We start from the raw sequence: 228883 nt of genomic DNA, 5'->3' as shown, positions 1-228883 counted from the left end.
ACTGAACAGGGTGCTACGGAGCGACATCGGGATCCTTATGAGTTCCGGGGAGCGCGCAGTATAGGCACCTGTTCAGGGTTAACCCTGGATGTCTGATGTCTTAGGTGTTCAGCACGCCACGGCGGATCTGGTCGCGCTCCAGCGACTCGAACAGCGCCTTGAAGTTGCCTTCGCCAAAGCCGTCGCGGTAGTCGCCTTCGCGCTGGATGAATTCAAAGAACACCGGGCCCAGCATGGGCGTGGAGAAGATCTGCAGCAGCAGGCGGGGCGTGCCGTCGGCCGTGGTGCCGTCCAGCAAGATGCCGCGCGACTGCAGCTCGGGCACCGGCTGGCCGTGGCCGGGCAGGCGGGTGTCCAGCATTTCGTAATAGACCTCGTTGGGCGCGGTGGCCAGCTGCACGCCGGCCATGCCCAGCTTGTCCACCACGTCCAGCAGGTTGTCGCAGATCAGCGCGATGTGCTGAATGCCCTCGCCGTTGAATTGCATCAAAAATTCTTCGATCTGGCCGCCGCCCTGCTTGGATTCTTCGTTCAGCGGGATGCGGATCTTGCCGTCGGGCGCCGTCATGGCCTTGCTGGTCAGACCCGTGTATTCGCCCTGGATGTCGAAGTAGCGGATTTCGCGGAAGTTGAACAGCTTCTCGTAGAAGTTGGCCCAGAAGCCCATGCGGCCCCGGTACACGTTGTGCGTGAGGTGGTCGATGAGGTTCAGGCCGTGGCCCACGGGGCGCCGGTCCACGCCTTCGATGAATTCAAAGTCGATGTCGTAGATGGACTTGCCGTCTTCAAACCGGTCAATCAAATACAGCGGCGCACCGCCAATGCCCTTGATGGCGGGCAGGCGCAGTTCCATGGGGCCGGTGGGGATCTCGATGGGCTGGGCGCCCAACTCCAGCGCGCGGTTGTAAGCCTTGTGCGCATCCTTCACACGGAAGGCCAGGCCACAGGCGGAGGGGCCATGCTCGGCACCAAAGTAGGCGGCCTGGCTGTGGGGCTCGCGGTTCAGGATGAAGTTGATGCCGTTCTGGCGGTACAGCACCACATCCTTGGACCGGTGCTTGGCGACCAGGGTGAAACCGAGCTTTTCAAACACCGCCTCCAGCACGCCGGGCTGGGGCGAGGTGAATTCGACGAACTCGAAGCCCATCAGGCCCATGGGGTTGTCCCAGGCTTCGAGCTGGGCGGCGGTTTCTTGCGGCAAGGCGGCATTCATGGGGTGTCTCCGGCATTCGTTGATGAATGTCATGGACTGTAGGCGCGGCCTGCCTCATGTTTCTGGCGAAATCAAGAGGCTTTGGCCTTTGATTTGCAGGAATCTTGTGAATGGTCAAAATTTCGCGCAGTCTGGCGGCGCGCCGGGCAGGGCTGGCCGCCGCAGCGCTGCGCGGTCGGCAGAAGGTCCCTATGAGCCCGAGGTGCCCGCGTTGAGCTGGCGCAGCGCCAGGGCGGCGTCAATGCGTTGTTGCTCTTCGGGCGAGAAGAGCTGCTGGCGCAATTGCTGCAGGCCGGGGCCCTCGCCCTGCTGGGTGCGGGCTTGGCTGTATTGGTCGAGGCGCTGGTTCCAGTGCTGTTCCTCCCGGTCCAGCTGCGCCATGGCCTGGGCGGCTGCCGGGCCGTACTGCGCGCTGCGGGTGGCGTAGCGGCTGCGCTCGTCGGCGTTGCTGGCGTTGAAGGCGGCCGTCTGCGCGGCGGCCGCCATGTGAGCGGTGGCGGCACTGCGTTCGGCGCGGCGCTCGGTGGAGAGTTCGTTGTCGGCCGCCTGCAGCGCCTGGGCGCGCTGCTCGGGGCTGAGCTGGGTGTTGCGCTCAATCTCCAGGCGCGCCAGGGTGTAGCGGTCCAGGTCGGCCTCGCGGGCAAACAGGGCGTCGTATTCGGCGTCGTCAAAAAACTGCAGGCGCACCTTGTGGCGCGCCTCCAGCGCGTCGCGCAGTGCGCGTGGGTCGGTCAGGTCCTGCGGCGCACGCAAGCTGCCCAGGGCCACACGGTAGTCCACGTAGCGCTCGGCCAGTGCCAGGGCTCGCGTGGCCAGGGCGGCGGGGAAATGCCGGTTGACCAGCGCGGCCAGGCGCTGTTTGAGCGTGGCTGGGTCGCTGGCGTCGCCCGCTTCCATCAGCAGGGCTTCCAGCGTGTCGCGCAGGCCGTGCACCAGCAGGGGGTCGGCCGGGCCGTCGGTGGTGATGGCGCGGCGGCGTGCAAAAAAGCTGTGGTCCGCGCCCTGTGCGGGCGAGGGTTCTATCTGGGCACCGGCGGAGGCGGCGGCCGCCCCCGCCGATGATGGGTGTGTATCCCCCGCACCCAACCCGGCAGGGCCCCCCAGCCACCACACCACGGCGACCGTGGTGAGGGCCAGGACTGCGGCGGCAACCGCCCAGGTGCGCGAGGGCTGGGCCATGGCTTACAGGCCTTGTTGCTTGAGGCGGTTGGCGTGCTGGCGGTACAGCGTCACCGGGTCGGTGGAGAACCAGTCGCGCAGGCCCAGCAGCTGGTTGACTTCGTCGAGGTGGTTCTGGCGGTAGTCGCCCAGGTGTTTGCCCAGGCGCGACGAGCAGGCCGACACCAGGCCGTCGTTGGCTTCGCCAAAGGTCAGGCTCAGCGTGGCCAGTAGCGCGTCACTGGCGTCGAGCACGTTGGTCAGGGGCAGGGTGCCGGTCCAGGAGTAGTAGCGCACGCCGTTCACCAGCTCGGCGCCGCTGCCGCAGCCGGAGGTGGGCACGCCTTGCGGAAAGCGGCTGTTGAACTTGGCCGAGCCGGCCGTGGTCAGCGAGTCCAGCGCCGCCGTGGGCATCTGGGGCAGGCCGGTGCCGCCGGAGGTCAGGTTGATCAGGCCCACCAGCGCCTTGGCGGCGGCGCTGGCCACGGCTTCGGACACCGAGCCCGCGGGCGCTACGCCGCGCAGGATGTCGGCCACGCGCGAACCCCGGTTCACGCCGCCAATCGAGGTGACCGATGCCACCAGCTGCGGCGCCACGCCCGCCACATAGCGGGTGGTGGGGCCGCCGTGCGAATGGCCTACCAGGTTCACCTTGGGGGCCCCGGTCAGCGCCAGGATGGTCTTGACCTGCGCCAGCAATTGCTCGCCGCGCACCTCGGTGCTGTTGGCGGCCGAGACCTGGGCGACGTAGACCTTGGCGCCGCCCTGGCGCAGTGCGTCGGGGATGCCGTAGAAGTAGTCGATCCCAAGGGCCGAGTCAAAGCCGAACAGGCCATGCACCAGCACGATGGGGTAGCGCGTCTGGGTGTAGCCCGTCTGCGCCTGCGCGCCCACGCCGAGCAGCAGCAACCCCGCCGTTGCTGCCAGCACCAGTCGCCGCAAAAAGCGGCTGAAAAATCCGGTCATGTGTTTGTCTCCGTTGGTATGGTTTCTTATGCTCGCAAAAACGAACGACCGTTCTTTTTTGCGAGATCAATTTTTGTATTCGGGCCATGGAGTCACTATCGGGACATACCCGTGTGTGCGCCGCACCATGCAAAAATCACGCAGTTGTTCGTAAAATCCTGCGCCATGAAAGCCTTTGACGCACTCGACAAGCTGGACCGCGCCATCCTGCGCCGCCTGCAGGACAACGGCCGCGAGACGTACGACGTCATCGGAGAACAGGTGGGCCTGTCGCCCAGCGCGGTGCTGCGCCGCGTCAAGCGGCTGGAAGACAGCGGCGTGATCCACCGCTACGTGGCCCTGGTGCAGCCCGAAGCGGTGGGGCTGGGGCTCACGGCGTACCTGAACGTGCGGCTGGAAAAACACACGGAAAGCCACAAGCGCAACCCCATGGACCTGTTCCGCGCCAGCGTGCAGACCTGGCCCGAGGTGGTGGAGTGCGCATCGCTCACCGGCGAAATGGACTACCTGCTGCGCGTGGTGGTGGCCGACATGGCGCACTACAGCCGCTTCATCATGGACACGCTGCTCAAGCACCCTAGCGTGCAGGACTGCAAGACCAGTTTTGTGCTCGACCGCGTGAAGGCGACGACGGCTGTGCCGGTGTAGTCCAACACAGGCCTTCACTCGTTGACAGGGCCTGCGCAAGTCACGGGCGTGACTCCCTGTGGCGTCTGTTGATGCGGTGGAGGTTGCTGTAAGGCGGTCCGCGCTTTACGCTCCGCCCCGTGCAGAGAAGGCTTGGCGCAGACGGGGGTGCAGCCACCCCAGCCGTCGCGTCTGCGACCCATGCTGAGGAGATCCGGGGCATGAATACTCTCAAATTGATAGCTGTTGAGGCATGATCTTCCAGCGCTTGGAGCCGATTTTTCCGCATTTTGAGTAGGATCACTATTTTGTTGCGGCGCAGCAATTTGGACTGGAAAAGATGAGGGAAAACCCTTATATTTAGCGACATGTTCGCAACCAAAGACTGGCTCAAGGCATCCTGGTACGCAGGCCGGGACCTGCTGCGCCCGGTAACCAGCGGCTCTTCTGCCTCTGACATTCACATCCACCAGCAGGAGACGCCCGTGATGGTTCCTATCCGCTCCCTGGGCCCCTCCTACCGGGAGCGGATCACCCAGCACCTGCTGCAGCTGGAGCCTGCAGACCGCTACCTGCGCTTTGGCTATGCCGCCAACGACGAACAGATCCGCCGCTACGCCGAGCAGCTCAACTTCGAGCGCGATGAAATCTTTGGCATCTACAACCGCCGCCTTGAGCTCATCGCCATGGCCCACCTGGCGTTTTCGGAAAACCCCGAACACAAGCCGTGTGCTGAATTCGGTGTGTCCGTGCTCAAGCAGGCACGGGGGCGCGGCTTTGGCGCGCGCCTGTTCGAGCGTGCCGTGATGCATGCGCGCAATGAGGGCGTGAACATGGTGTTCATCCATGCGTTGTCTGAAAACACCGCCATGCTCAAGATCGCGCGCAACGCCGGTGCCACCGTGCGCCGCGACGGGTCCGAGTCGGAGGCCTACTTGCAGATCCCACCCGCCAGCCTCGACACGCGCATGACCGAGATGGTCGAGCAGCAGTTCGCCGAGGTGGACTACCAGCTCAAAAAGCAGGCCAAGCAGTTCTGGGACTTTCTGGCCAATGTGCAGGAAGTGCGCAGCGGCGTGCAACACGCGCGCCACCAATCGGCCGAGTGAGCCATGGCGGTCACGCCCCCGGCCGTGACGCCGGTGGTGGCCGGCTGTCACGGCAATCCGCTATCCTAGGGGCCTGATTCACTACCGCACGTCCTGCACTCCAGACAGTGTCTGACCCGCACCCCGCGCACCCCGGGCGACCGCCCGAGAGGGAAGACAAGCGCACCTTCCTGCAGAAAGTGGCCGAGTTCATCCATCCTGGGCCGGACTCCACGGAAGAACTCATTGAAACCCTGGCCGAGGCCGAGGACAACGAGGTCATCGGCGCCGAATCGCGCGTGATGCTGGAGCGCGTGATCCGCATGGCCGACATGACGGCGGGCGATGTGATGGTGGCAGCACCGCGCATGGACCTCGTCAACATTGACGCGCCTTTCGATGAGCTGCTGCACCTGGTGATCAGCACCGCGCATTCACGGTTTCCGGTCTTCCAGGGCGAGCGCGAGAACATCATCGGCATCCTGATGGCCAAGGACCTGCTCAAGCTGCAGCGGGCGCCCGAGCTGAACATCCGTGCGTTGCTGCGCCCGGCAGCGTTTGTGCCCGAAAGCAAAGGCCTGAATGACCTGCTGCGCGAGTTCCGTGGCAACCGCAACCACCTGGCCATCGTGATCGACGAGTTTGGCCGCGTGGCCGGGCTCATCACCATCGAAGACGTGCTGGAGCAGATCGTCGGCGAGATTGAGGACGAGTTCGACATCCCCGAAGACGATGGCGACATCTTTGGCCTGGCCGACCGGACCTACCGTGTGAGTGGTGACACCCCCATCGAGCGTGTGGCCGAGGCCTTTGAGGTGACCATCGTGGGTAGCGACCCCAACGAGCATTTCGACACCATCGGCGGCCTGATTGCCCACGAAATGGGCCATGTGCCCAAGCGCGGTGAGCATCTGCAGCTCAGCGGCCTGCATTTTGTGGTGCTGCACACCAAGGGCGGGGCGGTGCGCTGGTTCAAGGTGTCCAGGGTCGAAGACACTCCCTCCGACGGCTGATGTCGCGGCGCTCTCGGATGGCGGGCGGGCCGCTGCTGCCGCAACTGCTGCTGGCACTGGCGGCGGGCCTGGCCCAGGCGGCCTCGCTGGCCTGGCCGGGCAGCGGCCAACCCTTGTGGTGGCTGCAGCTGGCTTCGGTGGCTGCGCTCGCCTGGATGGTGCGGCCTTTTGCTGTGGAGCACCCGCGCGTCGCTGCGCCCTGGCGGCGCGGTGCGCTCGTGGGTGGGTTGTTTGCCACCGCCTGGCTGGCAGGCACTTTCTGGTGGCTGTTCATTTCCATGCATTCTTATGGTGGCCTGCCCGCGCCTTTGGCCGTGGCAGCGGTGCTGGGGCTCGCTGCCTTTCTTGCCAGCTACTATTCGGCGGCTTTGGCCTTGTTTTGCCGGTATGCGCCGATGAATCGTGCCGGGAGTGCTCTTCTTTTCGGAGCGCTGTGGCTGCTGGCCGAACTGGCACGGGGCGTCTGGTGGACGGGGTTTCCGTGGGGTGCTGGCGGCTACGCGCATGTGGATGGGCCGCTCGCCGTGCTGGCCCGCCACATGGGGGTGTATGGCATCAGCGCGGTGGCTGCGGCGTTGGCGATGGGCGTGGTGCAGGTGCGTGCCACCGACCTGCGCACCGTGCGCTGGTGGGCGCTGGTGCTGGCGGCGGGCGGCCTGCTGGCCTGGGCCACGGTGGACCGGCTGTGCGCGGTCAATCTGTGCCACACCCCGGCACGGCGCGCAGCGCCCGCCCTGAGCCTGGAGCTGCTGCAGGGCAATATCCCCCAGGACGAAAAGTTCCAGTCCGGCAGCGGCGTGCCCGTGGCCCTGCAGTGGTATGCCGAGGCCCTGCGCAACGCCCAGGCTGACCTGGTGGTGGCGCCCGAGACCGCCATACCGCTGCTGCCGCAGCAGCTCATTCCGGGGTATCTGGAGGGCATCCAGCAACGCTATGCGCAAGGGGCCCAGGCCGCCATGGTGGGCATTCCGCTGGGGGATGAAGCGCAGGGCTACACCAACTCCGTGCTGGGCATGAGTGCCACGACCCAGGCAGAGCCCTACCGCTACGACAAGCACCACCTCGTGCCGTTTGGAGAGTTCATTCCGCCGTTCTTCAAGTGGTTCACGGCCATGATGAACATCCCGCTGGGTGACTTCAACCGGGGCACGGTGGGCCAGGCGTCGTTTGCCGTGGCGGGGCAGCGCATCGCGCCGAACATCTGCTACGAAGACTTGTTCGGCGAGGAGCTGGGCGCGCGATTCATCGACCCCGCCCAGGCCCCCACGGTGTTTGTCAACTTCAGCAACATCGGCTGGTTTGGCGACACCCTGGCCATCGACCAGCACTTGCACATCAGCCGCATGCGTGCGCTCGAATTCGAGCGCCCCATGGTGCGCGCCACCAACACGGGCGCCACCGTCATCATCGACCACCGGGGCGTTGTCACGCACCAGCTGGCCCGCTACACGCGCGGAGTGCTCAAGGGCGAGGTGCAGGGCCGGGGGCTGGACGCACAAAGTGGCTGGGCCATCACGCCTTACGCGTGGTGGGTGTCCCGCTGGGGGCTGTGGCCGCTGTGGGCGCTGGGGGCTCTGGTGCTGGTGGGGGCCATGGTCGCCAGCAGGGGCCGCAGGCCGCGTGGCAATTGATCCAGGTCAGGCATTGCGCCCGGCGGCGCAGGGGCCTGCGCACCCCCGTGTTTAGAGGCGGCTCCCTATGCCTTGATAATAGAGGCCCGCAACCGGGGGCTGGTGTTGCGTAAAACGATGATTTGAGGCGGGCCATCCGCCGTTCTGGAGCACGACTGAAAATGGCAGATTCCTTTTCCTACGAACAACTGATCGCCTCGGGCGAGGGCCGGCTGTTCGGCGCTGACAGCGGGCGTCTGCCGCTGCCACCCATGCTGATGTTTGACCGCATCACGCACATCGACAGCGATGGTGGCGCGCACGGGCTGGGAAAGATCCGCGCCGAGCTCGATGTCAAACCCGACCTCTGGTTCTTTGCCTGCCACTTCCAGGGCGACCCGGTCATGCCTGGCTGCCTGGGGCTCGACGCCATGTGGCAGCTCATCGGTTTTTACCTGACCTGGCTGCAACTGCCGGGCCGGGGCCGCGCGCTGGGTGCGGGCGAGGTCAAGTTCACCGGCGAGGTCGGCCCTGACGTGAAACTGGTCACCTACGAAATCGATATCAAGCGCGTCATCAAGCGCAAGCTGGTCATGGCCATCGGCGATGCCCGCCTGCTGGCCGATGGCAAGGAAATCTATGTGGCCAACGACCTTCGCGTGGGTCTGTTCAAGCGCGAGGAAGACGGTAAGGACGCAGCATGACCACCAAGAAGCGCGTAGTCATCACCGGCGCGGGCATCGTCTCGTGCATTGGCAACGACCTGGCCTCCGTGGAAGCTTCGCTGCGTGCGGGCACCAGCGGCATCAAGGCCGTGGAGAAGTTCAAGGAACTGGGCCTGCGCAGCCAGGTGGGCGGCGCCCCGGAGATCGATATCGAAGCGCGCATTGACCGCAAGCAGCTGCGCTTCATGGGCGATGCGGCGGCCTATGCGCAGATCGCACTGGAAGACGCTATCCAGCAAGCAGGCCTCACGCCCGAACAGGTCAGCCACCCGCGCACCGGCCTCATCATGGGGTCGGGTGGCGGCTCGCCCGCCAACCAGATCGAAGCGGCCGACACGCTGCGCGAAAAAGGCATCCGCCGCGTGGGGCCCTATCAGGTCACGCGCTGCATGAGCTCCACGGTTTCTGCGTGCCTGGCCACCAACTTCAAGGTCAAGGGCATCAACTACTCCATCACATCGGCCTGTTCCACGTCCGCCCACTGCATCGGCGCGGCCGCGCAGCAGATCGCCTGGGGTGTGCAGGATGTGATGTTTGCAGGCGGTGGCGAAGAGCTGAGCTGGGGCATGTCGCTGCTGTTTGACGGCATGGGCGCCATGTCCAGCAAGTACAACGAAACGCCCGAGAAGGCCTCACGCGCCTACGACGCGAACCGCGACGGCTTCGTGATCGCTGGCGGCGGCGGTGCCGTGGTGCTGGAGAGCCTGGAGCACGCCCAGGCCCGTGGCGCGACCATCCTGGCCGAAGTGGTGGGCTTTGGCGCCACCAGCGACGGTGAAGACATGGTGGCCCCGTCGGGCGACGGTGCCATTGCCTGCATGCAGCAAGCCATGGAAGGTCTGGACGCCCCCATCGACTACATCAACACCCACGGCACCTCCACCCCCGTGGGCGACATGCAGGAAGTGCGCGCCATGCGAGCCCTGTTTGGCGACAAGGTGCCACCGTTCTCGTCCACCAAGTCGCTCACCGGCCACTCGCTGGGCGCCACGGGCGTGCAGGAGGCCATCTACTGCATGATCATGCTGAACAAGGGCTTCATCGCTGGCTCTGCCAATGTCGAGACACCTGACCCGGCCCTGGGCTACATGCCTCTGGTCACGCAAACGCGTGATGCGCAGCTGAACACGGTGTTGTCCAACAGCTTCGGCTTTGGCGGCACCAACGCCAGCCTGGTGCTGCGCCGCTGGAACCACTGACTGCGGACTCCCCACCGCAACGGCCTGCCTGTCTCTGGACATGCAGGCCGTTTTTCATGGGCTCTATCGGCCCGTCAGCGCCTGACGGGCCTTGGGGTTGGGTTGCAGGGCCTCGTGCAGCAAGGCGGGCAACATGCCCAGCATGCGGGTGGCCTGCAGACCGGGCGGAAAGGCGCGCGCGTGGTAGCTGTACAGCGACATGGGGGCCAGCTCGTGCAGCTCCTGTGCCACCATCTGTGCAGGGTCCAGCCCCTTGGCGGTGAGAAAGTCCACCACCGTCCAGCCCATGCCCCGGCGCACCAGCTCCAAAGCGAGGCGTGATGTCTGCACCTGGATGCCGGGCCCGGCGGGGGAACCGAGGCGGTGTGCGATTTCGTCAATCGCCTGGCGCATGGGGTCGTCGCCCACCAGGCGGATCACGGGCACCTGCGCCAGCCGCGCACCGGGGCTGGCGGCACGGGGAGCACGCACCCACACGCTGGTCGCGACCGCCAGGTACAAGCGACCACTGACCAGCAGATCGCTCGCGATTTGTGGGTGGGGGTGTTTGTAGAAACCCAGGCAAAAGTCCACGCTGCGTGTGAGCAGGGCCTGCGTCATCTGGTCCTGGTGGATGGTGCGCACCTCCACACCCACCTGCGGATGCTGCTCGGCATGGTGCTGCAGCAGGCGCGGCAGAAATTCGTGCGTGATGGACGGTATGGCGCCCAGCCGCACATCGCCCGAATCACTGGTCGCCAGGTTGCGCGCAGTGCGCTTGAGGGAGTCCAGCTGCCGGTAAATGCCCGTGGACTCGGTGGCCAGCACCTGGGCCTCGGGCGTCGGGGTCAGGCCTGCCGGCGAGCGGTTGAATAGCCGGTAGCCCAGCTGCAACTCGGTGTGTGCCACGGCCTTGCTGATTGCTGAGGGCGTGATGCACAGCAACCGCGCCGCTGCGCTCATGTTGCCGGTTTGCAGCACGGCCTGAAAAACTTCCAGTTGTCTCAAGTTCATGGCGGAGTTGTCTTGTGGCGGTGGCCGAGGGGCACTTCATGGCCTTCGAACGGCAGTTCTGGGGTGTGAGCTGAATTCATAAGGGTGGGTCAATTATTCCGCATGACTGTGTTCTGGTTTCTCATAGGATGCGGCACCGCTTCACCGGCGGTTGTGAATAAAGCGGCGCAACGCGTGCTGCTACCCAAAAAAATCAGGAGACCTCTTCATGCGCATTTCTTCCTCCCCCACCGCCAGCCGCTGGCTCGCGGGTTTGCTGTTGTCTGCTGCCTCCGCCGTTGCCATGGCCCAGGCTGCCAAGCCCAATGTGGTAGTGCTGGCCACGGGTGGCACCATTGCCGGTGCGGGCGCCTCGGCCGCCAACAGCGCAACCTATGCCGCCGCCAAGGTGCCGGTGGACAAGCTCCTGGCAGGCCTGCCTGAGCTGGCCAATGTGGCCAAGGTGTCGGGTGAGCAGGTGTTCCAGATCGCCTCCGAGAGCTTCACCAACGAGCACCTGCTGCGCCTCGGCCAGCGCGTGTCGGCCCTGGCCAAGCAGGCGGACGTGGATGGCATCGTGATCACCCACGGCACGGACACCCTGGAAGAAACTGCGTACTTCCTGAACCTCACCGTGCGCACCAACAAGCCCATCGTGGTGGTCGGCTCCATGCGTCCCGGCACGGCCCTGTCGGCCGACGGCGCGCTGAACCTGTACGACGCCGTGACCGTGGCCGCCAGCAAGGACGCCGCCGGCAAGGGCGTGCTGGTCACGATGAACGACGAGATCCAGAGCGGTCGCGATGTGAGCAAGACCATCAACATCAAGACCGAGGCCTTCAAGAGCCAGTGGGGCCCGCTGGGCATGGTGGTGGAAGGCAAGAACTACTGGTTCCGCGCCCCGGTCAAGCGCCACACGACCAACTCCGAGTTCAACATCGACGACATCAAGGCGCTGCCCGCCGTGGACATCGTGTACGGCTACGGCAACATGAACACCACGGGCATCGAGGCCTACGGCAAGGCCGGCGTCAAGGCGCTGATCCATGCCGGCACCGGCAACGGCTCGGTGGCTGCACAGGCGGTCGATTCGCTCAAGGCCTTGCGTGGCCAGGGCGTGCAGATCATCCGTTCGGCCCGCGTGGCCGATGGTTTTGTGCTGCGCAATGCCGAGCAGCCCGACGACAAGTACGACTGGGTGGTGGCCCATGACCTGCGCCCCCAAAAGGCCCGCATTCTGGCCATGGTCGCTTTGACCAAGACCAACGACAGCAAGGAACTGCAGCGCATTTTCTGGGAGTATTGATCCCTGTTTTCGAGGTTTGAACGCCATGCTTTGACGCGATGCATGCGTTGACGGCCACACCCGTGTGGCCACCGGTACGCACCGGCTTATAGCTCGCGTGACTGGTTGGGAAGGCTGGGGCTCCAAAAGGGCTCCGGCCTTTTTTCATGGGCGCGGGCCGGTGTTGCTGGCGCTGGCGCAGCACGCGCGGCTGCGCGCCGTAAAATCACCGGTTTGCGCGCGCGATGCCCGTCCTTGTTGCCCATGGGGCGGCGGGCGCTGGGTTTGGCTCGCGCACCGCGTTTTCTTCTTTTTCCCCTTACTTGCCAGGCCCTGGCTTGCCAGTGCCTCAGCCACAGACGCCATGTTGACATTCCAGCAAATCATTTTGAAGCTGCAGTCCTACTGGGACGCGCAGGGTTGCGCCCTTTTGCAACCCTATGACATGGAAGTGGGCGCCGGCACCTCGCACACTGCCACTTTCCTGCGCGCCATCGGCCCCGAGCCCTGGAAGGCCGCCTACGTGCAGCCCAGCCGCCGCCCCAAGGACGGCCGCTACGGCGAGAACCCCAACCGCCTGCAGCACTACTACCAGTACCAGGTGGTGCTCAAGCCCGCACCGGCCAACATCCTGGAGCTGTACCTGGGCTCGCTCGAAGCCCTGGGCTTCGACCTGAAAAAGAACGACATCCGCTTTGTCGAAGACGACTGGGAGAACCCCACGCTCGGCGCCTGGGGCCTGGGCTGGGAGGTGTGGCTCAACGGCATGGAAGTCACGCAGTTCACCTACTTCCAGCAGGTCGGCGGCATCGACTGCAAGCCTGCCACGGGCGAGATCACCTACGGCCTGGAGCGCTTGGCCATGTACCTGCAGGGCGTGGACAACGTCTACAACCTCAAGTGGACCGACACCCTGAGCTACGGTGACGTGTACAAGCAAAACGAGGTGGAGCAGTCCACCTACAACTTCGAGCACAGCGACGCGGACTTCCTGTTCACCGCCTTCAACGCGCACGAAAAGCAGGCCAAGTACCTCATGGAGCAGCAGCTGGCGTTGCCCGCGTATGAGCAGGTGCTCAAGGCCGCGCACAGCTTCAACCTGCTGGATGCGCGGGGTGCGATCAGCGTGACCGAGCGTGCTGCCTACATCGGCCGCATCCGCAACCTGGCCCGTGCCGTGGCGCAGAGCTACTACGAAAGCCGCGAGCGCCTGGGCTTCCCCATGGCGCCGCGCGAGTGGGTGGAACAGATGACGAAGAAGGCTGCGTGAGAGAAATGACGATGACAACCCAAAACCTCCTCGTTGAACTGTTTGTCGAAGAGCTGCCGCCCAAGGCGCTGCAGAAGCTGGGCGATGCTTTCGCCACCGTGCTGGGCGACCAGCTCAAGGCCCTGGGCCTGGCGTCTGCCTCCTCGGTGGTCACGCCCTTTGCCTCGCCCCGCCGCCTGGCCGCGCATGTGACCGCCGTGGCCGACAAGGCCGCCGACAAGGCCGTGCAGCAAAAGCTGATGCCCGTGACCGTGGGCCTTCAAGCGGACGGCAACGCCACGCCTGCGCTGCTGAAAAAGCTGCAGGCGCTGGGCGCCGATGTGTCCAACCCCGCAGCCGCTGTGGCTGCCTTGAAGCGCGCGCAGGACGGCAAGGCCGAAGCCCTGTTCTACGACAGCGTGGTGCCCGGTGCCACGTTGGCGGCGGGCCTGCAAAAGGCGCTGGACGAAGCCATTGCCAAGCTCCCTATCCCCAAGGTGATGAGCTACCAGCTCGAAACCGACTGCGAGCTGCCCGGCTGGACCAGCGTGAATTTTGTGCGCCCCGCACACGGCCTGGTCGCGCTGCATGGCGGCACCGTGGTGCCCGTGAAGGCGCTGGGCCTGACCGCTGGCAACAGCACCACCGGCCACCGTTTTGAAGCCGCCGTGTCGCCCGTGGTGCTGGCCGATGCCGACAGCTACGCCGCCACGCTGAAGAAGGACGGCGCCGTGATCGCCAGCTTTGCCGAGCGCAAGGCCGAGATCGCGCGCCAGCTGGCTGCGGCTGCTGCGAAGGTGGGCAATGGCGCCCGCCCCATCGAAGACGAAGCACTGCTGGACGAAGTGACCGCGCTGGTGGAGCGCCCCAACGTGGTCATCTGCCAGTTTGAAGAGCAGTTCCTGGGTGTGCCACAAGAGTGCCTCATCCTCACGATGAAGGCCAACCAGAAGTACTTCCCGCTGCTGGACGCCGCGGGCAAGCTCACCAACAAGTTCCTGGTGGTCAGCAACATCAGCCCCGAAGACACGAGCTTTGTGACTGGCGGCAACGAGCGCGTGGTGCGCCCCCGCCTGGCCGATGCCAAGTTCTTCTTTGACCAGGACCGCAAGAAGACCCTGGCCTCGCGTGTCGAGGGCCTGGGCAAGGTGGTCTATCACAACAAGTTGGGCACGCAGGGTGAGCGCGTGGAGCGCGTGCGCGCCATTGCCAAGGCGATTGCATCCCAGCTGGGCGAAGCGCAACTGGTGCAGGATGCCGATCTGGCCGCGCAACTGGCCAAGACCGACCTCGTGACCGATATGGTGGGCGAGTTCCCCGAACTGCAGGGCATCATGGGCGGCTACTACGCCCTGAACGACGGCCTGGGCGAGACCGTGGCGAACGCGATCGAAGACCACTACAAACCCCGCTTTGCGGGCGACGCGCTGCCGCGCAACACCGCTGGTGTGGTGGTGGCGCTGGCCGACAAACTCGAAACCCTGGTCGGCATGTTCGGCATCGGCAACCTGCCCACAGGCGACCGCGATCCGTTCGCGCTGCGCCGCCATGCACTGGGTGTGATCCGCATGCTGGTCGAAAAAGACCTGCCGCTGGACTTGAGCGCGCTGCTGGCCTGTGCCGTGCCTGCCTTTGGCGACAAGATCACCGACGCCACGCCCGCTCTGGCCGACTTCATCTACGACCGACTTGCCGGCAGCCTGCGCGAGCAAGGCTACAGCGCGCAAGAAGTGGACGCCGTGCTGGCCCTGCGCCCCCAGCGCCTGGCCCTGGTCGAGAAGCAGCTGGCTGCAGTCCGTGCCTTTGCCGCCTTGCCCGAAAGCCCCGCCCTGGCAGCGGCCAACAAGCGCGTTGGCAACATCCTCAAGAAGGCCGAGGTCGAAGGCCCGGTGGATGCCCACGTCAACCCCAACCTGCTGCAGGAAAAGGCCGAGCAGGACCTGTACGCCGCGCTGCAGCGCTTTGTGCCCGAGGCCAATGCCCAGTTCGACGCGGGCGACTACACCGCCAGCCTGCAGACCCTGGCCGTGCTGCGTGCGCCCGTGGATGCGTTCTTTGACGACGTGATGGTGAACGCCGAGCAGCTGGACCTGCGCCTGAACCGCCAGGGCCTGCTCAAGACGTTGCACGAAGCCATGAACCGTGTGGCCGATTTGTCCCGTCTGGCGGCCTGACCCCTGGTGCTGGTAGGCTGGTGGTTCTCACAAGGCAAACCCCTCCTATGAAACTCGCCATCCTCGACCGCGACGGCACCCTCAACCCGATGGGGGATGAATACATCACTTCGGCCGACGAGTGGGCGGCGGTGCCCGGCGCGCTCGAAGCCATTGCCCGCCTCAACCATGCCGGCTGGCATGTGGTGGTCGCCACCAACCAGCCGGGACTGGGCCGGGGGCTGTTTGACGTGGTGGCGCTCAACGCCATCCACGCCAAGATGCACCGGCAGGTGGCGGCGGTGGGCGGGCGCATCGACGCGGTGTTCTACTGCCCCCATGCGGCCGACGAGGACTGCAGCTGCCGCAAGCCCGCCCCGGGCCTGCTGGAGCAGATTTGCGACCGCTATGGCATGGAGCGCAACGAGGTCCGCGTGGTCGGCAGCTGCGAGGCCCACCTGCAGGCGGGTGCCGCCCTGGGGGCCCAGTTGCACCTGGTGTGCACCGGCCGGTCTGCTGCGTTGCGGCCGGGCGGGGCGTTGCCTGCGGGGTTGCCGGCGGGTACGCAGTTGCACGCCAGCCTCGGAGATTTTGTGGACCAGTTGCTGCCGGTGGTGCCAAGCGCCGCAGCCGCCGTGGCCGCTGCGCCCTTGCCGCTGTCGTGACAAGGCGCAGCAGCATCTTGATGCTATTTAATTCATAGCTGTTGGCGCATATTTCACTAGCGCTTGCGGCCAAAAAGACATCCCAATGGCTCTTATCCGTTCTGTCATTCACCTTCTCTGGATGGGCATCACCGTGGTGCCCTACGCGCTGGCCATCATGCTGGGCACGCTGCTGGGCGTGCGGGGTGTGCCCCTTTACCGCATCGCCCGGGCCTGGCTGTCGCTGTGCATCAGCGGCGCGCGGGTGGTTCTGGGCATCCGCGCCGAGGTGACCGGCATGGAGAACCTGCCGCAGGGCGCCAACGAAGGCGCGATCCTGCTGGTCAAGCACCAGTCCACGTACGAGACCTTCCTGATGCCGGTGATCATGCCGCACCCCCTGGCCTACGTGTTCAAGAAGGAGCTGCTGCATGTGCCCTTCTTCGGCTGGGCCATCGGGCGGCTGGACATGATCCACATCGACCGCAACCAGCGCACGCAGGCCTTCAACAAGGTGGTGCAGCAGGGCAAGGACCTGCTGGCCAAGGGCATCTGGATCATCATGTTCCCCGAGGGCACGCGCATCGAGCGGGGGCAGAAGGGCAACTACAAGACCGGCGGTACGCGCCTGGCGATTGACACCGGTGCGCCGGTGATTCCGATCGCCGTGACCTCGGCCAAGGTGTGGCCGCGCAAGGCGTTCGTCAAGCGCCCCGGCGTGGTGGATGTGTCGATTGGCAAGCCCATCTCCAGCGTGGGGCGCCAGCCCGACGAACTGATGCGCGAGGTGGAGGCCTGGATCGAGGCCGAGATGCGTCGTCTGGACCCAGAGGCTTACCCAGCCCCTGCGGCCAACACCGCGGCACCCAGCGGGAAGTAAACCGACCGTGATGCAGCGGCTTGTGCAACTGGCGCTGGACCTGTTTGACCCGCCCGGGACCCCCGCAGCAGGCCCCAGTCCTGTGGCTGCAGGTTTCAAGCCCAATCAGCCACAAGCGCTAGTCGATCAATCGCCGGTAGCTCCTAAAACTATAGTGAGCCGGCCTGCGGCGCCTGCGGTGCCGCTGCCCTCGCTGTTGTCGCCTGCCGAATTCCGCCACCCCCAGGCCAGCCGCGAGGTGTTGCTGGGAGATGCCGTCGTGGCCTATGCGCTGCAGCGCGCGCGCCGCCGCAGCATCGGCTTTACCGTGGGGGCCGATGGCCTGTCGGTGCGGGCCCCCAGCTGGGTGACGCTGGGCGCAGTGGATGCCGCGCTGCGCGAGAAGTCCGACTGGATCTTGCGCAAGCTGTCGGAGGCGCGCGAGCGCCAGCAGCGCATGGAAGGCGGTCGTATCGTCTGGGCCCATGGCGCAGAGCTGCCCTATCTGGGAGAGCCGCTGAGGCTGGTGCTGGACCCGAGCCACGGCTTTGCGGGCAAAGGTGGAGCGCTGGTGGCGGCGGTGGAGCCGGGCGGCACAGCCACGACGCCCAGCCTGCACATTGGCCTGCCGCACAGCGCCAGCCCCGCACAGGTCCGCGATGTCGTCCAGGCCTGGTTGATGCGCGACGCGCGCCGCCACTTCACCGAGCGGCTGGACCATTTTGCCCCGCTGCTGGGCGTGCGCTGGGCCAGCCTGCGCCTGTCGAGCGCCAATACCCGCTGGGGCAGCGCCAAGGCCGACGGCTCCATCCGCCTGAACTGGCGCCTGCTGCACTACCGCCCGGCCATCATCGACTACGTCGTGGCGCACGAACTGGCCCACCTGCGCGTGATGGACCACAGTCCCCGTTTCTGGGACACCGTGGCCACCGTGGTGCCGGACTATGCGCAGCTGCGCAGCCATCTCCGTGATGAACCCGCCCCGCTATGGTGAATCCCCCCTGAGTCGCCTTCGGCGCCTTCCCTCAAGGGGGGCGACGCCCTCGCTGCGGGGCGGCCCTTGGCTTGCGTCCCTCGCGCCGGTCGCGCCCAGTCCAAACGTTTTGCCTAGTGCCCAGAAAGGATTGAAACCATGAAAAATACGCTCTCCTCCGTTACTCCCGCCGAAGGCTATGCCGGTGACGTGACGCCCCAACAGGCCTGGCAATGGGTGCAGGCGGGACAGGCCGTGCTGGTGGACGTGCGCAGCGACGCCGAACGCGAGTGGGTGGGCCACGTGCCCGGCGCCGCTGCGGTGGCCTGGAAGCAATGGCCGGGCATGGCGATGAACGCCGACTTTGATGCCCAGATGCGCGCTGCGGTGCCCGAGGGTGGACGGGCCGTGCTGCTGTGCCGCAGCGGTGTGCGCTCCATTGCCGCCGCGCGCCGCGCCACCGAGTTGGGTATCACCGCGTACAACATCCTCGAAGGGTTTGAGGGCGATGCGGATGCGCAAGGCCAACGCGGCAAACGTGGTGGCTGGCGCTTTCATGGCCTGCCGTGGAAGCAGGGCTGATTTGCTATCAAAAAAAGAGCTGCCAGCGCTTTTTCTACTAGCGCTGGCAGCTCAGAGGGCTTGAATCTGCGAGAGATTACTTGGTCAGTGGCGGAATCCGCAGCTTCTGGCCGGGATAGATCTTGTCGGGGTGGCTCAGCATGGGCTTGTTGGCCTCGAAGATCACGGGGTACTTGTTGGCGTCGCCATAGAACTTCTTGGCAATGGCGCTCAGGGTGTCGCCGCGCACCACGTCGTGGTATTGGGCCTCGGGCTCGGGGTTGGTCACCTCCATCAGGTTCTCGACGCTGGTCACGCTGGCCACGTTGCCGCAGCACAGGGTGACTTTTTCCTTGGCGGCCTGGGTGGGGGCGGTGCCCTTGACGGTGACCTTGCCTTGCGTGCCGTCGAATGCCACCTGTACGTTGCTGGCGCCCAGGTTCTGGGACGTGATGTAGGTCTCGATGGCCTTGGATGCCTTGGCGTTGAGTTCATCCTGCGTGGGGGCGGCTGCCGTGGCGGCCTGCGCTTCTTTGCCGCCGAACAGCTTTTCGCCGGCTTCCTTGATGAAACTGAAAAGACCCATGTCGTACCTCCTAATGTTGCAGAAACAGGAAGGACCACTGTAGCGGGTACGGGCGGCTGCATCGTGTCGGACAGGGGCGCGACACGATTTTTCACAATTTGGGGGCCGGGGAGAGGTGGTGCCGCCGTGGCTGTCGCCCTCGGGCAGGGGCGCATCGCAAAACTCGGGATAATCGGCCGCATGACTTTTCTGGCCATCGACGTCGGTAACACCCGTCTCAAATGGGCGTTGTACGACGCTCCCCGCCCCGGGGCTGCGCTCATTGCGCATGGCGCCGAGTTTCTCGACCACATCGACCGCCTGGCCGAAGGCAGCTGGGCCTCGCTGCCCCATCCGACACGCATGCTGGGCTGTGTGGTGGCGGGAGATGCCGTCAAACGCCGCGTACAGGAACAGATGGAAATCTGGGACGTCACCCCCTCGTGGGTGGTGTCATCGGCGCAAGAGGCGGGGTTGACCAACGGCTACGACCACCCCTCGCGCCTGGGCTCGGACCGGTGGGTGGCCATGATCGGCGCACGCCACCATGTGCTGGCAAGCGGCCCTGCACGGCCGCTGGTGGTGGTGATGGTGGGCACGGCCGTGACGGTGGAGTGCATCGACACCGAGGGCCGCTTCATGGGCGGCCTGATCCTGCCCGGCCACGGCATCATGCTGCGTGCGCTTGAATCCGGCACCGCCGGCCTGCACGTGCCTACGGGCGAAGTGCGCCCGTTCCCCACCAACACCAGCGATGCGCTGACCAGCGGCGGCACCTACGCCATCGCGGGGGCCGTGGAGCGCATGTACCAGCACCTGTTGCAGCACTGCGGCCAGGAGCCTGCCTGCATCATGACCGGCGGCGCCGGCTGGAAGATGGCGCCCAGCATGACACGGCCGTTTGAGCTGGTGGACAACCTGATTTTTGACGGACTTCTGGAGATTGCAGCGCAGCGGTTTGGGGGCTGAGGGCTTTTGAGCTCCGCATCCATAGCAGCGCGACACGGCAATCTACTGCAAACCTCTGTGCAAAACTGGCGCTGCGCAAGCCAGAGGCACCGAGCAAGGGCCGTCCCGTAGCGAGGGTGTCGTCCCCCTTCCCGAATGGCGTAGCCAGTCGAGAGAAGGGGGAAGCGGCAAAGCCGCTCAGGGGGATGCCTCTTACTCTTCTTCCAGTTCCGCCCGTGCCATCTCCACATCCAGCCGCTCCATGGCATCCATGGGTTCTGCGGTGGCGGCCTTTTCGTAGAGCGCAGTGGCTTCCTTCATCTTCTTGTCGCCCTCCAGCATGACGAGGGCATTGGCGTACTCAATCATGGCGATGGCCGATCCCGGGTTGAGCTTGAGGGCCTCCTGGAACAGCTTGAGGCCCGTGTCCTTCTTGGCGCCATAGGTCATGCCGCCAATCAGCGAACCCACCTTGTCGATCACCTCCGCATGGAAGGCACCCAGCGCAATGCGCGCATCGGCGTGTTTGGGCGACAGGGCGATGGCCTTTTCCAGCGACTCCTTCACCTTGCCGCCCAGGCCCTGCGCCAGCGCCTTGGCCACGCTGATGCCCTGGCTGTAGCGGCCCAGCGCATACGCATGCCAGTACCAGGCGTTGGCGTTGTTCGGTTCTGCGGCTGCCTGGGCCTCGGCCCTTTCGGCCACCTGCATGAACAGGTCCAGCCGCGTCTTTTCCTTGGGCTCCAGGTAGTTGGCGTAGATGGAGGTGGCCTTGTTGGCTGCGGTAATGCCCGCTCCACCGGCCGCCAGGCCTGCAGCCGCCGCTTTCTCAAAGTCGCCGTTGTGGAACAGTGCCCACGCTTCCAGCGCGGCTGCGTCCTTGGGGCAGGGTTCGGCATCACCGCCATGCAGTCGTGCCCATTGCTTCTTGACGCTCGCAGCGTCGAACTGGTAGTCGCCGGCGTGGGGGAAGGGGGTCCATTTGGCCATGGTGTGTGTCTCCGGAAGTTCTTGTGGTTGGGTGTCTGTGGTGGGCCGTCTCTGTATCAGCCAGGCACTGCGGCGTAGGCGCCGACCAGCTCCAGCAAGTGGGCCCGCTGGCCGCTTTCGAGGTAGGGCATGAGCAGGTTCAGCACATGGTGGGCTCCGCGCAGCAGCGCGGCCTGGGCGCTTTCAGGCTCCAGCGCGCGGCGCGGGTCGCGCACGTATTCAAAACTGAGCCAGTAGGTGAGCACAACGACCATGCTGGTGGCGGTGGCCTCCAGCTCGCGCGAGTCGATGTGCAGCGCGTCTGCGCGTCCCATGCCATCGAGCATGGCGCGCACGGCGCGGGTCTTGTTCTTAAGGATGGCCTGGAAGTGCGTCTCCAGGCGCCGGTTCTTGGACAGCAGGTCGTTGAGATCGCGGTACAGAAAGCGGTACTGCCAGATCAGCTCGAACAGCGAGTGCATGAAGAACCAGGCGTCCTCCACATTGCGCACGCCATCTGCTGCGGCCAGCAGCTCGGTGAGCGAGCCTTCGTAGCGATCAAACAGCGCGTTGATCAGCTCGTCCTTGGCGGGGTAGTGGTAGTAGAGATTGCCAGGGCTGATGCGCAACTCGGCCGAGATCAGGGTGGTGGAGACGTTGGGTTCACCGAACCGGTTGAACAGGTCCAGCGTCACTTCCAGAATGCGTTCTGCGGTGCGGCGTGGCGCTTTCTTCACCATGTGTGTGGGCCCCTTCGCGTCGTTGTGTGTCGTTGTTGCGTTGTCTCTGATGGCTACTCTAACCCACGCAGTCATGCTGCAGTGCGACATGAGAAGAGGGCGCGCGTGTCGCTCCCGGATCGCTTTTAGCGCACTTCACGGGTTTCACCAAAAAAAGAAAAGCGGTCCAGGCGCCGTGGCGCGCGGACCGCTTGGTGCGGGCTGGGTGCTTGCCGCTGGCAAGCCGTGATCAGCTGGCCGACGGCGTGCTGGTGGCTGCGTCGGCAGCCGCACGTGTTGCGGTCTTCTTGGCCACAGCCTTCTTGGCGGGGGCCTTGGCTGCAGGCTTTGCCGCTGCCTTGACAGGCGCGGCCTTCTTTGCAGCCGCCTTCTTGGCAGGGGCCTTGGCAACAGGCTTGGCGGCTGCCTTGGCAGCAGCTTTGGCGGGTGCAGCCTTGCTGCCCTTGGCCAGGGCGTCCACACGGGCGCTCAGGGCTTCCAGGTCGCGGGCCGAGGGCACGCCCAGCTTGGCGAGGGCCTTGGCCACGCGGTCTTCAAAGATGTTCTCGAGCTTGTCCCACTGGCCCTGGGCCTTGGAGCCGATGTCGCTGGCCATGGTGGTCACGCGGCTGGTGGCTTCGGTGATCTTTTCTTCGGCCACGGCCTGGGTCTTGCGCTGGATGGTCAGGCCTTCCTTGACCAGGGCTTCAAACACCTTGCCACCTTCTTCCTGCGCCTTGGAGAAGGCACCCAGACCGGCCAGCCAGATCTGCTGGGCGGAGTCCTTGACGGTGCTGGACAGTTGGGCGTTGCTCTTCTTCTTGTCAGCGCTGAGTTTCTGCAGTTTCTTGACCATAAGGCCTCCATGGTGCGGTTGGTTGGGGTTGCCGGGGCGATTTTGCCTTCGACGCATGGCCGCACTGTACGCCGCACGGTGCGCAAGGTGTAGGCGCGCGCTCCTAAAAATGTAGAGCGTGCCATCTAGCCCGCCTGCCCGCTGGGCACCTAGCATCGGCGCGGGTTTCTGCTGAATCGGGGTGTGCAGGCCTTGGGCAAGAATGAAGCTATCTCAGAGGAGTTATCCATGCAGTATTTCGTGACGGGGGCAACAGGGTTCATTGGCAAGCGGCTGGTCAAGAAGCTGCTGGAGCGCAAGGGGGCGGTGGTGCATTTCCTGATCCGCAAGGAAAGTGCGGACAAGGTGGCCGACCTGCGCAGCTTCTGGGGCGTAGGCCCTGCACGCGCCATCCCCGTGTTTGGCGACCTCACCGCCAAGAAGCTGGGCGTCTCGGCAGACGACGTGAAGAAGCTCAAGGGCCAGATCGACCACTTCTACCACCTGGCCGCGGTGTATGACCTCTCTGCTGACGAAGAAACCCAGGTGGCCGTGAACATCGAGGGAACGCGCAACACGGTGGACCTGGCCAAGGCGATTGATGCCGGGCACTTCCACCATGTCTCCTCCATCGCGGCCGCAGGTCTGTACGAAGGCGTGTTCCGCGAAGACATGTTCGAGGAAGCCGAGGGCCTGGACCACCCGTACTTCCAGACCAAACACGAGAGCGAAAAGATCGTGCGCCAAGACTGCAAGGTGCCATGGACGGTGTACCGCCCGGCCATGGTGGTGGGCGACAGCCAGACCGGCGAGATGGACAAGATCGATGGGCCCTACTACTTCTTCAAGCTCATCCAGCGCCTGCGCCAGCTGCTGCCGCCCTGGATGCCCACCGTGGGCCTGGAAGGCGGGCGCGTGAACATCGTGCCGGTGGACTTTGTGGTGAATGCACTGAACGTCATCAGCCACCAAAAAGACATCACCAAGAAGTGTTATCACCTGGTGGACCCAGTGGGTTACCGTGTAGGCGATGTGCTCGACATCTTCAGCCGCGCCGCCCATGCGCCGCGCATGAATCTGTTCGTCAACGCAGCGCTGCTGGGCTTCATTCCCAAGAGTGTGAAGAAGAGCCTGATGGCACTGGCGCCCGTGCGCCGCGTGCGCAACGCGGTGATGAAGGACCTGGGCCTGCCCGAGGACATGCTCACCTTCGTGAACTACCCCACGCGCTTTGATTGCCGCGAAACGTTGGCCGCGCTCAAGGGCTCCGGCGTCACATGCCCCAATCTCAAGGACTACGCCTGGCGGCTGTGGGACTACTGGGAGCGCAATCTGGACCCCGAGCTGTTCATCGACCGCACGCTCAAGGGCACGGTGGCGGGCAAGGTGGTGCTGATCACCGGTGGATCGTCCGGCATTGGGCTGGCGGCAGCGCACAAGTTTGCCGAGGCAGGCGCCACCACCATCATCTGCGGGCGTGACCAGGACAAGCTCGACGAGGCCTGTGCCGAAGCCAAGGCCAAGGGTTACCAGTTCATCGCCTATTCGGCAGACATTGCCGACATGACCGACTGCGACCGTTTTGTGCAGTTGCTCATCGACAACCACGGCGGTGTGGACTTCCTCATCAACAACGCGGGCCGCTCCATCCGCCGCGCCATCGAGTCGAGCTACGACCGCTTCCACGACTACGAGCGCACCATGCAGCTCAACTATTTCGGCTGCCTGCGCGTGACCATGGGCTTTCTGCCCGGCATGGTGGCTAAGCGCAAGGGCCATGTGGTCAACATCAGCTCCATCGGCGTGCTGACCAATGCGCCACGCTTTTCGGCCTATGTGGCCAGCAAGGCGGCGCTGGACGCGTGGACGCGCTGTGCCTCCAGCGAGTTTGCCGACCAGGGCATCACCTTCACCACCATCAACATGCCCCTGGTGCGCACCCCAATGATTGCGCCCACCAAGATCTACAACAACGTGCCCACGCTGAGCCCCGAGGAGGCGGCGGACATGATTGCCCAGGCCTGCATCTTCAAGCCGGTGCGCATCGCCACGCGGCTGGGCATCACCGGCCAGCTGCTGCACGCGCTGGTGCCACGCGTGGCGCAGATCACCATGAACACGAGCTTTCGCATGTTCCCGGATTCCACCGCCGCCAAGGGCGCCAAGGATGCCAAACCGCAGTTGTCCGCCGAGGCGGTAGCGCTGCAGCAAATGATGCGTGGCATCCACTTCTGAAGCTGCTCCGCATCGCTCGAATGGGCCCGTGTTGAACTCTGTTACCCAGAAGCTAGGCGGACAGGGATAATCACGGGCTTTGCCAACTCGGCATTACATACAGCCTCCCTATGATTTTGGTAACTGGCGGCGCGGGTTTTATTGGCGCTAACTTTGTCCTTGACTGGCTTGCTGCGTCGAGCGAGCCCGTCGTCAACCTCGACAAGCTCACTTATGCGGGCAATCTGCACAACTTGGACGGTGTGCAAGGAAATGCGCGGCACATCTTTGTGCAAGGGGATATTTGCGACTCTGCGTTGGTAGCCCAGCTGCTGACCGAGCACAAGCCCCGCGCGGTGGTGAATTTCGCAGCCGAGTCGCATGTGGACCGTTCTATCCACGGCCCCGAGGATTTCATCCAGACCAACATCGTCGGCTCATTCCGCCTGCTCGAAGCCGTGCGCGCTTACTGGACTGTGCTGCCCGAGGGCGAACGTGCCGCCTTCCGGTTGCTGCACGTATCCACCGACGAGGTGTACGGCTCGCTCGCACCCACTGACCCGGCCTTCACCGAGACACGTGGCTTCGAGCCCAACAGTCCCTACAGCGCCAGCAAAGCCGCAAGCGACCATCTGGTGCGCGCATGGCACCACACCTACGGCCTGCCGGTCCTCACCACTAACTGCAGCAACAACTACGGGCCGTACCACTTCCCTGAGAAGCTGATCCCGCTAATGATCGTCAACGCGCTGGCCGGCAAGAGCCTGCCGGTGTATGGCGACGGCATGCAGGTGCGCGACTGGCTCTATGTGAAAGACCACTGCAGCGCTATCCGCCGCGTGCTGGAAGCCGGTACGCCCGGCGAGACCTATAACGTGGGCGGCTGGAACGAGAAGCCCAACATCGAGATCGTTAACATGGTGTGTGCGCTGCTCGACGAGCTGCGCCCCCGCGCCGACGGCCGGAGCTACAAGGCCCAGATCACCTACGTGAAAGACCGCCCCGGCCACGACCGCCGCTACGCGATCGATGCGCGCAAGATCGAGCGTGAGCTGGGCTGGAAGCCTGCAGAAACCTTCGACACCGGCATCCGCAAGACCGTGCAGTGGTACCTGGAGAATGGCGACTGGGTGGCCAGCGTGCAGACTGGTGCATACCGCGATTGGGTGGAGACCCAGTACGAGCAGCAGCCAACCCCCGCAGCGGACGCCCGCGCATGAACATCCTGCTCTTTGGCAAAGGCGGCCAGGTTGGCTGGGAGTTGCAGCGTAGCTTGTCCATGTTGGGCACGGTCACGGCGCTGGACCACGACAGCGCGGACCACTGCGGCGACTTTGCGAACCCGACGGGTGTGGCCGAGACGGTGCGCGCCCTGCGCCCCGATGTCATCGTTAATGCCGCGGCCCACACGGCGGTGGACAAGGCCGAGAGCGAAGCCGACTTCGCACGCACGCTGAACGCCATTACCCCCGGTGCCATCGCGCAGGAGGCAGCCAAGCTTGGCTCCTGGCTGGTGCACTACAGCACCGACTACGTCTTCGATGGCAGCGGCAGCCGCCCCTGGCTCGAAACTGACACACCCGCTCCCTTGAGTGTGTACGGTCGCACTAAGCTCGAAGGCGAGCAGCTCATTGCAGAGGCTTGCGCAAAGCACTTGATCCTGCGCACCAGCTGGGTCTATGCGGCGCGTGGTGGCAACTTCGCCAAGACCATGCTGCGCCTGGCGCAGGAACGTGAGCGCCTGACTGTGATCGACGACCAGTGGGGAGCGCCCACGGGTGCCGATCTTCTGGCCGACGTGACGGCACATGCCCTGAGCCACTTGCTACAGCGCCCTCAGGATGCGGGTCTGTACCACTGTGTCGCAGCCGGTGAAACGAACTGGAACGAGTACGCAAAGTTCGTGATCGCGCAGGCGCAGCTTGCGCAACCTGCTATCCAAATCAAAGCAAAAGAAGTCGCTCCCGTCCCTTCGAGCGCATTTTCCACTCCTGCCGTGCGCCCGCACAACTCGCGCCTTCATACCGGCAAGCTGCAAGCCACCTTCGGCCTGCAGATGCCCCACTGGCAAGCGGGCGTGGCGCGCATGCTGGCTGAAATCCTCTGATCGGCACCCTCACATGACGCAACGCAAAGGCATCATCCTTGCCGGAGGCTCCGGTACCCGGCTGCATCCGGCCACCTTGGCCATCAGCAAGCAACTGCTGCCGGTGTACGACAAGCCCATGATCTACTACCCGCTGAGCACCCTGATGCTCGCGGGCATCCGCGACATCCTGGTCATCAGCACGCCGCAGGACACGCCGCGGTTTGAGCAACTGCTGGGCGACGGCAGCCAATGGGGCCTGAACCTGCAATATGCCGTGCAGCCCAGTCCGGATGGCCTGGCGCAGGCATTCATCATCGGAGAGGCTTTCCTGGCCGGTGCGCCCAGTGCGCTGGTGCTGGGCGACAACATTTTCTACGGCCACGACTTCCACGAGCTGCTGAACAACGCCCGGCAGCGAGAAGTGGGGGCCAGTGTTTTTGCCTACCATGTGCAGGACCCTGAGCGCTATGGCGTGGCTGAGTTCGATTCCCGGGGCAAAGTGCTTTCTCTGGAGGAAAAACCAGCGCAACCCAAGAGCAGCTATGCGGTCACAGGCCTTTACTTTTACGACGACCAGGTGGTTGAGATGGCCAAGAAACTTCAGCCCTCGCCGCGTGGAGAGCTGGAGATCACTGACTTGAACCGTCTGTATCTGGAGCAAGGGCAGTTGAGCGTAGAGATCATGGGGCGGGGTTATGCGTGGCTCGATACAGGTACGCATGAAAGTCTCCTGGAGGCGGGCCAGTTCATCGCCACGCTGGAACACCGCCAGGGGCTGAAGATTGCGTGCCCCGAAGAAATCGCCTGGCGTTCACAATGGATTGATAGTGCGCAGTTGGAGCGTCTATCTCAGCCGTTGGTCAAAAGTGGGTATGGTCAGTACTTGATGCGCCTGCTCAAAGACAAGATTTATTGATAGGCGCTGTTCATGCAAGCTACACGGTTGGCTATTCCTGATGTTGTACTGATCGAGCCCCAGGTATTTGGAGACGCGAGGGGGTTCTTCTATGAGAGCTTCAATCAACGGGTTTTCAACGAGGCGACAGGCACATCCCACCAGTTCGTCCAAGACAACCACAGCCGCAGCGCCCAAGGGGTACTGCGGGGGTTGCACTACCAGATTCATCAGCCTCAAGGGAAGTTGGTCCGTGTAGTCAGTGGTTCGGTCTTTGATGTGGCTGTTGATATCCGCCGCAGTTCACCCACCTTCGGTCAATGGGTTGGGGCTGAACTCAGTGCCGACAATCACCGACAGTTGTGGGTGCCTCCAGGATTCGCGCATGGTTTTGTCGTGCTCAGCGAAACGGCCGAATTTCTGTACAAGACCACGGACTACTATGCGCCCGCATACGAGAGGTGCATAGCCTGGAACGATCCAGTTCTGGCCATCGATTGGCGGTTGACCGCAGAGCCGCGCCTGTCCGCCAAAGACGCTCAAGGGGTCAAGCTGTCTCATGCCGAGGTATTCCCCTGACGCTGGGTACCAAATCTCTATTGGCGCGGTGGATTGGCAGTACCTTGGCTCAGTGCCTGCCGCATTGACTCGTAGAGTGCGTCAGATCCGAACTGGGGGTTGTCTGGGTCGAACGAAAAGATGTTGTGGCCTCGTGCCACAAGCTTGCCCTCCCAGCGGGGCTCCATGAAAAAAGACAAAAATTCAGCCCCCCTGGCAGCATGCTGGTCCAGTGTGCGCTGAAGCGTCGGCGTATTCATGGCCTTGAGTGGGTGAAATTCCGTGACTCCGTAACCCCGGTGTCCCGTGGCCCTGTACCACTGTCCAAACGCCTGCCCGTAACTCGCATCTCCGTACAGGCTTACCCCGAGGCGTATTCCTTGTTGCTCGCGCAGCGACGCATCAATGGCGAACTTGTGAGCATCCCAACTAGGATTCGCGAAAGGAACGATCTGGTGTGTGTAGTGAGGTACGTTACTAAGACATGACTCATGAACTACATCGTTAAAGAACCGAAGGTAGTCCACCACCTGCTGTCCTCTGAACTGGTGCCACAACGGTACCAAGGGGTTGTAGTAATAAGAGGATTCATCAACAGGCATGTCGATGCTCGCAGGGGGTGACGGTATGGCGGTCGTACTGGGTGGAAGTGGTTGTTGAGGTAGCTGCTTGGGAGGTGTTTGCGCCCTGTCCATGATGGCAATGTGCCGCGTGCCGAGAGGTTTGAGGCGTCCCGGGGTCTGCTCCAGGAATACGTCGATGCGATGTATGCCGGCAGGCAGGCGTCGGAAATCCATGTCCAGTCGCCAGCCGGTGTCGGCGTTGCCAAACTCTGGCTTTGCTTTCAGTACATCCTGTCGCCCCTTGTCCACCGGCGTTTTGCCCACGAACACGCCGTTGCGAAACACATGCACCCAAGCCGGTCCCGATCCTTCGGTGCGCGAGACATAGGCCCATCCGGAAATGGGCAGGGTTCCTTGCGCAAAAGAATCGATGTGCTCGGTGTATCGCTGCAGTGGTTCAACGCGAATGTCTTTGGAAGGAGGTACTACTTCGTCAAAAGAGGCGTAATCGGCCCCCACCGCTCGGTTGAGCTTTCCCACGCTTTGAAACTCGTCGCGCAGGAATGTACGAAATGCAGCAATGGATTGCGGGCTGTAATCGGTAACGCGGTAGGGAGGGGTGAATCCCATGCCACTTTCAAAATCAGGAAACAGGTGATGCAGTTCGCCTAGAAGAGTGACTCCACGAATTTTGGCGATGTCGTGTGCGGGTAATCGACACACCGCATCCAACATTGCGCGTGCAGCTTGAACGCGGCGCTTGGTCAGCTCCGTGTGAGGGGTTGCAAAAGTCCAGTTATGGATAGGCGCACCGTAGTAACTGCTTTGTACGAGGGGGCCGTCACGTGTTTGCGCAAGGTTGCCAGCATCCTGGGCCAGCGCCTTTTCCAGTGAGGCGTTTGTAGAGAAGTGTGTCGAAAACAGGTACAGGATCAAAGGCCGGTCGGTATCACGGATCGTTCGCACCAAGCGATCAACCATGGGGCTATCAATTTCCCAACCGCCATGGATGTCCTTGCGAAACAGTTGTAGCAAAGGTACTGGCAGTGTGTAACCCAGTGGATACGCGTTCTGTGCGCTGGACGAGGGGCGCAGCGTGGAAAGCGTTGATTCCACCAATGCCGCTGCCGAGCCTCGTGGGCCCATGCAACTGCGTTCTAGATCCCCCGTGTGGGGCTCCTGGGTGGTGTCTGTAGGCGCAGCAATGCACGTATCGATGGCGCCAATCATGGGTGCGAGCAGCATTGGCGCTTTGCTGTGCAAGTTGTTTTTCGTGTGGTTGTACAGCAGGTGTACTCCTGCTGCGCCTGCAACGAGCACGCAGCACGCAGCGAGGATGGTGGAAAGCGCCGTCGTGCGACTGGCTGGATTAAAAGGACTCATATTTGCATGCCTGGATCGGATTACCAAGTGCCGACGAATGTAAAGCACTGGCACTTGTGCACTTCTTAACTGATTGCGCAACGGTCGGGTGAAAGTGGGCTTTGCGTCAGTGTTTCATGGTGCAAAGCTATCTAATTTGTAGCGCTTGCGCCGGATCTGTGCTTCCACTGCCCATCGTGGCTCGGAAATGCATTCTGCAGGGGTGGGTGCTGGACTTGGCCGCAGCTACACTCCTGCCAACGCCTCTGTCGGATGGGGGCTCTTGCACGCCCATCGTTTTGGCCTCATGTCGGGGGGGCTATATCAACATTTTTCATGACGACAAATACACTTTTGGTCGAGCCGGCTGGCGAGGTCATCGACTCGCGCCCCCGGATTGGCGAACTTCTCGTTCAGGCCGGGAAACTCTCGTCGCGTGACCTGGAGCGCGCGCTATCTGCCCAGCAGGAAATGGGCGGCATGCTCGGACGTGTGCTGGTCAGGCTGGGACTGGTTTCCGATGGTGATGTGGCCGGCGTCTTGTCCGTGCAGCTGGGTGTTCCATTGGTGCAGGCGGAAGGTTTTCCTGACCTCATGCCGGAGGTTGAAGGGTTGCTGCCTGAGTTTCTTCAGGCCCATGCCATTTATCCGCTGCGCCTGGAGGATGGTGTCTTGCACGTCGCCATGTCTGTGCCGCAAGACGCGTTTGTGGTCAAGGCGCTCCACCTTGCTACAGGCCTTGCGATTCGGCCTCACCTCGCTCTCGAAAGCGATATTGAAAGAGCGCTTGTCGAACCGGTTGAAGAACCTGAGGATGCTGACGACGGCTTTGGCGACGGACTGGATGGTGGTGACTTTGTCGAGCATCTCAAGGATCTCGCCAGCGAGGCCCCTGTCATTCGCTTGGTCAATACCATTATCGGTCGCGTGATTGACTTGCGTGCCTCTGATATTCACTTGGAGCCATTCGATGATGGTTTGCATGTTCGCTATCGCGTTGACGGTGTGATCCACCCCGGTGAACTGGTACCCCCACGCCTGTCTGCAGCTGTCAATTCGCGCGTTAAACTCCTGGCGCACCTCGACATTGCCGAGCGCCGTTTGCCGCAGGATGGCCGTATCAAGACACGTGTGAAGGGCCGTGAACTGGATTTGCGCGTGTCTACCGTCCCGACGGTTCACGGCGAAAGTGTGGTTATGCGGGTCCTTGACCGGGCCAGTGTGCGGCTGGAACTCGAAAAGATGGGTTTCGAAAAAGACACGTTGGCGCGCTTCAACCATTTGCTGGCTCGCCCACACGGCATTTTGCTGGTCACTGGTCCTACCGGCTCAGGCAAGACCACCACCCTGTATGCAGCCTTGGCCAAAATTGACGCCAGTGAGCAGAAAATCATTACCGTCGAAGATCCGGTGGAGTACCAGCTCGAAGGCATCAACCAGATCCAGGTCCACTCGCAGATCAATTTGACATTTGCAAATGCGCTGCGCTCCATACTCCGTCAGGATCCGGACATCATCATGATCGGTGAAATGCGTGACGGGGAAACAGCGCAAATTGCCGTGCAGTCCGCCCTGACGGGCCATTTGGTGCTGTCCACGCTGCACACCAACACCGCCGCTGGTGCGGTGATTCGTATGCAAGATATGGGTGTAGAGCCCTATCTAATCACCTCCGCTGTCAACGGTGTTTTGGCCCAGCGCCTGGTCCGCACACTTTGCGAGCATTGCAAAGAGGCGTACGAGCCGGGCGCTGAGGTGCGCGAGAGTACCGGGTTGTCGCGCTTTTGCGCCCCTGGAAAACTTGTGTACAGGGCGGTTGGCTGTGAGCAGTGTCGTCAATCGGGGTACCGGGGGCGCACGGGCATTCATGAGCTGCTCCTGATCGATGAACCCATGCGTCGAGCCATCATCGAAGGGCGTGATGCCAATGTACTCAACTCGATTGCAGCCCAAAGTGGCATGCTCAGCCTGTATGAGGATGGCCTGCGAAAGGTTGCTGCAGGCTACACCACACTCGATGAGTTGGCTCGGGTGACGCAGGACCAGTCTGATGCCTGAGTTCGCATGGCGAGCCGCCAACAGTGCGGGCAAAGTCGAAGAAGGGCGCCTGACCGCGTCCACTCCTGCCCAGGTGCTCAAGCAATTGCGCGATCAAGGCATGACGCCACTGCATATCGGTGATGCCAGTGCAGCGGCGTCTCTGTCTGATGCCTCCGGTCAGGCCCATTCCTATGGAGGCTTTGCGCGCCCCAAGGGACGCCAGGCCAGGGGGCCTGTTACTTCGCCAGATGTTTTGGCTCTTACATCTGAATTGGCCATCATGCTGCGCGCGGGATTGGCGCTCGACAACGCTTTGCGAGTGCTCATCGATATGAGTCACAAGCCCAGTGTCGCCACTCTGGTGCAGGGCATTCTTGACGCAGTCAAAGGCGGTACGCCGCTCAGTCGTGCATTGGCGGCCCACAGAGACCTGTTTGGCGATTTTTATATCAACATGATCCGGTCTGGCGAAGCCAGTGGCCAGATGTCTGCAGTGCTCGATCGCCTGGTTGAGCATATGGAACGTCAGCGCGCATTGAGGGAGAGTGTTATTTCGGCGACTATTTATCCAGCCATCCTGCTGGGAGTGGCTGTACTGTCGCTGATCGCCATGCTTGGTTTCGTGGTACCTCAGTTTGAGAAGTTGTTCACTGATATGGGCGATGCGCTGCCGGTGCCTACGCGTCTCGTGATGGGGTTGGGGCATGCGTTTACCCAGTATGGTCTGGTGATGGGACTCGTGTTTGCGGGTGTGGGGGTAGTGGCACTACGCTGGCTCAAGTCACCTGCAGGTCGCCGTTGGTGGCAAACGTTGGTTTTGCGCTTGCCACTCATGGGGCCCCTTGCACTCAAATACCAACTGACTCTGTTCTCTCGTTCCCTTGGGACGCTGCTCGGTAACGGCGTACCAATGCTAACGGCGCTTCACATCGCCACAGAAACCGTGGGCAACACTGTGCTTCAGCAAGCGCTTGGGCGAGTGGCGCCTATCGTCAAAGAGGGGGGGAAAGTCGTGCAGGCCATCACGGCCACTGGCATTTTTGCGCCGTTGGCCATCAACCTCATTCGTGTGGGTGAGGAGACGGGGCGCATTGGACCCATGATGCTGGAACTGTCGAATATATTGAACCGGGAGGTCGAAACTGGCATCAAACGCCTGTTGACGCTCGTCGAGCCAGTGCTCATTCTGGTGCTTGGCGTGCTGATCGCGGCCATTATTGTTTCCATCTTGCTCGGAATTCTGTCCATCAATGACCTCGCCATATAATTTTTGTTTGTCCAAGGATTCCTCTCTCATGGTGAGTACAAGTGTTGGCCGCGCTCGCGGCACCGTGTTTGCGGCCCGGCGTTCGCGAGGCTTCACGCTGATTGAGTTGCTGGTGGTGCTGGCAATCCTGACGCTGCTGGCAGGCCTGGTGGGGCCCCGTGTTCTGGGGCAACTGGGTGGGGCCAAGTCCAAGACAGCGGGCGTGCAGATCGCTGATCTGGACAAATCGCTGGAGCTTTTCAAGCTCGATGTGGGGCGCTATCCAACCACTGAAGAAGGCTTGGATGCTCTGGTCAAGCGTCCTGGATCTGTCAATGGTTGGTCCGGCCCTTACCTCAAGGGGGGGGTTCCCTCCGATCCTTGGGGGCGTCCTTACAAATACGCAAACCCTGGCCCGAATGGCGGCATAGAAATTCTCTCGTTGGGGGCCGATGGGGCATCCGGCGGTGAGGGTGAGAACGCCGACATTCGCAACACGCCCTGAGTGCATCTCCTCGGTTGGATTCACCGTGCGGCGTGAACGCGGCTTTACGCTGGTTGAGTTGCTTGTAGTGTTTGGCATCATGGCACTCGTCATCGGGTTGGTGCCTGTGGCCTATGAGCGCATGCGAGAGGCATCGCAGTACCGTGATGCCGTACGCTCTATGTTCAATCAGTTGCGCTCGGCCCGCGCCACGGCTGTCAGTGAGGGCCGTGAGGTCCGCTTCACGGCAGACTTGGCTCGACGCCGCTATGGCGTCGAAGGTATGGAAGTCAAGGCTTTGCCTGAGCCGCTGCAGTTGCGTGCAGTCGTGGCAGACCGCGAGATTGGCCCTCAGGGGCTGGTGTCTATCCGGTTTCTTCCGTCCGGTGGTGCCACTGGCGGCAGCATAGAAATCCTGCGCTCTCCTGGCTCTGGAACGCGCTTGCGTGTGGACTGGTTATCCGGAAGAGCCACGCAGGAAGCATTGCTGCCATGAGGGCGCCCAAGAGGCAACGTGGTCTCACGTTGCTCGAATTGTTGGTCGCGTTTGCCATCATGGCCATGTCGCTGGGCTTGCTCTACCGAGTTATGGGTGGCAGTGTTCGCAGTGCTGGGGACATAGAACGCTACCAGCGTGCAGTCGTCCTTGCCCAATCACTGTTGTCGTTGCGCGATACCGTGCCCGAGGGCGGGTGGCAACAATCGGGCGAATCGGCCGGTTACCTTTGGCAGATCCAGTCCGTACCTTATGCCACTGGGCTGTCGGGCCCCAACATTCCGGCGCTGCATGAGGTGAGTATCTCAATTACCTGGTCAGAGGACCGGCGTCCGCGCAGTTTTGATCTCACTACTTTGCGTCCTGAGCGCAAGCCCCCAGTACAGGTCCGCCCGTGATGCAGAGTTTTATAACTCGTCGATCCGAAGAGCGAGGCTTTACTTTGGTGGAGCTCTTGGTCGTCATGACGTTGCTTTCGCTCGTGATGGTGGCTATGGCGTCTGCCTTGCGCACGGCATCACAAACGGAGGAGCGGGTGGATGTTCGCCTGCAGCGCGTGGATGATTTGCGCACCGTCAGTGGTTTTCTGCGTTCGATATTAGGACGAGTTTCTGCCCAAAAGATCGGCACCCCTGTGGCTAATGGCGCAAGTCCTTATTTTTTCAGTGGCTCGGTGTCGTCCATGAGTTGGGTTGGCGTCATGCCCGCCCGCTATGGAGCTGGTGGCCGGTACCACTTCCGACTCGAGTTAACAGATGCCGGGATCCTATTGTTGCAGTACATGCCTTGGGAGGGTGCAGCTGTGCTGCCTGATTGGGCCTCGGGAGAGAGTACGCCGCTTCTTGCCGGGGTGACGGGGCTGACGTTTCAGTACGAGGATGCCGCCGTCGAGCCTCCTGATTGGTCTGCCCCATGGACGATAACCGACCGATTGCCGGATCGGGTCTCGATTTCAGTGCGGACGAATTCTGGTCCCTGGCCAGAAATTGTCGTGCCGTTGAGGGTTTTGCCGGGTAGCGATCCTAGGACGAGCGGGCCTGTGTTTGGAGGTACCTGAACATGGCTCGAGATAGCGTGAATCTGCCTGTGCGTAGCCAGCGTGGCATGGCATTGTTGGCGGTGCTGTGGATCGTTGCGGCCTTGAGCATTATTGCGACGGGGACCATGCGTACCGTCCGAACAGAAAGCCGAGCCATCGTGCAAGCTCGGCAGCAAGTGGAGGCGCAAGCACTGGGTGACGGTGCCATTCAGATGGCCTTGCAGGCGCTCGTTGCAAACAATCAGCCCCTGACGAAGGCTACCTTGACCGAGATTGCATACCGTAACGTCACCATGCAGGTACAGTCGATGCCTCTGAACGGGCTCATCGATATCAATATGGCGGGGTTGCCGCTGCTGGAGCGACTCCTGTCTGTAGCTGGCGGGCTCCCTGCTGAAGCAGCGCAGGCAACAGCCCAGGCCATAGTCCAGACGCGCATGCGCCGAGACCCCAGAGGCGGCCCCCAGCGCTTTGAGGCAGAAGAGGACCTACTGCGAGTACCCGGTGTTGACTACGACCTCTATGCTAAACTGGAAGGCGTTTTGACCGCAGACTTGCAGGGTTCGGGGCGTGTGAACCCACTGGCGGCACCCGTCGAGGTGCTTGCGGTTCTGGCTGGCGGCAACACAGCAGCTGCTGCGCAGATTGCAATGGCCCGAGATGCGGGCCAAACCGGCGTCGACACCACGGCATTAGATGGTAGTCTGCTGGATGCATCTGTATCCCGCCGCGTTCGAGTCCAGGCTCGCGTGCCCTTGGCCGATGGGGGGTACGTGCGCGTCTCGCGCAGCGTTGACCTCAATGCCCGCACACCTAATGGCGCGCCTTGGCACACCTTCCGGACTGCTGTGCGCCTTGAGCCCCGTAAATCGTAAGCCCCCCGATTCATCTACTAAATGCCAACCATTCAAACCGACGCCCGTTTTCTGGGGCTTGACCTGAGCGCCTTGGGGCGTAGCGTCCGACAGGCGTGGTCGGACATGCAGGGCTCACCGCCGTTTTCGTGGCTCACTCCGGATGCTTCTGTGGTTCTGCTCCAGCAAGATGGAGGTGAGTCGCTGTGGAGGGGGGGCTCGCGTCGCGGCGTGAGCGGCAAGGGCATCCAGGCTCCATTCGTAGCAGTGGAGTTGCCCGATGAATTGCTGTTGCGCCGCACCTTGACAATCCCTGCCATGGGAGAGGTTGACACCGCAAGTGCAGCCGCACTTCAGGTGCGTACGGTCAGTCCCTTCATTGAGCAGGACCTTGTGTGGGGCTATCGTACCCGGCCTGGTGCAGCGGGTGGGGCGAACTTTCTGGATCTCGCATTGGCGTCCCGTAAGCAGATTGCGCAGTATCTTGAGGCGCAAACTAAGCGCTTGGGGGGCAAGACTCCGGAGGTCTGGGTAGACCTGGCTGCAGGGGCTCCCATCGTCTTCAATGGTTACGGCGAAGGAGCTCGGCTTGCTTCGGGCGCGCGAGGGCGATGGGCCCGTTACGGTCTTTTGGCCTCTGCGCTGATCTTGATGGCGGCCATTTTTGTAACTCCTACTTTGCAGTTGCGGGCGCGTGCTATCGAGGCTGTGGGTGCTTATGACGACGTCGTGCACCGCACGCCTGCTTTGGTGAAGGAGCGCGAAGTGCTCATGCAGTCGGTAGAAAAGCTCAACGTATTGTCGGAGCTGCTTGCAGGCCGTGTGGAGCCGATGAGAGTGCTTGATCGGCTTACTAAAGTGCTGCCCGACGACACGGCTCTCCAGGGGTTCACGCTCAAGGGGCCGAAGGTCACGATCACGGGCTTGACTGCCAATGCCTCTGCACTCATGCAGATCCTTGGCGAGCAACCAGGTATTCGCGATGTTCGTGCACCTACCCCCACTACGCGTGTTGCGGGCGCGAACTCCAAGGAAAACTTCGTCATCGAGTTTTCGCTTGACCCGCAAGAGTTTGGGGTTGCCTTGGTACCTCAACCTGCGGCCATGACGGCATCGATGCCTGCTTCAACCGTTACATCCGCAGCTCCTGCAGGAGTTGTGAACGCTCCGTCTACCCCGGTGGCTAAGCCTGCCTCCGCACCAAGCGCCGCTGCAAGTGCGTCGACGGCTACCGCTCCGCCCGCCGCCCCGGGCGCTCTTGTGCCCGTGTTTGGCGGAAGTCCGCCCCAAGTGCCTGCAAAGTCTTCCTCGGCAAAACCCGAGCGCAAAGGAGCTCCATGAACACGCTCGCAGTACGCCGAACGGCACTTGTCGTGCTGCTGCTGGCCGTTGTACTGCTCCCTGTCATTGGCGGAGCGGTGTATGTGCGGACCAAACACGCCTGGGGTAAGGAGCGTCTTGCGCAGATTGAACCCCGGTATGCGCGGCTGCTGGGGCTTGAATCGCAACGGGGCGAACTCGAAGCCGCACGCCAAAGAGCAACCGAGTTGCGCGCGCAGTACGTGTACCCTGCAGCTTTGGACGGAACCCAAACAGGCAACCAGGCTCAGCAAAAGGTGCGTGACCTGTTTTCATCCGCAGGGCTGCAGGTCATTACCAGCCAGGTACTCCCTCCGAAGGAGGAGAAAGGTTTTGACCGTATTCCACTCGTCCTGCGTGCAGAGGGTGAATTGCTGGGCTTGCAAAGCGCGTTGGCAGTGCTTGGTGCTCAGCAGCCGGTCATTGTGATCAATGAATTGGATGTACAGGTATTGGGAGGGCTGGCAAACATCAACCCCAAATTGCCTCCGCGCCTGTCGGCGCAATTCACTCTGAGCGTGCTGAGAGAGCGGCCATGAAGAAATACTCGCTGCATGTTCTGTTGTTCGTCAATGCCGTATTGGCATTGGTGTTGGCGAGGCTTTGGATTGATTCATCGGGGCACCTGCGCAACATTCGCTGGCAAGCGCCGGCCCCGCAGACAGCGGACTATCCATCAATGGTGCCGGCGCTGCCGCGTGCGGTGCCGACCGATACCTCCCAGTTCATTGCCATGCTGGATCGGCCTGTTTTCTCGCCCACGCGGCGTCCTCCGCCTCCGCCCCCGCCGCCGGAGGAAAAAGCGCCAACTGACAATCTCAGCACTGCGCAGCTCTCAGGGCTCTTTATGGGGGATGGCGATGGAGGTGCCATCATCCAGATTGCGGGCAAGCACAGGCGCGTCAGGTTGCGCGAGGTGGTCGAAGGCTGGGCGCTTTCGGCCATTCAAGACCGCAGTGTTACCTTTACGCAGGGCGGGCAGAGTCGAGTGCTCCAGCTGCCGCGTGCAGCATTGACCACGTACACCGGTTTGCCCCCCAGTGCGGGCACCGCTGCCCCCCCGGTCGCTCCTCGGCCGGCTGCGGCGCAGAATTTGTCGCCGTCAGCCGCTAACAACGGTACGCCTGTTCCGCAACCGACGGCGCGTCCGACCGGGCGCCCGCTGGTGCCCGTCTTTGGCGGTAGCGCACCGCAATAACACAAACTGCTCGCCCCGCGCCGTGTCCAACTTCACCCCACAAGGGCTTGTGTAACTCTATGACTTCCACCCGATTTGTACTGACCGCCATTGCCCTTGCGGCTGCTCAGGCGGCACTAGCTCAGGATGTGCAGCCCGCTTCTGTAGAGGCTGCCCAGCCGCCTGCTGCGCGCACCCAGGCCCCTACTGCTCCGCGAGGCGCGGTCGCTGCGCCAGACGCTCCCGGTGCGGAGGTTGCCCCTTCCTCTGCCAGTCCGTCGCCCAACACTGCGCAACCCCGCTACATTCAGGGCAACGATCAGGTGTTGGCGCCCGCGCGGCCGGTTTCACCTATTGAAGGGGCTCCGCTCTCGTTCAATTTTGAAGAAGCGCCCGTTGCCGAGGTGGCTCGAACGATTTTGGGGGACATCCTCAAAATTCCTTACGTGCTGCACCCGCCGCTTGCCGGAACTGTCACCCTGTCCACGCGCACCCCCATCCAGCCAGACCAGGCTGTATTTTTGCTGGAAAGCGCATTGCAGGCCAATGGGCTTGCCATGGTGCGGGACGTACGGGGCACGTACCACGTCGGCAAAGCCGATGCACTCAAGAGCATCGGTAGCGCCGTACGCCAGTTCGCGGGCGGTAGCGGCGCACCCCTGCCTCCAGGGTATGGAGCCATCGTAGTTCCGCTGCGCTTCATTGGTGCGGGGGAGATGGCTACTATTCTCCGGCCGCTGGCACCCGCCGACGCCATCGTTCGTGTGGACAATGTGCGCAATCTGCTGGTGCTTGCCGGCACCCGCAGTCAGGCGGAGGGTTGGCTGGATCTCGTCAATACGTTTGATGTGGACCTGCTCAAAGGCATGTCCGTGGGGCTCTTCCCGCTGAAGTACGCCACCATCAAGGAGGTCGAGGCGGCCTTGCGGCTGGTCAGTGGTTCGGCCCAGGCGCCGGCGGGCGCCCCCAGCGGTTCCTCCCTGGCAACCACGGCAGGCGCAGCATCTGCGGCTTCGGGCGCGTCCGCAGCGGCTGCCATGCTGGGCGAGGGCAACCCGCTGTTTGGAGCCCTGCGAGTCATGCCGGTGGAGCGGCTCAATAGCATCTTGGTGGTGACACCTCGCGCTGCTTACCTGGAAGAGGCGCGCAGATGGATCGAAAAGCTCGACCAACCCAGCGACAACGGTGCCGAAGCGCAATTGTTCATCTACCGTGTCCAGAATGGCAATGCCAAGCATCTGGCCAGTGTGCTGTCCGGCATCTTTGGCTCTAGCCCGACCAACACGGCCACAGCCAACAGCGGCGTAGCTCCGGGTCTGGGTGGGGCGGCGGGTACGTCACAAGTGCAATCGCCCTTTGGCGGCACAGGCTCTGCATTCGGCAATAGCGCCTGGGGCAACTCCGGCAATACCGGCTACGCCACGACGAACCGCACCGGCTCGACCATGAGTGGCTCTAGCGCCTTTGGTAATACCAACTCCTTCCAGAACCGCAATAGCCAAACAGCAAACACCACATCCCAGGGCATGGTGGCAGCCAATGTGGGCGGGGTTCGCGTCATGGCGGACGAGCTCAACAACTCCATCCTGGTGTGGAGCACGCGCGCCGAGTTCCAGAAGATCGAATCCACCCTGAAGCGGCTGGACCAGCCGCCCACCCAGGTGCTCATCGACGCGTCGATCATCGAAGTCACGTTGAATGACACGCTGCAATATGGTCTGCAATGGGCCTTCAGCGGCGGAACCGGGGGGGGCAACACCGGGGTGGGGCAGCTGTCCACCAATGACAAAAACCCAAACAACAGCGGTAGCCTCAATGTCATCGCCGGTGCGGGATTCACTTACTCGTTGATCAATTCGGCCAGCAAGGTCCGGGTGATCCTGAATGCGCTGGCCAGCCAAGATCTGCTCAAAGTGGTGTCCAACCCATCGTTGATGGTACTGGACAATCACACCGCGATGATGGCGGTGGGCGACCAGGTACCTGTGCTGACAAGCACCACTGATTTCCTCAACAACAGCAACGTCTCGACGAGCACCGTCCAGTACCGCGATACCGGCGTCAATCTGGCTGTCACTCCATCGGTGAATGCGGGCAACTTGGTGACCATGCAGATCGACCAGAGCATGACCGATCAATCTACTTTGACGGGCGCCAACAATCAGCCGATCTTCCTGCAGCGGCAAATCAGCAGCAAGGTGGCCGTGCGCAGTGGCGACACCATTGTTTTGGGGGGGTTGATCAAAGACAATCGCTCCGCGGGGAAAAGTGGCGTTCCTTTGCTCAAGGATGTGCCGCTTCTGGGCAACTTGTTCAGTAACACGACCAACACCGGTAAGCGAACCGAGCTGTTGGTGGTTTTGAGCCCCCGGGTGGTCCGCACCGACCCCGAAATACGCGAAGTGAGTGAAGACTTACGTGATCGCCTGCGAGGGCTGAACATCATTGAAATGCGCGATGGAGCCAAGGCGCGCCCTGCTCCGGCAGTGCAGTCCGTCAGTCCGCAGTAACTCGCGTGGTAGTTAGTGTTAGTAATCAATCAAACGTAGATTGTTAATAGAAGGAAACCATCAAGATGAAGACTCTTTCGTGGATTCGCCAGCGCCAACCTCTCTGGATGCCCGCGCTGGCCACAGTGGCTGCCATGGCGTTGGCTGGTTGCGCTACTTTGGCGGCTCCGCCAGAGAAGGTGGTGGAGAAGCGCGCCACCGAATACTGGAAGGCGCGCATTGCCGGCGATTACGCCAAGGCCTATTCGCTGTCCACACCCGCTTACCGCAAGCTGCATACTGCCGAGCAGTTTCGTGCGCAGTTCGGTGAAGGCGCATCCTTGCAAGGTGCAGAGCCGATCAATGTCACTTGTGAGCCAGAAAAATGCACGGTGCGCATCAAAATCAGTGCCGCACCTGCTCTGGTGGGCATGAATTTGGGTACCATTGCAACCCACCTGAGTGAGACTTGGCTGTTGGAAGACGGCCAGTGGTGGCGCTACCAAGATCTGTAAGGGTTGAGGCAGCTCCCTTGCAGGCCAGGGGATGAGGTTTTGGTTATTCGGGACTGTTGTATTTGGTCAACAAACACCAGCAGGCCCGCGTAATCAAGTGTAGTTCCCAAGAGCGCTGTGCTACGATTCTCTAGCGTAATCAATCGTGGTAGTTGCGCTTACCAACTTTTTAACTGGAGTTCTTGTATGAAAAAAAATGTGATGGCCCTGAGCATTGCTGCCATGATTGGTGGCCTGGGCTTCGCGGGTGTCGCGTCGGCTGACGTGGTTGTTGGCACCGATGCTGGTCCTCAAACTGCGACTACCTATGCTGGCAAGATTATTGCCAAGCCAACGGCAGCTGCCCTGGCTGTGACGGCTGGTGGTGTGGGCCACGCTCTGGTGGTGCCTTACTTCAATGCGCAAAACGGCAACATGACCGTTCTGCACATCACCAACACCGACCAAACCAACGGTAAGGTCGCCAAGGTGCGTTTCCGCTCCGCTTCCAACTCTGACGACCTGCTGGACTTCCAGGTTTTCCTGTCGCCTGGCGACGTGTGGACGGCTGCTGTGACGGCTGATGCCAATGGCCTGGCCCAAATCACCACTGCAGACAACACCTGCACGGTGCCTGCGCTGACCACCCAGTCCTTCAACAACTCCACCAGCCGCCTGCCTGGCTACCTGACGGAAGCTCAGCGCACTGCACTGACCCGCGAAGGTTACGTGGAAGTGTTCAACGTGGCTGACATCACGGCTCTGAAGGCATTCGACACCAACGGTGCCCTGAATGCTGCTGGTCCTAACCGTTCCCCTCTGTACACTGCTACCAAGCACGTGTCTGGTGTGGCTCCTTGCTCCGTTGCTGGCTCTACCGCTCGTTCGACTCTGAACGCAGCTGCTATCGCTGACTACACCACTGAAGCTCAAGTGGCTGCTGCTGGTCTGGACAGCCCCACCGGCGGCCTGATGGGTGACTGGTACATCATCAATGTGCCCCAAACCACCGTGTTCTCGGGTGCTGCAACTGCTATTGCTGCCAACACTGCTGGTGGTGTGAACGGTGTGGCCAACTTCCGTCACTTCGCGCAGCTGGGCAATGCCCTGGTTACGCTGAACGCCAACGGCGCAGACGGCGTGACGGCTGACCCGCTGTTCCGTGCTCTGAACGTGTTCGATGCAACGGGTGCTGCTGTCGCTGCCGCTACGCTGCCCATGCTGAACTACGACGCACCTGACCTGTCTACGCCTTTCTTCGGCGCGGCTAACTCGGCTAACACGCTGGCACAAGCCACGAGTCTGCTGTCGGCCCTGGCTGTGAAGTCGGTGACCAACCAGTACGCTCTGGACGCATCGATCACCGCGAAGACCGACTGGGTGTTCTCCATGCCTGCACGTCGTTACAACGTGGCTGCCAACTACGCAGCTGTGACCGGCACGAGCGGCGCTACCGGCCCAACGTCGTCCAACGCAAAGTACCGTCTGTTCACTGACTTGAACGCTTCCGCCACGCAAGCTGGTGAGTGGTTCTATCCAGCGGTGAATGGTGCTGTTTACGCTACTGGCGGCGGTACCTACAAGGCTGGTGGCAACACCACTGTGGATACCAACGGTAACATCTGCGTGTACGCCGATGGTCAGAAGTTCTTCGACCGTGAAGAAACCTCTGCTACTGCAGGTCCAGTGTTCTCGCCTGGTACCGCCAGCTCCGTTGCATTCTGCGGCGAAGTCAGCGTGCTGGCCTTCTCTGACACGGGCAACTCCGTGTTGGGCGCTTCGGTTGCTCGTAGCACCATCACTTCCGGCATCTACACGAACGGCTGGGGCGTGATCGACACGACCAACGCTGCTCAAGGTCTGCCACTGCTGGGTAACTCCTTCATCAAGCTGACCAACCCACAAGCTGGTGTTGGCGTGTCGGGTACCTACGGTATCTCTTGGCCACACCGCTACACGAAGTAATTCGTGGGCACTTAATCGCGGCAACGCGATCCAAAAAAGGCGGGGGATTCCCCGCCTTTTTTTCATTTCATATCTCCTTTTTATCCATGAAGCTTCTGACTACAACTTGCATCTCGCCGCTGCGCGGTATTACCTTGGCTGCTGCTTTGCTCGCCTGTGGTTCGATGGCCCAGGCAGCGGGCCCTGTGCCCTTGACTCAGGGCGGGAAATTTGCCATCACCAGCGTTGATCTGGAGGCAGATGCACTGATGCGCATGCCCGCGGAAATGCGCCCTATGGTGCTGGGCAACAAGCAGAGCGTGAGCCAAGTGGCCATGAATATGTATGTGCGCCGTGCCCTGGGCCAGCAGGCCTTGAAGGAAGGACTGGACAAGGACCCGCAGGTGGTTGCCATGCTGCAACTGGCGCGCGACAAGGTTCTGTCTGACATGATGCTGGCGCGCATTGATCAGCAGGCGGCACCCAGCGATGCTGCCGCCCTTGAAATGGCTCGCAGCATTTACCGTGCGAAGCCTGAACGCTTCCAGGTGGGCGAGCAGGTACAAGCGCGGCACATTCTCATTGGAGGGGTCACCCCGGAATCGCGTGCCAAAGCCGAAAAATTGCTTGCGGACATCAAGAAGGGTGGGGATTTCGCCAAGCTGGCAGAAGAGCACTCCACCGACAAGGGCAGTGCAGCTCGTGGCGGCGATCTGGGTTTGTTCCCAAAGGGCCGGATGGTGCCCGCCTTTGATGAAGCTGTCTTTGATCTCAAGAAAAAAGGCGACCTCAGTGGTGTGGTGGAAACCCAGTTTGGATACCACATCATCCAGTTGGAAGACCGCAAGCCGCCAAGCAATCGCTCCTTCGACGAGGTGAAAGATGAGTTGCTCAAGGAAGTGCGCGCCAGCGTCACGCAAGATGCTCGCGTGAAGGCAGCACAAAAGCTGCAAGACGGTGTGGAGCCCAATGCCAAGGCCATTGAAGACTTTGCGGCAGGCTACGCCAAAGGAGCTAGCATCCCGGTGCCAGCCAAGTAATATGGGTAGCGGGCGGCCAATTGCCCAAGGCCTAATCGCCTGAAGCCAAGGCCAGACGAGCCACGGTGGGCGGCTGTCCGCCTGCAACCTTCTTCTGATGAATATTCTCTGGAGCGAAGCGCGCGCGCTGTGGCGTGCGCGCACATTGGTGTGGGTGCTCACGCGCCGGGAGGTGGCTTCACGCCACTCCGGTACGGCACTGGGCATTGTCTGGCCCTATCTGCAGCCACTGCTCACTGTGGCTGCGTACTACCTAGTGTTTGATGTGGTGTTTGGCATGCGCCTGGGCGAGCAGGCCCCTACAAGGGCCGTTGGCGCGTATCTGGTAGTTGGCGCCTTGCCGTGGATGGCGTTTTGCGATGCCGTACAGCGCGGCATGACCAGCTTGATCGACGCTGGCAGCCTGTTGCACAAGAACCCTCTGCCACCTGTTCTGTTTACGTCACGCTCAGTGTTGGCCAGCTTCTCTATTTATGGCCCGTTGCTGCTGCTGGTAGCGGTGGCCTACATTCCTGCGCATGGGCTGAAGCCAGCCATCCTGGCTCTGCTGCCTTTGCTGCTGCTGCAAATGCTGTTGTGCATGGTGCTGGGTTACGCACTGGCCATACTGGCTGCGGCGCTGCGAGACGTTGCGCAGCTGGTGGGCTTTCTGCTCTCCGTGGGCATCTATCTGTCACCCATTCTGTTTCCCATTCAGCTCTTTCCCCAAGCCTGGCGCTGGGTACTATGGCTCAACCCGATGACGGGTCTGGTCATGGGATATCAGCAAGTGCTGCTGCAAGGTCTGTGGCCCCAGTGGAGCGTATGGTGCGCAACGCTTGTGTGGGTGTGTGCACTGTCAGTGGTGCTGAACGCCTTGGTGGCCCGCAGCCGTGACCAATTGGTGGACTGGTTGTGAGCACCAAAAACTCCCCCAATACGCCGAGCGTGGTGCCTGACACCGTGCTGTCAGTGGCTGGCGTAGCTAAAGAATACAAGCTTTATCCCACCCCCCGGGCCAGGCTGCGTGCGCTGTTGACGGGCAAAGCCACCCACCGCAGCCACTGGGCACTGAGCGATGTGTCGTTTGAATTGCGGCGTGGCGAATGTATTGGTGTGATCGGTGACAACGGTGCAGGCAAAAGCACTTTGCTCAAACTGTTGGCGGGTACTTTGCAGCCCAGCCATGGGCGTATTGATCGCGTAGGCCGGGTGACTGCCATTCTGGAGCTGGGCGCTGGCTTTCACCCCGACTTCAGCGGCCGCGACAATCTTTACTTCGCGGGCAGCCTGATCGGTATCAATCATGATGAGATGGCGCGCCTGGAGCCTGAAATCATCGATTTCTGCGAACTGGGTGAGGCGCTGGACCGGCCGGTAAAAACCTATTCGTCGGGCATGACCGTGCGCTTGGCTTTTGCCCTGGTGACTGCTGTGCAGCCCGACGTTCTGATCATCGACGAAGCGCTGGCCGTAGGGGATCAGAATTTTCAGAAAAAGTGTGTCGAGCGCATCACGGCGTTTCGTAACAGCGGCTGCACCATCCTGTTCTGTTCACACAGCCCCTACCACATTCGCCATCTGTGCGACCGGGCACTCTGGCTCAAAGGGGGCCGGGTGGAGCAGTTCGGCAATACAGAGGCGGTGCTTGCCGCGTACGACGTACACACGCGAGCGCGTGAAGCCGCGGCCGAGGGCGACGCTCCTGGTGGGCCCGTGCCAGCTGTGACCGAAGGTGCTGGTGCAGGGCATCCTCCAGATGGTTCAATGGCTGACCAGTCGCGGCATTTCACCGCCCCAAAGGCGGCAAGTGATGGCGGCAGTGCCTGCATTCTGTCGGTGGATGTGGCGCACCTCAATGATGCGGTGGGCGACCAGCCGCCGGTGCTCCAAGGCCATGATCTGGTGGTGACCATCCGTGCCCGAGGGCGGGGGATGGAGCGCCCGAATATCGGGTTCATGATCGAGCAGTCAAAGGGCGTGGGCATCACATCACTTGCTACGCACGAAGATGGAGCAGTGCCTGTCCAACTTGACGACGGCACCTGGCAATCCGTCCTGACCTTCCCGGATCTCCCTCTACACAGCGGCGACTATGTGATCAGTGCTTTTTTGTTCGACGAAACGGGGCTGGCAGTGTATGACCAGTGGTTTCAGTTTTTGCACTTCCGCTTCATTTTCCCCAAGCCGCTACCTGGTTTGGTGCGGCTGCCCCACCGCTGGAGTTGACGCCCGCAGACTCTCCCGCAGATCCTCGGCTGACTCATTTGCGTACAGCGGGGCTGTCAAAGCACCAAGGCGCAGGATGTCGCGCTTGCAGCGTGCACCTGTCCTGCGCTCCCGAGTCGGCATCTTCCAGCTGCTCCCCGATAATCTGTGGTTTCTCGCGCATTCCAACACCATGACAGTTCTTCCAACATCGACATCCACCCTTGGCCAACAACTGCTACGAGAGGGGCGTGAGCTGCTGGCACGGGGCGACAGGGAGGCTGCAGCGCAAGTGCTGGTGCGTGCGCGCGATGAACGCGATGTGGTGCTGGCCGCCCACGCACTCATAGAGGCGAATGACCTGATCGGATCCTTCAACAACGTCATGGGGCTGAACTGCACCATCTCTGAGCAAGACGACATTTTCGGCTTCTTTCGAAGTCACCACTCAAGCCGTAACCCACTGCGCGACTACCTCGCGGACGGCTGGAGAACTTTGTCGGAGCTGATGCTGCTGCTGGAGGCGGTGGACCAGCCACTATTGAGGACACCCCGCGTGTTGGAATTCGCCAGCGGCCATGGCCGGTTCACCCGGCACTTGGTCAAGGCGCTGGGTTCTTCGCGGGTCGTGGTGTCGGATGTAGTGCCGAATGCGGTGGAGTTTTCTCGTAGCACGTTCGGTGTTGATGGCTTCTTGTCGACCAGCGTGCCTGAGAGTGTGCAATGGCCTGCCCGCTATGACTTGGTATTTGTGTTGTCTCTCTTCAGCCATTTGCCAAGCGCGACGTGGTCGCGTTGGCTCAAGGTGTTGTACGAAGCGGTTGCCCCTGGCGGGCTGCTGGTGTTCAGCACCCACGGTATCAAAGCGGCCGACTTTGATCATGTGACGCTGGACGAGGATGGCTATTTTTTTGCGGCTTCCAGCGAGTCCACTGCCATCGACGAGCAGGAATACGGCACCACTTTTACCTCAGAGGCGTTTGTCCTTGCGCGCATTGCCGAAACAGTGGGGGCCGACAGGCTGGTGCACAAGGCACCAGTTCATTTCTGGAACCACCAGGACGCTTACGTGCTGCGCAAACCGTGAAAGGAGCACTTGGGTGGAGCGTTGGTAGTGTGGCCAAGCAGCCCAGACTGCTTGCAACATGGTGCTGCTGCGGGAACGTAGGAAGCGATGGATCACAGTGCTATCCCTGGAGAAGCAATGAACAATAGTTGGTGGTTAAAGTTGCAGGAGCGGCTGTGGGGTATGGCTCCATGGGATGCAGAGCGCATCAGTGACGAGTGGTTTCGGGCGCATTTCGATTACGCCGCCAACGTGGTCCACCAGTGGATGGGCAGCGCGCTTGATATGCGCACTGCAAGACTGCTAAATTTTGGCTGCGGCGATGGCATTACCGATTTGTCTCTGGTGCTGCGTCACGGCGCTACTGCCATTCATGGCATCGATATTCGCAGGGAATACACCAAACTGCCGCGCATTGCCAGCGAGCAACTGGGCATGCGCCGTATCCCGGCTGCGCTGACGTTTGAGACCATCGCGCCGGGCGCGCGCCTGTCGGATCGCCATTCGGGTATCGATGGCATTATGAGCTGGTCTACTTTCGAACATGTGCAGCGCGACCAGTTGCTGCCGATCTTGCAGGATCTGCACGCCTGTTTACGCCAGGGGGGGGTGTTTTTCTTGCAGATCGAACCGTTGTTCCATTCACCCTATGGATCGCACCTGCGCCGCTATGACGAAGTGCCGTGGCACCATTTGCTGGTGCCCGAAGAGGTGCTGTGGTCCACCATCGAAGCCCACGAAGGGCCGATCAACGCGGAGGAAGTCGACTTTGGGTTTGCTGACTTTGGCGTAGACGGCTACAAACGCTTCGTATTCAAGGAGTACCAACAGCTCAACCGCTTGACGGCGGATGAACTGGTGGATCTTGTGCGTCAGGCTGGTTTCGTGGTGGAGCAACAGGAGCGACGCAGCGTAGACCTGCTGCCACCGCAGCAATTACTTGTGCAATACAGTGAATCAGTGCTGCGCAACAATGAGATTTTTTTGCTGTTACGCAAGGGTGCTTAGGAAGACAAGTCGTTCACGAGGGCTTGCGTGCCATGACTACAAAGCCATGTGCGGGCTGGCCCTTTTGGGTACGCAGTACGGTGTTTTCGACTTCCACCACAAATCCGGCATCCCGGCACAGGCTCTCGACATGACTGCGCTTGTGGACGTACCGTTCAGTAGACCGATTCAGGACGAGGTCAGGTCCATCCTCTGGCCCACTTTCGCATGAGAAAAACAGTCTTCCACCTGGCACCAGGGTGCGCCACACTGCGGGAATGACTTTACTCAAGTCGCCCACATACACGCAGACATCCAGTGCAACGACTACATCGTAGGACGTAGCTTCAGCCTCGCTGAGTGCGTCGTGCAGGTCAGCGACGGTCAATGTGTCGTACAGGTTGTAGCGGCGTGCCTGATCAAGCATTTTTGGGGATAAATCCACGCCCGCCAGGCGACCTTGTAGCCTGCCCAGTTGGGCCCCCAGCAGTCCTGTTCCGCAGCCTAAGTCGAGCAGGTTGAGCTTTCTGTCCGGATAAAAAGCGATGATTTTCTTGGCAATCTGCTGTGGCAGCCTGTAGTTCAAGCCCTGGACCAGCTGGGCGTCGAAAAAATGTGCAGCGTTGTCGAAAAGTTGCCGGTTGAGTTCGGTGGGCTGGTGTGCTGGAGTTTGTCCTTGTGCGCGCTCTTCGTAGTAGGCGTAGACGGGATTGGTGGGGTCGAGCGCTCGCAGATGGGCTGTTGCGAGAGCAGCTTCTTCCAGACGCCCTGCAATCAAGAGCATGTGCATGCGCCCTTCGAGCGCTGCGCGATCCTCGGGAGAGTCTGCAATGAGCCCGTCCCAGAGAGCAAGGGCCTCGTCATACTGCTCCATCTGACCCAGGGCGGAGGCGAGCATCATTCGCAACTTGGCATCGGAGGGTTGCCGGGCCAGGCCTTGCCGGATACGGCGCACAGCGAGGGCGAAGTCACCAGTGAGTTGTGCGACGTCAATTGCACCATCCAGCACGACGCGGCTCTCGCTGTCAAGTTGAAGCGCTGTGGCGGCGTTCTCGCTCGCTTCTTCATACTGACCCTGTCTGGCCTGCAACTGCGCCAGCACAATAATTCCGGGAGCCCAGTTGGGGGCGAGCGACAGCCCGGTTTGCATGAGTTGAAACGCTCCGGCCACATTGCCAGCTTTTTCTGACATGACCCCTGCCATCATGTATACGCGTGGGTCGTTGGGGAATTGGGCTCGTGCTTGATTGAGCGCGTCGGCAGCCTGAGCAAGTTGGCCTTGCTCTATCAGCGTGCGGGCGGCTTCGATGAGCGGAAGGTTGGGGTCGGAAATACTGTTCATGGTGGTGATTGAAGTAATTTACTTTTGCAGCCAATTCTTGATTCGACGCTGCCAGTGCGCAGGAATACGGCGGGCTGCAGTGCGCAGCAGAGGGAGCGAACGCAGGTAAGCGAGTGCGTTCAGTGCCTCAGCACGTGCTGACGCGCCCTTGGGTGCCAGGTATTGGGCTAGCAACGCGGCAGCCAATGGTGGCTGCGCGTCTGCTTTGGCCGACATGCCCATCAAATAGTCGTGCTGGTATGTCCAGGGCGCGCTGCTATCAGGTACAGGTTGTGCGAACGTGGTTGCTGGCGGCAAGCCAGGCACGAAATGCTCGGCACGCAAAGCTGTGAAAAAGCGCACCCATTGCTTTCCTTCCTGGTCCCACGGACAAACCCAGCTCCAAGGCCTGCCAACAATGCGTTCTGCAAATGCGCCGATGTCCGGAACGGCCACCGGCAAGCCTGCCTGCAAAGCGGCGCTGAGCGTATAGCTGTAGGTCTCAGGCCAGAGGGCGGGGAACCAGACTATGTCGGGTTGCAGCCAAGCCAGCAGTCCCGGCAAGTCCTCGTCCTGGTAGGCGCCATGTACGGTAAGCCGTGCGCGTGGCTGGGTTTGCAGGTGGCGGTAGCCATAGCCGAGCAGATGGAACTCCACAGGCGCACCTGTTCTGGCGGCTTCCTGGGCCGCTGCTTCAAGCACGTCAGCACCCTTGATGGCACTGAGTGCGCCGAGGACCACCACTTTGAGTGGTGCGTCCGGGGCCAAATTTTTGGCCAGCGGCAGTGGCGTTCCCTTGCTGCCAGGCGTGGCCATGTCCGTGTGGGGAATGGCCCGCACACGCGCGCTGGGGGCAAATGCAGCGATGCGCCGTGCAGTGTCTGCGCTGGGGGCGATAACCAGGCGAGCGCTAGTCAAAAAGTGACGGTTGCGGTGTCGCCAGTCCGCCACCGTGCCGTTGCCCATGGGGGCGGGGTCATGCGGGGAGCAACAAGCGCATTGCCCAGGGGCGGGTTCCCCAGCAAATCGGTTGTCGCTGCCCGTCAGGGAGATGTGAGCGCAATAGCTGTAGTAGTCGTGCGCGGTGAAGTCATAGTCCACCCCCAACTGTGCTGGCAGGTCCAGAACCAGCGGATCATGGCCAAGGATATGGTGGTAGTGGATATGCCGCACACCCAAGATACTGAGCACCTGAACGAGGTCTGCGAACTGGTCGGAGAGCCGGAACAAGAGTTCAAAGCCTTCATCCTTGCCAGCCAGTTCCAGGCGTACGCGCTGGTCTGGTGCGGGCGTGAGTGTGAGGAAGGTCGCTTGGTCACTCAAATGTTGCGCGAGTTCGCGCACATGGCGAAGGGTGCCGCCCGCCCTGTCGTGCAGCACAGCCAGCACGACGGGGCGTTGAGCCCGCTGTATGCGTGCCATATCCAGCGCGAGGCGATAGGGTTGCGCCGGATCTGCCTGCACAAATGCCATGACCTCGCGCTCGTAGCGGGGGTGCAGGCGTCGCAGGGTTTCCATGGCGGCCCGCTCGCGCGGGCTTTTGCTGTCGCCAAAGCTCACGCCACCGGTGTGCAGCACAAAGGTGTCTAGCAAATGGAGATTGCGCCAGCCCGCCTTTGCCGCACGTTGGCAGAAGTCGTTTTCTTCGCCGTAACCCTTGCCGAAGTTCTCTGTGTCAAACAGTCCCACCTGCTGCAGGCAGTCGCGGCGGATGTACATACAAAACCCGACACCGGTAGGCACGTCCACCACAGCGCCCGGATTGGTTTGCGCACACAGTGCGTCCAGCCGTGCCGTGTCGTAGTCCGGCGGCAAGGCGTTGTCCTTGCAAAAACGAGGGTAGCTGCAGATCGTGGCGTTGTTGGAAAACGGCGTAACCGAGCCTACCTTCTGGTCTCCGTAGGCTGCGCGGCGAATACGGTCGAGCCAATCATTGGCGACCTCAGTATCGCTGTTGAGTAGCAACACATCGTGGCTGTCGCTCAGCGACATGCCTCGGTTCACCGTTCCTACAAAGCCCAGATTTTCCGGGTTTTCCAGCAGCGTGATGCGGCTGTCTTGCTGTGCACGTTCCCGCAGCCATTCGGTGACTTCTGGTTCCGGGCTGGCGTCGTTGATGACGATCAGGCGCCAAGGCGTTTCGCATTGGCTTGCCAGGGCTGAATCAATACACAGTTGTGTATCGGCCAGTCCTCGGTATACGGGCACGATAACGTCTACAGGATGAGTGCTTGGCGCCAGTGGCACGGGTGCAGGCTCTGCGGGTTGCACGGGTGCCGGGACGCGGCCCAGCAATCGATCAATGTGCATCTTGGCGTGGACCAGGGGGCGGGTGGCTCTGAACACGGTGGAGTTTTCTATGGTCTTGAGGTGGTCGGCCAGTGCTTGGTAGTCCTTGTTCAGGCGAGTAGCTTCCTGCTGCCACATGGCGCGTTGCTGTGCAAGTGCCTTATTGCTTTCTTCTAGAAGGCTGGCTCTGCCACTCACCGCCTGTAGTTGGTTCTGCTGTTGCTCTATCCGGCTCTGTGCATCACGGGCACGGCTCTCCAGTAGGTCGATGCGGTCTCCCAGCGGTTTTACCGTACTGGACAGCGCCAGATAGTCGGCAGACATGGGCCAGCCCAGTTCAACGTCCAGCCGCGCGCCCGAGAGGCTGGCAGACGCAAGAGCCTCGGCGGGGATGGGCAGCTCCAGCCAGGGGTCAGTGCCGGTGAGAAGTAGCAAGCTTGCGCCGGACGCTGGTGGCATAGGGGCTTGCCAGGCAATTTGGCTGTGGGGGGTGGACGCCAGCAAGGTGCGGCTGGAGGTGTCTGCCGACCACTGCCAAAGGGCATCGCCTTGCTCGTTGCGCAGGGTGATGCCGTACAAGTGCAAAAAACCAGCTCGGTCTGCTGGGTCGAGTCTGAGCCGTGTGATGGCCTCGCCAACCGCGGGTATTTGAAAGCTTACGGTTTGATGCTCGGAGCCAATGACGCCAGTGGCGCTGAGCTTGTCACTTTCCGCATAGCCATCATGTCGCCCTATATACAGCTGTGCGGTGAAGAGTGCGTTTGCAGCATCAAGGTCAGTGGGAGCGTGTTCGGCGATCGGCACATATGTCACAGGCCGTGCAACGCCTATGAACTGGTAGGTCAGGGCATCGGGAATGCCGAGCAGGTAGCGGGCGACATTGGGTGGCAGGCGATCAAAGGCCACCTGAAATTCCGAGTCGGGCAATTGCCTGGTGATGGTATCGACAGCGTCCAGATCCCAGCGCTGTTCGGACAGAAACCTCACTAGCGAGCGGCGCGTGAAGAATCGCAGGTGGGTGCGATCGAGCAGGCCTTCCTCTCGGTAGCGGAACTCCCCTTCCAGTAATTCAGCCAGAAGCCCGCTGTAAGCGGCATTGGGCACCGATATGAGTAATCGGCCTTCTGGCGTTAGGAGTTCGCGGCACATCTGCAAAACAGACTCTGGCCGCTTGAGGTGTTCCAGAACATCGGCGCAAACGATGTAGTCATATTGCTTGGTACCGAACATGCTGAGCAAGTCGGCTGTCTCTAGGTCGGCCACCTCCACCTGTCGATAGTGGGGTTGGGCATGCGCAGCCTCTGCTTGACTGAGGGTGACACCATCCGTCGTGCAATCGCGGGTTTCCTTGAGATATTGCCCAAGAGCTCCGCTGCCACACCCCAGATCCAGCACGCAGGCGCCGCGCCTGATCAGGCCGGCCAGGACCGACAGCGAGGTGCGCTCCCCGTCTGCGATGGAGCGCAAATACACGTGCAGATCGTCAATAGAATTCGTCATCCGGCGATTATGACGGGCCAGATACGGCGACTTCGCACGCTGCGCAGGGGACAATACCGGTCGATGTCAGTCATTCAGCCTTTGTTTCAGCCTGGTTTGGTGGTCTCTGTGGTCAGTCACGGACATGGCGACATGGTCCATGCTCTGTTGCTGCAGTTGGCCCGGGTTTCGGCAGCCTCCATATCCCGCGTGGTGCTGACGCAGAACCTGCCAGAGCCGGAGCCCGTTCCTCCGGCAGGAGGCTGGCCATTTGAATTGTTGCGTGTAGTCAATGAGGTACCCCTCGGGTTCGGCGCCAATCACAATCGGGCTTTGGCCACAGTCACTGAGCCGTTTGTGTGCGTTCTCAACCCCGACGTGATGTTGGTAGGCCACGAGGATCCCTTCCAAGTGCTGGTTTCAGCGTGCTGTGCGCCGAACATCGGTTGTGCGTATCCTGTTCAGATCGATCCAGAGGGGCGGGTACAGGGCAGTGAGCGCGAAGTTCCCTCTCCCGTTGCGCTTTTGCGCCGCAGGCTTATGGGCCGCCAGGAGATACGGGTGGATTGGGTAAATGCTGCCTGCATGGTTTTGCCTTCTGCCGTTTGGCGCTCCTTGGGCGGGTTCGATGAGCGCTATTTCATGTACTGCGAAGATGTGGACCTTTGCCTGAGGTTGCGGTTACGTGGGCTGCATTTGACCAAAGCGCCGGTTCAAGTCATTCACGCCGGGCAGCGTGCCAGCTCGCGCAGCCTGAAGCATTTGGGCTGGCACATCCAAAGTCTATGGCGGTTGTGGAATTCGCCGGTCTATGCCCGAGCGCTACAGTTGCTAACTTCGGCGTCTGCCGACAAAGGTACCATCGGCGCTCCATGATTTGGTTGTCTGTGGTTGGCTTTTTGGTTGCGGCGCTGGCTGCAGGGCTCATTGTGAGATGGGGGCGGGAGCATGCGGCGGTGTACAGCGATTCGATGCCCCAGCGCTTTCACCTCGGACATGTTCCTCGATTGGGCGGCGCAGCGTTGGTGATGGGTACGTCCGTAGGGTGGGCGTTGGGCGTACTGCAGTCCGTCTATTGGGGAGACCCTGGCTCCCTCCGGCTCGACTTTTGGGTGGCGGGCTGGCTGGTGGTCGTGCTTCCCGCAGTGATCGGCGGCATTGCGGAAGACCTTACCCAGCGCCTTTCAGTGCGTTACCGCCTCACTTTGACCGGGGCATCTGGCGCATTGGCGGTATGGCTTTTGGGTATCAATCTGCCACGCCTGGGCTGGCCCTGGCTTGATGCTGTCCTGGTTGCTGCCCCCTGGCTTGGCATCGCCATAGTAGTGCTTGCAGTCGCAGGCCTGCCCCATGCCTTCAATATCATCGACGGCTACAACGGGCTGGCGGGAATGGTTGCCTTGATCGTGTGCCTCGCTTTGGCGCACGTGGCGCTGCAGGTGGGTGACCGGGCGCTGGCTGCGCTGCTGGTATCCACTGCTGCAGCCACAGGCGGTTTTTTGGTCTGGAACTATCCGCGCGGCATGTTGTTTGCCGGAGATGGGGGGGCTTATGTGTGGGGCGTGGTGATTGCCATGGCCAGCATCTCGCTGGTGCAGCGCAATGCGGACGTATCGCCTTGGTTCCCGATGCTTCTGCTGATCTACCCGGTGTGGGAGACGATTTTCTCCATTTACCGTAAGGCGGTGCGGGGCGTTTCACCGGGCGTGGCCGATGCGCTGCATTTTCACCAGCTCATCTACCGCCGCATTGTTCGTGGGGTGTTTCACGATGATGAGTCCCGCCGGGTGCTGATGCGCAACAACCGTACGTCGCCCTATCTGTGGGGTTTTACGCTTCTGACGGTGGTGCCTGCAGTGCTGTTCTGGAACAACACGCCCCTGCTCATGGCGTTTTGCGGGCTTTTTGTGGTCAGCTATGTCATGGCCTATCTGGCCATCGTGCGGTTCAAAGTGCCGAACTGGCTGCGCCACTGAAGCCTTCTAGTGTTCGCGCGCCTGGCGAATGCGGCACAATTTGCGCCTCACAGTTTTCTCCGGATGGCACGCCTCCATGACCGACCTTCTTTCGATTGCCCCACGCGACAAGGCTGAAATCCTGGCCCAGGCGCTGCCTTACATCCGCAAGTTCCATGGCAAGACCATGGTGATCAAGTACGGCGGCAACGCCATGACGGACCCGGCCCTGCAGGCCGACTTTGCCGAGGACGTGGTGCTTCTCAAGCTGGTGGGCATGAACCCGGTGGTGGTGCACGGTGGCGGCCCGCAAATCGAAACCGCGCTCAACCGACTGGGCAAGAAGGGCGAGTTCATCCAGGGCATGCGTGTCACCGATGCCGAGACCATGGAAGTGGTCGAATGGGTGCTGGCCGGCGAGGTGCAGCAGGACATCGTGGGACTGATCAACCAAGCCGGTGGCAAGGCCGTGGGCTTGACCGGCCGTGACGGCGGCATGATTCGCGCACAAAAGCTCAAGATGGTGGACAGCAAGGATCCGACCATCGAACACGACGTGGGCCAGGTGGGTGACATCGTTTCCATCGACCCCAGCGTGGTGAAGGCGCTGCAAGACGATGCGTTCATTCCCGTCATCAGCCCGATTGGCTTTGGCGAGAACAACGAAAGCTACAACATCAATGCGGATGTGGTGGCCAGCAAGCTGGCCACGGTGTTGCAGGCTGAAAAGCTGATGCTGCTGACCAACACCCCCGGTGTGCTCGACAAGGCCGGCAACCTGTTGACCGACCTGACAGCCCGCCGCATCGACGAGCTGTTTGCCGACGGCACCATCTCGGGCGGCATGCTGCCCAAGATTGCAGGTGCGCTGGATGCCGCCAAGGCGGGTGTAAATGCGGTGCACATCATTGACGGGCGTGTGCCCCATGCCATGCTGCTGGAGATCCTGACTGACCAGGCCTACGGCACCATGATCCGGTCTCACTGACTCCGCGTGAGGTCTCCATGCGTCTGCTGTTGGTCGAAGACGATGTGATGGTGGCCAGCGGCATCAAGCTGGGGCTCACCGATGCGGGTTATGCGGTGGACTGGGTGGGCAGTGGCGAGCGGGCCGAAGAGGTGCTGCGCGCCGAGTCGTTTGATGCAGCCATCATCGACATCGGGCTGCCCGCCATGGACGGTCTGGAGCTGACACGCCGCCTGCGCCGCCCAGACATGGCAAGCCCCGCGATGCCAGTTTTGATCCTGACGGCGCGTGACGCGCTGCATGACCGGGTGCAGGGGCTGGATCTGGGGGCGGATGACTACATGGTCAAGCCGTTCGAGTTGCCCGAGCTGCTGGCGCGCCTGCGTGCGCTGTTGCGCCGTTCCCAGGCCGCGACCACGGCCGTGCTGAGTTTTGGCCCGCTGGAGCTGGACACGGCCGGGCGCCGGGCCAGCATGCGCACACCGGCTGGCGAGCAGGTCATCGAACTGGGCCCGCGCGAGTGGACGGTGCTCGAATACCTGCTCATCAACGCCCCCAAGCCTGCTAGCAAAGACAAGCTGCTGCAAGCGCTGACGGGGTGGGACAAGGAGATCACCCCCAACGCGGTGGAGGTGTATGTCTCGCGCCTGCGAGGCAAGCTGGAACCCCACGGTGTGGCGCTGCGGTCCATACGGGGCTTTGGCTACCGGCTTGAACTGCAGGCAACCTGAGCAGGGATTCTCCGCGCCCAGTTCGCCGCCTCGCCATGCTTTGGAAAAACTCTTCCCGGCGGCCCGGCCTGCGCGCCATGACATCGGACCTGCGCACCCGGCTGCTGCTGATGCTGGTACTGCCCCTGTGTGTGCTGGTGCTGGCAGGCGTCTGGCTGGACTACCGGTCGGCCGACGAGGCGGCTGGCCAGCACGACCAGCGTCTGGTGCGGCTGCTGCCCGCGCTGGCCGATTCGGTGCTGGCGCCGCCCATCCACGACAACGACCCACCGCTGCTGCTGCTGGCGCCGCCCATCGAAGAGTTTTTGCGCCAGAACGCGGGCTTTGCAGCCTACAGCGTGCGCGATACCTCGGGGCGCCTGTTGCTCGGAGAGGGCTGGGTACACGGCGCAGTGCCCACCACACAGGCCCCGGAGTTCCACAGCGTGGAGTTCGGCGGCGTGACGTACCGGGTGGCGGCGCAACGCGGGCGCACGGGGGCGGGCGAGCTGGTCGTGGCCCTCGCCGACGGGTCGGACCCTCGCCAGAAATGGGCGCAGCAACTGCTCCTCAGGGTGTTGTTGCCCAACCTCGTATTGCTGATTGCCGCGGGTTTTGCAATCCATTGGGCGGTGCGGCAGGCCTTCAAACCCCTGGTGGGGCTTGCGGAGGCGGTGGAGCGCCGCTCTCCCCGCGATCTCAGCCCCATCGACGAGGCCGCCTCGCCCGACGAGGTGCGGCCCCTGGTGCACTCGCTCAACCGCCTGTTTGCGCTGGTCAACGCACAGGCCGAAGGGCAGCGGCGTTTTGTGGCCGACGCGGCGCACCAGTTGCGCACGCCGCTGGCGGGCTTGCAGGCCCAGGTGGAGGCCTGGGCCATGATGGCCAAGGCGGCAGCGCCGCCACGCACGTCATTCCCGGATTTCGACCGAAAAATGCCGCTAGCGCATGAAGATCGTGCACAAGGCGCTATTGTTTTGGGAGCAGATCAAATCGAGAAGCTGCGCAACGCCACGCGCCGCACCTCGCAGCTGGCGCACCAGCTGCTGGCGTTGTCTCGCGCGGACGCCCGCAGCCTGGACGCGCAGCCGCCGCAGCGGGTTGACCTCAAGGATCTGTGCGAGTCGCTGCTGGAAACATTTTTGGACGCAGCCACCGGCAAGGGCCTGGACCTCGGGCTCGATGTCCAGCTGGTGCATGTGACAGGCCATGGCTGGCTGCTGCGCGAGCTGCTGTCCAACCTGGTGGACAACGCCATCAAATACACACCTGCGGGGGGCGTGGTGACCATCCGCTGCGGACTGCGCCAGGGGCGCGCGGGCCCGCCCCGGCCCTACTTGGAGGTGGAGGACGACGGCCCTGGCGTGCCGGAGTCTGAGCGTACCCGCGTGCTGCAGCGGTTCTACCGCGTGCCCGGCGCGGGAGGCGAGGGCACGGGCCTGGGCCTGGCCATTGCGGACGAGATTGCCCGGGTACACCGTGCCGCACTGACGCTGGGCACGGGCCCCCAGGGGCGCGGGCTGCTGGTTACGGTGGTGTTTCCGCTGTAGTCGTGCGGGGTCCCCGGGCCGTCCGGACCGACAAGGGGCCTGTGCGAGAATCATTTCCACACACGATTGACTTGTGCAAACAGGTGGCGGCCCGGCCCCTCCTGGCTGCGGCAAGATGTGACATCGTGATCCACGCCCTGCCGTGATCCGACCATGCCCAGTGGCATGCGTACCGGCAGCAGGGCCCCACCGGAGTCCCTGTCCTGCATGTCTGAAATCTCGCCCCTCCCCGAGCCTGCCAGTACCGCCGAAGCGGGTGATGTTGCGGCTGCACGCAAGCGGCCCAAGCCCGGGGAACGGCGCGTCCAGATCCTGCAGGCCCTGGCCGCCATGCTGGAGCAGCCTGGGGCCGAGCGCATCACCACTGCCGCGCTGGCCGCGCGCCTGTCGGTCAGCGAGGCGGCGCTGTACCGCCATTTCGCCAGCAAGGCGCAAATGTTCGAGGGCTTGATTGATTTCATCGAGCAGTCGGTGTTCACACTGGTGCAGCAGATCACGGGGCGCGACGTGCATGACCCCACACAGCCTGCCGACGTGGGCGCGCGCCAGGCGGCGCGCATCGTGGCGCTGGTGCTGCAGTTTGGCGAGCGCAACCCGGGCATGGTGCGGGTCATGGTGGGCGACGCACTGGTGTTCGAGCACGAGCGCTTGCAGCAGCGCATGAACCAGTTCTTTGACCGCATCGAATCCACCCTGCGCCAGTGCCTGCGTGCTAGCACCGCCGCATCCAGCACGCCCACAGTCGATGCCCAGGTGGCGGCCAGCGTGTTGACGGCCTTTTTGCTCGGGCGCCTGCAGTGCTACGCCCGCTCGGGGTTTCGGCGCCTGCCCACCGAGCACCTGGAAGCCAGCCTTGCGCTGATGTTGTAGCGGTCCGCGCTGTTGAGGCGGCGCGTCACGGCGGGGGTGGCGCGGCTGCAACGGGTGGTTTGGATGGGTCTCCCTATTTTTTTCGGGGGCTTGGGGGCTGCAGGGAATTTGCTGCAGAATAGAACGAACGTTCGTTTTTATTCGTGCCCATGTCTTCCACCCCCGAATCCCGTCAGGTCACCCGCATCCCGCGCGCTCGCAGCGGTACCGGCCGCGCCCTGCAAAAAGGCCAGCAAACCAAGGCGGCCATCGTCGAGGCAGCGCTGGGCCTGGCCACGCACATCGGGCTGGAAGGCCTGTCCATTGGGGCGCTCGCAGACGTCACCGGCATGAGCAAGTCGGGCGTGTTCGCCCACTTTGGCTCCCGCGAAGAGCTGCAGATCTCCGTGATCCGCGAATACCACACCCGTTTTGAGCAAGAGGTGTTCTATCCCGCCATGTCTGCCCCACGCGGCGTGGCGCGTTTGTCGGCATTGTTCGACAACTGGATGAAGCGCACCTCCATCGAAATCGACTCGGGCTGCATTTACATCAGCGGCGCGGTCGAGTTTGATGACCGCACCGGCCCAGTACGCGATGCACTCGCCAGCTCGGTGCTGACATGGCATGCCGCCATGCGCCGCGCCATCGAGCAGTGCAAGGAACTGGGCGAGCTGCGTGCCGACACCAAGGAAGAGCAGATGCTCTTCGAGATCCACGGCCTGATCCTCGCGCTGCACTACGAGGCGCGGTTCCTGCAGACCCCGGGCTCCATTGACCGGGCCGTCGTGGGCTTTCACAACATTCTGGCGCGTTACAGCGCGCCAACAGTGGCCGCCAAGGCACCCACAGTGGCGCGCCGCAAAGTTTCCAACCAAACCACCACATCCAAGGAGTAAACCCATGCCTACCTATACGCCGCCCCTGCGCGACATGCAATTCGTCATGCACGAAGTGCTCAAGGTCAGTGATGAATTCAAGGCGATGCCACCCCACGCCGAAGTGGATGTGGACACCATCAACGCCGTGATCGAAGAAGCCGGCAAGTTCGCCGCCGAAGTCGCGTTCCCGCTCAACATCAGCGGCGACACCGAAGGCTGCGTGCTGAACAAGACCACGCACGAAGTGAAGACCCCCACCGGCTTCAAGGACGCCTATGCCAAGTATGTCGAGGGTGGCTGGGCGGCGCTGAGCTGCGACCCCACCTACGGCGGCCAGGGCCTGCCCTTCGTGCTGAACCAGTGCCTGTACGAGATGCTGAACTCGGCCAACCAGGCCTGGACGATGTACCCCGGCCTGTCGCACGGCGCCTACGAAGCCCTGCACGCCCATGGCACCGACGCCCAGAAGGCCCTGTACCTGCCCAAGCTGACCAGCGGCGAATGGACCGGCACCATGTGCCTGACCGAACCCCACTGCGGTACCGACCTGGGCCTGATGCGCACCAAGGCCGAGCCTCTGCCTGACGGCACCTACAAGATCACCGGCAACAAGATCTTCATCAGCGCCGGCGAGCACGACATGGCCGCCAACATCGTTCACCTGGTGCTGGCCCGCCTGCCCGATGCGCCCAAGGGCAGCAAGGGCATCAGCCTGTTTGTGGTGCCCAAGTTCAACGTGAATGCCGACGGCTCGCTGGGCGAGCGCAACCCGATCTTCTGTACCGGCCTGGAACACAAGATGGGCATCCACGGCAACGCCACCGCGCAGATCGCGCTCGACGGCGCCATTGGCACCATGGTGGGCCAGCCCAACAAGGGCCTGGCTGCCATGTTTGTGATGATGAACGCTGCCCGCCTGGGCGTGGGCAACCAGTCGCTGGGCCTGACGGAAGTGGCTTACCAGAACGCTCTGGCCTATGCCAAGGACCGCATCCAGTCGCGCAGCCTGTCGGGCCCCAAGGCCAAGGACAAGGATGCTGACCCCATCATCGTGCACCCCGATGTGCGCAAGATGTTGCTCACCGCCAAGGCCTACGCCGAAGGTGGCCGCGCGCTGCAGATCTTCTGCACGCTGTTGCTGGACAAGGTGCACAGCCACCCCGATGAAAAAGTGCGCAAGGATTCCGAAGAACTCGTGGCCCTGCTGACCCCCATCGTCAAGGCCTTCATCACCGACAACGGCCACATCAGCACCAACGCGTGCATGCAGGTCTTCGGCGGCCACGGCTTCATCAAGGAATGGGGCATGGAGCAATACGTGCGGGACAACCGCATCAACATGATCTACGAAGGCACCAACACCATCCAGTCGCTGGACCTGCTGGGCCGCAAGGTGCTGGGCAACAACGGCGCCACGCTGAAAAAGCTGGGCAAGCTGATTAGCCAGCTGGTGGAAGAAGAGGGCGTGAACGAGCGCATGGCCGAGTTCATCAACCCCGTGGCCATGCTGGGCGACCAGATGACCAAGTTCACCACCGAGATCGGCTTCAAGGGCATGCAAAACCCCGACGAAGTGGGCGCTGCTGCGGTGGACTATCTGCGCGTGGCCGGCCACCTGGTGTTCGGCTACCTGTTCGCCCGCATGGCCCAGGTCGCCCTGCGCGAGATCGCCGCCGGCAACACCGACCCGTTCTATGGCGCCAAGCTGCAGACCGCGCGCTTCTACTTCGCCAAGCTGTTCCCCGAAACCGCCACGCTGATGCGCACCGCCCGTGCCGGCAGCAAGGTGCTGATGGACACCGATCTGGCCCTGGCCTGATCGGTGCCGGATGCGGATTTCAAGCCTTTTTGCTAGGGAGCGCAGATGTTCAAAGCGGTAGCAGCTATTGTTTTGGTAGCGGGTGCGCTGCCGGCCTGGGCGCAGATGACGCCCGAAGGCCTGTGGCGCAACATCGATGACAAGACCGGCGAGGCCAAGGCCGAGATCCGCATCCGCGACATTGGTGGCGGCGTGCTGCACGGAGCGCTGGAAAAGCGCCTGTCCAAGGACGCCAAGCCCGAGGATGTCTGCGAGGAGTGCTCCGACGACCGCAAGGGCAAGCCCTTGGTGGGCTTGGAGATCATCCGTGGCGCCAAGAAGGCCGACGGCAAAGAGGTGTGGGAGGGCGGCAAGATTCTCGACCCTGAGAACGGCCGCAACTACACCCTGCGCATGACCCCCGTCGAGGGCGGCAAGAAGCTTGAAGTGCGGGGCTCGATCGGCCCGTTCGGCCGCACGCAAACCTGGATCCGCGTCCAGTAAACCCCATTCCCGTGGCCTTGCGCGCCCCCTGCGGTGTTGCGCAACGCCCCAACCAGGAACCCAACCCATGTCCCGATTCCAAGTGAAAAAAGTCGCCGTACTCGGCGCAGGCGTGATGGGCGCGCAGATTGCCGCCCACCTCGTCAACGTGAAGGTGCCCGTGGTGCTGTTCGACCTGCCCGCCAAGGAAGGCCCCAAGAACGGCATCGTCACCAAGGCCGTCGAAGGCCTGAAAAAGCTCAAGCCTTCGCCCCTGGGCGTGGCCGACGACGCGGCGCTGATCCAGCAGGCCAACTACGAAGAGCACATGCACCTGCTCAAGGAATGCGACCTCGTGATCGAGGCCATTGCCGAGCGCATGGACTGGAAGCTCGACCTGTACACCAAGATCGCGCCCCACGTGGCCAAGCACGCCATCCTGGCGTCCAACACCTCGGGCCTGTCGATCACCAAATTGAGTGAAGTGCTGCCCGAGAGCATCAAGCCCCGTTTCTGCGGCATCCACTTCTTCAACCCCCCGCGCTACATGACGCTGGTGGAACTGATCAACACCCCCACCACCCAGCCTGAAGTGCTGGACCAGCTCGAAGCCTTTGTGACCAGCGGCCTGGGCAAGGGCGTGGTGCGTGCGCACGACACGCCCAACTTCGTGGCCAACCGCGTGGGCATCGCGGGCATGCTGGCCACGATGAAGGAAGTCGAGAACTTCGGCCTGACCTATGACGTGGTGGACGACCTCACGGGCAAGAAGCTCGGCCGTGCATCCAGCGGCACCTTCCGCACCGCCGACGTGGTGGGTCTGGACACCATGGCCCACGTGATCAAGACGCTGCAGGACAACCTGAGCATTGAGACCGACCCCTTCTACGAAAGCTTTGGCACGCCTGCCGTGCTGAAAAAGCTGCTGGAGCTGGGCAACCTGGGCCAGAAGACCAAGGCCGGTTTCTTCAAGAAGGTCGGCCGCGATGTGATGCGCTTTGAGCTGGAAAGCGAAGAGTACGTGCCCGCCGGCCAGAAGGCCGACGAGGTGTATGCCCGTATGCTCAAGAAGCCCGCTGCCGAGCGCCTGCGCCTGCTGCGCAACGCCGAAGGCGCGCCCGGCCAGTTCCTCTGGGCCATCCTGCGCAACAGCTTCCACTACGCTGCCGTGCATCTGGGCACCATCGCCGACAACGCCCGCGACGTGGACCAGGCCATGCGCTGGGGCTTCGGCATGAAGCAGGGCCCCTTCGAGCTGTGGCAAGAAGCCGGTTGGCTCGAAGTCGCGAAGATGATCCAGGAAGACATCGACGCTGGCAAAGCGCTGTGCAAGGCACCGCTGCCTGAGTGGGTGTTCAAGGGCCCCGTGGCCGACGCCGGTGGCGTGCACACCGCGCAAGGTTCGTGGAGTGCATCGCAGAACAAGTTTGTGCCCCGCCGCCAGCTGCCCGTGTACGAGCGCCAGATCTTCCCCGAGGCCCTGTTGGGCGAAACCAGCCTGCCCGACTGGCGTACCGCTGGCACCACCATTGCTGAATCGAAAGCCCTGCGCACGTGGACGCTGGACGGTCAAATCCTCATCGCCGGCATCAAGAACAAGATGCACGCCATCAGCCCCGAAGTGATGGAAGCGCTGATGGAAGCGCTGGAACTGGCCGAGTCCGAGTACCAAGGAATGGTGATCTGGTCCGGCGACGCCCCCTTCAGCGTGGGGGCTGACCTGGAAGCCACCATGCCCGCCTTCATGGTCGGCGGCGCCGATGCAGTGGAAAGCATCGAGCAGGAGCTGCAAAACCTGATGATGCGCATCCGTTACGCGCAGGTGCCCGTGGTCGCTGCCATCCACGGCATGGCGCTGGGCGGCGGCTGCGAGCTGGCTGTGTATTCGGCCAAGCGCGTGGCGCACATGGAAAGCTACATTGGCCTGGTCGAAGTGGGCGTGGGCTTGGTGCCCGGCGCGGGTGGCCTGACCTATATCGCCCGCCGCGCGGCCGAGAACATGGCCGCTTCCACCAGCAAAGACCTGCTGCCCTTCCTGACCGAAGGCTTCACCGCCGCCGCGATGGCCAAGGTGGGTACCAGCGCACTCGAATCGCGCAAGTTGGGCTACCTGCTGGACAGCGACATCATCGTGCCCCACAAGGACGAGCTGCTGTTTGTGGCCATCAACGAAGCCAAGTCCATGGCCGCGAGCGGCTGGCGTGCACCGCACAAGCGCCTGTTCCCCGTGGCGGGCCGCAGCGGTCTGGCCACCATCAAGGCCCAGCTGGTGAACATGCGCGACGGCGGCTTCATCAGCGCCTATGACTTCAAGATCGGCGCCATGATCGCCGAGGTGGTCTGTGGCGGCGATGTGGATGCTGGCTCGATGGTGAGCGAGGAATACCTGCTCACGCTGGAGCGCAAGGTGTTCTGTCACCTGATCGCCCAGCCCAAGACGCATGAGCGCATCCTGGGCATGTTGTCCACCGGCAAGCCGGTTCGCAACTGATCCGGACGTCGATGGATAACCGGTAGACCGACATGAGCGAACACGCCCCCAACAAATTGCAGCGCTCGCTGATGCGCCTGGACGAGGCCCCCGCCTTCATGCGCGGGTTCGTGCAGAACATCATCCTGCGCCGGGCTGTGCCCTTTACCGGCACGGCCGGGGTGAAGTTCGTGTCGCTCACGCCTGAGCGGGTCGAAGTGCATCTTGCCAACGAGCACCGTGTGCAAAACCACATTGGTGGTGTGCACGCCTCGGCCATGAACCTGCTGGCCGAAACGGCCACCGGCATGGTCGTGGGCATGAACGTGCGCGACGACTGCCTGCCGCTGGCCAAGGAGCTGAGCATGGCGTTCAAGAAGCGCGCCACGGGCGGCCTCAAAGCCGTGGCCACGCTCACCGCCGAGCAGCGCGCCGCCATGCGGGCCAGCGACAAGGGCGAGGTGCAGGTGAAGGTCACCGTGACCGACGAAGCCGGTGTGGAGCCGGTCGAATGTGTATTTACGTGGGCCTGGGTTCCTTCCAGCCGCCCCCCCAAGAATTGAAGGAGTTTCACCATGGCTCAAAAACAAGTCCAGGACGCCTACATCGTCGCCGCCACGCGCACGCCCATTGGGCGCTCGGGCCGCGGCTATTTCAAGAACACCCGGCCTGACGACCTGCTGGTCGCCGCCATCAAGAGCGCCATGCTGCAGGTGCCCACGCTGGACCCCAAGGCGATTGAAGACGCCATCATTGGCTGCTCCTTCCCCGAAGGTGAGCAGGGCATGAACATGGCCCGCATTGCTGTGGGCCTGGCGTTCGACCACCCCGTGGGCGGCGTGACCGTGAACCGCTTCTGCGCATCGGGCATCACCGCGCTGCAGATGGCGGCTGACCGCATCCGCGTGGGCGAGGCCGACGTGCTGATCGCCGGTGGCGCTGAGTCCATGAGCCTGGTGCCCATGGGCGGCAACAAGCCCTCGTTCAACGCCGAGATTTTTGCCAAGGACGAAAACGTGGGCATCGCCTACGGCATGGGCCTGACCGCCGAAAAGGTCGCCCAGCAGTGGAAGGTGAGCCGCGAAGCGCAAGACGCGTTTGCCCTCGAATCCCACCTGCGTGCCATCAAGGCGCAAAAGTCCGGTGAGTTCAGCGACGAAATCACGCCCTTCGAAATCGTGGAGCGTTCGCCCAACCTCGCTACCGGCGAAGTGGTGGAAAAGCGCCGCACCGTGAGCCTGGACGAAGGCCCCCGCCCTGATACGTCCCTGGAGGGCCTGGCCAAGCTCAAGCCCGTGTTTGCCGCACGGGGCAGCGTCACGGCAGGCAACAGCTCGCAGACCAGCGATGGTGCCGGTGCGCTCATCGTGGCCAGCGAAAAGGCGGTGAAGCAGTTTGGCCTGACGCCCCTGGCGCGTTTTGTGAGCTACGCCGCGCGCGGCGTGCCGCCCGAGATCATGGGCATTGGCCCGATCGAAGCGATTCCTGCGGCCCTGCGTTATGCGGGTCTCAAGAGCGATGACATTGGCTGGTATGAGCTGAATGAAGCGTTTGCGGCGCAGTCGCTGGCCGTCATCAATACGCTGGGGCTGAACCCTGCGAACGTGAACCCCATGGGCGGCGCAATTGCATTGGGGCACCCGCTGGGCGCTACCGGTGCGATCCGTGCGGCGACGGTGGTGCATGCGCTGCGTCGGCACAAGCTGAAGTACGGCATGGTCACGATGTGCGTAGGGACCGGCCAAGGCGCCGCCGGCATCATCGAAGCGTTGTAACTGGCTACTGCGCGGGCCATCTGCGTCGTTGGGCGGTGCTCGGAATCCTCACGTACAGGAAGTACGTTCCGGTTCCTGTGCTCCGTCCGCCTAGCAGCTGATCCCGCTCGCTACGCCCTGGAGAGCGGGGTGTGAAGGCCGGGGAGGGCGGGGACAAGAAGTTGGTTGCTATCCCCCAACCGTTCGAGCTGAGCCTGTCGAAGCCAAGGCCACCGCCAAGCGATAGTTTTCTTTTCAAGCCGACGCAGAGCGGTTCGACACAAGGAGACAGACATGAACAAGCAAACCTTGCAGGTCAACGGGGCAGTGTCATTGGCACTGCGCGTCTACGAACCCGAGGGCGCACCGCGCGCCAGCGTTGTCATCGGCGGCGCGATGGGGGTGCGGCAGTCGTTCTACGAGGCCTTTGCGCTGTGGATGGCGCAGCAGGGGTTTCGGGTCACCACGTTTGATTACCGAGGCCATGGCGATTCGCTGCAGGGCGCGATGCGCGATGTGAAGGCGGATCTGTTTGATTGGGCGCAGGACTATGAGGCGGTGATCTCTGGCGCCAAGGCCGCGTTGCCTGAGCAGCCTTTGTTCCTGCTGGGCCACAGCCTGGGCGCGCAATTGCCAGGGCTGCTCAAGAAGCCCGAACAGGTGGCGGGCCTGCTGAGCGTGGCTGCAGGCAGCGGCTACTGGCGTGATAACGCGCCGCAGCTCAAGCGCATCGTTCCGTATTTCTGGTGGGTGCTGGTGCCGCTGGCCACGCGGCTGTGCGGGTACTTTCCGGGGCGCACGCTCAAGAAGGTGGGCGACCTTCCGGCGGGTGTGATCCTGCAGTGGCGGCGCTGGTGCTTGCATCCTGCCTACAGCGTGGGTGCCGAAGGGCCTGCGGTGGCGCAGAGTTATGGCGCGGTGCGGTTCCCGGTGCTGGCGCTGTCGATGGCGGACGACGAGCTGATGACCTTGCGCGGCACGCACAACCTGGTGAACCTCTACGCCAACACCGAGCGCCGCGTGGAGAGCATCACGCCGGCCGACCTGCAGGTGCGGCGCATTGGGCACTTCGGCTTCTTTCGCGACCAGTTCCGCCAAAGCCTGTGGCCGCGCGCAGCGGCTGCGCTGGCCACGCTGGGCGGTGGCGGAATGCCCCACGGCGAAGTCTCCGGTACGACGGCCTGAGCGGTCGTTTCGCGGCACACTTGCAGCATGACTTCCTCTTCATCCACTTCTTCGTCTGCGTCTTTGTCCTCCGCTACCCACCCGCTGGACGAGGCGCTGCAACTGACGGCTTCGTCCGCTGCGACGGGCCAGTACGAAGGGCAGACCCACCCCGGCTACTGGAACATGGTCGGCCCGTTTGGCGGCATCACCGCTGCCACGCTGCTGCAGGCCATCTTGCAGCACCCCGACCGGCTGGGCGACCCGCTGTCGCTCACTGTCAACTATGCGGGCGCTTTGACCGCTGGTGCGTTCACGGTGCAGGCAACTCCTGTTCGCACCAATCGCTCCACCCAGCACTGGACGCTGTCGATCCTGCAGGCCGGTGCCGACGGCGCGCAGGTGGTCACCACCACGGCCACCGCCGTCACGGCCGTGCGCCGCGAGACCTGGAGCGTGGGCGATGTGCCCATGCCGCAGGTGCCACCCCCCGCAGAGCAAAAGGCCATCGTTGCCCCCTTGGGCGCTGTGGAATGGCTCAATCGCTACGAGATGCGCCCCATCGCTGGCTTCATCCCGCGCACCTGGGACGGCAGCGGCGACCACAGCCTGACGCAGCTGTGGATGCGCGACACACCACCGCGGCCGATCGACTTCGTGGCGCTGTCCGCATTGGCTGATGTGTTCTTCCCCCGCGTGTGGCTGCGCCGTGCGCGCCAGGTGCCTGCGGGCACGGTGTCGATCACCGTGTACTTCCACGCCACGGCAGAGCAGCTGCAGGCCACGGGCACGGGCTTCCTGCTCGGCCAGGCGCGCGGGCAGGAGTTCCGCAACGGATTCTTTGACCAGACCGTGCAGCTGTGGAACGAGGCTGGCACCATGCTGGCCACCAGCCATCAGATCGTTTACTACAAGGAATAGGAAGTCGGCCTATTGCCCTGTGCCGTACCGCATTCCTCTCGTCCCAATCCATCCGACCCGGAACCTTCACCACCATGACCGAAGCCACCCAAGACATCCTCGTCCACTCCGAAGCGGGCGTGACCACCATCACCTTCAATCGCGTGGACAAGAAGAACTCCATCACGCGCGACATGTACGCCGCCATGGCTGATGCGCTCGATGCCGCCAAGTCCGATGCCAGCGTGCGCGTGGTGGTGTTCCAGGGCGACGTGGCGATCTTCAGCGCAGGCAACGACATCGGTGACTTTCTGCAGCAGCCGCCTGCCACGCAGGACTCGCCGGTGTTCCGTTTTCTGCGCGGCATCGCCACCTTCCCCAAGCCCGTGATCGCCTCGGTCTGCGGCCCGGCTGTGGGCATTGGCACGACGATGCTGTTCCACTGCGACCTCGTTTACGCGGGCGACAACGCGGCGTTCTCCATGCCCTTCGTCAATCTGGGCCTGTGCCCCGAGGCCGCATCGAGCCTGCTGGTGCCGCAGATGCTGGGGTACCACCGCGCTGCGGAAGCCTTGCTGCTGGGCGAGCCGTTCATGGCCGAGGCCGCGTTGGAAGTGGGGCTGGTGAATCGTGTGGTGCCGCCCACCGAGTGCAATGGGGTGGCGCAGGCGCAGGCGAAGAAGCTGGCGGCCAAGCCGTTGTCGTCGCTCATCGAAACCAAGCGGTTGATGAAGGGCGGGCAGACGGCGAAGGTGCTGGAGGTGATGGCGGAAGAGGGCGAGAGCTTTGGGCGCATGTTGCGTGAGCCTGCAGCGCGGGAAGCGTTTTCGGCGTTTATGGAAAAGAGAAAGCCTGATTTCAGCAAGAGCTGAAATCAGGACGCCGCGTGAGCGGCGAGGACCGCGCAGCGGGCCGGAGATCTTTCGCTAAAAGCGCAGGCCGGATTCCGGAGCTCTCTGGGTTCTCGGATTTTGGTCAATTTGGCTGCTGGCGCTTATCTAGCAAGCGCTAGCAGCTATTGTTTTTGTAGTTTTGAGTCTTTTCTCAACCGTTCGGGCTGAGCTTGTCGAAGCCTTGGCGTGTTGATTTGAAAAGCATGCATGTGTTCAGGGCGGAGGCCGGGTTGTCGCCCCGGCGGGCGAGTAACTTTCTTTCGCGTCGCCGAAAGAAAGTCACCAAAGAAAGGGCGACCCCCAGTCTGCGACCCCTTCGCGGTGCGAAGGGGCAACCTGCGTCGGGGCGGTTGCGGGGTGCGCCGTGGAACTCGCTTTGCGCTGGCGCGCGCCGCTCGGACAACCACGGCGAGTCAGTTCACGAGGCATGGGCGCTGCGACGCCCATGCTCACCCCGCAACCGCCCCGCCGCAGGCGCAGCCAGCAGGGGTGGGGCAGCAGAACATCCGAACAGCCAAACTGCCCTTCGGGCCATCGCTGCGCTCGGCCCTGCCGCCGCAGCGCGTGGCGCTTGCGCCCGCGAGATGGTGCCGAGCAAAGCGATGGCCCGGATGGATGTCCGACTCGCGGGTTCCCTTCTGGATGCGCCTGGGGCGCACAGGGCGCGGGGTGGCATGCGCGTCGGAGCGCACATGCTTCGTGAACTGACTCACCGCAGTTGTCCGAGCGGAGCGCCAAAGGCGCGCAGCGAGTTCTGCGGTGCACCCCGTGACCGAGCACCCCAGGTTGCCCCGTAGCGCAGCGAAGGGGTCGCAGACAGTAGGGTCGCCCTTTCTTTGGTGACTTTCTTGTCGAGCAAGCGAAAGAAAGTTACTCGCATGCCGGGCGACTCCCGGCCTCCGCTCTTCGCATGGGCATGCCATCTGCTTCCAAATGAATAGCAAATGAGGCAGTGAATGCTGGCGCTTAACCTCAAAAAACACCCGCAGCAATCATGATCAGACAAGCTATCTATTTTTACAAAGCACTTGCTTGCTAAAAATAAACAGTTTTGCTATCGTGCCCGCATGGATTCACCCGTGCCGCGCACCAGCGCCATCGCCCCCGCTCCCAAGAAACCCCCGGCCCGCCCTCGCAGCAAGGCCGTAGCCTCCTCCGACGCCAATGCAGCCACTGCAGAGGCAACCCCCACCCGCCGCCCCCGCGGCCGCCCCCGCAAAACCGCCGAAGAACTCGACGACGGCAACCGCCGCCGCAAGCTCATGGACGGCGCGGCCAAGCTGTTCCGCACCCAGGGCTTTGCCGCCACCAGCACGCGCGACATTGCGGCGGCCGCAGGCATGCACAGTGGCTCGCCGTTCTACCACTTCGAAAGCAAAAGCGCGCTGCTCTACGCCGTGATGAGCGAGGGCATGACCATGGCCACACAAAGCCAGCAGCAGGCACTCGATGCGCTGCCAGCCCAGGCCACACCGCGCGAGCAGTTGCACACGCTCATTCGCCACCATTTCGAGATCCTGCTCGGGCCCCGCAGCAGCTTCATCCCGGTGATGCTGTACGAATGGCGCTCGCTGACGCCTGCGCAGCGCAAGGGCATTGCCCGCATCAAGGACAGCTACGAGGCCACCTGGATGCCTGTGCTCGAAGCGCTGGCAAAGCAGGGTGCGCTGCAGGCCGAGCCCGGTGTGGCGCGGCTGTTCATCTTTGGGGCGCTTAACTGGGCGGTGCAATGGTTCTCGCCCAAGAAGGGCAAGTCGCTCGACGCGCTCACCGATGAGGCACTCGCCTTGTTCATCCGTTCATAACAAACAACCCCATCAAGGCAGAGTCACCATGGCCCCCACCGCGCGCAACGCCTACCAGTCAGTGTTTGCTCCGGGCCTGTTCCAGGGCCAGGTGGTGGTGGTCACCGGCGGTGGCTCCGGCATTGGCCGGTGCACGGCGCACGAACTGGCGCACCTGGGGGCGCATGTGGTGCTGGTGGGGCGCAAGCCAGAAAAGCTGCTGGCCGTGGCCGAAGAGATCACCGCCGATGGCGGCCGCGTGTCCTGCGAGGTGTGCGACATCCGATCCGAAGAAGGTGTGGTGGCGCTGGTGCAGCAGATCATCGCTGCGCAGGGCCGCATCGATGCGCTGGTCAACAATGCGGGCGGGCAGTTCATGTCGCCGCTTGAATCCATCAGCGCCAAGGGCTGGGAGGCGGTGCTGAACACCAACCTCACCGGCGGCTTTCTGATGGCGCGCGAGTGCTACCGGCAGTGGATGGCGCAGCACGGCGGCTCAGTAGTCAACATCGTGGCCGACATGTGGGGCTCCATGCCGGGCATGGGGCACAGCGGGGCTGCGCGCGCGGGCATGGTCAGCTTCACCGAAACCGCTGCGCTGGAATGGGCACACAGCGGCGTGCGCGTGAACGCCGTGGCGCCGGGCTACATCGCCTCCAGCGGCATGGACAACTACCCGCCCGAGGCGGGCGACATGCTGCGTGCCATGCCGCGCACGGTGCCGCTCGGCCGCTTTGGCAACGAGGCTGAGGTGTCGGCGGCCATCACCTTTTTGCTCAGCCCGGCAGCCTGCTTTATCAGCGGCACCACGCTGCGGGTGGACGGCGCACGGCCCCAGGTGCGCATGGGCTGGCCGCAGCGCCCGCCTGGTGCCGCTGCCGCAGCACACCCGGCCGTGCGGCCGTTTGACGGCTTTCACCGCGCGCAGGTGCCGCAGGTGTTTGCACCTTCCCACACCCCCAAGACCGAGGCCGCATGACCGCCGTCTTCACTTCCCGATTCAACCCAGGCAGCGCCGAGGCCACCCAACGCCGCGCGGCGCTGCAGGCCCGCCTTCATGCCCTGCGCGCGCTGGAAGACCGCGCCGCCGCCGCCTCGTCCCGGTCGCTGCCCCAGTTTGAAAAACGCGGCCAGCTGCTGCCGCGCCAGCGCGTGGCACTGCTGCTGGATGCGGGTGCGCCCTGGCTGCCGCTGTGCACGCTGGCGGGTTACCTGCAGGACGTGAAAGACCCCGACAAGTCCGTGCCCGGTGGCGGCATGGTCGCGGGCATCGGCTTTGTCAGTGGCGTGCGCTGCATGGTGGTGGCTAGCGATTCGGGCATCGAGGCCGGTGCCATCCAGCCCATGGGCCTGGAAAAGATCTTGCGCGTGCAGGAGATCGCGCTGCAAAACCGCTTGCCGTTCATCCACCTGGTGGAGAGCGCGGGTGCCAACCTCATGCGCTACCGGGTGGAGGGCTTCGTGCACGGCGGCACGCTGTTCCGCAACCTCGCGCGGCTGTCGGCGGCGGGCATTCCGGTCATCACCGTGCAGCACGGCTCGGGCACCGCAGGCGGCGCCTATATGCCGGGGTTGTCGGATGTGGTCATCATGGTGCAGGGCCGCTCGCGCGCCTTTCTGGCCGGGCCGCCGCTGCTCATGGCGGCGACGGGCGAGATTGCGACGGAGGAAGAACTGGGCGGCGCCGAGATGCACACGTCCGTCTCGGGCCTGGGCGAATACCTGGCCCAGGACGACCGTGAGGCGATTGGCCTGGCACGCGATGTGGTGGCGCAGCTGGGGTGGAACACGGCCCCGCGACCCAGCGCGCCCGCACCTCTCTTGCCGGCAGACGACCTGCTGTCCCTGATGTCTGCCGACCTGCGCCAGCCCGTGGACATGCGCGAGGTGATGGCGCGGCTAGTGGACGGCTCGGAGCTGCTGGAATTCAAGGCCCGCTACGGCATGGCAACCCTGTGCGCGCAGGGCCACATCCAGGGCCATGCGGTGGGCTTCATCAGCAACAACGGCCCCATCGACGTGGCGGGCGCCAACAAGGCCACGCACTTCATCCAGTGGATGTGCCAGCTGGGCCACCCCATCATCTACCTGCAGAACACCACGGGCTACATGGTCGGCAAGGACAGCGAGCAGGGCGGCATGATCAAACACGGCAGCAAGATGATCCAGGCCGTGACCAACGCCACCGTGCCGCAGATCACCATCCAGTGCGGCGCCAGCTTTGGCGCGGGCAACTATGGCATGTGTGGGCGCGGCTATGCGCCGCGCTTCCTGTTCAGCTGGCCCGGTGCCAAGACGGCCGTGATGGGTGGCGAGCAGGCTGCGCGCACCATGCAGATCGTGACCGAGGCGGCGCTCGCGCGCAAAGGCATCACGCCCGACCCGGCCGAATCGCAGGCCCAGTTCGACAAGATCGTCGCGATGTTCGAGGCCCAGGCCGATGCGTTCTACACCAGCGGCCTGCTGCTGGACGACGGCGTGATCGACCCGCGCGACACGCGCGCCGTGCTGGCGTTTTGCCTGAACACCTGCGCCGAGGCACAGGCCCGCACGTTGCGGCCCCTGAGCTTTGGCGTGGCGCGGATGTAAGCGCTTCGCACGCAATCTCCACGATGGCCGAGCCTCTCAAATACCTGCTGAACGACACCGTGCCGCCGCGCATCGCGGCCATGGTGCGCCGTGCGTGGCGCAAGTTCGATACCACCGCGTTTCTGCAGCAGGTACAGCCCGGCTACGAATCGCTGGAGCTGATGGCGCGCGGCCAGCGCATTGCGCAGGCCCTGCAGACACACCTGCCGCAAGATGTGCCGCGCGCGCTGGGTGTGCTGGTCGATTCGATGGACCCGCCCATGGGCCTCGATGCGGCCGGTGAGCCCGATGCAGGTGACCGCCCCTATAGCGCCTTTTTATACCTGCCGCACAGCATCTACATCGGCACACACGGCCTGCCGCACTTCGAGGCAGCGATGGCCGCGCAGCACGCACTCACCCAGCGCTTTACGGCCGAGTTCTGCATCCGCCCCTACCTGCTGCACCACCAGGGCGCCACGCTCGCGCGGCTGCGCGACTGGGCGCAGGATGACAACGCCCACGTGCGCCGTTTGGTGAGCGAAGGCACGCGGCCCCGCCTGCCCTGGGCGCCGCGTTTGCCTGCATTCCAGAACAACCCGCAACTGGCCCTGCCGTTGCTCGATGCGCTCAAGGACGACCCATCGTCTTACGTGCGCCGCTCCGTGGCCAATCACCTGGGCGACATCGCCAAGGACCACCCCGAGCTGGCCGTGGGCACCGCGCGCACCTGGCTGCAGGGCGCACCCGCCCCGCGCGAAGCCCTGGTGCGTCACGGCCTGCGTTTTCTCATCAAACGCGGCGACGCCGCTGCGCTCGATGCCCTGGGCGTGGGCCATGCCGTGGCGCTGGACGTGCGGTCCGCGCGCGTGCTGCCCGCCCGCGCACGCATTGGCGACAAGGTGCGCATCGAGGCCGAATTGCACAACCCCACGCCGCAGCCACAGCGCGTCCTGGCCGACCTGAAGGTGCACTACGTCAAGGCCCACGGCGGCGCGGCGCCCAAGGTGTTCAAGCTGCAGACGCTGGACATACCGCCCGGCGCCACCGTGGCCGTGGGCAAGACGCTGTCGCTGCAGCAGATGACCACACGCACCCACTACCCCGGCGCGCACCAGGTGGAGCTGGTGCTCAACGGGCGGCCCCAGCCGCTGGGGCAATTTCAGCTTTCGTGATCGAGGTTTGCAGGCACACAAACGTACAAACGCAACAGCAGGAGACAAGCACCATGCAGTTCACACACGAGCACCGCGAGATCCAGAAAACCCTCAAGCGTTTCATCGACGAAGAGATCAACCCCCATGTGGACGAGTGGGAGGCCGCAGAGATCTTCCCCGCGCACGAGGTCTTCAAGAAGATGGGCAACCTGGGCCTGCTGGGCCTGTGCAAGCCCGAGGAATACGGCGGCCAGGGGCTGGACTATTCGTACAGCCTCGCCATGGCCGAGGCACTGGGCCACATCCACTGCGGCGGCGTGCCCATGGCCATCGGCGTGCAAACCGACATGTGCACCCCGGCGCTGGCGCGCTACGGTAGCGAAGAACTCAAGCGCAACTTTCTGGCCCCTGCGATTGCGGGCGACATGGTGGGCTGCATCGGTGTGAGCGAGCCTGCGGCGGGCAGCGATGTGTCGGGCATCAAGAGCGTGGCGCGCAAGGATGGCGACGACTACGTGATCACCGGCCAGAAGATGTGGATCACCAACAGCCTGCAGGCCGACTGGATGTGCATGCTGGTGAACACGGGCGAAGGGCCTGTGCACAAGAACAAAAGCCTGGTGATGGTGCCCATGCGGGATGGCCCGGGCGGCAAGCTCACCAAGGGCATCGAGGTGGCGCAAAAGATCCGCAAGATCGGCATGCACAGCAGCGACACCGGCCTGATCTACTTCGACGAGGTGCGGGTGCCGCAGCGCTACCGCATCGGCGCCGAGGGGCAGGGCTTCATCTACCAGATGCAGCAGTTCCAGGAGGAGCGCCTGTGGTGCGCCGCCAGCACGCTCGAATCGCTGAACCACTGCATCCAGTGGACCATCGACTACGCACAGGAGCGCAAGCTGTTTGGCGCCACACTGGCCGACCAGCAGTGGGTGCAGTTCAAGCTGGCCGAGCTCAAGACCGAGGTCGAAGCCCTACGCGCACTCACCTACCGAGCCTGCGACCTGTACGTGAACGGGCAGGACGTGCTGGAGCTGGCCAGCATGGCCAAGCTCAAGGCCGGCCGCCTGAACCGCGAGGTGCCCGACACCTGTCTGCAGTTCTGGGGCGGCATGGGCTACACGCTGGAGAACAAGGTCTCGCGCATGTACCGCGACGGGCGGCTGGCGTCCATCGGCGGCGGGGCCGACGAGGTAATGCTGGGCATCCTGTCCAAGCTCATGGGCATCGCCAAGCGGCCCGTGCACTGACATGGCTGATTCGCTGTTGATCGACCGCGCGCCGCTGGCCAGCGGCTGTGTGGAAACCTGGACGCTCAACGACCCGGCCAGCCGCAACGCGCTGTCGGAGGCCATGGTGGATGCCCTGCTGACTGCGTGTGAGCGCGCTGTGGCTGATGCCGACCTGCGCGGCGTGGTGCTGCGTGGCGCGGGTGGCCACTTCTGCGCGGGTGGCAGCCTGGGCGGCTTTGCCAAGACCATTGGCCAGCCCCTGGCTGTGGGCGAGGCTGACCCGCTGGTGCCACTGAACCGCCGCTTTGGCGCGCTGCTGCAGGCCCTGTGTGCGCTGCCGCAGTGGCTCATCGTGGCGGTGGAGGGCGCGGCGATGGGGGGCGGCTTTGGGCTCGTTTGCTGTGCCGACCATGTGCTGGCCCACACAAGCGCGCAGTTCGCCACGCCCGAGGTAACGCTGGGCATCGTGCCTGCGCAGATCGCGCCGTTTGTGGTGCGCCGCCTCGGCTATGCGGCGGCGCGGCGGTGTTTGCTGACGGGCGAGCGCGGGGATGCTGCTGCCGCCCAGCGCTTGGGCCTGGTCGATGACGTGGTGGAGGGCGACATGGATGCTGCTGTACGGGCTGCCATCGCACGCCACGCCGCCGCCGCACCCCAAGCTGTAGCCGCTACCAAACGTTTGTTGCTGGCCCAAGCCGAAACGCCGTTGCCCGCGCTGCTGGACGAAGCGGCAATTGCTTTTTCGCAGGCGCTGCGTGGCCCCGAGGCGCCGCAAGGGCTGGCGGCGTTTGCTGCGCGCAAGGCGCCGCCGTGGAGTGCGAACTCATGAAGAAAATCCTCATAGCCAATCGGGCTGTTCATGCCGCAGGCATGGCGAAGCAGATTGCCCGTGCACGCGCAGCGTGCTGGCGGGCGATGGAGCCGCGAGGGCACAGTCTATGAAAAAGATCCTCATCGCCAATCGCGGCGAGATCGCCCGCCGCATCTTCCACACCGCCCACCGCATGGACATCGAAACGGTGGCGGTCTATTCCGACGCCGATGCCAACGCCCTGCACGTGCGCGAAGCCACCCAGGCCGTTGCGCTGGGCGGCGCCGCCAGCGCCGACACCTACCTGCGCACCGACAAGCTGCTGGCCGCAGCCAGAGCCACCGGCGCCGATGCCGTGCACCCCGGCTATGGCTTCCTGAGCGAGAACGCCGATTTCGCCCAGGCCGTGGTCGATGCGGGCCTGACCTGGATCGGCCCCTCGCCAGCCGCCATCCGCGCATTGGGCAGCAAGTCGGGGGCCAAGGCCCTGGCCCATGCGCACGGCGTGCCCTGCTTGCCCGGGTACTCCGGCGACGACCAGAGCGACGAACGATTTGCCGCCGAGGCTGCACGCATCGGCACGCCCCTCATGGTCAAGGCCGTGGCGGGTGGGGGAGGGCGCGGCATGCGCCTGGTCACCGACCTGGCGCAGTTGCCCGCCGCACTGGCCAGCGCCCGGTCGGAGGCGGTGGCGGGGTTTGGTTGTGGCGACTTGCTGATCGAACGTGCGCTGCTGCAGCCGCGCCATGTGGAGGTGCAGATCTTTGCCGACGCCCATGGCGCGTGCATCCACCTGGGCGAGCGCGATTGCTCGGTACAGCGCCGTCACCAGAAGATCATCGAAGAGTCCCCCAGCCCCGCCGTGGACGCCGCGCTGCGCGAGCGCATGGGCGCTTGCGCCGTGGCGCTGGCACAGGCCGCTGGCTATGTGGGTGCGGGCACGGTGGAATTCCTTCTGGATGGGGCTGAATTCTTCTTGATGGAGATGAACACCCGCCTGCAAGTGGAGCACCCGGTGACCGAAGCGCTCACGGGGCTGGACCTGGTGGAATGGCAAATCCGCGTGGCGCGGGGTGAGCCGCTGCCGCTCACGCAAGATGAGGTGCATCTGCAAGGCCACGCCGTCGAAGTGCGCCTGTGTGCCGAAGACGCGCACTTCCGCCCCCACACCGGCCGTGTGCTGCAGTTCAGCGCACCACCGGCTACCGCGTTTGAACGGGCCGCGCCGGGCGCGCTGCGCTTTGACCACGCGCTGGAGGAGGGGGCAGAGGTCACGCCTCACTACGACGCCATGCTGGGCAAGCTCATCGTGCACGCGCCCACGCGGGCTGAGGCCATCGCCGCGCTGGTGCGTGCGCTGCAGGGCACCCGCGTGCTGGGCCTGCCCACCAACCGCGCGTTTCTGGCGGTCTGCCTGCAGCACCCCGTGTTTGCCAGCGGCCGGGCGCTGGTGCCGTTCCTGGCGGAGCATGCCCAGGAGCTGCAGCGGTTGCTATCAAATAATGAGCTATCAGTGCATATTCCTTCAGCGCTATCGGCCATTTTTGCTTCAAATCCGACGTCGGACCTGCCTTGTGCCATGGCCAGGCCCCTGCGGCTGCGCCGCCAGGGCGAGGTGCACTCCATCGCCGTGCGCGAGCTGGGCGGTGGGCGGCTGCTGGTGGAGCAGGCCGGGGCAGAACCTGTGACTTTGCAACTGCCCCAGCGCGGTGTGCACTGCGTGGCGGTGGGCCCCCGGCGCTGGCACTGGCAAACCGGCGGCGTGGACGGCTGGGTGGAAGACGCATCGTGGGAGCCCGCCACACGCGCGGGTGCGGCGGGCGGTGCGACGGAGTTGCGCGCCCCCTTCAACGGCAAGGTGGTCGCGCTGCCTGTGGCCGAAGGCCAGGCGCTGGGGGCGGGCGACACGGTGGTGGTCATCGAATCCATGAAGCTCGAACACAGCCTGGCCAGCCCCGCAGCCGCCACGGTGGCCGAGCTGCTGGTGGCCCCGGGCCAGCAGGTGTCGCCCGGGCAGGTGCTGGCCCGTTTTGCACCCGCCACGCAAGGAGCGCCCGCATGACCGCCACGTCCGATGCAAGTTCTGTGAGCGACGAAGACCGCACTGCCCTCGCCGACACCGTCACCCGCTTTGCCCGCACCGAGATCGCGCCGCATGTGGACGCGTGGGATGCCGCCGGTGAATTCCCCCGCAGCCTGTACCGCCGCGCGGCCGACCTGGGCCTGCTGGGCCTGGGCTACCCCGAGCCGTACGGCGGCACGCCCGCCAGCTACCTGCTTCGCCTGCCGCTGTGGCGCGCGCTCAGCCGCCACGGCGCCAGCGGCGGCGTTCTGGCCAGCCTGCTGTCGCACAACATCGGCCTGCCGCCGGTTCTGGCCCATGGCAGCGATGCTGTGCGTGCTGAGGTCATCCCGCCCGTGCTGGCAGGCGAGCAGATCGCCGCACTGGCGATCACCGAACCTGGGGGTGGGTCCGACGTGGCCCAGCTCAAGACCACCGCGCGGCGTGAGGGCGATGAGTACATCGTCAACGGCGAAAAGGTGTTCATCACCTCTGGCATGCGCGCGGACTGGATCACGGTGGCTGTGCGCACTGGCGACGCTGGCAGCAAGGGCAGCGGCGGCATATCGATGCTGCTCATCCCTGGCCACAGCCCAGGCCTGTCGCGCAGCAAGCTCGACAAGATGGGCTGGCTCTGCTCCGACACCGCCCACCTGCGCTTTGACAACGTGCGCGTGCCTGCGCGCTACCTGCTGGGCGAAGAAGGCGCGGGCTTTCGCATCATCATGGCCAACTTCAACGGTGAGCGTTTTGGCCTGGCCGTGTCGGCCCTGGGCTTTGCCGAGGCCTGCTACGACGAGGCCCTGGCCTGGGCCCGCCAGCGCAAGACCTTTGGCGCCGCGCTGGTGGAACACCAGGTCATCCGCCACAAGCTGGTGGACATGCAGATGCGCATCCAGTCCACCGCTGCGTGGTGCGAGTCCGTGGCCGCGCAGGCCGACGCTGGCCGCACCGGTCCCGAGTGGGTAGCGCAGGTGTGCCTGCTCAAGAACCACGCCACCCAAACCATGCAGTTCTGTGCCGACCAGGCCGTGCAGATACTGGGTGGAATGGGCTTCATGCGCGGCACCGTCAGCGAGCGCATCTACCGCGAGGTCAAGGTCATGATGATCGGCGGCGGTGCGGAAGAAATCATGAAAGACCTGGCTGCCAAGCAGCTCGGCATTTGAAGGAGACAGCCACCATGCACAGCACCGACCACGGCAACAAAGCCATCATCACCTGCGCCATCACCGGCGTGCTGACGGACCCCGGCCAGCACCACGTGCCCGTCACGCCCGAGCAACTGGCCCAGGAAGCCCGCCGTGCCTACGACGCCGGCGCCGCCGTGGTTCACGTGCACTTTCGCAACCAGGAGCCCGGCAAAGGCCACCTGCCCAGCTGGGACCCGCAGGTGGCCCGCGACTGCGTGCAAGCCATGCGCGAGGCCTGCCCGGATTTGATCATCAACCAGACCACCGGCGTGGTCGGCCCCAATTACCAAGGCCCGCTCGACTGCCTGCGCGCCACCCGCCCCGAGATGGCCGCGTGCAACGCGGGCTCGCTCAACTACCTGAAGGTGCGCAGCAACGGCACCTGGGCCTGGCCGCCCATGCTGTTCGACAACCAGCCCGCCAAGGTCAAGGACTTCATCGACGTGATGCTGGAGACCGGTACGTTGCCCGAGTTTGAGTGCTTCGACGTAGGCATCGTGCGCTGCGTGGAGATGTATGTGCAGACCGGCATGTACACCGAGCGACTGCCCGAATACAACTTTGTGATGGGCGTCGAATCCGGCATGCCCGCCGACCCGGACCTGCTGCCCATCCTGCTCAAGCTGAAAATCAAGGATGCCCCCTGGCAGGCCACCGTCATCGGCCGCAGCGAGATCTGGCCCGTGCACCAGCGCGTGGCCGAGCTTGGCGGGCACCTGCGCACGGGGCTGGAGGACACGTTCTATCTGCCGGATGGGACGAAGGCGGAGTCGAACGGGCCGCTGATTGAGAAGCTGGCGGAGTACGCGCGCAATGCGGGGCGGGAGGTGGCTTCGCCGCAGGAGGCGCGGGGGATGTTGGGGTTGAAGGCGACGGTTGGGTCCGCCACGATGGTCTGATGTGCTCAGGTGGGAACTTCAGCGTTCCCCTGCGGCGTCGTTATCCTCGCAAATTGATCGCCGAGCGATCAGTTTGCAAGGACGATACAGAACCCATACGGTTTGGAGTCTCGGCGGTGTGGCGCTGGTGGCAGTGCGCCTATCGCCCTCAATGGGTAGGAAAGATTAACGGAGTGGAACAGTCCCGATCAGCGTTGAAAGCATTCGCGTCGTTGGCGTATCGTGGTCCGGTCGCGGTACTGAGAGAGCTCCGGCAAATCGAAATGCAAATCGTCGATGCAGACCTGTCTCCACAGGTCCGCAACCTGCGAACCAATGACCTCAAGCACATACGCGAGTTTCGCCAAGCTGCACTTTTTTGCTATGGCATGTCATTGCGTATCGGGCACCAGGTCTTGTTTTCTCCCGTGGAGTCAAGCGACTATGACTTCGTTGCCACGTGGGAGATCGCTGATGTTCGGCACTTTGCGCCGGTTCAGCTCAAAGAGCTGGTGCCTGATCATTTGAACGCAAGCGCCACAGTCCAGGCGTTGGTCAATGGACTGAGCAAATACTCTGGTGACGATTTGGTGGTGGCTGTCTTTCTCAATAGAGACGGACGCTTCTCGCTGGAAGATCTGATGCTGCCAGCTCTGCGCATTGCAGAGCTGTGGTTTGTGTTCTCCACGACACCGAGCCAGCAAATATGGCAGCTGGTCGGGGATGCGCTGGGTGTGCCAGAAGCGAGCTCCTTTTGCTATCCGGTTTGACTGAACCATGACAGTCAATAGGTCGGCTGAAAAGCTCGAATGGCATCTCGGGCTTTCGCTTCCAGAACAAACCCTGCCCCGTACCCCGCCGCCAGTTCATCAACACGCTGAAGGAACGCCTCCACCCCAGTCCCATAAATGAACTGCATCGCCCCCCCCGTCCACGCCGGAAACCCAATCCCAAAAATCGACCCAATGTTCGCGTCATGCACGCTGGTCAGCACGCCCTCGGCCAGGCAGCGCGCGGTTTCGATGGCCTGGCGGTAGAGCAGGCGGTCCTGAATCTCCTGCACGCTCCACTCCACGCCGGGTTTTTCGAACAGCGTTTTCAACTCCGGCCACAGGTGCTTCTTGGCGCCTGCGGGGTAGTCGTAAAAGCCGCCGCCACCCGCGCGGCCGGGGCGCTTCAGTTCCTTGACCATGCGCTCCACCAGCAGCTCGCCGGGTGTGGCGGTGTAGGTCTTGCCTTCGGCGGCGTAGTCGGCACGGGTCTGGTCCAGCACGTGCACGCTTAACGTCAGCGCGGTTTCGTCCAGCACGGCCAGCGGTCCCACGGGCAGGCCGGTCTGCATGGCGGCGTTTTCAATCGCGGCGGCGGGGATGCCTTCGCCCAGCATGGCGGCGCCTTCCATCACAAAGGTGCCGAAGGTGCGGCTGGTGTAGAAGCCGCGTGAGTCGTTGACCACAATGGGCACCTTGCCCAGGGCCTGCACGTAGTCGAAGGCGCGGGCCACGGTTTCGTCGTCCGTCTGTTTGCCGCGGATGATCTCCACCAGCTTCATCTTGTCCACAGGGCTGAAAAAGTGGATGCCGACAAACTTCTCGGGCCGGCTGCTGGCCGTGGCCAGGCCGCTGATGGGCAGGGTGGAGGTGTTGCTGGCAAAGAAGCCGCCGGGCGCCAGTTGTGGCTCGGCCTCTTGCGTGACTTTGGCCTTGAGGTCTCGGCTTTCAAACACGGCTTCGATGATGAGGTCGCAGCCCGCCAGGTCGGCCGCGCTGGCGGTGGGCGTGATGCGGGCCAGTAGGGCCTGCTGCGCCTCGGCGGTCATGCGGCCCTTGTCCACGCGGGCCTGGGTGAGTTTGGCGCTGTAGGCCTTGCCCGCTTCGGCCTTCTCGGCACTCACGTCTTTGAGCACGGTGGCGATGCCCCGGCTGGCCTGGGCCCAGGCGATGCCCGCGCCCATCATGCCAGCGCCCAGGATGCCGACCTTTTGTGGCTTGTAGCGCGGCGCCGAGCCAGGGCGCGACTTGCCGCTCTTGATCGCGTTCATGTCGAAGAAGAACGTGTTGATCATGTTGCGCGCCACGGGACCGGTCATCAGGCGGGCGAGGTAGCGGCTTTCAATGCGCAGGGCGGTGTCGTAGTCCACCATGGCGCCTTCAACCATGGCGGCCAGTGCAGCCTCGGGCGCTGGGTAGCGGCCGCGCGTGGTCTTCTTGAGCATGGCGGGCGCGACGGTGAGGGCGCCCGCAATCTTGGGGTTGGCGGGCGTGCCGCCGGGCATCTTGTAGTTCTTGTCGTCCCACGGCTGCACAGCGTGCGGGTGGGTGGCGATGTGGGCCAGCGCGGCGGGCAGCAGCTGATCGCGCGTGGCAACCAGCTCGTGCACCAGTTGCAGCTCCAGCGCCTCGGCGGGGTTGAAGAGCTTGCCTTCCAGGATGTAGGGCTGCGCACCCATCAGGCCCAGCAGGCGCGTCATCTTGGTCACGCCGGTGGCGCCGGGCATCAGGCCCAGTGTGACCTCGGGCAGGCCGAACTGGATCTTGGGGTCGGCCACGGCGATGCGGTAGTGGGCGACCAGCGCCACCTCCCACCCACCGCCCAGCGCTGCGCCGTTGAGGCAGGCCACCACGGGGATGCCCAGCGTTTCGAGCGTGCGGAAGTGCTTCTTCATGCGCTCGATCTCGCCAAACACGCTGGGCGCATCGGCGGGTGTGAGGCGCATGGTGGCCTTGAGGTCGGCACCGGCAAAGAAGCTGGTCTTGGCTGATGCGAGCACGATGCCCTTGAGCGCAGTGCCCAGGCGTTCGCGGTCGCCCAGCACTTGGGCGGTGACCTCGCCCAGCTCTTGCTGCCACTGGCGGCACATGGTGTTGACGGGGGAGTTGGTTTCGTCAAACGTTATGACGGCGACCTGGCCTTCGGTGCCCTGGGCGGGGATGAGTTCGTAGCGGATGGTTTGCATGTTCTTGTCTCCTACCCAGTCCATCAAATGCGTTCAACAATCGTTGCGATGCCCATACCGCCGCCCACGCACAGCGTGGCCAGGCCGTAGCGCTGGCCCCGGCGGTGCAGCTCGTCAATCAGGGTGCCGAGGATCATGGCGCCCGTGGCGCCTAGCGGGTGGCCCATGGCGATGGCGCCGCCGTTCACGTTGACCTTGTCGTGCGGCACGCCCAGCTCGCGCATGAAGCGCATGGGCACGGCGGCGAAGGCCTCGTTCACTTCAAACAGGTCGATCTGGTCGATGGTCATGCCTGCACGGGCCAGCGCCTTTTTGGCGGCGGGCACGGGGCCGGTGAGCATGATGGTGGGGTCGGCCCCGCTGAGCGCCGTGGCCACAATGCGCGCGCGGGGCGTGAGGCCGTGGGCCTTGGCAGCGGCCTCGTTGCCGATGAGCACGGCAGCGGCACCGTCCACGATGCCCGACGAGTTGCCCGCGTGGTGCACGTGGTGGATACGCTCCACCTGCGGGTAGCGTTGCAGCGCCACGGCATCAAAGCCCATGCCGCCCAGTTGCTCGAACGAGGGCTTGAGCGCGCCCAGGCCTTCGAGCGTGGTCTTGGGTTTGATGAACTCGTCTTCGGCCAGGATGGTCTGGCCGATGAAGTCGCGCACGGGCACGACGGAGTTCTTGAAGTAGCCCGCTGCGCGCGCGGCGGTGGCGCGGCGCTGCGATTCGAGCGCGAAGGCGTCCACATCGGCACGGGTGTAGCCGTCCAGCGTGGCGATCAGGTCGGCGCCGATGCCCTGGGGGACGAACAGAGTGGCGGAGTTGGTGGCGGGGTCTTGCGCCCAGGCGCCGCCGTCGGAGCCGATGGGCACGCGGCTCATGCTCTCCACACCACCGGCCACCACCAGGTCCTCCCAGCCGCTGCGCACCTTCTGCGCGGCCAGATTCACGGCTTCCAGGCCCGAGGCGCAGAAACGGTTGACCTGCACGCCCGCACAGCGAAAGTCCCACCCGGCCTTGAGCGCGGCCACCTTCGGCAGCACCGAGCCCTGTTCGCCCACAGGCGAGACGATGCCCATGACCACGTCGTCCACTGCCGCTGTGTCAAAGCGGTGGCGCGCTTGCAACTCGGTCAGCAGGCCTGCCAGCAGGTCGATGGGCTTGACCTCGTGCAGGGTGCCGTCCTTCTTGCCCTTGCCGCGCGGGGTGCGCAGCGCATCGAATACATAGGCTTCGGTCATGAATGGTCTCCGGTGGTTTCTCTAAACTTCAAGCAGTGCGGCGGTAAAGCCGCTGGGCTGGCTCACGCCACTACAAGGTGCTTTCTGACGCGGGTGCAGTGGTTTTTGCACTATCTTTCGGCGGTTGCTATCTACATTTCTGGCTATGGAACGAAATACATCCCCTGCATTGCAGCGCATCGCTCGCAGCGCCATCGAATACGACGACACGCGCGAAGGATTTGCGCTGGAGCACCATGTCGTGCTGGCGGCATCCAGTGCGCTGGCGGTGGCGGCCTTCATGGCGCCCAGCCGCAGCTCAGCAGCCATACGCGGCATTGGTGCCGGCTTGCTGCTGATGCGTGCGCTGAGTGGCAGCCAGGGTGTACGCTCCTGGCTGAATGTCACCGACCGCCGCCCTGGTGCGCCGCTGAGCCCCGAAGAAGCCCGCGCCGCCTGGTATCTGTAGCGGCATTCGGCGCCCACTTGTGCGTTGTGAAGGGCGTTGTGCAGGGCATCGTGCACTGCGTTATTCACGGTGCGGTGCATTCCGTTATTTGCCCAGGCCCATGGCCCGCGCAATCACTTCTTTCATGATCTCGTTGGTGCCGCCATAAATGCGCTGCACGCGTGCATCGGCGTAGGCGCGCGTGATGGGGTATTCCCACATGTAGCCGTATCCGCCAAACAGCTGCACGCATTCGTCCATCACCTTGCATTGCAGGTCGGTCGTCCAGTACTTGGCCATGCTGGCGGTTTCTGTGTCGAGCTGGTCGCGCACGATCAGCTCACAGCACTTATCCACGAACACGCGGGCCACCTGTACCTGCGTTTGCAGCTCGGCCAGGGTGTGGCGGGTGTTTTGAAATGACGCCACGCTCTGGCCAAAGACCTTGCGCTGCTTGACGTAGTCCAGCGTCCAGTCAATGGCGGCCTGGGCGGCGGCCACGGCGGTGATGGCGATCTGCAGGCGCTCCCAGGGCAACTGCTCCATCAGGCAGATGAAGCCGCGCCCTTCCATGGCGGGTCCGCCCAGCAGGTTGTCCACCGGCACCTGCACGTCGTTGAAGAACAGCTCGGACGTGTCCTGCGCCTTCATGCCCATCTTCTTGAGGCGCTGGCCTTTTTCAAAGCCGGGCATGCCGCGCTCCACCAGCAACAGGCTGGTGCCCTTGGCCCCGGCCGCCGGGTCGGTCTTGGCGACCACGATCACCAGGTCGGCATGCCAGCCGTTGGTGATGAAGGTCTTGCTGCCGTTCAGCACATAGTGTGATCCGTCCGCACTTTTGATGGCCGTAGTCTTGATGCCTTGCAGGTCGCTGCCCGCAGCCGGCTCGCTCATGGCGATGGCACCCACCACGGCGCCGCTGGCCATCTGCGGCAGGTACTTCTGTTTCTGGGCTTCAGTGCCGTAGTGCAGGATGTACGGCGCCACGATCTCGCTGTGCAGGCCAAAGCCGATGCCGGTGGTGCCTGCACGCGCCAGCTCTTCCATCTGCGCCACCGAATAGAGCTTGTCGGCCCCGGCGCCACCGTATTCCTCGGGCAGGCTCATGCACAGAAAGCCGTTGGCGCCCGCCTGGCTCCACACCTCGCGCGCCACATAGCCCTGGTCTTCCCAGGCGGCGTGGTGAGGCGTTACCTCTTTGTCGATGAAGCGGCGAAAGCTGTCGGCAAAGGCCTGGTGGTCGGGCTGGAAGAGGGTGCGTTCGATCATGGTGGGGCAACCAGGTTATTTATGCAAAGTTACTGCTTGGTTAAATTCTGCCACCGACTGAGCCCGGATGCACCCCCTGAAACGCAAAAGCCGCCCGAAGGCGGCTTGAAGGAGGCGGGTCAGGCGCTCATGGCTTGACGTAGTCGGAGACCACCTTCCACTTGCCATCGGTGATCTGCGACAGGCGAGAAAGATCGCTGCCCAGGCGCTTTTGTGGGCCAAAGGTGCCCTCGGCGCTGCCGAACATGTCGGGCGGAATCACCATGGTGTCCATGGCCTTGATGAAGCTGTCGGTGCTCAGGTTGGGGCCTGCCTTCTGGGCCGCCTTGATGAAGGCGTCGATGGCGTTGTAGCCGTAGACCGAGAACACGGTGGGGTCTTCGTTGAACTTGGTCTTGTACTTGTTGGCCCAGAAGCGGATGGGCTGGCTGGCTTCATCCAGGTAGGGGTGTTGCACCGTCATGGTGGCGTACAGCCCGTCCATGGGCTTGCCGCCCAGCTTGTGGATGAGGTCGGTGTAGGCGGCGCTGGAGCCCAGGAAGGTGGGGTTGAAGCCCGTCTTGCGCGCCTCGCCGATCGTGCCGATGGTCTCGCGGATGATGGTGCCCAGGATCACGAAGTCGCATTCGGACGACTTCATCTTGGCGACCTGTGAAGAGAAGTCGGTGGCGCCGCGCTTGTACGAGGTCTTCTCGGTGAAGTCCATGCCCATGGACTTGAGTGCCGCTTCGCCCCCGCGCATCACCTCCAGGCCAAATTCATCGTCCTGGTAGATGGTGCAGATCTTCTTGGCGCCCTTTTCCTTGATGAGCTTGGGGGCTGCAAGGCGGATCTGGTCGTAGTAAGTGGCGGCAAACGAATACTTGAGCTTGTGGAAGGGCTCGTACATTTCCCGCGCGGCCGTCACCGGGAAGAAGTTGATCACGTTCTTGCTGAACTGCACCGGCATGGCGGCCAGGTTTTGCGCCGTGCCGATGTGCGCCACCATCATGAAGATCTTGTCCTGGTTCACGAGCTTTTGCGCGGCCAGCACGGCTTTCTTGGGGTCGTAGCCCGAGTCCTCCACCTTCAGGTCCAGCTTGCGGCCATTGACGCCGCCTTGCTCGTTGGCCTCGTCCACGCGCAGCATCATGCCCAGCCGCACCTGCTTGCCAAAGCCCGCCAGCGGGCCGGACAGATCCTGGATGGAACCCAGCGTGATGGTGTCCTTGCTCACGCCCTGGCTGGGCTGCGCCTGTGCAGCACCTCCGGCCATGGCCACGATGGCCAGCGCGGCAATGTGATGAAACTTCATGGCACGTCTCCTTTGGTTGGATCGAACTCGGTTGCTCGTTATAGAACGATGCCCGGGGTGGGGCACCAGCACTTTCCCTATCCTGATGGGCGTAGCCTGTGGTTGCGTGACGTGCGCACCTACCGGTACATCGCCTCAATCTGGGGGGCGTACTTCTGCTGCACCAGCTTGCGCTTGAGCTTCATGGTGGGTGTCAGCTCTTCATCCTCGGCCGTGAGCTGGGTGTCGAGCAGGAAGAACTTCTTGATCTGCTCCACGCGGGCGAACTTGGCGTTCACGCGGTCGATTTCGCCCTGGATCAGCTCCTGCACCTCGCGCGTGCGGGTCAGGCTGGCGTAGTTGGAGAACGGCACGTCGTTGTCCTGAGCGTACTTCTCCACGTTCTCCTGGTCGATCATGATGATCACCGTGAGGTAGGGCAGCTTGTCGCCAATCACCACCGCATCGGTGATGTAGGGGCTGAACTTGAGTTCGTTCTCCAGCTCGCTCGGCGTGATGTTCTTGCCGCCCGCCGTGATGATGATGTCCTTCATGCGGTCGGTGATGCGAAGGTAGCCATCGGCGTCGATCAGACCCACATCGCCCGTATGCAGCCAGCCTTCGGGGTCGATGGTTTCGGCGGTTTTCTCGGGCTGGTTGAGGTAGCCCTTGAACACATTGGGGCCACGCACCAGGATCTCGCCCGTGGCGGGGTCGATGCGCACCTCGTTGTAGCTGGCCGCCGGGCCGATGGAGCCGGGTTTGATGCGGCTGGCGGGTACGCCAGTGGAGGCGCCGCAGGTCTCGGTCATGCCCCACACCTCCAGCATGGGCACGCCCAGCGCCAGGTACCACTTCACCAGATCGGGCGAAATGGGCGCTGCGCCTGTGACCAGAAAGCGCGCACGGTGGATGCCGATGAGCTTGCGCACATTGTTGAGCGCCAGAAAGCGCGCCAGCATGAACTGCGCCTTCAGCAAACCGCCCACCGGCTGTCCGGCCAGCACCCGATCTGCGATGCGGGTGCCCACGCCAATCGACCAGGCATAGGCTGCCTGCTGCATGCGTGTCGATTCCTTGAGTGCGATCATCACGCCCGAATAGAACTTCTCCCACACCCGGGGTACGGCGGTGAACACCGTGGGCGCGATCTCGCGCACGTTCTCGGGCACGGTGTCGGGGTTCTCCACAAAGTTCAGGCGCGCGCCGGTGTAGAGCGAGAAGTATTCGCCCCCCATGCGCTCGGCAATGTGGCACAGCGGCAGAAAACACATGGTCTCATCCGCCTCGCTGCGCGAGATCAGCGTGTTGTAGCCGCGCACGGTGTAGGTGAGCGCGGCGTGCGTGTGCATGGCGCCCTTGGGCTTGCCGGTGGTGCCCGAGGTGTACACCAGAATGGCCAGGTCTTCGGGTCGGCAGGCCTTGACGCGCTGCATCAGCGCGTCGGGGTGTTGTGTATTCCAGGCCCTGCCCAGTTCGCGGAGGCCCGCGAGGCTCAGCACATCGGCGTCGTGCAGGCCGCGCAGGCCCTCCATGTCGAACACAACGATCTTGCGCAGCAGGGGCAACTGGCCACGCACCTCCAGTGCCTTGTCGAGCTGCTCGTCGTCCTCCACAAACAGCACGGTGGTGCGAGAGTCTTCGCTCAGGTAGTGCACCTGCGCCGCCGCGTCAGTGGGGTAGATGCCGTTGGCCACGCCGCCGCAGCTCAGCACGGCCAGGTCGGCCAGCACCCATTCGATGTTGGTGTTGGACAGAATGGATGCACATTCGCCGGGCGCGAAACCCAGCGACATCAGGCCGCCCGCAATCTCCCGCACGGCTTCGGCCGTCTGGTCCCAGGTCCAGCTCTTCCAGATGCCCAGCTCCTTCTGGCGCATCCACACGCGCGGGCCGCGCTCGGCCACGGCGTTCCAGAACATGGCGGCGATGGTGTCGCCCGCGAGCACGTCGGTGCCTGCGGGCTGGATGTGATCTAGTTCCCAGAGGTTAGACATTTGCGCTTATCTCCAGGTCTTCTTTTTCTTCCAGCGCCGCTCTCCGCGCACGCCGACATCTTTCATCCCAAGGTAGAACTCCTTGATGTCGTCCTTCTCGCGCAGGCGCTCGCAGCTGTCTTCCATCACGATGCGGCCGTTCTCCAGCACATAGCCGTAGTCCGATGCGTTGAGCGCCATGTTGGCGTTTTGCTCCACCAGCAGGATGGTGGTGCCGCGCTCGCGGTTGATGCGCACCACGATTTCGAAGATCTCCTTGGTGAGCTTGGGGGACAGGCCCAGGCTGGGCTCGTCGAGCAGGATGAGCTCGGGGTTGGCCATGAGCGCACGCGAGATGGCCAGCATCTGCTGTTGCCCGCCTGACAGCAGGCCGGCGTCCTGCGCGGCGCGCTCCTTCAGGATGGGGAAGTAGCCATACACCGTTTCGATGTCGCGGGCCACGGCGTCCGCATCGCTGCGCGTGTAGGCGCCCATGAGCAGGTTGTCGCGCACCGAGAGCAGTGCAAACACCTCGCGCCCCTCGGGCACATGCATGAGGCCCCGGCGCACGATGGCTGCCGGGTCGTGGGCGGTGATGTCGGCGCCCTGGAATTCGATGGAGCCCTTGCGCGGGTCGATGATGCCGCTGATGGTCTTCAGGATGGTGGTCTTGCCGGCGCCGTTGCTGCCCAGCACGGCAGCGATCTCGCCGCGCCGCACCTGCAGGCTCACGCCCCGGATGGCCTTGATGGGGCCGTAGGCGCTCTCCACGTTCTGCAGGCGCAGCAGGGGTTGGTCAGCTGCTGCTGCAACTGGTGTGCTGGTGGCGGCAAGTACGGCGCTCATTAGGAAACCTCCGTGCTGCGCACTGCGGTGCGATCTTGCTTGGGGCGGCCCGGCGTGGCGCTCATGCCCGAACCCCCATGTGGGACCCCGCCGGGCGGCGCAGGTTGCTCACATCGTCGATGGTGCCCAGATACGCTTCGATCACCCCGGGGTGCGACTGCACCTCGCGCGGCGTGCCCATTGCCACGACCTCGCCCTGGTTCATCGCCAGCACGCGGTCGGACACCTTGGAGACCAGCGACATGTCGTGCTCCACCATCAGCACGGTGATGCCCAGCTCGTGCTGGATGTCCTGTATCCAGAAGGCCATGTCGTCAGTCTCCTCCACGTTCAGGCCCGACGAGGGCTCGTCGAGCAGCAGCAACTGCGGCTCGGTGCACAGCGCACGGGCCAGCTCCACCACCTTGCGCACGCCGTAGGGCAGGCCTGCCACCATGGTGTCGCGGTAGTGCTGCAAGTCGAGAAAATCGATGACCTGCTCGGCCTTCTCCCGGGCCTGAATTTCCCCTTCGCGCACCTTGCGCGTGAAGAACATCTCGGCCCACAGGCTGCTGTGTTGTCGGGTGTGGCGGCCGATCAGCAGGTTGTGCAGCACACTCGCGTGCTCGAAAAGTTCGATGTTCTGGAAGGTGCGTGCAATGCCCAGGCCTGCTACCTTGTGCGGCGGCTGGTCGGTCAGTGGCAGCAGGGCCCCGCCCGGGCCCGCATAGGCGATGGTGCCGGTGGTGGGCGTGTAGATGCGGCTGATCAGGTTGAACACCGTCGTCTTGCCTGCGCCGTTGGGGCCGATGAGGGTGAACACCTCGCCACGGCGCACGTCAAAGCTCACGTTGTTGACCGCGAGAACGCCGCCAAAGCGCACGCTGAGGTTCTGGGCGCTGAGCAGGGTTTCGTCAGTCTTGGGTACAGCAATTGGGGTCATTTCACAGGTCCAGTGTGCTGAATGCCGTCCACAGCCTTTGCGACTGGCGTGACCGAGGCCAGTGCCCCCGCGCAAGGGCCGCCCCGCCGCGCTGGGGGCGTTCCCCTCCCGAATCGCGCAGCGAATCGAGAGAGGGGGAAGGCGCGAAGCGACTCAGGGGGTGCTTCATTTCAAGCGATCTGATTTTTGAAACGATTTCTGCCGCTTGAACAAGCCCTTGCGGTAGAACGGGAACATCTGCAGCCAGGTGCGCACCTTGAGCCAGCGGCCATACAGCCCCATGGGCTCGAACAGCACAAACGCGATCAGCACGACGCCGTACACCACCGCCTGCAGGCCGGGTGACTGGCCGATGGAGTCCGGCAGCCAGTCCTTGCCCAGGGAGATGAGCTGTGGCATGGAGATCAGGAAAATTGCGCCCAGAAAGGCGCCATGCACCGAGCCCAGCCCGCCGATCACGATCATCAGCAGCAGGTCGATGGACTGCAGGATGTTGAACTGGTCGGGCGAGATGAACTGCAGCTTGTGCGCGTACAACGCACCGCCGACGCCTGCCAGTGCGGCCGATATGGAGAACGACAGCGTCTTGTAGCGCGCGAGGTGGATGCCCATGCTCTGTGCGGAGATCTCTGAATCACGGATGGCGACAAACGCGCGGCCCGTGGGCGAGCGCAGCAGGTTCAGGATGGCCAGCGTGCTGACCACCGCAATCACGAGGCACAGAAAGTAGAACGACTCCGTGGTCTCGAACGAGTAGCCCGCGATTTGTGGCGGTACCAGGTGCTTGCCGGAGTTGCCGCCGGTCACCGACTCCCAGCGCGCAAAAACTTCTTCCACAATGAACCCGAACGACAGCGTGGCCATGCCCAGGTAGATGCCCTTGACGCGCAATGCGGGCAGGCCTACCACCACGCCCACAGCGGCCGACAGCCCCGCCGCGCAGGCCAGCGACAGCCCAAACGGCCAGCCCATGCCCGTGAGCACGGCCTGCGTATACGCCCCCACGCCCAGAAACGCTGCGTGCCCCAGCGAGAACAAGCCGGTGAAGCCCGCCAGTAGCATCAGCCCCAGGCCCACGATGGCGTAGATGAGCACAAAGGTGAGCTGCGCCAGCCAATACTCCGGCGCCACCCAGGGTGCGGCGACCAGGGCCAGGCACAGCAGGCTGTACCAGAACACATGCCCGCCATGCTTGGCGAGGCGAATGTCTTGCTCGTACGAGGTCTTGAAGAGAAAGCGCATGGGTCAGACTTTCTTTCTCAGCTTCTCGCCGAACAGTCCGTTGGGTTTGACCATCAGCATGATCAGCACCACGATGTACGCGGCCGTGTCCTTGAACCCATCGGGCAGATAGAAGCCCGAGAGCGATTCGACGATGCCGATCACCAGTCCGCCGACGATGGCGCCCGGCAGGCTGCCAAAGCCGCCCACCACAGCGGCCGGGAAGGCCTTGAGGCCGATCAGCCCCATGTTGGCGTGCACGAAGGTAATGGGCGCCAGCAGCAGGCCTGCCACCGCAGCCACGGCGGCGGCCAGGCCCCAGGCCAGACCGTTGAGCCGCTGCACCGGAATGCCCATGTAGTAGGCGGCCAGCTGGTTCTGCGACGACGCCTGCATGGCGATGCCCAGCTTGCTGTAGCGGAACATGGCAAACAGCAGCACGCACAACACGCCCGTGGCGCCGATCACCACCAGCTGCTCGGCGTTGAGCACCAGTGCACCGAGGCGAAACGACAGGTCCTTGTAGGGCACGGGCAGCGTGTGAGTTTCCGTGCCGATGTTGGGGATCATGGTCACCAGCCCACGCAGCACGTAGCCGATGCCGATGGTGAGCATGACGATGGAGAAGGCGGGCTGGCCCAGGATGGGACGGATCACGGCGCGCTCCAGCACCACGCCAAAGCAGCCCATGGCCAGGATGCTGGCGAGCACGGCCACCCAGAAGGGAAAGCCCAGCACCGTCATGAGTGCCAGCCCGCAGAAGGCGCCGAGCATCATGAGTTCGCCCTGGGCGAAGCTCACGGTCTCCGTGGCCTTGTAGATGAGCACGAAGCCCAGCGCGATCAGGCCGTAGATGCACCCCTGGGAGACACCGCTGATCAACAGTTGCACAAATTGCACACTGGCTCTCCAGAATAAGTGATACGCAAAGCGGGTAAGAGCGGGGCATATGCCTTGTGGGCATGTGCCAGGTGCATCGTTGCTTGCGCAGGTCCTGCAGATTATTTTTACAAAGCGATTGCTTTGCATAAATAATGGTGCACGCGTGCTGTGCATACCGCACTCGGGGCTAACCCTGATGGGGTGGGCGAGCGGGTAGCGGCGGATATTGACGCAGCGCTGCACCCTGCGCAATAGGAGTAACGTCGGGTGGGTGAACAAGTTCTGAGCACCGGACCACAGGAGAGCCGCATGTCCGTAGAGGTTGAAACGCAAGGCGGTGTCACGCTGGTGACATTGCGCCGGCCTGATGTGCGCAACGCGGTGGATGCCGACACCGCCCGCGCACTGCATGCGGCCTTTCTGGCCTTTGAGCACGATGAAAGCGCCAATGTGGCGGTGTTCCAGGGCGCTGGCGGGCATTTTTGTGCGGGCTGGGATCTGCAGTCGGGCGCGCGTCTCCTAGCCGACGGCGTTGCGCCCGAAGCGCTGGCAGAGACGCTCGACTTCCCCCCCGACGCGGTCCACCCGCCGGGGCCTATGGGACCGAGTCGCCTGCATCTGTCCAAGCCGGTGATCGCAGCGATCGAAGGCGCCGCTGTGGCCGGCGGCATGGAGCTGGCACTGTGGTGCGACCTGCGCGTGATAGCGGAGGACGCCTACATGGGCGTGTTCTGCCGCCGTTTTGGCGTGCCGCTGATCGATGGCGGCACCGTGCGCCTGCCGCGCCTTGTCGGGCTGTCACACGCGCTCGACCTGATCCTGACCGGGCGCAAGGTGGAATCTGCCGAAGCCCTGCGCATGGGGCTGTGCAACCGCGTGGTGCCTGCCGGGCAGGCGCTGGAGGCCGCCCTGGCGCTGGCACATCAGTTGGCCGCCTTCCCGCAGGCCACCCTGCGTGCAGACCGCGCCAGCGCGCTGGCCGCCGAGGGCTTGCCTTTGCAGCAGGCCTTGCTGCAGGAGTGGGCGGGTGGCCGCGAATGCCTGGCCGACGCGCTGCGTGGCGCCTCGCGGTTTGCGGCTGGGCAGGGACGCCACGGCCAGTTTTAAGTCAAAATGCCTCCAGGTGCTTGTGTATCAAGCGCCAGCAGCTATAAAAACAGGAGCCATCGGACCGATGGGCGCAGCGCGCTGCAGGTCCGCACACAGCACACCATGAGCAAAACCATTTCCCCCCAGCCACAGGCTTTTGAGCCCGAGTTCATCGCCGGGCTCAAGTCCATCTTTGAAGAAAAGATCGTGTTCAACCAGGTCCTGGGGCTCAAGGTCACCGCCCTGGCGCCTGACGGCGTGGTGGGACGCATCGACATGAAGCCCGACCTGGTGGGTCACTACGCCTACAACCGCATCCACGGTGGCGTGATCAGTGCGGGGCTCGACGCCATGGGCGGCCTGGCCGTGATGGCTGCGATTGGCGCCAAGCACCTGGACGAGCCGCCCGAGCAGCGCCTGCACCGCTTTGCCAAGCTGGGCACCATCGACCTGCGCATCGACTACCTGCGCCCGGGCATTGGCAGCCACTTTGAGCTGCGCGCGCAGGTGTTGCGGCTGGGATCGCGTGTCGCCACGACACGCATGGAGTTTCTGGGGCCGGATGGGCAGATCATGTCGGCGGGGGCTGCGGCTTACATCGTTTCTTGATCCGGGCGTGCTGCCGTGCGCGGGATGTGTGATCCCGCAAGCCTTGCAAGCGCATGCTACGAGAGAACCGTTTGGTTACCGTTCTTGCGTAACGAAGGCATCTTTCCAGGGGCACGAAACCTACGATGACTCTCTTTTCAAGGAGATCTGATGGCCGTGCAAAACCCTTTCTTTGGCAAGCGTGAACCCGAGTCGTTCCAACCCCGCAGCAGCACCACCTCAGGCTCCGTATTGGGCGGCACGGCGGCCAGCAGCGCCGCACCTGCGCAGCCGGTGCCTGCTCCATCTGCCCCCAAGTCGGCCAGTGCCAGCGACAGCTCGGGCAGTAAGCTCACGGTGGGCCCGAACATCAAGCTCAAGGGCGTGGAGATCACCGACTGCGACACGCTCGTGGTCGAAGGCACGGTCGAGGCCACGATGGATTCGCGCGTGATCCAGATCTCGGAGCACGGCGCCTTCAAGGGCTCGGCTGAAATCGACATTGCCGAGATCCACGGCGAGTTCAACGGCACGCTCACCGTGCGGCAAAAGCTGGTGATCTACAGCACCGGCAAGGTCAACGGCAAGATCCGCTACGGCAAGCTGGTGGTGGAAGAGGGTGGACAGCTGGCGGGAGAGATCGAGGCCGGTTTTTCCGCATCGTCGTCCAGCAGCACACAGCGGGCAGCAGCCCCCTTGAGGGCTGAGCCAGCCGCGCTGGCAGCCTGATCTGCACTCACAGCCGCGCCCCGATAGGCGCGGTCAGTCCGTTCGATTCCGTTCGGTGGCTCACGCAGGCGCGTTGTGCTTGGGCACCGGGCGCGGCCTGCCCTGGTGGTCGATGGCCACATAGGTCAGTCGCGCCTCCGTCACTTTCACATACTGCCCCTGGGCAGAAAAACGCTCGGCATACACCTCCACCTCCACGGTGACCGAGGTGTTGCCGACGCGCGTGATGGCCGAGAAGAACGACAGGATGTCGCCCACGCGCACGGGCTGCTTGAAGATGAATTCATTGACCGCCACCGTGGCCATGCGGCCCTGGATGTAGCGCGCGGGCAGCACGGAGCCCGCCAGGTCGACCTGCGCCATCACCCATCCGCCAAAGATGTCGCCATTGCCGTTGGTGTCGGCGGGCATGGGGATGACCTTGAGCACCAGCTCCTTGTCGGTGGGCAATGCGGCGGGTGGTGGGCTGAAAACGGCAGACATGGGCACAATCTCGGTTGGGGCTGAGCCAATCCTTGGGGAAACCGGTGGTTTCACAAGGCCTCGCGCCCTGAAAAAGCCACCTGGGCATCAGCCAGGTCGGTAAAAACAACAACCGGAATTGTCCCCCATGCGCCACCACGGCGAAACCTCCCCCCCTACCGCCGCCAACGCGCCCGGTGCCACCGTCAGTGGCACGGCCGCCAGTCCCGCACCGGTCCAGTCGGACTGGGTCACCCTGCACCGATTGCTGCCCTACCTGTGGCAATACAAATGGCGCGTGATAGCCGCCATCGTCTTCATGGTGGGCGCCAAGTTCGCCAACGTGGGCGTGCCCATCCTGCTCAAGACGCTGGTCGATGCCATGAGCCTGAAGCCGGGCGACCCCGCCGCGCTGCTGGTGGTGCCGGTGGGGCTGCTGGTGGCCTACGGCGCGCTGCGGCTGTCCACCTCGCTGTTCACCGAGCTGCGCGAGCTGGTGTTTGCCAAGGCCACGCAGGGCGCAGCGCGCTCGATTGCGCTGCAGACCTTTGAGCACCTGCACGCCCTGAGCCTGCGGTTTCACCTGGAGCGGCAGACGGGTGGCATGACGCGTGACATCGAGCGCGGTGTGCGCGGCATCGAGTCGCTGATCTCGTTCACGCTGTTCAACGTGGTCGCCACCTTGGTTGAGGTGGTGCTGGTGCTGTCGGTGCTGGCCATCAAGTTCGACGCCTGGTTCGCGTGGATCACGCTGGCGGCGCTGGCGCTGTACATCCTCTTCACGGTGCTGGTGACCGAGTGGCGCACCCAGTTCCGCCGCGAGGCCAATGAGTTCGACTCGGCCGCGCATTCCAAGGCCGTGGATTCGCTGCTCAACTACGAGACGGTGAAGTACTTCAACAACGAAGGCTTCGAGGCCCGCCGCTATGACGAAAGCCTGGAGCGCCTGCGCCGCGCGCGCCTGAAGAGCCAGACCACGCTGTCGCTGCTCAACACCGGCCAGCAGCTCATCATTGCCGTGGGCCTGGTGGCCATGCTCTGGCGCGCAACGCAGGGCGTGGTCGATGGCCGCATGACGCTGGGCGACCTGGTCATGGTCAATGCCTTCATGATCCAGCTGTACATCCCGCTCAACTTCCTGGGCGTGATCTACCGCGAGATCAAGCAAAGCCTCACCGACTTGGACAAGATGTTCACGCTGATGGACAAGGAGCGCGAGGTGGCTGACGCCCCGGGCGCCCAGTCGCTGGCGGGGCTGGATCAGCCCACCGTGCGTTTCGAGGACGTGGTGTTTGCCTATGACGCCAAGGGCGGGCGCACCATCCTGCAAGGCATCAGTTTCGAGATCCCGGCGGGCAAGACGGTGGCGGTGGTGGGGCCCTCGGGCTCGGGCAAGAGCACGCTGGCGCGGCTGCTGTTCCGCTTCTACGACATCCAGCAGGGGCGCATCACCATTGCGGGGCAGGAGATCCGCAGCGTGACGCAGGGCAGCGTGCGCCAGGCGATTGGCATCGTGCCGCAGGACACGGTGCTGTTCAACGATACCGTGGCCTACAACATCGCCTATGGCCGCCCTGGCGCCAGCCAGGACGAGATCGAATCCGCCGCCCGCGCCGCGCGCATCCACGACTTCATCGCCAGCACACCCAAGGGCTACGCCACCATGGTCGGCGAGCGGGGGCTCAAGCTTTCGGGCGGTGAAAAGCAGCGCGTGGCGATTGCCCGCACCTTGCTCAAGAACCCGCCCATCCTGATCTTTGACGAAGCCACCAGCGCGCTGGACTCCGCCAACGAGCGCGCCATCCAGGCCGAGCTGCAGGGCGTGGCGCAGAACAAGACCACGCTGGTGATTGCCCATCGCCTGTCCACGGTGGTGGACGCGCACGAGATCCTGGTCATGGACGCGGGCCGCATCATCGAGCGCGGCACGCACGCGCAGCTGCTGGCCCTCGGCGGCCGCTACGCCAGCATGTGGTCGCTCCAGCAAAGCGATGCTGCCGCCTGAGCGGCATCCCTCTCTCTTTTATTTGTTTCGCGATTTGTAATCCATGAAGCCCGTCCTTCTTGCCCTCATGTTTTTGTCTGAAGAGCACATCGCGCAGATGGCCCAGGCCTTTGAAGTGATCTACGCCCCCGATGCACCGCAGGCCTCCACCGCCATCGCGCAGCACGGCAGCCGCGTGCGTGTGGTGCTCACCATCGGTGCGGTGGGCCTGAGCCCGGCGCAGATCGATGCGCTGCCCGCGCTCACACTCATCTGCGCGCTGGGCGCAGGCTACGAGAACGTGGCGGTGGCCCATGCCAAGGCGCGCGGCATTGTGGTGGCCACCGGTGCAGGCACCAACGACGACTGCGTGGCCGACCACACCTGGGGCCTGCTGATCGCGGCGCAGCGCCGCATCCTGCCGCTGGACAAGGCCACCCGCGCAGGCATCTGGCGCACCGCTTTGCCGCTGCCCCCCAATGTGTCGCACAAGCGCTTGGGCATCATCGGCCTGGGCACCATTGGCAAGAAGATTGCGCAGCGCGCCCTGGGCTTCGAGATCGAGGTGGGCTACCACAACCGCAGCGCCCGCACCGATGTGCCTTACCGCTACTTTGCCGATGTGCCGGCGCTGGCCGCGTGGGCAGACTTTCTTGTCATCGCCACGCCTGGCGGCGCGGGCACCAAGCATCTGGTCAACGCGGACGTGTTGAATGCGCTGGGCCCGCGTGGCGTGGTGGTCAACATCGCGCGCGGCAGCGTGATCGACACCACCGCCCTGGCCGCCGCGCTGCGCGATGGCCGCATTGCCGCAGCGGGCCTGGATGTGTACGAGAGCGAGCCCTTGCCCCCGACCGAGCTGCTGGACCTGGACAACGTGGTGCTCACACCCCATGTGGCGGGCTGGTCGCCCGAGGCCGTGCAGGCCTCGATAGACCGGTTCATGGAGAACGCCCGGCGCCACCTGGCGGGCGAGGCACCGGTCACGCCGGTGTGATGGGTTTCAGGTATTTCAGGCCGCTAGCGCAGGTGGAATATGCGCTGGTAGCTATTAAATCAGGAGCATTGGAATGTCTGTCGATCTGACGGAGCTGCAGGCTCGGTTGCGCGCATTTGCGGCACAGCGGCAGTGGCAGCCGTTCCACACCCCCAAGAACCTGGCGATGGCGCTGATGGTCGAGACGGCCGAGCTGGCGGAAATCTTTCAGTGGATGACGCCGGAGCAGTCGCTCGCGGTGCGTGAGGATCCGGCGCTGAAAGAGCCCATTGCCGATGAGGTGGCCGACGTGCTGCTGTACCTGCTGCAGCTGGCGGACCACGCGGGCGTGGACCTGGCCGAGGCGGTGGAGAACAAGCTGCGCAAAAACGCGGTCAAGCACCCAGTCCCTGATGATTTGAAGTGAAAGTGGCGGGTGGCGCTAGTGCAATATGCCTTGATTGCTATCAAATAGATAGTAATCTCGCAGGCCTGTCACCCGCAGTTGCCTTTATGCCCGCCCAGCAAAAAGCCCCGCCATGGCGGGGCTTGTGCAAACACCGGGCGACTGCCACGCACCGGTGCCGGGTCCGTTGAAGGATTACTTCTTGCGGGCGGCAATGGCCTTCTCGGCGGAGCCCACCAGGTCGGCGCCGATCTGGCCCTTCCACTTTTCGTACACGGGGCGCGTGGCCTTCACGAACGCGTCGCGCTCGGCGGCGGACAGCTGCGTGACGGTCACGCCGTTGGCGGCGATGTCCTTGAGCAGGGGCTTGTCGGCCTCGACCATGCCTTTGCGGGCAATAGCGATTTCTTCCTTGCCGGCGTCGATGGCGGCCTGCTTCACGATCTCACGGTCCGCAGGGGTCCACGACGCCCAGATGTCCTTGTTCACCACGAACACCAGCGGGTCGTTCACGTAGCCCCACATGGTGATGTGCTTCTGGGCCACGGTGTGCAGCTTGGCGGCCTGGTACACGGCGATGGGGTTCTCCTGGCCGTCCACAGCACCGCTGGCAAACGCGGGCTGTGCGTCGGCCCAGCTCATCTGCGTGGGGTTGGCGCCCAGCGCGGTGAAGGTGTCCAGGAACAGGGGCGAGCCCACCACGCGGATCTTCAGGCCCTTGAGGTCGGCAGGGCTCTTGATGGCCAGCTTGGAGTTGGAGATTTCGCGGTAGCCGTTTTCACCCCAGGCCAAGGGCACCACGCCTGCCTTCTCCAGCGTGGTGAAGATCTGCTTGCCCACATCGCCCTGCGTCACCGCATCGACGGCCGCGTAGTCGGGGAACAGGAAGGGCAGCGAGAACAGGTTGAGCTGCTTGACCTGGGGCGACCAGTTGATGGTGGAGCCCACCGCCATGTCGATCACGCCCTGGCGCAGCGCGCTGAACTCGCGCGTCTGGTCGCCCTGGATCAGGGAGACGCCGGGGTACAGCTTGATGTTGATGCGGCCGTTGGTGCGCTCGCGCACCTTGTTGGCCCACAGCTCGCCGCCCTTGCCCCAGGGGAAGGCCGTGCCCAGCACCAGCGACATGCGGTACTCGCTCTTGTACGCAGTCTGTGCGAGGGCAGCAGGTGCGGTGAAGGCGAGGGCGGCGGCAGCGGCCACGGCAGAAGTGAGGAAGGTGCGCAGTTTCATTGTTTCAGTCTCCTGGTTAGAAATTCATCAAAAGAGGTCAGTAGCCCAGCTTGGCGGGCAGCCACAGGGCCAGTTGCGGGAAGGCGATCACGGCCACCATCACGAGGAACATGGCAAACAACATCCAGCCCACCCAGCGCACGGTGGATTCCATGCGCACACCGGCAATGCGGCACGACACCATGAGGTTCACGGCCAGCGGCGGGGTGAACTGGCCCAGCGCCACCTTGAGGGTCAGGATCACGCCGAACCATACGGGGTCCCATTGGTAGTGCTGCATGATGGGCAACAAAAGCGGCACGAAGATCAGGAAGATCGAGATGCCGTCGAGGAACATGCCCACGGTGATGAGCAGCACGATGAGCAGCGCCAGCACGCCATACTCGCCCAGACCCGAATTCACGATAGCGTTGGCCACGGGGTCGATCACGCCCAGCGTGGACAGCGAGTAGGCAAAGATGCCCGCGAGCGAGACCACGATGAGGATCACCGCCGACAGCTCGCCCGATTCGCGCAAGATGGGGAACAGGTCGCGCACAGAAATCGTGCGGTGGATCACCATGCCCACGAACAGGCCGTAGAACACCGCGACCACGGCGGCTTCCGTCGGCGTGAACCAACCGGCACGCATGCCGCCCAGGATCAGCACCGGCGCGGCCAGGCCCCAGGTGGCCTCGCGCAGGCTCTTCCAGAATGGGGGGCGGGGCATGGTGGCTTCGAGCGCGCCCATCTTGTGCTTGCGCGCCATCCACACGGCGGGCACGATCAGCGCCACGCCCGCCAGGATGCCGGGGATCATGCCAGCCGCAAACAGCGCGGGCACCGAGGCGCCGGGCACCAGCACCGAGTAGATGATGAACGCGACCGAGGGCGGGATCAGGATGTCGGTGGCCGCAGCGGCCCCCACCACGCTGGCCGAGAACGAGGGCGGGTAGCCCGCGCGCGACATGGCCGCGATCATCACCCCGCCCACAGCAGCGGCATTGGCCGGGCCCGAGCCCGAGATGCCGCCCAGGAACATGGCCACCGCAATGGCCACCAGCGGCAGCATGCCCGGGCCACGCCCGACAATGGCCACGGCAAAGTTCACGAGGCGCAGCGCTACGCCCGAGCGGTCGAAGATGGAGCCGACCAGCACGAACATGGGGATGGCCAGCAGCGGGTACTTGCCCAGCCCGGCGTAGAAGTTCTGCGGCACGGCCAGCAGGCCGAACCACTGGCTGTCGGCATTGGCCAGCGCGATGGCGGCGGCACCGGCCAGGCCCAGCGCGGCGCCAATCGGCACGCCCACAAACATCAGGCCCAGAAAGGCCACAAACAGCAGCGTTGCGATCATGGTTGCGCATCCTTGTGCGCCGGGGCGGCATCGCTGACCGCGCCGCGGCTGCGGCGGATGAACAGCCCAATGGCGCGTGCCGTGATGAGCGCAGAGAACACGGGCAGCCAGATTGAATACCACCACTGCGGCACGCCGATGCCGGGGGAGGTTTCGCCAAAGCTGTAGTCGTCCCACACCACGCGCACGCTCAGAACGGCGATGACGCCAAACAGCAGGGCCACAGTGGCCGCGCCCAGCATGGACAGGCGCTTGCTGCGCAGGGCAGAGCCGCCCTCGGCAAAGTACTCGATGCGGATGTGCTGGTCGCGCGCCACGGCGGCCGAGCCTGCGATGAGCGCCAGCGCGATCATCAGGAACACCGAGATTTCTTCGGTCCAGGCGAACGAGGAGTTGGTGAAGTAACGCACCAGCACGTTGGCAAAGGTGATGAGTGCGAGGGCCGCCATGACGATGACGGTGAGCCAGTCTTCAAGGCGCAGCGAGCGGGGCTCGGCCTCGGGACTCGCGGCGCCGGGCAGTGCGTCGGTCGCAGGCCCTTGGGGGGAGGAGGAGGACATGGGGCAGGGGAAGGAGGAGAACAAACACGGGAGCATGCGGGTCGCCCTGCCCGGCAGTGTTGTGCACCAGGGGCCTCGACGCTGAGCGCTGTAGGCGCCGCTTTCTATTATGCGATGGGTTGCTATGCATGCACACCATTGGTGCGCCGCGTCAGCACTGTGTAAACCCTCATGCCAGCGGCCAGCACGGTGTAGCCCGCGCGCGGATAATGCACCGATGGAAACCAAGTGGCTTGAAGATTTCGTCAGTCTTGCGGAAACCCGCAGCTTCAGCCGGTCAGCGCAGCTGCGGCATGTGACCCAGCCAGCGTTCTCGCGGCGCATCCAGGCGCTGGAGGCCTGGGCCGGCACCGACCTGGTGGACCGCAGCTCCTACCCCACCCGGCTGACCCCGGCCGGCAAGACCCTGTACGACCAGGCCCTGGAAATGCTCCAGTCGCTGCAGAACACGCGTGCCATGCTGCGCGCGCACACCAGCGCAGGCAAGGACATGATCGAGTTCGCCGTGCCCCACACGCTGGCGTTCACGTTCTTCCCGGCCTGGGTGTCCAGCCTGCACGACAAGTTCGGCCCGTTCAAAAGCCGCCTGATTGCGCTGAATGTGCACGACGCGGTGATGCGCCTGGTCGAAGGCGGGTGCGACCTGCTGATCGCCTACCACCACCCCTCGCAGCCCTTTCAGCTCGATGCCGATCGGTATGAGATGGTCAGCCTGGGTCAGGAAGTGTTGTCGCCCTACAGCAAGGCCGACGCCGAGGGCCAGCCCGTGCACCGCCTGCCCGGCCGCGCGGGCCAGCCGCTGCCCTACCTGGGCTATGCGCCCGGCGCCTACCTGGGGCGGGTGACCGAACTCATCCTCAAACAATCGCAGACGCCCATTCATCTGGAGCGCGTGTACGAGACCGATATGGCCGAAGGTCTCAAGGCCATGGCGCTGGAAGGGCATGGCGTGGCCTTCTTGCCCCACAGCGCCGTGAAGAAGGAGCTGCGCTCGCGCCGCCTGGTCAGCGCCGCGCCCCCCGATACCGAAGGCCTGCAGATGACCATGGATGTGCGTGCCTACCGCGAAAAGCCCAATGGCAAGGACACCCCCAAAGGCACGGCGCAGGCGCTGTGGACCTACCTGCAGGCCCAAGCGGCCTCATGCTAAGGGTAAATACGGACATAAACACTTTGCATAGTTGTGCGCGCAAACGGCATTGGAATTTCACCGTAACGACACGTACAGTCTGCGCCATCGCCGGATCGGTGGATAGCAGCGTGTGCCTTGGCAGGGCCCCACGGTGGCACGAAGATTGCAAACCCGGTTCATTCCTTCACAGAGGCATCGTATGAAAGTTCAGCATTGGGGATTGGCCTGGGGCCTCGCAGCACTGTGCTGTGCGGTCGGTGCGTCTGCGCAGGCCAGCGTGCTGGAGCGCGTGGCTGGCGGTGGCAAGCTGGTCATTGCCTACCGTGAATCCTCGGTGCCTTTCTCGTACATCGACAGCCAGTCGGGCAAGCCCGTGGGCTATGCGCTGGACCTGTGCCTGCGCATGGCCGAGCTGGTGCGCAAGAAGACCGGCAAGAAGGACATGGAGATCGAGCTGGTGCCTGTCACGCCGGCCAACCGCATCGCCATGATCGAGCAGGGCAAGGCCGACATGGAGTGTGGCTCCACCACCAACAACGCCGAGCGGCGCCAGAAGGTGGCCTTCACCATCCCCCACTTCATCACCGGCGCGCGGCTGCTGGTCAAGTCCTCCAGCACCATCGACAGGGTGGAGGATCTCAACGGCAAGAAGCTGGTGTCCACCAAGGGCACGACGCCCCTGAAGGCGGCCGACCAAGCCAACCGCGAGCGCCTGATGGGCATCACCATCGTCGAGGCACCCGACCATGCCAAGGCGGTCGAGATGGTCGAGAAGGGTGAGGCCGATGCGTTTGTGATGGACGACGTGCTGCTGTACGGCCTGGCGGCCGGGCGGCCCGACCCCAAGGCGCTCAAGGTGGTGGGCCGCTTCATGACCACCGAGCCACTGGCCATCATGCTGCCCAAGAACGACCCTGAGTTCAAAAAGCTGGTGGACGAGGAAATGCGCCGCCTGATTACGAGCCGCGAGATTTACCCGATTTACGACAAGTGGTTCAACAAGGCCATTCCGCCCAACAACACCGTGCTGAGCCTGCCGGTCAGTTACTTGTTGCGCGACTTCTGGAAATACCCTACCGACCAGGTCCCGTTCTGACTAATATCCCTGGTTGCGTGCTACCCCTTTTTGGAGTGCGGTCCTGACCGGTTACCCCCGGCTGGCCCCTGTCTCTAAAATCCCCCCCTTTTTCGTTTTCAACACAAGGAGATCCCTATGAAGAAACATTTGCTCGCGGTTGCCGTGACCGCCTTGGCTGCAGGCAGCGTATTTGCCCAGGCCAATGACACTCTGGCCAAGATCAAGGCCTCCGGCAGCGTGACGCTGGGCGTGCGCGAGTCTTCGGGTCTTTCGTACACGCTGGGCAACGGCAAGTACGTGGGTTTCCACACCGAAATGGGCGAGATCGTTCTGCACGACATCCAGAAGCAACTGGGCTTGCCCAAGCTGGATATCAAGTACCAGCCCGTGACCTCGCAAAACCGTATTCCGCTGGTGACCAACGGCACCGTGGATCTGGAGTGCGGCTCCACCACCAACAACGCTGCCCGCCAAAAGGACGTGGCGTTTGCCGTGACCACCTATGTGGAAGAAGTGCGCACCGTGGTGAAGGCCAACTCGGGCATCACCTCGATCAAGGACCTGAACGGCAAGACCGTGGCCACCACCACCGGCACGACCTCCGTGCAGACCCTGCGCAAGCACGAACGTGCTGGCGGCATCGACTTCAAGGAAGTGTTCGGCAAGGACCACGCCGACAGCTTCCTGATGCTGGAAACCGGCCGTGCTGACGCATTCGTGATGGACGGCTCCATCCTGGCTGCCAACGTCTCCAAGTCCAAGAACCCTGCCGATTACAAGATCGTGGGCGAAGTGCTGTCGGTGGAACCCATCGCCTGCATGCTGCGCAAGGACGACCCCGCGTTCAAGAAGGCTGTGGACGACTCCATCAAGCGCCAGATCGCCGACGGCTCGCTGGCCAAGCTGTACGACAAGTGGTTCATGCAACCTGTGCCACCGACCAACACCAAGATCGGCCTGCCGATGTCCGACGCTACCAAGGCAGCCTGGGCATCGCCTAACGACAAGCCCATGGAAGACTACGCCAAGAAGTAAGCTCTGCAACGCTTGTGCCCCTTCGGCCAGCTGGTTTGAAGGGGCTTTTTTGTTGGGTCGGCCCAGTGGGTCCCCCAGCGCAAAACCAAAAATTAAAGGGGTGCTCCTATGAGTTGGGATTGGCAGGTGTTCTGCCAGGACACCATGGACCGGGATGTGGTGCAGGGCTGCTTTGGCAAAGGCGGCGAGATCACCTACCTGGACTGGATGCTGTCGGCCTGGGGCTGGACGGTGTCCGTTTCGCTGCTGGCCTTGCTGCTGGCGCTTGTGTTGGGTTCATTCATCGGTACGCTGCGCACATTGCAGGATCGCCCGATGATCGTTCGGCTGGGCAATGCCTGGGTCGAGCTGTTTCGCAATATTCCGCTGCTGGTGCAGATTTTCCTGTGGTACCACGTGCTGCCCAGCCTGTTCCCGGTGCTGCGGGGCGTGCCCGGTTTTGCGCTGGTGGTGCTGGCGCTGGGCTTTTTCACCTCGGCACGTATCGCCGAGCAGGTGCGTTCGGGCATCCAGGCCCTGCCACGCGGCCAGCGGTATGCCGGCATGGCCATGGGTTTCACCACCTTCCAGACCTACCGCTATGTGCTGCTGCCCATGGCGTTTCGCATCATCATTCCGCCACTGACCAGCGAGACGATGAACATCTTCAAGAACTCGTCCGTGGCGTTTGCCGTGTCGGTGGCTGAACTCACCATGTTCGCCATGCAGGCGCAGGAAGAAACCTCGCGCGGCATCGAGGTCTATCTGGCGGTGACCACGCTGTACATCATCTCGGCGTTTGCGATCAACCGCATCATGGCCTTCATTGAAAAGCGCGCACGCATCCCTGGCATGGTCGTGAGTGGCGCGGCCGGAGGGGGGCATTGATATGAATCTCGATTTCTCCTTCTACAACTGGGACCTGATCTCCAACTTCGTGCTCAAGGGGCTGTACTTCAGCCTGATCCTCACGCTGGTGGCCACCATCGGGGGCGTGCTGTTCGGCACCGTGCTGGCCCTCATGCGCCTGTCGGGCAAGAAGTGGCTGGATGTGCCCGCCACCATCTACGTCAACGGCATGCGCTCCATTCCGCTGGTGATGGTGATTCTGTGGTTCTTCCTGCTGGTGCCCGCCATCATCGGCCGCCCCATTGGCGCGGAAGTGTCGGCAGTCATCACCTTCATTGCCTTTGAGGCAGCGTACTTCAGCGAAATCATGCGCGCTGGCATCCAGTCCATCCCACGCGGCCAGGTGTACGCCGGCCAGGCATTGGGCATGACCTACGGCCAGAACATGAAGCTGGTGGTGCTGCCCCAGGCGTTCCGCAACATGCTGCCCGTGCTGCTCACCCAGACCATCATCCTGTTCCAGGACACGTCGCTGGTTTACGCCATTGGCGCCTACGACATGCTCAAGGGCTTTGAAGTGGCGGGCAAGAACTTTGGTCGTCCGATCGAGGCGTACCTGGCCGCTGCGGTTCTGTACTTCATCATGTGCTATGCGCTGTCCTGGGCGGTCAAGCGCCTGCACCAGAAGATCGCGATCATCCGCTGATCGAGGCTGGTGCAAAAGAGATTGGATTGAGGAAAAAGAAATGATCGAACTCAAAAACGTATCCAAGTGGTATGGCCCGGTGCAGGTGCTCAACGAGTGCTCGGCCACCATCAACAAGGGTGAAGTGGTCGTGGTCTGCGGGCCCTCGGGCTCTGGCAAGTCCACACTCATCAAGACCATCAACGCGCTCGAACCCTTCCAGAAGGGCGAGATCACGGTCGATGGCGTGAAGCTGCATGACCCCAGCACCAACCTGCCCAAGCTGCGCAGCCGCGTGGGCATGGTGTTCCAGCACTTCGAGCTGTTCCCCCACCTGTCGGTGACGGACAACCTGACCATTGCGCAGATCAAGGTGCTGGGCCGCAGCGCGGACGACGCCAAGAAGCGCGGCCTCAAGATGCTGGAGCGCGTGGGCCTGATCGCCCACAAGGACAAGTTCCCCGGCCAGCTCTCGGGCGGTCAGCAACAGCGCGTGGCCATTGCGCGCGCGCTGAGCATGGACCCCATCGTGATGCTGTTCGACGAACCCACATCCGCGCTCGACCCCGAAATGGTCGGTGAAGTGCTGGACGTGATGGTGGGCCTGGCCAACGAAGGCATGACCATGATGTGCGTGACCCACGAAATGGGCTTTGCCCGCAAGGTGAGCAACCGCGTGATCTTCATGGACGTGGGCGGCAAGATCCTGGAAGACTGCTCCAAGGACGACTTCTTCAACAACCCCGACGCACGCCAGCCGCGTACCAAGGACTTCCTTAACAAGATTCTGCAGCACTGAACGGTGCTTGCCCCCCTGCCGCAAGGGTTGGGGGCTACAAAAAAAGCGCTCTCTGGAGCGCTTTTTTCATGGGGCCACCCAGGGCTGAACGTCTGCCGCGCGCAGGCTAACGCTTGCTCCGCCGACCGGCTGGCGAGGGGCTTTCCACGATGAGTTGCGACTCGAAATCTGTCCACAGATCGTCGCGCCGCTTCAGTGCCTCGGACACCGCCTTGTGCCGCAGCTGGGCCACGGCCGACACCAGCGCATTGCACAGGAAGAACGCGGCGGTGTAAGAGTCGAACGGCGACGCATTGGACGTGCGCACCTGCAGCCGGTGGTGGGACAGCGCCGCCAAGGGCGCGGCGGCGCTGTCGGTGATGGCCAGCACCTGGGCCCCGGCGTCGCGAAAGCGCTGCGCCACTTTCACCGGCCCGCTGGCGTAGCGGCGGATGCTGAAGACCAGCAAGGCATCTTCGGGCTGGATCCACAGCAGCTGGTCGGTGGCGTCCACCGCGCCAGCCCCCAGTTCGTGCACGCCCGGGCGGCACATGTTCAGGTGCAGCGCCAGCCAGGCGGCCACCGGGGCACTGTTGATCTGCGCCAGCACAAAGATGCGTCCCTTGCCCTGTGCGATACGTGCCACCATGGCCTCGAAGGCCGCCATGTCCAGTCCGTCGCGCGTGGTGGTGAGGTTGTGCTGGTCGTGCAGCAGCGCGTCGTCCACGCACTGCTGCAGGCTGCGCCGGGTGCCGATGGTGACCGGCGCGCGCTGCCCCGCCGTTTGCAGCAGGGCGGTGACCTCGGCCCGCGCCTCGCGCTGGGCCTCGGCATAGCTGCCGTAGCCCAGCTTGGCAAACAGCCGCACCACGGTCGATGCACTGGTGCCAGTGCGCGCAGCGAGGGCGGTGGCGGACTCCAGCAGGGCGTGGGGGTAGTCGCGCCCCAGGGCCTCGGCCAGCGCCCGTTCGCTGGCGGTCAGGTCGGCGTCCTGGCGGGCCAGCCGCTCGGTCAGCAAGGCGCTGGATTCGTGCAATGATGATTTCATAAAATTCTCATTCGTGCAAAATACGTTGCAGAACCCCGGGTCGCGTGCAACACTGCGGCCCAAATTTTGCCCCTACCTGGGGCTTGCCCAAGGACAACGATGCTCAATACCCTGAACGAAGGTCTGCTGCCGGTGCGTGCGCAGGTCCTGGACTGGCTGGCCAGACAGCAGCAGTCCATGCAAGACCTGTTGCAAAAAGTGGTCAATATCGAGAGCGGCAGCCGCAATGAGGCGGGCGTGACAGCCGTGGCCCATGCCCTGGCCGAGCGCCTGCAGGCGGCCGGTGTGCCGGTGCAGTTTGAGCCCGTGCCCGGTTATGGCGTGCTGCTGCATGCGCAGGTCAACCCGGCAGAGGGCGCTGCAGCCGGTGGCGCGCCCATCATCCTCATGGGGCACATGGACACGGTGTTTCCCGATGGCACCGTGGCCAAGCGCCCTTACCGCGAAGAAGCGGGGCGCGCCTACGGCCCAGGCGTGGCCGACATGAAGTCCGGCCTGGTGCTCAACGTGTTTGTGGCCGAGGCCTTTGCGCGCTGCGGCGGCCTGCAGGCGCCGCTGCACCTGTTCTTCTCGTGCGATGAAGAGATCGGTTCGCCCGCCACGCGTGACCTCATCATGGCCCGCGTGCGGGGGGCGCGTGTGGTGTTCAACGCCGAGCCGGGCCGTGTCAGCGGCAACGTGGTCACCAGCCGCAAGGGCTCGATGGTGGTGGAGTTCGAGGTGCAGGGCGTGGCCGCGCATGCAGGCATCAACCACGCCGCTGGCGCCAGTGCCATCGAAGCCCTGGCCCGCAAGACCCTGGCGCTGCATGCGCTGACCGACCCGGCCACGGGCGTCACCTGTAATGTGGGCGTGGTGCAAGGGGGTATCGTGCCCAACATGGTGGCCCCACACGCCCGCGCTGAGGTGGACCTGCGCTTTACCGCCGACACCAACCCCGACGAACTGCTGGAGCGCGTGCGTGCCATCGTCGAAGAAGAGTCCGTGCCCCGCACCCAGGGCCGCATCACCACCACGCGCCGCACCCTGCCCATGAAGCCCACCCCGGACGACCTGCTGGCGCTGTACCAGCAAGGCGCGCGGTCGCTGGGCTTTGAGGTGCAAGGCGAGTTCACCGGCGGCGCGGCCGACAGCGGCCTGACCGCATCGGTGGGCGTCCCTACGCTGTGCGCCACGGGCCCGGTAGGCGGCCACGCACACACCGAACGCGAGTACTGCGAGCTGTCCACCTTTGTGCCACGCGCGCAGGCCGTGGCGCTGGCCGTGCTGGCACACCCCTGATTTCTTGTACCTCCCCGCTCCTTTTTTGAGTTCTTTGATCGTCATGCACACCACACCTTCCCGTCGCCACCTTCTGACCACCGGACTGGGCCTTGCTGGCCTCGCCGCGCTGCCCGCCATGGCGCAAGACAAGTTCCCTTCGCGCCCGATCACGCTGGTGGTGCCCTTCCCGCCGGGTGGGTCGGTGGACATCATGGCGCGCCAGTATTCCGAGCCGCTGTCGCGCGTGCTGGGCGTGCCCATCGTGGTGGAAAACCGCGCCGGCGCGGGTGGCTCGGTGGGCGCGCAGTATGTGGCGCGCTCCAAAGCCGATGGCTACACCCTGGTCGTGTCATCGCAAAGCAGCCACCTGGCCAACCCGCTGACCCAGCCCAAGATCGGCTACGACCCGGTCAAGGATTTTGAGAATATCGCCATCCTGGGCCGCCAGCCCAACGCGCTGGTGGTGCACAGCAGCCTGCCGTTCAAGACCTTCAAGGAGTTCATCGACTACGCCAAGAAGAACCCGGGCAAGCTCAACTACGGCAGCGGCGGCGTGGGCAGCATGGGCCAGCTCAATGTGGAAATGCTCAAGGTGTCCACGGGCGTGTTCACCACGCACATTCCCTACCGTGGGGGCACGCCGCTGATCACGGGCGTGCTGGGCAACGAGGTGCAGTTCATCCTCGACAACCTGGTCATCATGCTGCCGCACATCCAGGCGGGCAAGGTGCGCGCCCTGGCCGTGGCGGCCGACCAGCGCCTGCCGCAGCTGCCCGATGTGCCCACCATGGCCGAGGTGGGCCACCCCGAGCTCAACCTCACCTCCTGGACAGGCCTGGCCGCGCCTGCGGGCACACCCGATGCGGTGGTGCAGACGCTGTACAAGGCCGCGCGCCAAGTGGCCACATCGCCCGCCATGGTGGCCAACCTCAGGGACCGTGGCGTGATCGTGCCGGAAGAGATGTCGCCCGCCGCGTTCGAAAAAATGATGGCGGACCGGATCGTGAAGTTCGGCGCGGTCGTCAAACGCGCAGGGATCACCGCCGAATAAACCGGCAGATCTGCTCCTGGCGCTACCGTGATGAGCCGTTTCATGCGGTAGCGCTACGAAAATATGCCTCGATAGCTATGAATTTGAGAGCGTTTGGAGGCGGCATGTCCGCAATGGGACAATGACGCCCATGACTGCAGCCCCCCAAACCCTCACCATCACCCGCCCCGACGACTGGCACCTGCACGTGCGCGACGGCGAGCCCCTGCACACCGTCGTGCCCCATACCGCCGCCCAGTTCGGGCGTGCGATCATCATGCCCAATCTGCGCCCACCGGTCACCACGGCCGAGCAGGCCCTGGCCTATAAGCAGCGCATCCTGGCCGCCGTGCCCGCAGGCATGCGCTTTGAGCCGCTGATGACGCTGTACCTGACCGACAACCTCCCGCCCGAAGAAATCGTGCGTGCCAAGGCCGCAGGCGTGGTGGCCTGCAAGCTCTACCCCGCAGGCGCCACCACCAACAGCGACGCGGGCGTGACCGACCTGCGCAAGACCTATAAAACGCTGGAAGCCATGCAGAAGGCCGGCATGCTGCTGCTGGTGCACGGCGAAGTGACCAGCAGCGACATCGACCTGTTCGACCGCGAGGCCGTGTTCATCGAGCAGCAGCTCATCCCGCTGCGCCGCGACTTCCCCGAGCTGAAGATCGTCTTCGAGCACATCACCACCAAGGACGCGGCCGACTACGTGGCCAGCGTCGACCGCTTCACCGCCGCCACCATCACCGCGCACCACCTGCTGTACAACCGCAACGCCATCTTCATCGGCGGCGTGCGCCCCCATTACTACTGCCTGCCAGTGCTCAAGCGCGAAACGCACCGCGTGGCCCTGGTGCAGGCCGCCACCAGCGGCAGCAGCAAGTTCTTTTTGGGCACCGACAGTGCACCGCACCCGGCGCACCTCAAGGAGCATGCCACCGGCTGCGCGGGCTGCTACACAGCCCACGCGGCCATCGAGATGTATGCCGAGGCGTTCGACAATGCCGGGGCGCTCGACCAGCTCGAAGGCTTCGCCAGCTTCCACGGCCCGGACTTCTACAGCCTGCCGCGCAACACCACCACCATCACCCTGCGCCGCGAGTCGTGGACGCCGCCCGACAGCTTTGCGTTTGGCGAAGCCGAACTCAAGCCCCTGCGCGCCGGTGAAGCCCTGCCGTGGCGGCTGGTGTAAGTCCGCCCTTCGACGCCATCGACTGGAGCGCCCCCTGGCTGGCGCCGTGGCGCGGCCTGGGCCAACCCCTGGCCCGGCAGCTGCTGCACGATGACCCATCGGTGCACCAGGCATTGCAGACCGCAGCGCCGCAGGGTGCTCCCGTGGTTTTTGTGCCCCAGTCCGCGCTGCCCGAAGGCACCGCCTACGAGCAGTACATCTGGGACACCCGCCGCGTGCCCACGCGCGACAACCTGCACGACTTTTTCAACGGCCTGGTGTGGTTGCGGTTTCCGCACACCAAGCGGCGCTTGAACCAGCTGCAGGCCCAGGCCATCGCCGCCGATGGCGTGCAGGCCGTGCGCGGACCGCTGCGCGATGCACTCACGGTGTTTGATGAAAACGGCGCACTGCTGCAGGCGCCGGATGCCCTGTGGGATGCGCTCCGGGCGAGGGACTGGCAGCGCCTGTTCATCGACCTGCGCCCGCTGTGGGACCAGGCCCGGCTGGTGCTGTTCGGGCACGCACTGCTCGAAAAGCTGGTTTCCCCGCGAAAACCCATGGTGGCGCACGTATTTCATGCGCCGGCAGCTATTGATTCCATAGCGGAGGTGGATGAGTGGCTGGCAGGGCAGGTGGAGGCCTCGGCATGGTCCAGCAAGCCCTTCACGCCGCTGCCAGTGCTGGGCGTTCCTGGCTGGTGGCCGGCCAATGCAGCGCCGGGCTTCTATGCCGATGCGCAGGTGTTCCGGCCCTTGCGGCCTGCGGCGGTTTCGTAATTCCCGCCAAGGCTTGTGTGATAAGGCCCCGGCCGGGGTTTGCACCTACCATAGCGCGATGAAATCGCGGCCATGGGGGGCTGCCACGGCCTCGCCGCCTGGAGACTGGCGCTTGAAGCGGCGCCCCGGGCCCCCATCTGAGCCTGCAAACACTCGTTGTTGTTTACCCCACGGAGAAACCATTCCATGAAGCGGATCCTTTTGTTTGTGATGACCAACCTGGCCGTCGTTGTCGTGCTGGGGGTGGTGGCCAGCCTGCTGGGCGTCAACCGCTACCTCACGGCCAACGGGCTCAACCTGGGCGCGCTGCTGGGCTTTGCGCTCGTCATGGGTTTTGGCGGCGCGATCATCTCGCTGCTCATCAGCAAGCCCATGGCCAAGTGGACCTCGGGTGTGCGCGTGATCGACGGCTCCGGCTCGCCGGACGAGCGCTGGATCGTCGAGACCGTGCGCAAGTTCGCCGACCAGGCCCAGATCGGCATGCCCGAAGTCGGCATCTTTGAAGGCGACCCCAATGCGTTTGCCACGGGCGCGTTCAAGAACTCCGCCCTGGTGGCGGTGTCCACCGGCCTGCTGCAGGGCATGACCCGCGACGAGGTCGAGGCCGTGATCGGCCACGAAGTGGCCCACATCGCCAACGGCGACATGGTGACCATGACGCTGATCCAGGGCGTGATGAACACCTTCGTGGTGTTCCTGTCGCGCGTCATCGGCTACGCGGTGGACAGCTTCCTGCGCAAGAACGACGAGAACAGCTCGGGCCCCGGCATCGGCTACTACGTGACCACCATCGTGCTCGACATCGTGCTGGGCTTTGTGGCCGCGATGATCGTGGCCTGGTTCAGCCGCCAGCGCGAGTTCCGCGCCGACGCGGGCGCAGCCCAGCTGATGGGCCGCCGCCAGCCCATGATCAACGCGCTGGCCCGCCTGGGTGGCATGCACCCCGGCGAGCTGCCCAAGAGCGTGGCGGCCATGGGCATCGCCGGTGGCATTGGCAAGCTGTTCAGCACCCACCCGCCCATCGAAGAGCGCATTGCTGCGCTGCAGAACGCACAGCAGCAATAACCCGAACCGCCTCAGGCGCAACGCCTGATCAGCCCCGAAGGCCGCCACAGTCTTGCACTGTGGCGGCCTTTTTGTTGGTGCGTGGCGGCTGTTGCTTTGGCGCTCCGGCAGGGTGTGGCCTGTTGTGGCGCGGCTCAAGGACTTGTAACCTTTTGTCGATACATTCCCAACGCCTGCCACTCCCAACGGCTGTCCCGCGTTGCCCCCTTCACCCTCACGAGAGCCTCCCATGTCCATCTCCCACGCACGTGTTGCTGTCCGCCTGGCCCTAGCTTTTGGGGTGGTCTGCCTCGTCATGTCCCTGTCGGCGGCGGTGGGCATCTGGCGGCTGGCCGGGCTGCAGGACATTGCGGACGACCTGGGCGGTGCGTCGTCCGAGCGCGCACTGCTGGCGCGGGAGCTGCACGCCATCGTGGTGCTCAGCTCCGCCCGCGCCGAAACGCTGCTGGAGATCGACAACAACCCCGACTACGCGGCGCGCATCGACGCCGACCGCAAGACCACCTCGGCCCGCTCGTCCGAAGTGCGCAAGCGCCTGGACGAGCTGGCGGCAGACCCGGAGTCCCAGGCGTTGTTCGATGCCATCGACAAGGCGGGCAACGGTTTTCGCACGGTGCGGGACGACCTCGTCAAGCGCCGCAAGGCGGGCGAGGCCCTGCCGCCCGACGCCATTGCCAAGCAGCTGCGGCCTGCGGCAGACGCCTATGCCGCCTCGGTGAACAAGCTGGCCGAGTACCAGCGCCAGCGTGTGGCCGAGGCCCGCGAGGCTGCCGCCCGCAGCGAGAGCCAGGGCATCACGCTGCTGGCCGCAGGCTCGTTGGTGGGCTTGCTGCTGAGCCTGGGCTGCGCCTGGCTGCTGTCGCGCTCCATCCTGCAGCCCCTGGCCCATGCGTCCGAGGTGACCGACCGCATCGCCGAAGGCGATCTCACCTCCCCCGTGCCCGCGCCGCAGGCGGGCAACCGCGACGAGCTGCAGGCCCTGCTGGCGCGCCTGGGGGGCATGCAGGCACGGCTGGCCGAGCTGGTGGTGGGCATGCGCCAGGCCAGCACCTCGGTGGCCGGTGCCAGCAGCGAGATCGCGGCGGGCAACAGCGACCTGTCGGCCCGCACCGAGCAGACGGCCTCCAACCTCGAAGAGATCGCCGCCAGCATGGAGGAGCTGCTCGCCACGGTGCGCCACAGCGCCGACGCGGCTGCGCAGGCCAGCACCCTGGCCACTGGCGCCAGCAGCGTGGCCCAGCGCGGGCGCGAGGCGGTGGACCGCGTGGTGGGCACCATGGACGGCATTGCGCTGTCGTCGCGCCGCATTGCCGACATCACCAGCGTGATCGATGGCATTGCCTTCCAGACCAACATCCTCGCGCTGAATGCGGCCGTGGAGGCAGCCCGTGCCGGTGAGCAGGGCCGTGGCTTTGCGGTGGTGGCCAGCGAAGTGCGCAGCCTGGCGCAGCGCTCGGCCACGGCGGCCAAGGAGATCGGAGGGCTGATCAGCGACAGCGTGCGGCAGGTGGACGAAGGCACCCAGCTGGTCCATGCCGCTGGCGGCACCATGGGCGAGATCGTGAACTCGGTGCAGCAGGTGGCCACCATCATTGGCGAGATCAGCACCGCGGCGCGCGAGCAGACCACGGGCCTGAGCCAGGTGGGTGAAGCGGTTTCGCAGCTCGACCAGATGACGCAGCAGAACGCCGCGCTGGTGGAGGAGTCCTCGGCCGCCGCGCAGGGGCTGCGGGTGCAGGCGCAGCAGCTGGCCGAGCTGGTGGAGGCGTTTCGCCTGCCTTCGGGCAACGCGCTGCCTCGCTAGTGTGCTATCCCGCAAATAACTCCACATGAAGTCGCGTCCTCACTCGCGATAGCTACGGCTATCACTGCGGTTTGCGCCTTGCCCTGGGCGCGATGCCATCGATTTCATTTCGTGCAGCTATTTGCGGGACAGCACACTAGGCGAGAGTACACCGGGCTTTCACGTCAGATCCACCCGCCAGCGCCTGCGCGGCGCGCGCAGTGCATGGCGCTTGCGGTACTCGGCCGGTGCCATGCCGGTGTAGCGCACAAAGATGCGCCGGAACGCCGCCGGGTCGGCATAGCCGCAGGCCGTGGCAATGCTGGGCACGCTCTCCAGCGTCACCTCCAGCAGCACCTTGGCGCGTGCGCAGCGCAGGCTGTGCAGGTGGTCCAGCGGCGACTGCGACAGCTCCAGCTGAAAGTGCCGCAGCAAAGTGCGCGGGCTCACCGCCGCCGCCTCTGCCAGCCGGGCCAGCGAATAGGGCTCGTCCAGATGGGTCTCCATCCAGGCCATGGCGCGGGCCAGGGTGCTGTCGCGCGTGGCGGGGATGTGTTGCTGCGCGTTGGCTTGCAGCGCAGCCCGGGCGCGTTCGTGGTCGGGCCGCAGCACGCTGGCGCAGGTCTGGGCCAGCGCGTCGCCCAGTGCGTGGCGCACCAGGGCGATGGCCATTTCTCCCAGGCTGTGGGGCAGCGCACAGCTGAGCCAGGGGCCGTCATCGGTCAGGTCGTGGCCTGCATCGAGGTCGATGGCGGGAAAGTCGCGCTCAAACCCGGCCAGGTAGAACCACGGCAGGCCGCAGCGGCGGCCCTGCAGGCGCCCGCTCTGCGCCGCCAGCCAGGCACCGTTGCCGACGGTGAGTACCTTGTGCCCGGCATCCAGCGCAATGCCGATCTGGCGCGAGAGGGCGCGGTGGCGCGACGCCACGCTGCGGATGGCGGGGATGTCGGCGGCGTGGAAGGAGGGGATGAACCAGGCGAATGCCGGCCCCTCGGCAGGTGCCGCCAGGGGCTGCGTGTAGGCCGCCAGCGGGCCCGGCTGGTGCGCCAGCGGCTGGCCTTGGGCGTCCAGCAGCCGCCAGGCCAGGCGGGGCGAGCCGGCGCCGCCCCGCAAGCCGGCCAGCAGATTGGCGCTGCGCAAGAGGTCGATGAACTGCAGTGCGTTGCCCACCGCCGATTCGGGCAGCAGCGGGATGTCGATGCGAAAAACCGGCGCCGTCGCAGAGGGGACAGAAGAACGGGGCATGGCGATATTGGCTCTGTGGATGGCCATTTTCGCTTGTCTGCAGCGTGGGGTGGGCTCTTAGCATGAACGTGCGTTTTTTGCCGCGTTCCTTTTTGTTTTCACTTCCTGCACGGATCTGTCTCATGCACAAACCCCTCTCTGCCATCTCGCTGGCCACCGGCCTGCTTCTCAGCGGGCTGACGTTCGCATCGTCCGCCCAGGCCCAGGCCCTGGACGCCGCCGGCCTGCAGGCCATCGATGCCGCCGTGACGGCCGTGGCGCCCAAGATGGTCAACTGGCGCCGCGACATCCATGCCCACCCCGAACTCTCGGGCCAGGAAGTGCGCACGGCCAAGCTCGTGGCCGAGCACCTGAAGAAGCTGGGCATGGACGTGCAGACCGGCGTGGGCGGCACCGGCGTGGTGGGCACGCTCAAGGGGGGCCTGCCCGGCAAGGTGGTGGCCCTGCGCGCTGACATGGATGCCCTGCCCGTGCCCGAGAACACCGGCCTGCCGTTTGCGAGCAAGGCCAAGGCCAACTACCTGGGCAAGGAAGTGCCCGTGATGCACGCCTGTGGCCATGACGCCCACACCGCCATGCTGATGGGCGCGGCCGAGGTGCTGGCGGGCATGAAGGCGCAGCTGCCGGGCACGATCAAGTTCATCTTCCAGCCCGCCGAAGAGGGCGCGCCCGTGGAGCCCGACGCCAACGGCAAGGTGCCCAGCTTCGGCGCCAAGGCCATGATCGAAGCCGGTGCGCTCAAGGACGTGCAGGCCATCTATGGGCTGCACATCACCTCCAACCTGCCTGGCGGCGTGGTGGGCTACCGCAGCGGCCCGCTGATGGCCGGGTCGGACAACATCACCATCCATGTGGAAGGGCGTGGCGGCCATGGCTCGTCGCCCTGGGCCACTATCGACCCCATCGTGGCCGCCAGCCAGGTGGTGATGGGCCTGCAGACCGTGGTGAGCCGCCAGCTCAACATCAGCCAGGAGCCGGCCGTGGTCACCATCGGCCAGATCCAGGGCGGCACCCGCTACAACATCATCCCCGACAAGGTGGAGATGATGGGCACGCTGCGCACTTTTGACGAAGACATGCGCCAGGAAGCGCTCAAGCGCATCACCACCACGGCCGAGTCGATTGCCGCCGCCAGCGGTGCCAAGGCCAGCGTGCGTTTTGGCCCCGTGGCCTACCCCGTGACCACCAACCCCGCGCCGCTCACGCAGGCCTCGCTGCCCGCGCTGAACCTGGCCATGGGCGGCAAGACCATGGTGATCCCGAAGGTGGCAGGGTCGGAGGACTTCTCGGAGTTTCAGAAGGTCGTGCCGGGCTTCTTCTACTTCCTGGGTGCGCCACCCAAGGGCAAGGATTTTGCCAAGGCCCCGCCCAATCACTCTGCGCTGTTCGACATCGACGAAGACCAGTTGCCCGTGGGCGCCCGCTCGCTGGCGGCGCTGGCCGTGGACTTTTTGCAGCGCAAGTAAGCGGTGCCACGGGCCGGCACCGCCAGGAGGCAGGTCAGCCCGTTGCGCCCAGCAGGCTCCGGGCGACGGCCTCGCCGACCTTGATGCCATCCACGCCGGCGGACAGAATGCCGCCCGCGTAGCTGGCGCCTTCGCCCGCCGGGTACAGGCCCGGCGTGTTCAGGCTTTGCAGGTTGTCGCCACGGCCAATCTTGAGCGGCGACGAGGTGCGTGTCTCCACACCCGTCAGCACCGCGTCGTGCATGTCAAAGCCCTTGATCTTGCGGCCGAACACGGGCAGTGCCTCGCGCAGCGCCTCGATGGCGTAGCCGGGCAGGGCAGCGTGCAAATCGCCCAGCGCCACGCCGGGCTTGTACGAGGGCTCCACGCTGCCCAGCTGGGTCGAAGGCTTGCCCGCAATGAACTCGCCCACCAGTTGGCCCGGTGCGCTGTAGTCGCGCCCGCCCAGCACAAACGCATTCGATTCGAGCTGGCGCTGCAGCACGCTGCCCGACAGGGGGTGGAACTGCCCGGCGGGCAGGGCTTCCACGCCGTAGGTCTGGCCCAGGTGGGTTTCAAACGCCTGCGCGTCCTGCGGGTAGTCGCGGGGGTCGATGCCCACCACCATGCCCGCATTGGCATTGCGCTCGTTGCGCGAATACTGGCTCATGCCGTTGGTCACCACGCGGTTGGGTTCGCTGGTAGCGGCCACCACCGTGCCACCGGGGCACATGCAAAAGCTGTACACCGCGCGGCCGTTGGCAGCGTGGTGCACCAGCTTGTAGTCGGCTGCGCCCAGCAGCGGGTGGCCCGCGTGGCGGCCCCAGCGCGCGCGGTCGATCACGCCCTGCGGGTGCTCGATGCGGAAACCGATGGAAAACGGCTTGGCCTCCATGGCCACGCCACGCTGGTACAGCATGGCAAAGGTGTCGCGCGAGCTGTGGCCCAGCGCCATCACCACATGGTCTGCGCGCAGCTCGGTGGTCTCGCCCGTGGCCTGGTTCAGCACCTTCAGGCCGCGCAGGTGGCGCGCACCGCCTGTGCCTTCGATGATCACGTCGGTCACGCGCTGCTCAAAGCGGATCTCGCCGCCCAGCGCAATGATCTGTTCGCGCAGGTTTTCCACCACCTTCACCAGCTTGAAGGTACCGATGTGCGGGTGGGCGACATACAGGATTTCTTCGGGCGCACCGGCTTTGACGAACTCGTTCATCACTTTGCGGCCCAGGTGGCGCGGGTCCTTGATCTGGCTGTAAAGCTTGCCGTCGCTGAACGTGCCGGCGCCGCCCTCGCCAAACTGCACGTTGCTTTCGGCATGCAGCTCGCGCTTGCGCCACAGGCCCCAGGTGTCCTTGGTGCGCTCGCGCACGGTCTTGCCCCGCTCCAGCACGATGGGCTTGAAGCCCATCTGCGCCAGCACCAGCGCAGCAAAGATGCCGCAGGGGCCAAAGCCCACCACCACGGGGCGCAGCGGCAGGTCGGCAGGCGCCTGGCCCACGGGGTGCCAGGCCATGTCGGGCGTGGGCTGGATGTGTGGGTCGCCAGCAAACTTTGCGAGCAGCGCGGCTTCGCGCTCAGGCTGGGCTAGCGTGATGTCCACGATGTAGACCGCCAGCAGGTCGGCCTTGCGCGCGTCAAAGCTGCGCTTGAAGACGTGCAGGTGGGCAATGTCGGCGTCAGCCAGGCCCAGGATTTGGGCGGCAGCGGCGCGCAGGGGCGCCTCGGGGGCTTCGGCCACGGTGAACGGCAGCCGGATTTCTGAGAGTCGGATCATGGTCTTGCGGGCCCGTGTCGATCGGGCGAAAAGCAATGGCGTGGGGCCGGGATGATACGGGGTCCGCGCAGCGGGCGGAACCCCTGTCGGACCGAGTTACCGGGGTATCGGGCGGCAGGGCTATATAAAAATGATAGCAACAAGGCCAATATGCACTGGCGCATCTGGCACTTTTGGCTGAAATTCTCACTGCAGAGTGCGCTGCATGCCTTGCGCAGGCCCCTGGCGCCAGCGCAGCTCGGCCACACCCAGCGCCACGGCCGCCAGCACCAACGGCCCAAAGTAGTACAGCGCCCGGTAGGCCAGCAGTGCCGCCAGCACCTGTTCTTGCCCCAATGCGTCGGTGGCCAGCAGCGCCACGCCCACGGCCTCCAGCACGCCCAGGCCTGCAGGCACGCGCAGCACCAGCCCGGCCACGGCCCCCAGCAGCACCGTGGCCAGGGCGGCGGGGTAGGCCACCTGGTGTTGCAGCACCGTCCACAGTGCGGCGCCCATCAGCATCCAGTTGGTGGCCGATGCCGCGATTTGCCACAGCGCCACGGGCCAGTGCGGCAGCGGAAACGCATGGCCGCGCAGCGTGAGCGCGCGGCCCCTGCGCACCGCGCACAGTGCCAGGTAGGCCAGCGGCAGGCCGCCCAGTACCGTACCGCCCAAGTGCCATTGCCAGGGCGCTACCGTCCACCCGGCCAATGCCGGTGGCTGCCACAGCCATGACAGCACGCCTGCCAGCATCAGGTAGCCCACCCAGTTGGTCACGATGCTGGTGCCCACCACCTGGCCGATGGTGCCGGGGTCCACACCGCGCCGGTCGTACAGCCGGTAGCGCACGCCCACGCCGCCAATCAGCGAGCCCAGGTTGAGCGTGAAGGGATAGCTCGTCATGGCAATCGCCAGCGTGGTGCCGCGCGTCAGGCGGTGGCCGCTGCAATGGCGCCCCACCCAGTCAAAGCTGCCGTAGGTGAAGTGGCTCAGCAGCGCCAGCGCGCCGCCCAGCGCCAGTGCGGTGGTGGGCAGGTCGCGCAGCGCCTGCAGCACGGCGGGCCAGTCCACCGAGCGCGCCTGCCGAAAGATCAGTCCGGCCACCACCGCAAAGAAGGCGAGGGCGAGCCCCCGGGTGAGCCAGGGCCACCAGGCTTGCTGCGGCCAGTGGCGCCAGCCGCTGGGGGTGTGGCGGTTGCTGCTTCTGCGGGATGGCGCCTGCAGGGCGTCGGTGGCGCCGCCCGCCTGGGTGTCCGCGTGCAGCGTGGGGGTGGCCATGGTGGGCGCCTGCCAGTTCAGGTGGCGGGGCTGCCGGCGGGCTCTGCCGCATCCGCCCCTGGGTTGGCGAGCGTGATCTGGGGCTCGTGGCGGGGCAGCCAGCCCGCCCATGCGGGGAACCAGCGCAGCAGGTGGAACACCGCATAGCTGCGCAGCAGGCGCAGGCCGTTCCAGCGGCTGGGGGCTGTGGCTTGCACCTGCTTGCAGCTGTGCTCCATCAGGTGCGACAGGCGGCGGTGCAGGTGGGCGTTGAAGGCACGGTCCTGGATGATCACGTTGGCCTCGAGGTTCAGCGACAGGCTCAGCGGGTCAAGGTTGCTGGAGCCCACGGTGGACCAGTCTTCGTCCACCAGCGCCACCTTGCCGTGCAGCGGGCGGTCGCAGTATTCGTACACCCGCACGCCTGCGCGCTGCAGGTGGTCGTACAGCAGGCTGGCTGCCGTCTTCACGATGGGCATGTCGGGCTGGCCTTGCAGGATGATGCGCACATCCACCCCCCGTTTCGCGGCGCGCCGCATCTCGCGGATGAACCGGTAACCCGGGAAGAAGTAGGCGTTGGCAATCACCACCCGGCTGCGCGCTGCGCGCAGGGCCACGCGGTAGTGGCGCTCGATGTCGTTGGTGTGCTGCTGGTTGTCGCGTGTCACGAACATGGCATGGGCCGTGCCCGCGTGCGGGCGCCCGGTGATGCCTGCGGCCTGGCGGCGCTTGCGGTCCTGGCGGCTGAGCACGGCCTCGCGGGTGAAGTGGTGCATCTGCGCCACGATGGGGCCGCGCACCTGCACGGCATAGTCCTGCTTGGCTTCGGGGCCAAAGTCGGCCACATGGTCGGCCGAGTAGTTGATGCCACCAATGAACCCCAGGTGCCCGTCCACCACCACGATCTTGCGATGCATGCGGCGCAGCAGGTTCAGCCGCTGGCCCAGGAAACGGCGGCCCGGGTCAAAGATGCGAAAGTGCACGCCGGCCTCCACCAGGCTGCCGACAAACTGGTCCGACAGATCGGGCGAGCCAAAGCCGTCCACCAGCACATGCACCTCCACGCCCCGCCGGGCGGCCGCCAGCAAAGCGGCGTGCAGCTGTTGGCCGATCTTGTCCTCGAACAGGATGAAGGTTTCCAGCATGACCTCGCGCCGTGCTTCGGCAATGGCCTGGAACACGCGGGGAAAGAACTCCTCGCCGTTTTCAAGCAACTCGAAATGGTTGCCGGGCACCCAGCGGGACGAGCGTGGCGCGCGGAAGGTAGGGCGTTTCATAGCAGGATCTCCGCAGCCAGGGGCGCATGGTCCGAGAGCTTGTCCCAGGGTTTCTTGGGCAATGCCAATGGCGAGTGCACGGTCGCGTTGCGCACGTAAATGCGGTCCAGCGCCAGCAGCGGCATCGCCGCCGGAAACGTGCGCACCGCTCGGCCAAACGCCTGCACAAAGACTTCCTGCAATCCCGCCTCGTGCTGAAGCACCCGGTGGGCACGGTGGCGCCAGTCGTTGAAGTCGCCCGCCAGCACCACAGGCTCGTGGGCGGGAAAGCTGTTGACCAGGTCGCACACGCGGCGCAGCTGGTGCTGCCGGTGCGACTCCTGCAGGCCCAGGTGCACACATACGGCATGCACCGGCAGGTGGTGCCCGGGGGGCTGCAGCATGCAGTGCAGCATGCCGCGCCGTTCGGGCCCGCTCACCGAGATGTCGTGGTTCTCGTAATGCGTGATCGGAAACTTGGACAACAGCGCATTGCCGTGGTCGCCGTTGTCATACACCGCATTGCGGCCGTAGGCGTATTGCGACCAGATTGTGTCGGCCAGAAACTCGTAGTGCGGCACCTGCGGAAAGTTGGCGAACCGGCTGGCGTGCCGGTGGTGCGTGCCCAGCACCTCCTGCAAGAACACCAGGTCGGCCGCCACGCCCCGCACGGCCTCGCGCAGCTCGTGCAGCATGAAGCGCCGGTTGAAGGTGGTGAAGCCCTTATGCACGTTCACGGTGAGCACCTTGAACGCAATAGGCTGGGAGTCTGTCGCGGAGTTCGGGGCCATGGGCAGTTGCAATCGTTGGGAGGGGCTCCGGCGAAATCACCGCAGAGGTGGGCCGGTGCGAACACTGATTGTTCTGGCCTGCGTGCCCCGCCGCTGTAGGACGGCTGGCCGTGGCTTTGTGCTGCGCAGCCCAAAAAAAAGGGCCCCGAAGGGCCCTGGTGTGAGTGCGCTGCGTGCCAGCGGCCATCAGGCCGGCAGGAAACCTTCCACCGACAGGTAGCGCTCGCCCGTGTCGTAGTTGAAGCCCAGCACCTTGGCGCCTGCGGGCAGCTCGGGCAGCTTCTGGGCAATGGCGGCCAAGGTGGCGCCGGACGAGATGCCCACCAGGATGCCCTCTTCGCGCGCAGAGCGGCGGGCGTATTCGCGGGCCGGTTCGGCATCGACCTGGATCACTCCGTCGAGCAGGCTGGTGTCGAGGTTCTTGGGGATGAACCCCGCGCCAATGCCCTGGATGGGGTGGGGCGACGGCGCGCCGCCCGAGATCACCGGCGAGGCCGTGGGCTCCACCGCAAACACCTTGAGTTGGGGGAACTTGGCTTTGAGCACCCGCGCCACGCCCGTGATGTGGCCACCCGTGCCCACCCCCGTGATCAGCACATCAATGCCGTCGGGGAAATCTGCCAGGATCTCCTGCGCCGTGGTGCGCACATGGATGTCGATGTTGGCGGGGTTCTCGAACTGCTGCGGAATCCACGAGCCAGGCGTCTGCGCCTGCAGCTCTTGCGCGCGGGCGATGGCACCCTTCATGCCTTTTTCGCGCGGGGTCAGGTCGAACTGCGCGCCATAGGCCAGCATCAGGCGGCGGCGTTCGATGCTCATGCTGTCGGGCATCACGAGGACGAGCTTGTAGCCCTTGACGGCCGCCACCAGCGCCAGGCCAATGCCGGTGTTGCCCGAGGTGGGCTCGATGATGGTCCCGCCGGGCTTGAGCGCGCCGGACTTTTCAGCGTCTTCCACCATCGCCAGCGCAATGCGGTCCTTGATGGAGCCGCCGGGGTTGCTGCGCTCCGACTTCACCCACACATTGGCGCCGGGGCCGAACAGGCGGTTGATGCGCACGTGGGGCGTGTTGCCAATGGTCTGAAGAATGTTGTCAACTTTCATGGCGTCTCCTGTGAGGTGTCGGATGGGTCAAAGGGAAGGGGTGTGGTGCGCATTCTGAACCACTTGTTCTACGGCCCTGGTCATATGGATATAGCCAGGGTATGGGTCCATGCCGCGCTGGCCCTTCAGGGCACGGGAGATATCTCAACGTGCATTGCATCCTCTGAGGGGGTGATCTGAACCTGAACCGGCAAGCCTAGCGCGATGGTCTGCGCATTGGTAACCGTGTGCTGCGTAACCTTGGTGCAGGTGTAGCGCGCGGCCTGCCCACTGCGCCACACAGACAGAGCCAGCGGCAGCATCCACTGGTCCGCCAGGTGCGGGCCCAGCGCGCCGGTGCTGCGCTGGTAGGCGCGCACTTCGTCCGCCAGCCGCTTGGCAACCTGCTCGGCCGACAGGCTGCGCTCGCCCAACTGGCAAAACACCTCGGTCACCTGCGCATACTCCAGCGTGGCGATCAGCGCATTGCCCGGGCCCTCGTTCTGGCGTGTGGATGGCTGGCGCAGTTGGCCGGCCTCGAACGTCCAACCCATGCGCTGGCCCAGCGCCTCCAGCTCCCGCGTCGCTATGTGGCGCGCCAGGCCGGGTGCCAGTGCCTCGCCCCAGCCGTTTTGCAACGGGCCGCGCTCCAGCACATCCACCGGCGCCAGCGGCTGCGTGGTGGCGGTGGCGGGCATGATGTGCGCCACCAGCTCGCCGCCCCCGGCGGGGTAGAAGCCCCGCCGCTGCAATTGCAGCTCCAGCCCCACCCCCAGCCGCCGCACCAGCGGCGCAAAGGCGCGTTCCAGAAAATCAAACGGCGGCGCCATCGGGTTGTGCGTGCCACCCGCCAGCTCGACCTTGCTCGGGCCATCGGCCAGCATCAGCGCGGGTAGCACCGTCTGCAGCACCAGCAGGCAACTGCCTGCGGTGGCAATCTGAAAACGGTAGTCGCCCGCACGCACCACGCTGGGTGTGAACACCAGCGTTTGCGAATTCAGCTCCGCGCCTTCGGCATGCCCACCGCACACGGCCACCGCCGCTTGCACGCAGGCCAGGTGCTGGCGCATCAGCCCCGGCTTGGGCCGCCCCGCACGGATGCGCGTGATGTGCAGTGGGCGGCCGGTGACCATGGACAGTGCCAGTCCGGTGCGCAGGATCTGGCCGCCGCCTTCGCCGGTGGAGCCGTCTAAGTCCAGTTGCTGCACGTTCATCCCTTCACGCACACGACTTGCTTGAGCGTGTACACCACCTCCACCAGGTCTTCCTGCGCCGCCATCACCGCGTCGATGTTCTTGTACGCCATCGGAATCTCGTCGATCACATCCGCGTCCTTGCGGCATTCCACGCCTTCGGTGGCCTTGATCTGGTCTTCCACGGTGAACAGCTTCTTGGCCTTGGTGCGGCTCATGGTGCGGCCTGCGCCGTGGCTGCAGCTGTTGAAGCTCTCGGGGTCACCCTTTCCGCGCACGATGAAGCTCTTGGCCCCCATGCTCCCAGGGATGATCCCCAGCTTGCCTTGCTCGGCACTCACCGCGCCCTTGCGGGTCACGAACACGTCTTGCCCGAAGTGCGTTTCGCGCTGCACGTAGTTGTGGTGGCAGTTCACGGCTTCCACGTGCGTCTCGAATGGCTTGGTGATCACCTTGCGCAGCGCGGCAATCACGCGGCCCATCATCACCTCGCGGTTGGCGGCGGCAAACTTTTGCGCCCACCCCACGGCCTTCACGTAGTCGCCGAAGTACTGCGCGCCTTCCTCGAAGTACGCCAGGTCCTTGTCCGGCAGGTTGCGCTGGTTCATCTCGGCGTCCTTCTTGGCCAGCTCGATGAAGTGGGTGCCGATGGCGTTCCCCACACCGCGCGAGCCCGAGTGCAGCATCACCCACACGCTCTGGTGTTCGTCCAGGCAGATCTCGATGAAGTGGTTCCCCGTCCCAAGCGTTCCCAGGTGCTTGTAGTTGTTGGTGTTCTTGATGCGCGGGTGCGCCTCGCAAATTTCCTCGAACTCATCCACCAGCCCCGCCCAGGCGCGGTCGGTTTCAGCGGGCGGGGTATCCCAGCTTCCCTTGTCGCGGCCAAAGCGCTTGGGCGTCATCCCCACCGGCACGGCGCGTTCGATGGCGGCGCGCACTCCAGACAGGTTGTCGGGCAGGTCGCTGGCCGTGAGCGTGGTCTTGCACGCCATCATTCCGCACCCCAGATCCACCCCCACCGCAGCAGGGATGATGGCCTTGAGGGTGGGCACCACCGAGCCGATGGTCGCGCCGATCCCCAGGTGCACATCGGGCATCACCGCCACGTGCTTGAACACGATGGGCAGGCGCGCGATGTTGCGCAGCTGGTTCTTCGCGTCTTCCTCCACAGGCACGCCGTTCGTCCACATCTTCACGGGAACGCCGTTGGGGACTTCGAGTTGTTCATAGTTGCTCATACATTCTTTCGTCTCTGTCGTTCATTGAACCATTCCGCGTGCCGCAGCCTGCGCGTAGTTCTTGAGTTCGTCGTCGTTCTTCACATTGCGTGTGAAGGCATCCATGTGCGCCTTCAACTCCTTGGGTCGGTTCAGGCGTGACCCTTCGTGCCCGATCCCGTGCAGTGCCGACACCTGCGCTTCGCGCCAAGGCATCGCCAGCATTTCGCAGAACACCTGCCACATCGCGTCACGCCATTCAGGGATGTCCTTGGCGCTCCAGAACGTGGGCCACACGTCAAACCACATGTAGCTCACGAAGTAGAGTCGGTCGCTTCGGCTCCCGATGGGGCTGGGCCTGATGTCCAGGCGCGGACCAAGACACTCACGCCACAAGCTGGGCAGCGCCCGCACCATTCGCATCGCGTCGGCCAGCGGCACAGACGGGTCGTTGACCATGTGCGGGATGTCTCCGGCGTTGTTGCTCATCACGTGGTTCAGTCCGATGCCAACCTGATCGTCGCTGTAGGGCGCCAGGTCGGTTCCTGCGTTGGTGAACAACACGGTCTGGATCTGCGTCCATTGCAGCGGTGTGGCTTCGAACGCGGGCTCTTCGAGGTCCCAGTACCACTCCTGACCGCCCTTGTCGGGTACGGGGCGGTCGAACAGGTAACTCAGGGCCGCGTTGTAGACCACTGGGTCGAGGCCAATGGATTCGCAGGTGACCGCAGCGTTGTCCCGCCGCTGGCGCTTTTCGCGGGGCGTCAGTTTTTTGTTCTTCATCGCATTCCTCCTCGCGCTTTGCTCACTTCAGCGCATCTTCACCAATCCATTCAACACCTGGTCCAGGCCACCAAACACCGAGATCTTGTCGATGCGTTCAGCCACGCGTTCCAGCGTCTCCAGCTCCTTCATGCGCAGGGCGACGGGGTTGTCCTCCATCACCTTGGCCGTGTTGAGTAGCGAGCGCGTGGCGGCGGTTTCCTCGCGGCGGCGGATCACGTTGGCCTCGGCCTGCTTCTGTGCCTGCACCACCTGGGTCAGGATGGTTTTCATCTCGCCTGGCAGCACGATGTCCTTCACGCCCACGCTCTCCAGTTGCATGCCATAGGGCTGCAGCTTGGCGGCCATGTGTGCGGTCACCACTTCGTCGATCACCGTCTTGTTCTCCAGCAGCTCGTCAAGCGTGCGGGTGCCCACGGCGGCGCGCAGCGCAAACTGCAGCTCGCGGTACAGGTGGTCGGCAGGCTTTTGCAACTGGGAAAAGGCGCGCAGCACATCGGTGTAGCGGTAGGTGGCGCACAGGTTCAGACGCAGGCTTACCTTGTCGCGGGTCATGATGTCCTGGCCCGATACCTCCACGGCTTGCAGGCGCAAATCCACCATCTCCACGGCCACGGTGCGGCCGTATTTCCAGAAGGCGTAGGTGCCCGCCGTGAGCAGGCGCTCAACCTTGCCGTCCACCGTTAGCAGCGCGCACTGGCCCTCGGGCACCTGCACCTGCAGCACACCGGCCAATCCGGTCACGCTGCGCTGGCGCAGCTGGGTTTGCGTCAATCGCGCCACCAGTGCGGCGGGCAGCTCAGCGCCCGCTTGCAGGTCCACCACGTGCACGCTCACCTCCACCAGGCCTTTCCAATAAAGGCGGCGGGTGCCGGGCGGCAGGATCTCGACCAGCACGCCGTTTTCGCTGCGCAGGCCCACGTCGGTTTCCGACAGATTGACCTGCACAAACTCGGCGGCCACCACCGCGGGCTCTTGCGCCATCAGGTACTCGGCCAGGCCGTGGGTGAAGGCGGGTTGTTCCAGGGCGAAGGTCTCCACGCGCAACTGGTCGGTGCCCGCAAACAGCCAGTAGGTGCCGCTGCGCAGCACGCGGTCAAAGCTGCCGTTGCGCAGCAGTAGGGCGCGTTCGTTCTTCTTGACGGTGGCGCGTTGGAACATCTTCATCAGCATCTCTTTTTCCTCTCTCTTCTTCGTTGTCGTATCGGGTTGCCGTTACAGCGATGGCGGGGTGCCAGGGGGCGCAGCCTGGGCCGTGCAGTGCGCCGTGGTTGCCAACCCAGCCCCAAGTGGGGAGGGCGGCAGCGCGGCTGGCTGCGGGCGCGGGCTGTGCCGGGTGCTGGCACAAACCGCCACCGGCTGACGGGGTGAAACCCTGGCGGTTGCGGCGCAACCTGGGGGCCTCTCCCCGCGTTCGGCGGGTGGTCTTTCGACCGGTACAAAGTTCCGGCCTTGCGGCCGGAGTAATGGGCAGGAGTCGAACCTGCTACAGATCTCTTGCGAGGTTGCTCTACCAATGAGCTACCAGTGGTGGCACGCCTGGAGTCGAACCAGACACGTCCTTTCGGAGTGGTCACCACGACCGTGTCGTTACCCAGCGTTTGCGATGTGCGGCATGCAGAACATCAATAGAACCCGAAGGCTCCGGATGCCCGGCACCGGCGGGGCGAACATTTGTCCTAACCCCAGCCTGTGAGCGGTCACCGCTTGCGCTGGATGCTTCTTCTATTGCCAGATGTGTGCCAACTTGTGGTGAGTGGTATTCAACTTGCGCAAGCTGTTGATTTGTATGGTGATATTTTTGTTTTACGAAATTGGTGTGGTATGCGCTTGTCAAAATAACTAGAATGAAAGCTAGTTAAATAGACAAAAAATGCGCAAAAACAAGGTGGTCATAGGGTTCCTTGGCACCCAGCTCGACTCCGGCCGGGGCGCCGGGCGGTGGGAGAAGTGGCGCCCCACCGTATCGCTGGTGCAGCACGAAGACGTGGTGATCGAGCGGCTGGAGCTGCTCTACACACCACCGCACCGCGAGCTGGCCCACCAGGTGCGCGCTGACATGGCGACTGCCTCGCCCGAGACCACGGTGAACCTGGTGCAGCTGCCCATTGCCGACCCGTGGGACTTTGGCGAGGTCTATGCCCAGCTGTACGACTGGACGCAGGACTACCGCTTTGACACCGAGCGCGAGGAGTATTGGACGCACATCACCACCGGCACGCACGTCGCGCAGATCTGCCTGTTCCTGCTGGTGGAGTCGCGCCGCATTCCGGGCGTGCTGGTGCAGACCTCTCCGCCCAAGCGCCAGCAGATGGGCAACCCTGGCAGCTACACGCTGATCGACCTGGACCTCTCGCGCTACGACGTGATCGCGCAGCGCTTCGGCGCGGAGCAGCAGGATGCGGTGCAGTTCCTCAAAAGCGGCATTGCCACGCGCAATGCGCGCTTCAACGCGCTGATCGACGAAGTGGAGCGCGTGGCGGTGCGCTCGCGTGCGCCCATTCTGTTCACCGGGCCCACGGGTGCGGGCAAGTCGCACCTGGCGCGGCGCATGTTCGAGCTGAAAAAATCCCGCCACCAGGTCGAGGGCGAATTTGTGGAGGTGAACTGCGCCACGCTGCATGGCGACGGTGCGGCGTCCACGCTGTTCGGCCACAAGAAAGGTGCGTTCACCGGCGCCGCGGCCGACCGCGCCGGCCTGCTGCGCACGGCGCACAAGGGCGTGTTGTTTCTGGACGAGATTGGTGAGCTGGGCCCGGACGAGCAGGCCATGCTGCTCAAGGCCGTGGAGGAAAAACGCTTCTACCCCCTGGGCAGCGACCGCGAAGTGGAGAGCGACTTTCAACTGGTGGCTGGCACCAACCGTGACCTGCGCACCGAGGTGGCGGCAGGGCGCTTTCGTGAGGACCTGTTTGCGCGTATCAACCTCTGGAGCTATGTGCTGCCGGGCCTGGCCCAGCGACCCGAAGACATCGAGCCCAACGTGGAGCACCTGCTGGTACGTGCGGGCACGGAACTGGGACGCAGCGTGCGCTTTTCCAACGAAGCGCGCGCCGCCTACCTGCGCTATGCCCAGTCGCCCGAAGCGTTGTGGACCGGCAATTTCCGCGACCTCTCGGCCAGCGTGACACGCCTGGCCACGCTGGCTGACAGCGGTCGCATCGGCCTGCCCCTGGTCGAGGCCGAGATCGCCCGTTTGCGCTGGCTGTGGCAGCCCGCCAGCGATGCGCGCAACGGGCTGGTATCTGCAACAGGGACGGTGGGACGCGACGAACTCGCGGCCCTGCTGGGCGACGAGGCGGTGGAATCCATGGACCTCTTCGACCAGCTCCAACTGGCGGCGGTGCTGCAGGTCTGCCGCCAATCGCGCACTTTGTCGGACGCGGGGCGCCTGCTGTTCCAGGCCTCGCGCACGCAGCGCACGGTGGTCAATGACGCGGACCGGCTGCGCAAGTATCTTGTGCGCTTTGGTCTGGACTGGGATCGCGTCGTGGCCGCTGGGCGATAATCCCATCCGTGAAGCACGCCAGACCGCCGCTGGTGCAATCTGGGAAACCAGGCACTGGAGGAACGTCCGGACTGCACAGGACAGCGTAGCAGCTAACGGCTGCCCACCGTGAGGTGAGGATCAGAGCAACAGAGACGAGTCCCGGGGGAGTGCCGCAAGGTAGACCACCGGGGGTGAAACGGGCAATCTCTACGCGCAGCAATACCAAGTAGGCCAACGTTGATGTGGTTCCGCAGAGTTGGCGGGTAGGTAGCACCGAGCCGTGGTGGCGACACCCGGCCCAGATTAATGGCGGTCACACTGCGGGCAACCGTGGTGCACAGAATCCGGCTTATCGGCGCGCTTCACACTTTATTTCCACCCCGACTCGCCAAGGGTCGTGTGGTGAGCACGCCGCCCCTGTGGCGCGGCTGTGTTCAGTTTTTTGCGCAATGGGGTGCTTGCCCCCGCTCCAGCTCTGTCGCACGCTCCACCGTGTCGGGGTGGCTGCTCAGCAGCGACCAGACAGGGTGSGAGCCGATCTCCTGAGCCACCTTGCGCTGGCGCGCTGCATCGGGTGTGCTGGCCCCGGAGGAGGGTGCCGATGCTGCGGCGGTCGGGCCCTTGCCCTGGTCCTTTTTCTGGGTCTCTTCGTTGTCCTCATCGCGCGCAATCGCCAGCAGCAGCTGGCCCATGGGCGCAGTGGGCAGTGCGGCGTGGCGCATGACGGCGATGGCGTAGCAGTCGGCCTCGCGCTCATGGCTGCGGCTGTAGGCCAGGCCGGTCAGCAAGGATGCACCCGTAGAAACGATGCCGGACACATCGCCCAGCGCCAGCCCCAGGCCCATGTTGAGCACGCCCTGCTGCACCACCATGCGCGTGGTGTGGCGCTGCACCACGTGGCCGACCTCGTGGGCCAGCACGCCCACCAAGGCGTTGTCGTCCAGGCCCTTGTCGGCGGCTGCCTTCACGATGCCGTCGGTCATCACGATCTTGCCGCCGGGCAGCGCAAAGGCATTGGCGCCCATGCCGGATCGGAACTCCAGGGACAAAGGCGGCCGGTAGCCGGAGTAACGCTGCAGGCCAGGGGGCGTTTGCTGCACCAGGGCATCAAAACGCGCCTTGAGCTGATCTTGTCGGGCCGAAGGCAGCTTGCTGGGCTTCAGGGTGCCGTTGTCCATCTGCTGGAGCACGTTCTCGGCCACGCTGGTCTCCCAGCTGATGGGCACAAACCGCGTGAGCTGCGTGGCCGCCCAGGGTGTGCCGTAGCGGTAGAACAGCGTGAGGCCAATGACGGCGGCGGCCGTCACGCCCAGCAGCACGGGCCAGCGGGTCTGCATGCGTTGTGCGATGCCGGGGCGCTCGCCTGCAGCAGCCAGGGCGGCGCGCCATTCGGTCACGGCATCGATCTCCACGCTGCCATGGTCGCGCAGATCGACGACCACGCGGGGTTGCGGCTTGCGCTCGTTCCAGGCCTCGGGCCAGCCCACCTGTTTCCAGGCAAAGACCACAGGCTCGGCCCCGGGCTGTAAGAGCGGGTGCAGCACCAAGGAGGGGCCTTGCGGCGTGGGCCGCAGGCCCACCACCACGGGCCGGGCCTTGCTGCTCTGGCCATCGAACCAGCGCCCGGGGACGAGGGCTGGGTGCGCAGATGCCGACATGTTCAGCCGATGAGGTCGAGGCCAGCGGCATCCGCCAGTGCATCGCCCAGGCCCCCCTGCTGCTGGCGCACCATGGCACCGGTCACCTGCTCCACGCCGCCCTTGACGTGCAGGGTGACGGACTCGCACTTCATGCGGTATTCGCTGACCCGCGCAAACGGGCGGTACAGCCCCAGCGTCAGAAGGGTGAGCAGCATGTTCTTGATGCGCAGCCACACGTAGCGGCCGCTCTTGAGGTGGCACTTGAAGCGGGCCACGTGGCTCACGCCGATGTTGTTCCACATCAGCTGGAACATGCGCGCCTCGCGGTATGCGCGGGCCGGTGCCGACGCCAGGATCAGCATGAAGATGCCCGCGATGATGGACACGATGATCACCACAAACATCCACAGGCCCAGGCGGTCGCTCTGGCTGGCTACCAGGGCGATGGAGCTGCCTGCGAGGATGCCGATCAGCGCCGAGAACCCCACCACGCACAGGATGAACACAGCCACGGTGGCCATCCACACCTTGACGAAGTCCATGTACACGGGCTTCCAGCGGCCTCGCTCGGCACCCACCTGGGCCTTGAGCACCAAGAGGCTCTTGAAGTTGTATTCGGTGCGGATCACGCACAGCACCGACAGCACCAGGCCCAGCAGTACCAGGCCGCCCATGGCGGGCGTGAAGCGGGGCATGGGTTGTTTCTTGCCCTCTTCTTCGATGGCCTCCAGCGCCTGGGCCAGGTCGGGCGACAGCAGCTGCAGACCATAAAACACGCCAAACCACACCAGCGCCAGCGCAAAAACAGGCCAGCTGGCGATGTAGACCTCTTTCCAGCTGGCCGTGAACTGCAGTCGCAGCCCGCGCCAGCGCGTGGCCCCCAGGCGAAACCGCATGGCGCTGGCCCAGATGAAGGGCGCCAGCGCTGCGCCCGCCAGCAGGAACAGGCCCACCGCCGTGTCCTGCCCGGTGTTGGCGGCCAGGTTGTAGGCAATGGTCAGCAGCATCAGCAGCACAAAGCCCATCACCATCTTGCGTTGCTGCGCGGTGAATTCGAGGGGGCTGCCGGCCACCAGCGTGTGGCTGTAGAAATACTGGGCGGTGCGGCGGCGCGCCCAGGGGGTGTAGATGCCCAGCGTGACGATGGACAGCAGCACGTTGACGATCCAGACCCGGAAATACTCGCCCCCGCTGCCCGTGAACTCGAGCGGGTGGGCATCGATGTTCATCGGCATGAAGGTGGACATCGGCCCCGCAGCGCCGCCAGACGATTGGTTTGTGTTCATGAACTCCCTCCAGAGTGCTGCGCAGTGTAGCAGCGGTGCGGATCGAAGGAATTCAAATGAAAAAGGCTTGAAGCGCTTGTTGTAAAAGCGCTGGTAGCTATGTTTTCAGGAGCATATGTGCTTGACTTGTCCGGTGCGCATCGGCAGGGCGCCGCTGGGCCCGCAAGCCCTTAGGGCAGCGCTGAACAAGTCCCTCGCGCACCGCGCACCCCTGCTTTGGGCGGTCTGCCGCGTTGCACATCCTCGCGATAGCTACGGCTATCGCTGTGGTTTGCGCCTGGCATCCCATCCCAAATCAGGGCGCGCGCCACTGAGGGGACTTATTCAGCGTTGCCTTAGAACTTCTCCCAAGGCTGCAGGTAGCGCCACTGCCCCTCGGGCACCTTGGCCAGCGGCACGCGGCCGATGCGGATGCGCTTCATGCCCACCACCGTCAGGCCCACCGCTTCGCACATGGCCGGGATCTGGCCGGGGCGGATGCCCTTGAGCGCAAAGCGCAGCTTGGTTTCGTTCTGCCAGCTCACCTTGATGGGGGGCAGGGGGCGGCCATTGAACGTGAGGCCATGGCACAGGCGCTGCAGGCCATTGGGCGCGATGTCGCCCTTGACCTCGACGATGCACTCCTGCTCCAGCGACTCGATGTCTTCGGCCAGCTTGCGCGCGATGCGCTTGTCTTGCGTGTACACCACGAGGCCGCTGGCCTCGGTGGGCAGCGGGGTGAAGCATTCGAGCTGCTTGAAGTGGCGCTGCAGCACGCGGATGCCCGAGGCGTCTTCCGGCAGGTGGGACGCCGCGCTGAGCAGCGTGAGCGCCTGTTGCGCACCCTGGCTGCGGCTGGCGTGGGCCGCCTGCCCGGTGGGGGCGCCCGGCAGGCCCAGGCCGGCTTCAAACCCTGCGGGCTTGTGCAGCAGCAAGGTCACTGGGGTCAGCTCCAGCAGGCTGGCATCGGGTGCGACCGCCACGGTCTGATCGGGGCGCACGCGCGCGCCGGGGGCTTCCTCGATCTGGCCGTCCACGCTCACAAAGCCGCCCTCGATGAATTGCTCTGCCGTGCTGCGCGAGCAGCTCAGCTGTTCGGCCACGCGTTTGGCCAGGCGGATGTGGGTGGGGTCGGGGTTCTTGTCGGTCATTGAATGAAGGCGGTCTTGGTGTTCTTGTGGCTCAGTTGTTGCCGGGTTGCAGCGAGCGAATGCGCTCCACATGCGCCAGCAGCGAGCGCTGGGCCACCGGCCACATGCGCTGCGGTACGTCGTCATAGGCGTGGCGCACCCAGTCGTCCATGCTGCCCTGGGGCAGCGCCTGCATGGCAGCCAGCACCTTGGCCTCGCGCGCCAGGCGGTGGGCCCTGAGCTTGGCGATGGCATTGCGGGCACCGAGGACAGGCCCCCCTAGCACGTAGCCATGCGCGGGCAGGATGAACTCCGCGCTGTGCTCGGCGCAGACCGCATCCAGCCGGTCCAGCGAATCCAGGTAGTCGGCCATGTTGCCGTCCGGCGGGTCGATCACCGTGGTGCTGCCGTTCAGGATGTGGTCACCACTGAACAGCAGCGCGTCTTCCACCAGCAGCAGGCACAGGTGGTTGGCCGCATGGCCTGGGGTGTGGATCACCTGCAGGGTATGGGTGATTTTGCCTTCAGGTGCTAGTCCCTCAAGCACGAGTAGCTCATTATTTTGTAGCACCCGGTCGGGGGTGAACTGGCTGGCCGCGCGGGCCGTGGGGGCCGACGGCAGGCCCAGAACGGGCGGGCGTGCCTTGCCCGTCTGTACGCACATCGCCTGCAGCGGCGCCGCGCCGGGAGAATGGTCTGCGTGCGAGTGGGTGCACACAATCATGCGGATGTCGCCACCTGCGGCACGCCAGAGCTTGTCCAGGTGCTCGGCGTCGGCCGGGCCGGGGTCGATGGCGATGAAACCCGTGGCCGGGTCGCCCACCAGATAGCTGTTGGTGCCAGGGCCGGTCATCACGCCGGGGTTGGGTGCGGTCAGCCGCATCACGTTGCGCAGCAGCGGCACGGGGCGCTCGGTCTGCCAGTCCAGCGGGTGCACGATCTGGCCGTCTGGGCAGACCAGCGCCAGCTCGCCAAACGGCATTTCGTCCTCCATGTAGCGCGCTTCCTTGCCTGCCAGCAGGCCGGCACGCGGGCAGCTGACCCACAGGGGCTGCTCGTGCGCGACGGCGTCCAGCACCGCCTGGGTGCTGGCAAATTGGGCCAGGCGCTGCAGCGTGCGGATGGTCGGGAAGATCATGAAGAACTGCCCCGCCTCGTGCCGCGCCAGCGCGTCGGCAGGGCGCACCCACACGGGCTCGAACTGCTCTGCCTCGTCGGCCACGGGCTCCTGGCCCTCGGGCATGCGGGCCACCAGAAAGGGCACTTCAAAGCGGCGCGCCAGGTCACGGTCGGCCGTCCAGTGGGCCAGCAGGTACACCCCATCGGCCGCCAGGCGCAGTCCGCGTGCGGCGCACTGTGCGGCAAACGGCTGGTGGCGGTCGATGGCGGCAATGTCCTGCGCATCGGCCATCTGCCCTTGGCGGGGGCCTTCTGCATGGCGCGCCAGCAATACGCCCAGCTCTTCAAAACTCTCGCGGATGGCGGCAATCGCCTGGGTGAGGTGCTGGTCGCTTTGGGTGGGGCGGCGGTCCGCAGCGGCGTGCGTGGCGGGTGCTGCGTCCAGCGCATCAATGCCCCCGCCGGGGAACACATACGCGCCAGGCGCAAAACTGGCCGTGGCCGAGCGCCGGGTCATGAGGACTTCGAGCCCGCCGCCGCCAGGCACATCGCGCAGCAGCAGCACGGTGGCAGCGGGGCGGGTGGCTACCGGTTCTCGGTGGGGGTGGAGTTGTTGGCTGGAGCGGGGCATCGGGCCATTATCCGGCGTTGCCCTGCAGCCTGCCCGCCAGCTGCTTTCGTCAACGGACCGGCCTCTTGCCCTTGGGGAGGTCAGTAGGCGCCAGAGAGCAGGGCCCCTGCGTTGGGTACCCGCGTTTCCAGCCCCAGGCGCTTGAGCATCGCCCAGGTGGTGCAGGCTGCAGCGGACACGACAGGAATGCCCAACTGGTCCTGTGCCATCTGCACGGACGCCAGCGAGGGCATCTGCACGCAGGCCGAGATCACCACCACATCCACGCCGCGCGTGTCCAGCCGTTGCACCAGCTGGGCCGGGGCGGCGGGGTCCTGCGCGCCCACCTGCAGGTTGTCGGCAATTTCCAGTGACAGGCTGTCGTGCACGGCAATGCCCTCGTGCTCGATGTAGTCCACCACCAGCTGGGTCAGCGGCTTCATATAGGGCGTGAGCACCGAGACCTTCTTCGCGCCCATGGCCTCGAGCCCTTCGACCAGCGCGCCTGCGCTGGACACCACGGGCGCTGGCTTGCCATTGGCCACGGTGACCTCATGCAGCCGCTTTTCGGATGCGCGGTGGTAGCCCAGGCCCATGCTCATGATGGCCACGAGGCAGGCATAGCCCATCACGTCCATCTTGCCGTCCGACAGCTCCAGTGCGCAGCGGTCGGAGTCGCGGTCCATCGCGGCCAGCTCTTCCTTGGTGACCTTCTGCATGCGCATGCGGCTGGCGTGGAAGCTGAAGCGCTCGGGCAGGATCTGCTCGCGGGCGCGCAGCATGGCCGGGATCTCGGTCTCCATGGTGGTGTTGGAGCTGGGCACGATCTGCCCGATGCGGTAGGTGCGTTGCATGGTGGTCTTTCAGGAGTCAATGGGCAAAGCGCTGCCCGCCCGGCGCGCGGAGCGCCGGAAATGGGATCGCGCAGGGGATGTCTGTGGGCCGGTCAGTCGGCCTTGATACCGGCGGCCTTGATGGTCTTGGCCCAGTAGGCGGTTTCGGTCTTCACCAGCTCACCGAGGGCGTCGGGCGGCAGGTAGCGCAGTTCGATGCCCGCCGCGTCGGCGCGCTGGCGCGTCTCGGGCATGTCGAGCGCCTTCTTCACATCGGCCGTGAGCTTGGCCACCACGGCGGGTGGCGTGGCGGCCGGGGCGAACAGGCCCACCCAGGCTTCGAGCTTGAAGTCGGGCATGCCGGCCTCGGCCACGGTGGGCACGTTGGGCAGGCCCGGATGGCGCTTGGTGCCGGTGACGGCAAAGGCCTTGAGCTTGCCGCTGACCACATGCTGCATGACCGACGGTGGCGTGGTGATGAACACCTGCACCTGGCCCGCCAGCACATCGGCCACCGCAGGGCCCGAGCCACGGTAGGGGATGTGGGTCATGAAGGTGCCGCTTTGCTGCTTGAAGATCTCGGTGCCGATGTGCGACAGCGAGCCGTTGCCCTGCGAGGCGTAGTTCACCTTGCCCGGGTTGGCCTTGAGGTACGCGATGAATTCCTTGAGGTTGTTGGCTGGCACCGAGGGGTGAGCGGCAATCACGTTGGTGGCCACGGTGAGTAGCGCGACGGGGGCGAAGTCCTTGGCCTCCCAGGGCAGGCTGGGGGTGAGGGCCGGGTTGCCCACGTGGTAGGCCGAGTACGAGATCAGCAGGTTGTAGCCATCGGGTTTTGCGCGGGCCACGGCGCCGTAGGCCACGTTGCCGCTGCCGCCCGCCTTGTTGTCGATCACCACCGGCTGGCCGATCACGCGCGCCAACGGCTCGTTGAGCAGGCGGGCCGAGGTGTCCACCACGCCGCCGGGCGGGTTGGGCACGGTGAGCGTGATGGCCTTGCTGGGGTAGTTGTCTTGCGCCATGGCCAGGCCCGAGAGGGCCAGCGTGGCGGCCAGCAGGCTGTGCTTGATCGTCATGTTTGTCTCCACCAGATGTTGTAGTGAGGGTATTGTGGAAACAAGCGAATCAGCAGTCCAATATATTGTTGGTCTTGATCAAGACCTGAAAAGTATCAATGGAACTGCGCCATCTGCGTTACTTCGTCGCCCTGGCGGAAGAGCTGAGCTTCACACGCGCCGCGCAGCGCCTGCATGTCTCGCAGCCGCCGCTGAGCCTGCAGATCGCCCAGCTGGAACAAGAACTGGGCGCCCAGCTCTTCGTGCGCACCAGCCGGCGCGTGGAGCTGACGCTGGCAGGCCAAGCCTATCTGGTGGATGCACGCGCGGTGCTGGAGCGGCTGGACACGGCGCGCCAGCGTGTGGCGGCCATCGGCCAGGGGCAGGCCGGGCGCATTGAAGTGGGGCTGTCGGGCTCGCATTTCCTCGGGCCGTTTCCGGCGGCGCTGGCGCGCTACCGACAAAGCCATCCGGGCGTGGATGTGGTGCTGCACGAGATGCAGCCTTCGCTGCAGCAGGCGGCCCTGCGCGACAAACGCATCGATGTGGGCATCTCGCGCACGGCCGTCAACGACGACCAGCTCGCCAGCACCCTGCTGTGGCCCGACCCTGTGGTGGCGGCTTTGCCGCCCGGCCACCCGCTGGCGGCGCGCAAGGCACTGGCCTTGAAGGACCTGCGCAGCGAGGCCTTCGTGATGCTGCGCCGCGATTCATCCGCCCATGCCGAGCACATGGTGCAGTGCTGCGTGCAGGCCGGCTTTGCGCCGCGGGTGGCGCAGACCACGGTGGAGCTGGCGGCCGTGCTGAGCCTGGTGGCGGCCGGGCTGGGCGTGGCCCTGGTGCCGTCGTCCCTGGGCATGCTGTTCGGGCCGCGCGTGGTGTTCAAGCCCCTGGGCGCCAAAGCGCCGCGCGCCGATGTGCATGCGGTGCAGCGGCGCGACGACCTGCTGGGCGTGGTGCCGGCTTTCGTGCGGGTGATGGCGGGCTGAGGTGGGCTCAGTGCCCCACAGGCACCACACCAGCGGCACGCACGGGGATGCCGCTGCGCCGGTCCAGCACACCGCTCCAGTGCGTGAGGGCCAGCGACACCAGCACCACCAGCGCACCGATCCACGGCGTGTGCTGCAGGCCCAGGTGCGTCACGATCAGACCACCGGCCCACGCGGCGCCGGCGATGCCCAGGTTGAACGCTGCGATGTTCAGGCCCGATGCCACGTCCACCGCCTGCGGCGTGAAGCGCTCGGCCTGCTTGACCACATACACCTGCAGCCCCGGCACATTGCCGAATGCCACGGCGCCCCACAGCAGCACGGTGCCCACAGCCAGCCAGGGGTGGGGCGCGGTGAACTGCAGCAGCAGCAACACGGCCGCCAGCAGCGCAAAGATGATGCGCAGCGCCGGGATGGGGCCCAGCCGGTCGGCCAGCTTGCCGCCCCAGAGGTTGCCCACGGCCACGGACACGCCGTACACCAGCATCACCCAGCCCACCGAACCCGCGCTGAACCCCGAGATGTCGGTGAGGATGGGCGCGAGAAAGGTGAACGGAATGAAGGTGCCGCCGTAGCCGATGGCCGTCTTGGCATATACCAGCAGCAGGCGCGGCTCGGCCAGCACCTTGGCCTGCTGCAGCAGCGAGGCGGGCGGGGTATGCGCCAGGTTGCGCGGCACGAAGAGGGCGCTGCCGATGAAGGCTGCCGCGCCCAGGGTTGACACGGCCAGGAAGGTTTCGCGCCAGCCAAAGTGCTGGCCGATGAAGGTACCCAGCGGCACGCCCGTGACCAGGGCCACCGTGAGGCCGGTGAACATGATGGCAATCGCACTTGCGGCCTTTTCGCGCGGCACAAGGCCGGTGGCGATGGTCGAGCCGATCGAGAAGAACACGCCATGCGCCAGCCCAGTGAGGATGCGCGCGGCCACCAGTGTCTCGTAGCTGGGGGCCTGCCAGGCCAGCAGGTTGCCGGCGGTGAACAAGGCCATCAGCGCCAGCAGCAGCGCCTTGCGCGGCAGCTTGCCGGTGAGTGCGGTGAGCACCGGGGCGCCGACGGCGACCCCCAGGGCGTACAGGCTGACCAGCAGGCCCGCCGAGGGGATGCTGATGGAAAGGTCTGCCGCCACGGTGGGCAGCAGGCCAACGATCACGAACTCGGTCGTGCCGATGGCAAAAGCGCTGAGCGTCAGCGCGAGCAAGGCAATGGGCATGGGAACACTCCAGTTTTCAGGCTTTCGGGCTCTGGAGTGTGGGTGTTTGGGTCTTGCAGAAAAAGAGGGTGAAGCGCCATTGATAATTGATTAAAAATCAACAATCAAAGCGCCAGGAGCACGCATGAAAACCACGCTGGAAGAACTGCAGGCCTTTGTCGCCGTGGTGGATGGCGGTTCGATCACGGCCGCAGCTGACGCACTGGGCCAGACTGTCTCTGGCATCAGCCGGGCACTGGCGCGGCTGGAGAAAAAGCTGGACACCACGCTGCTTCGCCGCACGACGCGCCGCACTGAGCTGACCGAGGAGGGCCAGGCCTTTTTGCAGCGCACGCGCGCCATCCTGGCCTCCATCGACGACGCCGAGGAGCACATGGCTGCGCGCCGCCAGCAGCCCGCAGGCCGCCTGCGGGTGAATGCCGCCACGCCTTTCATGCTGCATGCCGTGGTGCCCCTGGTGCCAGCGTTTCGCGAGGCGTATCCGCAGATCACGCTGCAACTGGACACGGACGAAACGTACATCGACCTGCTGGAGCGGCGCACGGACGTGGCCATTCGCATCGGACAACTCCAGGACTCCACCCTGCACGCGCGCCCCCTGTGCACCAGCCGCGTGCGGGTGCTGGCCAGTCCCGACTACCTGGCGCGGACGGGCAAGCCCAAGAGCGTTGCGGACCTGGCACGGCACACGCTGCTGGGCTTTCACCAGCCTGAGTCGCTTAACCACTGGCCGCTGCGGGGCGAGCATGGCGATGCCTGGCCCATCGTGCCCAGCCTCACCGCGTCGAACGGCGAAACGTTGCGCCAGCTTGCGCTGCAGGGGGTGGGCATCGTGTGCCTGTCCGATTTCATGACGGCCGGTGACCGTGCGCGTGGCGACCTGGTGCAGGTGCTGGCCAAGGACACGGTGGAGGTGCGCCAGCCCATCAGCGCGGTGTACTACCGCAACACGCAGCTGGCGGCACGCATCGCGTGTTTTCTGGATTTTCTGCAGGAGCGTCTGGGCTGAGCAGGCCCGCCTTTAGCGCAATGCGCGCAGCTGCTGCAGGCGAAGCAGCACCGCGTCGATGACGGCATTGGCACCCTCCACATCGCAGCTCCACAGCATTTCCAGCAACTCGATCAAAGCGATGGCGTTCGTTTCCTGCAGCGCTGCACGGGCGGCAGCCTGGAGGTCGTGCAGGTCCAGATCCTGAAGAACATCAACGGTCAATCCCATGGGGCACTCCCTGTTTTTTTGAGGAGGCCCATGGTAGGTGCGTGGCGGCCGGGTGCCGGGCTGCGCGGCATGATCAAGATCAAGGGCCGATGAGAAACCCAGGCGCCCTGGCGCCCGCCGTCAGCCGCGTGCCGGAATCGCCAAGCCCTTGGCCACTGCCGAGCGCGCCACAAACGCATCGAGCACGCGCTGCACTTCCTTGAACTGGCCAAACTCCACCAGGTCGCCCGCGCCATAGAAGCCGATGAGGTTGCGCACCCAGGGCAGGATGGCAATGTCGGCGATGGTGTACTGGTCGCCCATCACCCATGGGCGGCCCGCCAGGCGCTCGTCCAGCACCTTGAGCAGGCGCTTCGATTCGGCGACATACCGGTCGCGCGGGCGTTTGTCTTCGTAGTCCTTGCCCGCAAACTTGTGGAAGAACCCGAGCTGGCCAAACATGGGGCCCACACCGCCCATCTGCCACATCACCCACTGCAGGGTCTCGTAGCGCCCAGCGGTGTCCTGCGGCATCAGCTGGCCGGTCTTGCTGGCCAGGTACACCAGGATGGCGCCGGACTCGAACAGCGCCAGCGGCTGGCCGTCCGGGCCGTTCGGGTCCAGGATGGCCGGGATCTTGTTGTTGGGGTTGAGGGAGAGAAACTCGGGGGAGGTCTGGTCGTTGGTCTCAAAGCTCACCAGGTGGGGCTCGTAGGGCAGGCCCAGTTCTTCCAGTGCAATCGACACCTTCACGCCGTTGGGCGTGGGCAATGAATACAGCTGGATGCGGTCGGGGTGCCGGGCGGGCCATTTGCGGGTGATGGCAAAAGCGGAAAGATCGGTCATGCGAGGTTCCTGAAAAAGCCGGTGGAATCGAGAGAAGCTGCCAAGCGTAAGCCCGCACATGGTTTGGCGCAGGGGCGGGGCCATAATCCCATCCCATGCAGATTCGCTTCACCAAAATGCAGGGCGCGGGCAACGATTTTGTGGTGCTCGACGAAACCCAGGGCCGCCTGGGGCTGAACACGGCCCAATACCGCTTCCTGGCAGATCGACACTTCGGTGTCGGGGCCGACCAGATCCTCACCGTGCGGCCTTCTCCTGGTGACGGCATTGACTTCGAATACGTGATCCACAACGCCGACGGCGGCGAGGTGGAGCAGTGTGGCAACGGTGCGCGCTGCTTTGCGCGCTTTGTGCATGACCGGGGCCTGTCGGGCAAGGACACCATCCGCGTGCAGACCAAAAGCGGCGTGATCGCGCCCCGCCTCACGGGCGACGGCCGCGTCACGGTGGACATGGGGCGTCCCGAGTTCGACCCCGCCCAGGTGCCGTTCGACACCACCGGTCTCACGCCCGTGCAGCAGGGTTTGGGGCGAAAATGGCCGCTGGCGTTAGAAGAATATGCCCCTGGTGCTTCTGTTTTGATAGCTGTTGCCTCCATGGGCAACCCGCATGCGGTGCAGCTGGTGGACAACGTGGACACCGCTCCGGTCGCGCAGACCGGGCCGCTGATCGAGCGCCATGCGCGCTTCCCCCAGCGGGTGAACGCAGGCTACCTGCAGATCGTGGACCGCTCCCATGTGCGCCTGCGCGTGTTCGAGCGCGGCGCAGGCGAGACCCTGGCCTGTGGCACCGGCGCCTGCGCGGCAGTCGCCAGCGGCATCCGCCTGGGGCTGCTCGACCCCGAGGTGCAGGTGGACACGCGCGGCGGCCGCCTCACCATTGCGTGGAGCGGTGCCGACACCGATTCCGTTTTCATGACAGGCCCCGCCACCACGGTGTTCGAGGGCCAGATCGACATTCCCGACACGCTCGTATGACTACCCACATCCCACCGATCACCGAAGACGACATCGCCCAGTTCCTCACCAACACGCCCGGCTTCTTCGAGCGCCATGCCGAGGTGCTGGCCAGTGTGCAGATCACCAGCCCGCACGGCGCGCGTGCGGTGAGCCTGCAGGAGCGCCAGGCCGAGATGCTGCGCGAGAAGATCAAGGGTCTGGAGCATCGCATCATGGAAATGGTGCGCAACAGCACCGAAAACGCTGCCATTGCCCAGAAGGTGCACCAATGGACTGGCAGCCTGCTGCAGGTGCGCGACCCGTTCGACCTGCCCCAGGCCGTGGTCGATGGTGTGCGCACCCTCTTCGACGTGCCCCAGGCGGCGGTGCGTGTGTGGGAGGTGGCAGCGCCCTACATCGACGCCGACTTCACCCAGGGCGCGAGCGAGGACGCGCGGGCCTTTGCGTCGTCGCTGACCATGCCGTTCTGCGGGCCCAACCTGGGTTTTGAGCCTGCGGGCTGGCTGGCGCAAGAGGCCGGTGAGCCTGCACAGTCGCTGGCCCTGCTGCCGCTGCGCGCTGGCGCCATCGACAGCGCCACGCCTGCGTTTGGCCTGCTGGTGCTGGGGTCGCACGATCCACAGCGTTTTGATGCCACGATGGGCACCGACTTTTTGTCGCGCATGGCAGAGCTGGCGAGCGCAGCCCTTCTGCGGCTTCAGTAAGCAGTCGCAAGCCCCGCCGCCATTGCCAACCCAACGGCGTCTCAGCCACGGCCCCCATGCCTGAAACGCCCGCGGCACCCACCACGCTCGACCCCCACGTCCTGCGGTATCTGGAACATGTGCGCGTCGAAAAGCGGCTGGCCGCGCGCACGCTCACGCTCTACACCCTCGACCTCGAAAAACTGGCACAGTTTGCGGCCAGCGTGAATGTGCCGATGCTGCAGTTGCAGACCGCTCACATTCGCCGCTTTGTCGCGCAGATGCACAGCGGCGGCCGCAGCGGGCGGGGCATCGCGCTCATCCTGTCGGGCTGGCGCGGCTTTTTCATCTGGGCGGGGCGGCAGGGGCTGATCCCGCACAACCCGGTGCAGGACGTGCGTGCCCCCAAGGCGCCCAAGCCTTTGCCCAAGGCGCTGGGGGTGGACGACGCCGTGCGGCTGGCCGAGTTCGACAACACTGGCGCCGACCCCTGGCTGGAGGCGCGCGATGCAGCCATGGTAGAGCTGCTGTACGGCTGCGGGCTGCGCGTGGGCGAACTGGCGGGGCTCGATGCCATCCCCAACGCCGACACCCAGCGCCAGGGTCGTGGCTGGGTGGACCTGCAAGCGGGCGAGGCCCATGTGTTCGGCAAGGGCAGCAAGCGGCGCAGCGTGCCGGTGGGCGCGGCTGCCACGGCCGCGCTGCAGGCCTGGCTGCAGCTGCGGGCCACACCGTTTGGGGGCGAGGGCTCTGTGCGGCTGGACACCGCCCTGTTTGTGGGCCAGCGTGGCAAAGGGCTCACGGCCCAGTCCATCTGGCTACGCCTGCGCCAGCGCAGCCAGCAGGCGGGGCTGACCACGCCGGTGCACCCGCACATGCTACGCCACTCGTTTGCCAGCCACCTGCTGCAGAGCAGTGGCGACCTGCGTGCGGTGCAGGAGCTGCTGGGCCACGCCAACATCACGACCACGCAGGTGTACACGCGGCTCGACTTTCAGCACCTGGCCAAGGTGTATGACGCGGCCCACCCGCGCGCGCGAAAGAAGTCCCCCTGAGTTGCCGTGCGGCGTCCCTCCAAAGGGCGGCGCGCCTGCTGGCCTGGCGGAACCAAGTGACAACCAGGCGCCTCCGAGCAACGTGGCGCCCGCTGTGGAGCGCCCTGGAGTTGTCCTCATGCTGCTGAAATGGATCCAATCGAACCGGTGGTTCATCGTGTTGCTGTTGTGCTTTGGCGTTTTTCGCACTGCAGTGGCCGACTGGAATCCCATCCCTTCGGGCTCGATGCGGCCCACGCTGCTGGAGGGGGACGTGGTGCTGGTCAATCGCCTGGCCTACGACCTCAAGCTGCCGCTCACGGACATGATCCTGGCGCACATTGATGATCCGCAGCGCGGCGATGTGGTCACCTTCTCCTCCCCACTGGATGGCACCCGCCTGATCAAGCGCATTGCGGCCTTGCCCGGAGACACGGTTGAGATGCGCAACGAGGTGCTCTACATCAACGGCCAGGCGGCCGAATACGAGATGCCCGATTCTGTGCAGGAGCCGGTGCTGCCAGGCCACACGCTCACGGCCACGCGCTGGACAGAGCGCCTGCTGGGGCATGAGCGCCGCGTGCAGTGGCTGCAGGGCGTGACTGCGCGCAGCAGCTTCGATCCGGTGCAGGTGCCCGAGGGCGAATACCTGGTGCTGGGTGACAACCGGGACAACAGTGCCGACTCGCGCTACATCGGCCTGGTGCCACGCCATCTGCTCATCGGGCAGGCGCACCGCGTGCTGCTGTCGGCCGATGTGCTGGGCCACTGGGCGCCGCGCCTGGAGCGCTTTGGCAAGGCGCTGTAGTCCCTCCAGTTCATCAGGGGCGCGGCCGGTACGCCTGGCCGCGCGGCTCAGGCGGCCGCCATCGGCAGATGGGCGTGACCCAGCAGGGGGCGGCGTACCGGCCGGTGTTGCACGACAGCGCGTGGCTCTTGCACGGGGACCTGGGCTTGGTCCTGGCCATCAGGCAGCTTGAAGGTGGCGACCGTCTGGACCAGTTCGCCCGCCTGCTGGTTCAGGCTGGCAGCGGCTGCGGCCATTTCTTCCACCAGGGCGGCGTTTTGTTGGGTGGCGTGGTCCATCTGCGTTACCGCTTCGTTGATCTGATCCACTCCTTGGCTTTGTTCGGTGCTGGCGGCGCTGATCTCGCCCATGATGTCGGTGACACGGCGGATGGAGGCAACGACCTCACTCATGGTTTGACCGGCGCGGTCCACCAGGGCCGACCCGGCTTCCACGCGCTCCACACTGGTCCCGATCAGGCCCTTGATCTCGCGGGAGGCCTCGGCCGAGCGGCTCGCCAGCACGCGCACCTCGGTGGCCACCACGGCAAAGCCCCGGCCCTGGTCGCCAGCGCGTGCGGCCTCCACCGCCGCGTTCAGAGCCAGGATATTGGTCTGGAATGCGATGGAGTCGATGACGCCAATGATCTCGGAGATCTTGTTGCTGCTGTCGTTGATGTCCCTCATGGTGCGCACCACGTCAGCCACCACCTCGCCACCCTGCACTGCGATCGAGGTGGCGGTCTGGGCCAGCTGGTTGGCCTGGCGGGAGTTCTCGGCGTTCTGGCGCACAGTGGCGTTGAGCTGCTCCATGGAGGCGGCGGTCTCTTCGAGCGCGCTGGCTTGCTCTTCGGTGCGCGAAGACAGGTCGTTGTTGCCCTGTGCGATTTGTTCCGAAGCGCTGGCTACGTTGATGGAGCTCTGGTGCACCATGGCTACCATGGTGGCAAGGCTGTCCTGCATGCGCTTGAGTTGCGCCATCAGGCTGGAGGTGTCGCCGGGCCTGAGGTCAATGGCCACGGTCAGGTCGCCGTGCGCCACGCTGCGCGCCAGTGCGGCAGCAGTGCCCGGCTCGGTGCCCAACTGGCCCACGATGCTGCGGGTCACAAGGTAGCCAAAGCCCAGGGCGAATAGCACACCACTGGCAATAGCCAGCGCCACGAACCATCGCGTATGGGCATAGGACTCGACCGCTTGGTCATACTCCTTGCGCGCAGTGTCCAGTTGCACCTGCACCAGAGCGCCGAGCACGTCTTGCAGCGGATCGAGTGCGGGGTACATCTCTCGTGCGGCATAGTCGGTCAGGCCCGGCAGATCCTTGTTACCGATCAGGTTTTCCAGCGCTTGGACGGCGCCATCGGCTTTGGGCTGCAGCTCTTTGAATTGGGCTGCCAGGCGCACTTCGTCGGCCACCAGCTCGGTTGCCAGATAGGCGTTCCAGTTGTCACTGATGTCCTTCTTGGCTCTGGCGATCGAATCCAACCCTTGCTGCGGGGTGAGCGCGCCGTCGCGCACCTTGTGTGCGGTATCCACTACGTTCACGGCGTACGCGTCTGACACCAGCTTGATCTGTTTGAGTGGCACCACGCGGTCCTGGTACACGGTATTGAGCCCCGCGTTGGCGCGCTGCATGCCGGTGAGGCCTGCGCTGCCGATCACAACGGTCAGCACGCAAAGTACGGCCAGCAGCAGAGACAGGCGGGTAGAAATCTTCAGGTCATTGAAGTTCATGATTAGCAGTTCCTTGTGGGTGATGCAGCCGTTCAGTGGCTGGTGGCAGGTGTATCACTCGCTACCGATTTGGCAAGAAATTTCTCGATATCGAGCAGGATCAGCATGCGCGGGCCGACCGAGCCGATGGCCAGCAGGTGTTCGGGCTTGACGTTGCCGCGCAGGGCGGGCACGGGGCGCAGCTGTTCGCGCTCCAGCGTGAGCACGTCGGACACGCCGTCCACCACCACACCCACCGTCCGCTGGCCGATGTGCAGCACGATCACCACCTTCAGGTGGTCGTACTGCACAGCGGTCTGGCCCAGCTTCAGGCGCAGGTCGAGGATGGGCACGATCACGCCGCGCAGGTTCATCACGCCCAAAAGCTCACCGGTCGCGTTGGCGATGGTGGTGGGCTTCTCGTACGACCGGATCTCCTGCACGCGCAGGATGTCCACCCCGTATTCCTCGTTGCCTATCTTGAAGGCCAGAAATTCGCGAAGGTCGGTCATCACGGCCTGGGCCGTGCCGGGCGCGGGGGCTAGGCGGGTGATGCTGGGGCGTGTGGCAGAGGTGGTCATCGGAGTGTTTGTGATAAAAATGATAATTTAAGCAATTCTATCGATTAAAAATCATATTTGTCAAATATGCGATTTCAATGCGGCAGATCGGCTGCGTTCCTGCCGGGCTGGGAAGGGCTGGCTGGGCCTGCCTGATGGGGGTGTGACCAGGGGCGTGGGTAGCTTTTGCGCGCAGTTTTCCATCGGCGGGTGGCTCACCCGTGCCCGCCAGCACGCACAATCCGGGTCATGAAAACCCTTCGACTCCGCGCGGGCAAAGAGCGCTCGCTGTTGCGCCGCCATCCCTGGATCTTTGAATCGGCCATCGCCAAGGGCGGCGGCGACAGCGGCGAGACCGTGCGCGTGGAATCGCACGAAGGCCAGTTTCTGGCCTGGGCTGCGTACAGCCCCAGCTCGCGCATCCGCGCGCGGGTGTGGAGCTTTGACGAGGCGCAGCGCATTGATGCTCCGTTTTTTATAGCTGCTTGCGCACGTTCCATCATCGCCAGAGCCCGTTTTGATGTGCAAAGTGATGGCGTGCGCCTGGTGCACGGCGAATCCGACGGTCTGCCGGGGCTCATCGTGGACCGCTATGGCGATACGCTGGTGGCGCAGTTCACCAGCGCGGGCACCGAGCGCTGGAAGGGCGTGATTGCCGATGCGCTGCTGCGCGAAACGGGGCTGACCAAGCTCTACGAGCGCTCGGATGCCAGCGTGCGTTCGCTGGAGGGCTTGGAGCCCGCCACCGGCTGGCTGCGCGGCGGGCCCACGGGTGCTGCAGGTGATGGCGAGGGGCCGCCGCTCGAACTCACGATCCGTGAACACCAGTGGCGTCTGACGCTCAACATCGCTGAGGGCCACAAGACCGGCTTCTATCTGGACCAGCGCGACAGCCGCCAGCGGTTTGCCGACTACACCCAGCGCCTGGGTTTCAAGCATGTGCTCAACTGCTTTTGCTACACCGGCGGCTTCAGCGTGGCGGCACTGGCGGGCATGCGTGCAGCGGGCACCGTGGCCGACGGGCACGTGACCTCCATCGATTCCTCGGGCCCGGCCCTGGAACGCGCCCGCGCCCATGTGGCGCTTAACGGGTTCGATCCGAACCGAGCCACCTTCCTCGATGCCGACGTGAATGCCTCGCTGCGCCAGTTCCTCAAGGAAGGCCAGCGTTTTGACGCCATCATCCTGGACCCGCCCAAGTTCGCCCCCACGGCGGCCCACGCCGAGCGGGCCGCGCGCGCCTACAAGGACATCAACCGGCTGGCGCTGCAGTTGCTGTCGCCCGGCGGGGTGCTGTTCACCTTCTCGTGCTCGGGCGGCATCAGCGCCGACCTGTTCCACAAGATCGTGGCCTCGGCCGGAGCGGATGCAGGGGTGGACGGCTACATCCTGGAGCGCCTGGGCGGCGCGCCCGACCACCCGATGACGCTGGAGTTTCCGGAGGGCGAGTACCTCAAGGGGCTGGTGGTGATGCGGAAATCTTGATGTTTTTGGCCTCTAGCGCTTATCTTTTGTGCGCTAATAGCTATCAAATTGATAGTTCATCTGGTGCAGTGCGTGCCAGGTAGTCTGAGGCGAACTGCACAAACCAGTCGATGCTCTCGGGCTGCGCCAGCGCGTCGCGGTTGAGCACCCGCTCGGCCGGGTGACCCAGAAGCAGCTTTTTGATGGGCAGCTCCAGCTTCTTGCCCGTCACGGTCTTGGGGATGACCGGCACCTGCAGGATTTCGTCGGGCACGTGGCGCACCGACAGCGCGGTGCGCAGCGCCTGGCGGATGCGCTGGCGCAGCGGTTCGTCGAGTGTGGTGCCTGCGCGCAACTGCACGAATAGCGCCAGGTAGGACGGGCGGCCCAGGTATTCCAGATCCACCACCAGGCTGTCGAGCACGTCGTCCAGCCCCTCGACCACGCGGTACAGCTCGGCCGTGCCCATGCGCACGCCCTGGCGGTTGATGGTGGCATCCGAGCGGCCGTAGATGATGCCACCCACAGCCTCGGGCCGGGCCACCAATCGCAGCCAGTCGCCCTGGCGCCACACGGGGCGCTGCTCGGCGTCGTAGAAGGTGTCGAAGTAGCTCTCCTTGTAGCGTGTGCCGTCGGCGTCGCCCCAGAAGTACAGCGGCATCGACGGAATGGGCCGGGTACAGACCAGCTCGCCCACCTCGTCGATGACCGGCTGGCCCGCGTCGTTCCAGGCCTGCACGCTGGCGCCCAGCGCACGGCATTGCATCTCGCCCAGGTGCACGGGCAGCGTGGGCAGGCCCACCAGGAAACCCCCTGCGATATCGGTGCCGCCGGAGACTACGTTGAGCCAGAAGTCGTCCTTGACATCGTAGTAGAGCCAGCGGTAGGCCTCGGGCGACAACGGTGATCCGGTGGAGCACACGGTGTGCAGGGCCGACAGGTCGGCCACCTGCCGGGGCACCACACCGGCCTTCAGGCAGGCGTGGTGGATGGCGGCTCCCACGCCGAAGGTGGTCACGCGAAGGCGGCCTACCAGGCGCCACAGATAGGCCCAGTCGGGGTCGGCGCCCCCGCCGGCCGCACCGGTGACGGAGCCGTCGTATAGCACGATGGTGGCCCCACCCAGCAAGCCCATGACGTGCGCGTTCCAGACCATCCATGAGGTGTTGACCGCCCACAGCACCCGGTCGCCGGGGTGCAGGTCGTTGTGCAGCACCATGGCCACCAGGCTGTTGGCCAGCACGCCACCGTGGCCGTGCACGATGGCCTTGGGCAGGCCCGTGGTGCCGGATGAATACAGCGTCCACAGCGGGTGGTCGGGTGCGAGTGCGAGCGGCTCAAGCGGTGCGTTGCCCGCCACGGCATCGGCCCAGTGCACCACGGTGCGCGCCTGCGCCTGCGCGGGGGGCGCAGGCGCCGGGTCGAGGCAGGGTACCCAGACCACGTGGCTCACCGTGGGCAACTGGTCCAAGATGTCGCCCAGCGCAGCGCGGCGGTCAAACGGTTTGCCCGCGTAGCGGTAGCCATCCACCGCGACCAGCACCTTAGGCTCGATCTGGCGGTAGCGATCGCTCACGCTCACGGGGCCCATGTCGGGCGCACACAGCGCCCACACCGCACCGATGCTGGCAGCCGCGAGGAAAGCCACCACCGCTTGCGGGATGTTGGGCAGGTAGCCCACCACGCGGTCGCCCGGCTGCACGCCCAATGTGCGCAGCGTGTGCGCCAGCGCGCCCACCTGGCGGCGCAGTTCGGGCCACGAGATTTCTCCTGCGCCACCGGACTCGTCCTCGAACACGATGGCCGGTGTATGGGGCTGCATGCCTCCTGGCGTGTGGCGCAAAAGGGTGTCCACCAGGTTCAGCCGCGCGCCTTCGAACCATTGGGTGGCGGGCATCGGGTCGTCCGAGCGCATGCGGCGCGGGGCTTGCGCCATGGGCACGTCGAAGAAGGCCAGCAGTGCGCTCCAGAACGCTTCGGGTTCGTCCACCGACCACTTCCACAGGGCTTCGTAGCCGCCAAAGTGCAGGCCTCGCTCGCGCGCCAGCCAGGCCTTCAAGGCGGTGATGAGGGCGCGCTCGCGGCGTGCAGCGCTGGGTTGCCAGAGCGGGGTGTCCGGGGTTTCAACAGGGGGCGAGGCTGTTGGGGGCAAGGCTGTCAGGGTGGTCATGAAACGGTTCTTTCGCCTTCTCTTCTCAGGTGTCCGCCGTGAAGCCGATGTTCTTCACATGCACCCGCCACTGCTCGGCCTCGGCGCGCAGCCGCGTGACTAGCTCTTGCGGTGTGGACGAGCGTGCCGTCATGCCGAATTCCGCCAGGCCGCGCACGAAGTCCGGCTGGGCCACGGCAGCGCGCATGGCGTCGGCAACACGCTGCACCGTGGCGGTTGGCGTGCGCGCGGGCACGAAGACACCAAACCATTCGGTCATGTCCAGCGCAAAGCCCTGTTCGCGGTAAGTGGGCAGGTCGGGCGCGAAGGCGCTGCGCTCGGTGCCCGAGACGGCCAGCAGGCGCAGTCGGCCGGATTTGAGATGCGGCAGGTAGCTGCCCAGCACTGTCGAATAGGCCGGCACCTGTCCCCCCATCAGGTCCTGCAGCCCGGGTGCATCGCCGCGGTAGGCAATGTGGGTGAAGTCGATGCCCGCCATCTTGCCCAGCACGCTGCCCACCAGATGCGGCGTGGAGCCCGACGCCGGCGAGCCGAAGCTGGCCTTGCCGGGATTGGCCTTGGCCCAGGCGACAAAGTCCTGCAGCGTGCGCACGCTGTCGGGCACGGCCGGCCCCACTGCCAGCGCAAACGGGAAGGTGCAGGCCATGGACACGGGTGCCACGTCCTCCAGCGCATAAGGCAGCTTGCGGTAGGTGTAGGGGTAGACGGTGAACGGGGAGGGCGGCGACAGCAGCAGCGTGGTGCCGTCAGGCACGGCGTCCTTGAGCGCGCTCACGGCAATCTGGGTGCCCGCGCCGGGCTTGTTGTCCACAAGCACTTTGGCGGCATAGGTGCCGCGCAGCTTCTCGGCCAGGCGCCGGGCCACGTTGTCGGTGCTGCCCCCAGGCGGAAAGCCCACCAGCAGGCGGGCCAGGTCGGACTGTTGCTGTGCCTGTGCGGCAGAGAAGGTGCCGGTGCCCAGTGCGGCCAGGCTGGTGAGTTGGACAGCGAACTGTCGGCGGGTAGTCATGGTTTGTCTCCTGGTTTTTGGTGTGCCACTGCGGTGGTGCGGTGCGACTGTGCCGCAAGGGCGCAGGGGCTGCTTTCCAATTACTGCGGTGGGTATCGCAAAACTGCGGACCTAGGGGAAAACCTGGGCATCGCGCGCGGTGGGGTGAGACCCCCGGGGCGACTGGGCACGCTACGAGCGGCGATAGTCCGAAGGCGTTACACCCCAGTGGCGGCGAAAGGCGTGGCTGAAGTGGGCCGCCGAGGGGTGGCCGGTGAGCAAGGCGATCTCCAGCAGGGGCTTGCGCGAATCGCGCACCAGCCGTGCGGCCAGCTCCATGCGCTGAAAGTGCACCCAGGCGTGGGGTGTGGCGCCAAACGACATTTTGAAGGCGCGCGCAAAGTGAAACGGGCTGAGCCCCGCGATGCCCGCCAGGCGGGCTACCGGCCAGGGCTCGTGCAGGCCGGCCATCACGGCCTCGGTCAACTGGCGCATCTGCCGCGAGGTGAGCGTGGCGCCGGTGCGCGGGCGCTCGCCGGGCAGTGCGTAGTTTTCCACGAGGTGGATGGCAATGCCCATCGCGATGTGTTCGCCAAACGCGGGTTGCAGTGAGGCGTTGTTGTCCAGCGACGCCAGAAGCAGGTCGGCAAAGGCCGCGAGCACCGGGTCCTTGCGGCCAAAACACTGGCCCAGCGCCACATCGCCGCCTGCGGCACGCTGCAGCCAAGCGGGGGCCAGGTCGATGTGGATGTTGTCGCGCACGGCCGAGCTGCGCCAGAAGCTCGGGGTGTCGCCGGGCAGGATCACGGACTCGCCGCGCTGCCAGTGCCTTTCCCCCACCAGGTCTCCATGGCGTTGCAGCAGCTGCGTGGGGTTGCCCCGGCGCACCAGAATGACGCAGTTGCTGTGGGCGGGTACGTACAGGTCGCCCACGGGACCCACCTGGTGCCACACCGCGAGGCCCTGCCAGGGGCGCCCGGCGCTGGAGCGGTGGACGTGGTCCGGCAGCGCCTGCCAGGGGTGGTCCAAGCGCTTGTCGGCCAGCGCCCGCCAGTGCGCCGTGTCGAAACCTTCGATGGCAAGCGGAGTGTGGCGGGCGGTTAGTGGTGGCGTCATGGTGAAGATGGCAATGGATTGCCGCCAGCGGCCTATCGTAGAGGGTTCTAGGTCCAGGCTACCTGTGTTTTCCACCGGACTGGACGGTGGTCGGACCGCACTCGGGTGTGGCCAAGTGCCAGCAGGGGCTTGACAGCCTCGGTACACTGAAAAAGATGCCCTTGGGTGGGGCACTGCGCCGCACAGCGCAAGTATTTGATTCCCTTGAAAGACAGATTTATGGCACTGATCCCCGTCACCATCCTCACCGGCTTTCTGGGCTCGGGCAAAACGACGTTGCTCAAGCGCCTCTTGAGCGAAGCCCATGGCCAGAAGATTGCCGTGATCGAGAACGAATTCGGCGAAGAAAACATCGACAACGACATCCTGGTGACCGAGTCCAAGGAGCAGATCGTGCAGATGAGCAATGGCTGCATCTGCTGCACCATCCGCGAAGACCTGCGCGAGACGTTGCAACTGCTGGCGGCCAAGAAGCGCAAGGGCTTGCTCGACTTTGACCGCATCGTGATCGAGACCACCGGCGTGGCCGACCCGGGCCCCGTGGCACAGACCTTCTTCATGGACGAAGAGATCGCCGAAACCTACCTCATCGACTCGATCATCACGCTGGTGGACGCCAAGCATGCGCCACAGCAGCTCAACGACCGGCAGGAGGCGCGCCGCCAGGTGGGGTTTGCGGACCAGATCTTCCTGTCCAAGACCGACCTGGTGTCCAGGGACGAGACCGACGCGCTGATCCATCGCCTGAAGCACATGAACCCGCGCGCGCCCATCAAGGCCGTGCATTTTGGCGAAGTGTCGCTCAAGGAGGTGCTGGACCTGCGCGGCTTCAACCTCAATGCCAAGTTGGACATCGACCCGGACTTCCTCAAGGAAGAAGGGGATGGACATGACCACCACGACCATGACCACGAACATGGCGAGCACTGCAGCCACCCCTCCCACCAGCATGAGCACGGCCATGGCCATCACCATCACCACGATGATGATGTGAAGAGTTTTGTGTACCGATCGGACCGCCCGTTCGATCCGGCCAAGCTCGAAGACTTCCTTGGCGCCATCGTCAATATTTACGGCCCGCGCATGCTGCGCTACAAAGGGGTGCTGAATATGAAGGGCACTGAACGCAAGGTCATATTCCAAGGCGTGCACCAGCTCATGGGCAGCGACCTGGGCCCCCAGTGGGCCGAGGGCGAGGCGCGTACCAGCAAGATGGTCTTTATTGGCATTGACCTGCCCAAGGACATCTTCCTGCAGGGGCTGGAGCAAAGCCTGGTTTGACCTGTTCGCCGGTTCCGAGGGGGCGATGGAGCCCGATTTGTGTTGTATCTGCAACGTTTCCGTTTGCGTCAGCCCAGGTCGATACAATCGCGCCCCGGCAAGAACCTGTGAACAGGTTCTAGACCCCGGAAGGCTTGCCACACGCCCTTGGCTGCGAATGCAGCTGGGGCCCGCCCGTACTGCGAGGAGACCAGGAAGTGAAAGCCGACACCAGCAAATCCAAGGGGGCCACCAAGGCAACCCCTGCCGCGGCGAAAAGCGCCGCCGCCCCAGCGGCACCCAAAGTTGCTGCGAAGGCCACTGCCAAGGCTGCTGCGGCACCCAAGGTGGTCGCGCCCCCGGCCGTGGCGGCACCCGCTCCGGCGCCCGCACTGCAAGCGGGCTCGCAGGTACCCGTGCGCACAACCCGGCCTTCTTCCCGATTGGCCCAATTGACCGTACCATCCATGGCACAGACGGTGGCTTCGACAGCTGCCAAAGCCAGTTATCAACACACCATGCCCACGACCGCGCAAGCGCAGCCTACTTACACGGCTGCCAAAAAAGACCCCAAGCTGGCGAACAACTGGAAAACCAAGTCCGTCGCCGAGCTGACCGACGCTGAAGTCATGGCCATGCCCGACAGCGAGTACATGAACGAAAAGCAGATGGCGTTTTTCCGCCTCAAGCTCGTTCAGCTCAAGCAGGACATCCACAACAGTGCCGGCGAAACCACCGAACACCTGCGTGAGGACACCGTGGTGGTGCCCGACCCGGCCGACCGCGCCACCATCGAAGAAGAGCACGCACTGGAGTTGCGCACCCGCGACCGCGAGCGCAAGTTGCTCAAGAAGATCGAACAATCCATTGCCCGCATTGATGCGGGTGACTACGGCTACTGCGACGAAACCGGTGAGCCCATTGGTGTGGGCCGCCTGATCGCACGCCCCACCGCCACGCTGTCGCTCGAAGCGCAGCAACGCCGCGAACTCAAGCAGAAGATGTTTGGGGATTGAGCAGGCCCCCGCCTGTTGATCAACGCGCGCACTCTGCACCCTGAGCCATGAGCAAGGAAGAATCCACCCCTGGCGGCCTGCTATCGAAGGTGGTGCGGTTCGTGAAGAATCCGACCGTCAACTGGACGGAGCTGGACTCCCTCCAGGACGACCGGGAGAGCCAGTACAGCAAGCAGATGCTCAAGGAGATGATCGAGCGCAAGCGCCGCAACGATTTTGTGCGGCGCCGCGAGTTTGATCAGCTGCGCAAGCTGCGCCAGCGCGAGGTCTTGCACGGGCAGCGGGTGGAAGATGCCGCAGGGCGCCCCTCGTTTTTCCAGAGCAGCATGGCATCGCCCGACGAACGGGCCGTCACGCTCAAGAAGATCGACGAGATCGAAGCGCAGATGTCCCAGCAGTGGTGGAAGAGCAAGCAGGGCGCCGACGCACCCACCCAACCAGGGGTGATGCCGGATTCCAGCACGGAGGCGTCTGCGGAAGAGCAAGCCCGTGCCTATGCGCCCACGGTGCCCGGGAGCCTGTCTGCCCCGCTGGATACCAAACCCGCCGTTCAGCCTCTGTTCGCTGATGACAGCATGGCCATTGGCCGCTTTGGTGGCACGGACGCCACCATGCTGCCCGGCAGCACCCCACACGTCGAAGCATCCTTCAGCCCTGCGGCTCCCACGGCTGCGCCCGCGCCCGCATTCGAACCGGAGGAATTCGTGCACGAACCCGATCTTGAAGAAGCCGCCATCCGGTTTGCCAATGGTGACCATGCAGGGGCCGAGTCTGGCCTGCTGGAGGTGCTGGCCCAGCACCAGCAGGACGATCCAGCGCAGCAGCTGGAAATCTGGATGACGCTGTTCGACCTTTACCGGGCCACCGGGCAGCACGACCGTTTTGACACCCTGGCCATCGACTTTGCCGCGCAATATGGCCGCTCGGCGCCGCTGTGGTTTTCCATCCCGGCGCAACTGGGCCTGGCCGTTGAAGTGGCTCCCGCTGCCGAGCCTGCCGCCGCCATGCGCCGTGATTTCAGCTGGAACGCTCCGCCCACCGTGGCGGTTTCTTCGGTGGCCGCACTGCAGGCCTCGCTGGCCCGTGCGGCGTCCCCCTGGACGCTGTCCTGGTCACGCCTTGCTTCGATTGACGAGGCGGCAGTGCCCCTGTTGGCTGACCAGTTCAGCCTGTGGGCCGACCGCGATGTCCAGATCGTGTTTTCGGGGGTTGAAAAGCTCCATGCCCTGCTCGATGCCAAGACCCAGTCGGGCGACCGCTCGAACAGCCCCGAGTGGTGGCGTTTGCGCATGGCAGCCATGCGCCTCATGGGCAAGCCCGACGAGTTTGAACTGGTGGCGCTCGACTACTGCGTGACCTACGAAGTCTCTCCGCCCTCCTGGGTGTCGCCACGTTGCGGATACTCGGACAACGAGGGTGTGTCTTCGGGCTCTGCGCCTCTGGCCGCCGACAGCGACTTCATGGCGTCCGATCTCGGTGAGTCGTCGGTCCCCGCTCCCTTGGAGACCGGGCCCGTCGCACAGCTCAGCGGCCATATCGACGGCGATGCCACGCCCCTGCTGCAGCCGTTCGAGGCACACTTCAAGCCCGGCGTGCCGCTGACCATTGCCTGCGACAAGCTGATCCGGGTGGACTTTGCTGCTGCAGGCTCCGTGCTCAACTGGGCGGCTGAGCAACAGGGCCACGGCCATGTGATCCAGTTCCACAACCTGCAGCGGCTGGTGGCGATCTTCTTCAACGTGATCGGAATCAACGAGCACGCCTGGGTGGTCCCCCGGAAGAACTAGCCGCACCGCTCCTGGGGTGGGGCTGTTCCGGTCCAGATCCCAGTCTTGCGGGCGTTGGGGAATCGCGTGTCGCGTGGTTGGCCAGGCTGCGTGTGCGGCATCCGTCCCGAGGTCGGCTTGCAAAATGCCTGGTGATCCCCATCTGCCGCAGCTATGGATTCATCTCAAGACAACCATCCGGTGTTCCACGGCACCACCATCCTCAGTGTGCGTCGCCAGACGCCTTCCGGCATCCAGGTCGCCATCGGCGGCGATGGACAGGTCACGCTGGGCAACATCGTGGTCAAGGGCACGGCGCGCAAGGTGCGCAAGCTCTACCACGGCAAGGTGCTGGCGGGCTTTGCGGGCGCCACGGCCGATGCGTTCACGCTGTTCGAGCGCTTCGAGGCGAAGCTGGAAAAGCACCAGGGCCACCTGACGCGCGCTGCCATCGAACTCACCAAGGACTGGCGTACCGACCGGGTCTTGCGCCGCCTCGAAGCCATGCTGGCCGTGGCCGACGCCAGTGCGTCGCTCATCATCACCGGCAATGGCGACGTGCTGGAACCTGAGCAAGGCATCGTGGCGATTGGCTCGGGGGGCGCTTATGCGCACTCGGCGGCCAAGGCGCTGCTGGTGAATACCGAGTTGTCTGCCCAAGAGATCGTGAAAAAGTCGCTCGAAATTGCGGGCGAACTCTGCATCTACACCAACATGAACCACACCATCGAGACGCTCTGAGCGTGCGACGGTGGAGCAGGCCCCGCGCTGGCCTCACGGTCAGCGCATCGAGGGCTAAATGCTCTGTTTTTTATAGCTGCTGGTGCATGATTCACTAGCGCTACAGTCCCATTTGATACCAGGAAGACCTGTATGTCGTCCATGACCCCCCAGGAAATCGTCTCCGAGCTGGACCACCACATCGTGGGCCAGGCCAGCGCCAAGCGTGCCGTGGCCATCGCTCTGCGCAACCGCTGGCGCCGCCAGCAGGTGGAAGGCAGCCTGCGCCAGGAGATCACGCCCAAGAACATCCTCATGATCGGCCCCACCGGCGTGGGCAAGACCGAGATTGCACGCCGCCTTGCAAGACTCGCCGATGCGCCCTTCATCAAGGTCGAGGCCACCAAGTTCACCGAGGTGGGCTACGTGGGCAAGGACGTGGATTCCATCATCCGCGACCTGGCCGAGATGGCTGTGAAGCAGACGCGCGAGGCCGAGATGAAGAAGGTGCGCACCCGCGCCGAAGATGCCGCCGAGGAACGCATCCTGGACGTGCTGATCCCCCCGGCCCGCGCAGCGGCAGGCAGCGAACCCGCCGCTGACAACACGGCCCGCCAGGTCTTTCGCAAGAAGCTGCGCGAAGGTGCACTGGATGACAAGGAGATCGAGATCGACGTGGCCGAAGGCCGCCCTCAGCTCGAAATCATGGGTCCCCAGGGCATGGAAGAGATGACCGAGCAGCTGCGTGGCATGTTCAGCCAGCTGGGGCAGGACAAGCGCAAGACCCGCAAACTCAAGATCGCCGAGGCCCTGAAGCTCATCGCCGATGAAGAGGCGGCCAAGCTGGTCAACGAAGAGGACATCAAGACCCGCGCCGTGGCCAGCGCCGAGCAAAACGGTATCGTCTTCATCGATGAGATCGACAAGGTGGCCGCGCGGCAGGAAAGCAGTGGCGCCGACGTATCGCGCCAGGGCGTGCAGCGCGACCTGCTGCCGCTGGTGGAGGGCACCACGGTGTCCACCAAGTACGGCATGATCAAGACGGACCACATCCTGTTCATCGCCTCGGGGGCGTTCCACCTGTCCAAACCGAGCGACCTGATCCCGGAGCTGCAGGGGCGGTTCCCGATCCGGGTGGAGCTGGAATCGCTGTCGGTCAAGGACTTCGAAGCCATCCTCACGCAGACCCATGCGTCGCTGGTCAAGCAGTACCAGGCGTTGCTGGCCACCGAGGGCGTCACGCTGGAGTTCGCGCCCGAGGGCATCACCCGCCTGGCGCACATCGCCTTTGAGGTGAACGAACGCACCGAGAACATCGGCGCGCGCCGCCTGTCCACGGTGATGGAGCGCCTGCTGGACGAGGTGAGCTTTGACGCCACCCGCCTGGCCGGCCAGACCATCACCATCGACGCCGCCTACGTCGATACCCGCCTGCAGACCCTGAGCCAGGACGAGGACCTGTCGCGCTACATCCTGTGACCACTCGGTCAAGCCTTGAGAGGTCACTTTCATAGGCCTCTCTAAGTGCTTCTTTTTCAACGACTTTTGGCGTTCTGGTGTCTGAAAAAACGCATCTAAGTCGTTGATTTCATTGAAAAGTTTGTGGGACAACCCCCTTGTTCGGTGTGCTTTTCCTGCTACAGTGCAAAAAAGTGCAATTAAGTGGTGAAAAGTGCCCTCAAGGTCCGTTTCTGGACCTGCGAGGCGCAAAACCGAACTGGGAATCTGTCCGTGTTTCAAGGTGCCTCGTCGCTGAGTCTCGATGCGAAGGGTCGGCTGTCCGTGCCGACCCGGCATCGTGACGTCCTCGCGGCCACGGCATCGGGTCAGCTCACCATCACCAAGCACCCGCACGGCTGCCTCATGGTCTTCCCCCGCCCTGAATGGGAGAAGTTCCGCGAGCGCATCGCCCAGCTGCCCATGTCCGCCCAGTGGTGGAAGCGCATCTTCCTGGGCAATGCCATGGATGTGGACATGGACGCCACCGGCCGTGTGCTGATCTCCCCCGAGCTGCGCGAAGCCGCCGGTATTTCCAAAGACACCATGCTGCTGGGCATGGGCAACCATTTCGAACTCTGGGACAAGGCCACCTACGACGAGCAGGAAGCCAAGGCCATGCAGGGTGAGATGCCGGATGTCTTCAAGGACTTCTCCTTTTAAGGCGCGCTGTGACATCCCCCTTGCAACACACCACCGTCCTGCTGAATGAGGCCGTGGACTCTCTCCTGGGCGGCGCAGGCCCGGAGCCTTCCGGCACCTGGATCGATGCGACCTTCGGGCGCGGCGGGCACTCCCGCCTCATCCTGCTCCGGCTGGGCCCCCAGGGGCGCCTGGTGGCCTTTGACAAGGACCCCGAAGCCATCGCCGAAGCAACGCGCATCACCGATGCGCGTTTTTCCATTCGGCACGAAGGTTTTCGCCATCTGGCCGACCTGCCGCCTGCCAGTGCTGCGGGCGTGCTGATGGATCTGGGCGTGAGCTCGCCCCAAATCGACAGCCCCGAGCGGGGCTTCAGTTTCCGTTTTGACGGTCCGCTGGACATGCGCATGGATACCACGCGCGGCGAAAGCGTGGCCGATTGGTTGGCCACGGCCGAAGTCGGTCAGATTGCGGAGGTGATACGTGACTACGGTGAAGAACGGTTTGCTGGCCCCATTGCAAAGGCGATTGTTGCTCGGCGCGAAGAACGGGGTCCTCTTGCAACCACCGCAGAACTGGCCGACCTCGTGGCTGGCGCGGTCAAAACCCGCGAGCCGGGCCAGAACCCTGCAACGCGCACATTTCAAGCTCTTCGGATTTTCATCAACGCCGAGCTTGAAGAGCTGCAACAGGCGCTAGAGGCCAGCCTCTCGGTGCTGCAGCCCGGTGGGCGGCTGGTGGTCATCAGCTTCCATTCGCTCGAAGACCGCATCGTCAAGCAGTTCATCGCCAAACATTCCAAGGAGGTCTACGACCGCCGCGCACCGTTTGCTGCGCCGCAGGCCATGAAGCTCATCGCGCTCGACCGCATCAAGCCCAGTGCGGCCGAGGTCGAGGCCAATCCCCGCTCGCGCAGCGCTATCATGCGTGTGGCCGAGCGCACGGCGGTCGTCTGACATGACGCGGCTCAACGTGGTCCTGTTGCTGGCGGTGCTGGCCAGTGCGATCTATCTGGTGCACACCCAGTACGAATCGCGCCGCCTGTTCACCGAGCTGGACCGCGCCGTGGCCGAGGCCCGCCGTCTGGAGACGGAGCACCAGCGCCTGCAGGTGGAAAAGCGCGCCCAGGCCACGCCGCTGCGGGTGGAGAAGATCGCGCGTGCGCAGCTGAACATGCGCACCGCCACCCCAGCGATCACCCAGTACGTGTCTGACCCGCAAGGCGTCGCAACTGCCACCGCAGCGGCAGCCGCCGCCGCTTCGCAACCCGCCGGGGTGCAGCCATGAGCCGCAGCGTGCTCTACACATCCAGCCCTTTGCTGGCCAGCAAGACGCCGGTCTGGCGCAGCAAGTTCATCGTGGCGGTGATTGGGCTGGGCTTTCTGGGGCTGGCTGGGCGGGCGGCCTATGTGCAGGTGTTTGGCAACGCGTTCTTCCAGCGTCAGGGCGAGGTGCGTTTTGCGCGCACGCTGGAGTTGCCTGCCAACCGCGGCAAGATCGTGGACCGCAATGGCCTGATCCTCGCGTCCAGCGTGCCGGCTGCCAGCATCTGGGCGATCCCCGAAGACGTGGACCAGGACAGGCCCGAGGTTCGCGCCAAGCTCAAGCAGCTGGCCAAGCTGCTGGACATGCCGCAGGCCGACCTGCTGAAAAAACTGGCGGATGATGACAAGACCTTCGTCTGGATCAAGCGTCAGCTTGACTGGGACGTGGGCCAGCAGATCGCAGCCCTGGACATCAAGGGCATCTACCAGCGCAAGGAATACAAGCGCCAGTATCCCGAGGGCGAGGCTGCCGCACACGTGGTGGGCTTCACCAACGTGGAAGACCACGGCCAGGAAGGCATGGAGCTGGCCTTCGACAAGGAGCTGGCAGGCAAGCCCGGTTCGCGCCGCGTGATCAAGGACCGATTGGGCCGTGTGGTCGAAAGCGTGGGCGAAACCGTGCCCCCGGTCGACGGCAAGGACATGCAGTTGTCCATCGACAGCAAGGTGCAGTTCTTTGCGTACCAGAAGCTGCGCGACCAGGTCGCCGCGCACAAGGCCAAGGCGGGCAGCGTGGTGGTGCTTGATGCCCACACGGGTGAGCTGCTGGCGCTGGCCAACTACCCGAGCTACGTGCCCGACAAGCGCCAGAACCTGACGGGCGAGCAGCTGCGCAACCGTGCGCTGACCGACGTGTTCGAGCCCGGCTCGACCATGAAGCCGTTCACCATCGGCCTGGCGCTGGAGACCGGGCGCGTGCGCCCCGAGACCGTGGTGGATACCAACCCCGGACGCATCACCATCACAGGCTCCACGATCTCGGACACGCACAACTACGGCGTGCTCACGGTCGAAGGCGTGATCCAGAAGTCCAGCAACGTGGGTACCACCAAGCTGGCCATGCAGATGCCCGCGCGCGAGATGTGGGAGACCTTCTCGGCCGCCGGTTTTGGTCAGAAGCCCCAATTGCACTTCCCGGGCGTGGTGACGGGCCGCCTGCGCCCCTACAAGAGCTGGCGCCCTGTGGAGCAGGCCACCATGTCGTACGGCTACGGCCTCTCGGCCAGCCTGTTCCAGATGGCGCGGTCGTACACCGTGTTTGCGAATGGCGGTCGGGTGATTCCCGCCACCATGCTCAAGACGGCCGAGCCCGCCGTGGGCGTGCCTGTTTTTTCCGAGCGCACGGCCGACCAGGTGCGCAAGATGCTGCAGATGGCCGCAGGCCCCGGCGGCACGGGCCAGAAGGCGCAGACCGTGGGCTACTCCGTGGGCGGCAAGTCGGGCACGGCACGCAAGCAGGTGGGCAAGAACTACGCCTCGGGCAAGTACCGCGCGTGGTTCACCGGCATGGCACCCATCGACAAGCCCCGCATCATCGTGGCCGTGATGATCGACGAGCCCAGCAACGGCGTGTTCTACGGCGGTGCCGTGGCCGCGCCGGTGTTCAGCGAGGTGGTGCAGCAGACCCTGCGCATGATGGGCGTGCAGCCCGACATGGCCGTCAAGCCGCAGATCGTGGCCAATGCGGTGGAGGAGTCGCTGTGATGCAAGCGCCGCTCCACACCCTGCAGACTGCCAGCGACGCGGTGCAATGGCTGCGCACGCGGGTCACCGGCACCCTGCACACCGACAGCCGCCAGATCACGCCCGGCGACGGCTTCATTGCCTGGCCCGGTGCCGCCACAGACGGCCGCGCGCATGTGGCCGACGCCATGGTGCGTGGCGCCACGGCCTGCCTCGTCGAACAGGCGGGGGTCGAGGCCTTCGCTTTTGCGGGCGACCACATGGCGGCGCTGCAAGGTCTCAAGGCCGCCACCGGGCCCATCGCCGCCGAATGGTTTGCACAACCCACGCAGCAGCTGAAGGTGCTGGCGGTGACGGGAACCAACGGCAAGACGAGCACGGCGTGGTGGCTCGCAGGTGCTCTGAATGTGCTATCGAATGAGGAGCAATCAGGGCAAGATCAATGTGCGCTGGTGGGCACTTTGGGCATAGGACTGCCACCCGCGCTCACCTCCACCGGCATGACCACGCCCGACCCGGTGCGGTTGCAGCGCGCGTTTGCCCAGTTTGTGGCGCAGGGCCTCGGTGCCTGCGCCATCGAGGCCTCGTCGATTGGATTGGCCGAGGCCCGGCTCGACGGCACGCACATCCACGCGGCCATCTTCACCAACTTCACGCAAGACCACCTGGACTACCACGGCAGCATGGCCGATTACTGGCTGGCCAAGCGGGCGCTGTTCGACTGGCCGGGCCTGCAGGCTGCCATCATCAATGTGGACGACCCCGCAGGCGCCCAATTGCATGGCGAGCTGAACGGCAGTGCCCTGGATCTGTGGAGCGTCTCGGGCCAGGGCGCTGCGCGCCTGGCGGCGCAGGACATCACCCTGGGCGACCAGGGTCTGTGTTTCACGGTGGCCGAGGGCTCTGACCGGCAGCTGCTGCAAACCCGCGTGATCGGCCAGTACAACGTGCTCAACCTGCTGGGGGTGCTGGCCACGCTGCGCAGCCTGGGCGTGTCGCTGGACCGCGCCGTGCGCGCCTGCGCCAGCCTGCAGCCCGTGCCGGGCCGTATGCAGCGGCTGGTGGCGGTGGGCCAACCCCTGGTGGCCGTGGACTACGCCCACACCCCCGACGCTTTGGACAAGGCCCTGAAAGCCCTGCGCCCCCTGGCCACCGAGCGTGGCGGGCGGCTGTGGTGCGTGTTCGGCTGCGGCGGCGACCGCGACGCGGGCAAGCGCCCGCTGATGGGTGCCGTGGCCCAGCAGCAGGCCGACCAGGTGCTGGTGACCAGCGACAACCCCCGCAGCGAAGACCCGGCCGCCATCCTGCACCAGATCCTGCAGGGCACGATTGCCGGTGGCACCGTGCGCGCCGAGCCCGACCGTGCGGCCGCCATCGCGCAGGCCATTGCCGAGGCCGCGTCCGCCGATGTGGTGCTGATTGCCGGCAAGGGCCACGAAGACACCCAGGAGACGGCAGGCGTGCGCGTGCCGTTCTCCGACATGGCCCATGCGCAGGCTGCGCTGCAGGCCCGAGGAGCCCACACATGGGCATGAACACCATTGCACCCGTCATGACACTGCAGCAAGCCTGGGCGCTGCTGCAGCCAAGTATCCCCACCGCCCGTCTGGTGGGCGATGGCGCCACGCCCCTAGCGCGTGTGCACACCGACACGCGCACCCTGCAGCCGGGCGATCTGTTTGTCGCGCTCAAGGGCGAGCGTTTTGATGCCAACGCCTTCCTGGCCGATGCCCGTGCTGGCGGTGCCGCTGCAGCCATTGCACACGGTGGTCTGGAGGCAGCCGGTTTGCCCGGCATCGAAGTGCCCGACAGCCTGGCTGCGCTGGGCGCACTCGCCACCGGCTGGCGTAAGCAGTTCCACCTGCCGCTGATCGGCGTGACGGGCAGCAATGGCAAGACCACGGTGACGCAGATGATCGCGTCCATCCTGCGTGCCTGGCAGGGTGAGGCTGCGTTTGCCACGCAGGGCAATTTCAACAACGACATCGGTGTGCCGCTGATGCTGATGCGCCTGCGCGCCTGCCACCGCGCCGCCGTGATCGAGATGGGCATGAACCACCCTGGCGAGATCGCCACGCTGGCCGCCATGGCCCAGCCCACGGTGGCCTTGGTCAACAACGCGCAGCGCGAGCATCTGGAGTTCATGCATACCGTCGAGGCGGTGGCCCGCGAGAACGGCTCGGTGTTTGCCAGCTTGCCCGCCGATGGCGTGGCCGTGTTCCCGTCAGGGGATGCCTACACGGGCCTCTGGCAGTCGCTGGCTCTGGGGCGGCCCGGCCGCCGCACGGTGACCTTTGGTGATGGCGGTGATGTTCGCTGTGCGCAGGCCACGTGGGAGCGCGGCGCCTGGGCGGTCACCCTGACCACACCACGCGGCGAGATCACGACCCGCCTGCACATCGCTGGCCGCCACAACGTCACCAACGCGCTGGCGGCCACGGCGTGCACGCTGGCAGCGGGTGCACCCGTCGCGGCCATTGCCCAGGGTCTGCGCGACTTCACACCGGTCAAGGGCCGCTCGCGCGCTTTCAGTGTGACCGTCGCGGGCCGCGACATCACGGTGGTGGACGACACGTACAACGCGAACCCCGATTCCATGCACGCTGCCATCCAGGTGCTGGCCGAACTGCCAGGCCCGCAACTGCTGGTGATGGGCGACATGGGCGAGGTGGGCGACCAGGGGCCACAGTTCCACACCGAGGCCGGCGCACTGGCCCGTGAGGCTGGTATCCCCACGATGTTTGCGTTGGGCGCGCAGTCGGTGCACGCCACGTCGGCGTACGGCGACGGGCAGGGTGGTGTTGCCCGGCATTTCAACGATATGAGCGCACTGCAGGATGCGGTGCGCAACGCCCTGCCCACGGTGGGCAGCGTGCTGGTCAAGGGATCGCGATTCATGAAGATGGAACAGGTGGTCGAGGCGATCAGCGCCGCCGCACTGCCCCCAGAACAACAACAAAAGCCGATCAATCCACTGGAGGGACACCATGGCGCAACGCATTGATATTGCCCGTACGGTGTCAGCCCATGCCGGAGGTGCCACATGCTGCTGATGCTGTCGCAATGGCTGCAGGGCCTGTCGCCCGAGTTCGGCTTCTTTCGGGTGTTCCAGTACCTCACGTTCCGTGCGGTGATGGCCGCCATGACGGCGCTGCTCATCGGGCTGGTGGCCGGCCCCAAGGTGATTCGCATCCTCACCTCGCTCAAGATCGGCCAGCCCATCCGGGGCTATGCGATGCAGTCGCACCTGTCCAAGAGCGGCACGCCCACCATGGGTGGTGTGTTGATTCTGTTGTCGATCGCCATTTCCACCCTGCTGTGGTTTGACCTGTCCAACCGCTTTGTGTGGATTGTGCTCATCGTCACGCTGGGCTTTGGTGCCATCGGCTGGGTGGACGACTGGCGCAAGGTGGTCAACAAGGACCCCGAAGGCATGCGTTCGCGCGAGAAGTACTTCTGGCAGTCGGTGATCGGCCTCATGGCCGCGCTGTACCTGGTGTTCAGCATTTCTGAAAGCTCCAACGCCAAGGTGTGGGAGCTGTTCGTGGGCTGGGTGCAGTCGGGCTTTTCGCTGGACCTGCCGCCCAAGGCGGGGCTGCAGTTGCCCTTCTTCAAGGAAGTGAGTTACCCGCTGGGCGTGCTCGGCTTCGTGATCCTCACCTATCTCGTCATCGTGGGCTCCAGCAATGCGGTGAACCTGACCGACGGCCTGGACGGCCTGGCCATCATGCCCGTGGTGATGGTGGGCTCGGCGCTGGGCGTGTTTGCTTATGTCACCGGCAGCTCGGTGTATTCCAAGTACCTGTTCTTCCCGCACATTCCGGGTTCGGGAGAGTTGCTGATCTTCTGCGCTGCCATGGCGGGCGCGGGCCTGGCTTTCCTCTGGTTCAACGCGCACCCCGCCCAGGTTTTCATGGGCGACGTGGGAGCGCTGGCGCTGGGCGGAGCCCTGGGCACCATCGCCATCATCGTGCGCCAGGAGATCGTGCTGGCCATCATGGGCGGCATCTTTGTGGTCGAGGCCCTGTCGGTGATGCTGCAGGTCACCTGGTTCAAGTTCACCAAGAAGCGCTACGGCGAAGGCCGCCGCCTGCTCAAGATGGCGCCCCTGCACCACCACTTTGAAAAGAGCGGCTGGAAAGAAACGCAGGTGGTCGTGCGCTTCTGGATCATCACCATGCTGCTGTGCCTGATTGGCCTGTCCACGCTGAAACTGCGATGAACCCGAACGATCCTCTTGTCCCTGACCCCCTCGGCACGTCCGAGGCCATGCCCCCGTTGGCAGGGGCTGGGGTGGATGCTGCAGGTGCTCCAGAGGTCGACCCTGGCAGGCAGGATGCTGCGCCCGCGGTACCCGATGTGAATCCAGGGCAGGACACTGCGGCATCGGGCAGCGAAGTGTCAGACGGCATGCCTTCCGCAGAGGTCACTGAGGCGGCCCCAGGTGCGCCGGCAGGAAAGAGCACCAGCACTGCCTGGAACCCCGAGGCCGTGCCTGCTGTCTCCGCCGCGAAGGCCGCAGCGGATTTTGTGGCGCAGATCTTTGCCGAGGTGGCGGCTCCTGAGTCGGGAGCCGCTGACAGTGCGGGCGCTGCAGACACCGCAGAGGCCGACGAGCCCATGACGCCGGACGTGCCTGCGGGCCCGGCGCGCGAGGGCGTTGCGAACCTGCTGCAAGGCCAGCACATCCTGATCCTGGGCCTGGGCGCCTCGGGCATGGCGATGGCACGCTGGTGCGTGCGTTGTGGTGCACAGGTTACCGTGGCTGACACACGCGCCGCCCCGCCGCAACTGCCCGCGTTGCAGCAAGAGCTGCCCCAGGTCCGTTTTGTGTCGGGCGCATTCGATGCCAGCCTGGTGCAGGGGCAGAACCTGCATGCGGTCTATCGTTCGCCAGGGTTGAGCCCCGAGGCAGTTGCTCCTGTTTTCGAAGCGGCTCGTGCAAACAACATCAGCGCTGGCGGTGAGCTGAGTCTTTACGCCATGGCCCTGGCAGCGCTGCGCGAATCGCACGCGTATGCCCCGGCCGTGCTGGCTATCACCGGGACCAACGGCAAGACCACCGTGACCTCGCTCACCGGACAGTTGGTGGAGCGCTCTGGCAAACGCGTGGCCGTGGCCGGCAACATCGGCCCGACCCTGCTCGACACACTGGCAGAACACCTGGATGCAGACACCTTGCCCGAAGTGTGGGTGCTGGAACTGTCGAGCTTTCAGCTCGATGGCGTGAATGGGGGTGAAGGGGGCTTCGAGCCCACGGCCGCCACGGTGCTCAACATCACGCAGGACCACCTGGACTGGCACGGCAGCATCGAGGCCTATGCTGCGGCCAAGGCACGCATCTTTGGCCAGACGGGCTTGATGATCCTGAACCGTGAAGACGCTGCGGTGATGGCCATGCTGCCGCCACCCGTCAAGGTCAAGCTGCAAAAGCCGCAGGTGCGCGCGCACCTCACCTTTGGTGGCGACATGCCCCGGCGTCCGGGCGACTTTGGCATTGAGGTCGTGAGCGGCATGCCCTGGCTGGTGCGCGCCATGGACGCGGACGAAACCCGAAAGCGTGGCCGCAACGAGGTCGAAGAGGACCTGCACATCCAGCGGCTCATGCCGGCGGATGCGCTGCGCATTCGGGGCCGCCACAACGCCACCAACGCATTGGCCGCGCTGGCGCTGGCCACGGCAGCTGGTTGCCCGCTGGCGCCCATGCTCTACGGCCTGCGCGAGTACCGGGGCGAGCCGCACCGTGTGGAGCCCGTGGCCATCATCCACGGCGTGGAATATTTTGACGACAGCAAGGGCACCAACGTGGGCGCCACGGCGGCTGCGCTGGTGGGGCTGGGCACGGAGCGGCGTTTGGTGGTCATTTTGGGCGGAGAAGGCAAGGGGCAGGACTTTGCGCCCCTGGCAGCCCCCGTCGCACGTTATGCACGTGCGGTGGTGCTGATTGGCCGCGACGCACCGCTGATCCGCGCTGCGCTCCAGGACGCTGGCGTGCCGTTGCTCGATGCGGACACCTTGCCTGAGGCCGTTGCACTGGCCGCGCAGCGCGCCCATTCTGGCGATGCGGTGCTGATGTCGCCCGCCTGCGCCAGTTTCGACATGTTCAAGGACTACGAGCACCGCGCCCAGGTCTTTTGCGAGACCGTGCGCGCGATGGCCGACGATGCGGGCCAGTCGGCGGAGGGCATGCAATGACGGCACCCGCCAGCACCCTGTTGCAACGCGTGACCGGCTGGTTTGGTGGCCTGCCTGGCAAGGCGGCCGACGTGTTGCCCGTGCGCGTGGGCGGCACCGAGTACCGTCAGTCGTCCAGCACGCCCGCGAGCGTGCTGGGCTTTGACCAGGCCTTGCTCTGGGTGGTGGTGGCACTGCTGGCGTGGGGGTTGGTGATGGTGTATTCAGCGTCGATTGCCATGCCGGACAACCCGCGCTTTGCCAACTATGCGTCCACCCATTTCCTGACCCGCCACATGATGTACCTGGTGGTGGGGTTTGTGGCGGCGCTGCTGGCGTTCCAGGTACCCATGGCGCTGTGGGAGCGGGTGGCGCCCTGGTTGTTCATCGTGGCCTTGCTCATGCTGGTGGCGGTCCTGATCCCCGGCGTGGGCAAGGTGGTCAATGGCGCGCGCCGCTGGCTGTCCATCGGCCCCGTGGGCTTCCAGCCCTCCGAGGTGGCCAAGTTTGCGGTGCTGATCTACGCCGCCGACTACATGGTGCGCAAGATGGAGGTGAAGGAGCGCTTCTTCCGCGCCGTGCTGCCCATGGGCGCTGCGGTGGCCATCGTCGGCGTGCTGCTGCTGGCCGAGCCCGACATGGGGGCCTTCATGGTGGTGGCCGTGATTGCCATGGGCATCCTATTCCTCGGCGGTGTGAATGCCCGCATGTTCTTCCTGATCGCAGGGGTGCTGGTGGGTGCCTTTGCGCTGATGATTGCCAGCTCGCCCTGGCGCCGCGAGCGCGTGTTTGCGTACCTGGATCCCTTCAGCGAACAGCATGCACTCGGCAAGGGCTACCAGCTGTCGCATTCGCTGATCGCCATCGGGCGCGGCGAGGTGTTTGGCGTGGGGCTGGGGGGCAGCGTGGAGAAGCTGCACTGGCTGCCCGAGGCGCACACCGACTTCCTGATGGCCGTGATCGGCGAAGAGTTTGGCCTGGTGGGCGTGGTCGCGCTCATCGTGCTGTTCCTGTGGATGACCCGCCGCATCATGCACATCGGCCGCCAGGCCATTGCGCTGGACCGCGTGTTCGCGGGGTTGGTGGCGCAGGGCGTGGCGATCTGGATCGGTTTTCAGGCCTTCATCAACATGGGCGTGAATTTGGGCGCGCTGCCGACCAAGGGGCTCACGCTGCCACTGATGAGTTTTGGCGGGTCGGCGATTTTGATGAATCTGGTAGCGCTGGCGGTGGTGCTGCGGGTCGATTACGAAAACAAACTTCTCATGCGCGGAGGCCGCGTATGAAAAGTTTGTTTCACCAAAACAAGCTGTGCATTGCGCAAGCAATGCCAGGCACGCAGTGCCTCATGCGGGGAGGTCGCGTATGAGCACGCAGAAGACCGCCCTCATCATGGCTGGTGGAACCGGCGGCCACATCTTCCCCGGCTTGGCCGTGGCCGAGGAACTGCGCGCACGCGGCTGGCGTGTGCACTGGCTGGGCGCGCCCGGCAGCATGGAGTCGCGCATCGTGCCGCAGCAAGGCTTTGCGCTGGAACTCATCGATTTTTCGGGCGTGCGCGGCAAGGGACTCGTCACGCTGGCCCTGTTGCCGCTGCGCCTGCTGCGTGCGTTCTGGCAGGCGCTGCAGGTCGTGCGCCGTGTGAAGCCCGACGTGGTGGTGGGCCTGGGGGGCTACATCACCTTTCCGGGCGGGATGATGGGCGTGCTCGCGGGCAAGCCCCTGGTGCTGCATGAGCAGAATTCGGTGGCGGGCATGGCGAACAAGGTCCTGGCAGGTGTGGCCGACCGGGTGTTCACCGCCTTCCCCCAGGTGTTCAAGCAGGGTCAGTGGGTGGGCAACCCCCTGCGCACCGCCTTCACGCAGCAGCCGGGCCCGGCCGAGCGGTTTGCCGGCCGCAGCGGCCCGCTGCGCCTGCTGGTGGTGGGCGGTAGCTTGGGCGCACGTGCGCTCAACGAGATCGTGCCCCAGGCCATCGCATTGATGCCGGCCGGCCAACGACCCACCGTGGTCCACCAAAGCGGTGCGGCACAGATCGATGCCCTGCGCGCCCACTACGCCGCCGCAGGGGTCGAGGCAGAGCTGACGCCTTTTATCGACGACACCGCCAGCGCGTTTGCAGCGGCCGACATCATCGTCTGCCGGGCGGGGGCGAGCACCGTCACCGAGATCGCGGCCGTGGGCGCCGCGTCCATCTTTGTCCCCTTCCCGTCGGCCGTGGACGACCACCAGACCACCAACGCGCAGTTCCTCGTGAACGCAGGAGGCGGCTGGCTGGTGCAGCAGCGCGACCTGACGCCGCAAGGGCTCTCTGAAATGCTATTGAAATTAGAGCGTCCCACACTTGTGGATGTGGCGCTCAAGGCCAAAAACATGCAAAAAATCAACGCCACCCGCGAGGTGGTGACTGCCTGCGAGGAGTTGGCCCAACCATGAAACATGCGATTCGCCACATCCATTTCGTAGGCCTCGGCGGCGCCGGCATGAGTGGCATTGCCGAAGTGCTGTTCAACCTGGGTTACCGCATCTCGGGCTCGGACCTGGCCGACAGTGCCACGCTGCGCCGCCTGGCAGACCTCGGCATCAAGACCTGTCTCGGCCACGCGGCAGCGCACATCGATGGTGCCGATGCCGTGGTCACGTCCACAGCCGTCACTTCGGACAACCCTGAAGTGCTGGCCGCACGCGAAAAGAAGATTCCCGTGGTGCCGCGCGCACTGATGCTGGCCGAGCTGATGCGCCTGAAGCAGGGCATTGCCATCGCGGGCACGCACGGCAAGACCACCACCACCAGCCTCGTGACCAGCGTGCTGGCCGAGGCGGGGCTGGATCCGACCTTCGTCATCGGCGGCAGGCTCAACAGCGCAGGCGCCAATGCCAAGCTGGGCAGCGGCGACTACATCGTGGTCGAGGCCGATGAGTCCGACGCGTCGTTCTTGAACCTGCTGCCCGTGATGGCCGTGGTGACCAACATCGACGCCGACCACATGGAGACCTATGGTCACGACTTCGGCCGCCTCAAGGGCGCGTTTGTCGATTTCCTGCACCGCATGCCGTTCTACGGCACGGCCATCCTGTGTGTGGACAGTCCCGCCGTGCGCGACATCCTGCAGAGCGTGACCTGCCCTATCACCAGCTACGGCTTCTCGGAAGACGCGCAGGTGCGCGCCATCAACGTGCGCGCCGAGGCGGGTCAGATGCGCTTCACCGTGCAGCGGCGCAACGGCGTCACGCTGCCCGACATGGAGATCGTGCTCAACCTCGCAGGCGAGCACAACGTGCTCAACGCGCTGTCGGCCATTGCCGTGGCGGTGGAGTTGAACATCCCCGACGACGCCGTGCAGCGCGCGCTGGCGGGCTTCAAGGGCGTGGGCCGGCGCTTCCAGCGCTATGGCGATCTGCCCGCGAAGGACGGCGGCACCTTCACCGTCATCGACGACTACGGCCACCACCCTGTGGAGATGGCTGCCACGCTGGCGGCCGCACGCGGTGCGTTCCCCGGGCGGCGCCTGGTGCTGGCCTTCCAGCCGCACCGCTACACCCGCACGCGCGATTGCTTTGAAGATTTCGTCAAGGTGATCGGCCATGCCGATGCGGTACTGCTCACCGAGGTGTATGCCGCAGGCGAGGCGCCAGTCGTGGCCGCCGATGGACGCTCGCTGGCCCGTGCCCTGCGTGTGGCAGGGCGCGTGGAGCCGGTGTTTGTGGACAACGTGGCTGATCTGCCCCAGGCCATTGCCAACAACGCACGCGCGGGCGACGTGGTGATGTGCATGGGAGCCGGCTCCATTGGCGCAGTGCCCGGCAAGGTGGTTGAGATGCTACAAAATAATGAGCTGAAAGCGCATGAAGGGAGCGCACTATGACCCTTCCTGAATCGAATATCGATGTGAAATCGCTGGGCAAGGTCGCCGTCCTGATGGGCGGGGACTCGGCCGAGCGCGAGGTGTCGCTGATGTCGGGCAGCGGCGTGCTGCAGGCGCTGCGCTCGCGTGGCGTGGATGCCCATGCGTTTGACCCCGCACAGAACGCGCTGGGTGATTTGAAGCGCGACGGCTACGCCCGCTGCTTCATCGCGCTGCACGGCCGACATGGCGAAGACGGCACGGTGCAGGGCGCGCTGGAGCTGCTGCGCATCCCCTACACCGGCCCCGGCGTGATGGCCTCGGCCATCGCCATGGACAAGGTCATGACCAAGCGGGTGTGGCTGGCCGAGGGCCTGCCCACGCCGCGCTATGTGTGGCTGGCGCCCGACCGGCAGCAGCGCGAGGTGGTGCGCACCGTGCCCGACGAGCTGGGCCTGCCGCTCATCGTCAAGCCGCCGCGCGAAGGCTCGTCCATCGGCGTGACCAAGGTGCGCGGCTATTCGGACATGCAGGAGGCCGTGCAGCTGTCTGCCCAGTACGACCCCGATGTGTTGTGCGAAGAGTTCATCGAGGGCGAAGAGGTGACCTGCCCCGTGCTGGGCCAGGGTGCCAGCGCCCGTGCGCTGCCGGTGATCCGCATCGTGGCGCCCGATGGCGCCTACGACTACCAGAACAAGTACTTCACCGACGACGTGAAGTACCAGTGCCCGAGCGGCCTGCCCGAGGCCGAAGAGCGCGAGATCCAGCGCATCGTGCTGGAGGCTTACCGCACCCTGGGCTGCCGGGGCTGGGGCCGTGCCGACCTGATGATTCGCGCGAGCGACCGCAAGCCCTTCCTGCTGGAGATGAACACATCCCCTGGCATGACGGGGCATTCGCTGGTGCCCATGTCGGCCCGCGCCTCGGGCATCAGCTACGAAGAGCTGTGTCTGCGCATCCTCGCGGATGCGGCACTGGACATGCCCGCAAAACCAAAGGCCGCCTGATGACCCAGACGCTGCCCGCACCCTTGGACGTCAAGCTCATGAACCTGACCGCGTCGGTCCTGTTCGTGGGCTGCGCCCTGGCCGTGCTGGCGGCGGGGGTGGGGTGGGTGCTGCGCTACCCCGGCTTTGCCATCGCACGCATCGTGGTGCAGGGCGAGCTGGTGCACAACAACGCGGTGACCCTGCGGGCCAATGTGGCGCCACATCTGGTGGGCAACTTCTTCACCGTGGATCTGCGTGCCGCCCGCGAGGCCTTCGAGCAGGTGCCCTGGGTACGCCGCGCGCAAGTGCGTCGGGTGTACCCCGGCAGCTTGCGTGTGGAGTTGCAGGAGCATGACGCGGTGGCGTACTGGGGGCCGGACAGCGGCTCAGCGCTGGTCAACAGCCAGGGCGAAGTCTTCGAGGCCAATGTGGGCGATGTGGAGCAGGAGGGCCTGCCGCGCCTGCAGGGGCCTACAGGCAGCTCGGCCGAGGTACTGCAGATGTATGGGCTGCTGGAGCCCGTGTTTAAACCCCTGGGCCTGGACGTGGAAGAGCTGCAGCTGACCGGGCGAGGCGGCTGGCGCGCCACCCTCGACAGCGAGGCCGTGGTGGAGCTGGGAGGCGGTACGCCGCAGGAAGTGGTGCAGCGCACGCAGCGTTTTGTACGCACCCTGACCCAGGTGGCCGCGCAGTATGGCCGCCGCGTGGACGCGCTGGAGTCTGCGGACCTGCGCCACGCCGGGGGCTACGCCCTGCGCCTGCGGGGTGTGACCACAGTGACTGCAGACGCAACCGGCGCGACGGCCGTGCGCAAGAGGTAATGGCATGAGGCAAGACAGAGCAAGACGCAGCACGCAGACTGGATGCAGCGTGCCGTGGGCCCCGAGAGGGCGGTGTGAGGGCTTGGTGGGACAGCGGGACAGAACCGAGAAGGGCAGAGACTGATATGGCAAGAGAATACAAAGACGTCGTCGTGGGGCTGGACATTGGCACCGCCAAGGTCATGGCCGTGGTGGCCGAGGTTCTGCCCAATGGCGAGCTCAAGCTCGCAGGCTTGGGCGTGGCCCCAAGCAACGGTCTCAAGCGTGGGGTGGTGGTCAACATCGATGCCACCGTGCAGAGCATCCAGCAGGCGCTGAAAGAGGCCGAGCTGATGGCGGACTGCAAGATCCAGCGCGTCTACACCGGCATCACGGGCAGCCACATTCGCGGTCTCAACTCCAGCGGCATGGTGGCGGTGAAGGACAAGGAAGTCACGTCGGCCGACGTTGCCCGCGTGGTGGAGACGGCCAAGGCCATCAACATCAGCAGCGACCAGCGCCTGTTGCTGGTGGAGCCGCAGGAATTCGTGATCGACGGGCAGGATGTGAAGGAGCCCATCGGCATGAGCGGCATCCGCCTGGAGGCCAAGATCCACATCGTGACCGGCGCGCAGAGCGCTGCCGAGAACATCATCAAGTGTGTGCGCCGCTGCGGCCTGGAAGTGGAGCAGCTCATGCTCAATCCGCTGGCCAGTAGCCAGGCGGTGCTGACCGACGACGAGCGCGAGCTGGGCGTGGTGGTGGTGGACATCGGCGCGGGCACGACCGATGTCGCCATCTTCACTGGCGGCGCGATCCGCCACACCGCGGTGATTCCAATTGCGGGCGACCTCATCACCAGCGACATCGCCATGGCACTGCGCACGCCGACCAAGGACGCCGAGGACATCAAGGTGGAAAGCGGCTACGCCAAGCAACTGTTGGCCGACCCCGAGGCGCAGGTGGAAGTGCCCGGCCTGGGCGACCGCAGCCCGCGCATGCTGAGCAAGCAGGCGCTGGCCGGTGTGATCGAGCCGCGTGTCGAAGAAATCTTCTCGCTCGTGCAGCAGGTGGTGCGCGAGTCGGGCTACGAAGAAGTGCTGTCGTCGGGCATCGTGCTCACGGGCGGCAGCTCGGTCATGCCGGGAATGATCGAACTGGGCGAGGACATCTTCCTCAAGCCCGTGCGGCGCGGCATACCGAAGTATTCCAGCGCCCTGGCTGACATGGTGGCCCAGCCCCGTGCAGCCACCGTGATGGGGCTGCTGGAAGAAGCGCGCCTGGCACGTCTGCGCGGCTTCAAGGTGGCTCAGAAGAGTGGGTCCATGAAGACCGCATTCGGGCGCTTCAAAGATTTCATCGTGGGGAATTTCTGACCATGAAATACCCCCTGTGGCTAGCGCGTGGAAGCCCTCACCAGATACCGCGCGAGCGATGGCGATGTACAGGACCGCCACGCACTACAAAAAAAATGATCCCATCTCTCAATTGGCAATTGCATACGAATTTAGAACCAGGAGCTCCAAGATGACCATCGAAATGATCGAAGCCGAAGAATTCAACCAGGGCACCCAGATCAAGGTGATCGGTGTGGGCGGTGGCGGCAGTAATGCCGTCGAGCACATGATTGCCCGCAGCGTGCAGGGCGTGGAGTTTGTCAGCGCCAACACCGATGCACAGGCGCTCACGCGCAGCTCGGCGCACCGCGTCATCCAGCTGGGCAACAGCGGCCTGGGTGCTGGGGGCAAGCCCGAGAAAGCCCGCGATGCGGCTGAGGCGGCGGTGGCCGATATCCGTGAAGCCATCTCTGGCGCCCACATGCTGTTCATCACGGCGGGCATGGGCGGCGGCACGGGCACGGGCGCTGCGCCCGTGATCGCGCGCGTGGCCAAGGAGATGGGCATCCTGACGGTGGGCGTGGTCACCAAGCCTTTCGACTGGGAGGGCGGTCGCCGCATGAAGAATGCGGACGATGGCCTGGCCGAACTTGAAGCCAACGTGGACTCGCTGATTGTTGTGCTCAACGAGAAGCTGCTGGACGTGCTGGGCGACGACATCACCCAGGACGAGGCCTTTGCGCACGCCAATGACGTGCTCAAGAACGCTGTGGGCGGTATCGCTGAGATCATCAACGAATACGGCCAGGTGAACGTGGACTTTGAAGACGTGCGCACCGTGATGGGCGAGCCGGGCAAGGCCATGATGGGCACGGCCACGGCCAGCGGCCCAGACCGCGCACGCATCGCAGCCGAGCAGGCCATCGCCTGCCCGCTGCTTGAAGGCATCGACCTGTCGGGCGCCAAGGGTGTGCTGGTGCTGGTCACGGCCAGCAAGGGCAGCCTCAAGCTGTCCGAGTCACGCCAGGCCATGAACACCATCAACGCCTACGCATCGACCGACGCGCACGTGATCTTCGGCGCTGCCTATGACGAAAGCCTGGGCGACGAGATCCGCGTGACCGTGGTGGCCACGGGTCTGTCGCGTGCCAATGCGCGCCGGCAGCCCATCTCGGTGGTGCAGGGTGGCCTGCGCACTGGTACGGACAACATGGCCTACCAGATGCCTGTCGCCGGTGTGGGTACGCTGGGTGGTGCCGTGGGCGTGCAAGGCGGTCACACGGGCAGCGCGCAGGCCGACTATGGCAGCATGTCGGTGCCCAGCGTGTGGCGTACCAACCGCACGCAGGCCGCAGCCCGCGTGGATGCCCTGTCGTCCGGCGGTATGGATGACCTGGAAATCCCCGCCTTCCTGCGCAAGCAAGCGGACTGACAACCGCGCTGATCGCACCCTGCGGCCCCCTCCCGGGGGCTGCAAGACAAAAAGCCCTGCCGGCGCAAGCTGGCAGGGCTTTTTGACTGGGAGAACGTCAGCAGGCTCTCAGGCCTGGGCCGCCCCAGGCCTCTGAGTGGTCAGAAAGATTCCCAGTCATCGTTATTGTCAGCCGCAGGCTTGGGGCTGCTTGCCTTGGGGGGCAATGCCGCCGCTGGCGCGGGTGAAGGCGCAGCAGCACGAGGGGCTGCCGGCGCCTTGGCCAGGGCCGGGCGGGGCGCTGCCGCACGCACGGCAGGTGCCACGGCGGGGCGGGGCGCAGCTGCGGGGCGGCTGGCCGGGGCGGGCGCGGAGGTGCTGCCGTTCACGCGGAACAGCGCCACCACCTGGGTGAGCTTCATGGCTTGCTCGCGCAGGCTGTCTGCTGCTGCAGCCGACTGCTCCACCAGCGCTGAGTTCTGCTGGGTCATCTGGTCCAGTTGGTTCACGGCGGTGTTGACCTGGGCAATGCCCTGGCTCTGCTCTGATGTGGCCGAGCGGATTTCTCCAATGATGTCTGTCACGCGTTGAACGCTGTCCACGATCTCGGTCATGGTGGCGCCTGCATTGCCCACCAGTTGCGTGCCCGATGCCACCTTCTCCACAGAAGCGTCGATCAATGTCTTGATTTCCTTGGCGGCTGCAGCGCTGCGCTGTGCCAGACTGCGCACTTCGCTGGCGACCACCGCGAAACCGCGACCCTGTTCACCTGCGCGCGCTGCCTCGACGGCGGCGTTGAGCGCCAGGATGTTGGTCTGGAACGCGATCCCGTCGATGACGCCGATGATGTCGCTGATCTTGTTGCTGCTGGCGTTGATGTCCTGCATGGTGGATACCACTCGGGACACCACTTCCCCTCCGCGCGCCGCCACGGCAGCCGCTGAAGTTGCCATCTGGTTGGCGGTTTGCGCGGAGTCCGATGTCTGCTTGACGGTGCTGGTCAGCTCTTCCATGCTGCTGGCGGTGGTTTGCAGGTTGCTGGCCGTGTCTTCAGTGCGATGAGCCAGGTCGTTGTTGCCCTGGGCAATTTCCCCCGACGCCGTAGCAATGCTATCCGTGGCCGACCGTACCTCGGTCACCAGCTTGCGCAGCGAGGCCACCATGTGTGCCAAGCCATCGAGCATGGAGCCCGGTGGGGCGGCAGGGATCTGGGCATCCAGGTTGCCTTCGGCCACTTCGGACATGATGGCAATGGCGTGGGTGGGTTCGCCACCAATCTGGCGCAACACCGAGCGCGACACCAGCAGGCCGATCACCCCCACCGCCACAAACACCGCCACCACCAGAGCAAGGCTCGACCACAGGGCCTGGCGCAGCATGGCATCGACGTCGTCCGTATACAGCCCGGAGCCCACCATCCAGTTCCAGCCGTCCACTTTGACGATGTACTGCAGCTTGGGCACGGGTGTCTGCTGGCCGGGGCGCGCGAACATGGTGGGCACAAAGGCCTTGCCGTCCTTGCTGCTGCGCATGCCGTTGACCAGCAGGCCGATGATGTCCACGCCCGAACCATCCTTGACCTTGCCGAGCATGTCCTGCCCGTCCCACTCGGTCTTGAAGGGGTGCATCACGCCCACGCCCTCGGTGGTCCAGATGTAGAAATATTCGGTCTTGCCCTCGGGGCCGCCGTAGCGTGCAATGCGCAGGGCGTCCTTGGCAGCCTTCTGCGCGTCGTCCACCGACATGGCGCCACTCGCGGCCTTGGCCTGGTAACCGACCACGATGCTGTGTGCGGACTGGACGGCGGTGGTCAGCAGGTCCTTGCGGGACTCGGTGATCAGTCGCCGCTCCTGGAGGAGTGACAGGATGGCCATGATCAGCAGCGCCGTGAGCGCGGTGCCGATCATGAGCATGACTTTCATCTTGAAACTGAGTTTGCTCATGGGAGTCTCCTGTGGGGCGGGTGTCGTGTGTTCATGTTGTGGTTGTTAAGGCCCTGTGTACCAAATTGTGCGGCGAACCATGGGGCCTGCACAGTAGGTGAAAACGCGGCGGTAGCTCTACGTACGCGTCGCTTTGAGGTGCGACAAGACCTCGGCACGTGCGGGGCGGTGCCGCAGAAACTAAAATGCGCAGATGCTCCAGCAACGCACCCTCAAGACCCTGACCCGCGCCGTAGGCGTGGGTCTGCACAGCGGCCAACGGGTCGAGTTGACCCTGCGGCCCGCGCAGCCGGATACGGGCATCGTGTTCCGGCGGGTGGATCTGCCGCAGCCGGTGGACATTCCTATCCGTGCCGAGGCGGTGACGGATACGAGGCTGGCGTCCACCATCGCGGTGGGCAATGCCAAGGTGCACACGGTGGAGCACCTGATGTCAGCCTGTGCGGGGCTGGGCATCGACAACCTGTACGTGGATATCACGGCCGAAGAGGTCCCCATCCTCGATGGGTCTTCGGCCTCGTTTGTGTTCCTGTTGCAAAGCGCCGGAGTGGAACTGCAGAACGCACCCAAGCGCTTCATCCGCGTCACCCGGCCCGTTGAGGTGCGCGAGGGTGAGGGCGCCAACGCCAAGTGGGCGCGCCTCACGCCGTACCACGGCTACAAGCTCAGCTTCGAAATCGACTTCGACCACCCGGCCGTGGACTCCACCGGCCAGCGCGTCGAGTTTGACCTGGGGCAAGGCAACTACAGCCGCGACATTGCCCGCGCGCGCACCTTCGGCTTCACCCGTGATGTGGAGATGATGCGCTCCAACGGCTTGGCGCTGGGCGGTGGGCTGGATAACGCCATCGTGATGGACGACTACAAGGTGCTTAACAGCGACGGCCTGCGCTACGACGACGAGTTCGTGAAGCACAAGATCCTGGATGCCATGGGTGACCTGTACCTCATCGGCAAGCCGCTGCTGGCCGCCTACAGTGCGTTCCGCTCGGGCCATGCCATGAACAACCTCTTGCTGCGCGAGCTGCTGGCCCAGCGTGATGCCTGGGAGGTGGTCACGTTCGAGGACGAGCGCCAGGCTCCCACCGGCTTTGCGCAGCCTGCGCGCGCCTGGTAAGGCCCACTGGCCATGTTGATCTTTCGCTGGCTAGCCATGCTGCTGCTGCTGGCGGCGGCCGTGTCTTTCGCGTTTTACGCGGGCACCGGGCAGCCGCGCTACAAGCGCCTGGGGCTCGTCATCCTCAAGTGGACAGTGATTGCCGCCGTCTTTTTCTTCGCGGTGATCCTCATCGGCCGCCTGGCCTGATGTATCTGTTGATTGGGGGGCTCTGCTGCCCCGTTTTTCCTCTGCCCTATACTCGCGCCTGCTCCGGGGTGTGCTGATGCGCTGAGATGCGAGAGGCCTGAAGAAATTCAGGCCAGCTTGCGAACCCGACGAACTTGATCCGGTTCATACCGGCGGAAGAAGAGCCGACCTCCTTGTCCCCGTGCCCGCACTCCCTGTGGACACGCCTTGCCTCAGGTGCTGCCATGCGCAGCCACCCGAGGGGCGCACAGGTCCATTCCGGAGCAGACCCACCGCCACCGGAACCAGGAGACCTGCCCATGAACGCCCCCGACCCCCACGCCACACTGGCTGCCCCTGAAAAGTTCGCCGAGCTGCTCGCACGCACCCGCGAACCCTTCCCCGCATCCCGCAAGGCCTATATCCCCGGCCATCTGCACACCGACCTGCGCGTGCCCGTGCGCGACATCGCGCTCACCAACGGAGAGCTGGTCAGCGTGTACGACACCTCCGGTCCTTACACCGACCCTGAAGCCGTGATCGACGTGCGCAAGGGCCTGGCCAGCGTGCGCGGTAGCTGGATCGCCGGCCGTGGCGATGTGGAGCACTACGAAGGCCGCGCCCCCGTAGCGCTGGACGACGGCCAAAAGAGCGAAGATGCCACCCGCCTCGCCCAGCTGCGCGCCGAGGCCGCCGCCTTGCAGCGCAAGCCCCTGCGCGCCAAGGCGGGTGCCAATGTCACGCAGATGCACTACGCCAAGAAGGGCATCGTCACGCCCGAGATGGAATACGTCGCCATCCGCGAAAACGGCAAGCGTGAGTGGATGGAACAGTACATGGCCGACGCAGGCCGTGAAAAGCGCCTGATGGGCAACCCGATGGGCGCCAGCATCCCGCGCATCATCACCCCCGAATTTGTGCGCGACGAAGTGGCTCGGGGCCGCGCCATCATCCCCGCCAACATCAACCACCCCGAGGTGGAACCGATGGCGATTGGCCGCAACTTCCTGGTCAAGATCAACGCCAACATCGGTAACTCGGCTGTCACCTCCAGCATCGAAGAAGAAGTGGAAAAGCTCGTCTGGGCCATCCGCTGGGGGGCCGACAACGTGATGGACCTGTCCACTGGCAAGAACATCCACACCACACGCGACTGGATCGTGCGCAACAGCCCTGTGCCCATCGGCACGGTGCCGATCTACCAGGCGCTCGAAAAAGTGGGTGGCGTGGCCGAAGACCTGACCTGGGCGATCTTCCGCGACACGCTCATCGAGCAGGCCGAGCAGGGCGTGGATTACTTCACCATCCATGCGGGCGTGCGCCTCGCTTACATCCACCTCACGGCGCAGCGGCGCACGGGCATCGTCTCGCGCGGCGGCTCCATCATGGCCAAGTGGTGCATGGCGCACCACCGCGAGAGCTTTTTGTACGAGCACTTCGAAGACATCTGCGACATCATGAAGGCGTACGACGTGTCGTTCAGCCTGGGTGACGGCCTGCGGCCTGGCTGCGCGTCCGATGCCAACGACGAAGCGCAATTTGCCGAGCTGCACACGCTGGGCGAGCTGACCCAGGTGGCCTGGAAGCACGACGTGCAGACCATGATCGAAGGCCCGGGCCATGTGCCCATGCACATGATCCAGGCCAACATGACCGAGCAGCTCAAGACCTGCCACGAGGCGCCTTTCTACACCCTGGGCCCGCTGACCATCGACATCGCCCCCGGCTACGACCACATTGCCTCGGCCATTGGCGCGGCCATGATCGGCTGGATGGGCACGGCCATGTTGTGCTACGTGACGCCCAAGGAGCACCTGGGACTGCCCGACCGCGACGACGTGAAGCAGGGGATCATTGCCTACAAGATCGCCGCCCACGCGGCCGATGTGGCCAAGGGCCACCCGGGTGCCCGCGCGCGCGACGATGCGCTCAGCCAGGCGCGCTTTGACTTCCGCTGGCAGGACCAGTTCAACCTGGGCCTGGACCCTGAGACCGCCAAGGAATACCACGACGAGACCCTGCCCAAGGACTCGGCCAAGGTGGCGCATTTCTGCTCGATGTGTGGCCCCAAGTTCTGCTCGATGAAGATCACCCAGGAGGTGCGTGACTTCGCCGCCCAGAAGGGTGTGGCCGAGGCTGACGCCCTGGCCCAGGGCATGCAGACCAAGGCGGCGGAGTTCCAGAAGGGCGGGGGCGAGCTGTACATCCCGCTCAAGCCCGTGTGACAGCAGCGCAATAAGCGCAGCTACTGGCCCCGAGGATTCCCTGAAACAGGGCCCCGGGGCCGTGCTTACCCTGTGCGGTGGACCGTCTTGCCCGGCATATAGTCCCGCCCACCCCCGGCCCAGAAGGCGGGGGGTGTGTGTGGCACCAAATTTGCTATGCTGGACTGTCTGTTAAAAAATGTAAGGAAGAGCCATGAATGCTCTCGGCCGCTTCTCCATCCGCACGCGTCTCTACTTCGGAACCGTCTTTTCCCTGATCCTTCTGGTCGTCATTGGTGCCATGGGCTACGTGGCCCTGGACCGAACGCGCGGCACGCTGCAGGTGCTGTTTTCAGAACGCGTGCAGACGCTGACCGACATGTCCGAGCTGCGCACCACCCTGGGTGACCTGCGCCGGACCGAAAAAGACATCATCATCAACTTCAACAACTCGGTCGAGGTCTCTGCCCTGCGCGAGTCCTGGGCCAAAACCCTGACCTCCCTGCGCAAGCGCCTGGCCGATGTGCGGCAAGTGCAGTCGGGCGATGCCGAGTTTGTGGCCTCGATCGACAAATCGCTCGATGAGATCAAGCAGTACGAAACCGGCATCTCACCCATCTTCGAAAAGATCGAGGGCGCGCAGCTCGACGGCGCAGGGGGCGGCGCCTACGCCGACCGCCTGAAGGTCCACATGGAAGCCACCGACAAGCTGTTCTCCAGCCTGGCGGGTTCGGCACGTGCGCAGATGGACGAGGCCCGCGCGGGTGTCGAATCGCGCACCTCCACCATGGCCGCACTGATTGGTGTGGGCCTGGTGCTGGCGCTGGCGGTGCTGATTCCGCTCACGTTCTTCAGCGTGCGTTCCATCACCAAGTCCCTCGGACAGGCCCAGGAGCTGGCCGAACGCATTGCCAGTGGCGATTTGTCGCGCGATGTGGCAGCCATGAACCAGGATGAAGTGGGCCAGCTGGTGGGCGCCATGGGCCGCATGCAGGACTCGTTGCGTGACCTGGTGCGCCAGGTGCAGGACGCGGCGGGCAACATCTCCACCGCCAGCTCCGAGATCGCCAGCGGCAACCATGACCTGAGCCACCGCACCGAGCAGACAGCGGCCAACCTGGAAGAGACCGCCTCGTCGATGGAGGTGCTGACCAGCACCGTGCAGCAAAGCGCCCAGGCCTCGCGCCAGGCCAGCGACTTTGCCTCGTCCGCCGCCGAGGTGGCTGCGCGCGGTGGCGCCGTGGTGTCGCAGGTGGTGACCACCATGGACCAGATCACCACCAGCTCGCGCAAGATTGCCGACATCACGGGCGTGATCGATTCGATTGCGTTCCAGACCAACATCCTGGCGCTCAACGCGGCGGTGGAAGCCGCCCGTGCCGGTGAGCAGGGCCGTGGCTTTGCGGTGGTGGCCAGCGAGGTGCGCAACCTGGCGCAGCGCAGCGCCGAAGCGGCCAAGGAGATCAAGGGCCTGATCGGTTCGTCGGTGGAGCGGGTCGAAGACGGCTCGCGCCTGGTAAGCCAGGCCGGCCAGACCATGACCGAGATCGTGAGCAGCGTGCGGCGCGTGTCCGACATCATTGCGGAGATCACCGCTTCGTCGGCCGAGCAAAGCGACAACATCGGCCAGATCAGCCAGTCGGTCACGCAGCTCGACCAGATGACCCAGCAGAACGCGGCGCTGGTGGAGGAGTCCACCGCAGCGTCCGAGTCGCTGCGCGAGCAGGCGCACCACCTCAATAGCGCGGTCAGCCAGTTCAAGCTGCAGGATGGCGCGACGGCATCCCCGGCGTTTAGCACCTCGGCACCCGCAACGCCCGCCGCACCTGCGATGGCCCAGGTGGGGCGCCGGCCCGCGCTGCAGATCCGGTAGTTTGAAGTGTTTTTGGTTGGTAGCGCTAGTGCTTCATGCACTAGCAGCTATCAAAAACGTAGCAAATCAGTCCCGCGTCACCCGCAGCACTTCTTCGCGGCTGGTGATGCCGGCGGCAATCAGGCGTTCGCCATCGTCCCGCATCAGCGCCATGCCACCCGCCAGCGCTGCGGTGCGGATGTCGGCCTCTGAGGCCTGGTTGTGGATCTGTGCCCGGATCGCGTCCGTGGTCACCAGCAACTCGAACACGCCCGTGCGGCCGGTGTAACCCGTCTGGCCGCAGTGCTCGCAGCCTGCGCCGTGGCAGTGGCTGCAGAACTTGCGCACCAGGCGCTGGGCCAGCACGCCCAGCAGCGACGACGACAGCAGGAACGGCTCCACGCCCATGTCCGTCAGTCGCGTGACCGCGCTGGCGGCGTCGTTGGTGTGCAGGGTGGCCAGCACCAGGTGGCCCGTCAGCGAGGCCTGGATGGCGATCTGCGCGGTCTCGAAATCGCGGATTTCACCAATCATGATGATGTCCGGGTCCTGCCGCAGGATGGCGCGCAGGGCCTTGGCAAAGGTCAGCTCGATCTTGCTGTTGACCTGGGTCTGGCCCACGCCCGGCAGCTCGTATTCGATGGGGTCTTCCACCGTCATGATGTTGTTGCGCGTGGCGTCGAGCCGGCCCAGCGCTGCATACAGCGTGGTCGTCTTGCCCGAGCCTGTGGGGCCGGTGACCAGGATGATGCCGTGCGGCTGGCCGATCAGGCCCTCAAAGCGGCGCAGGGTGTCGCCCTGCATGCCCACGGCCTCCAGGCTCAGCTTGCTTTCACTCTTGTCCAGCAGGCGCAGCACGGCGCGCTCGCCGTGCGCGCTGGGCAGGGTGGAGACGCGCACGTCGATGGCACGGGTGCCCAGGCGCAGGCTGATGCGGCCGTCCTGGGGCAGGCGTTTTTCGCTGATGTCCAGGTCGGCCATGATCTTCAGGCGCGAGATCAATGCGGCGTGCAGCGCGCGGTTGGGCTGCACCACTTCGCGCAGCGTGCCATCCACGCGAAAGCGCACGCTGCTGTGGCGCTCGTAGGGCTCGATGTGGATATCGCTCGCGCCGTCGCGCGCGGCCTGCGTGAGCAGGGCGTTGAGCATGCGGATGATGGGCGCGTCGCCGGCTGATTCCAGCAGGTCCTCGACGGCCGGCAGCTCCTGCATCATGCGCGAGAGGTCGGCGTCGCTCTCAACCTCGCTCACCACGGTGGCGGCGCTCGATTCGCTGTGCGAATAGGCCGCGCTGATGCGCTGGGCCAGGGCCGGGGCATCGAGCGCAAGCAGTTGCTGCACCGGGTGCTTGCGCAGCACTTCGGACAGCGCGCCCGCGTCGGGGCTGGGGCCGTGCCACAGCACCAGCTGGTGGCCGTCGTCTTCCAGCAGCAGCTGGGCGGTGCGGGCAAAGGCGTAGGGCAGGGGGTGGCGCATGCGTGGCGGCCCTTCAGCGTGGCGAGGTCTCTGCGGGCAGGGGCGCCAGCGGCTGCGCAGGCACGGTGGCTGCGCCGGGATCTGTGCGTCGTGGCAGTGCGGGCAGGATGGGTGCGCCCGACACCGACTTCATCACCACGCTGGGCGCGGGCTGGGTGGTCTGCTGCAGCGCGCGGATGGCCTCGTAGCGGTCCATCATCAATGCGTCGCTGGTGGCGTTGTCGCGCACCACAATGGGGCGCAGGAAGACCATCAGGTTGGTCTTGTTGCGGGTGCGGTTCTCGCTGCGGAACAGGTTGCCCAGCACCGGGATGTCGCCCATCACCGGCACCTTGTCCTGGCCTTGCGAGTAGCTGTCTTCCAGCAGGCCGCCAATCACGATGATGCTGCCATCGTCCACCACCACGTTCGACTCGATGGAGCGCTTGCTGGTGGTGGGGCCGTTGGCGTTGCTCAGCGTGGCGGTGTCGATCTTGGAGACCTCCTGGTAGATCGCCATCTTCACCGTGCCGTTCTCGCTGATCTGCGGACGCACCTTGAGCATGAGGCCCACATCCTTGCGCTCCACCGTGGTGAACGGGTTCACCGTGCTGCTGCCGGTGCTGTTGGCGTACGAGCCGGTCACGAAGGGCACGTTGTTGCCGATGATGATGCGCGCCTCTTCGTTGTCCAGCGTCATCAGGTTGGGGGTGGAGAGCACATTGGCATCGCCGCTGTTCTGCAGGAAGTTCGCCAGCGCGCCCAGGTAGTACTGCCCGTTGATGCGCGGGGCCAGCCCCAGGTTCAGGCCTGTGCCCAGGCCGCTGCTGCCAGCCAGCGATGCGTAGTTGCCCGTTGCGAGCGCGGCCGTGGCGTTGAGGATGTTCATGCCGGCCTGGCCGGAGTTGGTACCGATCACGCCCACAGTGCCATCACCGTTCTTGCCCAGAACGCCTTGCCACTGGATGCCGAACTCGGCCACCTTGTTGGCGGAGACCTCGACGATCAGGCTTTCGACCAGCACCTGCGCGCGGCGGCCGTCGAGCTTGTCGATCACGTCGCGCAGCTGGCGGTACAGCGGCTCGGGCGCCGTGATGATGAGCGAGTTGGTGGTGGGGTCGGCCTGGATCTGACCGCCGGTGGAGGGCTGGTTGTTGTTGGTGCTGCTGGTGCCCATGGCGCTGGTGCTGGAGCCCAGGCCGCCGCTGGTGCTGCTGCCGGACGAGCTGCCGTTGGTGGACAGCATGCCCCCGGTGCTCAGCCCCGTGCTGGGTGCGGGCGAGCTGGCACCGCCACCGCTGCTGGCCGCACCGCCATTGCCGCCACCCATGGCCGCCATGGCGGCGCGCAGGGTGGTGGCCAGCTTGGTGGCGTCGGCGTTCTTGAGGTAGACCACATGGATGTTGCCGCTGGCCGCGCTGCTGCCCGGCGCGGGGGCCTGGTCCAGCTGGGCCACCAGGGCGCGCACCTGGGCCACGCGGGCCGGGTTGGCGGCACGCAGGATCAGCGAGTTGCTGCGCGGCTCGGCGATGAGGGTGGTCTTGAACGCGGTGTCGGCCTGGCCGGGCGCGGCCGCGGCTGCGGCACCCCCGTTGGCGCTGCCGCCGTCGATCAGGCGCGACACCAGCGGTGCCAGGTCGCTGGCAATCGCGTTCTTGAGCGGAATCACCTCCACATCGCTGGCGTTGGACACATCCATGGCCGCCACGATGCGCGCCAGGCGCTGCAGGTTGTCGGCATAGTCGGTGATCACCAGCGAGTTGTTGCCTGGGTTCACGTTGATGGTGTTGTTGGGGCTGATGAGCGGGCGCAGCACCGGCACCAGATTGGCAGCGTTTTCGAAGTTGAGCTTGAAGATCTGCGTGACGATTTGCCCGCCGCCGGGCGCGCTGCCCGCGTTGCCCTGCACCACGCTCACGCTGCCGCCCTGCAGCTTGGCGTCGGCCTCGGGCACCACCTTGTACAAGCCGGCCGCCTCCACCACCGTGAAGCCTTGCAGGCGCAGCGCGGCCAGGAACTGCTGGAACGCGGCGGCAGGCGTCACTGCGCGCTCGGTCACGAGGTTGAGCTGGCCTTTGACCCGTGGGTCCACCACCACGTTGCGGCCGGTGATGGTGGCCATGGTGCGGGCCACGGCCTCGATCTCGGCGTTGGCAAAGTTGAGCGTGACGGGTTCGCTGGGGCGCACGCTGCCGGTGCGGGTGTCCACCGCCGTTTGGGCGCCAATCTGGCCACTGGCGCAGGTAAATATTGCGCTGACTGCTATGGTTTTGAGAGTGAAGCGCAGGCGTGGAGCAAACAGGAAAGTCATAGATTCAACCCACGGTGATGATGGAGCGCGCGCCATTGCGCCGTCCGATGATGTTCAGAAGATTGGACAGCGCGGCCTCCCGCTCGGGGGTGGCGCTGGCCTCGCCTGCAAAGCGCAGGCGGTTGCCCACCCACTGGCCGCTGCCGCTCAGTTGTAGGGCCCCGTCGAGGGTGCTGAGGGCGAGCGTGGGCACCTCGCCGCCCTGCAGCACCAGCCGGTAGCTGCCCATGGGGCGCAGGGTGGACAGGCGCGAGGACATGGCCCGCGCATCCATCTGGGCCTGGCCCGACAGCACCATGCGGCCAGCAGCCCATTGCGCCGTCAGCGCGCGTGTCTGCAGTGCCAGCTGTCCCTGCGGCTGCAGGGTGTTCCAGGGGGTGCCCAGGCCCGCCAGCAAGGCCGCAGGCCACTGGCTCTGGCCGTCGGCCACAGTGATTTGCGGGCCGGCCCAGCGCAGGTGCACCTGGGCCCGCAGGGGCTCGGGCGTGCAGCAGCCTGCGTGCAGTTGGGCGCTTAGCCCGCCCCAGGTGGGGCGCAGCTGCCAGTCCACCCGGCCGGGCAGGGCGGCGCTGTCTTTGCTGGCCTGGCCACCAGTCAACACCAGTTGGGCCGAGCCGGTCCATACCGTGCCCCTTGGCTGCAGCAACAGCACCTGTCCCTGGGTGGCGCGGGCCACGCCGCCGGCCAGCCAGTGCGCGGGCGCAAAGGCCGCCACGGCGGGCAGCACGCCGGCCAGCGCACCGGCCCATGCCCAGCCCCACGCCGTGCGGGGGGCGGAGCGGGGGGCGGGACGTGTCGGACGGAGGTTGCGGGCCACTGTGGGGAATGTATTGTTCAGGTCAGTCCGCGGGTCAGCGGGCCGGGGCGGTGGGCAGGGCCAGCACCACGGTGCCATCCCAGCGGGGCATGGCCACGGGCGCGCTGCCCAGGGTGATGGGCGCATTGCCGGTGGGCGCCGCAGCAGCAGGGGCTGCGCTGCGGGTCAGCCGCGCTTCCAGCGGCGCGGCGCGGGCGTTGCTGCGGGCTTGGGCCAGCCATTGGGCCAGCGCGTCGGCCGAAGCCCCTTTGAGCGTGACCGTGGCGCGGTCGCCCGCCACGTTGAGCTGAGCCGTGTTGCCCATGCGCTGCGTGAGGGCGGTGCGCAGCGCACCCACGGCATCGCCGGGGCTGGTGGCGGGTGTGGCCTGCAGCTGCTGGGCCTCGGCCTGCAGGCCTTGCATGCGCTGCAGCTGGACGTCGAGTGCGGCGTGCCGCGCGGGCGCGGCGCGCAAGGTGCCGAGTGCGGGGGCGACGGCCACCCACCACAGCAGGGCCAGCGCCACCACCATGCCGGCGGCCAGCACCAGGTTCTGCTCGCGGGGCGCCAGGGCTTTCCAGCGGTCCTGGAGGGCGGAGGATCGGGTCATGGGCTCACCTCGGTGCGCAGCAACAGGCTGCCATCGTCCACGCGGGCACGGTACCCGGCGGCTTGCAGGCGGCCAGACACCACAGATTCTTCATCGGGCGCAAGGGTCACGCCGCGCAGGCGCAGCTCTCCGGGGGTGTATTCGATGCTGCTGGGCAGGCGGCCATCGGGCAAGGCCGCACCGGCTGCTGCCAGCAGGGGCTCCAGGTCGCGCGCCGACACGCTGCCGGCAGCCTGCCGCAGCTGGGCGAGTTCGCGCTCCATCTGCACCGGCGCATCGACCACCACCTGCACTTTGGGGAAGGTCTGGGTCAAGGTGTTGCGTACGCTGGCCTGCTTGGCAGTCAGCGCCTGCCGTTCTTGCCAGGCCCAGGCATTGAGCCCCACCAGGTGCGCCACCACCAGCACGCCCGCGCCCCAGCGGGCTGCACGCCACTGCGGGGCATACAGCGCCGCGCTCAGCGCGCTGCCCACTTTGCGCAGCGCGCGGGTGCTGCTGGTGCTGGACAGGTCGAACTGCGCCAGGTCCCAGTCGCCGCGGGCGGCATCGAGCGCGCGCTGGCTGGTGGTGTGCAGGGCAATGCGTTGGCCTTGTTGGCCCAGGGTGCGTTCGGCCAGCGCGGCCACGGCGGGCTCGGCGCGGACTATGAGGGCCTGGTCGTCGCCATTGTCAGCGGTCGGCAGTCCGGCGCGTGCCAGGGTCAGGGCCATGGGGGTCAGCGGCAGCACCGCCACGCCTTGGTCGGTGCCATGGCCGGTGAGCACCACATAGGCCTCTTCGGGCGTGCCCAGGGCACACAGCTCGGGCTGGCCGCTGGCTGTGGGGCCGGGCGCAAATTCGGGCACCACGCGGGCCACGCGGCGGCCTGCGGCCTCCAGTGCCTGCAAGTGTTCGCGCAGCCAGGCGCGGTCGCACACGGCCACCCACACCGGCTCGCCAGCCTGCGCGCGGCTTTGTGCGCCGGGTTGCAGCGCAAAGTGCAGTTGGCTGGCATCGTCCAGCACGCGGTCTTCCAGCAGGCCTTCCAGCACCGAGCGCAGCCGGGGCGTCTGCTGGCCGGCGCCCAGCGGCACACCGGCCGGAATGGTCACGCGCTGCCACGACAGCGCCCGTGCGGGCACCACGGCCACGACCTCGCCGCCGGGGCGGGTGGGCTCGGGCAGCAGGGCAGCGGGTGCGGTGGCGTGCTGGAGGGCGGAATGGCCGTCTGCCGTGAGCGTGTAGGCGTACTCGGAGGCGGGTCCCGGGCGGGCCGGCGGCAGGAAAAGGATCAGGGTGCTCATGGGCGGGTTTTGCGGGCCATTTTAGGGGGCGGGCGTGACGCAGCGGCGGTGTGGGTGGGGGCAGTGTGAGGGTTGTTACACCCTCAGCGCTGTGCCCCGGGCAGCAGTTGCGTGGTTTCCCGGTCGAAGGCGCCGCGTTCGCGCCACAGTGTGGTCACGTCGATGCCCTGTTTGCGCACCAAAGAGCGCTCGTCCACCATCGCATCGCCCAGGCGCAGGCGGCCCCGCACTTCAAAGTACGACGAGGCCACGGCATGGGCACTTTCGTTGATGTCGATGCTGGCACCCACCAGGTCGCGCACGTCGCTGAGGTTGCGGAAATGCCGCGCCTCGCGGGTCTGCACGATCTTCTGGGCCGTGGCGCTGTCCAGCCCGTCGATGGCGGCCATGAGCACGTTGATGTCGGCGGTGTTCAGATTGACTGGGGTGCGCACGGGCAGCAGCGTCACATGGGGGGCGAGCGCCGCCACCGTGGCCGGGGTCAGGCCCAGCCACCCCAGCTGGGTCACGCTGGGTGGCAGCAGGGGGGCGGAGCCGCTGTCGGCGCCCGCACCCGCTTGCGCGCGGCGCAGGCCGTCGATCAGCACGCTCAGCTGCTGTCCGGGCAGGCCCAGGCGCTCGAACAATCGGGTGAACTGCCGCAGCGCCACGGCCTGCACCTGCCCGCCCTCCGCGAGGTTGGTGATGTTCAGGCGGCCCTGCAGGTCGGTGATCTGGCCGGACAGGAAGGCCTCGGTGGTGTCGGTGCTGGCGTCGTCCACCTGGGTCACGTTCTTGTCGGCCGCGAGGAAGGTGGACAGCCGGGCCTCCTGCAGAGGGATGGCCCAGGGTTCGGCCAAGTGGTCGGCCCCGCCGGAGCGCCCATCCTCGCGCAGGATGAGCCGCGACCAGTCGAGCGCACCGACCAAAATCCAGGTGGACTGCACGTGGCTGCGCTCGGCCGTCTCGACCTCCACTGCGCGCCACTGCTGCCACATCGCAGCGGCTGCAAAGGTGGCGACCAGCGTGACGGTGAGCATGGCGGCGAGCAGGGCGGCGCCGTGCTCCTTGCGTCTGTGCCACTGGCACCGGCAACGCGCGTTCAGGTGGGGGCTCATGTCCTGCCTCCGCCCAGCGCGGGGTTGACCCAGTCGCGCGTCAGCTGGCCTGCCAGCGCCTGGCCCGGGGGCAGGGTGATCTGCAGGCGGATGCCGTCCGGAATGGCCGAGGTGCTGTCGCCCGACGGGGTGCCCGTGCTCGACTGCGGGTTGGACCACGCGCCGCCCCGGTAGTAGAAGATCTGCCAGCTGTCGAGCGGCAGCAGCGTCACCTCGTAGCGCCGCTCGGCGTCGCCCGGCGTACGCGCCCACTGGGCGGCCTGCTCCCAGGCCTGCCGCCAGTCGTCGCGGGTGCGCACCGGCGGCGACTGCCAGCGCAGCCACTGGCCCACGCCCTGGTTGTTGTTGCGGCGGGTCCAGGCCACCACCAGCGCACCCTCGTCGGGCACGGCGCTGCTGCGGCGGGTGAGGCGCAGCACCTGGCCGTCCCAGTCCAGCGGCGTGGTGTTGGCAACGGGCATCAGGGCGTCCAGGTCCGTACCCCACTGCCCCAGCGCAGCCTGCAGCACCAGCATCTCGTCTGCCCGCTGGCGCGTGGACTCCTGCGCCCGCACCATGCCATCGAGCCCGCGCCAGCTCAGGATGGCAATCAACGCCATGACGCTGATCGCGACCAGCAACTCGATGAGTGTGAAGCCGAGCGGGGCCGTGCCCCCACTGCTGAGGCGCCGGCGCGGGGCCTGAGCAACTGGCGCGGCCCGGGCCAGCGGACGCCGCGCAAGGGCCGCCCCGCCGCGCTGGCGGCGTCCCCCTGCCCGCATTGCGCAGCAATGCGAGAGCGGGGGGAAGGCCCGCAGGGCCTCAGGGGGGTGTTCCATCAATACCTTCCAATGATGGTGGAGAGGCGCAGGATGGAGTTGTCCCCGTCCAGCACCTGCGCATCGATGCGCCGAAAACTCGGGTTGGGCGTAGGCCGCACGATGGTCACCACCTGCAGCTGGCGCCCGGCCTGCTCGCAGGTCAGGTTGCTGTCACCCACACTGGGCATCTGGCGCGAGAGCCGGGCCTTGACCAGCTCGTTCTCCGCGCACAGCTGCGCGAGCACGATGTCGGACTGCCGCAGGGCGTTGCGCGTGAGCGCCGTCGTGGCCTGCAGCCCCGCCATGAGGGCAATGGCCACGATGGCCAGCGCCACCAGCACTTCCACCAGCGTGAAACCCCGGTGGCCGATGAGAGGGCGGCGCATCCTCACTGCACCGCATCCACGGAAAACGGGCGCACGCCGTCGGTGGCAATGCGCAGGGTGCGGTCGGGGGAGGACTGGTGGGTGATCAGCACCTGCTGCGGGCCGATCAGGGGCTCGGGGCCCAGTAGCAGCACTGCCGGCCCGCGCACCACGGTGCCAGGGTCCAGCCACTGGTTGGGCAGGGCGGCCTGCGCGCTGCGCGGCAGCCCTTCAAAGCGGAAGCCCCCCGGCAGCGCGCGCCAGCGCACGGGGATGCCCCCTGCGCGGGACTGTGCACGCGCGGATTCGAGCAGCGCCGCCAGCCGTGCGGCTTCCCGCTCCAGCTGCGTCTGTCCGCCATCGCGCATCGCCAGCCCCACGCCCGCCGTGGCCAGCGCCATGATGCTGATGACCACCAGCAGCTCCAGGAGGGTGAATCCGCGCGAGCGGTTCATGGAGCTGCGCGATGGGAGGTCGCAACGGTCACGGCGTATCCACCAGGCGGATGGCCGCAGCGCCGGGCCGCCCCAAGCAAGGCCCGGCCCCATGCACCAGCGAAGCGCGGGGCGAGCCTGCTGTGGGGAGCAGGGAGTGACACGCCAGTGCACGACCGTGGGGGCCACATTTCTTTACTGCCAGCTGCCAATATCGGCGTCCTTGCCTTCGCCGCCCGACTGGCCATCGGCGCCGAACGACATCACGTCGATCTCGCCCTTGATGCCGGGGTTGAGGTATTGGTAAGGGCGGCCCCAGGGGTCGTTGGGCAGCTTTTCCAGGTACAGCTTCCAGTTGCCGGGTACGGGGCCCGCAGTGGGCTTGATGACCAGCGACTGCAGGCCTTGCTCGGCCGTGGGGTAGCGCTGGTTGTCCAGGCGGTAGAGCTTGAGCGCCTGCATGATGTTGGTGATGTCGGTGCGGGCGGCCGTCACGCGGGCGTCGTCGGCACGCTCGAGCACGTTGGGCACGATCAGCGCGGCCAGCACGCCGATGATCACCAGAACCACCATCAGCTCGATGAGGGTGAAACCACGGGCCACGGACTTGGCAACGTGGCGGGGGGCGGAACGCACGAGGAGGGAGAAAGAAGTGTTCACTGCTGGCGGTCTCTCGGATGGTCGAATCGCGTGAATCATAATCCCCGCATGGTGACCAATACGTACAGCAAATGGGGCGTCCGCCTGGGGACTCTGGTGCTCTGGGCAGCAGCCGGCGCCAGTGTGGTCTATTGGGGGCTGCGCCTGTCGGCGCCTTCGTCCGCGTCCTCCGCCCCGGCAGTGGCGCCCGCCCCGGTGGCCATGGACGCGCAGGCGCTGGCGCGTTTGCTGGGTGCTGCGCCTGCAGCCTCTGGCGTGGCAGCGCCGGTGGCACCCACCGCGAGCCGGTTCACTCTGATCGGGGTGCTGTCGGGGCGCAGCAGCGGCGGCGGTGCGGCACTGATTGCCGTGGACGGCAAGCCCGCCAAGCCCTTCCGCGTGGGCGCTGCGGTGGACGAAGGCCTGGTGTTGCAGGCCCTGGGCCCCCGCCAGGCGCAACTGGGGACCAGCATGGGCGGACCCGCTACGGTGACGCTGGACATGCCGCTTAAGAACTAGGCACCTGCTGGCCTACAGCTTCAGGCCAGTTCCCTGATTTCCCATTCCCCCCAGCCCGGCGCCGCCACCGGCCAATCCTCTGAGCGGGGCAGGGCGCTCTCACCCCGCTCCTGCAACCAGGCCACGCAGCGGGCCACTCCGGCGTGGGTGATCCACACCACCTCATTCACGCCCTGTTCAGTGCGCCACGCCTGGGCGGTCTGCAGGGCTGCCGCCACGCGGTGCAGCATGTGGGCCAGGCTTTCGCCCCCGCCGGGTGCGTGGGTGGCGAACCCGGCCACCCAGGTGTCGATGGCACTTTTGCCGATGGCGTCCCAGGGCTGCCCTTCCCAGCGGCCGAAGTCCATCTCGCGCAGCCGGGCGTCGGGAGTGAAGGTCAAATCCGGTCTGAGCGCTTGTAATTCTTGCGCCAGCAGCTCACATCTTTGTAGCGTGGAATACGCCACGCACGCAGCGCGCCCCCCCGGGGGCAGGGCCGTTGCCAAGCGCTCTGCCGCAGCGCGGGTGGCTTGCGCGTCGGCCGGCACGTCCAGAGCGCCGTAACAGGTGCCCGGGGCAACCAGCGGGGCCGCATGGCGCACCAGCCACAGGCGGCTGCTGGTGGCGGCGGGGGAGGGCGTTATAGCCATCGCAGTGCGATGGCCGCGCCCAGGTAGAACCCGATTTCGCTCACCTGCTGCGTGGCGCCCAGGCAGTCGCCGGTGAAGCCTTGCAGCCGTCGGGCGAACCAGCGCGCCATCCAGCCCGCGCAGAGCGCGCTGAGAGCGATGGGTGCTACCAAAAAGAGAGCTGTCTGGGCATATCCGACTATCGCAAGGGGCGGAAAACACCACAAAAGCGCTGCGACCAGTGCAGTGCCCGAGATCTGATCGGCCAGCGGCTTGCTTTTGGAGCGCGCCGTGTCGCCCACATGCGGCAGGCTGCGCACGATGAGCAGGGGCCAAAAGCGCGACAACACGTGCGCGCCGACCAGGGCCGCCAGCGCCACGGGCAGGCTGTGCGCCCCCAGCAGCGCCAGCAGGCTGAGCTTGGCCAGCAGCGCCAGCACCAGCGCCATGGCCCCGAAGGCGCCGATGCGCGAGTCCTTCATGATGTCCAGCGCCCGTTCGCGGTCGTAGCTGCCGCCCAGACCGTCGGCCACGTCGGCCAGGCCGTCTTCATGGAAACCGCCGGTCATCAGCACCGTGGCAATGGTGCAGAACACCGCCGCCACAGCCGGGGCCAGCGGGTTGGGCGCCAGCGCCCAGTGCAGCGCGGCATACACGGCGGCGGACAGCAGCGCCGCCAGCCAGCCGATGCCCGGAAAGTGCGCCGCGCTGGCCCGCAGCATGGCCGGGCTGTAGCCCACCCAGTTCGCCAGCCGCCCAGTGACGGGGATGCGGGTGAAGAACTGCACGGCCAGCAGGTAGTGGCGCAGGGCTTGCATGGTGTGCAGTGGGGGTTTGATGCTTCTTTTTTGATAGCTGCTAGGGCATATTCAACTAGCGCTTGCAGCCATTTTTGGCATTATTTGGACCGCAAGAACAGGCGGTAGGCCGGGTTCAGCGTTTCTTCCACATAGGGGTAGCCCAGCGTGGCCAGGAAGGCGTCGAAGGCCGCCTTGTCTTCGGGCGGCACCTGCATGCCCACCAGGATGCGGCCATAGTCCGCGCCCTGGTTGCGGTAGTGGAACAGGCTGATGTTCCAGGTCGGCTGCATCAGGCTCAAAAATTTGAGCAGCGCACCGGGCCGCTCGGGGAAGGTGAAGCGCATCAGGCGCTCGTCCTGCGCCAGCGCCGAGTGCCCGCCCACCAGGTGGCGCAGGTGTTCCTTGGCCAGCTCGTCGTGCGTCAGGTCCAGCGCCTCGAAACCGTGGCGGTTGAAGTTCTTGGCGATCTTTTCCGATTCGCCCTTGCCGTTGGTGGTCAGGCCCACGAACACATGGGCGCGGGCGGCGTCGCTGATGCGGTAGTTGAATTCGGTCACGTTGCGCGGGCCGCCGGGCAGGCCGCCCACCACCTCGCAGAAGCGGCGGAAGCTGCCGCGCTCTTCCGGAATGGTGACAGCGAGCAGCGCCTCGCGCTCCTCGCCCACCTCAGCCCGCTCGGCCACGAAGCGCAGCCGGTCGAAGTTCATGTTGGCGCCGCAGAGGATAGCCGCGTAGGTCTCGCCCTTGGTCTTGTTCTTGGCCACATATTGTTTGATGGCCGCCACCGCCAGAGCGCCTGCGGGCTCGACGATGCTGCGCGTGTCCACAAAGATGTCCTTGATGGCGGCGCAGACGGCGTCGGTATCGACGGTGATGTAGTCATCCACCAGGCCCTGTGCCACGCGGAAGGTTTCCTCGCCCACCAGCTTCACGGCCGTGCCGTCGGAGAACAGGCCCACATCGGCCAGCGTCACGCGCTCATGGGCCTGCACCGACTGGATCATGGCGTCCGAGTCGTTCATCTGCACCCCGATCACCTTGATCTCGGGGCGCACGGCCTTGATGTAGTTGGCCACACCCGAGATGAGTCCGCCGCCGCCAATGGCCACGAACACGGCATCGAGCTGGTTGCTGCCCAGGCTTTGCAGCTGGCGCAGGATCTCCATGGCGATGGTGCCCTGGCCGGCAATCACGTCCGGGTCGTCGAACGGGTGCACGAAGGTCAGGCCCTGTTCCTTTTCCAGCTGGACGGAATGGCCGTAGGCGTCGGAATAGCTCTCGCCAAACAGCACGACCTCGCCACCGAGCGTCTTTACGGCATCAATCTTGAGCTGCGGTGTGGTGGTGGGCATCACGATCACGGCGCGCGTGCCCAGTCGGTGGGCGCTCATGGCCACGCCCTGGGCGTGGTTGCCGGCCGAGGCGCAGATCACGCCGCGCTGCAGCTGCTCGGGCGTGAGGTGCGCCATCTTGTTGTAAGCGCCCCGCAGCTTGAAGCTGAACACGGGCTGCTGGTCTTCGCGCTTCAGGAGTACCTTGTTGTGCAGGCGGCGGCTGAGGTTCTTGGCGGGCTCCAGCGCCGACTCCACCGCCACGTCGTACACGCGGGCAGTCAGGATTTTCTTGAGGTAGTCGGCGGGGGTGAGGTGCTGGGTCATGGCAGGTGCAGGAGGAGAGCCCCACCGGCGCAGGGCGGCGGGCGGGGGCCCACATCATAGGGCGTCGCCCTGGCGAGGGGCCGAGGCATCCGGGACGGCAACCTGCCGTGGGACGGTGCGAGCGGGCAAAAAAAAGCCCCGGGCCGTGAGGCCTGGGGCTAATCCATCCTTTGAGGAGATGGAGGAGACAATCGGTGCGAGGCAAGTGCCGGGTTTCGGGCTTCTTGCCGCCTGCCGGTTCCTTTCTGTTCGAAAGCGGCAGCGCATGGACGAAGTTTAGCGCGAGTCTTGTTGCGATGCAGCAAAATTCGCATCAAATTCTTTTCGTTTCGGTTTTCCGTGCGAAAAAAACCACGTGTCACACAGGAGAAACACAAATGGAATGCACAGTCAGTTGGACCGGCGGGGCGGGAACCCGTTCTGGCATGGGTTTTGTGGCCGAGACCGGCAGCGGCCATGTTTTGACCATGGATGGCGCCCCCGATGCCGCCAACCCCGCCAACGGCGGCCAGAACCTGGCGCCCCGGCCCATGGAGACCGTGCTGGCGGGCACGGGCGGGTGCACCGCCTATGACGTGGTGCTGATCCTCAAGCGCGGCCGCCATGACGTGCGCGGCTGCAGCGTCAAGTTGACGACGGAACGTGCCGAGACCGACCCGAAGGTGTTCACCAAGATCCACATGCACTTCACCGTCACGGGCAAGGGCATTCCCCCGGCCGCCGTGGAGCGCGCGATTGCCATGAGTCATGACAAGTACTGCTCGGCCAGCATCATGCTGGGCAAGACAGCCGAAATCACCACCGGCTTCGAAGTGCTGGAGGCCTGAGGGGGCGGCGTGTAGTGGTCTGGACTGCCAGGCTGAGCGGGTTGCGGCGCGTATGTTTTGGTACGCCTGCTGCCCGCGTGAACCAGCTTGGGGTTCAAAGATAGTGCGCCGTGGTGGTCATTACCTTCGCGGCGCCTTTCATGGCAAGGCGCACCGGGGCGGGCAATTCCAGCGCACCGGCGGCGCGGGCCTGGTCTGCGTGCCGCTCCTCGTCCTGCTTCATCCGGGCGACCACGGCCCTTGACGCCTGATCCTGCTCGGGAAGCCGGTCAAGGTGGCTTTGCAGATGCGAGGCCACCTGGGTTTCTGTTTCCACCACGAACCCCAGGTTGGCCCGGTCACTGACCTTGGCGGCCACCAGTCCGAGCGCAAAAGCCCCTGCGAACCACAGAGGGTTGAGCAGGCTGGGGCGGGCACCCAGCGCGTCCAGGCGCTGTTGCGTCCAGGCTAGGTGATCGGTTTCTTCGCGCGCCGCTGCCTGCAGGTGGTCCCGCAGGGCGGGGTCGCGGGTGACCGCCGCCTGCGCGCTGTAGAGTGCCTGGGCGCACACTTCTCCCACATGATTCACCCGCATCAGGGCCCCCGCCAGTTTTTTCTGTGCGGGATCCAGCGACGCCTCGGGCACACCGTGGGCCGGTGTCTGCTCGGAAGCGCGGGGTTGGGCAAACAGTGTGCGCAGCGCGTTGTCTGCGGCAGTCAAAAAAGCGTCCATGGAAAGCTTTCGGGAGGCAATGGTGTCGAAACACAAATTGCACTTGGATACAAAAAACCACAAGGCAAGGCACAGGAGTTGCATGCAGCAATCGTGATTTTGCCCGTGCGCACTGAAATGTTGCAACACTGCAACGAATTTCCCCTTTCGGGGCGATTGTGGGTGAATTCCTTTGCGAAACCCGGCCGGGTCTGGTGCAATAAGAGCAACTTCCCCACCAGGAGGTTGGCCCGGGAAACCGGCGGGACTGTGCAGGTGCTTTCACCATAGACCCCCCGTACCGGAGCCCGATGTTTAACCTTGGAGTAACTCGCAATGAAAAAATCCCTGATTGCCCTGGCTGTGCTGGCTGCTTCCGGCGCTGCAATGGCTCAATCTTCCGTGACCCTGTTCGGCGTGGTTGACGCAACCTACGCTTACGGTTCCGGCAGCGTCTCTAACAAGTCGCAACTGACAAACTCCGGCTACAACAGCAGCCGTCTGGGTTTCCGCGGCGTTGAAGACCTGGGTGGCGGCATGTCCGCTTCGTTCTGGCTCGAAGCTGGTCTGAACAACGACAACGGCACCGGCGGCGTTACCAACACCAACAACCAAGCAGCTACCAGCACTGGCGGCGGCCTGACTTTCAACCGTCGTTCGACGGTTAGCCTGAACGGCGGCTTCGGTGAAGTGCGTCTGGGCCGTGACTACACCCCCCAATTCTGGAACCTGACCGTGTTCGATCCGTTCGGCACGAACGGCGTGGGCACCACCCAAACCCTGAACTCCAGCCTGGGCGGCCCTACCACCATCCGCGCTTCGAACTCCATCGGCTACTTCCTGCCTGGCAATCTGGGTGGTTTCTACGGCCAAGCCCAGTACTACATGGGTGAGAACAACAGCAACGCTGCCAACAAGAAGGACGGCAACGGCCTGGCACTGCGCGCTGGTTACGCTAACGGCCCCATCAACGCTGCTATCGCTTTCTCCGAAACCAAGTTCCTGGCTGGCAACATCAAGGCTGTGAACCTGGGCGGTCAATATGATCTGGGCATGGCCAAGATCATGGCTCACTACAACCAAGACAAGATCAGCGGCGGCAACGACGGTAAGGGCTTCCTGATCGGTGGTCTGATCCCCATGGGCGCTGGCGAAATTCGTCTGGCTTACTCCACCTACAAGATCAGCACTCCTGGTGCAGATCCCCGTACGAACAAGCTGGCTCTGGGCTATGTGCATAACCTGTCCAAGCGCACCGCTCTGTACGCAACCTACGCTCACCTGAACAACAAGAACGGCGCTGCTCAATCCCTGAACGGTGCTGTGACTGGTGTGAACGACAACTCCAACGGTTACGACTTCGGTATCCGTCACAGCTTCTAATATCGTCAGCTGGCTTTGGCCAGTTGTTGATACAAAAGCCTAAAAGCCGCCTTCGGGCGGCTTTTTCATTTCTCGAACTGTTTGCGTGAGTCTGTGCGTCGCTTGCGACTGCCTGTGTATCGACTTGGGTGATCCAAATCGGTCTCGTGGCTCACGTGCTGAACCATGACTGCTCATGCGGGCCGATGAGATTCGTGGTGTGGCTGATTGCCGTGCGCCGAGCGCTCCCGTCGAGACGGATAGAAGACCAAGTGGCTGGTAAGGCTCGACTACAGTGCTTCTGACTCGGTTTGCTGATGGGCGAAGCGATATCGCGACCTCGAGCGGTGGTAGGGGCCCACGGGGACAAGGGCAAAAAAGTTTTAGCTGGCACCAACCTTGCATGGCGAAAGTGTTGCCAGCGCAGTTATAGGCCCTTCATGGCAGCGGGGATTCAGGGATTTCCCGTTGGCTATAGAGCAACCTTTACTGCATAGTAAAACTCTTAATCAAGAGGGTTCCATGAAACTCAACTACAGTCTTTTGTCGGTGGCTGCTGCTGCCGCGCTGCTGTTTGCGCCGTCATTGCAGGCCAAGCCTTTCAAATGGGCCAGTCAGGGAGAAATCGCGACCTGGGACATTCACTCCCAAAATAATGCGCTGCAAAACGGCCTTCATGCCAACGTGTATGAAAGCCTGGTGTACTACAACAGCAAGACGTTCGATGTGGAGCCCGTGTTGGCAACCGCCTGGAAGGAGATCAGCCCCACGCAGGTGCGCTTCACGCTGCGTCAGGGCGTGAAGTTCCATGATGGTTCGCCGCTGACCACCGACGATGCGGTGTACTCCATCCAGCGGGCCATGGCCAAAACGTCCAACTTCACCCCCTATGTACAGGGCATCAGCAAAGTGGTGAAGGTGGATGCGCAGAACTTTGACGTCATCCTGTCTTCGCCCAATCCGGTTCTGCTGCGTCAGATGACCGAGTTGCGCATCATGAGCAAGGCCTGGGCGGAAAAGAACAAGTCGGTAGAGCCCAAAGACATCAAGGGCACCGACGAAAATTTTGCCCACCGCAACGCCATGGGCACAGGCCCTTACACCCTGGAGTCGTGGCAGCCTGATGTGAAGATGGTGTTCAAGCGCAACCCCAACTGGTGGGGCAAGATGGACGGTAACGTGACCGAGATCGTCTACACGCCCATCAAGTCTGCAGCCACACGCATTGCTGCACTGCTGTCGGGTGAAGTGGATCTGGTGCTCGACCCGTCACCCCAGGATCTGGGTCGCTTGCGCGCCAGCCCTGACTTGAAGGTGATTGATGGAGTGGAGAACCGCACAATTTTCCTCGGCATGGACCAGTTCCGCGAAGAGCTGCCGGGTTCGAACATCAAGGGCAAGAACCCGCTCAAGGATGTGCGGGTGCGCAAGGCCCTCTATCAGGCGATTGATGCAGAAACCATCTCGCGCAACATCATGCGCGGTCTGGGCAAGCCCACGGGCACCATCGTTGCGCCGCAAGTGGCTGGCTACACAGAGGCTGTTGGCAAGCGTTTTCCATACAGCGTTGATGCATCCAAGAAGCTGCTGGCCGAGGCGGGTTACCCCGATGGCTTTGAAGTGGATTTTGCCTGCCCCAACAACCGCTACATCAACGACGAAGCCATCTGCCAAGCAGTGACGGCCATGTGGGCGCGCGTGGGGGTGAAGGCCAAGCTGCGCACGCTGCCGCTGGTCAACTACTTCCCGATGATCCAGCGCTACGAAGCCAGCATCTACATGCTGGGCTGGGGCGTGCCGACATTCGACGCGCTGTACAGCCTGCAATCGCTGGTGCGCACCGTGGGCCAAGGTGGTGACGGCAACTACAACGTAGGTCGCTACAGCAACCAGCGCATGGACTATCTGGTGGACCGCATCAAGGCCGAGACCGATGCGCCTGTTCGCGCCCGCATGCTGACCGAGGCGCTGCAACTGTCCAACGACACTGTGTCCCACATTCCTCTGCATGACCAGGTGATCCCATGGGCCATGAAGAAGAACATCGAACTGGTGCACCGTGCTGATAACCGCGTGGACATGCGCACGGTCAAGGTGAACTGATTTATTCTTGACACACTGAAAGCAAGGGCCGTGCGGCCCTTGCTTTCTTTGGTATATCTGACGATGTATTGACCCGCAGTGCCCCAGTCACCAAAAGTGGCGGCGGCACTTCCATCGAACACTCACTCGACTCTCTGATGCTTGCCTTTATTTTGCGCCGCCTGATACAGGCTGTGATTGTCATGGTCACGGTGGCCTTCATCTCCTTCATGCTGTTCCAGTACGTGGGAGACCCCGTGGTGTTCCTGCTGGGCCAGGACGCCACTCCCGAGCAGATCCGCGAGTTGCGCAGCGCCCTCGGCTTGGACAAATCCTTCTTTGTGCAGTTCTGGCACTTTCTGGTGAATGCAGCGCAGGGTGAGTTTGGACTGAGCCTGCGCCAGGGGGCCAAGGTGTCGCGCCTGATTGCCGAGCGCTTCCCGGCCACTCTCGAGTTGGCGCTGGTAGCGGCCCTCCTCGCGCTGGTCATTGGTGTGCCGATGGGCGTGTATGCCGCCCTCAAGCGCGGCACCTTCACCAGCCAGCTGTTCATGACACTGTCCCTGCTGGGAGTGTCCCTGCCCACCTTCCTGATCGGCATCTTGTTGATTTTGGTGTTTGCCGTACACCTGGGGTGGTTCCCCAGCTTTGGTCGGGGTGAGGTCGTGCAGCTGGGCTGGTGGAGCACCGGCTTGCTCAAGGCCAAGGGCTGGCACCACATCACCCTGCCTGCGATCACGCTGGCCATCTTCCAGCTCACGCTGATCATGCGGCTGGTGCGGGCCGAAATGTTGGAGGTGCTGCGCACCGACTACATCAAGTTCGCCCGGGCTCGTGGCCTGTCCAATCGGGCCATCCATTTTGGCCACGCCCTCAAGAACACTCTCGTGCCCGTGCTGACCATCACAGGTCTGCAACTGGGTGGCCTGATCGCCTTTGCCATCATCACGGAGACGGTGTTCCAGTGGCCAGGCATGGGCCTGCTGTTCATCCAGGCGGTGACCTTCGCTGACATTCCCGTGATGGCCGCTTACCTGTGCCTGATTGCGTTGATCTTTGTGGTGATCAACCTGGTGGTGGACCTGCTGTACTTCGCGGTCGATCCTCGACTGCGCGTTGGCAAGGCAGGAGGCCACTGATGCAAGGCCCCCGTTTGAAAGCTGGTGGCCGCGCCTTCGCTCACATAGCGCAGTACCACCCTGAGTTGACGGCACTGCGGCGTGACCTGCATGCCCATCCGGAGCTGGGTTTCGAAGAGATCTACACCAGCAAACGCGTCAAGGAAGCGCTGAAGCTCTGCGGTGTGGATGAGATCCACGAGGGCATCGGGCGCACGGGTGTGGTGGGCGTCATTCGTGGGCGCAGCAGCGCCAGCGGTAGCATGGTGGGCCTGCGCGCCGACATGGATGCCCTGCCGCTGACCGAGCACAACGACTTCGCCTGGAAGTCCTGCAAGCAGGGCCTCATGCACGGCTGCGGCCATGACGGTCACACCGCCATGCTGATTGGCGCTGCGCGCTACCTGGCCGAAACCCGCAACTTCGATGGCACCGCCGTGCTGGTGTTCCAGCCGGGCGAAGAAGGCTTTGCCGGTGCCCGCGTGATGATGGAAGACGGGTTGTTTGACCGCTTCCCCGTGCAGTCCATCTTTGCCATGCACAACTGGCCCGCAATGAAGCCCGGCACCGTGGGGATCAATGCCGGTCCGATGATGGCAGCCGCCGACCGTTTCACGGTCGAGATCACTGGGCGTGGCGGCCACGGCGCGCACGCCTATCAGACGGTGGACGTTGTGCTGGTCGCGGCCCACATCATCACCGCAGCTCAGAGCATCGTTTCGCGCAATGTGCGGCCCATCGACAGTGCGGTGGTCAGCCTGTGCGCGATGCAGGCCGGCGACCTGGGTGCGTTCAGCGTGCTGCCCGGCACGGCCACGCTGGTGGGCACCGTGCGCACCTTCGACCCGCTGGTTCAGGAGATGGTGGAAAAGCGCCTCAAGGAGTTGTGCAGCGCCATTGCGCTCGGCTTCGGTGCCACGGCCACGGTGCACTACGAACGCATCTACCCCGCCACCATCAACAGCGAAAGCGAAGCAATCTTCGCGGGCGATGTGGCCGAGTCGCTGCTGGGTGCCGACCACGTGGTGCGCGACCTGGAGCCCAGCATGGGCGCTGAAGACTTCTCTTTCATGCTGCAGAACAAGCCAGGGGCCTACCTGCGCATTGGCCAAGGCACAGGATCGAGCGGCAGCGCCTTGCACAACAGTCGGTATGACTTTAACGATGACATCCTGCCGCTGGGCGCTGCGCTGCACGCCAGCCTGATCGAGCAGGCCATGCCGCTGCCCGCGCTCTGATCAGGCGCGGGCGTCTGACTTCTCCACGCACACACCGCTCACCCACCGGAAGTCTTCGTACCCTTCCATCCCACCCTTTCACTACCAGGAGATTTCCATGAAATTCCAGAAAAAAGTCGCTGTGACCGCTCTCTTCGCTGCGCTGGCTGCGACGAGTTTGGTAGCTCAGGCACAGACCGTTCGCATCGCCAACCAGGGCGATGCCCTGTCGATGGACCCGCACTCACTCAACGAGTCGCTGCAGCTGAGCGTGACCAGCAACGTTTACGAACCGCTGGTGGGCCGCAACAAGGACCTGAGCCTTGCGCCCGCATTGGCTACCAGCTGGAAGCAGATTGCCCCCACCGTGTGGCGCTTCGAACTGCGCAAGGGTGTGCAATTCCACGACGGCACGCCGTTCACTGCCGACGACGTGGTGTTCAGCTTTGCTCGCATGAAGGGCGATGGCTCTGACATGAAGGCCACCAACAGCGACATCAAGCAGGTGCGCAAGATCGACGACCACACGGTCGAGATCGACACCATGGCTCCACAGCCCATCCTGCCAGACGTGATCACCACGTCCTACATCATGAGCAAGAAGTGGTGCGAGACCAATCAGGCCACCACCCCTGTGGACCGCCGCAAGGGCATCGAGAACGCGGCGTCGTTCCGTGCCAATGGCACCGGCCCCTTCCGCCTGCGTGAGCGCCAGCCCAACGTGCGCACGGTGTTCGTGCGCAATGGCGCCTACTGGGACAAGATCGAAGGCAACGCCACCGAAGTTGTGTTCACGCCCATCGGCAACGATGCCACGCGCGTGGCGGCCCTGCTGTCGGGCGAAGTGGACGTGATGGAGCCTGTGCCCGTGCAGGACATCGAGCGTATCAACGGCAGCGCCAATGCCCGCGCCATCACTGGCCCTGAGCTGCGCACCATCTTCCTGGGCATGGACCAGAAACGCGACGAACTGCTGTACTCCAACGTCAAGGGCAAGAACCCCTTCAAGGACAAGCGCGTGCGCCAGGCCTTCTACCAGGCCATCGACATCGAAGGTATCAAGAAGACTGTGATGCGAGGCGCCTCCAACCCCTCCGCGCTGATGGTGGGCCCCGGCATCAACGGCTTCCAGCCGGATGTCAAGCGCCTGCCCTATGACGTCGAAGCCGCCAAGAAGCTGATGGTTGAAGCCGGTTACCCCAACGGTTTTGAAGTCACCATGAACTGTCCCAACGATCGCTACGTGAACGACGGCCGCATCTGCCAGACGGTGGCCGCCAATCTGTCGCGCATCAACGTCAAGATCAACCTCGCGGCCGAGACCAAGGGCACGTACTTCCCCAAGGTGCTGCGCCGTGACACGAGCTTCTACATGCTGGGCTGGACCCCCACCACCTACGACTCGCACAACGCCCTGAATGCGCTGATGATCTGCCCCGACGACAAGACCGGAGCGGGCCAGTTCAACCTGGGTGCGTATTGCAACCCCAAGCTGGACGAACTGACCAAGAAGATCCTGGTCGAGACCGACAAGCCCAAGCGCGATGCCATGATCAAGGAAGCCTTCGATGTGCACACCGCCGACGTGGGCCACCTGCCGCTGCACCAGCAGGCGCTGGCCTGGGGTGTGAGCAAGAAGGTCAAGCTGGTGCAGATGGCCGACAACTACATGCCTTTCAAGTGGATCACCGTGAGCAAGTAATCCTGCTTGTTCCCGCCTGATCGATACGACGACTACAACAACGACAACGCCACCGGCTGATTCAAGCCCGCAACAACACCCGCAGCTACCCGTTGCGCGTGTTGTTGCCTGTTGATTGGTTTCCCACAATGAAAACTACCCTTGCCCGCTGGTTCGACAGCGACGTTGGCTACAGCTTCCGCACATCGCCGGTCGCCATGCTGGCCGCCGCCATTGCGCTGATTTGCCTGTTCTGTTCGGTGTTCGCCGGATGGGTGGCGCCCCACAACCCGTTCGACCTCACCACGCTGGAGCTGAGCGACGCGCGGCTGCCCCCGGCGTGGAGCGAAATGGGCTCCATGAAATACCCCTTGGGCACCGATGACCAGGGCCGTGACATCCTGTCCGCACTGATCTACGGTGCGCGCATCTCCCTCGTGGTCGGCATTGCCTCGGTACTGCTCTCCGTGGTGGTGGGTGTGGCCTTCGGTCTGCTGGCCGGTTTCCGGGGCGGCTGGGTGGATGCTGTGCTCATGCGCCTGTGCGATGTGATGCTCTCCTTTCCTGCCATCCTGGTCGCGCTGCTGATTGCCGGCGTGGGTCGTGCGCTGTTTCCCAATGCGCACGAGTCGCTGGCGTTCGGGGTGCTGATCCTCTCCATCTCCCTCACCGGCTGGGTGCAATATGCCCGCACGGTGCGCGGCTCCACGCTGGTGGAGCGCAACAAGGAATACGTGCAGGCGGCCCGTGTGACGGGGGTCCCGCCGCTGCGCATCATGCGCAAGCATGTGCTGCCCAACGTGATGGGGCCCGTGCTGGTGCTGGCCACCATCCAGGTGGCCACGGCCATCATCACCGAAGCCACGCTGTCCTTCCTGGGTGTGGGCGCTCCGCCCACTTCGCCCTCGCTGGGCACGCTGATCCGCATCGGCAACGACTACCTGTTCTCGGGCGAATGGTGGATCACCGTATTTCCTGGCGCCATGCTGGTGCTGATTGCGCTGTCGGTCAACCTGCTAGGTGACTGGCTGCGCGATGCCCTGAACCCGCGCCTGCGTTGAGCCACAACAAGAACAAGAAAAGCGATATCTCCATGAGCCTTCTCGAAGTCAAAAACCTCGTTGTCGAATTCCCGGGCCGCCGCGGTACCCTGCGCGCCCTGGACGACATTTCCTTCTCCATTGCGCCCGGCGAGATCCTGGGCGTGGTGGGGGAGTCCGGCGCCGGCAAGTCACTCACCGGCGCGGCCATCATCGGCCTGCTGGAGCCGCCGGGCCGTGTGGCCTCGGGCCAGATCCTGCTGGAGGGCCAGCGCATCGACAACCTCAGCAATGAGGAAATGCGCCACATCCGTGGTCGCCGCATTGGCGCCATCTTTCAGGACCCGCTGACCTCGCTGAACCCTCTGTACACGGTGGGCCGACAGCTCACCGAAACCATCCTGGCGCACCTGCCTGTCAACGCCGCTGAGGCCCGCCAGCGCGCCATCCAGTTGCTCAAGGACACCGGCATTCCCGCGGCAGAAGAGCGCATTGACCACTATCCGCACCAGTTTTCAGGTGGAATGCGCCAGCGTGTGGTGATCGCCCTGGCCCTGGCGGCCGAGCCCAAACTCATCGTGGCCGACGAGCCGACCACGGCGCTGGATGTGTCCATCCAGGCGCAGATCATCACGCTGCTCAAGAACATCTGCAAATCGCGCGGTGCAGCCGTGATGCTGATCACCCACGACATGGGCGTGATTGCCGAAACCTGTGATCGCGTGGCTGTGCTGTACGCTGGCCGCGTGGCCGAGATCGGCCCGGTGCACGATGTGATCAACAAGCCGTCGCACCCCTACACGAGCGGGTTGATGGCCTCCATCCCCGACATGACGATGGACCGTGAACGTTTGAACCAGATCGATGGCGCCATGCCGCGCCTGAACGCCATTCCCCGTGGCTGCGCCTACAACCCCCGCTGCCCCAAGACCTTTGACCGCTGCATGACCGACCGCCCCGACCTGATGGATGCAGGCGCTACACGCGCTGCATGCTGGCTGCACGCTGGTGCCGCGACCCAAGCCGAGGTGACCGCATGAGTGCCACCGCAACGAAAAGCAAGGCCCTGGTCCAGGCGCACGACCTGGCCAAGACCTTTGACGTCTCCGCTCCCTGGCTCAACCGTGTGATCGAACGCAAGCCCCGCACCCTGTTGCATGCGGTGGATGGCGTGAGCTTCGAGATCGAGAAGGGCAAGACGCTGGCCCTGGTGGGCGAGTCCGGCTGCGGCAAGAGCACCGTGGCCCGCCTGCTGGTGGGGTTGTACGAGCCCACCCGCGGCGGCCTCACCTTCGACAACCAGGACGCGCACGCCGCTTTCAAGGGCAACGATGCCAAGGCCATGCGCCGCCGCATCCAGATGATCTTCCAGGACCCGTACGCCAGCCTGAATCCGCGCTGGCTGGTGGAGGACATCATCGGAGAGCCACTGAAAGAACACGGCCTCATCACCGACAAGGAACAGCTCAAGACCCGCGTGGGCGAGTTGCTCAAGTCCGTGGGGCTGTCGCCGCTGGACATGGTCAAGTACCCGCACCAGTTCTCGGGCGGGCAGCGCCAGCGCATCTCGATTGCACGCGCCCTGGCCACCGAACCCGAGTTCCTGGTCTGCGACGAGCCCACCAGCGCGCTTGATGTGTCGGTGCAGGCCCAGGTCCTCAACATCATGAAGGACCTGCAGCGCGAACGGCAGCTCACCTACCTGTTCATCAGCCACAACCTGGCCGTGGTGCGCCACGTGAGCGACCAGGTCGGCGTGATGTACCTGGGCCGACTGGTGGAGTTGGCCGACAAACACACGCTGTTCGACACACCGCGTCACCCCTACACGCGCATGTTGCTCGATGCCATCCCCAAGATGCACGACACCGGCAAGGCGCGCACACCGGTACAGGGCGAGGTACCCAACCCGCTGAACCCGCCGCCCGGTTGTGCGTTCAACCCCCGCTGCCCGCATGTGAACGACCGCTGCCGCACCGAGCGCCCCCAGCTCCTGAGCATTGGCGGCATTCGCATTGCGTGCCATGCGGTGGAGGAAGGGCGGATCTGATGCCAGCCGCCACGCGGGTGTGCTGACGCGCGGCGGAGGGACTCATCCGGCATTGCTACTGTCGCAGTAGTGATTGCTATCAATAAAATAGCTGCTAGCGCAATGAATACCTGCGCTTGCGGCTATTTTTGCTTGTAAACGCGCAGAAGATGCTCATCCTGGCTCCGCAGTCACTCCTTGGCCGGCTGCGGGCAGGGCACGCCCCAGCAGGTAGTCAATGCAGGTGCGCACCGCCCGGGTCTGGTGGCGGTTCGGCATGTAGAGCATGAACATCTGGGTGCCAAAAATGCTCAGCCGCCAGTCGTTGAGCGTGGTCAGCACTTCGCCGCTGGTCACGGCGTCCTGCACCACGTAATCCGGTACCAGCCCTACGCCCAGCCCTGCCAGGATGCCCTGGCGCAGAAACGGAAAGTGCTCCGAAATGAGGGTGGGCTCCAGCATGGCCTCCTGGCGCTGGTCACCCCGGTACCCGCGCAGGCGCAGCTGCTTGCCTACCACCCCTGCGGTGATCACCGGCGCGGCCTGCAGAGCTTCGAAGTCCTGGGGCAGCCCATGCGTCTCGGCGTACTCGCGCGATGCGCAGGCGATGTAACGCACGCTGCCCAGGTCGCGCGCCACCAGCGTGGGCGGGGGCTCGGGCATCACGCGGATGGCGATGTCCACCTCATCACGGATCAGGTCATCCACCCGGTTTTCAAAGCGCACATCCAGCACGATGCCGGGGTACAGCCGCTTGAAGTCGATCAGCCAGTCCGACATCACCATCTGCCCGTAGCCACTGGGCACGCTCAGGCCCACGCGGCCCTGCAGGCCTTGGCCCAGCGTGGCAATGGTCTCGCGCGCGGCCAGCATTTCGTTCTGAATGGCGCGGCCATGGGCGTACAGGCGCAGGCCCACCTCGGTGGGCTCCACCCGGCGTGTGGTACGGCGCACCAGCTGCACACCCACCGATTTTTCTAACTGGTGCAGGTGGTAGCTCACGTTGGCTCGCGTCATCTTCAGGTTGCGCGCGGCCTGGCTCAGGTTGCCAGCATCAAGGATGTCGACCAGCACGGTGAGGGAGGTGAGTTCCATAGGCGGGATGGGTGGGGCGGCATCTGAACGCTCGCTTGCCGCAGTTTGTCAAAAGAAGTTTGACAGTCTGTCAATGGGCTATGTAATTGTCAAGATTACTTCGCGCATCAACAATCCCCCGGTCATCAACAGGCACAGCCATTGACCAGGAGACTTCCCCGTATGCACGCCGCCGCTGCCGCATCTTCCGTTGTTACCACCGCGCTGCATGGCGATGTTCTGGTCGTCACCATCGACAACCCGCCCGTCAATGCCCTGGGAGCCGCCGTGCGCCAGGGCCTGTTGGCGGCCATGCAGCAGGCGCAGGCCGACGCCGCCGTGGTCGCCGTGTTGCTGGTGGGCGCGGGCAAGGCCTTCATTGCCGGGGCGGACATCCGCGAATTCGGCAAGCCACCGGTAGCACCCATCCTGCCTGAGGTCTGCCGCGCCATCGAAAACCTGAACAAGCCCGTGGTGGCCGTGCTGCACGGCGCAGCCCTGGGCGGCGGGCTGGAGGTGGCTTTGTCGGCCCACTACCGGCTGGCCTTGCCTGCCGCCACGCTGGGCCTGCCCGAGGTGAACCTGGGCCTGCTGCCCGGCTCGGGTGGCACCCAGCGCGCCCCGCGCCTGATGGGCGTGCAGGCCGCCACCACCCTCATGCTCAGCGGCCAGCCCCTCAAGGCGCAGGCCGCGCTGCAAGCCGGCCTGGTTGACAAGCTGGTGGAAGGCACCGACCCGCTGGCCGCAGGCTTGGCCTACGTGCGCGAACTGCTGGCTGCCAACGCCCCCGTGCGCCGCACGCGTGACCTGGCCATTGCCGAGCCGCAGGCTGCGCTGGCTTGGCTGGAAGAGCAAAAGGCTGAGACGGCCAAGAAGTCGCGCGGCCTGTTCTCGCCCCTCAAGATCATCGAATGCGTGCAGGCTGCACTGCAGTTGCCGTTTGAAGAAGGCATGGCCCGCGAACGTGCGCTGTTCATGGAATGCATCGACAGCCCGCAACGCGCCGGGCTCATCCACGCCTTTTTTGCCGAGCGTGAAGTGGTCAAAGTGCCCGAGGCTCAGGCCGCGCAGCCACGCCCCGTGGCCAGCATTGCCGTCATCGGTGGCGGCACCATGGGTGCGGGCATTGCCGTGGCCGCGCTGGATGCGGGCCTGCCCGTGACCATGATCGAGCGCGATGCCGAATCCATCGCCCGCGGCCGCGCCAATGTCGAAAAGGTCTACAACGCCCTGGTGGCCAAGGGCCGCATGACCGATGCCGCCCAGGCCGCCGTGATGGCGCGCTACACCGGCAGCACCAGCTATGCCGACATCGCCCAGGTGGACCTGGTGATCGAGGCCGTGTTTGAAGACATCGAAGTCAAGAAGACCGTGTTCCGCGAGCTGGACCGCGTGTGCAAGCCCGGTGCCGTGCTGGCCACCAACACGTCCTACCTCGACATCGACGCCATTGCAGCTGCCACCGGCCGCCCGCAGGATGTGATCGGCCTGCACTTCTTCAGCCCCGCCAACATCATGAAGCTGCTGGAGATCGTGGTGCCCGCCAAGGTGGCGCCCGACGTGGTGGCCACGGCGTTCGAGCTGGCTCGCAAGCTGAAAAAGGTGCCTGTGCGCGCGGGCGTGTGCGACGGCTTTATCGGCAACCGCATCCTGGCCGTGTACAAGCAGGCCGCTGACTACCTGCTGGGAGACGGTGCCAGCCCCTACGAGATCGACGCTGCCGTGCGCGGCTTTGGTTTTGCCATGGGCCCGTTCCAGGTGACAGACCTGGCCGGTGGCGACATTGGCTGGGCCACGCGCAAGCGCCGCGCTGCCACGCGCGACCCCAAGGCCCGGTACGTGGAGATTGCCGACCGCATCTGCGAACGCGGCTGGTTTGGTCAGAAGACCGGGCGCGGGTTCTACCTGTACCCCGACGGTGCCCGCACGGGCCAGCCCGACCCGGAAGTGCTGGCCATAGTGGATGCCGAGCGCGCCAAGAAAGGCGTCACGCCCCGCAGCTTCAGCGCCGACGAGATCATGCGTCGCTACATGGCCGCCATGGTCAACGAAGGCGCCAAAGTGGTGGCCGAAGGCATTGCCCTGCGCCCGCTGGATGTGGACGTGACCTTTGTCGCGGGCTACGGCTTTCCGCGCCACCGTGGCGGCCCGATGAAGTGGGCCGACATGACGGGGCTGGACAAGGTGCTGGCCGATATCCGCGAGTTCGCCCAGGAAGACCCGCTGTTCTGGCAGCCCGCGCCGCTGCTGGAAAAGCTGGTAGCCGAGGGGCGCAATTTCGACAGCCTGAACAAGGCTGCATAGCGCAGAGACTGCCTGACCTGCATTGCACGCGAAGCGTTTTCCATCAGTCCCACCGTATTCGAGTCATATTGGCCTCTAGCGCTTTATGAATAAGCGCAAAAAGCTATTAAATCAGGAGCAAATCATGCGTGAAGCCGTCATCGTTTCCACCGCCCGCACCCCATTGACCAAGTCGCACCGGGGCGAATTCAATGCCACACCCGGCCCGCAGCTGGCGGCCTTTTCCGTCAAGGCAGCGGTCGAGCGCTCGGGCATCGACCCCGAGCTGATCGAAGACCTGGTGATGGGCTGCGGCTACCCCGAGGGCATCACCGGCAAGAACATTGGCCGCCAGACCGCGCTGCGCGCGGGCCTGCCCCTTTCGGTGGCGGGCATGGTGGCCAGCCGGTTTTGTGCATCGGGTCTGCAGTCGGTGGCGATTGCCGCAGGCCGCATCGTGGCCGAAGGCGTGCCCGCCATGGTGGCGGGTGGGGTGGAGAGCATCTCGGCCATCCGTGCAGGCAACCCGGCAGACATCGACCCCTGGCTGCAAGAGCACAAGCCCGACCTCTACATGGCCATGATCGACACCGCCGACATCGTGGCCCACCGCTATGGCATCAGCCGCGAAGACCAGGATGCGTTCTCGCTGCTAAGCCAGCAACGCACCGCCGCCGCACAGCAGGCCGGCGTGTTCGCTGACGAGATCGTGCCCTGCACCACGCGCATGATGGAAAAGAACAAGGAGACCGGTGAGGTCACCTACCGCGAAGTGACCGCCACGCACGACAACTGCAATCGCGCCAGCACCACGCTGGAAGGCCTGGCCAAGCTGGAGCCGGTGAAAGGTCCGGGCCAGTTCATCACCGCAGGCAACGCCTCGCAACTGTCCGACGGCTCCAGCGCCTGCGTGCTCATGGAAGCGAAAGAAGCCGAGCGCCGTGGCCTGCAGCCCTTGGGCGCGTTCCGTGGCTTTGCGGTGGCGGGTTGCGAGCCCGACGAAATGGGCATTGGCCCCGTGTTTGCCGTGCCCAAGCTGCTGGCGCGCCACGGCCTCACGGTGCAGGACATTGACCTGTGGGAGATGAACGAAGCCTTCGCCTCGCAGGCCCTGTACTGCCAGCGCCGCCTGGGCATTCCGTCCGAGCGGCTGAACGTGAACGGCGGGGCGATTGCCATTGGCCACCCCTTTGGCATGACCGGTGCACGTCTGGTGGGCCACCTGCTGCTCGAAGGCCGCCGCCGCAAGGCCAAGTACGGCGTGGTGACGATGTGCATCGCCGGTGGCATGGGCGCTGCAGGCCTGTTCGAGATTTATTGAAACACCCCCTGAGCGGCTGGCGCCGCTTCCCCCTCTCCTGCGGGAGGGGGACGACGCCCTCGCTGCGGGGCGGCCCTTGCTCGGCGTCCCCCGCCTGGGGCGCGCCAGTGCAAAGGCCGTATACAGGCGCACAGCGCCATGGATGACTGAGGAAAACCGTCAATGGACCTGAATTTCACCCCCGAAGAAGAAGCCTTCCGCGCCGAGGTGCAGGCTTTCTTGAAAGCCAAGCTGCCCGAGCGCATCGCCACCAAGGTCAAGGCCGGGCAGCGCCTGACCAAGGCGGACCAGGACGAGTGGCACGCCATCCTGAACGAGCGCGGCTGGCTGGCCAACCACTGGCCCGAAGCCTATGGCGGCCCCGGCTGGGGGGCCGTCGAGAAGTTCATTTTCGACACCGAATGCGCCCTGGCCGGTGGCCCGCGCATCGTGCCCTTTGGCGTGAACATGCTGGGCCCGGTGCTCATCAAGTTTGGCAACGAGGCACAGAAAAAATACTGGCTGCCGCGCATCCTGAGCGGTGAGGACTGGTGGTGCCAGGGCTACTCCGAACCTGGCGCGGGCTCGGACCTGGCCTCGGTCAAGACCACGGCGGTGCGCCAGGGCGACCACTACATCGTCAACGGCCAGAAGACCTGGACCACCCAGGGCCAGCACGCCAACATGATCTTCTGCCTGGTGCGCACCGACCGCGAAGCCAAGGCGCAGTCGGGCATCAGCTTCTTGCTGGTGGACATGAACTCGCCCGGCGTGGAGCTGCGCCCCATCCGCACGCTCGATGGCGACAAGGAAGTCAACGAGGTGTTCTTCACCGATGTGAAGGTGCCCGTGGAAAACCTGGTGGGCGAGGAGAACAAGGGCTGGACCTACGCCAAGTACCTGCTGACCTATGAGCGCACGGGCATTGCAGGCGTGGGCTTTTGCATTGCCGCGCTGGCCAAGCTCCAGGTGATTGCCGCCAAGGTCATCAAAAACGGCAAGCCGCTGGATCAGGACCCACTGTTTGCCGCCCGCATGGCCCAGGTCGAGATTGACCTGGAGAACATGAAGACCACCAACCTGCGCGTGATTGCCGCCGTGGCCGGTGGCGGCGTGCCAGGGGCTGAAAGCTCCATGCTCAAGATTCGCGGCACCGAGATCCGGCAGGAGATCCTCTCGCTCATCCGCCGTGCGGTGGGCCCGTACGCGCTGCCTTTCATCGAAGCAGCGCAGTACGAAGGCTATGCCGATGAACCCGTGGGGCCGAAGGAGGCAGCGACGGCAGCTGCGAATTACTTCAACTACCGCAAGCTGTCGATCTTTGGCGGCTCCAATGAAATCCAGAAGAACATCATTTCAAAAATGATTTTGGGCCTGTGAGGTTGCCGCGATGAACTTTGAACATACCGAAGACCGCCGCATGCTGGCGGACACCCTGAACCGTTTTGTGGCCGAGCAGTACGGGATCGAGACGCGCAACCACATCGCCTACGGCGACAGCGGCATGGACGCGGCGCTGTGGAGCCGCTTTGCCGAGCTGGGCGCGATTGGCGCACTCTTCCCCGAAGCCGATGGCGGCTTCGGCGGCGCAGGCTTTGATGTGGCCGTGGTGTTTGAAGCCCTGGGCAGCGGCCTGGTGGTGGAGCCCTTCGTCGGCGCGCTGGTGGTGGGCCGGGCGCTGGGCCTGGCGGGCAGCGCTGCGCAAAAGGAACACATCGCCCGCATCATCGACGGCAGCACCGTGGTGACCCTGGCGCACGAGGAAGCCGGCGCGCACTACGCCCTGAACCGCGTGACCACCCGCGCCGTGCGCAATGGCGACGGCTGGTTGCTCACCGGCCACAAGGCCGTGGTGCTGCATGGCGACCAGGCTCAACTGCTACTGGTCAGTGCCCGCACAGCGGGCGCTGTGGACGATGAAGACGGCATCTCGCTGTTCCTGGTGCCCGCCGATGCTGCAGGCCTGAGCCGCCGTGGCATGGGCCGCATCGATGGTGGCCGTGTGGCCGAAGTCACGCTGCAAAACGTGCAGGTGGGCGCAGGGGCCTTGCTGGGCGCAGAAGGGCAGGGCTTTGCCACGCTGGAGCACGCGGTGGGCTGGGGCATTCTGGCCGTGTGTGCCGAGGCGCTGGGCGCCATGGATGTGGCCAAGAAGCACACGCTGGAATACCTGCAAACGCGCAAGCAGTTTGGCGTACCCATCGGCAGCTTTCAGGCTCTGCAGCACCGCATGGCCGACCTGCTGCTGGAAGTGGAGCAGGCACGCTCGGCCGTCATCAATGCGGCAGCAGCCATGGAAAGCACCGACCGCACCGAGCGCGAGCGCGCGCTCTCGGCCGCCAAGGTCACCATGGGCCGCATTGGCGCGCTGGTGGCCGAGGAAAGCATCCAGCTGCACGGTGGCATTGGCATGACGTGGGAGCTGCCGCTGTCGCACTACGCCAAGCGCCTCGTCATGGTGGACCACCAGTTTGGCGATGAAGACCACCACCTGGCGCGCTTTATCGCGCTGGGCCGGAGCTGAAGCCATGGAGCAGCCACTGCCTCTGCTGCAACGCCGTGAGGGCGCGGTGCTCGTGCTCTCCAACAACAACCCTGCCGCGCGCAATGCGCTGTCGCCCGCGTTCTATGCAGCGCTGACCGAGGCACTGGCACAGGCCGAGGCTGACCCTACCGTCGGCGCCATCGTGCTCACGGGCGAGGATGGGCACTTCTGCGCGGGCGGTGACCTGCGCCAGCTGGCCAAGCGCCGTGAGCTGCCCATCGAAGAGCGCCGCGCCAAGCTCGAAGGCCTGCACGACCTGATCCGCACCGTGCGCGATTGCCGCAAGCCGGTGATTGCAGCGGTGGAGGGCGCTGCCGCTGGTGCGGGCCTGTCGCTGGCGCTGGCCTGCGACATGCTGGTGGCTGCGCGTAACGCCGTGTTTTCGGTCGCGTATGTGAAGGTGGGTCTCACGCCCGACGGCGGCGCCACTGCCTTCCTGGCCGAGTTCGTGTCGCGCCAGGTGCTGACCGAGCTGTGCCTCACCGGCGAACGCATCTCTGGCGAGCGACTGCATGCACTCGGCCCGGTCAACCGACTGGCCGAACCGGGTGAGGCGCTGACGCAGGCATTGGCATTGGCCGCGCAGGTGGCCACCGGGCCGGACCTGGCCATGGGCCGCATCAAGGCGCTGTGCCGCAGTGCCTACGTCCAGCCACTGGACGATCAGCTGGAGTTGGAAGCACAGCTCATGGTGCAGTCGCAAGCCACCGAAGAATCCCGCGAAGGCGTTGGTGCGTTTCTGGAAAAACGCCCGGCCGATTTCGCCCGCCTGCGCCAGGTCAATGCCGCTGGCGCGGGTACACAAGACACTACGCAATGACCTCCACCACCCCCACCCCCCCATTGCCCGAGGGCATGGACTTCCCGCTCGAAGGCGTGCGCGTGCTCGACCTCTCGCGTGTGTTTGCGGGCCCGCTGTGCGGCCAGGTACTGGCCGACTTTGGTGCCGACGTCATCAAGGTGGAACACCCCGGCCGGGGTGACGACACCCGCGACTGGGGCATGCGCATCGGCAAGACCGAGACCACCTACTACAACAGCATGAACCGCAACAAGCGGTCCATCACGGTGGATTTGCAGACGCCCGAAGGCGTGAAGATCATCCGCGACCTGCTGCCGCAGTGCGACGTGGTAGTCCAGAACTTCAAGACCGGCGGCGCCGAGAAGCTGGGCCTGGGCTACGAGCAGCTCAAGGCCATCAAGCCCGACCTCATCTACTGTTCGGTGGCGGGCTACGACAGCTCCGGCCCCGAGGCCAAGCGCCCCGGTTATGACCTGGTGATCCAGGGCGAGGCGGGTCTGATGGCCATCAACGGTGAGGCCAACCAGCCCCCGCTGAAGTTCGGCGTGGCCGCGGTGGACATGATGACCGGCATGTATGCGGCGCAGGCCGTGCTGGCCGCGCTGTTCCGGCGGGAGCGCACGGGCAAGGGCCGCCACATCGAGATGGCGCTGTACGACTGCGGTCTGATGATCACCGGCTACTACGGCCTGGACGCCATGCTGCTGGGCCACGACCCGCAGCGCTACGGCAACGCCCACCCGTCCATCGTGCCCTACGGCATGTTCGAGGCACAGGACGGTCCGCTCATCATCGCCGTGGGCAACAACAGCCAGTTCGACAAGTTCTGCCGTCAGGTGGTGATGCGCCCGGACATCGTGGAAGACCCCCGTTTTGCCACCAATGTCGAGCGTGCCCGCAATCGACTGACCCTGCTGCCCGAGATGAAGGCGTTGATTGCCAGCTTCCCGCGTGATGTGCTGCTCGAACGCCTGACCGCTGCTGGCATCCCTTGCGGCAGGGTGGCTGGCTTGCACGAAGCGCTGACCAGCGAGCGTACGCGGCGTGGCGGCCTCCTGCAGGAAATGCCCCACCCCGTGGCGGGCACCACGCATGTGTTCGCGCCGCCTTATCGGCTGGACGGCCAGCGCCTGCCCATCCGCAACGCACCGCCCACCCTGGGCGACGCCACGCGCGATGTGCTGCAGCAGCTGCTGCAACTGCCAGAGGCCGAGCTTCAGGCCCTGCGCGACAAGGGTGTGCTCACACTTCCCCCGCTTTAATAGCTATAAAAATAATAGCGGAAAGCGCTTGCGGAACAAGCGCTATCGACCTTTTCCTATTGCCATCCGGAGACAAACATGAACTTCTTCCGTATTCCCCGCCGCAGGGTCCTGCAGGGCCTGGCCGCCCTCATCAGCACCGGCCTGCTGGGCTCGGCCCTGGCGCAGGCGGGTAAGGACGCCTGGCCTGCCAAGCCTATCAAGCTGATCGTGCCGTACCAGGCCGGTGGCGCCACCGACATCACCGCCCGCGCGCTGGGCGAGAAGCTCTCGGCCCGCCTGGGCCAGCCTGTTCTGGTGGACAACCGCGGCGGAGCCGGCGGCGTGACCGGCACCGACCAGGCGCTCAAGTCGCCGGCCGACGGCTACACCCTGCTGGTGTCCCTGGGCACCACCATGCTCATCAACCAGTTCCTGTACGACCGCCTGCCGTACCAGCCGCAAAAGGACCAGGCCCTCATCACCCAGATCGCGCTGGCGCCGGTGGTGCTGCTGGTCAACCCGCAGCTGCCGGTCAACAACGCAGCGGAGCTGATGGCCTACATCGACCGCAACAAGGGCAAGATCGCCTATGGCTCATGGGGCATGGGTTCGTACGCCCACCTGGCTGGGGCGTGGCTGTCCGACAAGCACAAGGCCGACATGAACCATGTGGCCTACAAGGGCGAGGCCCCAATGCTGCAGGACCTCGTGGGCGGGCAGTTCCAGATGGCGTTTGCCAGCCTGCAGTCGGCCCGGCCCTACATCGAATCGGGCCGCCTCAAGCCACTGGCCGTGACCGGCGCGCAGCGCATGGACGCGCTGCCCAAAGTGGCCACGATGGCTGAGCAGGGTATCAAGGACGAGGTCTTCCAGGTGACGGGCTGGGTGGGCATGAGCGCACCCGCGAAGACGCCGCCCGAAGTCGTAGCGCGGCTTGGCGTTGAGCTGCAGGCCGTGATCGCGATGCCCGAAGTGCGCGACCGCATCCAGCAGATGGGTTTCATCCCCGTGGGCAGCAGTCCCGAGCAGTTCAGCGCCCAGTTCAAGAAGGACGCACCGGTGTGGGAGCGCGTGGTGAAAGTGTCTGGCGCAAAGCTCGATTAACACCCCCCTGAGCCGCAGCGCGGCTTCCCCCCGCTCTCGCATGGCTGCGCCATGCGGGCAGGGGGACGCAGCCAGCGCGGCGGGGCGGCCCTTGCGCGGCTGCCCGCGCCTGGGCCGCGCCGGTTACGTCGGGCGTGGGTCAGCACAAAAGCTGAAAGTAAAAACGGATATCTGATGACGAAACAATCTCTTTTCCCCGCCGCCTTTTCGCGTCGCGCGGTGCTGTCCGCAGCTGCCGCTGTGTCGGCCATCGGCCTGCTGGGCACGGCCCCAGCGCACGCCCAGGCCTGGCCTAACAAGATGATCAAGCTCGTGGTGCCCTTCCCGGCTGGTGGCCCCACCGACACGGCCTCGCGTATCGTCGGCCAGAAGCTGGCCGAGCGGCTGAAGCAGCCCGTGGTGGTGGAGAACCGCGCGGGCGCTTCGGGCTCGATTGCCGCGCAGCAGATCGCCAAGACCCCTGGCGACGGCTACACGCTCATGATGCTGGCCACGCCCACGCTGTTGGCTCCGCACCTGTACAAAAAGGCGGGCTACGACACCACCAAGGATTTCGTGTCCGTGGCTACCGTGTACGACCTGCCCATCGTAGTGGTGGTCAACCCGGCGCAGATGCCTACCGTGACCGATCTGCAAAAGCTCATCACCCACGCCAAGGCGCGGCCAGGTCAGCTCAACTACACCTCCTCGGGCGTGGGCAGCTTTGGCCACCTGAGCATGGAGCTGCTCAAGCAGCTGGGTCAATTCGAGATGGAGCATGTGCCCTACAAGGGCGGTGTGCCCGCCATCACCGACACGCTGGGCGGCCAGGTGCCCATGATGTATGCAGACCTCGTGGCAGCGCTGCCCCATATCCAGACGGGCAAGCTGCGCGCCATTGCGGTGGGCTCGCCGCAGCGCGTGGGCGTAATCCCCAACGTGCCCACCATTGCCGAGCAGGGCTTCAAGGGCTTTGATGCCGTGTCGTGGGGCGGCCTGATGGCCCCGCTCGGTACGCCCAAGGATGTGGTTGATCGCATCAGCACCGAAGTCAAAGCCATCCTGGCCGACAAGGAGGTGCAGGACAAGCTGCTCAACGCCGGTGCCATCGCCAACCACCAGGGCCCGGACCAGATGGCCAAGCGCGTGCGTGGCGATTACGCCAAGTGGGGCCAGGTGATCCGCGACAAGGGCATCGTCTTCGAGTAAGTTGGGCCATGACCAACGCAACTGCCTCTGCCCCTTTTCCCCCGTTCCGCAGGGTCTCCGATCTGCTGCGTGACAACGCGCGGCAGCGCCCGCAGGCCAAGGCCTTGGCCGATGACGACTCCGCGTTGAACTGGGCCGCACTCGATGCCCTGGTGGACCGCGTGGCCGCATCGTTGCAGCAGGCGGGCCTGCAGTCGGGCGATGTGGTGGCCGTATGCGCCGCGTCGTCGGTGCGTTATGCCTCTGTGTACCTGGGCGCCCTGCGTGCGGGTGTGGTGGTGGCACCGCTGGCGCCATCCGTCACGCCCGAGGCCATGGCGTCCATGCTGGGCGATGCCCAGGCGCGCCTGCTGTTTGCCGATGCGCAGGGCAGGGCGGCGGTGCCGCCTGCGGTGATGAAAGGCGCCGTTGCGCTGCCCCTGGTGGCGCTGGACGATACCGGCGCGGGCACGCCGTGGATTGAGTGGCTCGCTCCCGAAGGCGCCGCACCGCAGCCGGTGGATGTGGGCCCCGAGCACCCGTTCAACATCATTTATTCCTCCGGCACCACTGGCAACCCCAAGGGCATCGTGCAATCGCACGGCATGCGCTGGGCGCATCTGGTGCGCGGCCTGGCGCAGGGCTACGGGCCGGACAGTGTCACGCTGCTGGCCACGCCGCTGTATTCCAACACCACGCTGGTGTCGTTCTTCCCCGGCCTGTGCTGGGGCGGCAGCGTGCGGCTGATGGCAAAGTTCGATGCACTGCGCTACCTGCAGACCGCGCAGCAGATTCGCGCCACGCACTCCATGCTGGTGCCGGTGCAGTACCAGCGCATCCTGGCGCTGCCGCAGTTTGGTGAATTCGACCTGTCGTGCTTTCGCGCCAAGTTCTGCACCAGCGCGCCGTTCCGTGCCGAGCTGAAGGCCGACATCCTGGCGCGCTGGCCGGGCGCGCTGTACGAGTTCTACGGCATGACCGAAGGCGGCGGCACCTGCATCCTGGCGGCGCACGACCATCCCGACAAGCTGCACACTGTGGGCCAGCCCGCATCCACCAGCGACATCCGCCTGATCGACGAAGAGGGCCATGAGCTGCCGCCCGGCGCCACCGGCGAGGTGGTGGGCCACTCGCCCGGCATGATGACCGGCTACCACCGGCAGCCCGACAAGACGCGCGAGGCCGAGTGGTTTGACGCCACCGGCAAGCGCTTCATTCGCACGGGCGACGTGGGCCGGTTTGACGCGCAGGGATTTCTGACCCTGCTGGACCGCCGCAAGGACATGGTCATCAGCGGCGGCTTCAACATCTACCCCAGCGACCTCGAAGCCGAGTTGCGCAAGCACCCCGCCGTGGAGGACGTGGCCGTGACCGGCGTACCCTCCGAACAATGGGGCGAGACGCCGGTGGCCTTTGTATGCCGCCGGCCGGGTGCCACCGAAGACGCCACCCAGATCATGGGTTGGTACAACGCCCGTGCGGGCAAGACGCAGCGGCTGGCTGCGCTGCATTTCATTGATGAGCTGCCGCGCAGCGCCATCGGCAAGGTGCTCAAGCGTGAATTGCGTGACCTGCACCGCGCGCTGTCGCACTGATCGATTTCCTGTTTTTTCAGAAAGACCCAACCATGAAAATCCTCGTTCCCGTCAAGCGCGTGGTGGACTACAACGTGAAGGTCCGCGTGAAGTCGGACAACACGGGTGTGGACATCGCCAACGTGAAGATGAGCATGAACCCCTTTGACNGTCAAGCGCGTGGTGGACTACAACGTGAAGGTCCGCGTGAAGTCGGACAACACGGGTGTGGACATCGCCAACGTGAAGATGAGCATGAACCCCTTTGACGAAATCGCCGTTGAAGAGGCCGTGCGCCTGAAAGAAAAAGGCCTGGTGACCGAAGTCATCGCAGTCTCCTGCGGCGTGGCCCAGTGCCAGGAAACCCTGCGCACAGCCATGGCGATTGGCGCCGACCGCGCCATCCTGGTCGAGACCGACGTGGAACTGCAGCCCCTGGCCGTGGCCAAGCTCCTGAAGGCCCTGGTGGACAAAGAGCAACCCTCGCTCATCATCCTGGGCAAACAAGCCATCGACGACGACGCCAACCAGACCGGCCAGATGCTGGCGGCCCTGGCCGACCTGCCCCAGGCCACGTTCGCCAGCAAGGTCGAACTGGCTGCAGACAAGGTCAGCGTGACCCGCGAAGTGGACGGCGGCCTGGAAACCCTGCAGCTTTCGCTGCCCGCAGTGATCACCACCGACCTGCGCCTGAACGAGCCCCGCTACGTCACCTTGCCCAACATCATGAAGGCCAAGAAAAAGCAGCTCGATACCGTCAAGCCCGAAGACCTCGGTGTGGACGTGGCTCCGCGCCTGAAGACCCTCAAGGTGACCGAACCCGCCAAGCGCGGCGCAGGCATCAAGGTAGCCGACGTGGCCGCCCTGGTCGAAAAACTCAAGAACGAAGCGAAGGTGATCTAAATGTCGGTACTCGTTATTGCTGAACACGACAACGCGTCCATCAAGGGCGCCACGCTGAACACCGTCACGGCCGCAGTGGCCTGCGGTGGCGACGTGCACGTGCTGGTGGCCGGCCACAACGCCGGCGCTGCTGCACAAGCCGCCTCCAAAATAGCCGGTGTTGCCAAGGTCATCCACGCCGACGCCCCTGGCCTGGAACACGGCCTGGCAGAAAACGTCGCCGCCCAAGTGCTCGCCATCGCATCCAACTACAGCCACATCCTGTTCCCCGCGACTGCCAGCGGCAAGAACGTCGCCCCCCGCGTGGCGGCCAAGCTCGACGTGGCCCAGATCAGCGACATCACCAAGGTGATCGCAGTCGATACGTTTGAGCGCCCCATCTACGCCGGCAACGCCATTGCCACCGTGCAAAGCCAAGATGCCGTCAAGATCATCACCGTGCGCACCACCGGCTTTGACGCCGCAGCCGCCACCGGTGGCAGCGCACAAGTTGAAACCGCCGCCGCCACGGCCGACGCCGGCAAGAGCAGCTTCGTGGGCAGCGAAATCGCCAAGAGCGACCGCCCCGAGCTGACCGCCGCCAAGATCATCGTCTCCGGTGGACGCGCGCTGGGCAGCAAGGAAAAGTTCGACGCAGTCATGACGCCCCTAGCCGACAAGCTGGGCGCCGCCCTGGGTGCCAGCCGCGCGGCGGTGGACGCAGGCTACGCGCCCAACGACTGGCAAGTGGGCCAGAC

General features: G+C 64.8%; 201 protein-coding genes, 1 tRNA gene, 1 other RNA gene and 1 riboswitch (1 of these 204 cut by a window edge). Of the genes, 136 read left to right on the top strand and 67 right to left on the bottom strand.

Annotation, left to right across the window (positions count from 1 at the left end; translation table 11 throughout):
• From ASC83_RS06145 to ASC83_RS06130, 4 genes are all read right to left on the bottom strand, one after another.
• Positions 1 to 27: the 5' portion of a tripartite tricarboxylate transporter substrate binding protein gene (locus ASC83_RS06145; protein WP_056059510.1), read on the bottom strand. Its footprint begins 942 nt before the window's first position; the window shows 27 of its 969 coding nt (coding positions 1-27); its start codon is at positions 25 to 27; its stop codon lies off the left edge, out of view.
• A gap of 73 nt (positions 28 to 100) precedes the next feature.
• A complete protein-coding gene (gene hppD / locus ASC83_RS06140; RefSeq protein ID WP_056059508.1) occupies positions 101 to 1213 on the bottom strand; it encodes a 4-hydroxyphenylpyruvate dioxygenase in 1113 nt (370 codons plus the stop codon).
• Positions 1214 to 1402: 189 nt separating this feature from the next.
• The gene (locus tag ASC83_RS06135; RefSeq protein ID WP_056059506.1) at positions 1403 to 2392 is read right to left on the bottom strand and encodes a lipase secretion chaperone; all 990 of its coding nucleotides are present in this window, start codon (positions 2390 to 2392) and stop codon (positions 1403 to 1405) included.
• 3 nt (positions 2393 to 2395) lie between these two features.
• Positions 2396 to 3337 (bottom strand): triacylglycerol lipase, encoded by a 942-nt coding sequence (locus ASC83_RS06130; RefSeq protein ID WP_099731316.1) that lies wholly within the window; start codon positions 3335 to 3337, stop codon positions 2396 to 2398.
• Between the two features lie 165 nt (positions 3338 to 3502).
• Here ASC83_RS06130 and ASC83_RS06125 point away from each other — a divergent pair, with 165 nt between their 5' ends.
• From ASC83_RS06125 to fabB, 6 genes are all read left to right on the top strand, one after another.
• Positions 3503 to 3985: an Lrp/AsnC family transcriptional regulator gene (locus tag ASC83_RS06125; protein ID WP_015012403.1), complete on the top strand. Its 483-nt coding sequence runs from the start codon at positions 3503 to 3505 to the stop codon at positions 3983 to 3985.
• 347 nt (positions 3986 to 4332) lie between these two features.
• Positions 4333 to 5073: a GNAT family N-acetyltransferase gene (locus ASC83_RS06120; protein WP_056059504.1), complete on the top strand. Its 741-nt coding sequence runs from the start codon at positions 4333 to 4335 to the stop codon at positions 5071 to 5073.
• A 107-nt stretch (positions 5074 to 5180) separates the two neighbouring features.
• Positions 5181 to 6065, top strand: coding sequence for an HlyC/CorC family transporter (locus ASC83_RS06115; protein WP_056059502.1), 885 nt, complete (start codon positions 5181 to 5183; stop codon positions 6063 to 6065).
• The gene (gene lnt, locus ASC83_RS06110) at positions 6065 to 7696 is read left to right on the top strand and encodes an apolipoprotein N-acyltransferase (RefSeq protein ID WP_056059501.1); all 1632 of its coding nucleotides are present in this window, start codon (positions 6065 to 6067) and stop codon (positions 7694 to 7696) included. Before ASC83_RS06115 ends, lnt begins: the two co-directional genes overlap by 1 nt.
• Positions 7697 to 7857: 161 nt before the next feature.
• Positions 7858 to 8379 carry a 3-hydroxyacyl-[acyl-carrier-protein] dehydratase FabA gene (gene fabA, locus ASC83_RS06105; protein ID WP_008907199.1) on the top strand — a complete coding sequence of 174 codons (522 nt, stop codon included), beginning with the start codon at positions 7858 to 7860 and terminating at the stop codon, positions 8377 to 8379.
• Positions 8376 to 9599 (top strand): beta-ketoacyl-ACP synthase I, encoded by a 1224-nt coding sequence (fabB, locus tag ASC83_RS06100; RefSeq protein ID WP_056059499.1) that lies wholly within the window; start codon positions 8376 to 8378, stop codon positions 9597 to 9599. The genes fabA and fabB overlap by 4 nt, the downstream gene beginning before the upstream one ends.
• A gap of 63 nt (positions 9600 to 9662) precedes the next feature.
• On the opposite strand, the gene ASC83_RS06095 is transcribed toward fabB, so the two are convergent.
• Complete coding sequence (locus tag ASC83_RS06095; RefSeq protein WP_056059497.1) at positions 9663 to 10592, bottom strand: LysR family transcriptional regulator; 930 nt, start codon at positions 10590 to 10592, stop codon at positions 9663 to 9665.
• A 208-nt stretch (positions 10593 to 10800) separates the two neighbouring features.
• Here ASC83_RS06095 and ASC83_RS06090 point away from each other — a divergent pair, with 208 nt between their 5' ends.
• The 7 genes from ASC83_RS06090 to ASC83_RS06060 all read left to right on the top strand — a co-directional run bounded on the left by ASC83_RS06090 (position 10801) and on the right by ASC83_RS06060 (position 18316).
• Entirely contained in the window at positions 10801 to 11877 is a 1077-nt protein-coding gene (locus ASC83_RS06090) for a type II asparaginase (protein ID WP_056059495.1), read from the top strand.
• 343 nt (positions 11878 to 12220) lie between these two features.
• Positions 12221 to 13126: a glycine--tRNA ligase subunit alpha gene (gene glyQ / locus ASC83_RS06085; RefSeq protein ID WP_010462637.1), complete on the top strand. Its 906-nt coding sequence runs from the start codon at positions 12221 to 12223 to the stop codon at positions 13124 to 13126.
• Between the two features lie 11 nt (positions 13127 to 13137).
• A complete protein-coding gene (gene glyS, locus ASC83_RS06080) occupies positions 13138 to 15279 on the top strand; it encodes a glycine--tRNA ligase subunit beta (protein WP_056059493.1) in 2142 nt (713 codons plus the stop codon).
• 47 nt (positions 15280 to 15326) lie between these two features.
• Positions 15327 to 15923: a D-glycero-beta-D-manno-heptose 1,7-bisphosphate 7-phosphatase gene (gene gmhB, locus ASC83_RS06075; protein ID WP_056059492.1), complete on the top strand. Its 597-nt coding sequence runs from the start codon at positions 15327 to 15329 to the stop codon at positions 15921 to 15923.
• An 85-nt stretch (positions 15924 to 16008) separates the two neighbouring features.
• On the top strand, positions 16009 to 16782 hold the full coding sequence (locus ASC83_RS06070) for a 1-acyl-sn-glycerol-3-phosphate acyltransferase (RefSeq protein ID WP_056059490.1): 774 nt from the start codon (positions 16009 to 16011) through the stop codon (positions 16780 to 16782).
• 10 nt (positions 16783 to 16792) lie between these two features.
• Positions 16793 to 17755 (top strand): M48 family metallopeptidase, encoded by a 963-nt coding sequence (locus ASC83_RS06065; RefSeq protein WP_056059488.1) that lies wholly within the window; start codon positions 16793 to 16795, stop codon positions 17753 to 17755.
• Positions 17756 to 17893: 138 nt separating this feature from the next.
• Positions 17894 to 18316, top strand: coding sequence for a rhodanese-like domain-containing protein (locus ASC83_RS06060; protein ID WP_056059486.1), 423 nt, complete (start codon positions 17894 to 17896; stop codon positions 18314 to 18316).
• 76 nt (positions 18317 to 18392) lie between these two features.
• Here the strand turns inward: ASC83_RS06060 and lysM are convergent, their stop codons facing one another.
• Positions 18393 to 18881 carry a peptidoglycan-binding protein LysM gene (gene lysM / locus ASC83_RS06055; protein ID WP_056059483.1) on the bottom strand — a complete coding sequence of 163 codons (489 nt, stop codon included), beginning with the start codon at positions 18879 to 18881 and terminating at the stop codon, positions 18393 to 18395.
• A gap of 180 nt (positions 18882 to 19061) precedes the next feature.
• On the opposite strand from lysM, the gene ASC83_RS06050 reads away from it, so the two are divergent.
• A complete protein-coding gene (locus ASC83_RS06050; protein ID WP_056059481.1) occupies positions 19062 to 19829 on the top strand; it encodes a type III pantothenate kinase in 768 nt (255 codons plus the stop codon).
• Between the two features lie 192 nt (positions 19830 to 20021).
• On the opposite strand, the gene ASC83_RS06045 is transcribed toward ASC83_RS06050, so the two are convergent.
• The 3 genes from ASC83_RS06045 to ASC83_RS06035 all read right to left on the bottom strand — a co-directional run bounded on the left by ASC83_RS06045 (position 20022) and on the right by ASC83_RS06035 (position 22352).
• Positions 20022 to 20798 carry a hypothetical protein gene (locus tag ASC83_RS06045; protein WP_056059480.1) on the bottom strand — a complete coding sequence of 259 codons (777 nt, stop codon included), beginning with the start codon at positions 20796 to 20798 and terminating at the stop codon, positions 20022 to 20024.
• 56 nt (positions 20799 to 20854) lie between these two features.
• Positions 20855 to 21517, bottom strand: coding sequence for a TetR/AcrR family transcriptional regulator (locus tag ASC83_RS06040; RefSeq protein WP_056059478.1), 663 nt, complete (start codon positions 21515 to 21517; stop codon positions 20855 to 20857).
• Between the two features lie 229 nt (positions 21518 to 21746).
• Positions 21747 to 22352, bottom strand: coding sequence for a phasin family protein (locus ASC83_RS06035; protein WP_056059476.1), 606 nt, complete (start codon positions 22350 to 22352; stop codon positions 21747 to 21749).
• 228 nt (positions 22353 to 22580) lie between these two features.
• Here ASC83_RS06035 and ASC83_RS06030 point away from each other — a divergent pair, with 228 nt between their 5' ends.
• The 5 genes from ASC83_RS06030 to rfbC all read left to right on the top strand — a co-directional run bounded on the left by ASC83_RS06030 (position 22581) and on the right by rfbC (position 28108).
• The gene (locus ASC83_RS06030) at positions 22581 to 24566 is read left to right on the top strand and encodes an SDR family oxidoreductase (RefSeq protein WP_056059473.1); all 1986 of its coding nucleotides are present in this window, start codon (positions 22581 to 22583) and stop codon (positions 24564 to 24566) included.
• Positions 24567 to 24676: 110 nt separating this feature from the next.
• Entirely contained in the window at positions 24677 to 25765 is a 1089-nt protein-coding gene (gene rfbB / locus ASC83_RS06025) for a dTDP-glucose 4,6-dehydratase (RefSeq protein WP_056059470.1), read from the top strand.
• A complete protein-coding gene (gene rfbD / locus ASC83_RS06020; protein ID WP_056059468.1) occupies positions 25762 to 26652 on the top strand; it encodes a dTDP-4-dehydrorhamnose reductase in 891 nt (296 codons plus the stop codon). Before rfbB ends, rfbD begins: the two co-directional genes overlap by 4 nt.
• A 13-nt stretch (positions 26653 to 26665) precedes the next feature.
• Positions 26666 to 27550, top strand: coding sequence for a glucose-1-phosphate thymidylyltransferase RfbA (gene rfbA, locus ASC83_RS06015; protein WP_056059467.1), 885 nt, complete (start codon positions 26666 to 26668; stop codon positions 27548 to 27550).
• Between the two features lie 12 nt (positions 27551 to 27562).
• Positions 27563 to 28108, top strand: a complete 546-nt coding sequence (gene rfbC / locus ASC83_RS06010; RefSeq protein ID WP_056059465.1) for a dTDP-4-dehydrorhamnose 3,5-epimerase — start codon at positions 27563 to 27565, stop codon at positions 28106 to 28108.
• A gap of 17 nt (positions 28109 to 28125) precedes the next feature.
• On the opposite strand, the gene ASC83_RS06005 is transcribed toward rfbC, so the two are convergent.
• Complete coding sequence (locus ASC83_RS06005) at positions 28126 to 30033, bottom strand: hypothetical protein (protein WP_056059463.1); 1908 nt, start codon at positions 30031 to 30033, stop codon at positions 28126 to 28128.
• A gap of 315 nt (positions 30034 to 30348) precedes the next feature.
• Here ASC83_RS06005 and gspE point away from each other — a divergent pair, with 315 nt between their 5' ends.
• The 18 genes from gspE (at position 30349) to ASC83_RS05915 (ending at position 48935) form a co-directional block, all read left to right on the top strand.
• Positions 30349 to 32070, top strand: a complete 1722-nt coding sequence (gene gspE, locus ASC83_RS06000; RefSeq protein ID WP_056059461.1) for a type II secretion system ATPase GspE — start codon at positions 30349 to 30351, stop codon at positions 32068 to 32070.
• The gene (locus ASC83_RS05995) at positions 32063 to 33319 is read left to right on the top strand and encodes a type II secretion system F family protein (RefSeq protein ID WP_056059459.1); all 1257 of its coding nucleotides are present in this window, start codon (positions 32063 to 32065) and stop codon (positions 33317 to 33319) included. The genes gspE and ASC83_RS05995 overlap by 8 nt, the downstream gene beginning before the upstream one ends.
• A gap of 28 nt (positions 33320 to 33347) precedes the next feature.
• The gene (gspG, locus tag ASC83_RS05990) at positions 33348 to 33803 is read left to right on the top strand and encodes a type II secretion system major pseudopilin GspG (protein ID WP_056059457.1); all 456 of its coding nucleotides are present in this window, start codon (positions 33348 to 33350) and stop codon (positions 33801 to 33803) included.
• Positions 33804 to 33828: 25 nt separating this feature from the next.
• A complete protein-coding gene (locus tag ASC83_RS05985; protein ID WP_056059455.1) occupies positions 33829 to 34278 on the top strand; it encodes a type II secretion system protein in 450 nt (149 codons plus the stop codon).
• Complete coding sequence (locus ASC83_RS05980; protein ID WP_056059454.1) at positions 34275 to 34676, top strand: prepilin-type N-terminal cleavage/methylation domain-containing protein; 402 nt, start codon at positions 34275 to 34277, stop codon at positions 34674 to 34676. The genes ASC83_RS05985 and ASC83_RS05980 overlap by 4 nt, the downstream gene beginning before the upstream one ends.
• Positions 34676 to 35335, top strand: a complete 660-nt coding sequence (locus ASC83_RS05975; protein WP_056059453.1) for a prepilin-type N-terminal cleavage/methylation domain-containing protein — start codon at positions 34676 to 34678, stop codon at positions 35333 to 35335. The genes ASC83_RS05980 and ASC83_RS05975 overlap by 1 nt, the downstream gene beginning before the upstream one ends.
• A gap of 2 nt (positions 35336 to 35337) precedes the next feature.
• Complete coding sequence (locus ASC83_RS05970; protein WP_082522363.1) at positions 35338 to 36192, top strand: general secretion pathway protein GspK; 855 nt, start codon at positions 35338 to 35340, stop codon at positions 36190 to 36192.
• Between the two features lie 21 nt (positions 36193 to 36213).
• Entirely contained in the window at positions 36214 to 37512 is a 1299-nt protein-coding gene (locus ASC83_RS05965) for a PilN domain-containing protein (protein WP_056059447.1), read from the top strand.
• A complete protein-coding gene (gspM, locus tag ASC83_RS05960) occupies positions 37509 to 38069 on the top strand; it encodes a type II secretion system protein GspM (RefSeq protein WP_056059445.1) in 561 nt (186 codons plus the stop codon). The genes ASC83_RS05965 and gspM (ASC83_RS05960) overlap by 4 nt, the downstream gene beginning before the upstream one ends.
• Entirely contained in the window at positions 38066 to 38728 is a 663-nt protein-coding gene (locus ASC83_RS05955) for a hypothetical protein (protein WP_156379446.1), read from the top strand. The genes gspM (ASC83_RS05960) and ASC83_RS05955 overlap by 4 nt, the downstream gene beginning before the upstream one ends.
• Positions 38729 to 38787: 59 nt before the next feature.
• Entirely contained in the window at positions 38788 to 41217 is a 2430-nt protein-coding gene (gene gspD / locus ASC83_RS05950; protein WP_056059443.1) for a type II secretion system secretin GspD, read from the top strand.
• Between the two features lie 134 nt (positions 41218 to 41351).
• The gene (locus tag ASC83_RS05945) at positions 41352 to 41711 is read left to right on the top strand and encodes a hypothetical protein (protein WP_235509324.1); all 360 of its coding nucleotides are present in this window, start codon (positions 41352 to 41354) and stop codon (positions 41709 to 41711) included.
• A 186-nt stretch (positions 41712 to 41897) separates the two neighbouring features.
• Positions 41898 to 43655, top strand: coding sequence for a hypothetical protein (locus ASC83_RS05940; protein WP_056059441.1), 1758 nt, complete (start codon positions 41898 to 41900; stop codon positions 43653 to 43655).
• 86 nt (positions 43656 to 43741) lie between these two features.
• Entirely contained in the window at positions 43742 to 44674 is a 933-nt protein-coding gene (locus tag ASC83_RS05935; protein WP_056059439.1) for a peptidylprolyl isomerase, read from the top strand.
• Between the two features lie 97 nt (positions 44675 to 44771).
• A complete protein-coding gene (locus ASC83_RS05930) occupies positions 44772 to 45572 on the top strand; it encodes an ABC transporter permease (protein WP_056059437.1) in 801 nt (266 codons plus the stop codon).
• The gene (locus ASC83_RS05925; protein WP_369816948.1) at positions 45569 to 46882 is read left to right on the top strand and encodes an ABC transporter ATP-binding protein; all 1314 of its coding nucleotides are present in this window, start codon (positions 45569 to 45571) and stop codon (positions 46880 to 46882) included. The genes ASC83_RS05930 and ASC83_RS05925 overlap by 4 nt, the downstream gene beginning before the upstream one ends.
• 172 nt (positions 46883 to 47054) lie before the next feature.
• Entirely contained in the window at positions 47055 to 47948 is an 894-nt protein-coding gene (locus ASC83_RS05920; protein WP_056059995.1) for a bifunctional 2-polyprenyl-6-hydroxyphenol methylase/3-demethylubiquinol 3-O-methyltransferase UbiG, read from the top strand.
• 117 nt (positions 47949 to 48065) lie between these two features.
• Positions 48066 to 48935 (top strand): bifunctional 2-polyprenyl-6-hydroxyphenol methylase/3-demethylubiquinol 3-O-methyltransferase UbiG, encoded by an 870-nt coding sequence (locus ASC83_RS05915; RefSeq protein ID WP_056059435.1) that lies wholly within the window; start codon positions 48066 to 48068, stop codon positions 48933 to 48935.
• A gap of 13 nt (positions 48936 to 48948) precedes the next feature.
• Here ASC83_RS05915 and ASC83_RS05910 read toward each other — a convergent pair whose 3' ends face one another.
• Positions 48949 to 50256, bottom strand: a complete 1308-nt coding sequence (locus ASC83_RS05910) for a tetratricopeptide repeat protein (RefSeq protein ID WP_056059431.1) — start codon at positions 50254 to 50256, stop codon at positions 48949 to 48951.
• A gap of 18 nt (positions 50257 to 50274) precedes the next feature.
• Positions 50275 to 54024, bottom strand: coding sequence for a methyltransferase domain-containing protein (locus ASC83_RS05905; RefSeq protein ID WP_056059429.1), 3750 nt, complete (start codon positions 54022 to 54024; stop codon positions 50275 to 50277).
• Between ASC83_RS05905 and ASC83_RS23440 the strand changes: the two genes are divergently transcribed.
• The 25 genes from ASC83_RS23440 (at position 53998) to ASC83_RS05780 (ending at position 82832) form a co-directional block, all read left to right on the top strand.
• Positions 53998 to 54879, top strand: coding sequence for a glycosyltransferase (locus tag ASC83_RS23440; RefSeq protein WP_369816947.1), 882 nt, complete (start codon positions 53998 to 54000; stop codon positions 54877 to 54879). The genes ASC83_RS05905 and ASC83_RS23440 overlap by 27 nt on opposite strands.
• Positions 54876 to 55979 (top strand): glycosyltransferase family 4 protein, encoded by a 1104-nt coding sequence (locus ASC83_RS05895; RefSeq protein WP_056059425.1) that lies wholly within the window; start codon positions 54876 to 54878, stop codon positions 55977 to 55979. Before ASC83_RS23440 ends, ASC83_RS05895 begins: the two co-directional genes overlap by 4 nt.
• 76 nt (positions 55980 to 56055) lie before the next feature.
• Positions 56056 to 56946 carry an acetylglutamate kinase gene (argB, locus tag ASC83_RS05890; protein WP_056059422.1) on the top strand — a complete coding sequence of 297 codons (891 nt, stop codon included), beginning with the start codon at positions 56056 to 56058 and terminating at the stop codon, positions 56944 to 56946.
• A gap of 17 nt (positions 56947 to 56963) precedes the next feature.
• Positions 56964 to 57656, top strand: coding sequence for a response regulator transcription factor (locus ASC83_RS05885; protein ID WP_056059420.1), 693 nt, complete (start codon positions 56964 to 56966; stop codon positions 57654 to 57656).
• A 77-nt stretch (positions 57657 to 57733) separates the two neighbouring features.
• On the top strand, positions 57734 to 59185 hold the full coding sequence (locus tag ASC83_RS05880; protein WP_056059418.1) for a sensor histidine kinase: 1452 nt from the start codon (positions 57734 to 57736) through the stop codon (positions 59183 to 59185).
• Between the two features lie 207 nt (positions 59186 to 59392).
• The gene (slmA, locus tag ASC83_RS05875) at positions 59393 to 60055 is read left to right on the top strand and encodes a nucleoid occlusion factor SlmA (protein WP_056059416.1); all 663 of its coding nucleotides are present in this window, start codon (positions 59393 to 59395) and stop codon (positions 60053 to 60055) included.
• A 149-nt stretch (positions 60056 to 60204) separates the two neighbouring features.
• Entirely contained in the window at positions 60205 to 60933 is a 729-nt protein-coding gene (locus tag ASC83_RS05870) for a TetR/AcrR family transcriptional regulator (protein WP_056059414.1), read from the top strand.
• Positions 60934 to 60937: 4 nt separating this feature from the next.
• Positions 60938 to 62734, top strand: coding sequence for an acyl-CoA dehydrogenase C-terminal domain-containing protein (locus ASC83_RS05865; RefSeq protein WP_056059412.1), 1797 nt, complete (start codon positions 60938 to 60940; stop codon positions 62732 to 62734).
• Between the two features lie 45 nt (positions 62735 to 62779).
• Positions 62780 to 63217 carry a DUF2147 domain-containing protein gene (locus ASC83_RS05860; protein WP_056059410.1) on the top strand — a complete coding sequence of 146 codons (438 nt, stop codon included), beginning with the start codon at positions 62780 to 62782 and terminating at the stop codon, positions 63215 to 63217.
• A gap of 67 nt (positions 63218 to 63284) precedes the next feature.
• Positions 63285 to 65687, top strand: coding sequence for a 3-hydroxyacyl-CoA dehydrogenase/enoyl-CoA hydratase family protein (locus ASC83_RS05855; protein ID WP_056059406.1), 2403 nt, complete (start codon positions 63285 to 63287; stop codon positions 65685 to 65687).
• Positions 65688 to 65719: 32 nt separating this feature from the next.
• Positions 65720 to 66229: a DUF4442 domain-containing protein gene (locus tag ASC83_RS05850; protein ID WP_056059404.1), complete on the top strand. Its 510-nt coding sequence runs from the start codon at positions 65720 to 65722 to the stop codon at positions 66227 to 66229.
• Positions 66230 to 66241: 12 nt separating this feature from the next.
• Positions 66242 to 67441: an acetyl-CoA C-acyltransferase gene (locus ASC83_RS05845; RefSeq protein ID WP_056059402.1), complete on the top strand. Its 1200-nt coding sequence runs from the start codon at positions 66242 to 66244 to the stop codon at positions 67439 to 67441.
• A 273-nt stretch (positions 67442 to 67714) separates the two neighbouring features.
• Entirely contained in the window at positions 67715 to 68605 is an 891-nt protein-coding gene (locus ASC83_RS05840; RefSeq protein WP_056059401.1) for an alpha/beta fold hydrolase, read from the top strand.
• 27 nt (positions 68606 to 68632) lie between these two features.
• Complete coding sequence (locus tag ASC83_RS05835; protein ID WP_082522361.1) at positions 68633 to 69505, top strand: acyl-CoA thioesterase II; 873 nt, start codon at positions 68633 to 68635, stop codon at positions 69503 to 69505.
• A gap of 74 nt (positions 69506 to 69579) precedes the next feature.
• Entirely contained in the window at positions 69580 to 70356 is a 777-nt protein-coding gene (locus tag ASC83_RS05830) for an enoyl-CoA hydratase (RefSeq protein WP_056059399.1), read from the top strand.
• A gap of 1088 nt (positions 70357 to 71444) precedes the next feature.
• A complete protein-coding gene (locus ASC83_RS05825; RefSeq protein ID WP_056059397.1) occupies positions 71445 to 72182 on the top strand; it encodes a TetR/AcrR family transcriptional regulator in 738 nt (245 codons plus the stop codon).
• A 28-nt stretch (positions 72183 to 72210) separates the two neighbouring features.
• The gene (locus ASC83_RS05820; RefSeq protein WP_056059395.1) at positions 72211 to 73140 is read left to right on the top strand and encodes an SDR family oxidoreductase; all 930 of its coding nucleotides are present in this window, start codon (positions 72211 to 72213) and stop codon (positions 73138 to 73140) included.
• Positions 73137 to 74750, top strand: a complete 1614-nt coding sequence (locus tag ASC83_RS05815; protein WP_056059393.1) for an acyl-CoA carboxylase subunit beta — start codon at positions 73137 to 73139, stop codon at positions 74748 to 74750. The genes ASC83_RS05820 and ASC83_RS05815 overlap by 4 nt, the downstream gene beginning before the upstream one ends.
• 23 nt (positions 74751 to 74773) lie before the next feature.
• Complete coding sequence (locus ASC83_RS05810) at positions 74774 to 75904, top strand: hypothetical protein (protein WP_056059390.1); 1131 nt, start codon at positions 74774 to 74776, stop codon at positions 75902 to 75904.
• A gap of 53 nt (positions 75905 to 75957) precedes the next feature.
• Complete coding sequence (locus ASC83_RS05805) at positions 75958 to 77136, top strand: acyl-CoA dehydrogenase family protein (RefSeq protein ID WP_056059388.1); 1179 nt, start codon at positions 75958 to 75960, stop codon at positions 77134 to 77136.
• A 1-nt stretch (position 77137) separates the two neighbouring features.
• A complete protein-coding gene (locus tag ASC83_RS05800; protein ID WP_056059386.1) occupies positions 77138 to 77947 on the top strand; it encodes an enoyl-CoA hydratase/isomerase family protein in 810 nt (269 codons plus the stop codon).
• A 109-nt stretch (positions 77948 to 78056) separates the two neighbouring features.
• Positions 78057 to 79991 (top strand): biotin carboxylase N-terminal domain-containing protein, encoded by a 1935-nt coding sequence (locus ASC83_RS05795; protein ID WP_056059385.1) that lies wholly within the window; start codon positions 78057 to 78059, stop codon positions 79989 to 79991.
• Complete coding sequence (locus ASC83_RS05790; protein ID WP_056059383.1) at positions 79988 to 81160, top strand: acyl-CoA dehydrogenase family protein; 1173 nt, start codon at positions 79988 to 79990, stop codon at positions 81158 to 81160. The genes ASC83_RS05795 and ASC83_RS05790 overlap by 4 nt, the downstream gene beginning before the upstream one ends.
• A gap of 14 nt (positions 81161 to 81174) precedes the next feature.
• A complete protein-coding gene (locus ASC83_RS05785) occupies positions 81175 to 82083 on the top strand; it encodes a 3-keto-5-aminohexanoate cleavage protein (RefSeq protein ID WP_056059994.1) in 909 nt (302 codons plus the stop codon).
• A 263-nt stretch (positions 82084 to 82346) separates the two neighbouring features.
• Positions 82347 to 82832 carry a hypothetical protein gene (locus ASC83_RS05780; protein WP_143227288.1) on the top strand — a complete coding sequence of 162 codons (486 nt, stop codon included), beginning with the start codon at positions 82347 to 82349 and terminating at the stop codon, positions 82830 to 82832.
• Positions 82833 to 82846: 14 nt separating this feature from the next.
• Here ASC83_RS05780 and ASC83_RS05775 read toward each other — a convergent pair whose 3' ends face one another.
• Positions 82847 to 85018 (bottom strand): 3-hydroxyacyl-CoA dehydrogenase NAD-binding domain-containing protein, encoded by a 2172-nt coding sequence (locus ASC83_RS05775; RefSeq protein ID WP_056059991.1) that lies wholly within the window; start codon positions 85016 to 85018, stop codon positions 82847 to 82849.
• A gap of 23 nt (positions 85019 to 85041) precedes the next feature.
• The gene (locus tag ASC83_RS05770) at positions 85042 to 86247 is read right to left on the bottom strand and encodes an acetyl-CoA C-acetyltransferase (RefSeq protein ID WP_056059379.1); all 1206 of its coding nucleotides are present in this window, start codon (positions 86245 to 86247) and stop codon (positions 85042 to 85044) included.
• A 145-nt stretch (positions 86248 to 86392) separates the two neighbouring features.
• On the opposite strand from ASC83_RS05770, the gene ASC83_RS05765 reads away from it, so the two are divergent.
• Positions 86393 to 86695, top strand: coding sequence for a hypothetical protein (locus ASC83_RS05765; protein WP_225581100.1), 303 nt, complete (start codon positions 86393 to 86395; stop codon positions 86693 to 86695).
• An 84-nt stretch (positions 86696 to 86779) separates the two neighbouring features.
• Here ASC83_RS05765 and ASC83_RS05760 read toward each other — a convergent pair whose 3' ends face one another.
• The 7 genes from ASC83_RS05760 to ASC83_RS05730 form a co-directional block, all read right to left on the bottom strand.
• Positions 86780 to 87943, bottom strand: coding sequence for an acyl-CoA dehydrogenase family protein (locus ASC83_RS05760; RefSeq protein ID WP_056059377.1), 1164 nt, complete (start codon positions 87941 to 87943; stop codon positions 86780 to 86782).
• Positions 87944 to 88070: 127 nt separating this feature from the next.
• On the bottom strand, positions 88071 to 89237 hold the full coding sequence (locus ASC83_RS05755) for an ABC transporter substrate-binding protein (protein WP_056059375.1): 1167 nt from the start codon (positions 89235 to 89237) through the stop codon (positions 88071 to 88073).
• 119 nt (positions 89238 to 89356) lie between these two features.
• A complete protein-coding gene (locus ASC83_RS05750) occupies positions 89357 to 91213 on the bottom strand; it encodes a long-chain fatty acid--CoA ligase (RefSeq protein WP_056059373.1) in 1857 nt (618 codons plus the stop codon).
• A 6-nt stretch (positions 91214 to 91219) separates the two neighbouring features.
• Complete coding sequence (locus ASC83_RS05745) at positions 91220 to 92038, bottom strand: ABC transporter ATP-binding protein (protein ID WP_056059370.1); 819 nt, start codon at positions 92036 to 92038, stop codon at positions 91220 to 91222.
• 61 nt (positions 92039 to 92099) lie between these two features.
• Positions 92100 to 92960 carry an ABC transporter ATP-binding protein gene (locus tag ASC83_RS05740; protein WP_056059369.1) on the bottom strand — a complete coding sequence of 287 codons (861 nt, stop codon included), beginning with the start codon at positions 92958 to 92960 and terminating at the stop codon, positions 92100 to 92102.
• Between the two features lie 165 nt (positions 92961 to 93125).
• Positions 93126 to 94202, bottom strand: a complete 1077-nt coding sequence (locus ASC83_RS05735) for a branched-chain amino acid ABC transporter permease (protein ID WP_056059367.1) — start codon at positions 94200 to 94202, stop codon at positions 93126 to 93128.
• A 3-nt stretch (positions 94203 to 94205) separates the two neighbouring features.
• Positions 94206 to 95081 carry a branched-chain amino acid ABC transporter permease gene (locus ASC83_RS05730; RefSeq protein ID WP_056059365.1) on the bottom strand — a complete coding sequence of 292 codons (876 nt, stop codon included), beginning with the start codon at positions 95079 to 95081 and terminating at the stop codon, positions 94206 to 94208.
• A gap of 291 nt (positions 95082 to 95372) precedes the next feature.
• On the opposite strand from ASC83_RS05730, the gene ASC83_RS05725 reads away from it, so the two are divergent.
• The 3 genes from ASC83_RS05725 (at position 95373) to ASC83_RS05715 (ending at position 97469) form a co-directional block, all read left to right on the top strand.
• A complete protein-coding gene (locus ASC83_RS05725; RefSeq protein ID WP_056059362.1) occupies positions 95373 to 96170 on the top strand; it encodes a crotonase/enoyl-CoA hydratase family protein in 798 nt (265 codons plus the stop codon).
• A 105-nt stretch (positions 96171 to 96275) separates the two neighbouring features.
• Positions 96276 to 96761 carry a thioesterase family protein gene (locus ASC83_RS05720; protein WP_056059361.1) on the top strand — a complete coding sequence of 162 codons (486 nt, stop codon included), beginning with the start codon at positions 96276 to 96278 and terminating at the stop codon, positions 96759 to 96761.
• Between the two features lie 150 nt (positions 96762 to 96911).
• Positions 96912 to 97469, top strand: a complete 558-nt coding sequence (locus tag ASC83_RS05715) for a polymer-forming cytoskeletal protein (RefSeq protein WP_056059359.1) — start codon at positions 96912 to 96914, stop codon at positions 97467 to 97469.
• Between the two features lie 60 nt (positions 97470 to 97529).
• Here the strand turns inward: ASC83_RS05715 and ASC83_RS05710 are convergent, their stop codons facing one another.
• Complete coding sequence (locus tag ASC83_RS05710) at positions 97530 to 97952, bottom strand: acyl-CoA thioesterase (RefSeq protein WP_015012492.1); 423 nt, start codon at positions 97950 to 97952, stop codon at positions 97530 to 97532.
• Between the two features lie 127 nt (positions 97953 to 98079).
• On the opposite strand from ASC83_RS05710, the gene ASC83_RS05705 reads away from it, so the two are divergent.
• The 3 genes from ASC83_RS05705 (at position 98080) to ASC83_RS05695 (ending at position 101318) form a co-directional block, all read left to right on the top strand.
• Positions 98080 to 99936: an ABC transporter ATP-binding protein/permease gene (locus ASC83_RS05705; RefSeq protein WP_056059357.1), complete on the top strand. Its 1857-nt coding sequence runs from the start codon at positions 98080 to 98082 to the stop codon at positions 99934 to 99936.
• Positions 99937 to 99979: 43 nt separating this feature from the next.
• Positions 99980 to 100912: a 2-hydroxyacid dehydrogenase gene (locus ASC83_RS05700; RefSeq protein WP_056059355.1), complete on the top strand. Its 933-nt coding sequence runs from the start codon at positions 99980 to 99982 to the stop codon at positions 100910 to 100912.
• Positions 100913 to 100985: 73 nt separating this feature from the next.
• The gene (locus tag ASC83_RS05695; RefSeq protein ID WP_056059353.1) at positions 100986 to 101318 is read left to right on the top strand and encodes a nucleotide pyrophosphohydrolase; all 333 of its coding nucleotides are present in this window, start codon (positions 100986 to 100988) and stop codon (positions 101316 to 101318) included.
• 174 nt (positions 101319 to 101492) lie between these two features.
• Here the strand turns inward: ASC83_RS05695 and ASC83_RS05690 are convergent, their stop codons facing one another.
• From ASC83_RS05690 to ASC83_RS05680, 3 genes are read right to left on the bottom strand one after another with little or no spacing between them, the layout of a single operon-like run.
• Positions 101493 to 102530 (bottom strand): DctP family TRAP transporter solute-binding subunit, encoded by a 1038-nt coding sequence (locus tag ASC83_RS05690; RefSeq protein WP_056059351.1) that lies wholly within the window; start codon positions 102528 to 102530, stop codon positions 101493 to 101495.
• 37 nt (positions 102531 to 102567) lie between these two features.
• Entirely contained in the window at positions 102568 to 103866 is a 1299-nt protein-coding gene (locus ASC83_RS05685; protein WP_056059349.1) for a TRAP transporter large permease, read from the bottom strand.
• Positions 103863 to 104426, bottom strand: coding sequence for a TRAP transporter small permease (locus tag ASC83_RS05680; RefSeq protein ID WP_056059347.1), 564 nt, complete (start codon positions 104424 to 104426; stop codon positions 103863 to 103865). The genes ASC83_RS05685 and ASC83_RS05680 overlap by 4 nt, the downstream gene beginning before the upstream one ends.
• A 217-nt stretch (positions 104427 to 104643) precedes the next feature.
• Between ASC83_RS05680 and ASC83_RS05675 the strand changes: the two genes are divergently transcribed.
• The 6 genes from ASC83_RS05675 to ASC83_RS05650 all read left to right on the top strand — a co-directional run bounded on the left by ASC83_RS05675 (position 104644) and on the right by ASC83_RS05650 (position 109983).
• Entirely contained in the window at positions 104644 to 105576 is a 933-nt protein-coding gene (locus ASC83_RS05675) for a LysR family transcriptional regulator (protein ID WP_056059345.1), read from the top strand.
• A 181-nt stretch (positions 105577 to 105757) separates the two neighbouring features.
• Entirely contained in the window at positions 105758 to 106654 is an 897-nt protein-coding gene (locus ASC83_RS05670) for an amino acid ABC transporter substrate-binding protein (protein ID WP_056059343.1), read from the top strand.
• 117 nt (positions 106655 to 106771) lie between these two features.
• On the top strand, positions 106772 to 107671 hold the full coding sequence (locus ASC83_RS05665; RefSeq protein ID WP_056059342.1) for an amino acid ABC transporter substrate-binding protein: 900 nt from the start codon (positions 106772 to 106774) through the stop codon (positions 107669 to 107671).
• A gap of 108 nt (positions 107672 to 107779) precedes the next feature.
• Positions 107780 to 108538, top strand: coding sequence for an amino acid ABC transporter permease (locus ASC83_RS05660; protein ID WP_056059340.1), 759 nt, complete (start codon positions 107780 to 107782; stop codon positions 108536 to 108538).
• A 1-nt stretch (position 108539) separates the two neighbouring features.
• Entirely contained in the window at positions 108540 to 109205 is a 666-nt protein-coding gene (locus ASC83_RS05655; protein WP_056059987.1) for an amino acid ABC transporter permease, read from the top strand.
• A 40-nt stretch (positions 109206 to 109245) separates the two neighbouring features.
• The gene (locus ASC83_RS05650; protein ID WP_056059339.1) at positions 109246 to 109983 is read left to right on the top strand and encodes an amino acid ABC transporter ATP-binding protein; all 738 of its coding nucleotides are present in this window, start codon (positions 109246 to 109248) and stop codon (positions 109981 to 109983) included.
• Positions 109984 to 110089: 106 nt separating this feature from the next.
• On the opposite strand, the gene ASC83_RS05645 is transcribed toward ASC83_RS05650, so the two are convergent.
• Positions 110090 to 111010, bottom strand: a complete 921-nt coding sequence (locus ASC83_RS05645; protein WP_055400817.1) for a MurR/RpiR family transcriptional regulator — start codon at positions 111008 to 111010, stop codon at positions 110090 to 110092.
• Positions 111011 to 111109: 99 nt separating this feature from the next.
• Between ASC83_RS05645 and ASC83_RS05640 the strand changes: the two genes are divergently transcribed.
• From ASC83_RS05640 to ASC83_RS05615, 6 genes are all read left to right on the top strand, one after another.
• Positions 111110 to 112291 (top strand): M20 family metallopeptidase, encoded by a 1182-nt coding sequence (locus ASC83_RS05640; protein WP_056059337.1) that lies wholly within the window; start codon positions 111110 to 111112, stop codon positions 112289 to 112291.
• A 43-nt stretch (positions 112292 to 112334) separates the two neighbouring features.
• Positions 112335 to 113324 carry a tripartite tricarboxylate transporter substrate binding protein gene (locus tag ASC83_RS05635; protein WP_056059985.1) on the top strand — a complete coding sequence of 330 codons (990 nt, stop codon included), beginning with the start codon at positions 112335 to 112337 and terminating at the stop codon, positions 113322 to 113324.
• Between the two features lie 130 nt (positions 113325 to 113454).
• Positions 113455 to 114495 carry a dihydroorotase gene (pyrC, locus tag ASC83_RS05630; protein WP_056059983.1) on the top strand — a complete coding sequence of 347 codons (1041 nt, stop codon included), beginning with the start codon at positions 113455 to 113457 and terminating at the stop codon, positions 114493 to 114495.
• Positions 114480 to 115253: a DUF3025 domain-containing protein gene (locus ASC83_RS05625; RefSeq protein ID WP_056059335.1), complete on the top strand. Its 774-nt coding sequence runs from the start codon at positions 114480 to 114482 to the stop codon at positions 115251 to 115253. Before pyrC ends, ASC83_RS05625 begins: the two co-directional genes overlap by 16 nt.
• A 186-nt stretch (positions 115254 to 115439) precedes the next feature.
• Positions 115440 to 116318 (top strand): protease HtpX, encoded by an 879-nt coding sequence (gene htpX, locus ASC83_RS05620; protein WP_056059333.1) that lies wholly within the window; start codon positions 115440 to 115442, stop codon positions 116316 to 116318.
• A gap of 229 nt (positions 116319 to 116547) precedes the next feature.
• A complete protein-coding gene (locus tag ASC83_RS05615; protein WP_056059331.1) occupies positions 116548 to 118122 on the top strand; it encodes a methyl-accepting chemotaxis protein in 1575 nt (524 codons plus the stop codon).
• Between the two features lie 159 nt (positions 118123 to 118281).
• Here the strand turns inward: ASC83_RS05615 and ASC83_RS05610 are convergent, their stop codons facing one another.
• Positions 118282 to 119346, bottom strand: coding sequence for a GlxA family transcriptional regulator (locus ASC83_RS05610; RefSeq protein ID WP_056059981.1), 1065 nt, complete (start codon positions 119344 to 119346; stop codon positions 118282 to 118284).
• Positions 119347 to 119468: 122 nt separating this feature from the next.
• Here ASC83_RS05610 and ASC83_RS05605 point away from each other — a divergent pair, with 122 nt between their 5' ends.
• A complete protein-coding gene (locus ASC83_RS05605) occupies positions 119469 to 120812 on the top strand; it encodes an amidohydrolase (protein WP_056059323.1) in 1344 nt (447 codons plus the stop codon).
• A gap of 34 nt (positions 120813 to 120846) precedes the next feature.
• On the opposite strand, the gene ASC83_RS05600 is transcribed toward ASC83_RS05605, so the two are convergent.
• From ASC83_RS05600 to ASC83_RS05555, 10 genes are all read right to left on the bottom strand, one after another.
• Positions 120847 to 122565: an NAD(P)/FAD-dependent oxidoreductase gene (locus tag ASC83_RS05600; protein ID WP_056059320.1), complete on the bottom strand. Its 1719-nt coding sequence runs from the start codon at positions 122563 to 122565 to the stop codon at positions 120847 to 120849.
• A gap of 186 nt (positions 122566 to 122751) precedes the next feature.
• Complete coding sequence (locus ASC83_RS05595) at positions 122752 to 123822, bottom strand: lysylphosphatidylglycerol synthase domain-containing protein (protein WP_056059317.1); 1071 nt, start codon at positions 123820 to 123822, stop codon at positions 122752 to 122754.
• Between the two features lie 17 nt (positions 123823 to 123839).
• Positions 123840 to 125078: a cardiolipin synthase ClsB gene (gene clsB, locus ASC83_RS05590; protein ID WP_056059314.1), complete on the bottom strand. Its 1239-nt coding sequence runs from the start codon at positions 125076 to 125078 to the stop codon at positions 123840 to 123842.
• On the bottom strand, positions 125075 to 125848 hold the full coding sequence (locus tag ASC83_RS05585; protein ID WP_056059311.1) for an endonuclease/exonuclease/phosphatase family protein: 774 nt from the start codon (positions 125846 to 125848) through the stop codon (positions 125075 to 125077). Before ASC83_RS05585 ends, clsB begins: the two co-directional genes overlap by 4 nt.
• A gap of 186 nt (positions 125849 to 126034) precedes the next feature.
• Positions 126035 to 126952, bottom strand: coding sequence for a cysteine synthase A (cysK, locus tag ASC83_RS05580; protein WP_056059308.1), 918 nt, complete (start codon positions 126950 to 126952; stop codon positions 126035 to 126037).
• 125 nt (positions 126953 to 127077) lie between these two features.
• Positions 127078 to 128145, bottom strand: coding sequence for an RNA 3'-terminal phosphate cyclase (gene rtcA / locus ASC83_RS05575; protein ID WP_200938905.1), 1068 nt, complete (start codon positions 128143 to 128145; stop codon positions 127078 to 127080).
• Positions 128142 to 129362: an RtcB family protein gene (locus ASC83_RS05570; protein WP_056059305.1), complete on the bottom strand. Its 1221-nt coding sequence runs from the start codon at positions 129360 to 129362 to the stop codon at positions 128142 to 128144. Before ASC83_RS05570 ends, rtcA begins: the two co-directional genes overlap by 4 nt.
• A gap of 21 nt (positions 129363 to 129383) precedes the next feature.
• Entirely contained in the window at positions 129384 to 130124 is a 741-nt protein-coding gene (locus ASC83_RS05565; protein ID WP_056059304.1) for a hypothetical protein, read from the bottom strand.
• 27 nt (positions 130125 to 130151) lie between these two features.
• Positions 130152 to 131291 carry a slipin family protein gene (locus ASC83_RS05560; RefSeq protein ID WP_056059975.1) on the bottom strand — a complete coding sequence of 380 codons (1140 nt, stop codon included), beginning with the start codon at positions 131289 to 131291 and terminating at the stop codon, positions 130152 to 130154.
• A 295-nt stretch (positions 131292 to 131586) separates the two neighbouring features.
• A tRNA-OTHER gene (locus ASC83_RS05555) sits at positions 131587 to 131650 on the bottom strand.
• Between the two features lie 347 nt (positions 131651 to 131997).
• Here ASC83_RS05555 and rtcR point away from each other — a divergent pair.
• Positions 131998 to 133632: an RNA repair transcriptional activator RtcR gene (gene rtcR / locus ASC83_RS05550; RefSeq protein WP_056059301.1), complete on the top strand. Its 1635-nt coding sequence runs from the start codon at positions 131998 to 132000 to the stop codon at positions 133630 to 133632.
• 10 nt (positions 133633 to 133642) lie between these two features.
• Positions 133643 to 133982: RNase P RNA component class A (rnpB, locus tag ASC83_RS07395), an RNA gene on the top strand.
• Positions 133983 to 134048: 66 nt separating this feature from the next.
• Here rnpB and ASC83_RS05545 read toward each other — a convergent pair.
• The 6 genes from ASC83_RS05545 to ASC83_RS05520 all read right to left on the bottom strand — a co-directional run bounded on the left by ASC83_RS05545 (position 134049) and on the right by ASC83_RS05520 (position 141287).
• On the bottom strand, positions 134049 to 135272 hold the full coding sequence (locus ASC83_RS05545; RefSeq protein ID WP_056059297.1) for a M48 family metallopeptidase: 1224 nt from the start codon (positions 135270 to 135272) through the stop codon (positions 134049 to 134051).
• 2 nt (positions 135273 to 135274) lie between these two features.
• Positions 135275 to 136540, bottom strand: a complete 1266-nt coding sequence (locus ASC83_RS05540) for a YjgN family protein (protein WP_056059294.1) — start codon at positions 136538 to 136540, stop codon at positions 135275 to 135277.
• Between the two features lie 335 nt (positions 136541 to 136875).
• A complete protein-coding gene (locus ASC83_RS05535; protein WP_056059291.1) occupies positions 136876 to 137670 on the bottom strand; it encodes an rRNA pseudouridine synthase in 795 nt (264 codons plus the stop codon).
• Positions 137671 to 137701: 31 nt separating this feature from the next.
• Positions 137702 to 139399 carry an MBL fold metallo-hydrolase gene (locus ASC83_RS05530; protein WP_056059287.1) on the bottom strand — a complete coding sequence of 566 codons (1698 nt, stop codon included), beginning with the start codon at positions 139397 to 139399 and terminating at the stop codon, positions 137702 to 137704.
• An 80-nt stretch (positions 139400 to 139479) separates the two neighbouring features.
• Positions 139480 to 140232, bottom strand: coding sequence for an Asp/Glu racemase (locus ASC83_RS05525; protein WP_056059285.1), 753 nt, complete (start codon positions 140230 to 140232; stop codon positions 139480 to 139482).
• A gap of 92 nt (positions 140233 to 140324) precedes the next feature.
• The gene (locus ASC83_RS05520; RefSeq protein ID WP_052952277.1) at positions 140325 to 141287 is read right to left on the bottom strand and encodes a tripartite tricarboxylate transporter substrate binding protein; all 963 of its coding nucleotides are present in this window, start codon (positions 141285 to 141287) and stop codon (positions 140325 to 140327) included.
• A 98-nt stretch (positions 141288 to 141385) separates the two neighbouring features.
• On the opposite strand from ASC83_RS05520, the gene ASC83_RS05515 reads away from it, so the two are divergent.
• Positions 141386 to 142255, top strand: coding sequence for a LysR substrate-binding domain-containing protein (locus tag ASC83_RS05515; protein WP_056059282.1), 870 nt, complete (start codon positions 141386 to 141388; stop codon positions 142253 to 142255).
• Positions 142256 to 142262: 7 nt separating this feature from the next.
• On the opposite strand, the gene ASC83_RS05510 is transcribed toward ASC83_RS05515, so the two are convergent.
• Positions 142263 to 143465, bottom strand: coding sequence for an MFS transporter (locus tag ASC83_RS05510; RefSeq protein ID WP_056059279.1), 1203 nt, complete (start codon positions 143463 to 143465; stop codon positions 142263 to 142265).
• A gap of 124 nt (positions 143466 to 143589) precedes the next feature.
• Here ASC83_RS05510 and ASC83_RS05505 point away from each other — a divergent pair, with 124 nt between their 5' ends.
• Positions 143590 to 144474, top strand: coding sequence for a LysR family transcriptional regulator (locus tag ASC83_RS05505; protein ID WP_056059276.1), 885 nt, complete (start codon positions 143590 to 143592; stop codon positions 144472 to 144474).
• Between the two features lie 12 nt (positions 144475 to 144486).
• On the opposite strand, the gene ASC83_RS05500 is transcribed toward ASC83_RS05505, so the two are convergent.
• On the bottom strand, positions 144487 to 144684 hold the full coding sequence (locus ASC83_RS05500) for a hypothetical protein (protein WP_015012532.1): 198 nt from the start codon (positions 144682 to 144684) through the stop codon (positions 144487 to 144489).
• Positions 144685 to 144804: 120 nt separating this feature from the next.
• Positions 144805 to 145509 carry a glutathione S-transferase N-terminal domain-containing protein gene (locus tag ASC83_RS05495; protein ID WP_056059273.1) on the bottom strand — a complete coding sequence of 235 codons (705 nt, stop codon included), beginning with the start codon at positions 145507 to 145509 and terminating at the stop codon, positions 144805 to 144807.
• Between the two features lie 95 nt (positions 145510 to 145604).
• Here ASC83_RS05495 and dapF point away from each other — a divergent pair, with 95 nt between their 5' ends.
• The 4 genes from dapF to lepB all read left to right on the top strand — a co-directional run bounded on the left by dapF (position 145605) and on the right by lepB (position 148993).
• Entirely contained in the window at positions 145605 to 146486 is an 882-nt protein-coding gene (dapF, locus tag ASC83_RS05490) for a diaminopimelate epimerase (RefSeq protein WP_056059269.1), read from the top strand.
• Positions 146483 to 147172, top strand: a complete 690-nt coding sequence (locus ASC83_RS05485) for a DUF484 family protein (RefSeq protein WP_056059265.1) — start codon at positions 146483 to 146485, stop codon at positions 147170 to 147172. Before dapF ends, ASC83_RS05485 begins: the two co-directional genes overlap by 4 nt.
• A gap of 56 nt (positions 147173 to 147228) precedes the next feature.
• On the top strand, positions 147229 to 148206 hold the full coding sequence (locus ASC83_RS05480) for a tyrosine recombinase XerC (protein ID WP_056059261.1): 978 nt from the start codon (positions 147229 to 147231) through the stop codon (positions 148204 to 148206).
• 118 nt (positions 148207 to 148324) lie between these two features.
• Positions 148325 to 148993 (top strand): signal peptidase I, encoded by a 669-nt coding sequence (gene lepB, locus ASC83_RS05475; protein WP_082522360.1) that lies wholly within the window; start codon positions 148325 to 148327, stop codon positions 148991 to 148993.
• Positions 148994 to 149040: 47 nt separating this feature from the next.
• Here lepB and ASC83_RS05470 read toward each other — a convergent pair whose 3' ends face one another.
• Both ASC83_RS05470 and ASC83_RS05465 read right to left on the bottom strand, forming a co-directional pair.
• Positions 149041 to 150702, bottom strand: a complete 1662-nt coding sequence (locus ASC83_RS05470; RefSeq protein WP_056059258.1) for a methyl-accepting chemotaxis protein — start codon at positions 150700 to 150702, stop codon at positions 149041 to 149043.
• Between the two features lie 32 nt (positions 150703 to 150734).
• Positions 150735 to 151262 (bottom strand): chemotaxis protein CheW, encoded by a 528-nt coding sequence (locus ASC83_RS05465; RefSeq protein ID WP_099731229.1) that lies wholly within the window; start codon positions 151260 to 151262, stop codon positions 150735 to 150737.
• A gap of 228 nt (positions 151263 to 151490) precedes the next feature.
• Here ASC83_RS05465 and ASC83_RS05460 point away from each other — a divergent pair, with 228 nt between their 5' ends.
• Complete coding sequence (locus tag ASC83_RS05460) at positions 151491 to 152726, top strand: class I SAM-dependent rRNA methyltransferase (RefSeq protein WP_056059256.1); 1236 nt, start codon at positions 151491 to 151493, stop codon at positions 152724 to 152726.
• 43 nt (positions 152727 to 152769) lie between these two features.
• Here the strand turns inward: ASC83_RS05460 and ASC83_RS05455 are convergent, their stop codons facing one another.
• The 3 genes from ASC83_RS05455 to ASC83_RS05445 all read right to left on the bottom strand — a co-directional run bounded on the left by ASC83_RS05455 (position 152770) and on the right by ASC83_RS05445 (position 156979).
• A complete protein-coding gene (locus ASC83_RS05455) occupies positions 152770 to 154875 on the bottom strand; it encodes an acetoacetate--CoA ligase (protein WP_056059253.1) in 2106 nt (701 codons plus the stop codon).
• 25 nt (positions 154876 to 154900) lie between these two features.
• Complete coding sequence (locus ASC83_RS05450) at positions 154901 to 155884, bottom strand: Bug family tripartite tricarboxylate transporter substrate binding protein (protein ID WP_056059250.1); 984 nt, start codon at positions 155882 to 155884, stop codon at positions 154901 to 154903.
• Positions 155885 to 156055: 171 nt separating this feature from the next.
• Positions 156056 to 156979, bottom strand: a complete 924-nt coding sequence (locus ASC83_RS05445) for a helix-turn-helix domain-containing protein (protein ID WP_056059245.1) — start codon at positions 156977 to 156979, stop codon at positions 156056 to 156058.
• Positions 156980 to 157198: 219 nt separating this feature from the next.
• Between ASC83_RS05445 and ASC83_RS05440 the strand changes: the two genes are divergently transcribed.
• The 20 genes from ASC83_RS05440 to ftsZ all read left to right on the top strand — a co-directional run bounded on the left by ASC83_RS05440 (position 157199) and on the right by ftsZ (position 181465).
• Entirely contained in the window at positions 157199 to 158260 is a 1062-nt protein-coding gene (locus ASC83_RS05440; RefSeq protein ID WP_056059243.1) for a GTP-binding protein, read from the top strand.
• Between the two features lie 197 nt (positions 158261 to 158457).
• A complete protein-coding gene (gene dksA, locus ASC83_RS24525; protein WP_082522359.1) occupies positions 158458 to 159255 on the top strand; it encodes an RNA polymerase-binding protein DksA in 798 nt (265 codons plus the stop codon).
• 47 nt (positions 159256 to 159302) lie between these two features.
• Positions 159303 to 161042, top strand: a complete 1740-nt coding sequence (locus tag ASC83_RS05430; protein ID WP_056059240.1) for an STAS domain-containing protein — start codon at positions 159303 to 159305, stop codon at positions 161040 to 161042.
• 153 nt (positions 161043 to 161195) lie between these two features.
• Positions 161196 to 161762 (top strand): ATP-dependent protease subunit HslV, encoded by a 567-nt coding sequence (gene hslV / locus ASC83_RS05425; RefSeq protein WP_056059237.1) that lies wholly within the window; start codon positions 161196 to 161198, stop codon positions 161760 to 161762.
• Positions 161763 to 161894: 132 nt separating this feature from the next.
• Positions 161895 to 163220 (top strand): ATP-dependent protease ATPase subunit HslU, encoded by a 1326-nt coding sequence (hslU, locus tag ASC83_RS05420; protein ID WP_056059234.1) that lies wholly within the window; start codon positions 161895 to 161897, stop codon positions 163218 to 163220.
• Positions 163221 to 163472: 252 nt separating this feature from the next.
• A complete protein-coding gene (mraZ, locus tag ASC83_RS05415) occupies positions 163473 to 163901 on the top strand; it encodes a division/cell wall cluster transcriptional repressor MraZ (RefSeq protein ID WP_015012546.1) in 429 nt (142 codons plus the stop codon).
• An 8-nt stretch (positions 163902 to 163909) separates the two neighbouring features.
• Positions 163910 to 164836, top strand: coding sequence for a 16S rRNA (cytosine(1402)-N(4))-methyltransferase RsmH (gene rsmH / locus ASC83_RS05410; RefSeq protein ID WP_056059230.1), 927 nt, complete (start codon positions 163910 to 163912; stop codon positions 164834 to 164836).
• Position 164837: 1 nt separating this feature from the next.
• On the top strand, positions 164838 to 165167 hold the full coding sequence (ftsL, locus tag ASC83_RS05405; RefSeq protein WP_056059227.1) for a cell division protein FtsL: 330 nt from the start codon (positions 164838 to 164840) through the stop codon (positions 165165 to 165167).
• Complete coding sequence (locus tag ASC83_RS05400; protein ID WP_056059224.1) at positions 165164 to 166909, top strand: penicillin-binding protein 2; 1746 nt, start codon at positions 165164 to 165166, stop codon at positions 166907 to 166909. Before ftsL ends, ASC83_RS05400 begins: the two co-directional genes overlap by 4 nt.
• Positions 166909 to 168423, top strand: coding sequence for a UDP-N-acetylmuramoyl-L-alanyl-D-glutamate--2,6-diaminopimelate ligase (locus ASC83_RS05395; RefSeq protein WP_056059221.1), 1515 nt, complete (start codon positions 166909 to 166911; stop codon positions 168421 to 168423). The genes ASC83_RS05400 and ASC83_RS05395 overlap by 1 nt, the downstream gene beginning before the upstream one ends.
• Entirely contained in the window at positions 168414 to 169892 is a 1479-nt protein-coding gene (gene murF, locus ASC83_RS05390; RefSeq protein WP_056059216.1) for a UDP-N-acetylmuramoyl-tripeptide--D-alanyl-D-alanine ligase, read from the top strand. Before ASC83_RS05395 ends, murF begins: the two co-directional genes overlap by 10 nt.
• A 39-nt stretch (positions 169893 to 169931) precedes the next feature.
• Positions 169932 to 171110 (top strand): phospho-N-acetylmuramoyl-pentapeptide-transferase, encoded by a 1179-nt coding sequence (gene mraY, locus ASC83_RS05385; RefSeq protein WP_015012552.1) that lies wholly within the window; start codon positions 169932 to 169934, stop codon positions 171108 to 171110.
• Positions 171107 to 173083: a UDP-N-acetylmuramoyl-L-alanine--D-glutamate ligase gene (gene murD / locus ASC83_RS05380; protein WP_369816946.1), complete on the top strand. Its 1977-nt coding sequence runs from the start codon at positions 171107 to 171109 to the stop codon at positions 173081 to 173083. Before mraY ends, murD begins: the two co-directional genes overlap by 4 nt.
• Positions 173080 to 174348, top strand: coding sequence for a putative lipid II flippase FtsW (gene ftsW, locus ASC83_RS05375; protein WP_056059212.1), 1269 nt, complete (start codon positions 173080 to 173082; stop codon positions 174346 to 174348). Before murD ends, ftsW begins: the two co-directional genes overlap by 4 nt.
• A 79-nt stretch (positions 174349 to 174427) precedes the next feature.
• The gene (gene murG, locus ASC83_RS05370) at positions 174428 to 175498 is read left to right on the top strand and encodes an undecaprenyldiphospho-muramoylpentapeptide beta-N-acetylglucosaminyltransferase (protein ID WP_056059209.1); all 1071 of its coding nucleotides are present in this window, start codon (positions 174428 to 174430) and stop codon (positions 175496 to 175498) included.
• Complete coding sequence (gene murC / locus ASC83_RS05365) at positions 175495 to 176928, top strand: UDP-N-acetylmuramate--L-alanine ligase (protein ID WP_056059203.1); 1434 nt, start codon at positions 175495 to 175497, stop codon at positions 176926 to 176928. Before murG ends, murC begins: the two co-directional genes overlap by 4 nt.
• Positions 176925 to 177914, top strand: a complete 990-nt coding sequence (locus ASC83_RS05360) for a D-alanine--D-alanine ligase (RefSeq protein WP_056059202.1) — start codon at positions 176925 to 176927, stop codon at positions 177912 to 177914. The genes murC and ASC83_RS05360 overlap by 4 nt, the downstream gene beginning before the upstream one ends.
• Complete coding sequence (locus tag ASC83_RS05355) at positions 177914 to 178717, top strand: cell division protein FtsQ/DivIB (RefSeq protein WP_056059199.1); 804 nt, start codon at positions 177914 to 177916, stop codon at positions 178715 to 178717. Before ASC83_RS05360 ends, ASC83_RS05355 begins: the two co-directional genes overlap by 1 nt.
• A 125-nt stretch (positions 178718 to 178842) precedes the next feature.
• The gene (ftsA, locus tag ASC83_RS05350; protein WP_015012559.1) at positions 178843 to 180072 is read left to right on the top strand and encodes a cell division protein FtsA; all 1230 of its coding nucleotides are present in this window, start codon (positions 178843 to 178845) and stop codon (positions 180070 to 180072) included.
• Between the two features lie 151 nt (positions 180073 to 180223).
• Complete coding sequence (ftsZ, locus tag ASC83_RS05345; RefSeq protein ID WP_056059196.1) at positions 180224 to 181465, top strand: cell division protein FtsZ; 1242 nt, start codon at positions 180224 to 180226, stop codon at positions 181463 to 181465.
• Positions 181466 to 181605: 140 nt separating this feature from the next.
• On the opposite strand, the gene ASC83_RS05340 is transcribed toward ftsZ, so the two are convergent.
• Positions 181606 to 183387, bottom strand: a complete 1782-nt coding sequence (locus ASC83_RS05340; protein ID WP_056059191.1) for a methyl-accepting chemotaxis protein — start codon at positions 183385 to 183387, stop codon at positions 181606 to 181608.
• 193 nt (positions 183388 to 183580) lie between these two features.
• Between ASC83_RS05340 and lpxC the strand changes: the two genes are divergently transcribed.
• From lpxC to ASC83_RS05325, 4 genes are all read left to right on the top strand, one after another.
• Positions 183581 to 184504 (top strand): UDP-3-O-acyl-N-acetylglucosamine deacetylase, encoded by a 924-nt coding sequence (gene lpxC, locus ASC83_RS05335; RefSeq protein WP_015012562.1) that lies wholly within the window; start codon positions 183581 to 183583, stop codon positions 184502 to 184504.
• 12 nt (positions 184505 to 184516) lie between these two features.
• Complete coding sequence (locus ASC83_RS24130; protein ID WP_015012563.1) at positions 184517 to 184693, top strand: hypothetical protein; 177 nt, start codon at positions 184517 to 184519, stop codon at positions 184691 to 184693.
• Positions 184694 to 184747: 54 nt separating this feature from the next.
• Positions 184748 to 184871, top strand: a riboswitch (TPP riboswitch).
• A 148-nt stretch (positions 184872 to 185019) separates the two neighbouring features.
• The gene (gene thiC, locus ASC83_RS05330) at positions 185020 to 186897 is read left to right on the top strand and encodes a phosphomethylpyrimidine synthase ThiC (RefSeq protein WP_056059961.1); all 1878 of its coding nucleotides are present in this window, start codon (positions 185020 to 185022) and stop codon (positions 186895 to 186897) included.
• A 193-nt stretch (positions 186898 to 187090) separates the two neighbouring features.
• A complete protein-coding gene (locus ASC83_RS05325) occupies positions 187091 to 188749 on the top strand; it encodes a methyl-accepting chemotaxis protein (RefSeq protein ID WP_056059188.1) in 1659 nt (552 codons plus the stop codon).
• Between the two features lie 66 nt (positions 188750 to 188815).
• Here the strand turns inward: ASC83_RS05325 and ASC83_RS05320 are convergent, their stop codons facing one another.
• From ASC83_RS05320 to gspG (ASC83_RS05275), 10 genes are all read right to left on the bottom strand, one after another.
• The gene (locus ASC83_RS05320) at positions 188816 to 190204 is read right to left on the bottom strand and encodes a GspE/PulE family protein (protein ID WP_056059185.1); all 1389 of its coding nucleotides are present in this window, start codon (positions 190202 to 190204) and stop codon (positions 188816 to 188818) included.
• A gap of 13 nt (positions 190205 to 190217) precedes the next feature.
• Positions 190218 to 192494: a type II secretion system secretin GspD gene (gene gspD, locus ASC83_RS05315; protein WP_056059182.1), complete on the bottom strand. Its 2277-nt coding sequence runs from the start codon at positions 192492 to 192494 to the stop codon at positions 190218 to 190220.
• A gap of 4 nt (positions 192495 to 192498) precedes the next feature.
• Positions 192499 to 193311, bottom strand: a complete 813-nt coding sequence (gene gspN, locus ASC83_RS05310; protein ID WP_056059179.1) for a type II secretion system protein N — start codon at positions 193309 to 193311, stop codon at positions 192499 to 192501.
• Positions 193312 to 193345: 34 nt separating this feature from the next.
• Positions 193346 to 193900: a type II secretion system protein GspM gene (gspM, locus tag ASC83_RS05305; protein WP_056059176.1), complete on the bottom strand. Its 555-nt coding sequence runs from the start codon at positions 193898 to 193900 to the stop codon at positions 193346 to 193348.
• Positions 193897 to 195183 (bottom strand): type II secretion system protein GspL, encoded by a 1287-nt coding sequence (gspL, locus tag ASC83_RS05300; RefSeq protein ID WP_056059173.1) that lies wholly within the window; start codon positions 195181 to 195183, stop codon positions 193897 to 193899. The genes gspM (ASC83_RS05305) and gspL overlap by 4 nt, the downstream gene beginning before the upstream one ends.
• An 83-nt stretch (positions 195184 to 195266) precedes the next feature.
• Entirely contained in the window at positions 195267 to 196280 is a 1014-nt protein-coding gene (gene gspK / locus ASC83_RS05295; protein ID WP_056059171.1) for a type II secretion system minor pseudopilin GspK, read from the bottom strand.
• A complete protein-coding gene (locus tag ASC83_RS05290; RefSeq protein WP_200938899.1) occupies positions 196277 to 197098 on the bottom strand; it encodes a type II secretion system protein J in 822 nt (273 codons plus the stop codon). The genes gspK and ASC83_RS05290 overlap by 4 nt, the downstream gene beginning before the upstream one ends.
• Positions 197098 to 197466, bottom strand: a complete 369-nt coding sequence (gene gspI / locus ASC83_RS05285) for a type II secretion system minor pseudopilin GspI (RefSeq protein ID WP_056059169.1) — start codon at positions 197464 to 197466, stop codon at positions 197098 to 197100. Before gspI ends, ASC83_RS05290 begins: the two co-directional genes overlap by 1 nt.
• A gap of 2 nt (positions 197467 to 197468) precedes the next feature.
• A complete protein-coding gene (locus tag ASC83_RS05280; protein WP_056059165.1) occupies positions 197469 to 197900 on the bottom strand; it encodes a prepilin-type N-terminal cleavage/methylation domain-containing protein in 432 nt (143 codons plus the stop codon).
• A gap of 174 nt (positions 197901 to 198074) precedes the next feature.
• A complete protein-coding gene (gspG, locus tag ASC83_RS05275) occupies positions 198075 to 198515 on the bottom strand; it encodes a type II secretion system major pseudopilin GspG (RefSeq protein WP_156379450.1) in 441 nt (146 codons plus the stop codon).
• Between the two features lie 72 nt (positions 198516 to 198587).
• On the opposite strand from gspG (ASC83_RS05275), the gene ASC83_RS05270 reads away from it, so the two are divergent.
• Positions 198588 to 199037 carry a type II secretion system protein N gene (locus tag ASC83_RS05270; protein ID WP_056059159.1) on the top strand — a complete coding sequence of 150 codons (450 nt, stop codon included), beginning with the start codon at positions 198588 to 198590 and terminating at the stop codon, positions 199035 to 199037.
• A gap of 20 nt (positions 199038 to 199057) precedes the next feature.
• On the opposite strand, the gene ASC83_RS05265 is transcribed toward ASC83_RS05270, so the two are convergent.
• The 3 genes from ASC83_RS05265 to ilvA form a co-directional block, all read right to left on the bottom strand.
• Positions 199058 to 199666 carry a histidine phosphatase family protein gene (locus ASC83_RS05265; protein ID WP_056059158.1) on the bottom strand — a complete coding sequence of 203 codons (609 nt, stop codon included), beginning with the start codon at positions 199664 to 199666 and terminating at the stop codon, positions 199058 to 199060.
• Positions 199657 to 200463 (bottom strand): adenosylcobinamide-GDP ribazoletransferase, encoded by an 807-nt coding sequence (locus tag ASC83_RS05260; protein WP_056059156.1) that lies wholly within the window; start codon positions 200461 to 200463, stop codon positions 199657 to 199659. The genes ASC83_RS05265 and ASC83_RS05260 overlap by 10 nt, the downstream gene beginning before the upstream one ends.
• Positions 200464 to 200543: 80 nt before the next feature.
• Positions 200544 to 202103: a threonine ammonia-lyase, biosynthetic gene (gene ilvA, locus ASC83_RS05255; protein WP_056059153.1), complete on the bottom strand. Its 1560-nt coding sequence runs from the start codon at positions 202101 to 202103 to the stop codon at positions 200544 to 200546.
• 377 nt (positions 202104 to 202480) lie between these two features.
• On the opposite strand from ilvA, the gene ASC83_RS05250 reads away from it, so the two are divergent.
• Positions 202481 to 202930 (top strand): OsmC family protein, encoded by a 450-nt coding sequence (locus tag ASC83_RS05250; protein ID WP_056059149.1) that lies wholly within the window; start codon positions 202481 to 202483, stop codon positions 202928 to 202930.
• 94 nt (positions 202931 to 203024) lie between these two features.
• Here ASC83_RS05250 and coq7 read toward each other — a convergent pair whose 3' ends face one another.
• Entirely contained in the window at positions 203025 to 203642 is a 618-nt protein-coding gene (coq7, locus tag ASC83_RS05245) for a 2-polyprenyl-3-methyl-6-methoxy-1,4-benzoquinone monooxygenase (protein WP_056059955.1), read from the bottom strand.
• 315 nt (positions 203643 to 203957) lie between these two features.
• Between coq7 and ASC83_RS05240 the strand changes: the two genes are divergently transcribed.
• The 8 genes from ASC83_RS05240 (at position 203958) to ASC83_RS05205 (ending at position 214171) form a co-directional block, all read left to right on the top strand.
• Positions 203958 to 205004: a porin gene (locus tag ASC83_RS05240; protein ID WP_056059147.1), complete on the top strand. Its 1047-nt coding sequence runs from the start codon at positions 203958 to 203960 to the stop codon at positions 205002 to 205004.
• A 501-nt stretch (positions 205005 to 205505) separates the two neighbouring features.
• Entirely contained in the window at positions 205506 to 207086 is a 1581-nt protein-coding gene (locus ASC83_RS05235; RefSeq protein ID WP_015012583.1) for an ABC transporter substrate-binding protein, read from the top strand.
• A gap of 137 nt (positions 207087 to 207223) precedes the next feature.
• Positions 207224 to 208204 carry an ABC transporter permease gene (locus tag ASC83_RS05230; RefSeq protein ID WP_015012584.1) on the top strand — a complete coding sequence of 327 codons (981 nt, stop codon included), beginning with the start codon at positions 207224 to 207226 and terminating at the stop codon, positions 208202 to 208204.
• Positions 208204 to 209421, top strand: a complete 1218-nt coding sequence (locus ASC83_RS05225) for a M20 aminoacylase family protein (protein WP_015012585.1) — start codon at positions 208204 to 208206, stop codon at positions 209419 to 209421. Before ASC83_RS05230 ends, ASC83_RS05225 begins: the two co-directional genes overlap by 1 nt.
• A 97-nt stretch (positions 209422 to 209518) precedes the next feature.
• Complete coding sequence (locus ASC83_RS05220; protein ID WP_056059145.1) at positions 209519 to 211102, top strand: ABC transporter substrate-binding protein; 1584 nt, start codon at positions 209519 to 209521, stop codon at positions 211100 to 211102.
• 128 nt (positions 211103 to 211230) lie between these two features.
• The gene (locus tag ASC83_RS05215; RefSeq protein WP_056059141.1) at positions 211231 to 212142 is read left to right on the top strand and encodes an ABC transporter permease; all 912 of its coding nucleotides are present in this window, start codon (positions 211231 to 211233) and stop codon (positions 212140 to 212142) included.
• A 32-nt stretch (positions 212143 to 212174) separates the two neighbouring features.
• Positions 212175 to 213161, top strand: coding sequence for an ABC transporter ATP-binding protein (locus ASC83_RS05210; RefSeq protein ID WP_056059952.1), 987 nt, complete (start codon positions 212175 to 212177; stop codon positions 213159 to 213161).
• Entirely contained in the window at positions 213158 to 214171 is a 1014-nt protein-coding gene (locus tag ASC83_RS05205; RefSeq protein ID WP_056059138.1) for an ABC transporter ATP-binding protein, read from the top strand. Before ASC83_RS05210 ends, ASC83_RS05205 begins: the two co-directional genes overlap by 4 nt.
• 153 nt (positions 214172 to 214324) lie before the next feature.
• On the opposite strand, the gene ASC83_RS05200 is transcribed toward ASC83_RS05205, so the two are convergent.
• Complete coding sequence (locus ASC83_RS05200) at positions 214325 to 215245, bottom strand: LysR family transcriptional regulator (RefSeq protein WP_056059134.1); 921 nt, start codon at positions 215243 to 215245, stop codon at positions 214325 to 214327.
• A gap of 162 nt (positions 215246 to 215407) precedes the next feature.
• Between ASC83_RS05200 and ASC83_RS05195 the strand changes: the two genes are divergently transcribed.
• The 11 genes from ASC83_RS05195 to ASC83_RS05145 all read left to right on the top strand — a co-directional run.
• On the top strand, positions 215408 to 217528 hold the full coding sequence (locus ASC83_RS05195; protein WP_056059131.1) for a 3-hydroxyacyl-CoA dehydrogenase NAD-binding domain-containing protein: 2121 nt from the start codon (positions 215408 to 215410) through the stop codon (positions 217526 to 217528).
• 124 nt (positions 217529 to 217652) lie between these two features.
• On the top strand, positions 217653 to 218828 hold the full coding sequence (locus ASC83_RS05190; protein WP_056059129.1) for an acetyl-CoA C-acyltransferase: 1176 nt from the start codon (positions 217653 to 217655) through the stop codon (positions 218826 to 218828).
• 162 nt (positions 218829 to 218990) lie between these two features.
• Positions 218991 to 220187 (top strand): acyl-CoA dehydrogenase family protein, encoded by a 1197-nt coding sequence (locus ASC83_RS05185; RefSeq protein ID WP_056059127.1) that lies wholly within the window; start codon positions 218991 to 218993, stop codon positions 220185 to 220187.
• 10 nt (positions 220188 to 220197) lie between these two features.
• The gene (locus ASC83_RS05180; protein WP_056059125.1) at positions 220198 to 221331 is read left to right on the top strand and encodes an acyl-CoA dehydrogenase family protein; all 1134 of its coding nucleotides are present in this window, start codon (positions 220198 to 220200) and stop codon (positions 221329 to 221331) included.
• Positions 221332 to 221335: 4 nt separating this feature from the next.
• Positions 221336 to 222172, top strand: a complete 837-nt coding sequence (locus ASC83_RS05175; RefSeq protein ID WP_056059949.1) for an oxepin-CoA hydrolase, alternative type — start codon at positions 221336 to 221338, stop codon at positions 222170 to 222172.
• On the top strand, positions 222169 to 223416 hold the full coding sequence (locus ASC83_RS05170) for a CaiB/BaiF CoA-transferase family protein (protein WP_056059122.1): 1248 nt from the start codon (positions 222169 to 222171) through the stop codon (positions 223414 to 223416). Before ASC83_RS05175 ends, ASC83_RS05170 begins: the two co-directional genes overlap by 4 nt.
• Positions 223417 to 223494: 78 nt before the next feature.
• Positions 223495 to 224502 carry a tripartite tricarboxylate transporter substrate binding protein gene (locus ASC83_RS05165; RefSeq protein ID WP_056059118.1) on the top strand — a complete coding sequence of 336 codons (1008 nt, stop codon included), beginning with the start codon at positions 223495 to 223497 and terminating at the stop codon, positions 224500 to 224502.
• Between the two features lie 174 nt (positions 224503 to 224676).
• Positions 224677 to 225690, top strand: coding sequence for a tripartite tricarboxylate transporter substrate binding protein (locus tag ASC83_RS05160; RefSeq protein WP_056059114.1), 1014 nt, complete (start codon positions 224677 to 224679; stop codon positions 225688 to 225690).
• Between the two features lie 8 nt (positions 225691 to 225698).
• Complete coding sequence (locus ASC83_RS05155; RefSeq protein ID WP_056059110.1) at positions 225699 to 227264, top strand: class I adenylate-forming enzyme family protein; 1566 nt, start codon at positions 225699 to 225701, stop codon at positions 227262 to 227264.
• Between the two features lie 150 nt (positions 227265 to 227414).
• Positions 227415 to 228146 (top strand): electron transfer flavoprotein subunit beta/FixA family protein (locus tag ASC83_RS05150; RefSeq protein ID WP_235509323.1); only part of this gene is annotated, 732 nt, incomplete at its 5' end.
• The coding region (locus ASC83_RS05145; RefSeq protein ID WP_056059104.1) for an electron transfer flavoprotein subunit alpha/FixB family protein at positions 228147 to 228883 on the top strand (737 nt) is incomplete at its 3' end.

Origin of the sequence: Acidovorax sp. Root402, from assembly GCF_001425125.1 — a bacterium.
Taxonomy (GTDB): Bacteria; Pseudomonadota; Gammaproteobacteria; order Burkholderiales; family Burkholderiaceae_C; genus Acidovorax; species Acidovorax delafieldii.
The sequence above is the reverse complement of the archived record's forward strand: the minus strand, read 5'-3'. Positions and strand labels throughout refer to the sequence as shown.

Excerpts from the sequence above, each read along its gene's own strand:
- ftsW (WP_056059212.1), top strand. The coding sequence starts at position 173,080 with ATGACGGCACCCGCCAGCACCCTGTTGCAACGCGTGACCGGCTGGTTT.
- ASC83_RS05980 (WP_056059454.1), top strand. The coding sequence starts at position 34,275 with ATGAGGGCGCCCAAGAGGCAACGTGGTCTCACGTTGCTCGAATTGTTG.
- ASC83_RS05495 (WP_056059273.1), bottom strand. The coding sequence starts at position 145,509 with ATGACCGATCTTTCCGCTTTTGCCATCACCCGCAAATGGCCCGCCCGG.
- ASC83_RS05400 (WP_056059224.1), top strand. The coding sequence starts at position 165,164 with ATGAGCCGCAGCGTGCTCTACACATCCAGCCCTTTGCTGGCCAGCAAG.
- ASC83_RS05880 (WP_056059418.1), top strand. The coding sequence starts at position 57,734 with ATGACATCGGACCTGCGCACCCGGCTGCTGCTGATGCTGGTACTGCCC.
- htpX (WP_056059333.1), top strand. The coding sequence starts at position 115,440 with ATGAAGCGGATCCTTTTGTTTGTGATGACCAACCTGGCCGTCGTTGTC.
- ASC83_RS05650 (WP_056059339.1), top strand. The coding sequence starts at position 109,246 with ATGATCGAACTCAAAAACGTATCCAAGTGGTATGGCCCGGTGCAGGTG.
- ASC83_RS05870 (WP_056059414.1), top strand. The coding sequence starts at position 60,205 with ATGTCTTCCACCCCCGAATCCCGTCAGGTCACCCGCATCCCGCGCGCT.
- ASC83_RS05860 (WP_056059410.1), top strand. The coding sequence starts at position 62,780 with ATGTTCAAAGCGGTAGCAGCTATTGTTTTGGTAGCGGGTGCGCTGCCG.
- ASC83_RS05195 (WP_056059131.1), top strand. The coding sequence starts at position 215,408 with ATGCACGCCGCCGCTGCCGCATCTTCCGTTGTTACCACCGCGCTGCAT.
- ASC83_RS05430 (WP_056059240.1), top strand. The coding sequence starts at position 159,303 with ATGAGCAAGGAAGAATCCACCCCTGGCGGCCTGCTATCGAAGGTGGTG.
- ASC83_RS06060 (WP_056059486.1), top strand. The coding sequence starts at position 17,894 with ATGAAAAATACGCTCTCCTCCGTTACTCCCGCCGAAGGCTATGCCGGT.
- ASC83_RS05215 (WP_056059141.1), top strand. The coding sequence starts at position 211,231 with ATGAAAACTACCCTTGCCCGCTGGTTCGACAGCGACGTTGGCTACAGC.
- ASC83_RS05815 (WP_056059393.1), top strand. The coding sequence starts at position 73,137 with ATGACCGCCGTCTTCACTTCCCGATTCAACCCAGGCAGCGCCGAGGCC.
- ASC83_RS05520 (WP_052952277.1), bottom strand. The coding sequence starts at position 141,287 with ATGACGATCAAGCACAGCCTGCTGGCCGCCACGCTGGCCCTCTCGGGC.
- ASC83_RS06065 (WP_056059488.1), top strand. The coding sequence starts at position 16,793 with ATGCAGCGGCTTGTGCAACTGGCGCTGGACCTGTTTGACCCGCCCGGG.
- hslV (WP_056059237.1), top strand. The coding sequence starts at position 161,196 with ATGGATTCATCTCAAGACAACCATCCGGTGTTCCACGGCACCACCATC.
- ASC83_RS05645 (WP_055400817.1), bottom strand. The coding sequence starts at position 111,010 with ATGAAATCATCATTGCACGAATCCAGCGCCTTGCTGACCGAGCGGCTG.
- fabA (WP_008907199.1), top strand. The coding sequence starts at position 7,858 with ATGGCAGATTCCTTTTCCTACGAACAACTGATCGCCTCGGGCGAGGGC.
- ASC83_RS05905 (WP_056059429.1), bottom strand. The coding sequence starts at position 54,024 with ATGACGAATTCTATTGACGATCTGCACGTGTATTTGCGCTCCATCGCA.
- ASC83_RS05185 (WP_056059127.1), top strand. The coding sequence starts at position 218,991 with ATGGACCTGAATTTCACCCCCGAAGAAGAAGCCTTCCGCGCCGAGGTG.
- ASC83_RS05895 (WP_056059425.1), top strand. The coding sequence starts at position 54,876 with ATGATTTGGTTGTCTGTGGTTGGCTTTTTGGTTGCGGCGCTGGCTGCA.
- ASC83_RS05945 (WP_235509324.1), top strand. The coding sequence starts at position 41,352 with ATGGCGTTGGCTGGTTGCGCTACTTTGGCGGCTCCGCCAGAGAAGGTG.
- ASC83_RS05280 (WP_056059165.1), bottom strand. The coding sequence starts at position 197,900 with ATGAACCGCTCGCGCGGATTCACCCTCCTGGAGCTGCTGGTGGTCATC.
- ASC83_RS05200 (WP_056059134.1), bottom strand. The coding sequence starts at position 215,245 with ATGGAACTCACCTCCCTCACCGTGCTGGTCGACATCCTTGATGCTGGC.
- ASC83_RS05225 (WP_015012585.1), top strand. The coding sequence starts at position 208,204 with ATGCAAGGCCCCCGTTTGAAAGCTGGTGGCCGCGCCTTCGCTCACATA.
- rfbC (WP_056059465.1), top strand. The coding sequence starts at position 27,563 with ATGCAAGCTACACGGTTGGCTATTCCTGATGTTGTACTGATCGAGCCC.
- ASC83_RS05855 (WP_056059406.1), top strand. The coding sequence starts at position 63,285 with ATGTCCCGATTCCAAGTGAAAAAAGTCGCCGTACTCGGCGCAGGCGTG.
- ASC83_RS05775 (WP_056059991.1), bottom strand. The coding sequence starts at position 85,018 with ATGCAAACCATCCGCTACGAACTCATCCCCGCCCAGGGCACCGAAGGC.
- gspL (WP_056059173.1), bottom strand. The coding sequence starts at position 195,183 with ATGAGCACCCTGATCCTTTTCCTGCCGCCGGCCCGCCCGGGACCCGCC.
- ASC83_RS05320 (WP_056059185.1), bottom strand. The coding sequence starts at position 190,204 with ATGCGCCACCCCCTGCCCTACGCCTTTGCCCGCACCGCCCAGCTGCTG.
- gspI (WP_056059169.1), bottom strand. The coding sequence starts at position 197,466 with ATGCGCCGCCCTCTCATCGGCCACCGGGGTTTCACGCTGGTGGAAGTG.
- lysM (WP_056059483.1), bottom strand. The coding sequence starts at position 18,881 with ATGGGTCTTTTCAGTTTCATCAAGGAAGCCGGCGAAAAGCTGTTCGGC.
- ASC83_RS05725 (WP_056059362.1), top strand. The coding sequence starts at position 95,373 with ATGTCCGTAGAGGTTGAAACGCAAGGCGGTGTCACGCTGGTGACATTG.
- ASC83_RS05270 (WP_056059159.1), top strand. The coding sequence starts at position 198,588 with ATGGTGACCAATACGTACAGCAAATGGGGCGTCCGCCTGGGGACTCTG.
- ASC83_RS05515 (WP_056059282.1), top strand. The coding sequence starts at position 141,386 with ATGGAACTGCGCCATCTGCGTTACTTCGTCGCCCTGGCGGAAGAGCTG.
- murD (WP_369816946.1), top strand. The coding sequence starts at position 171,107 with ATGAACCCGAACGATCCTCTTGTCCCTGACCCCCTCGGCACGTCCGAG.
- ASC83_RS06050 (WP_056059481.1), top strand. The coding sequence starts at position 19,062 with ATGACTTTTCTGGCCATCGACGTCGGTAACACCCGTCTCAAATGGGCG.
- ASC83_RS05165 (WP_056059118.1), top strand. The coding sequence starts at position 223,495 with ATGAACTTCTTCCGTATTCCCCGCCGCAGGGTCCTGCAGGGCCTGGCC.
- ASC83_RS05965 (WP_056059447.1), top strand. The coding sequence starts at position 36,214 with ATGCCAACCATTCAAACCGACGCCCGTTTTCTGGGGCTTGACCTGAGC.
- ASC83_RS05825 (WP_056059397.1), top strand. The coding sequence starts at position 71,445 with ATGGATTCACCCGTGCCGCGCACCAGCGCCATCGCCCCCGCTCCCAAG.
- ASC83_RS05770 (WP_056059379.1), bottom strand. The coding sequence starts at position 86,247 with ATGACCGAAGCCTATGTATTCGATGCGCTGCGCACCCCGCGCGGCAAG.
- rfbA (WP_056059467.1), top strand. The coding sequence starts at position 26,666 with ATGACGCAACGCAAAGGCATCATCCTTGCCGGAGGCTCCGGTACCCGG.
- ASC83_RS05710 (WP_015012492.1), bottom strand. The coding sequence starts at position 97,952 with ATGTCTGCCGTTTTCAGCCCACCACCCGCCGCATTGCCCACCGACAAG.
- ASC83_RS05210 (WP_056059952.1), top strand. The coding sequence starts at position 212,175 with ATGAGCCTTCTCGAAGTCAAAAACCTCGTTGTCGAATTCCCGGGCCGC.
- ASC83_RS05220 (WP_056059145.1), top strand. The coding sequence starts at position 209,519 with ATGAAATTCCAGAAAAAAGTCGCTGTGACCGCTCTCTTCGCTGCGCTG.
- hppD (WP_056059508.1), bottom strand. The coding sequence starts at position 1,213 with ATGAATGCCGCCTTGCCGCAAGAAACCGCCGCCCAGCTCGAAGCCTGG.
- ASC83_RS05685 (WP_056059349.1), bottom strand. The coding sequence starts at position 103,866 with ATGATCGCAACGCTGCTGTTTGTGGCCTTTCTGGGCCTGATGTTTGTG.
- ASC83_RS05830 (WP_056059399.1), top strand. The coding sequence starts at position 69,580 with ATGACCGAAGCCACCCAAGACATCCTCGTCCACTCCGAAGCGGGCGTG.
- ASC83_RS05570 (WP_056059305.1), bottom strand. The coding sequence starts at position 129,362 with ATGAGCAACTATGAACAACTCGAAGTCCCCAACGGCGTTCCCGTGAAG.
- ASC83_RS05360 (WP_056059202.1), top strand. The coding sequence starts at position 176,925 with ATGACCCTTCCTGAATCGAATATCGATGTGAAATCGCTGGGCAAGGTC.
- ASC83_RS05745 (WP_056059370.1), bottom strand. The coding sequence starts at position 92,038 with ATGAGCGCCGTACTTGCCGCCACCAGCACACCAGTTGCAGCAGCAGCT.
- ASC83_RS06130 (WP_099731316.1), bottom strand. The coding sequence starts at position 3,337 with ATGACCGGATTTTTCAGCCGCTTTTTGCGGCGACTGGTGCTGGCAGCA.
- ASC83_RS05865 (WP_056059412.1), top strand. The coding sequence starts at position 60,938 with ATGCCTACCTATACGCCGCCCCTGCGCGACATGCAATTCGTCATGCAC.
- murF (WP_056059216.1), top strand. The coding sequence starts at position 168,414 with ATGGGCATGAACACCATTGCACCCGTCATGACACTGCAGCAAGCCTGG.
- ASC83_RS05800 (WP_056059386.1), top strand. The coding sequence starts at position 77,138 with ATGGCTGATTCGCTGTTGATCGACCGCGCGCCGCTGGCCAGCGGCTGT.
- ASC83_RS05525 (WP_056059285.1), bottom strand. The coding sequence starts at position 140,232 with ATGCAACGCACCTACCGCATCGGGCAGATCGTGCCCAGCTCCAACACC.
- ASC83_RS05850 (WP_056059404.1), top strand. The coding sequence starts at position 65,720 with ATGAGCGAACACGCCCCCAACAAATTGCAGCGCTCGCTGATGCGCCTG.
- ASC83_RS05540 (WP_056059294.1), bottom strand. The coding sequence starts at position 136,540 with ATGAACACAAACCAATCGTCTGGCGGCGCTGCGGGGCCGATGTCCACC.
- ASC83_RS05940 (WP_056059441.1), top strand. The coding sequence starts at position 41,898 with ATGAAAAAAAATGTGATGGCCCTGAGCATTGCTGCCATGATTGGTGGC.
- ASC83_RS05740 (WP_056059369.1), bottom strand. The coding sequence starts at position 92,960 with ATGACCCCAATTGCTGTACCCAAGACTGACGAAACCCTGCTCAGCGCC.
- ASC83_RS05155 (WP_056059110.1), top strand. The coding sequence starts at position 225,699 with ATGACCAACGCAACTGCCTCTGCCCCTTTTCCCCCGTTCCGCAGGGTC.
- ASC83_RS05610 (WP_056059981.1), bottom strand. The coding sequence starts at position 119,346 with ATGCCCCGTTCTTCTGTCCCCTCTGCGACGGCGCCGGTTTTTCGCATC.
- ASC83_RS05920 (WP_056059995.1), top strand. The coding sequence starts at position 47,055 with ATGACAGTTCTTCCAACATCGACATCCACCCTTGGCCAACAACTGCTA.
- ASC83_RS05480 (WP_056059261.1), top strand. The coding sequence starts at position 147,229 with ATGCCTGAAACGCCCGCGGCACCCACCACGCTCGACCCCCACGTCCTG.
- cysK (WP_056059308.1), bottom strand. The coding sequence starts at position 126,952 with ATGAAAGTTGACAACATTCTTCAGACCATTGGCAACACGCCCCACGTG.
- ASC83_RS05470 (WP_056059258.1), bottom strand. The coding sequence starts at position 150,702 with ATGAACTTCAATGACCTGAAGATTTCTACCCGCCTGTCTCTGCTGCTG.
- ASC83_RS05510 (WP_056059279.1), bottom strand. The coding sequence starts at position 143,465 with ATGCCCATTGCCTTGCTCGCGCTGACGCTCAGCGCTTTTGCCATCGGC.
- ASC83_RS05755 (WP_056059375.1), bottom strand. The coding sequence starts at position 89,237 with ATGAAGTTTCATCACATTGCCGCGCTGGCCATCGTGGCCATGGCCGGA.
- ASC83_RS05795 (WP_056059385.1), top strand. The coding sequence starts at position 78,057 with ATGAAAAAGATCCTCATCGCCAATCGCGGCGAGATCGCCCGCCGCATC.
- ASC83_RS05840 (WP_056059401.1), top strand. The coding sequence starts at position 67,715 with ATGAACAAGCAAACCTTGCAGGTCAACGGGGCAGTGTCATTGGCACTG.
- ASC83_RS05450 (WP_056059250.1), bottom strand. The coding sequence starts at position 155,884 with ATGACTACCCGCCGACAGTTCGCTGTCCAACTCACCAGCCTGGCCGCA.
- ASC83_RS05190 (WP_056059129.1), top strand. The coding sequence starts at position 217,653 with ATGCGTGAAGCCGTCATCGTTTCCACCGCCCGCACCCCATTGACCAAG.
- ASC83_RS05885 (WP_056059420.1), top strand. The coding sequence starts at position 56,964 with ATGCGTCTGCTGTTGGTCGAAGACGATGTGATGGTGGCCAGCGGCATC.
- ASC83_RS05600 (WP_056059320.1), bottom strand. The coding sequence starts at position 122,565 with ATGATCCGACTCTCAGAAATCCGGCTGCCGTTCACCGTGGCCGAAGCC.
- ASC83_RS05180 (WP_056059125.1), top strand. The coding sequence starts at position 220,198 with ATGAACTTTGAACATACCGAAGACCGCCGCATGCTGGCGGACACCCTG.
- ASC83_RS24130 (WP_015012563.1), top strand. The coding sequence starts at position 184,517 with ATGTTGATCTTTCGCTGGCTAGCCATGCTGCTGCTGCTGGCGGCGGCC.
- murC (WP_056059203.1), top strand. The coding sequence starts at position 175,495 with ATGAAACATGCGATTCGCCACATCCATTTCGTAGGCCTCGGCGGCGCC.
- pyrC (WP_056059983.1), top strand. The coding sequence starts at position 113,455 with ATGACTGCAGCCCCCCAAACCCTCACCATCACCCGCCCCGACGACTGG.
- ASC83_RS05235 (WP_015012583.1), top strand. The coding sequence starts at position 205,506 with ATGAAACTCAACTACAGTCTTTTGTCGGTGGCTGCTGCTGCCGCGCTG.
- ASC83_RS05665 (WP_056059342.1), top strand. The coding sequence starts at position 106,772 with ATGAAGAAACATTTGCTCGCGGTTGCCGTGACCGCCTTGGCTGCAGGC.
- ASC83_RS05810 (WP_056059390.1), top strand. The coding sequence starts at position 74,774 with ATGGCCGAGCCTCTCAAATACCTGCTGAACGACACCGTGCCGCCGCGC.
- ASC83_RS05715 (WP_056059359.1), top strand. The coding sequence starts at position 96,912 with ATGGCCGTGCAAAACCCTTTCTTTGGCAAGCGTGAACCCGAGTCGTTC.
- ASC83_RS05595 (WP_056059317.1), bottom strand. The coding sequence starts at position 123,822 with ATGGCCACCCCCACGCTGCACGCGGACACCCAGGCGGGCGGCGCCACC.
- hslU (WP_056059234.1), top strand. The coding sequence starts at position 161,895 with ATGTCGTCCATGACCCCCCAGGAAATCGTCTCCGAGCTGGACCACCAC.
- ASC83_RS06035 (WP_056059476.1), bottom strand. The coding sequence starts at position 22,352 with ATGGTCAAGAAACTGCAGAAACTCAGCGCTGACAAGAAGAAGAGCAAC.
- gmhB (WP_056059492.1), top strand. The coding sequence starts at position 15,327 with ATGAAACTCGCCATCCTCGACCGCGACGGCACCCTCAACCCGATGGGG.
- ASC83_RS05930 (WP_056059437.1), top strand. The coding sequence starts at position 44,772 with ATGAATATTCTCTGGAGCGAAGCGCGCGCGCTGTGGCGTGCGCGCACA.
- ASC83_RS05915 (WP_056059435.1), top strand. The coding sequence starts at position 48,066 with ATGAACAATAGTTGGTGGTTAAAGTTGCAGGAGCGGCTGTGGGGTATG.
- gspM (WP_056059176.1), bottom strand. The coding sequence starts at position 193,900 with ATGACCCGATCCTCCGCCCTCCAGGACCGCTGGAAAGCCCTGGCGCCC.
- ilvA (WP_056059153.1), bottom strand. The coding sequence starts at position 202,103 with ATGACCCAGCACCTCACCCCCGCCGACTACCTCAAGAAAATCCTGACT.
- ASC83_RS05675 (WP_056059345.1), top strand. The coding sequence starts at position 104,644 with ATGGAAACCAAGTGGCTTGAAGATTTCGTCAGTCTTGCGGAAACCCGC.
- coq7 (WP_056059955.1), bottom strand. The coding sequence starts at position 203,642 with ATGGACGCTTTTTTGACTGCCGCAGACAACGCGCTGCGCACACTGTTT.
- ASC83_RS06125 (WP_015012403.1), top strand. The coding sequence starts at position 3,503 with ATGAAAGCCTTTGACGCACTCGACAAGCTGGACCGCGCCATCCTGCGC.
- ASC83_RS05695 (WP_056059353.1), top strand. The coding sequence starts at position 100,986 with ATGTCTGTCGATCTGACGGAGCTGCAGGCTCGGTTGCGCGCATTTGCG.
- ASC83_RS05290 (WP_200938899.1), bottom strand. The coding sequence starts at position 197,098 with ATGGAACACCCCCCTGAGGCCCTGCGGGCCTTCCCCCCGCTCTCGCAT.
- ASC83_RS05750 (WP_056059373.1), bottom strand. The coding sequence starts at position 91,213 with ATGTCTAACCTCTGGGAACTAGATCACATCCAGCCCGCAGGCACCGAC.
- argB (WP_056059422.1), top strand. The coding sequence starts at position 56,056 with ATGACCGACCTTCTTTCGATTGCCCCACGCGACAAGGCTGAAATCCTG.
- ASC83_RS06030 (WP_056059473.1), top strand. The coding sequence starts at position 22,581 with ATGCAGTATTTCGTGACGGGGGCAACAGGGTTCATTGGCAAGCGGCTG.
- ASC83_RS05395 (WP_056059221.1), top strand. The coding sequence starts at position 166,909 with ATGCAAGCGCCGCTCCACACCCTGCAGACTGCCAGCGACGCGGTGCAA.
- ASC83_RS05565 (WP_056059304.1), bottom strand. The coding sequence starts at position 130,124 with ATGAAGAACAAAAAACTGACGCCCCGCGAAAAGCGCCAGCGGCGGGAC.
- dapF (WP_056059269.1), top strand. The coding sequence starts at position 145,605 with ATGCAGATTCGCTTCACCAAAATGCAGGGCGCGGGCAACGATTTTGTG.
- ASC83_RS05970 (WP_082522363.1), top strand. The coding sequence starts at position 35,338 with ATGGCTCGAGATAGCGTGAATCTGCCTGTGCGTAGCCAGCGTGGCATG.
- lpxC (WP_015012562.1), top strand. The coding sequence starts at position 183,581 with ATGCTCCAGCAACGCACCCTCAAGACCCTGACCCGCGCCGTAGGCGTG.
- glyS (WP_056059493.1), top strand. The coding sequence starts at position 13,138 with ATGACAACCCAAAACCTCCTCGTTGAACTGTTTGTCGAAGAGCTGCCG.
- ASC83_RS05605 (WP_056059323.1), top strand. The coding sequence starts at position 119,469 with ATGCACAAACCCCTCTCTGCCATCTCGCTGGCCACCGGCCTGCTTCTC.
- ASC83_RS05500 (WP_015012532.1), bottom strand. The coding sequence starts at position 144,684 with ATGGGATTGACCGTTGATGTTCTTCAGGATCTGGACCTGCACGACCTC.
- ASC83_RS05995 (WP_056059459.1), top strand. The coding sequence starts at position 32,063 with ATGCCTGAGTTCGCATGGCGAGCCGCCAACAGTGCGGGCAAAGTCGAA.
- ASC83_RS05445 (WP_056059245.1), bottom strand. The coding sequence starts at position 156,979 with ATGACGCCACCACTAACCGCCCGCCACACTCCGCTTGCCATCGAAGGT.
- ASC83_RS05975 (WP_056059453.1), top strand. The coding sequence starts at position 34,676 with ATGCAGAGTTTTATAACTCGTCGATCCGAAGAGCGAGGCTTTACTTTG.
- gspK (WP_056059171.1), bottom strand. The coding sequence starts at position 196,280 with ATGAGCCCCCACCTGAACGCGCGTTGCCGGTGCCAGTGGCACAGACGC.
- ASC83_RS05170 (WP_056059122.1), top strand. The coding sequence starts at position 222,169 with ATGACCTCCACCACCCCCACCCCCCCATTGCCCGAGGGCATGGACTTC.
- ASC83_RS05765 (WP_225581100.1), top strand. The coding sequence starts at position 86,393 with ATGGAACGAAATACATCCCCTGCATTGCAGCGCATCGCTCGCAGCGCC.
- ASC83_RS06045 (WP_056059480.1), bottom strand. The coding sequence starts at position 20,798 with ATGGCCAAATGGACCCCCTTCCCCCACGCCGGCGACTACCAGTTCGAC.
- mraY (WP_015012552.1), top strand. The coding sequence starts at position 169,932 with ATGCTGCTGATGCTGTCGCAATGGCTGCAGGGCCTGTCGCCCGAGTTC.
- ASC83_RS05240 (WP_056059147.1), top strand. The coding sequence starts at position 203,958 with ATGAAAAAATCCCTGATTGCCCTGGCTGTGCTGGCTGCTTCCGGCGCT.
- rtcA (WP_200938905.1), bottom strand. The coding sequence starts at position 128,145 with ATGAACGTGCAGCAACTGGACTTAGACGGCTCCACCGGCGAAGGCGGC.
- ASC83_RS05955 (WP_156379446.1), top strand. The coding sequence starts at position 38,066 with ATGAAGAAATACTCGCTGCATGTTCTGTTGTTCGTCAATGCCGTATTG.
- ftsZ (WP_056059196.1), top strand. The coding sequence starts at position 180,224 with ATGACCATCGAAATGATCGAAGCCGAAGAATTCAACCAGGGCACCCAG.
- ASC83_RS05660 (WP_056059340.1), top strand. The coding sequence starts at position 107,780 with ATGAGTTGGGATTGGCAGGTGTTCTGCCAGGACACCATGGACCGGGAT.
- slmA (WP_056059416.1), top strand. The coding sequence starts at position 59,393 with ATGTCTGAAATCTCGCCCCTCCCCGAGCCTGCCAGTACCGCCGAAGCG.
- ASC83_RS06090 (WP_056059495.1), top strand. The coding sequence starts at position 10,801 with ATGCGCATTTCTTCCTCCCCCACCGCCAGCCGCTGGCTCGCGGGTTTG.
- ASC83_RS05910 (WP_056059431.1), bottom strand. The coding sequence starts at position 50,256 with ATGAACAGTATTTCCGACCCCAACCTTCCGCTCATCGAAGCCGCCCGC.
- ASC83_RS05560 (WP_056059975.1), bottom strand. The coding sequence starts at position 131,291 with ATGAAGATGTTCCAACGCGCCACCGTCAAGAAGAACGAACGCGCCCTA.
- ASC83_RS05845 (WP_056059402.1), top strand. The coding sequence starts at position 66,242 with ATGGCTCAAAAACAAGTCCAGGACGCCTACATCGTCGCCGCCACGCGC.
- ASC83_RS06095 (WP_056059497.1), bottom strand. The coding sequence starts at position 10,592 with ATGAACTTGAGACAACTGGAAGTTTTTCAGGCCGTGCTGCAAACCGGC.
- ASC83_RS05355 (WP_056059199.1), top strand. The coding sequence starts at position 177,914 with ATGACCCAGACGCTGCCCGCACCCTTGGACGTCAAGCTCATGAACCTG.
- ASC83_RS05735 (WP_056059367.1), bottom strand. The coding sequence starts at position 94,202 with ATGCGCTTTCTCTTCAAGACCTCGTACGAGCAAGACATTCGCCTCGCC.
- ASC83_RS05485 (WP_056059265.1), top strand. The coding sequence starts at position 146,483 with ATGACTACCCACATCCCACCGATCACCGAAGACGACATCGCCCAGTTC.
- lepB (WP_082522360.1), top strand. The coding sequence starts at position 148,325 with ATGCTGCTGAAATGGATCCAATCGAACCGGTGGTTCATCGTGTTGCTG.
- ASC83_RS06120 (WP_056059504.1), top strand. The coding sequence starts at position 4,333 with ATGTTCGCAACCAAAGACTGGCTCAAGGCATCCTGGTACGCAGGCCGG.
- ASC83_RS05785 (WP_056059994.1), top strand. The coding sequence starts at position 81,175 with ATGCACAGCACCGACCACGGCAACAAAGCCATCATCACCTGCGCCATC.
- ASC83_RS05460 (WP_056059256.1), top strand. The coding sequence starts at position 151,491 with ATGAAAACCCTTCGACTCCGCGCGGGCAAAGAGCGCTCGCTGTTGCGC.
- ftsL (WP_056059227.1), top strand. The coding sequence starts at position 164,838 with ATGACGCGGCTCAACGTGGTCCTGTTGCTGGCGGTGCTGGCCAGTGCG.
- ASC83_RS05670 (WP_056059343.1), top strand. The coding sequence starts at position 105,758 with ATGAAAGTTCAGCATTGGGGATTGGCCTGGGGCCTCGCAGCACTGTGC.
- fabB (WP_056059499.1), top strand. The coding sequence starts at position 8,376 with ATGACCACCAAGAAGCGCGTAGTCATCACCGGCGCGGGCATCGTCTCG.
- ASC83_RS05690 (WP_056059351.1), bottom strand. The coding sequence starts at position 102,530 with ATGAAACTGCGCACCTTCCTCACTTCTGCCGTGGCCGCTGCCGCCGCC.
- ASC83_RS05615 (WP_056059331.1), top strand. The coding sequence starts at position 116,548 with ATGTCCATCTCCCACGCACGTGTTGCTGTCCGCCTGGCCCTAGCTTTT.
- ASC83_RS05585 (WP_056059311.1), bottom strand. The coding sequence starts at position 125,848 with ATGGCCCCGAACTCCGCGACAGACTCCCAGCCTATTGCGTTCAAGGTG.
- ASC83_RS05760 (WP_056059377.1), bottom strand. The coding sequence starts at position 87,943 with ATGATCGAACGCACCCTCTTCCAGCCCGACCACCAGGCCTTTGCCGAC.
- ASC83_RS05835 (WP_082522361.1), top strand. The coding sequence starts at position 68,633 with ATGACTTCCTCTTCATCCACTTCTTCGTCTGCGTCTTTGTCCTCCGCT.
- gspG (WP_056059457.1), top strand. The coding sequence starts at position 33,348 with ATGGTGAGTACAAGTGTTGGCCGCGCTCGCGGCACCGTGTTTGCGGCC.
- ASC83_RS06005 (WP_056059463.1), bottom strand. The coding sequence starts at position 30,033 with ATGAGTCCTTTTAATCCAGCCAGTCGCACGACGGCGCTTTCCACCATC.
- ASC83_RS05820 (WP_056059395.1), top strand. The coding sequence starts at position 72,211 with ATGGCCCCCACCGCGCGCAACGCCTACCAGTCAGTGTTTGCTCCGGGC.
- ASC83_RS05455 (WP_056059253.1), bottom strand. The coding sequence starts at position 154,875 with ATGACCACCCTGACAGCCTTGCCCCCAACAGCCTCGCCCCCTGTTGAA.
- ASC83_RS05680 (WP_056059347.1), bottom strand. The coding sequence starts at position 104,426 with ATGTCCTCCTCCTCCCCCCAAGGGCCTGCGACCGACGCACTGCCCGGC.
- gspE (WP_056059461.1), top strand. The coding sequence starts at position 30,349 with ATGACGACAAATACACTTTTGGTCGAGCCGGCTGGCGAGGTCATCGAC.
- ASC83_RS05230 (WP_015012584.1), top strand. The coding sequence starts at position 207,224 with ATGCTTGCCTTTATTTTGCGCCGCCTGATACAGGCTGTGATTGTCATG.
- gspD (WP_056059182.1), bottom strand. The coding sequence starts at position 192,494 with ATGACTTTCCTGTTTGCTCCACGCCTGCGCTTCACTCTCAAAACCATA.
- ASC83_RS06070 (WP_056059490.1), top strand. The coding sequence starts at position 16,009 with ATGGCTCTTATCCGTTCTGTCATTCACCTTCTCTGGATGGGCATCACC.
- murG (WP_056059209.1), top strand. The coding sequence starts at position 174,428 with ATGAGCACGCAGAAGACCGCCCTCATCATGGCTGGTGGAACCGGCGGC.
- ASC83_RS05720 (WP_056059361.1), top strand. The coding sequence starts at position 96,276 with ATGAGCAAAACCATTTCCCCCCAGCCACAGGCTTTTGAGCCCGAGTTC.
- rfbD (WP_056059468.1), top strand. The coding sequence starts at position 25,762 with ATGAACATCCTGCTCTTTGGCAAAGGCGGCCAGGTTGGCTGGGAGTTG.
- ASC83_RS05655 (WP_056059987.1), top strand. The coding sequence starts at position 108,540 with ATGAATCTCGATTTCTCCTTCTACAACTGGGACCTGATCTCCAACTTC.
- ASC83_RS06135 (WP_056059506.1), bottom strand. The coding sequence starts at position 2,392 with ATGGCCCAGCCCTCGCGCACCTGGGCGGTTGCCGCCGCAGTCCTGGCC.
- ASC83_RS05535 (WP_056059291.1), bottom strand. The coding sequence starts at position 137,670 with ATGACCGACAAGAACCCCGACCCCACCCACATCCGCCTGGCCAAACGC.
- ASC83_RS05790 (WP_056059383.1), top strand. The coding sequence starts at position 79,988 with ATGACCGCCACGTCCGATGCAAGTTCTGTGAGCGACGAAGACCGCACT.
- ASC83_RS05705 (WP_056059357.1), top strand. The coding sequence starts at position 98,080 with ATGCGCCACCACGGCGAAACCTCCCCCCCTACCGCCGCCAACGCGCCC.
- ASC83_RS05325 (WP_056059188.1), top strand. The coding sequence starts at position 187,091 with ATGAATGCTCTCGGCCGCTTCTCCATCCGCACGCGTCTCTACTTCGGA.
- ASC83_RS05530 (WP_056059287.1), bottom strand. The coding sequence starts at position 139,399 with ATGCCCCGCTCCAGCCAACAACTCCACCCCCACCGAGAACCGGTAGCC.
- gspD (WP_056059443.1), top strand. The coding sequence starts at position 38,788 with ATGACTTCCACCCGATTTGTACTGACCGCCATTGCCCTTGCGGCTGCT.
- ASC83_RS05440 (WP_056059243.1), top strand. The coding sequence starts at position 157,199 with ATGGCACTGATCCCCGTCACCATCCTCACCGGCTTTCTGGGCTCGGGC.
- ASC83_RS05700 (WP_056059355.1), top strand. The coding sequence starts at position 99,980 with ATGAAGCCCGTCCTTCTTGCCCTCATGTTTTTGTCTGAAGAGCACATC.
- lnt (WP_056059501.1), top strand. The coding sequence starts at position 6,065 with ATGTCGCGGCGCTCTCGGATGGCGGGCGGGCCGCTGCTGCCGCAACTG.
- ASC83_RS05780 (WP_143227288.1), top strand. The coding sequence starts at position 82,347 with ATGCAAATCGTCGATGCAGACCTGTCTCCACAGGTCCGCAACCTGCGA.
- ASC83_RS05260 (WP_056059156.1), bottom strand. The coding sequence starts at position 200,463 with ATGCAAGCCCTGCGCCACTACCTGCTGGCCGTGCAGTTCTTCACCCGC.
- ASC83_RS05250 (WP_056059149.1), top strand. The coding sequence starts at position 202,481 with ATGGAATGCACAGTCAGTTGGACCGGCGGGGCGGGAACCCGTTCTGGC.
- gspM (WP_056059445.1), top strand. The coding sequence starts at position 37,509 with ATGAACACGCTCGCAGTACGCCGAACGGCACTTGTCGTGCTGCTGCTG.
- ASC83_RS05635 (WP_056059985.1), top strand. The coding sequence starts at position 112,335 with ATGCACACCACACCTTCCCGTCGCCACCTTCTGACCACCGGACTGGGC.
- ASC83_RS05805 (WP_056059388.1), top strand. The coding sequence starts at position 75,958 with ATGCAGTTCACACACGAGCACCGCGAGATCCAGAAAACCCTCAAGCGT.
- ASC83_RS05505 (WP_056059276.1), top strand. The coding sequence starts at position 143,590 with ATGAAAACCACGCTGGAAGAACTGCAGGCCTTTGTCGCCGTGGTGGAT.
- ASC83_RS05465 (WP_099731229.1), bottom strand. The coding sequence starts at position 151,262 with ATGACCACCTCTGCCACACGCCCCAGCATCACCCGCCTAGCCCCCGCG.
- ASC83_RS05160 (WP_056059114.1), top strand. The coding sequence starts at position 224,677 with ATGACGAAACAATCTCTTTTCCCCGCCGCCTTTTCGCGTCGCGCGGTG.
- ASC83_RS05175 (WP_056059949.1), top strand. The coding sequence starts at position 221,336 with ATGGAGCAGCCACTGCCTCTGCTGCAACGCCGTGAGGGCGCGGTGCTC.
- rfbB (WP_056059470.1), top strand. The coding sequence starts at position 24,677 with ATGATTTTGGTAACTGGCGGCGCGGGTTTTATTGGCGCTAACTTTGTC.
- ftsA (WP_015012559.1), top strand. The coding sequence starts at position 178,843 with ATGGCAAGAGAATACAAAGACGTCGTCGTGGGGCTGGACATTGGCACC.
- ASC83_RS05205 (WP_056059138.1), top strand. The coding sequence starts at position 213,158 with ATGAGTGCCACCGCAACGAAAAGCAAGGCCCTGGTCCAGGCGCACGAC.
- ASC83_RS05640 (WP_056059337.1), top strand. The coding sequence starts at position 111,110 with ATGCTCAATACCCTGAACGAAGGTCTGCTGCCGGTGCGTGCGCAGGTC.
- ASC83_RS06040 (WP_056059478.1), bottom strand. The coding sequence starts at position 21,517 with ATGGTGAAGAAAGCGCCACGCCGCACCGCAGAACGCATTCTGGAAGTG.
- rtcR (WP_056059301.1), top strand. The coding sequence starts at position 131,998 with ATGCGCAAAAACAAGGTGGTCATAGGGTTCCTTGGCACCCAGCTCGAC.
- glyQ (WP_010462637.1), top strand. The coding sequence starts at position 12,221 with ATGTTGACATTCCAGCAAATCATTTTGAAGCTGCAGTCCTACTGGGAC.
- ASC83_RS05265 (WP_056059158.1), bottom strand. The coding sequence starts at position 199,666 with ATGGCTATAACGCCCTCCCCCGCCGCCACCAGCAGCCGCCTGTGGCTG.
- ASC83_RS05340 (WP_056059191.1), bottom strand. The coding sequence starts at position 183,387 with ATGAGCAAACTCAGTTTCAAGATGAAAGTCATGCTCATGATCGGCACC.
- ASC83_RS05935 (WP_056059439.1), top strand. The coding sequence starts at position 43,742 with ATGAAGCTTCTGACTACAACTTGCATCTCGCCGCTGCGCGGTATTACC.
- clsB (WP_056059314.1), bottom strand. The coding sequence starts at position 125,078 with ATGAAACGCCCTACCTTCCGCGCGCCACGCTCGTCCCGCTGGGTGCCC.